The following is a 230,686-nucleotide window of genomic DNA, read 5'->3' on the forward strand; positions in this document are numbered from 1 at the left end:
ATGCCAAGCGTACCCTCTGATCCGACAAGTAAAGATGTCAGATCGTACCCTGCCACATCTTTGGCCAGCTTGCCTCCTGTTTTCAGGATTGAACCATCAGCCAGGACCACGGTCAATGCTTTCACATAATCCTTCGTCACCCCGTATTTTAAACCGCGAAGACCGCCGGAATTTTCACTGACATTCCCTCCAATCGTGGAGATTTTCATGGAGCTTGGGTCAGGAGGATAAAAAAGTCCATGCTGCTCTGCATGTACACTGATGTCCTGCGTTATCACTCCTGGCTGAACGGTCATCGTCAGGTTTTCCTGATCAAGCTCGAGGATTTCATTCATGCGATGAAACAAAATGACTACTCCGCCGTTTGTCGGCACCGTTCCAGCTGCTAAATTGGTTCCGGAACCGCGTGAGACGATTGGAATTTGTTTTTTTGCACAAAGTTTTACGATTTCCGCGATTTCCTCGGTGCTTGCCGGTGCGACGACCAGATCCGGCTTTGACTGAAAATTGGCTGTTGCATCATATGAATAAGCATGCAGCTGTGCTTGTGAATAACGGATATTTTCCTGTCCGACTATCGCTGCAAACGTGTTAATTATACGCTTCTTCATTCCCTCAATCCCCCTGTGCTAGGGCTTGACTACGGTCCCTATCTATCTGTTAAATTGCTCAAAATCTATCATCTCTTTTAATTTGTATACGCTTACATATATATTAATAGTTAAATAATCAGACTTCTATGGAATAAGTAACAGATTTACCCATCAATTTTTCTTCATTTTTGTTCCATCGAACAAAGAGACTGGAAGTAAAACTGCTTTAATAATAAGTTCTGTTAAACTCGCCTGTTGATATTTTGACTCAGTTGATTGGAGCTGAAGGTGTGAGACTCCTGCGGGGTGTAGCGGGAGAGGTGAGACCTCTTAAACGCAAAGCGTTGAAGAGAGCTCACCCCCGCCCCGCGGAAAGCGAACGCCTTCAGCGGAAATCAACGGCCTCGTTTAAAAAGACAATTTTAAAAAAATACCCCTCACGAACAAGTAGCTTATTCGTGAAGGATATTATTTGGGGTGCAGAGTCTTTTTCTTATTGCTTTGCCAGCCCTATCAATTGTTAGCCAGCATATGGACTGCTGTGCAGATCATCGTTACATCGTTTTTGTCTGCTAAATCAATATCAAGCATCGTTTCAATTTTATGCAGACGGTATTTCAACGTATTTTTATGTATATGCAGTGCATCGGCAATTTCCTGCAATGATCCCTGTGTTTGAAGCCAGACTTCCAGGTTATGCAGAAGTTCTTTCTCACATAAAAGCGGTGCAATGGTTCGATCTAAAAACTCCTTGCGAATATCTTTTGGGACAGAATGATAGAGCAGTTCAAGCTTTAAATCTTCTTCAAAAACAATTTTGCCTTTTCTCGCTGAAACCTCTACTGCCATTTCCGCCTGCTGAAAGGATTCCGGAAGAAGATAAAACACCCTTTCTTCCCCTATTCCAATATTCACCTGCTGCTTTGTAAGCTTTTGAACCTTACCTGCAAAACAGTCCAGCCCTATTTGCAACTGATATTTCGTTATATTGGGAATGAGCAGCACAAGCTTCTCAAGCCCCCAGCGGGCAATTTTCAGTTCAGGATGGATCGTTTGAAGATGGAGCAAATCTTCAATCTCAGAAAACTCCAGCTGTCGGCTGGTCTGTATGACAGCCACACGATTGTAGGCGGAAATATCAATATTTAATAGAGTCGCTCGTTTTTTCACTGACTCAATGGAGACTTCTGACATAAAAAGATCAAAAACGAAAAACTCGATTTCACGAAATACACGCTCTCTCTGCTGACGCATAATGAACTCTGTCACAAACAGCTCAGAAACTTTTCTCACAAGCTTTGCATACTTATCAATTTCTGAAGGGGTGCCCGTTATGCCAATCACACCAATCGGTATATCAGAAATAATAATCGGCAGAACAATTCCCGGCCTTACTCCCTGAAGCTTTTCACAGGATTCTTTTGTAATATGAAGCTCCTGGAGATTTTCCATGGAGACAACGGCGCCTTCATGATACGTATGGACCCGGTCTGGATCCTTGCTCGCAATAACATAACCGTTTTTATCCGTCACAATTACACTTTGGTCAATTAATGAAGAAATCTCCGTCACAATTTGATCGCCAAGCACCTGTAAATCAAACACAACCTCACTCCTTCCTCACTATCTGTGAAAAAACTGGTCATAGACAGGCTGTACCATTCGGCTGTGCTGATTTTGAACAGTATCCCCCCCGGCTTTTTTATCAGCGGATTTTAGCTCCCAGTTTTGCTTCTGCAAAGGTATTTTCAAGAGCCCCGATTTCCTTAATACTGCATTCAATTACATCTCCCGGTCCTACAAGCTCTGCTCCAACTGGGCTTCCTGTCAAAATGACATCACCCGGCTTTAATGTCATAACATTTGAAAGGTAGGAAATCATTCGGAGAATAGGAATGATCATTAAGTTCGTTGAACTGTTTTGTTTTTCTACATCATTTAATCTTGCTTCTACATTTACTTTAAACGGATTCAGCTCTGTTTCAATGACAGGACCAAGCGGTGTAAAGGTGTCAAATGACTTGCCAATTGTCCAATGCCCATCCTGATGGAAAAACTGAGGCGCTGTCACGTCGTTTCCGACTGTATAGCCAAATACATAATCTAAAATATCGGACTCAGCAATATTTTTGGCTTCCTTCCCAATAACAACGGCTAATTCAGATTCGAATTTCACTTGATTAATGCCTTCTGGAATCACTATTTCTTCATTTGGTCCGATAACAGACGAAGTTGGTTTAAAGAAAAATACAGGAATTTCAGGCAGTTCGCTTGGTAAGTCCTGTTCTTGCGCTACATAATTTGCTCCAATGCCAATAATCTGATTCGGCTCGAGTGGTGCAAGAAGACTGATGTCACGAGGGGCGAATGTAGTTCCCGTATAGTCCCACTCCCCATAAATATCCCCTTTTATTTCATCTATGCCCTCATCTGTGATAATGCCCTTATGAATACTGTCGTCCTGTGCTTTAAATCGAATGAATTTCATATTATTTCTCCTTTCAGATCGCATGTTTTGGTTGAATGAAATAACAGGGCATCCTGCAGTCGATGCCCTGTTTGTTATGCACCTGCTGTTTTATTGTTTAATTGCGTATTTAACCTTAGCTTCTAAACGGCGGCGATGCAAAATGGGCTCTGTATAGCCGCTTGGCTGGGCGTATCCTTCAAACACAAGCTCAGATGCAGCCTGGAATGCAACAGAATGATCATAATCAGCCGCCATCGGCATGTAATAAGGATCACCTGCATTTTGCTCATCGACCACTTTCGCCATGCGTCGCAGCGTTTCTTCTACCTGCTCTTTTGTACAAATACCCTGATGAAGCCAGTTTGCCATATGCTGGCTGGAAATGCGCAAGGTTGCACGATCCTCCATCAGCTCAACATTGCCGATATCCGGTACCTTCGAACAGCCAATTCCCTGTTCGACCCAGCGCACAACGTAACCCAGAATCCCCTGTGCGTTGTTATCAAGCTCCTGCTGAATTTCCTCCGCACTCCAGGCAGGATGTTGCTCTACTGGAATATGAAGAATGTCATCCCGGTAGTCAGCCGTTTCTTTTGCCAGTTCGTTTTGAACGGAAGTGACATCGAGCTGATGATAATGGAGGGCATGCAGGGTTGCAGCAGTTGGACTCGGCACCCAGGCTGTATTAGCTCCTGCAGATAAATGACCAATTTTTTGCTTGAGCATATCATTCATCAGATCAGGCATCGCCCACATCCCCTTGCCAATTTGGGCACGGCCCTGGAACCCGCTTGAGAGTCCGGCAATGACATTGGATTTTTCATAGCCCGCCAGCCATTTTGAGGCTTTCATTTCATTTTTACGAATCATCGGTCCGGCTTCCATTGACGTATGCATTTCATCGCCTGTACGGTCGAGGAATCCGGTATTAATGAAAACAATCCGATCCTTTACCTCGCGAATACAGTTTTTCAGATTTAATGACGTTCTTCTCTCTTCGTCCATTACCCCGATTTTAAGTGTATTGCGCTCCAGCCGGAGCAGATCCTCAACCCGGTCAAACAGCTGATTGGCAAAAGCCACTTCTTTTGAACCGTGCATTTTTGGCTTAACAATATAAACAGATCCTTTAGAAGAATTTTGATAAGGGCCGTTTCCAAGCAATGAATGCATCGCCAGCAGACTGGTTACAACCGTATCAATAATTCCTTCCTGAACCTCATCGCCGTTTTCATCCAATATTGCATTATTTGTCATTAAATGGCCGACATTTCTTGTAAACAGCAGCGAGCGTCCCGGCAGAGAAAATTCCTCTCCCTGTGGTGATTGATAACTGCGGTCGGCGTTCAGTGTCCGTTTGACTGTCTTATTATTTTTGGTAAACTCCGCGGTCAGGTCGCCTCTCATCAGCCCCAGCCAGTTTTTGTATACCAGCACTTTATCCTCTGCATCTACTGCCGTCACGGAGTCTTCGCAATCCATAATCGTTGTGAGGGCCGCTTCCATTAAGATATCCTTCACACCCGCGTCGTCGTTTTTGCCAATTGGATGGCTGCTGTCCACTTGAATTTCGAAATGGAGACCGTTGTTCTTTAGTAATATAGCTGAAGGTTTCTGTGGCTCTCCCTGATAACCGCAAAATTTTTCTTCGTCTTCAAGGCCTACTTCGTCACCATTATTCAATGTAACAGTCAGCTTTCCATTCTCAACGCGGTACTGCACGGCTTCTTTATGAGAAGAGGACAGTAATGGCGCTGCCTGGTCGAGAAAGTTTCTGGCAAACTGAATTACTTTTTCTCCCCGCACAGGGTTGTACTCTTTTCCTGCCTCCGCTCCCCCCTCACTGCTAATGGCATCTGTGCCGTAAAGGGCGTCATACAAGCTGCTCCATCTGGCATTTGCTGCATTAATGGCATATCGGTCGTTGTTTACAGGAACCACCAGCTGAGGACCGGCTTGTACTGCGATTTCATCATCTACTGCATCTGAAGTGATTTGAAAGTCTTCTGCAGCTTTCTCTAAATAACCAATTTCTTCTAAAAAAGCTTTATAATTATTGAAATCAAAGCTCTTATTCTCAAGATGCCAGTTATTGATTTTTGTTTGAATTTCTTCCCGTACAGCCAACAACTCTCTGTTTTTCGGTGTGAAGTCCGTAACAATTTGCGAAAAGCCTGACCAGAATTCTTCTTGCTCCAGTCCGCTCTCTGGCAATGCTTCTGAGTTAATAAATTCATAGAGTATATCCGCCACCTGAAGATTGTTCGTTTTAATATAATTTTCCACTTGTTTATTCCTCCTTATAATGGGGTTGATTAACTGATCAAGTATTTTATTGAGTCAAAAGCGCTTCTTTCATTTCTTTCTTAACCTCGCCGCAGCGCCCTGGCGTTGGAAACAGTTTTCCTGCATTTAAGAGATTATCCGGATTAAAGACTTGGCGTATATTGGTTTGTGCGGTTATTTCTTCTTCCTTAAAAACAAACCGCATCTCTTCTCTTTTTTCAATGCCGACACCATGCTCTCCGGTTATCGTACCTCCTGCATCTGCACATGCCTGAAGACAGGCACTTCCAGCGTCAATCGCTTTTTCTGTCTGTCCCGGTATTCGGGCATCAAACAGTACCAGCGGGTGAAGATTGCCATCCCCCGCGTGGAAAATATTGGCGATTCGCAGACCGGATTCTGCACTGATCTCTTCGATCCGATCGAGAACCTCCGGCAGCCGGCTTCTGGGAATTACCCCATCCTGAACTAAATAATCCGGAGAAATTGCACCCATGGCACCAAACCCGGTTTTCCGGTTTGCCCACCATCTTGCCCGCTCTTCTTCATTTGCAGCCTCTCTTACTTCCCGTACATGACGGTTTTTGCATACTTCAAGAATCTGGGCAATCTGCTCGTCAATTCCGGCAGCGATGCCATCCACTTCAATAAGGAGAACCGCAGCAATATCTTTGGGATGTCCTACAGGAAACGCGGCTGCTTCCACACCTTCAATTGCTGTTTTATCCATCATCTCCAGTGCTGCCGGTACAATGCCTGCTGAGATAATATCGGATACAGCCTGACTTCCATCTGCGACCCGGTCAAAATAAGCGAGCACTGTTTTCTTAGCTTCAGGATTTTTTAAAATACGGACGGTTATTTTTGTAACGATGCCAAGCGTTCCTTCTGAACCTGTCAATAAACCGAGCAGATCATACCCCGGTGCATCGGGGATGCCGTTATGCCCCAGTTCAATCACTTCCCCATCCGGCAGCACAACCTCCAATCCAAGAATATGGTTGGTTGTGACACCATACTTAAGGCAATGAGCGCCGCCTGCATTTTCTGCAACATTGCCGCCAATCGTACAGCAGTATTGGCTTGACGGGTCCGGTGCATAATAATAGCCTTTATCAGAAATCGAGTTGGTCAGCTTTAAATTTACAAAGCCCGGCTCCACTACAGCGCGCCTGTTTTCGAGATCGATCGAGATAAGATTTTTCATTCGCACTAAGCTGATGACCACTTCACTATTTAAAGGGACCGCCCCGCCGCTGAGTCCCGTTCCTGCTCCGCGAGCCAAAAAAGGAAGATGATGTTTGGCACAGTATTTCACAATCTCTGCTACTTCTTCTGTATTCTTCGGAAAAACGACTGCTTTTGGCAAATGCTTATGAATGGTAAAGCCGTCGCAGTCATAAGCAATAAGATCTTCTTTATGGTAGAGGATCGATCGTGAACCATCGACGATCCCGGCCAAATTTTGGATGTGCCGGTCTTTTGTTTTAATGCCTTTAAATGCCATTGTCCGCCACCTCGCCGTCCTCTTTTTGATAGGCCCAATCGAGCAGTTGAACCGTATGAACAATCTTTTGGTTCCTTCCATATTTCTGTACGCCGATCGCCATTTGAAGCATGCAGCCGGGATTGCCCATTGAAATCATATCAACGTCATCAGGCACATTTTTCATCTTGCTTTCCAGCACGTCACCAGCCATTTCCGGATTTGTTATATTGTAAATACCGGCGCTTCCACAGCAGCGGTCCGCATTTGGCATATGAACCATATCAACACCGGGAATATCAAGCAGTATATTGCGCGGCTCCCGACGAACTCCCTGACCATGCGCCAGATGACAGGCATCATGATAAGTGATGCGTTTATTCAGGGCTGCTTTAGGTTTTTTATATCCGGTATCATGCAGGTACTTTGAAACATCCTCCACCTTTTTGGAAAAAGCAACAGCACGGTCATGCCATTCCGGTTCCACTTCTCTGAATAGCTCACCATACTCCTGAAGCATGCATCCGCAACCTGCCGCGTTCACAATAACTTTTTCCGATGACTCAAACGCTTCAATGTTTTGCTTAGCGAGCTTGCGTCCGGTATCGCGATCACCCGCATGAACATGCAGTGCTCCGCAGCATGTCTGATTCTTTGGAATGCTTACATCGCTTCCGTTTCTTGTCAGTACATTAATCGTAGATTCATTGATATCGCTGAACATAACATCCATTACACAGCCGGTTAACAGGGCTACCTCATTTTTTGTTGGCTGCGTGGATTTGATAACGTTTTCATTTTTGTATTTTTTACGAACCGAAGTATCTACTTTCGGCATGATCGATTCCATTTCAACTAGATGATCCGGCATAATATTAATCAATTTTGATTTTCGAACCACTTTTTGCATACCGCTTTTTTGATAAAATTTCAGCACATTGCCAAGTGAATTCAAGCGATTAGGATGGGGAAATAATCCTTTTAAAAACAGTTTGCTGACGCTTCCCTTCCAACCTGTCAAAGGCATCGCCTGACGGATCTGTCCGCGGGCTTCCTCTATTAATCCGCCCACATCCACGTTGGCCGGACACGCCGTTGTGCAAGCACGGCAGTCAAGACAGGCATAAACCGGATCCATAAACTGAGTATTTACCTCAAGCTTTCCTTCGGCCACGGATTTTATTAAATGGACACGGCCGCGCGGTGAATGCTGCTCCTGTCCTGTCTGTTCATAGGTGGGACAGGATTCCAGACACATGCCGCAATGCGTGCAATCGGCCCATTTATTTTCGTCTGGATGATCACTCCACAGGTAATTGCTTAAGCTTTTGGCGGAGGTACATGCAGGACTTGGCTTTTCTTCCACTTGTCTCACGTTATAACCCTCCTATAAATCGTTTAGGATTGAGTGTTTTGTTTGGATCGATTTTGGATTTTATTCCTTCTAAAAGAAAGAAGTAAGAGGGCTTGTCCCCCCAGACATTCACTTTTTTGCGCAGAGCAAGCGGCAAGTGTTTTACAACCGCATATCCACCATCCTTTTGGACAAAATCCCTTATATGATAGATGGCACCTGTAAGGTCCTCACTTTTGCCTTTTAGAATTAATTGCCCCAGCCCATGTCCCACTCCCCCATGAGCATCAACTTCCAACTGAAAAGATTCCTGCAAATAATGACTTTCTTTAATAACATCCAAAATTGTGAGATTAATGACGCCGATTTTCAGTGCGGCAATTTTTTCTGTGTCCCCAATGGCTCCATTAGGGCTGATGGTATAAAAAAGCTGCCAAAATTTCTGCGCCTCTTTTTGCGCCGCCACCCTCATTTTTATGTCAGAAGGCAGCAGGGCTTTAACAGCCTCTTCCTGGTAATGCACTGCGTTTTCCACATCCTCAAATGCGATAACCAGCGTGTACGAAGATTCACCTATTAATTTTTTTGACAGGGAAGGATTTAAGAGTTCCAGCGCAACGGGTTCCAGTGAAGAATCCAAAAGCTCTTTTGAAAATTTTCTTAAACCATCTAAGTGCTTTTCCTCAAATGATAAGAGAATAAGACTTTCGTATTTTGGCAGCGGACGAAGCTTAACGGTTACTTCAGATATGATCCCGAGTGTTCCCATCGCTCCTACAAAAAGTTTGTTCATATCATATCCAGCTACATTTTTAACAACCTTGCCGCCTGAACGGATGATCGTACCATCGGGATACACATTTCGAAGTCCGATCACAACATCACGGGATGAACCATACCCGAGTCTTTTGGGACCGCTTTCATTTGCTGCCACAATACCTCCAATGGTTGCAAAATCAGACCAGGCCGGATCCAACGATACCTGCTGCTTATACTTGCTTAAAAACTCCTGTATTTCTTTAAATGTTGTACCCGCTTTAACACTAAGTGTCATATCACCGGCTTCATGCTCTGTCACACCTGTATATCGTTTCATCGAAAGAAGGATATCAGCCGATTCTGCAGTCCCTCCAAAGCCTCTTTTAGTTCCCCCGCCTTCGACCAGAACTTTTTTCCCCTGATCATCGGCGTATTTTAAAACAGCGGAAATTTCCTCTTCCGTGACTGGGTATATACAAATTTGACCAGTGTTGCCCAGTGGATGAAGCTCTTCTTTCCGCTCCTCCATCCGGTCCTCAGGAATTAGTGCCTTAAGCTCATTAACTACCTCTTTAACCAGCAACAAACCACACCTCCATCCATTTCACTTACGGACCTTTTCGCTCCTGCAGGACATGACTTTCCAACAGTTCCTCTTCCACAAAATTTAAATGTTCTTTCATTAAACGATGCGCATGAACTGACTCTTTATTTTTGATTGCTTCATAAATTTGCTGATGCTGCTGTTGAATTTTATCAACCGTTGATGAATTTTGCTGAATATAATGATGAAAATCCATCATCGATTTTTTAGTGGCATCAGAAATGAATTGCATAAATTGAATTAATATTTCATTCCCAGTTGATCGCGCCATCGCTAAATGGAAGTGCAAATCAGACTCCCAATTATTTACTGACTGCTTTAAAAGGCATTCCTCCATCTTTTGAAGATCTTCCATTGAACGATGGATAGCTGCTTTTTCAGCGATGCCGGTTTCTAAAATCTTACGAACCTGAAATAGCTCAATAATGTCCTTTGAGCTCGGCAGCATTAATCGCTGATTAAACAGCTTCGACGGGTCAAACTCAGAAATATAGGTTCCTTCTCCCTGTTTAACGTGGACAATTCCCCTTCCGCTTAACGTCGTGATCGCATCGCGGACTGCTGAACGGCCGACACCCAGACTCTCACAGAGCTCGCGAACAGACGGCAGCTTTTCACCAGGCTCAAACGCCCCCTTTTCAATTAATCTCTCAATTTCTTCTGCTACCATTTCAGAAACTTTCTTCGTTGAAATCTTTTCTATAATCACGTTGACCCCCACCTGCCCTTTTCAGACATCACATATCTGACAAGTTCTATCTTTCCCCTATTAAAACACCAATTTTTACTAATTTCAACCTGTTTTTTAAATTTAATGAATTATTAATTAATTTACTAACTCGTTAAAAAGGTCTGTCTATAATTGTACACCGTTGATTGGAGCTGAAGTGGGCTCACCCCCGCCCCGCGGAAAGCGAACGCCTTCAGCGGAAATCAACACCTATATTTAACAAAGCAAATTTTATAAAAAATAGCCGCACCCTAAATCGGATGCAGCTTGAGGGGCTACCGGGGAATAAACTGTATACTTAAATCATGGTTAATCTCGATTTCATCGCCCTTTTTTAATTGAATGTTTTTAAAGGTATCAATGTAATCGTCACTGTCTGTTCCAAACATTTCATTTACTTTTAGGGCATCAGGAGATTGTACAATAAAATTTCCATTTCCCTCAACAGCGATTGCATGGTATAAGCCTGGTTTTAAGTCGCGGCCCACTTGATAGTATCCTGCTGAATAGATTAATTTTTTCTGGTTATTCAGCTGTTCTTTTTTTTGGGCTGCTTTAGCCGCTTTTTGTTCTTTTTTCTGCTGTCTTTCTAGTTTCTCTGCTTTTAAAGCAGCCTCAGCCAGTTTGTTTTCCTGCTGCTTCTTTGTTAACTCAAACCACGGCTTAGCTCGTTGTAACTTTTGAGCCATTTTCCTTTTTCTGTCATGCAGAGCCGTATTCTCATTGGATATTCTATCAACCTTCCCTGTCAAAAACTCAATCTCAGACTGCAATTCCGCTTTCTCCGAATTTGCTTTATCCAGCTCCATTTGAAGCATAACGATAAAATATCCAGCTACAAACACAATAATAGCGGTAACCAGGAATGTACTAATGGATAACCAATGCCTTCTAACTAAATCTGACGCCCTTTTCATTCATCTCTTCCCTTCCATTTTTGCACGATCCCCCCTTTTTTCGGGGGGTAACCATAAAGTTTATGCGAAAAAAGAGGAAAGTGTGACTAACCTGATAGAGTCTTAAGCTTTTAGTTAAATAGACATTTCGAAGAATTTACCCTAAAATATGTGGTAGATTACGTGAGGAAGGTGCGATAAATGACTACCATTAATGATATTGCAAAAATGGCGAATGTTTCCCGCACAACCGTTTCCCGTGTTTTAAATAACGGGTATGCCAGTGAAGATGTTCGAAAAAGAATTATGAGAGTTGTAGAAGAAACCGGCTATATTCCTAGTCTTTCTGCTAAATCATTACGCACAAAGAAATCCGGGGTTATCGGGGTTATACTTCCGAAAATCAGCACGGAAACAGCCAGCCGGGTAGTGAGCGGCATCAATGAAGTTGTCGCGAAAAAAGATTTTCAGATTCTGCTGACGGATACTGAGTTGGATAAACAAAAGGAAATTGACTATATCAGGCTTTTGCAAAGCCGCCATGTAGATGGAATTATCCTGCTCGCCACCAATGTAAATAAGCAGCTGACCGATACGATCGAGGCTGCCGGACTTCCCTTTATTTCTCTGGGGCAGGATCTGCCAGGAGTCACATCCATTGTTTATGATGACTATCATGCTGCTTCAGATGTAATAAATATGCTGGTAAGTCATAACCATCAAAAAATAGCTTTTATTGGTGTTGGAGAAGAAGATCCATCTGTTGGAAAGCTTCGTCGGATGGGCTATTTAGATACATTGACTAAATACAACCTGTCGATAAAAGAAGAATGGATGGCAGAAGGGGATTTCAGCATCGAATCCGGATATGAATGCGCAAAAAAAATAATTAAAAATAGCGAAGGAGAACTGCCATCTGCTATTTTTGCAGTGACAGACCGCATGGCGATAGGTGCCATGGAGTACTTGCGGGAGCAGGGATTTAACATACCTGATGATATAGCTGTTGCCGGCATTGGGGCGTCTACCATGTCTAAACACATCAGCCCTTCTCTTACAACTGTAGATTATTTTAACAAGGAAGCCGGAGAAAAAGCAGCACAGCTCCTGCTTGCTCAAATGAAAAAGAAAAAGGAAAAAGAAAAATTCATACAAACATATAGACTGATTATAAGAGATAGTGTATAGTACTAATCAACAAAGGTTATGTAATCGATTCCACACATAATCTTTTCTTTTTTTAACAGTTGATAAGAGCGCTTTCATTTTTTATTTAATGATTGCGGAATCGATTACACAAAAAATGACTGCTTTAAGCAGTATTTATATTTTTATTATATATGGAATCGATTACACAACCATAGATTAAGAGGAGGGAATTGCGAATGGCTACTTATGAAGAAATAGCTAAGCAGATTGTACAGGCGATTGGAGGCGAAGAAAATATTCAGTCCATCGCCCATTGTGCCACCCGGCTGCGAGTGATGGTGCATGATCGTGAAAAGGTGGATACAGAAGCAATTGAAAACATAGAAAAAGTGAAAGGTGCTTTTTATAATTCCGGCCAGTATCAGATCATTTTTGGGACAGGCACTGTCAATCGGGTATTTGAAGCGGTTGAGGGACTGGGGATTCAAGGCAGTTCAAAATCAGATATTAAAAAAGAATCCGCTAAGCAGGGAACGGCCTTCCAGCGTGCAATTCGAGTATTTGGAGACGTGTTCGTGCCTATCATTCCTGTTCTGGTTGCTACAGGACTTTTCATGGGACTACGTGGGCTGTTATTACAAGAAGCCGTTTTGGGATGGTTCGGTTTAACACCTGACAGCGTCCCGGAGAATTTGGTTCTATTCACACAGGTACTGACTGACACGGCATTTGCCTTCCTCCCTGCGCTGGTTGCATGGTCAGCATTCAGGGTATTTGGAGGAACACCGATTATTGGTCTTGTTCTGGGACTTATGCTGGTATCCCCTTCTCTGCCAAATGCATGGGCAGTTGCTGAAGGGGCAGCTGATCCAATTTATTTCTTTGATTTCATTCCGATTGTCGGCTATCAGGGGTCGGTTCTGCCAGCGTTTTTTGCCGGACTAGTCGGAGCCAAGCTTGAGAAGCTTCTGCGCAGAAAAATTCCAGAGGCACTGGATTTAATCCTGACTCCATTCTTAGTATTACTCGTGATGATTACATTATCGCTGTTTGTTTTAGGCCCAATTCTACACACTGCTGAAAATGGCATTTTTACAGCAATGCTGTACTTGCTGGACCTGCCGTTTGGCTTAAGTGGATTGATTATCGGTTTTACCAACCAAATTATTGTTATCACAGGGATTCACCATATTTTTAACTTCTTAGAAATTCAACTTCTTGAGAACCTGGGATTCAACCCGTTTAACCCGATTATCACAGGAGCTATCGCAGCTCAAGGCGGTGCTGCACTGGCTGTGGCTGTAAAAACAAGCTCAAAGAAATTGAAAGCATTAGCTTATCCATCGGCATTATCTGCTTTTCTTGGCATTACAGAGCCGGCGATCTTCGGGGTTAACCTGCGCTATATGAAGCCATTCGTTATGGGATTGATCGGCGGAGGAGCTGCAGGCTTTCTTGCTTCAATTCTTAACCTTAAGGCTACCGGAATGGCAATCACCGTAATCCCGGGAACCTTGTTATACCTGAACGAACAAATCTTCAGCTATATCCTGGTAAATGTTGTTGCCGTCGGTGTTGCTTTTGCATTAACCTACCTGTTCGGCTTCAATGATAAAATGCTTGATCAGAATAAGTAAACTAAAAAGAGACCCGGAGTAATTGCTGGGTCTCCTTTTATTATAGGTTTTGTTAAATACAGCTGCTGAGTTCCGCAGAAGGGAACCGGTTTTCATTGAGTTTTATTATAAAGGAGATTGTGATATGAACCGTAACGAAGAATTAAAACAACAAGCCTATTCAGCTGTAAAAAAGCAATCCAGCACCGTCCGCTTGGATCCCTATTTTCCCGCCTACCATTTGGCTCCTCCTGCCGGATTGTTAAATGATCCAAATGGATGGATTCAATGGAAGGGCATCTATCACCTGTTTTTTCAGTGGATGCCCTTTGACACAGCTCATGGCGCTAAGTTCTGGGGCCATTTCAGCTCAGAAAATCTGACAGACTGGACCTTGGAGCCAATCGCTTTAACCCCAAGCGACTGGTTTGATAAAAACGGCTGTTACTCAGGAAGCGCAATCGGATCAGACGATAAATTAACACTGTTCTATACGGGAAATGTTAAAAATGAGCAAAACCAGCGAGAAAGCTATCAGTGTGTGGCCGAAAGTACTGATGGAAGAACATTTGAGAAAAAAGGAGTGAAAGTTGAACTCCCAGAAGGGTTTACGGCTCATTTTAGAGACCCAAAAGTATGGCAGCACAAGGATAACTGGTATATGGTCATCGGAGCCCAAACAAAAGAAGAGACGGGTTCTGTTGCATTTTTAGAATCAAATGATTTGGAAAAATGGACTTACAGGGGAATCTTAAGTCACGCAAATCAGGAGCCCTTCCATGATTTTGGCTACATGTGGGAATGTCCTGATTTATTTGAACTCGGCGGAAAAGACATTCTATTATTCTCACCTCAAGGGATTGCCTCTGATGGAATTCAGTATAACAACGAATATCAGTCCGGCTACGCAATCGGCAAATTAAACTACGATTCTGCTCAATTTACACATGAAGACTTTGTCGAACTGGACCGCGGGTTTGAGTTTTATGCGCCGCAGACAACGCTGGATGACAAAGGGCGCCGGATCTTAGTTGGATGGATGGGCGTCCCGGATCAGAATGAATTTAAGCAGCCAACCGTAAAGGAAGGCTGGCTGCACCAAATGACATTGCCCCGGGAGTTAAAATTGATCGATGGAACCATTTTTCAGATTCCTTTAGAGGAAATGAAAGAGCTTCGCACAACACAGACCATTAAAGAATCTGGCAAGCAACAGCATACAGCCTCCATTTCCCGGGCATCTGAGGTTCAAGTGGATGGGAAGATTCAAAAACTAACTCTCTTTGACAATATGACGCTGCAGTTTAACGAGCAAAGCAAACTGCTGACGCTAGAAAGACCAAGTTATGCTGACGGCCAGACCGAGCGCAGAAGCTGCCTCCTCCCAAACGGCCTTTACAGCCTCCAGCTGTTTATAGACCATTCATCGGTTGAGATTTTTGTTAATCAAGGAGAAGCAGTATTTACATCCAGAATGTTTGCAGATGAAGGAGTTTCTACTCTTTTTGCAGAAGGATACGAAGAACTTCAAATCACCGCATGGACACTGCGCAATGATGCCGTTAATATGAAAAATGAATATTCAGCAGAAGGGTAAGGAATAAGTATAAAGAGGTTGATATAAATGTGTTTCTGCCTCTTTTAACCGGTTCACTGCGCTTCAGGTGGACGCTTTCCGCAGGGACGGCGCTGAGCCCTCCTTAGGCTTCGCCTTGCGGGGTCTCAGCTTGCCGTCAAATCCTGCAGGAGTCGCCACCTTCCGCTCCGTTCACCTCATCGTGCGATTAGGACAGACACAATTTTAATGATTTATGAAATTAAGTCCCAACCTCTTTTTTGTAAAATATAAATGCTTATGAACATTTTTTAAAACTCCTCATTTAATGATTAAGCGATATGTAAAAGAGGCAGAAACATAACTCATAAATGACAAAAGGAATGTGTTCATGAAATTTATTCATGAACACATTTTTTATTTGCGCAGAATCATTTTCATTATTTTCACTACTCTATAACAGTTGAACGTCGGTTCATTGGAGCGGAAGGCGGCGACTCCTGCGTGATACAGCGGGAAGGGTGAGACTCAATGATGCGGCAGCATCAGGTAGGCTCACCTCCCGCCACGCGGAAAGCGTCCGTCTGCAGCGGAAATGAACCGGCCTTTTTTAGAAGAATAGCCCGTATCTCCATTTTAGTTCAGACACTTTTACCAACTCACCTCTTATTTCCTCCATCGCATAAGAGGAAATCGGGGAAATTCCCCATGGAGACGCTTCTCCACTTCAGCAAATAAATCTTCGATTGAACCTGAATCACCCGCAAGGGCCCTGACACAGAATCCGGAAACCGGGAGCTGTGAAACTCCAATTTTCACTTCATCTGATTCACCTAATTCCCTTTGCAAAACCTCGATGAAGTCAGCAGTAATCTGGGGTGAAACCAATAAAAGCGTACCCATATGTGTATGTTCCTCCATTAAAAGCGGAGCAGAAAGCGGTGAACTGCCGGGCTGAAACAGGAAGCGGTCTTTCACTGCAAGCCTGCCGTTAATAAAAACACTCACATCGCTTCTGATTTCTTCATACGGAAAAAGTCTCTCGTCCCCCGACCAGCCGGGCGTTACAATGTCGCTGTAAAGCAGATGCGCAGTTTCAGCCATATCGAACTGAATTTTTTGATGATAGCAGCCGTCTTCATATACAATCAACGGATCCTGCCGCAACAGCAGGCAGGAGTCTGGCCCCAGTTCGGCTTGAAAGGACTGAGAGGCTTTTCCGCCAGGCGTTTTATATACTTTGGTTGAAGCCTGGGTCGTCAGTGCTAGAGTCGATCCTTCATCCAGCCTGACAGCTGTTTCATAGCGGTCTCCTTTCACATAGCCCCCGCCCACATGAATCATATACATTAATGGGGTTGTCTTTTGATACACCGGACGGGTCGTTTTTAAAACGCCATTAAAAAACTGATCCCGGATCACCGTTTTCAAACCTGAGCGTTCTGCTTGAATTTTCAGTACCCCGTATTCTTCAGCCATTCAATCCAATCAAGAAAGCCTCAGACTTAATCCAGCTGACGACCTCATCGACCCCTTCTTCTGTTTTTAAATTTGTAAAGAAAAAGGGTTTTTGCCCCCGGGCAGCAAGCGTATCCCGCTCCATCACACTCAGGTCTGCCCCGACATGCGGAGCAAGATCCGTTTTGTTGATCACAAACAAATCAGATTTGATCATCCCTTGCCCCCCTTTACGGGGAATTTTCTCCCCTTGAGCAACATCAATAATGTAAATAGAAAAATCCACTAGCTCAGGACTGAACGTCGCGGCAAGATTATCACCGCCGCTTTCCACAAAAATCAAATCCAGGCCTTCGTGCTTTTCCATTAACTCGTCAATTGCAGCAAAATTCATGGAAGCATCTTCACGAATAGCCGTGTGAGGACACCCTCCGGTTTCCACACCGATGATACGGTCCTCAGGTAAGATGCCATTTTCGATTAAAAAACGGGCATCTTCTTTTGTATAAATATCGTTAGTTATAACCGCCATGGACAGCTCGTCCTGCAAAGCACGGGTCAGCCTGTCGACCAACAGCGTTTTACCAGCTCCAACCGGACCGCCCACACCAATTTTAATCGGATCTTTCATCTTGCAACTCCTCCTTCAACTCATAAACATGCGCACAGAAAGTGATTCATGCTGCATCTGCGCCAGCTCCAGCGCAGGTGATGCAGCGCCTAAATCCTCTTCCGTCAATTCTGAAATTTTCTGGATTGTATCCTGTAAAATAGGTTGTATCGATATAAGCAGTTTCTGTCCATCCGTCTGCCCGATCGGAATCCCCCGCACTCCGTTATGCACCATCGCTGTCACATTTGAAAACAGATAGCACTGAAGAGCCTCCTTCAGACCAGCTTCTAAATAATGACAAACAAGTGCAAAGGCGATGGCAGGATGCCCATTCGCTTCCTTATTGCGAATCAACTGCTGATACCAGTTCAGCCGCTCTGAAGAATACAGCGTCACCAGAAGTTTGGTCATTTGCTGCCCAATTCTTTTTACACCTTCTCTGCTTTCCTTTGATAAAGAGAGGGCATATAATTCCTGATCGAGCTTTAACAGCTTGTCTTCATCCTTTTGGTGGACGGCTTCATAAGCTATTCTGCAGGCCAGCCCTTCTGTATAGCACAACTGCGTTAATACGTATGCTTTTAATACTTCCTCAAAGCTTTCAGTGTCGTGAATCACTCCCTTTTGGATATACGTTTCTAATCCAAAAGAATGAGAAAAAGCACCAGAGGGAAATTGTGAGTCACACAGCTGCAAAAAATAAAATAACTTATTCATGTGAATGTCCAATATGACGGAATGCTTCTTTCATTTGCCGCTTTTCCCGCTTGAAAGAAACGCCAAGTTCTCCTAACAGATTTTCGAGCAAATAGTCATATTGAACAATCATCGAATTTTCTTCAAACTGGGCAGGTGTGTGCCGATTCCCTATTTGATGAGCAATTTCCCCCATTTGTTGAAGCGAATCTGGAGTTATTGTCAGCACGTCATCTTTTATCGTTGTAATAATAATCATATTTTTTTCGTCCTGATACAGGATATCGCCGTCTTTTAATTCTTTTTTCTTTTTTAAACGAATGCCCATCTCATTTCCATGATCTGTTTTAACCCGGAGTACCCGCTTTAACAGATCGTCACTTTTCATAAATACACGTTCAATATGCGGGGCTTTAAGATCGCTGGAATTGATATTGCCTTGAATTTCTTCAATTATCATTTTTATCACCTCAGCTCAGAATAGGAAATAACGTTGCGCCATAGGAACAATTTCATCAGGTTCACAGGTGATAAGCTCTCCATTCACCTTGACCTCATAGGTTTGTGGATCAACTTCCAAGTCAGGGGTTTCACCATTCCATTTCATGCTTTTCTTTGTCAATTGACGGATTCCTGATACCGGTCTGATCACTTTTTGCAGTCCAAGCTTTGAGTGAACCCCTTTGTCATATGCTGCCTTTGATAAAAACGTAATCGAGGTTTTGCCTGTCACTTTTCCAAAAGCCCCAAACATAGGACGATACAAAGCCGGCTGAGGAGTTGGAATGGAAGCATTCGGGTCTCCCATCACAGACCAGGAAATGAATCCTCCTTTAAGTATTAAATCGGGTTTCACTCCAAAAAATGCAGGATCCCAAATAACTAAATCAGCCCATTTCCCTTCTTCAATGGAGCCAACTTCTTCTGAAATGCCATGTGTGATCGCAGGGTTGATCGTGTATTTAGCAATGTAGCGTTTGGCTCTTGCATTGTCACTTGTTTCTCCTGGTGACAATGCCCCCCGCTGCCGCTTCATTTTATCCGCTGTCTGCCACGTGCGTGAAATCACTTCTCCAACTCTCCCCATTGCCTGGGAGTCGGAGCTGATCATGCTGAAAACCCCCAGGTCATGCAGGATATCCTCCGCTGCAATCGTTTCTTTTCGTATGCGGGAATCGGCAAAAGCAAGATCTTCAGGAACTGACGGATCAAGATGGTGGCAAACCATGAGCATGTCTAAATGTTCAGCTATTGTGTTTACTGTATAGGGTCTTGTTGGATTCGTTGAAGAAGGCAGGATATTGGGATAAGATGCAGCCTTGATAATATCCGGGGCATGGCCTCCTCCCGCTCCCTCTGTATGATAGGTATGAATAACCCGGTCCCCGATAGCGTTCAGTGTATCCTCTAAGAAACCGCCTTCGTTTAATGTGTCAGTATGAATGGCGATCTGAACATCCATCCGGTCTGCGACTGTAAGGGCACAATCAATTGAGGAGGAAGTTGTTCCCCAGTCTTCATGAAGCTTCAAGCCGATTGCCCCCGCTTCAATTTGTTCCTCGAGTGCCCGTTCACTTGAGGAATTCCCTTTTCCAAGAAAACCGATGTTGACCGGGAATTGGTCTGCAGCTTCCAGCATTCGGTGGATATGCCACTCACCAGGTGTGCAGGTAGTGGCGTTGGTGCCTGTTGCAGGTCCTGTTCCTCCGCCGATCATCGTCGTTACACCGGATTCGATTGCCGTCTGAATCAGCTGAGGGCAAATAAAATGAATATGGGCATCGATTCCGCCTGCGGTTACAATTTTTCCTTCAGCTGCGATGACTTCGGTTGATGCTCCGATGACAATATCGACCCCATCCATCAGCAGCGGATTCCCTGCTTTCCCTATTTTCATAATCCGTCCTGCAGATAGGCCGATATCCGCTTTGTAAATCCCTGTGTAGTCAACAATCAAGGCGTTTGTCAGTACGGTATCTGCCGATTCTTCGTCGAGCGCTTTCGGGTGTTGTCCCATCCCGTCTCTAATCACTTTGCCGCCGCCAAATTTTACCTCATCCCCATAGCGGGTTAGATCCTTTTCCACTTCAATAAAAAGTGTCGTATCAGCGAGTCGGATCTGATCACCTGTTGTCGGACCAAACATATCAGCATATTGATCACGGTTCATATGAAAACTCATGAGCTACTCTCCCCGTCTAAGCGGCCATTCACTTTATTGTTTAAGCCGTATACTTCTCTTTCTCCACGAAACGGCACCAGCTTAACTTTTTTTGCATCCCCTGGCTCAAAACGCACCGCCGTCCCTGAGGGAATATTTAAATGACGGCCATAAGATCGTTCCCTGTCAAAATGCAGTGACTCATTCACCTCCAAAAAATGAAAATGAGATCCAATTTGAATTGGGCGGTCCCCTTTATTTTTCACATCAATAACGATCTCATTTAAACCTTCATTGCAAACGACCGGTTCCTGCTTTAAGCGGTATTCTCCCGGTATCATCAAGCATCCCCCCTTTAGTTAGACAATCGGATCATGAACGGTCACAAGCTTTGTGCCATCCGGAAATGTTGCTTCAATTTGAATATCGGGTATCATTTCGGGAACCCCTTCCATTACATCCTCACGCCTTAAAATCTTCCGGCCTTCCTGCATAAGCTGGGATACTGATTTGCCATCTCTCGCCCCCTCCAGCACTTCATAAGTAATGATTGCTACTGCTTCTGGATAATTCAGCCTGAGGCCGCGCTGCTGCCTTCTTCTGGAAAGATCCGCGGCCACGACAATCATCAGTTTCTCCTGTTCTCTTGCAGTCAGTTTCATTTGGTTCACCCTTTGTCTGTCGAATACTGGTATTTAAATTTTTGAAGATGTCTTGCTTCCTGCTTTTACGACCAGCCGGTAAGCTGTGCAAACACGAGCAAGCCGATTGAAATTACTGTCCATATCCCAAATAACGGAAGATAAAATTTCACCCATTTCCCCCAAGAAACGCCCGCAAGTGCCAATGCTGCCATAAAGTAACCTGAAGTAGGAAATAAAATATTCCCCAGACCATCTCCCAGTTGAAATGCAAGAACCGCAGTTTGTCGCGTCATGTTGAGCAAATCAGCAAGCGGAGCCATGATCGGCATGGTGACAAGGGCCTGTCCGCTTCCTGATGGAACGACAAAATTAAATAGCAATTGGGTAAAAAACATACCCGCCGCACTGAATACAGGCGGGAAATTACCTACAAAAATACCGAGACCGTAGACAATCGTATCCATAATTTGACCATCTTCCATCACGACAGCAACCGCACGGGCTATACCGACAATAATTGCTCCTACCAGCACGTCGCGGAATCCCTGGTTAAAACCTTCACAGATTTGAGACGTATTCAAGCCTGCGATAAGACCTGCAGTGATCCCCATCAGAATGAACAGACCAGACATTTCAAGCATGAACCATCCCTCAAAAAGAACGCCATAGATTAGAACTCCAAAAAACAGACCGGTTACAGCTGCAGCTATTTTTTGGCGTTTTGTCACTTGAAAAGGCTTAGCATCATCCGTTTTACGATAAAGCTTTCTTTTTTCTGCATCTTCTTCATAAACCAGGCTCAATTTGGGATTTTGACGCACTTTGCGGGCATACCGAACGACATATAAAATTCCCGTTGTCATGATCAGAATAAGAGCCACTGCCCTTAACCCGATTCCGGAATAAACGGGAATTTCAGCTAACTGCTGGCCAAGCCCCGTATTAATCGGATTTAAAACTCCGGTTGTAAAACCTGCAGTTGTTGCGACCAATGCAACGCCCACTGCTGTTACAGAATCAAAACGCAGTGCGATCAGCAAAGGTAAAATAACAGGTATATACACCAGACTTAGCTCCTGCGTTCCGATTAAGCTGCACACAACAGAAAAAACAACCATCAATACCGGAATGACTGCCATACTTTTTGAAGAAAAACGTCTCGTCAAAGCACTTACTCCCCACTCAATCATGCCGGTCTTTCGCAGCACCATAAACATTCCGCCAATGATTAAGGTAAAAAACACAACCTCAGCAGCTCCTGCCAGTCCATTTGGAATTGCCACCATAAAGTCTGTAATACCTGCAGGATTTGATTCGACCGTCTGATAAGAAGCCGGATCAATGGTTGTTCGTCCTTCCGGGCCCGGAATCCGTTCGTATTCACCCGCAGGAACAATGTACGTTAATAGAGAAGCCAGTACGATAAAGATAAATAGAATGACATAAACATGAGGCATGAATTGTTTTGGCTCAGATGGCTTTAGCTGCGGGCTGCCCTTTTGATCTTTCGTTGCTAATTTAAATGATACCATATTTTTTCTCCTCATTTCTATTTTCATGTTATGTTTTCTATCATACAAGACAAATTTATCTTAATTCACTAGCATTATATACAAAAAATAATCATTTTTTCGTCATATAAGCTAAATCACGTTATATAACCTAACATATAAAAAGCCATCCCAATAAATTAGGATGGCTTTTGGGATTGTTCCATATGGATTAAAATGGAATATAAGTTAATTACTCAGTTTATTTTCGTTAGTATAGTAATCAAGAGCAGCTTGCAAGGCGGCTCCCTTTTCAACCAAAATGCCATGACGGATCAACACCGCTTCGAATGCCCCCAAAAAAGTTAAAATATTTTCCCTCCGGCAGCTGTACCCCATTGTGCCAACCCGCAAAATTTTCCCATGCAGCGGACCAAAAGAGGTGGCAATCTCAATGCCAAATTGATCAAGTAGCATCCGCCTGACAGAATCGCCATCTGCACCATCCGGAATTTTAATACAGGTTACAGTAGGAAGCTTGGCCGAAGTGTCCCCGAATAACTCCATACCCATCGCCTTCAGTCCGGACACTAATGCTCTTTCATGGTATTTATGGCGCTCAAATCGATTCTCCAGCCCCTCATTAAGAACAAGCCGAAGACCTTCCCTCAGCGCATAAAGCATAGATGTCGCTTCCGTATGGTGATTTAAACGGCGGGGTCCCCAGTAATCCTGCAGCATACTTAAGTCAAAGTAATTACTTTTAATAAACGTAGCTGCTTTTTGCTGTAATTCTTCCTCTGTTGCAATCCCGCGCTCTACCTTTTTCCTTCGCGCTATCCGCTTTTGTATTCTCTCGTTATATGTAAGAGGTGACATCCCGGCAGGAACAGACAAGCATTTTTGAGTTCCGGCAATTAACCCGTCAATGAACCACTCATCCACCCTGACATCTACTCCTCCCACCGATGCGACAGCATCCACAATAAAATAAAGATGGCGCTCGCGGCATGCCTGCCCAATTTCTTTTAGAGGCTGCATACAGCCGGTAGACGTTTCCGCGTGAACCATCGCGACAATATCCGGTTTCCAATCATCCATTTCCTGTATAACTGCCTTGGGATCGAAAACTGCCCCCCACTCCTGATGAATCGCTTTCACCTCTGCACCATAGCGCTCACAAATCTCCATCAGCAAATACCCAAAGCGCCCGAACACCGGAACAAGCACACGATCTCCCGGCTCAATCACACTGCATAACATTGCTTCAATGCCTGAACGGGAAGTGCCGTCCACAGGAAAAGCCCACTGATTGTCCGTTTTAAATAGTTTTCTGAGCATATCCATTACTTCATTCATAATATCCGTAAACGCCGGATCAAATTGCCCAAGAATTGGAGCGGACATCACACGAAGAACTCTGGGATCCACCTCTACAGGGCCAGGTGTTAAAATTGTTCTGATTGGCGTGTTTAAATCTTTATACATACTTAATTCCCCCTTATTCATAAGCGAGCTTATAAAGTTGGAGCATCATCATTTCAATGCCCTTCTCTAATTCGTCTTCTGCTGTCCATTCTTCAGGAGAATGACTAATTCCATTTTCACTGGGCACAAACATCAGCATGGCCGGGCAATAGGAAGCAAACACCTGCGCGTCATGACCCGCTCCGCTGATCATCTTTTCATAATGGATTGTTTCCCGGTCAGCCAGCCTGCATGCAATCTGCCCAAGCGCTTCATCCAGCTTCACAGGTTCCACCCTCATCCACTCTTCCACCTTCATTTCTACCCCGCATTGAAACTGCTTTTGCACAAACTCCCGTATGATCCATTCCATACAATCCAAAACTGCAGAATCAGGATGACGCACATCCAGCGTGCATTCCACTTCGCCCGCAATCACATTGGACATATTTGGTTTAGCGGAGATTTTCCCCACTGTCGCAACAAGATCACTATATTTCTCCGCCTGTCCAGTAACAAGCAGAATTAATTCTGCCATTATCTTTACGGCATCCTTCCTCATGCTCATAGGGGTTGTACCGGCATGATTGCTTTCACCTTTAATTCGTACAGCATATCTTCGCTGACCCACTATATCACTTACGATGCCAATGTCCTTTTTCTTTTTTTGCAGAACAATTCCCTGTTCCACATGAATTTCAACAAACGCCTCAGGTACACACCTTTTTTCACGCTGCAGCTCCTTGCCGAACCCTGCGGAAAGCATCGCATCATGCAGAGATACCCCTTCCCGATCGTATAGATCTTCAGCCATCTCCAGTGAATACCTTCCAGTAATCCAGCCAGATCCCCAAAACGCCAGTGGAAATCTGCTCCCTTCCTCTTCAGCTAGAGAAACAACCTCAATCGTTTTTAACGGCGGTCCATGCTTTTTAAAAAGCCGATCAATCGCCAATAAACTTGCAACAATGCCATACGCTCCGTCAAACTTACCTCCCTCAATCACTGTATCAATATGTGATCCTGTTAAAATAACTGAATCCGGCTGCACAGTGCCCATACGTCTTCCATACAGATTACCCACTTCGTCAAAACAAACAGATAAGCCCTTAGCCGCCATCAAATCTCTCAATGCTCTTTGCGCCTCAAGCCAGGGCGCTGTATAAAGAAGTCTCGTCACCCCTCCACTTGGAGTTGCACCAAATCCAGCCAGCCACTCAATCATTTCTCCCGGTTTTTCTATTGCCGCCGGGTTCTTATGAGCAGTTTGTGATTTAGCCATCTTTTCCCTCCTTCCTAAAAATAAAAGAATAGTAAATTAATTCTTTCTTTTTCATGTGATAAAATGTAACATATAACTCATTACTAGAATCTTACTGATTTTCAGGAGGATTATCATTGTCATATCTGCTAAACTTTCTATTTGTTTTTATACACTTTAACTAATCACCGGGAGGCATTTACATGCTTTTAAAAGAAGTATTAACCCATCCTCCATTTGACCGGCTGACGATTTTGGCAGGCAAAGAGGGTCTGAGAAATGAAGTGTCACATGCTACCACGATGGATGCGCCTGATATTCTTCCTTATTTAAAAACCAATGACATTCTCGTTACGACCGGTTATCATCTGAAAGACCAGCCGCATAAGCTGACTGAGCTCATTCGGCACATGGCGATGCAGGGGTGTTCCTCCCTTTGGATAAAAACCAAACGATTCCTGCACGAGCTCCCACCGGAAGCTCTTATTCTTGCAGATGAATTACATTTTCCGATTATAGAAATGTCCAATGAACAGTCGTTGGGCGACACGGTTAATCAGATTTTATCGATCATACTGGATAAAAAAACGAATGAACTGCGATATGCAATTGATATGCACAAGATTTTTTCAGCCCATATTTTAAGCGGAGAAGGACTGAATGCATGTGTTGAACATTTATCGGAATTAATTGGTCATACAACCTATTTAACCACACCCTATTTAACGCCTTTAAAAGGTCAAAAAAACTGCGGCGCTCTGCCTGCCCCGCTGTATGACTGGGAAACACAGGGCGGCCATCTTCTTTTGCCAAAAACTACTTCTACCTCTTTTAGCATTCTGGAAACAAAAAATGAAATTACCCTTTTTCCTGTTGTAAGCCACGACAAAAAAATGGCTCTTTTAGTTATTCTCGGACCAGTGCAATCTTCAGAAAGAGTTAAATTGCTGGCAATCGAACAAGCCCTGAATGTGATTTCGTTCGAACTTCTCAGAGAAGACGCCGTCAAACAATATACAAGAAGAATGCGGAATGAATTCTTCTTGCACTTTATTGACCGGGGGTTCTCAAATGATGAGGAAACGATTAGTCGCGCAAAAGAGTTTGACCTGCCCTTCAAGCAGAAATATATTTGTGCGGCAGGGTGGTTTGATTTTAGCGAAGAGGGATGGAAGCGGTCCGCAAGTCCAGATCAAATGGATACACTGCATGATTTTTTCGAGAAAAGTCTGTTACCCTTCGGTGCTCCGTGTCACCTGTTCACAAAAGGTGACTCGATCATTCTTTTAATCGAAATTGAAGAAGCCGTTAAAGATGTTCAGGCGTTTTCTTCTTCACTTTTAGAAAAACTTCAAATTGGGATAAAAAGAAAGTATGGCAGAACGATCTCCTTTGGTGTCAGCCACATATGTCATAATGTTTTGTTTGTGCCACAAGGCTTTAAAGAAGCTCGTGATTCTCTTGATACCAATAAACTAACAAGCGGGCCTTCCTCCATCAGTTTTTACAGATCCAAAGACGTAAATGAACTGTTGAGACTGCTGCCGGCAAAGGATTTAACCGATTTCTACCATAATACGATTCAGCAATTAAAGCTCGATAATCTAGATGAAGAACAAACACTGTTACAGACTTTATTTGTATATATGGAAACACACTGCCAGATTTCAGAAACAGCCAAACGATTATTCGTGCATCGTAATACGGTCGTGTATCGTCTGGAAAAATGCGAAGAATTACTGGGCATCCCAATAAAAGATCCGGATTTTACTCTACAAATCAGATTAGCACTTCGGATGAAAAACGTTTTGAAGCTTTAATCACATATAAACATTACTTGTTTCTTACATAAAATTGGAGGAATTAAAATGGAAGTCAGCTTACTCTCTGTTCTATTTTTTAGCCTGCTGCTTGGGGCAAAGCATGCAGTTGAACCAGACCACATTATCGCAGTATCCACCCTTGCAAGCCGAAGCAGCACAATGAAAACATCTTCTCTTGCAGGCATTTATTGGGGGATTGGTCACACGATCACACTTCTGATTTGCGGCATTATCGTTATTGGTTTTAAAGCTGCGATTTCAGAAACCACCGCTTTGACACTTGAATCACTTGTCGGCGTAATGCTCATTGTACTCGGAATTCGCGCAATCCGTTCAACAGAAAATCAAGTAACGTCATCCCGCAACGGCACCCACTACGCAAAAGCCATGGGAATTGGTTTTGTTCATGGACTTGCCGGAAGCGCAGCGATGGTGCTGCTTGTAATGAGTACCATCGATACGCTGTGGGAAGGAAGCCTATACATGATTGTTTTCGGCATCGGCACCTGCGCCGGGATGCTGGTGTTCACCAGTTTAATCGGAATTCCTTTTACCTTTAAGAAAAGCACGCTGCAGTGGCAGACAATGCTCAGTAAAGCCGCAGGGACAGTAAGCCTTTTATTCGGGATTTACTATCTGTATCAGCTGCTTGTGGTGGAGGGTCTGGGGAGACTGCTTTTTACACAATAAAAAATCACATCTGCATTTTTGCAGATGTGATTTTTTGAAATTATTTATTCTTCAGCACCTTGTCCAGTTCCTCTTTCACATCTTCTGATACAGCGCCCTGGCTGCCGAAGATCGTGAAAGCTGAGTAGCTTTTAAGAAGGTCTTTTGTTGGTGCCGGAATGGACTTTTCACGAACCAGCAGAATAGGCGCATTCCGATTCGCTGCAAGGACGGAACCTGCAAGGGCATCAGGAAAATTCGTTCCTGTTGCAGCGTATGCCTGTTCCTTCCCCATTAAAAGATTTGTTGTAATCGCTTTTGCCGTTTCATACCTCGTTGCCCCTCCATACCTTACAGGGGCAGGGAACTTCTTCATTACGGGGTCGCTTACAGCGCCGGTGCTGCCCACCACAATGGTTTTCTTTTTACCGGTTAAAGCTTCGAGCGTTTCAGCTGGCACCCGGTCAGCTCTGGTTAAAAGAATTGGCATGCCATTTTTCGCTGCGTAGGGAGAAACAGCGAGGGCATCAGGAAAGTTCAATCCCTGGGCCACTATTGCCTCTTCAGACGGCAGCCGTTCAGCGATTTGTGCTGCTGTTTCAAAACGATTCAGCCCCCCTATTCGCTCAACGGTCAGTCCTTTACTTTTCAGACGATTCTCCACTGCCTGTGACACGGCTCCCTTGCTGCCGAGAATAATCACTTTTTTTGCTTCTAATCTTTCAATCTCTTTTTCGGTCAGTGCATGAAGGCTGGATGCTCTGGTTAAAAGAATAGGTGCATTCTCTTTATAAGCGAGCGGACCTCCGGCTAAAGCGTCAGGGAAATCCGCACCAGTAGCCAAAACCACCGTTTCCGCCTTTTTCCATCCATTTTTGGAGATCGAAACGGCTGTTTCATAACGGTCCTTTCCGGCAATCCGTTTGGCTTCAGTATCTGCATTTGATACTGTAATTTTTTTTTCTTTGCTGCGATTTCCCGCATTATCGGCTGCAATCACAGATAAAACAGCACCTGGCGCCTGATTAACAATCGATACTGTAAATGCTCCATTGCTTGCAGCCTTGCCAGTGCCAAGCACTGTTTTACCAACCTTTACTGTAACGGTTGAAAGCGCCTCTGCGTATCCGGTGACAGCTTCCGCCTCGCTGTTTACAGCATGTACGACTGGCTGAGCGGGAGCTGTAGTATCCTGATCTGATTTGGAGGCTACCCGGTATGCAATTGAGGAACCTTTATCAGCCGGCTGTGTAAATGGATCAGTTACCGGAATCTGTATCGCTCCCCCGCCTCTGAGAGAATGAGGAGAAGAACCAGTATAGCTGCGGCTTTTAACAGCTGACAGTCCGTCTTCCCCCCGGAAGCCGTATAAGCCGCCCGATTCATTGAGATAAAGCGCCTGGCGAAAATCGGTTAAAAATTCTCCCAGTGACTTATTGGAAGAAATGTATTTTTGAATAATCTCCTCCAACGCTTTTGTCCCACTTTTTTTGTTTGCAATTAATTCCTTGTAAATGGAGTCGCCCTGCTGGGTTTGGATCCGAAAATACTGGCCAAATAAGTAAGAAAGCGAGTAGTTGGATAAAACGTCTCCTTCATAATCCCAGTTTAGAAGAGAATGGCCCCTTGGGATGGAAGCAGAACGTTCATAATAACTGACCCTGTCTGAAAGCGGCTCTTTTAAATACATATGCTCAGCAGCCATGGCTAACGCTTCATCCAGCCAGACCTCCATCTCCTCCCCTTTTTCCACCAGGACATTTTGATTAAAGTTCACCATATGCTGGAATTCATGCGCAATAGTTGAATAGGCATTGCTTACATCATAAGAGGATTTTGTAAAGCCCATGGACGGATAGGTATCGATGTAAAAAATTTCAGAACGGTTGGAATAAGGCATATTGTATAGATCCCTGGCATAAAAATACCCGCCTATATAGCCGCCGCTGCCATTGAATCCATCCTGAATATCAAACACCAGGATCGATACCCTGCTGTTTTGATCTACATCTGATTCCCTGGCAAAATTCTTCGTGATAAGAGGATAAATGTTCTGATCAAACTCTTTGCCCATTTCCTTGGCCTGTCCCGAAGTTATTTCATTGTTATGTACCCAGATTTCTCCGCGCTGACCGCTGTATTTCAAAACCGCCTCAATTTGATAATCTTCATTATTCGTATCATTTATTACCCAAAACTTCTTCTTATCACCAACTTTATAAGGTAAAATGTTTTGGTTTTTCTTGATGCCGGATAAAGGAGCATCTGCAGATTTAGGATCAAACATCAGCCGTTTATCGACTCTGTAGGCTTCCAAAGGGAGGGATTCATGTGTTGTCATTTTTTTGTTTAGTTCACTTATTGAAAAGGTCCCCGTTGACTGTGTTTTGGAAGAATTCAATGATTCGTTGCTTATAATAGCTGCCTTGCCGCTTTCGCTCGAGCTTCCCGCAGCACTTTGAACCTGTGAATCAGGTACTAAAACATACACGAAAAGCAAGGTGATAAGTATAGAAGTAAATTTCAACTGGGTACCCTTCCTTCTGACAAATTATTCTTATTTCTATAGTATACTATTGATCTGGTAATTTGTAGGTAAAAAGAAGTGTTTTATTGAAATTTAAAAATTTCACGTTCATTACCGACAGCTAACATTCAAAATTGAATAAAAAAAGAGATTGCAAGTAACCTGGCAATCTCACAATTCCTTCGTCATAAATACACTGTTTGGATCCTCATTGTAATCAGCAAATGGCTCACAATAATGAAAACCAAAACTTTCGTACAGTTTTCTGGCTGGTTCAAAAGCTTTCATAGACCCTGTCTCCAGGCTGATTTGCGTATACCCCCGGCGTTTTGCTTCTGCGAGAATATGCTGCAGAAGTTTTCTGGCTACCCCTTTTCTTAAATAAAGGGAAGAAGTCCGCATTGATTTTACTTCTCCATGCTTTTCATTCAGTTCCTTTAGCGCTCCACATCCGGCTAATTCTAATCCTTCCCATGCACTCCAAAATGTAATATCCGGTTTTTTCAGTGCCTCTGCATCCAGCGCATGAATGCTTCCGGGCGGAGAGTGCAGCGACATCTGATGAAGATGCTCCGTAAGCAGTCCCTCCACCTGTGATCCGCTTAAATCATCCAATCTAATATCCACGATCAACTCTCCCATATGTCAGATTAAAGCACACTCAAGAATTTCCTGATAGAGTTCATTCCAATCAGGCTTATATTTTTCACACTCATCTGGATTTATAAAAATCCTTTTTGATGATTCGTTCTCAGCTTTAAATTCAAAGACCCGCTCTATTTTCATTTTGCAGAATACCTGATACCCTATTCTCGGATAAGGACCGGTTTCTTCCCAGTGCGCATTTTCACTGTGGTCAACACAGATATAGCCAAGAATATCGCAGTCTCCAGCAACATACCCTTCCTCAAACGCTTCCCGCTTCAAGCATTCAATGGGCGTTTCACCTTCTTCAATATGACCTCCCGGCAAATCCCATCCTCTTTTATTTAAATGAACGAAAAGCAGTTTTTCTTCTTGAAAGCAACAGCCATGAACACTCGTGATCAATTCTCCCGGCGGAAGCTTCGCCGTTTGAATCCATGATAATTTCACGATAGCTCCATCCCAGTTGACGCTGATGGCAGACAAATTCAATTCACCTCCGTCTATAACGCAGCATTCTTTATACTATAAATATTTTCATGCTGTTATAAAAGAAGCTAACGGGAAATAATTAAAAATTTCATTATGTTTCTCATTAACAAGGCCTAAAAAAAGAACTTACTTTGAACAAAAACTGTTCAAAATAAGTTCTTACTTTTTACGTTGGTAAAACTTCTAAACGCACAACCAGTATCTGATGATTTTCCATTTCTTTTACTGTCCACTTATGCTTTTCATCACTCAGCACTTCATCGCCTTCAGTAATTTCTTCCATGTGATGCTGCAGCCAGCCGGCAATTGTATCAACTTCTTGTTTATTTTCAAATTCGATACCGAACCGATCCTCCAGGTCTTCCAACAGCAAACGTCCATTAATATTGTATTGAAGCTCCCCTGCTTCTTCAATATCAGGGCGTTCGTCTTCATCAAACTCATCCCTTATTTCACCGACGATTTCTTCAAGGATATCTTCAAGTGTTAATAAACCTGCAGTACCTCCATACTCATCAATCACTAAAGCCATATGAACGCGCTCATACTGCATTTTTAACATGGCATCCTGAAGACGTGTCTGCTCATTGATCAACACGATAAGATGCAGACCGTTTTCTAACTGATAAGAACGATTCTTCACCACACTGGTCAGCATTTCTTTAACATTAACAAAACCTACAATATGATCCTTATCATTATTCTCCGTAACAGGAAAACGAGTATATTGGTGCTCATCTACAATCGATAAAATCTGCTCCATATCCATAGAAAGGTCTAATGTTTCCATTTGAACACGAGGGACCATAATATCTTTCGCTACTCTTTCATCAAATGCAAAAATATTTTCCATGAAGGAAAGTTCTGTTTCATTAATTTCTCCGCTTTGATAACTTTGTGTCATAATAATTTTCAGCTCTTCTTCAGAGTGGGCCTGTTCGTGACCGGCAGGCTGTACCCCAAAGGCACGAAGCAGTAACCGGGCGGATCCATTTAATGTCCAGATGGCAGGAAACATAATTTTCCCGAACCAATACAATGGACGAGCCAGCAGAAGGGTCATTTTTTCAGCATATTGAATTGCCAGTGTTTTTGGCGCTAACTCACCAATTACAACATGTAAAAATGTTACTAAAGCAAAAGCGACAGCAAAGCTAATAATTGTGGAAAGAGACGCTGGGACGCCGATGTCATCAAACAAAGGATGCAGAATTTTTTCCACTGTCGGCTCCCCAAGCCACCCAAGTCCAAGAGCGGTAACCGTAATCCCCAACTGACATGCAGATAAATAGTAATCCAAATCCGTTACCAACTTTTTAACAACTGGTGCCGTTTTGTTTCCTTCTGCAATTAACTGATCAACCCGGGATATCCTGACTTTTACAACCGCAAACTCTGATCCAACAAAAAAAGCTGTTAAACCAATTAATACTGCCACCAAAACAAGATTTAAAATCAATATACTGTCCAATAAGTTCCCCTAAAAAAGGGGATTCACCTCCGAATTTATCTAACTTAATAATGTTGATATCATGTGCAGCACCGGAACCATTTTATACTGTAATTCCTTTGCTACATAGCACTTCTCCTCAGGAGATGCATGCTCAATCGCTGATTTCAGCGATTCTAATTTCTTTTCCAGATGCTCAAGCTCTTCATTCACATCATCCAGCTGGGATACTGAAAGGTCTTTATTTGACTCAGACAATATCTTCTTTATTTCAGGAAGCGTCATGCGGCTCTCTTTTAAGTATTGGATATGTTTGATTTTCTCAAACACCGATTCTGAATAAAGACGGTAATTCGCTTCTGAACGGGTATATGGCAAGAGCCCCATTTGTGTATAATAATCAATCGTACGGGTTGAAAGACCACTGACTTTTGCAACCTTTCCGATCCGTATTAACGCCTCCCCATTATTCTCACCGTCCTCTTATTTTCATATAAATAAACTATACAGCAGAACGTTATGGATTACAATTTTTGATCACTTTATTCCAAATAAAAATTGACTGGCATGAGCGCGGTTTAATACCGTCTGCACACCAGTCATTTGGTTTCTTGCGAAGATCATTTTATTCCGTTTTACCTAACTTTTTATCAAAATAAGCTTTATTGCTTAATATGCTTTTATCATTTGGACGATACTTTCTGGCCTCTTCATTATGGAAATATGCTTTCTCCGCCTCTCCAATCCGGTCATAGCAAACACACATCTGAAGATGCGGGTACCAGGTATGATAAGCAGGATAGCTGAAGCTCCAGCGGTTCTCATCCGGCACGATCTGTGTGGCAAGTGTGTACCAGTATATGGCGGATTGGAATTCTTTCTTTCTCTGAAAATTGTAGCCAATCCTGCTGCACGTTTCAGCCCTTGGTGTTTTGGAAAAGACAAAGGAATGGAAAAGAGATTTAAGTTCGTTATCTAAATCCCCGAGGAAACGGTAGCAGTCTCCCCTGTTGATACAGGCATATATTTTGTCTTCAACCCAGCCTTCTGTCATCTCAATATTTTTTGTATAGGATTCAATTGCTTCCTCGTAATGTCCATTTTCTCTAAGCTCATTGCCATAATAAAAATGATCACGTGCTCCAAAGACGTCCCCTCGTTCAAGTTTCATCTTGTAAATATTTAAATTTCGTCCAACAGAATGGCCTGTTTTTTTGTGAGTAATGGCGATATCTGAATTGATTATGTTCCCTGAAACATTGAGGTAATTGTGTACCTCCCCTTCCCACCTGAAATTTTTAGCTGTCTTTACAAGCCTGTTTCTTCTGTATTGGAGCGTAACATTGCCAAATTCGTCTGTACCTGCATTGTAAAACATTGAAACAGAATCCACTGCGGGATCCAGTGTTTCTTTTAACTTTTTAAGTTTTTTTTGATCCTCTTCAGTTAAAATATCGTCTGCGTCCAGGTAAAAAATATATTCCTTGGTCGCATGACTGAACGATTCATTCCTGGCTGGCGCAAAACCATTCCATTCAGCATGAAATATACGGTCAGTGTATTCTTTTGCAATTTCCACTGTCCTGTCAGTTGAACCTGTATCAACAATATTGATTTCATCAACAATGTCTTTCACACAATCCAGGCAGCGGGCAAGCACATCTTCTTCATTTTTTACGATCATACATAAACTGATTGATACCATTTTCATTCTCCTTTTTCGAGAAATTTTAAGATCTGATCAATTTTTCCTCATCGAATAGATTGTATGATTCGAGGGCTTGTACAGTTTCCCATTACTTAAAAGATTCATGAAAAACCATGAACCTTTGGGTGAAAATTATATTGGAAGCATGCTAAAAGTACAGCTTACATACCGATCCGCAATTTATCATTTTACATGCAAGTGACTATTCATAATCTCCATGCTAAATAATATGTTCAAATTAGAGCATCGAACAAAATATATGTATTAGTTGCTAGCTGGGGGTTAGGGAAAGCCGCTGCTGATCAGCAAGGTGAAAGAAATATTACTCCTTCAGTTCTTTATAGCCAGTTATTATTAGAAAAACTATAAACAAATTGGAGGCCCTCATGGAAAAATTGACTGCAAAATTATTAAGCCTGCTGAACATCGGGAATGTATCCGAAATAAACGAAAATATTATTGAAAAGGACCCAAATGGTAATGAAGTAACTGAAAAATATTTAGTTCAAGCACTTCTCTCTTCAATTAAAGGGAAAGCAGATCAATCATGGTTGTGGATTTGGAGAGGTGCCGCTGATTACCCCTCTAATCCAGTATACGAATCACTGTTAACCGAATTTTTCAAGGATCAAAAAAAAGATCCAAATAAATTAAATGTTCTGCATGGATCGATTGAGATCGCAAACCAAATGCATGCGATTTCGAAGGGGTTATCCACGCATAATGTGAATTCAAAATCCATCAATTATTATCCTTATTATCTGGACTACACCTCTGACTACACGTTAAATTTACTCAATCAGAGAAGCACGCCTGCCCTAAACTCAAAATTAAGAAAGTTAGCCGTAGAACTCATGAATCAATACGATGTATTTCATTTCCACTTTGGCACTACCCTTACGTTCAATTATTCAGATCTTCCTATTTTAAAGGCAGTAAAGAAACCAATGGTTATGCATCACTGGGGAAGTGATGTCAGAATGCATTCCTTAGCTCTTCGCACGAATCCATATGCGCTTGTGAAAGATCGGAATGAGGAAAGAATTATCGAAAAGCTTAAATCATTATCAAGCTCCATAAAACATTGCATTATTCCAGATTATGAATTATTTCCTTATGTAAAAGACTACTATGAACAGGTTCACGTCGTTCCTTCTATGATTGATTTAACTCAATACCCTTCTGACGCTAACCCATCTAAAAATAAACTGCCCTTACTTGTTCATGCTCCAACATCTCCCTCAATTAAGGGAACAAAATATATACTTGAAGCGGTAGAAAATCTAAAAGCAGACTACAAATTCGAATTCAAGCTTGTCCAGGGGTTATCTCATCAGGAGGCAAAGGAAATTTATAAAAAGGCCGATTTAATTATTGATCAGCTTCATATTGGAAGCTATGGCTTATTCAGTGTGGAGGCGATGGCTCTAGGAAAACCCGTTATATGCTGGATAACGGATGATATGAAAAGTCATTATCCAAAGGATCTGCCAATACTATCGGCAAATCCGGATACAATTAAAGCTACACTTGAAACCATTCTAAAAAACCTTGATATGCTGCCTGCAATCGGCAAAAACAGCCGGATTTATTCTGAAAAATACCATGATGCAGTTGTTAACAGTAAGATAATAAAGGATATTTACACTAACTGAAATTAAACATACTAAGATTAGTGGGCATCTTCATCCTTCGATGAGGGTGCCCACTAATTGTTCATCCGTGTTGACTAAAAATCTTTTTAACCTAATGATTTATAACCAACGCAATGATAATATTGCCTATTTCAGTCGTGTTCCATATAAGGTTTATATATTTACATTTCCTTCAGCCATTGTTTTGTTTTCTCAAGTCCTTCGGTCAAAGTATGCTTATTTATCCAGTTCAGTTCCTGTTTAATTTTAGCCGTTTTCATACTCCTTCTCTGGACGACATCGACATTACGTTCCGGATAAAAGTCATTTGTGAGTGCTTGAGTGCCTGTTACTTGCTTGATACTTGAGGCTAGTTGTAATATGTTAGTTTCTTTCCCGGTTCCAACATTGTATTTCTGTCCTAATGCAGCGTCTGATACAGCAGTAAGGATTGTAGCATCAATGGCATCCTCCACATAAGTAAAGTCCCTTGTTTGTTTTCCGTCCCCGAATATTTGATAAGGCAGGCCGTTTTTTGCTGAATCAAAAAACTTTGCGACAACTCCGCAATAAGGATTAGAAATGAGCTGGCCCGGACCATAGACGTTTGAGAATCTTAATGTAGTGACAGGCATTTGATACATATTAAAATAAACATCACAGTAATGCTCTGTTGTAAATTTGCTCGCTGAATACGGCAGTTTAATATTATAGTACGATTCAGGAGTAGGGAGTATTTCCGCATCTCCATAGACGGAAGCAGTTGAAGCATAGACAAATCGTTTAAGATGCGGGGACAGTTCTTTTGCTTTGCGCAGCAGCGTAAAGCCTCCAAAGACGTTCGTATGAAAATCAGCATAAATATTATGAACAGACAGGACAAGATTTTTGCACGCAAAATGGAAAATATAATCAACCTTTGGAAGAATTTTATTTAAAACCGCTTCGTCTGTTATGCAATTTTCATAAAATGTGATTTTATTTGTTGCAGGTACAGCTGCTTTCGTACCAGTGGATAAATTATCAAGGATATAAATATGGTCTGATTTGGGTATCAATGCTTTAACGAGCTGAGATCCCAGAAAACCAGCTCCGCCTGTGACCAACACGTTTCCAAACAATTTAATCCCTCCTCTTCCTATATATTATTTAATGTTAAATTGGCTTTCAGATATGAATTATCCTCTTCTCCTTTTCACACATAATAATTAATCTATTTAAACACACCACGATTAATGTATGTTCAAATTACTAATCATGAGACAGCAATTAACCTTTTTTCGTATTTGTATGCCAGTCTTATGGAATGCGCAGATTCCTCCTCGTTTTTCTTCAAAATTAAAAACCACTAAAGCGGAACAGCCGCTTTAGTGGTTTTTATGTTATTTTATGTTCCGCAAAAGGTGCGGTATGGGCCATGTGAGGGGTCAGATCCTGTGCAGTAGTCCTTCTGTTCAGGTGATTGTGTATAAGGATTGGCTAAAACCTGAATAAGCTGTTCCATTACACCGTAATCTTCCTTATCCACTGCCGCGGACAGCGCTTCCTCCACGCGGTGATTGCGGGGGATGACAGCAGGGTTATTATCCTGCATGAGCTGGCGGGATGAGGCGTTTGATTCAGACTGTCTGCCTGTTCTTTCCTGCCAGCGCTGATGCCATTCAGAAAATTCTTCAGTGTCAAAAAGTCCGCTTTTTTCATTTATTTCAGAGCTCAATGCCCGGAACGTATTGGTATAATCAGCCTCATGTTTTTTCATTAAATCAAGGAGGTCTTCTACAAGGGATTTATCTCCTGACTCTTCATTAAATAAACCAAGTTTTTTTCTCATTTCAATTAACCACTGACGCTCATAGATAGCTGGATATTCAGAAATGGCCTCCTGAGCGATTTTCACTGCCTGCTCCTGATCGTCATGAAGCAGCGGCAGCAGCGCTTCTGCAAAGCGCGCCAGATTCCACCCGCCAATCATCGGCTGATTGCCATACGCATAACGCCCCTGCACGTCTATGGAACTGAAGACAGTGGACGGATCATACTTATCCATAAAAGCACACGGCCCATAATCAATGGTTTCACCGCTGATCGTCATGTTATCCGTATTCATTACGCCGTGTATGAAACCGACCCGCTGCCATTTAGCAATCAAGTCCGACTGGCGTCTGATCACTTCCTGGAGCAGGGAAAGATATCTGTTTTCATTTTCTTCAATATCCGGATAATGGCGTTCCAGTGCATAATCGGCGAGTGCTTTAAGGTCATCAACACTGCCCCACCTCGCTGCATACTCAAATGTGCCAAAACGCAAATGACTGGAAGCTGTACGTGTTAACACAGCACCAGCCAGCGCAGTCTGACGAATGACGATATCGCCTGTCATGACAACTGCAAGACTCCGTGTAGTAGGAATTCCAAGTGCGTGCATCGCTTCGCTGATAATATATTCCCTTAACATAGGACCAAGCGCTGCCCGTCCATCTCCCCCTCTCGAATACGGTGTTTTGCCTGAACCCTTTAACTGGATATCATAGCGTTTATTCGAAGGGGTAAGTTGTTCGCCAATCAGCAGGGCCCTTCCATCTCCAAGCATGGTGAAGTTACCAAATTGGTGCCCTGCGTAGGCCTGTGCAATTGGCAGGCTCCCTTCAGGAACATTATTTCCTGCAAGAACCGAAACCCCTTCTTCACTTTCGAGTGCTTCGCTATTTAATCCCATGGAAGCGGCCAGCCGTTTATTAAAAATAACCAGCTTTGGCGAACTGACAGGGTTTGGTTTCAGTGTTGTAAAAAATGCCTGTGGCAAACGGGCGTAGCTGTTATCAAGCTTCCAACCTGTTTCTGTTCCAGTTTTTTTCTGTGTCATGATATCTCCTTTAGTGTTTTTTGACGTTTAGATATATGAAAGAATTGATTGTTCTGTTATCTGTTAACCGGCAACTTCTGCACTTGTATTATACCCGTTCTATACATAAATGACGCCTTTTTTTGGTATGAGTTTGAGGGCATTTCCATCACTCCATTGATAAGGGAGGAGAAATAGAACCACCAGAAAATTCACATATTTTACTCATTTGCTCACGGAATGTCAGGGCTTTTTTTCCATATAATGATAAAATATAAGTAGATAGAAGACAGTAAACCAGGAGGGATTTAGCATGTCATATTTGGGTGAAAATTTAAAAAGAGTGCGCGAGGAACGCAAGATGTCTCAGCATGAACTTGCCCTGCAGGCCAGACTCGGCATGAAAACGATTGAAAAATATGAATCCGGTGAACAAATTCCGAATACCCAAACGATTCTCAAGCTATCAAGTGTTCTTGACATCCCTGCATCTGAATTACTTGAAAAAGATGGGATGACGCGTCAATCTGCAGACATTGATGCTGAAATGGCAAAGCTGATCAAAGATCTGGGTCCAAAACGCGCCAAGCTAATCCTCCGTACCGCTATAGAATTTTCGGAAGAGGAATTTCTACGGGGCATGCAGTTGCTGCAGGAAATGAAAAGTGAAATATAAAATGGTATATACGTAAAAGGAGAAACACGCTGATATGCTGGGCGTGCTTCTCCTTTTGCGATTGAATGAAAGTTAAGACCCAAAGCTGCCGTTATCCTTCTTTGGAGTTTTGAAAATCGCTTTTCGAAAAACTGTAATACATGCTTTTCACTTCTCTTCCATCCAGCCGATCCAGTATGACTTTTTTATCAAACTGGTAAGTAAATCCGCATTTTTCATTTACTCTTTTAGAATTATGATTAAAGTCGTAATGGCCACACCAGATTACATCAAGATCCATTTCTGTAAAACCATGGCTCAGCACCCCTCTAACAGCCTCTGGAACATACCCTTTTCCCCAATAAGCAGGATTCAGAACGTATCCTATTTCTTTTTGTTTTAGATGGTTCTTGCTCTCATCCGGTTTCCTGCTATGGAGCCCGATGCCGCCAATCACCTTGTTTTCTGCAATGAGTTCGATCGCATAGGTATCTCTTCCATCTATAAACATTTGAATAATTTCTTTACTTTCATCTTGATTTTTATGCGGTTTCCATCCTGCATTGGGTCCTACCAGCTCACTTTTCGCATATTCGTAAAGATCGCTGCTGTCTGTGACCTTCCATTCTCTCAATAACAGCCGATCTGTCTTTATTTTATCCATGGCAAGTTCCCCTTACTTCATTTTTTCAATTATAAAATAATAGCCCCATATTTGGAATGCTTCTCTAAAAGTTAAAATTGACGGGTATACGACGGGACTAACAAATCGCTGAAAAGGGGACGAGTTGACTCCGCTTTTACGTTATAGAGAAAAGAATGATTCAGTTCAAAAAATACCCTTACGAACATGTTTTGTTCGTGAGGGCATTGCTTGGTTATTAAAATTCCTCATAATCTGCAGGGTCCTGATTATTAATCCTGCCATCCGGACGTGTCAGTTGACTCAAAATATTCATTTCCGTTTCATCTAAGTAAAAATCAAAAAGAGATATGTTTTCCAGCTGCCTTTTTGGCGAAGAGGACTTAGGAATCGAGATGGCTCCTAATTGATAGTGCCAGCGCAAAATGATTTGAGAGATCGATTTATTGTGATTATCCGCAATTTTTTGGATTGTGGCGTTTTGCAATACGTCGTTTGCTCTTGCCAATGGGCTCCAAGACTGTGTACGAATATCATTTTCTTTATGCCATAACCGCTGCTCTTCCTGGTTAAAAAACGGATGCAGTTCAATTTGATTTACGCTTGGCTTTGTACCAGTTTCCTTTTCCAGCCGTTCCAAGTGTTCAGGCAAAAAATTGCAAACTCCAATGGAACGAATCAGTCCCCATTTTTTTGCGTCGATCAAAGCCTGCCAGGCTTCAACATACGTATCCTGTTTTGGATTCGGCCAATGAATAAGAAATACATCATAATAATCAAGATTTGCCCGAAACAGAGATTCCTGAATAGCCGTAACTGCTTTATCATACTCCTGATAGCGGCCCGGTAATTTCGAAGTAATCTTTAGTTCCTGCCTTGCAATGGAACTGCGCCGTACAGCTTCACCAACGGTACCTTCATTTTCATAATTATAAGCCGTATCAATCAGCCGATAGCCTGCGTCGATTGCATGATTGATCGCATTAACCCCTTCATTTCCCTTAAGCTTATATGTACCAAGTCCTACCGCCGGCAAGCTCACACCATCATTCAGGGTAATCTCTGGAATTGACAAACTCATCTCACATCACTCCTCTCACTAATAGATTAAGAGTAGCATTTGCGAGAATAAAAAACCAAATATTTGAATTAATTGTTTTATTCGATGCTTTTCCTCTTTATAAATACAGATATCAAAAATGTGACGGCTGATACCCTGAGCATAAAAACAGCTCCGATATAAGCGGCAGCTCCTGCTGCTGAAACCGCCGCGATTTCAACCAGATTAGGCAAAGAAGCCGTTAAGGGACGAATACACCATAAAACTATTAGCATAAACAAGACTGAAAGCAATATTTTACTCAGGTCCATCATCAATTCTTTTTGATTGGATTTATCCATTAATTTTGTAAAAAGATAATAGCTTGCTATAAAGTAAATGAACGCCACAAAAGAAGAAGCCAATGGAATCCCCATATAACTGTCCATCATGTTCGTAAAGATATAATTACATATACCATTCAGCAGGATCGACAAAATGCCTATCCTGAAAATAACCTGCCCTTTGTTCATCGCATAAAAGCCCTTATTTAAAACGGTTTGCAGGCTAAAAAAGAGAACCGATCCTATGTAATAGTAAGCAACGGTTGTGGTCGCTTCTGTTGCCTCTTTTGTAAACGCTCCTCTTTGATAAATGGCTTCTATAATACCGGGCATTAGCCAGACCATGCCGGCCAACGCCGGAAATAATATCAGCGACATGGTTGATATTCCTCTTTGAAGGCCCATTTTAAATAATTTTTTATTGTTGGAAGTCTGCGCTTTGGACAGCATTGGGAAGATCATGGTGCCAATGGTAACGGCAATAATTGCTTGCGGAAAGTGAACCAGGTTCTTTGCAAAAGTTATATAATTCACTATCCCTTTGCCGTAGGGGCTTGCAAAGGCATGATCAACGGTTAAATTAATCTGTCCTATCATTGCAGTAACCGCTACAGGAATAAAAATAAGATAAAAAGAACGAATCTCTTTCCTGTCAAATTTCCATCTTAATGAGTAAGTTCCTTTTGGTACAAAAAAGAGCATTTTCAATAGTAAAGACAGAATCGTCCCTGCAAGATATCCGAAAGCCAAAGAGTAGACGCCAATCGTTGAAGCAAAGAAAACGGCTGCTGTAATGGAAGATGCCATCACCAGGATTTGTGACACAACAGAAATAGCAAACCGGTGATTCGCGTCAAAATAAGCCTCAAGTACAGCGTTCATGCCTACAGCAACGATAGAGGAAAAGAAAATGATCGTAACAAAAACAGCAATATCTGTTCCTTTTTCATCTAATCCATAATAAATAAACGGAATGTACAGAGGAGCAAATGCCGCTCCAAGCGCCGATATAACTAAGCTGACAATGGCCGTGCTTCTCATAACCTGTGATAAATGATAGGCGCCCCTTCTGTTTTCCAGGGCATTCATATAAGTTGGCACCAATGCATTTTTCATGCCGGTATTCAAAAATAGAATAACGATATTGGTAAATGTGAAAGCAATGGTATAAGCATCTGCTTCAATGCTGGTGCCAAAGTAAAAAGCGAATACCATATCTCTGATGAGTCCGGATATTTTTAAAAACAAAGTTGCAAGTATGAATAATAAACCTGCTAATCCCAAATTCTTCACATCAACGAACCTCAACTTTCTTGACTCCACTCATCCAGCGGTTTTAAACTCTCTCAATCCTCTGTTTCATTGACAATAAGTCGAATTATGGGATTATTTGAAAGAAAACAACGATATTTGTTAAACGATTTTTACAGGAAATTTATATGCGTTGTCGAAGTTATGTTATAAGGCACTATGAACCAAAAACTAGACAACATAGAAGGAAGGCGAATCGTATGTTCATGAATAGTCTATTTAAACGGATGCCTCATTCCGAGCAAAGTATGTGTGAAAAAAAGCTGACGATAGTGATGAAGCAGTTGAAAATTGACTATTTTAATTTTAATTGGGATCGCAACAGCTGTTATATTGAATTTAATTATCATGATAGCTCTTACAAACTGATGCATTCCATTGAAAAAGCAAGGAAACGGGGCGTTGTTTTACGGAACGGTTTGGAATGCTTAATTGAGCTGACCAGTTCACTTGAAGATCTTTGCGTCATCATTGATAGAGGAACGTATAATTTCGAGACCTGGATAGCCGGCATGAAACAATCGACTCCTCTTCAAGAATCAGCACCGTCTCAAGAGGCAACATTTCAGGAAGCAACTGCATTTCAAGAAGCCGCAGCGTCTCAGGAAGAAATTCAAATTGCCGAAAAACCTGTTGAGGAAAAAAACTCCACTGAATTTAACCGGCATGAGCAGCTCATCCCGTTTGCATCCAGTTCCACAATAAGAGAATTTGACCGAAAACAAATCACCCAACGCAAGGGACGTTAGTTAGCAGCCGAAAATGTGAGAAGCCATTGGATAATAAAGCTTATGCATTCAGACATTTTCTAGCCTCTTGTCTTCCAAGGGGTTGTTTTTTATTGTTCTGCGCAGCTACAAACATTATATTTTGCGAAAATATCTTAAGGAAATGTAGTTTTCCTCTTCTTCATTGGCATAACCATTCTGCTCATGTTTTAAATGAAAACCTCTTGCTTCATAAAATGGAATCCCTTTTGTATTTCCTTTTTGGACCGATACCCATTGCTCGTTTGCATTAAATTCCGCCTTTTGCCGATTGGTAATCGCATCTAACAGCTTAGTTCCTATCCCTTCATTGCGCCTTGAGGGGTCCATGTATAATACGTAAATTTCTGCTGTACTATCGCTAATCATTCCCCCGCCGCCAGCACCAACTACATGGCCATTATCCAACGCAACATAATAACCGCCCCAGTCCTTGCTTATGTTCGCTACTTCCACCGCTATTCTTACAGGATCGTAAAACTCTTTTATCACTCTTTCAATATATTCATTTGTGTGTGTGTCACTGTACGTTGCACGGTACCCTGCAGCGCACACAGCAGATATTCCTTGAACATGGGTTAAATTTGCTTTTTCAATTTGAATCATCACCAATTCCTCCCTGACTCGTTTTTTAGTCATGGCTGCAGTGCTGTTCTATTTCCAAATGTCGTTCAATTTATCCTTATAGAAATTAATAGCTTTTCGATAATTCAAGATCTCTTCATCCGATGTCGTTTCAGTCAGACAGGACAGCACAATTTCCATTGCTTTCTGGTGTTCATTTAAATTATGTAAAGTCATGGAATAAAACACCTGAATAGCTCGATTATCGGGGAACAGCTCCAGCCCTTTTACAAAAATGCCCTTCGATTTTTCATACTCGCCAAGAGCCCTGAATGTACTCCCCAGTCCCACTATTGCTCCCTCTAATTCTTTACCGGACAGCCCAAGATCAATTGCACGTTCATAATAGGGAACTGCTTTTGATTCCTCTCCCCGCGCATCAAAACTCCACGCATATTGATAGTTAAGAAATGCATCGTTTGGAGACGCACGCAGCAGCATTGAGAATAACTGATTTGATTCCTGAAGCTTGCCTTCTTTTCGCAAATTAATGCCATGCTGCCGTTCACTTTCCATCATCTATGTCACCGCCATACCTGTCCACCTAATCAAGCTGAACGATTCTTCTGCCGACCAATTTTAACATTTACCAATTACTAGTATAGTAAATTAGACCAACAAACAAAAAGAGGAAATTTTACTAATTATTTTACAAATCGCTATATAAAATTATTAAAAAAGATTGAGGAATAAAACATCATTAAAATGCCCTCATGAACAAGACATGTTCATAAGGGCTGCTTGCAAAACTCATATTCTGGAGCAGGAATTCAACGGTTGCTTTAAGAGAATTTCTTTTCCCCGCTTTGACCAGTCTCGATGACTTACACAAAACCGGGGGATAACAAATGCTTACGGCGATAAACGCTTAATACAATTCCGATCATGAACGCATTTAACATGGTGGGCATTAGTCCATAGCTGATAAAAGGCAGAGCAATAGAGGTGATCGGGAGAAAACCAAGGACCATTCCTATATTAAAGATTAGCTGCACAAGGTACAGCGTCATGGCCCCGATTACAAGCAACTTGCCAAAGCCGCTTAACTTATTCGCTATCCCAAGCATCCTCACAGCGAGAAGTGACAGAATCATTAAGAGAACTAAAGCAAATAAATAACCATGGTAGTAGGTTAAACTGACAAAAACAAAATCAGTATGAGCAGCCGGAATAAATTCAGCATTTCCCTCTGCTCCAAACCAGCCAGCAGCTGAAAACAGCTCGCTCAGCCTTATATAGATAAATCCAGCCCCTTCAGATTGAGCTTGCGGGTTCATAAATCCCATAATCCGGTTCAACTGATATTCTTCGGCCCTGTACCAAAAAAACAGACCTGCTATAAGCACGGCACTTAACGGTATAAAAGTGATCAGCAGCTTATTTTTTCTGACCATTCCGCTCCACCAGACCATGATGAATACCATCACGGAATACAAAAATGGTGCAGTGAGATTTGGCAGCAGAAAGAAAAGATAAAGAGGCAGTAAGTACAGCAGCCCAAGCTGCCAAAGCTTCAGCCTGCTGTCAGCAAAAAATGAAGCCCAGGCAAGATAAAAGAATGGAAGAGCCATCAACGCCTCAATGGTAATTGGACCAATTTGAATAAACGCTTGGCCATTGATGTAACTGTTAGAAAAAAAGTGAATCATTAATAGAATGGCTGCCCCGGTAAAATAAAATAAAAAGCCCAGTTTTTCAGCTCTTCTAAAGTCAATTACCATTACACCTAACGCTACTGCAGTGCCAAGAATGACAACCATGCCTTTATTCATAAGGAAATGGTTCACGTCCATCGTGCCTGCATTTCCCAGTGACAAAACAGGCACGAAGCTAAGTCCTAATACCGCTGCCAGCAAAATGAGAATGAACCAGTCTATTTTTGGGCGGTGAAGCTTATTTAATTCCTGTCCGAGCTTCGACGGGTTTCCCATTTGCTGAACCGCCCTGTCTTCAGCCTCATTCTCACTTAGCCCCTTATCCTTCCAGGTGTTCTTTGCTTTCGTCAAATGAAAACGCAGTTCATCCGAAACAAAGCGCTTTGCTTCCTTTGACTTAATATTATTTGTCACTTCTTTTAAGAAGAGGTCACTTTTTTTGTTCAACCGTGTTTCACCCCTGTAGTAATTTTTTTAAGGCAAATGCTTTTTTGTCCATGCTTTTATCTTCTTTTTGTAAAGCTTTTCTTCCCTTTTCAGTTACTTGATAATATTTATCTCCCGAACGATCGAAGCTGGATTGTACCATCTCTTTTTGTTCAAGACGATGAAGAAGCGTGTATAGAGAGCCTTCATTGTTTTCGAATCGCCGAATGCCCCTTGCCCGCAGCAGCTGCGTCAGTTCGTAACCCGTTTTTTCTGTAATAAGCAACTGAAGCACCGGCACAAAAGGATCATTTTGTATTTCATGTGTTTGATTAATTTTTTCATGGATCTTTTTACGATGCTCTGCTGAAAAATTCAGCTGCTCAAAGCTGCTGTCCATTGATTTTTTCAGCCTTTTTAAACGGTCTTCCATCTCTCATTCCTCCAATCTGTCTTTTAGGAGTTCCTTTGCTCGTCTAAGCCTTGTTTTTACTGTATTTTCTTTCACTTCAATGACAGAAGCAATCTCTTTAATAGACAATTCTTCATAATAAAACAGATAAATCACTTCCCGGTATTTCATCGGCAGTTCCATCACAGAAAGAACCAGCTGCTGATCCTCATCCTGCCGGATTACCAATTGTTCAACACTTTCTTTTTGTGAGTATGTGACAAAACACTCCTGGTCAGACGGTGTGACATTCCGGTTGTACCAGCTTTTTAAGTAGTCCTTGCAATGATTGATCGCAATTCGCCATAGCCAGGTCCGCAACGACGATTTTCCTTTATATGTATGAAGAGCACTAAAGCATTTAACGAATATATCCTGTGTCAAATCCTCAGCGAGCTCCCTATTGCGTACATAGGAATAGGCAAGCTGCAGAATTTCCTGTCCATGCCTATTCATTATTTCATCGATAAGCACTTCCTTATCCTCTGCTTCAATTACCGCAGCCGTTAATTCTTCCACATCCACCCCCCCTTTCAAATCATTAGACGACTCACTTACTGGAAAAGTTTTTAAAAACAAAAAAAGATCCAGCTCTATAACTGAACCCTTTTTATCCATTCATCGAAAAGAATAATTGAACGCCCATGAAACAGATCACATAAAAAATTAATCCTCCGGCAATCGAGAATAGCATTAGCCTCTTACACTTCAGGCGACTTATCTCCCCCTTACGATAAGCTATTCTCCCAAGCTTAATTAAATGGAAGACTGTTAACGAAACCAGTATAAACACAGCAAAATAAAATAGCAGGATTTCCAATCTTGCTCCTCCTCAAGCCTTGTACCAAGCAATTTATATAACTTATTGCCACACCTCAATATTAAATTTTGAGTTTTACATCGACCAGTGCGCCCTTTTTCACATAGTTGATAATTTTTACAGACTCTGTCTGAACCCGTTCTCTCCCGCTCTCACTGAGAAACCAATTATCTTTTCTTGTAATTCCATCGTTAGCAGGACACAGGGTAAACTTAATCCAATTTGGCATATAGGTTTTTAATGTCAAATGCAGCCTCCTCATATGATAGGAGGTGGTAACAACCAAAAGCCGGTCAATATTGTGCAGATGGAATGCGCGGTCCAGTACCAGAAGGGAAGCGAGTACGTTTTCTAATGTATGCAGTGATTGATCTTCAATTAAAATGTCTTCTTCTGGTACACCCAGTTTTATGGCTTCGTTTTTTAAGGTGATGGCTTCGGTAAAATGAGTTCCCTCCCACTTTACACCTCCGGAAAAAAGAATCTTGCTTCCTCTCCCCTTTTTGTAAAGCTCCACTGCCTTGGGTAAACGGTACTGAACAGCGGAAATGCTGCCTGCAACAAAAATACAATCTCCAGATTTCTTATTATCCCTTATTCCCGTAAATAGCAGGTTTGTCATTTGACTGTCTGTAAGATGCTCACCGTCCAATTTAGATATATACATTTGTCCCCCCTGGTATTAATAAACTAAACTGCACCTTCTGCCTGATACCTTATCATTGCTAATTTCCATAATTTACACAAGACCCTGTTCTGTTTCTCCCTTCAATAATAAACCTCTTTTTTTCACATATCCTATAAGAATAAATCCTTTGGGCAAAGGGTGATAAGTATGAGGAGAAAGCGGCAAAGACGTCTTATGCTTCTTATATTGGTCCCTGTTTTCGTCCTGCTTGGCTTTTTAACGAATATTTCTTTCAATTTTTTCTCCGCGGGCTATCAAACTGAAAAGCTGGTCAATACTTTCTATACACTTGAACAGGATGGCGATTTTTCCGATTCCTGGGAGCTCCTCCACCCCTATATGAAGGACAGATGGAAAAAGGGAGCATTTATCCAGGATCGGGCCCATGTTTTTATTAATCATTTTGGAGCGGAAACCTTTCAATTTACCGTAATAGAAGGCGATCGTATCGATGGATGGAGCATGTCACAGGACCTGCCGCCTGTTGACTCTGCGTATCAATTCACTGTTACTCAAACGTATCAGGGGAAGTATGGAAAGTTCAGCTTTATACAGGAAGTATATGTGGCAGAGGATAATGGAGAATGGAGAATTTTATGGGATTATAATTAATTGTTCTTTTCCCACCCGGACTTCGGTCCTTTTTATTTTGCGATGAATAAAAAAAATAGCACTGCTAAGAGTGCTACCTGCGATCTACCTCTATCGTCCCTGACCTATTTAAAAATAAACCTTTATCTTCACCAAGTCCCGGATGCTGTCATCCTCTGCACTGCGTGTATAAACCCAAAGCTCTCCCGTAGTTGCAGTAGGAGTCTTATCAAAAGGCACAGCGGCTGTAAAGTTACCGTACTTAGGCGCCCCTTCATCAGCTGTTGTAAAACGCTCATTCGAAACAATCACGCCATTTGCATCTCTCAGCTGATATAAAACACTGGCTTCAAAGGATCTTGCTTTTCCTTCCAGCTTTTGATTTGTTGCGACCTTGGTTCCCGGCAGCGGCGTCCAAACAACGATATTTAAAGAAGTGGGCAAAGGAATAATCAGATGATATTCCGGCCAGACAAGATCCGCCTGAAAACCTGGCCGTCCCTCATTGGCATTGGTGATAGCTGCCACAGAAATCCCGTACCTTCGGGAAATGGTGGAAAGTGTATCTCCCTGCTGCACTTGATAGACAAATGCAGGTACCAGCAATTCCTGATTAACGGTAATCTGATTGGGGTCGGCAAGATCGTTAATCCCGGCAATCAAATCACCGAATGCTGTAAATACCGCAGCAATTTTATTAACCGTATCGCCGCCTTCGACCACATAGGTCACTTTTGGGGTTGTGGCAAAACTCGGCACTACAAGTACATCTCCGGGGAAAATCAAGCCGGGATCCGTCACCGGTTCATATAAATGATTGGCCCGCTCAATCGCCTCCACCGTGCTTCCGAACTTTCGTGCGATCGAATAAATAGTATCCCCTGCACGTACCGTGTAAATATAGCTCTTCTTTAAAACGATTGCCAAATATCCTCACTCCATTTCATTTTAGAAACATTTATATCTATGCCTCGCATCTGAAATGATGTAAATTAAGCGAAAAATAATTTGAATGATTACGCTTTGTGGCCGCCAATCAATTTTGCCCGCTTTAAAGCTGTTCCTGCCGGTGTATAGGAGACCGCTCTCAATAGGGCTTTTGAGCCGTATTTATTGCGGATCGCATCCATCGTGTAGCCCAGCTCGATTTCCTTCGCCTTGCGTTCATTAAATAAATCAAGCTGCATATTGGTATCGTCTTCTATAGAAGAAAGGGTAATGCTTATCTTTCTGACTGTTTTATTAGTATAAAACTCACCAAACAGCCCCAAGCATACCTGATAGATTTCTCTTGTAATATTCGTCGGATTCTCTAAGCTTCTTTCCCGTGAAAACCCTCCGCCAAATTCATCCTTGCTGTATCCAATTCCCAGACTGATGGTTCTGCCGGCTTTGCGTGCATCACGCGCCCGCTTGGCGACATCCTCGCACATCTCCAATATGACATGCTTCACTTCCTCCGGATCCGTATAGTCACGCATCAGTATCTGGCTTTTCCCGTAGCTTACCTGGGGTTTTTTTTGAGTGGTCGACGCCCCGGAAAGATCACTTAAATCGATGCCCCATGCATGATAATAGAGCTGATTGCCAAGTACGCCAAATTCTTTTTCCAGCACTTCCACCTGATGATTCGCTAATTCACCGATTGAAAAAATCCCCATGCGGTTCAATCTTTTTTCCACACGGCGGCCTATGCCCCACATTTCAGATAAAGGCCGCACCGTCCATAATTTTTGCGGAACATCTTCGTATTCCCAGCGCGCAATTCCATTTGGCGCTTTTTTACTTTCCAAGTCCAGGGCAAGCTTGCTCATCAGCGGATTGGGGCCTATTCCAACGGTACAAAATAGCCCAAATTCCTTTAACATGGCTTCCTGAATCATGCGTGAAATTTTTTCGGGGCTGCCCCACAGACTCTCCACCTGATCGAGCCGCAGAAATGATTCATCCACTGAATAGGTATGAACGAATTCCGGGGGGACAAACCGCCAGTATAATTTCGTAATTTCAACGGACATTTCAAGAAATTCCCGCATTCTGGGATTCACAATATGAATCCCCAGACCAGTAGGGATTTCATACAATCTTGAACCGGTTTTAATATTAAAGTCCCTTTTTAATGCCGGTGACGCTGCAAGCACGACACTTCCGGGTGCATCGGTATTTCCGACAACTGCCAGGTAACAGGTTAAAGGATCAAGATTCATCATAACCGCTGCGCAGCTTGCGTAAAAAGACTTCATATCCACACATGCATACACTCTTTTGGGGTAAACTGAATAATCCATCGTCCTCACCTACTCTTCTTCTAACTGAATACAATCACTTAGTACGTTTACTGCGGTTAGGATATCAAAAGGAATCATGACCTTTTGCTGATTCAGATCATTAATCCGATAATGCCTTTCATTGTAATCAATGAAATACACAAAACCCTGTACGGAGTGGGTGGATCCATCTTGAAAATAATGATATTCAGTTAATAAATTGTATTCCATTGCTTCATGAATACTAATTTCAATGTCGTGCAGGGTCTGTTCATCAATGACAGGCTTCTCCGCTTTTTCATAATTTACTCGGGCTTCACTTAGCAATTTAGCGTATTCAGGCAACATCATGGCCGACTGCCATTTTATATTTCCTCTGTCTTTTAACATGTCAAAGACCTCCTCGTTAAATCACCATTTTTTCTTTTTGAATCACAGAAACAAAGGAAAGAATGTTGTTGTAGGAAAAGGTGCGCTGAGTTTTGCGTAAAAAGCAATAGGCGACCATGGAATGATCGTTTACTTTTAAGACGGTGATCCGCCTTTGGCTGATCTTTCCGCTGTTGGCGAGGTAGATCATTTCCACCACCTGTTTTTTCTCCATTGCACGCAACATATGATTTTTCACTTTGCTCCCTCCTTTCTTTATATTATAGAACAAATGTTCTGTTTGTATACATAAAAATAAATCCTCACCATCCAGTAAGATCCAATTCGTCTTTTTATTCCTCCCAAACAACGGAAGGAACGAATGAAAATAAGCTTACTATTGGTATCAGAATGCGTATGTACCCTATGATTCGCCTTATTTTTTCAAATTTTGCAAATAATCAATAAAAATTATATAATATACAGCATCTGTTTTTCACAATGGGAATTTTTATTAAGGCAGGTGAAACGAATCGTTCAGGAGTGATGGATGAAAACCGTAAAATGGAGGAATGAATTGGAGGAATGAATATGAGTTTACAGACGGAACAAACGCAGGAGGAAGAACCCTCCGGACAGACGGTTAAAAGAAAATGGGAGATGCCCGATACATATGTAATTTTATTTTTGGTTTTATTAATGGCCGTCATCGCCACCTATATTGTTCCGGCCGGTTCTTTTGATCGGGAGATGGTCGATGAGGTTGAGCGGGTCATCCCAGGGACATATAGTGAGGTCGGTGAAAATCCTACAGGATTCATGGACATTTTTCTGGCACTGCAGGCAGGAATGGTGGAGTCAGCAGGTTTGATTTTTTTAGTTTTATTTGCAGGCGGAGCATTTGAAGTAATTGAACGATCAGGGGCCATTAAGGGAGGAATTCTGCGGGCGGTACAAAAAACAAAAGGAAAGGAATTTTTTCTGATTGCCTTCGTTTCCTTGTTATTTGCCATCGGGGGAGCTGTAGGTGCTGTTGCAAACTCCGTCATTCCTTTTGTGGCAATCGGCGTCATCATTGCACGCGCCCTTAAACTTGATGCCATTGTGGCAGTGGCGATCACATTTGGCGCGACATTCGCAGGTTTTAATGTAGGTTTTCTCAATCCTTATACAGTAGGAATTGCACAATCGATCGCGGAAGTTCCGCTATTTTCAGGCATGCTGCTGCGCATTATTGCATTTGTCGCGATCGTTGGAGTTACCATTTGGTATACATGGGCATATGCAAAAAAAGTGTTAGAGGATCCTTCAAAAAGCCTGATTGGCGTTTTGGATTCGAGCTCTTCTGACGGGGAGGACTTAAAGGCTCCGTTTACCGTCCGCCATAAAATTATTCTTTCTTCTGTTGGCATTGCGCTCGTGTTTTTTATTTTCGCCACGATTCAATATGCATGGACGGTTGATCATATGGCGGCGTTCTTTATCATTATCGGTCTGGTAGCTGGGGCCGTTGCAGGGATGAACTATAACACGATTGCCATCACTTTTTTAGATGGCTGCCAAAAACTGGTGTATGGGGCGTTGATCATCGGCGTGGCAAGAGCGATTTTAATTGTCATGGAAAATGCGGCGATTCTTGATACTTTTGTGCACACCTTATCCGTACCGTTAACAGGGCTCTCCCCTGTATTTGCAGCTCTTGGCATGTTTGCAGCAAATGCAGGAATGAATTTCCTGATTCCATCCGGCAGCGGCCAGGCCATGATCGCCATGCCCATTTTGTCTCCGCTGGCAGATATGATCGGTGTTACAAGACAGGTTGCTGTGCAGGCATATCAATTTGGAGATGGATTTACGAACAGTATTTTCCCTACTTCAGGACCGCTGATGGCAAGTTTGGCCGTCGCAGGCGTTTCCTGGATCAAGTGGACAAAATGGATGCTTCCCCTTCTGCTAATATGGACCGTCATCGCTGTTATCATGCTGGTTTTTGCTGTGATGACCGGCTGGGGTCCGGTTTAATTGAGTTGTTGTAACTAAAAGAGGATAGGACAAACCCCCATAAGAAGGCTCTCACAACAAAAGTTTGTGAGAGCCTTCTTTTTATCTATGTTCAGAATCAATTGTCTTTTTCAGATCACCCAATAAGCTATTGAGCGAAGGTTCATTGCAGCGGAAGGTGGCGACTCCAGCGGGATGTAGCGGGAAAGGTGAGACACTGAAGATGCGCAGCATCAAAGTGGCTCACCCCCGCCCCGCGGAAAGCGCCGCCTGCAGCGGAAATGAACCGTCCCTTTTTCTGAGAAATAATCATTTTATCCATTATTGCCTGCCACCTTTTCAATACAACTTATTAATCGATCAGATCTTCAATCGACACCCATGCCTTTGTCTCAGATGACTCCGCCACCGCAGCAAGCACTGCCTGATTGCGAACCCCATCTTCAAAATTAGGCTCCATCTTATCCCTGTTATCGATTGCGTTCAGCATGTCAGCAATTAAATTAATAAAGGTATGCTCATAGCCGATGATATGACCGGGCGGCCAATAATTACCGGCATATGGGTGAACGTCTTCTGTACAGTGAATCGACCGGAAGCCTTGAAGACCAGGCTCATCCTCATGGAGATAAACCTCAAGCTCATTCATTTTTTCCATATTCCACCGTATGGACCCTTTTTCCCCGTTAAGTTCAATTCGATTTCCATTTCGGTTTCCTCCGGCAAAGCGTGTGGCTTCAAAAGTGCCTACTGCCCCGCTTTCGAATCGGGCAAGAAACAGACTTGCATCATCTACATCCACCTTGCCGGATGTTTCATCTGATGTGCATTCTTTTGTCATGGGACGTTCTTTTATAAACGTTTCCAAAATTCCGCACACTTCCTTGAATTCACCTGCCAAAAACCGGGCAAGATCGATGCTGTGTGCAGCCAGATCGCCATGGGCGCCGGATCCGCTTACTTCTTTGCTTAATCGCCACACCATTGGGGAGTCAGGATCCATCAGCCAGTCCTGCAGATACTTGGCTCTGACATGATAAATCTTTCCAAGCTTTCCTTCATCAATAATCTTTTTCGCCCATTGCATAGCAGGAGTAAAACGATAGTTGTGGTTAATGACATGAAGTACATTGTTTTCCTCAGCCGCTTTCAGCATTTCCTTCGATTCTTCAAGAGTGATGGCGAGAGGCTTTTCACAAAATACATGTTTTCCCGCTTTAGCAGCAGCAATGGCAATTTCTGAGTGGAGATTATTTGGCGTTACAATGTCGATCAAATCAATATCATCGCGGGCAATCAGCTTGCGCCAATCCGTTTCATAACTGTTCCAGCCCATTTTTTGCGCTGCATTTTTAACCGCTTCTTCATTTCGTCCACAAATGGCCTGCATAACGGGTTCCACATTCGTATCAAAGTAAAATGGCACATCACGATATGCATGGGAATGAGCCTTCCCCATGAACTTATAACCAATCATGCCGATGCGAACTTGCTTTTTTTCCTTTTGCATGCCTATTCCTCCATCCAACTGCGCGCATCAAGAACCATTTTCCAAATTAGTTGGCAGTTGGTAATCTATTCCCTTTACTGCCGACGCTCAAAACCCATAAAAAGCATTTATTGTAAACAGTATTCAGCTGGAAGAAACCCTGATAACCTGAGTTTTTGCCACTAAATCGTACAGGGATCTCTTTTTTTTCGTAAAAATGGCCGTCAAAATATAGGCAAACATGAGCGCATAAACGAGACCTCCGATAAGGTAATAATTTAGTGGGACTTCCCCGCCAGCCGTATAAATCAACCGGTATACAAGATAATGCGACAGCTCCCAGGGTAAAAATTTCAGGATGGTCCGGAACGCTCCATGCAGCACGGAAAGAGCTGCCCCCTTGTCATCAACCACACGGATTCCGGTTTTCTTTTTCCCAAAAGACTGTCCCCCAATTACCGAATCGCTAATAATAAAATATAGCGACACAGGCAGGGTTACCAGTAAGAAACCTGAAAATTGAGCTTTAATGAGGGAGCCGTTAAATAATTCTTTCAGGGATGGAAACAGCAGCAGGTTCACAAGAAAGAGTCCAATCAAATAAGCTAAAATGAATAAATAATCAATCATGAAAGCTTTGAAACGAAGCACAATTCCAGCATTCATTAACATGACCTCTTTCAATTGCGATTGTTAATTTTTTCGTTAAGCAATCATTCTGAAAAAGCGGATATAAATAGCTGGTTCTAACATATTGAGTTCATAGCTGACCGTGTGCTGGACAAAAGAGGCGGGCGATTTGCCGGCTTCCTTCAGCTTTCCTGTACTCTTTTTACATGTTTGCGAATCAGACGGATCTGTCCCCGATGATTGAGCTCATCTTCATATACATGAAACCAGCGAAAATAGTTATTGGCAAAGTGATTGGGACCAAACGGCGAGACCTCATCCAGCCAGGCATCCTCTTTATGCTTAAACCGCTCCAGCGTTCGCTCCCGAACCAGGCTTAATTGTTCCTTATAAAATTCGATCTCTTTTCCATATATTTTTTCGTGTGCCTTTTCCCCAAGACCCAGCCCAGATTCCAGCTTTTGCAGTTCTTCATCGGTTGGATGCCGGTTATCAAAAGTCATAATCTGATAGACTTCTTCCACACAGGCCATATGATAGAGCAGGCACCCGATTGAATTGCCACTTCCCTCTACGCGGTAATCAAGCTCAACAGCAGTTAAATCGGCCACCTCTTCAAGCGTCGTCAATCGGACGTAGTCCATCATGGAAAGGAGTCTGCCAATCTCCGGCGTATACCCTTCTTTTTGCTCGACAATAAATCGTTTATCCTTTGATTCCATTTATACACTCCTCTCATCATCTTTTCTATCCTGCTACATCCCTTCTAGCTGCTTTTAAAAAAATCCTTTTTTTGAATAATAATTCTTTAGATGATCTCTGTAATATCATTTATGTATATTTATATTCTTGTGAAAGATAGAATAGAAATTTTTATTTGTTCTTTAGTGATGTGAGTTAGAGTCATAGGATTTGAAAAAGAAACATTTTAACAGATTGAATTATCGGAGATTCTACCGCGCGGTGATGGTAAAATGAAAGCCGCTAAAAAGAAGATCAAAAATTAATCTTCTTTTTAGCGGCTTTCATTATGAAGAACTCAAATTGAAATTATCCTCTGATCGTAATGAATTGGCAGAAGCCCGTCTCAGCTGGTCTCCATTTCTTTATCATACAATCCTCTTCGAATAAGGTTTGCTGTGACCGGCTGTTTTTCCACTTCACGGGCCCACACGGATAATTGTCCGATATGGTGAATTTCATGAGCAATGACGTGGCGCATTACCTCTCCGTGCCTGAAGCTTTCCGTCTCCCCTTCTGAATTGGATTCTGAAAAAATCAGGGAGTCCATATCGCTGGTCCAGGCTTTCACAAAAGGTTCTATTTCATCGTGATAGCGTCTTGATAGGCTCTTAATTTTTTCTAAGCTGGCGAACGCTGTAAATGGCGGCTCTCCAAGGTCAGGCTTACCCTGCAGTCCCCGAAGCCAGCTGTATTCGACATCGATAATATGGAAGAGCGTATATAAAATGCTTCCCACACCGCCAACCCGGTCCTTTAACAATTCTTCTTCCGGTACTGCTTCACACCAGGCAAACCAATCCTCTCGAACCTGCCAGTTGTATTCAAATAACTTCAACATTGGAGACCCTCCATTACATAAAATTTTATTATCCTGTGCCACTTAGTGCACGGCGTCCTATTCATAATTCTATAATTCTCCATGAATCTGCAAAATCCTTTTTCTGTAGGGGTTAAATATGGGGCAGCACAGCTCCAGAAACATTCTTATAGCTTCATTTTTAATCCTTCATGCGATGCCACAAAACCTAAATGTTCATAAAAACGCAAAGCGTCTTCGCGTTTTTTATCGGTTGTGAGCTGAACCAAATGACACCCGCGTTCTTTTGCGCGCTGAATTGCAAAGCGTATAAGTTCCTTCCCTATCCCTTTTCCACGCTCAGAAGAAGATGTTCTAACGCCTTCAATCGTCGCTCTCCATGCCCCTTGATGAGTGATATAAGGTGTAAATGTAATCTGCTGAACGCCTATTACTTCATTTTCACGATAGGCGACGATTAACTCATTATTCGGATCAGATGAAATGGCATTAAATGCTTTTATGTAGCCATCCGGAAGCGGTTCCTCATAGAGCTCTCTCTTACTTCCTAAAGGATCATCAGCCAGCATTTTTACAATTCGATTCAAATCCTGCTCGGTCGCTATTCTAAATTTTATGTCTGTTTGCATTTGTAACCTCTCCCCCTTTAAAACCTTCTACTTGTATACTACGGCCTGACAAGCAATAAGTTAATTACATTAAAACGGTGCAGCAGCATAAGTAATTCTTATAGCATTACGCTCAGAATGGTCAGTATTTAAAAAAGCCAAGCTGACCTGGAAGGATCAGCTTGGCTTATACCAATTATCGTTTATTCCCTTTTCTTTTTTCCATTTCTTTTTTCACCATGGGAATTACTTTTTCTTTTACTGTTTTCTGTACTTTGGGATCACTCATTAATTTCTTAATTTTGTTTAACATGCCCCTGCCTCCAATCCATCGAATGAGGTACTACTTAGAAGATAAGGGATAACTCTTCTTTTGTACAGTTATAACTTTTTGTAAAGAGGCGCTTACTTTATTATCCTTTTCCGGCTTGGAAAGAGGGGTACAGCGTCATGCCCCCATCAACAAACAAGGTGGTTCCTGTTACGTAGCTTGCTTGATCAGAGGCCAGAAAAGCAGCGACGGAAGCCACTTGATCAGGTTCCCCAATTTCTTTCATTGGAATCATTGATAAAACTTCATTGCGATCCTGCTCATTAGCAAATTTTTCTTCATTGATCGGCGTATTAATCGCCCCGGGTCCGATGTTGTTTACACGGATTCCTTTCCCGGCATATTCAAGTGCCAACGTCTGGGAAAGCATTTTCATTCCGCCTTTGCTTGATGCATAATGAACAAAATGCGGCCATGGCACTACTTCGTGAACACTCGACATATTAATGACAGACCCTTTAATCTTATGCTCCAGCATATAGGCAATTGCTTTCGTTGAGCCAAGGAAGGTGCCCGTTAAGTTTACAGAGATTACTTTATTCCACTGTTCAAGCGTCATTTCGTGTGATGGAATTTCTTTTTGCATGCCGGCATTATTCATCATGACATGCAATGCTCCAAACTGCTCGTGCGCTGATTGGATGAGACGGTCAACATCTTCTTCGACAGATACGTCACCCTGAACAGCTACAGCATCACCGCCTGCACGCTTAACCAGATCTGCCACTTCTTTTGCTTCCTTTTCTTTATTCAAATAATTGACGACTACCTTCATTTTTTCTTCACCAAAACGTATAGCGATCGCTTTCCCTAATCCTGTTGAAGCTCCAGTGACGATTGCCACCCTTCCCTCTAACTCATTGTACATCCCATTTCCTCCTATTCTTTCGTAAATCCAAGCATGACACCGCCGACAATGATCAGTACGCATCCTATAATGACAAGCACCAGCTGTTTTTTCGTTTTCTTTTCTCCCAGTAAGAAAATGCCCCCGAGTGTGGAAATGATAATTCCCGTTTGAGATAAGGAGAAGCTGGTGGCCGTTCCTACTCTTGGTATGGAAAGGAGCAAAGCAAGATTACCTGCAGCCCACATTAATCCCGGTATCACATTACGAACTGTATATTTATTAAATGGTTTCCTTTTGATGCTTAAAAGTATGGCTCCAACTACCATCCCCACAGACTGCGGCAGGATCGCTGACCAGCCATCTATTGAAAACCAGCGAATGATAACGACATAGCCGACGTACCCGACAGTGGAAATCAGAAGCAATGGAATCCCTTTTTTAAGCGGACTTTTTCCATCATTTCCATTCTCCTCTTTTTCCTGATAGGAGGTAAAAACAACGCCCAGACAAATAAGCACAAGAGCTGAAATTCCAATAATCAGCTTCATCGTGGTTGACCATTCGCCAAAGACCAGCACCCCGAATAAAGAGGTTCCAACAAGCTGCAGTCCGGTGGAGATGGGCAATGTTTTCGAGACACCTAAATGAGTGACTGTTTTAAACTGGTTCATCTGACCCAAAGACCAGAGCAGACCGGAAATAAACCCGACAATGATAGCTGTCCAGGTAAATTCGGGAGAGATAAAAAAGAATACAACGATAGAAAATATTAATGCACCAAAGGTAGTCCCAACTACCTGATTATAAGGTTCCCCTCCGAGCTTTGTTGCAACGAGCAATATGCTTCCCCACATAACCGCAGGAATAAGCGCAATTAAGATATCCAAATAAACACCGCCTTAGTAACTATATATTTCCTATGTTTGCCCTGAAGCAGACTGCGTAAACCAGCAATCGAAGCTTTTCGACAAATTACTGCAGAAACTGAAAAAGAAGCTTCTTGCATAGCCGGTTTTTCACGTGAAAAAGACCGCTTCAAAAGGAAGCAGCCCCAGTCAATTAAACATTTTTAATTCAATTCAATTTATTCATCAAAGTAAACGGCTTTACCCGTCTTAGCTGATTCATAGAGTGCCTCTAAAATCTGTGTAACCACGTAAGCCTCCTGCGGTTTTACCAGCGGCGGTGTGTCATGAATAATGCTGTCAATCCAAAGCCTTGCTTCAAGATCAGCCTCTGTTTCCTGCTCCCCTTCAAAAAAGGCAATATTTCCATCATTTAAATCTACTTTAGTCGTGAAGAGCTGACCAAGATTTTCGCCATTAATGCGCAGCCCCTCTTTCATATCCGCTCCGCCTTCTGTTCCGCTCAGCGAACATTTAGCCTCATCGACATCAAGGGTATTCAGTGCCCAGCTTGATTCAAGCGAGATCGTGGCACCATTTTGCATCGTAATAAACCCAAATGCTGAATCCTCTACTGTGAATTTTTCAGGGTCCCACGAACCAAACAGGTTTGCTGCGTTTTTCTTCTGGCCCAGTTTAAAATATGTCGTGCCAAGCACCGCTTTTGGCTTGTAATTATTCATCATCCAAAGCGTTAAATCGAGCGCGTGGGTGCCAATGTCAATCAGCGGTCCGCCCCCCTGCTTCTCTTCATCTAAAAACACACCCCAGGTAGGAACGGCTCTTCGTCTGATTGCATGCGCTTTTGCAAAATAAATATCACCAAGATCACCCTGCTCACACACTGCCTTTAGATGCCGGCTGTCCTGTCTGAAACGGTTATTATAACCGATTGTAAGCTTTTTCCCTGTGCGTTTTGCCGCTTCCACCATCGCTTTGGCTTCCTCTGACGTTTTTGCCATTGGTTTTTCACACATGACATGCTTGCCCGCCTCTAAGGCAGCAATTGTAATTTCAGCATGGGAGCTATTGGGCGTACAAACATGAATGACGTCAATTTTTTGATCTTCTAATAATTCCCTGTAATCTTCATATACTCTTGAATCCTCTCCGCCATACTCAGCTTTTGCCTTCTCTGCTTTTTCTGCAATAATGTCACAGAACGCAGTAAGTTCAACTTGTTCCAGCTTCGACAGTGATGGAAGATGCTTACCTTCCGCAATTCCTCCACAACCGATAATACCAATCTTCAGTTTCCTAGCCATTTCAATCATCCTTTCACTTTAAAAAGTTATGTAATAATAAAAATGCAGCATATGAACTCATTATCTCATAATAAAAAGTAAGATCTGTAGAAAATTCATAATTTAAAATAATTTCAATAAATTTAATTTATCAAAAATTAAAAAAGAGGAGGTTGGAGGTTGGGACGAATGTGTTTCAGTCTCTTCAAACCGGTTCACTGCGCTTCAGGCGGACGCTTTCCGCAGGGACGGCGCTGAGCCCTCCTAAGGCTTCGCCTTGCGGGGTCTCAGCTTGCCGTCAAATCATGCAGGAGTCGCCGCCTTCCGCTCCGTTCACCTAGTCGTTACAATTAGATCAGACTAAATTTACATGATTTAAGGAGTTATGTCCTAACCTCACTCTTTTTCTTTTAAGTTATCATTCTAATTTGAATTTCACCGAAAAATAGGAATGCCCAGGTTACTAAAGGGTAAAGTATCTACCGATCCTTGCATGAGATGGCGGCAGAATGCATTCTAAAACGTGTGAAAAAAGTCCAAGAGGGTAATGTGCGTAAAGAGAGCATTTTTTACTATATTGCCGATAAAGAAAAAGCTAAAACGTATCAGAAGATAGTCTTGCATGAACTGATGCGTTCGAAAAACATGATGATTAAATCTATACGAGATCATGAAAGATAATTCCTTAAAACAAACACACATTCGATAAAATCGCACTACAGTTAACGATACATCTCCTCTTGGACTCTTTCTGAAATAGGGAGAGTCACTTTTTTATAATAAAAAACCTCATAACTTTGTGGAGTCATGAGGTTTTTTAAAAATTTATGGATAACTATTTTGTTTGATAATTTAAATTGACAATCGACCGACCTATCAGCAAGATCCCAATAAGGCCATTCTATTTCTAGTGCAATTGGATTCGTAAAGTAAATAAAGAAAGTGCCTAATTCCTAAGACCCTTTCCCTCCTATTCTATTTATCTTGATCATTCGTCTTCGCAAATTTTGTTTTAATGAAGTAAGGTATAGAAGCTATACAGATAAATCCAATAAAGCTATACCAAGTTCCACGCTCAACAAAAAGTACAAATGGAATTGCCAATATCATGACTATTGCCATAGACAGTATAAAAAGTTTTTGATTGCTCAATGGATCACCCTTTCAACTATTATTGGGTTTCTATTCGGTTCACAAAAGCTGGATAAATAACTTTAAGTTTTAAAGGCTCAGCAAGCCAGGGCACTACAACCTTTACTTCGAGAGCGCTTCCAAAGACCATGTTCGTGGTAATATTCCTTATTCCATATGTATAATCCAATGCTGACCGTGATTCCTATCTATATTGATGAAAAAAGGTGATTGTATACCAAGTAACTTCCAAGTTCAGTTAAACACAATTATGATTAGCAATAACAAAACGACACCCGATAGCTACATTGAGCAAACAATAAAGGATGTCTTCGATCAATATCTTATCAATTAGAATTAAATACGGCTGTAAATATAATTGAAAAGCAAATGGCAAAAAGCAATGTTATAATCCAATTTGTTTTACTGGCTGTCTTAAAGAGTATATTTAGAATAGATCCTATGATCAGCATAATAACAAAGACAACTACTATAGAAATAAAGTTGTAATCCATAATTATATCCATCCTTATTTAATCGTTAAGCCCCTTCGTTATGTGCCAGCTTTCTAAAATAATTTGCCTCATAAAGCAACATCCCGTGCATAAATCGCCGCACCCAAAACGCCAGCTTCTGTGCCATGATCTGCATAAGCAAAGTCAAAAGAGTTTTTCAGACTTTCGTAAACGCGTTCATTTGTTTTTGCCGCAAGAATCGGCAGTAAATAGGAATGGTGGGTCATAACGCCCCCGCCCATAACAAAAATCGCTGGGTTTACAGTATGTACAACGTTCGCTAAAGCAATGGCGATATAAGTAAGCGTCTGGTCAATCAGTTTGATTGCGTCCTGTTCGCCTGCAATGGCCCGTTCTATGGCTTCTCGGGCACCATTTTCCCAGCCGTATTGTTCTCTGCTCACCTTGGTTAAAGCGGTGCCGCTAGCATATGCTTCCAGGGCCCCTGGATTCATATTGGAATGAACTTTCCCATCAGGCACAATAATCATGTTGCCGATCTCACCGGCACAGCCTCTCGCCCCCTGGATAAGTTTTCCCTGATGCACGTAGCCGCTTCCTATCCCGGTGCTGACCGTAGTAAACCAAACACTTTCATACTCACGCCCTGATCCGCTTGAAGCTTCTGAAAGAGCTGCCGCATTGGCGTCATTTAATAACAGAACAGGAAGTCCGAAATGGGTATGGAGCATATCTGTAATCGGAATATAACCCCAGTTCAGAAGATTCGGCGGATCCAGCAGAACACCAAGCTTGTGGTCGAGCGGCCCCGGTGCACATATACCAATCCGCTGAAAAGGAAATTTGGCCTTTGCCCGTTCCAGCATGGAAATAATAATCGATAACGTATGATCAGACCCTGACGCCACCTCAGAATCTCTTTCCTCCCAATGCATAATTTTCATTTCTTCATTAATGACCCCTACTCGGACGCGTGTCCCCCCAAGATCTACACCGGCAGTATTCATTTAAATTGTTCCTTTCAAAGGAAGGTCAAATAGAACATGAGCAGGTACAGCCTTTTGCCAGACAGCCGCCAGCAGCTGATTTCCTTCATCTGTCATGTGGACGCCATCGGTGGTAAGCTTGCCGTGATCGCCTTTATCAATCGCATTCATAAATTCACTGAAGGCGGGAACAAGAATGGCATTGTACTGCTTAGCCAATTTACGGACAATGGCTGCATAATGTGTAAGCATCTGGTTTCCTTTGGAATTGTAGTTTTCCTGAATAATTGTCGGTTCCATCAGGATTAGCTTGGTTTTCGGATTTACCTGCTGCAAAAGCCGTTGATAGACCTCTTCAAACAAAGGCGGATCAACCTGTGACTGTTCCGGCCAGTCAAGCTGATGCCACACATCATTCACACCAATGGATATCGACAGGACATCCGGGTTAAATGAAAGGACATCGCGCTCCCATCGCTCCTCCAGATGAGTAATTCGGTCACCGCCCACACCACGGTTTAGGATTTCCCACGATGAATCGGTCGCCACTATTTTTTTGTAAAGTTCATTCACATAGCCTGTCCCAATTCCCCGTACATCCTCCTGCCTGCCGCACTCTGTAATACTATCGCCAATAAATAGTAGAGTCTTTGTCACACAAATTCCTCCTGTTCAACTAGAAAGCGTTTTCTATCTTATGATCGTAGCATATTCTTCAAGTACATGGTCTGATTTTTGCGTTTATTCTTTACTTTCTTCCCGCAGGCAATTCATTTGAGTAAACAATTTCACCGGCTGCCTTCTTCCATGCATCTGCAAGCAGTTTCTTTCCTTCATCTGTCAGATGGACCCCGTCAGTCGTCAAAGCAGCGTGATTGCCTTTTTGCAGTGTACGGATAAACACAGCATGAGCCGGCACTAGAATTGCACCATACTGCGCGGCAAGCCTGCGTACAATTTCAACATATTCCATGAGCAGCTGATTTCCTCTGGATCTCGGGTTTTCTTCAATGATGGTAGGCTCCATTAGAATCAGCGCAGTTTTAGGATGGAGCTGCTGCAGGATCCTGTGATAGATTTCCTCAAATTGATCAGGCTCCACCTGTGTCAGCTCAGGTTTGTCAAAGTGATGCCAGGCTTCGTTAACACCAATCGAAATGGACAGCACATCAGGATCAATTGCCAAAACATCCTTTTCCCATCTTTTTTCAAGATGATCAATCCGGTCGTCCCACACCCCGCGATTTAAAACGGTCCAGTCCGGATAACGAGAAAAGAGGTCCTTATAAATCTCATTGACATAGCCTGATCCAATCCCTCTGGCATCTTCGTGCCGCCCCCATTCGGTAATGCTGTCCCCGACAAATAAAAGTGTCTTTGGCATACTTTTTCCTCCTAATCTTGAATTCTATTCATCCTATCATACAAAATGACAAAACCCCGCTCTAAAAAAGAGCAGGGCTTAATTCGTTTATCCCTTCACAGAGCCCGCGGTAATACCTGCCACAAAATAGCGCTGCAGGAACAAGTAAGCAATGACCATTGGTGCCGAAGCGATGATGACGCCTGTAAACAGCATCGGATAATTTGTTGCAAACTCTCCCTGAAACTCCAGCAGTGCGAGCGGCAACGTTTTGTATTCATTCTTTGTGATAAATAACAACGGATAAAGCAAATCGTTCCAATGCATAACAAACAGGAAGATAGCAGTAGCCGCCAGGGACGGCATCGATAATGGGATCGCTATTTTTCTATACATCTGCCATTCGGAGCCGCCATCAATTCTTGCTGCTTCAAACAGAGATTTTGGAATGGATTTCATAAAACCGCTTAAAATAAAAATCGCAACCGGCATCGTAACCGAAATATTTACGAGAATTAACCCAAGTAAACTATTCGTCAGACCTAAATCAAATACCAATTGATAAAGAGGAATCATGTTTACCTGAGCAGGCACCATCATACCAAATGTAAATAATGAAAAGAACACAACGCCAATCCAGCCAAACATACGTGTAACCGCATAGGCAATCAAGCTGGCAAACAGCAGTGTAAAGACCACTGAAAACAGCGTCACAATTACGCTGTTCATAAAGTATCGGGCCATAGGCTGATCGACAAAGATCGAGATATAATTATCTACCCTGAACGATTCCGGCAATCCTAGGATACTTGAAAATACTTCAGCAGTTGACTTAAACGTTGTAAATATAACAGCAATCAATGGAATGATGACCATTAAGGCAAAAGCTATAACCAATATGTATTTTATCGTCTTCAAACCTGTACCCCTCCCTTCACTCTTGCACCCTGCTTGCGCGAAGCAGCCTGAATTGAATGACCGTAATAACGGCAATGACGATCATAAATAAGACGGATTGCGCTGACGCATAACCGAATTCAAAGCTTCTAAAAGCAGTCGAGTAAATGAGCGTGGCCAAAATTTCAGTGGAATAATTTGGACCTCCGCGTGTCATCGCAAAAATTAAGTCAAATGCTTTAAAGGACTGAATCGTGGTATAAGCCATAACAATCGTTGCCGAAGGAGCAATCATTGGCCATGTAACAAAGCGGAACCGACTCCACCTGCCTGCTCCTTCCATGTCCGCCACCTCATACAAATCCTTTGGAATTGCCTGCAAACCGGCAACAAAGATAATCAGCATCTGACCCGTATGGAACCACACCTGTGTAACCGCAATGGAGTAGATAGCTATATTTTCATTACCAAGCCAGTTTTGCTGTAAAAAATCCAGATTCAGCGTTGACAGTACGCTATTTAACATTCCCATATTCGGGTCGTAAATAAAAGTCCAGATAAAGGCCACCGACACTGAGCTCAGGATTGTCGGGAAAAAGTAGAGAGCCCGCAAAAATATATTCGTTTTGGTGTTTTTTATTAAAAACATGGCAAAGATCAGTGAAAATAATGTCTGAAAGATGAGCACAAACAACATGAATTTAATATTATTCACAAATGCTTTCAGGAAAATAGAATCATTGGTTACCAGCTGCACATAGTTTTCGATTCCCACAACATTAAATTCAGGGGAAATGCCATCCCAATCAGTAAAAGAATAAATGAGGGCATTGACTGTCGGCACGATAAAAAAGATCGTATATAAAATCAGGCCCGGTAAAAGGAATAGAAAAAGTGATTTGTTTTTACGAAAATTCATGGAGGTCCCCCTAACGAAATCAATCCTGCAAGCCTTTAAAGGCGTAAAAAGGGAATATGCCTGAAAAAGGCTCTATTCCCTGATTGCGGTCCATCAGAAAGCTTATAGGTTTTGTTCTACAATTTGCTGCGCTTCTTTGGCAGCTTCTTCAGGACTCTTTCCTCCTAGTACCGATTGAATGGAAGAGATCACTGCTTTTTCCACGTCTGCATTAGGAATTAAGAAACGCGGCTGAAACCTTGTATTGCGGTCAATCCATTCAGAGGTCGATGTAAGCTCTTCTGAGTCATACTCAACATCTTTGACCGTTACATGCTGGCTTGTTTCATTTGCGTATTGCTCTGCATTCTCTGTTTCCGATAAGAAAGCAACGAACTTTTTAGCAGCTTCCTTCTTCTCTGAATTAGCATTTACTGCAAGCATAAAGGTCGTAGTATGAATTCCTTCCCACTTCGCTTCTTCCTCCGTGGTCGTAATTGGAGCAAGCAATCCTAATTCAATTTCAGGATTCATTTCTTTAATGCTTGCCATTGCATGAGAACCAGTTGCAAGCATAGCCGCTTCCTCACTTGCTACTTGTGAAATAGCAGCAGAATGGTTCGTACCGAGAGCATCCTTGTTGAGGTACCCTTTATCATTCAGCTCTTTAAATTGAGCAAGTGTTTCTACCCACCAATCATCCGTTAAAGAAGCTTCGCCCGCCATTAGCTGATCAAAAACATCTTCATTTGGGGCATTATTCATCATCATCGGATTCATAAACTGACCCGGACCAATATCAGAGCCTGGAAATGCAATCGGTGTATAGCCCGCTTCCTTTAGCGTTTCACATAAAGCAAGGAAATCCTCCCAATTTGTGGCCGGCTCAAGTCCAAGTTCTTCAAAAATTCCTTTATTGTAAACCGGCTGGTTAAACACCAGCTGAAGCGGAACTGCCAATTGTTTGCCATCTGCCTGGCCGGATTCAATCAGCTGCGGCTCATATTGGTCGATGAAGGCCTCATCACTCAGATCTTCAAACAATCCCGCTTTATTAATAATTTCCAGCTGTGAACCAGGGAAACTAGTAAAAACATCTCCAGTCGACCCATCTCGCAGTGTAGTTTGAGCAGTAGATTGATATTGTTCAGAAGGATATATTGTCATATCTACATTAATTGAAGGATTTTCTTCTTCAAATTTGCTGATTAATTCATCAAAAACCGCCTTATCCTCCCCGCGCCAGTGAATAAAGCTGATCGTTCCTTCTTCTCCGTTTTCTGAAGAGGAATTTCCTCCTGTGCCGCCTACGCAGCCGGCTAACAACGCACCTAGAGCAAATGTACTAACGCATGCCAATTTTCTGATCAATGTCCATGTCCCCCTCCAAAAATATGAAACTGGTTCCTCTATATGTATAGAAAACGCCTAGTATATATTTTCACTATTCTTTTAATTTAAACATATTTCTACATATATTTTATAAAAAAAGTAAAAATAAGTGAATTTACCTAGCAATTTTCAGCCTAATTTATGATAAATACTGACAAATCAGTACTAAAGGCCTTAAACTTAAAAAAAGAGGCTGGGACAAAAAAGTGTCTCAACCTCTTTTAACCGGTTCACTGCGCTTCAGGCGGCGCTTTCCGCAGGGACGGCGCTGAGCCTCCCCAGGCTTCGCCATGCGGAGTCTCAGCTTGCCGTCATGTCCTGCAGGAGTCGCCACCTTCCGCTCCGCTCACCTCATTTTCTTATAGAAAATAGTCTCTTATATACTTTTTGCTGTTTTGTTCCACCCCCTTCCTTCAAAATTAAATCATATTACTTTTCGATAAGCTCTTCTCTCTGCATAGGGCTTGCATAGATCACAAACCTTAACAGACTTGCCTGCTTCGTTTTTATACAAAGTTAATGGCTTAATTTTTCGGCGGCACAGCGTGCATGATTTGGATAGGAAAAGAAGCATCCGGCATTCTCCTTTGCATTTACGGCTACTGACATTTTACAAACAGGCAGTGACAGGTAGAACCAAAAAGAGCAGGACGCACTCCTGTTTGCACAAGACACGTCCCGCTCTTTATAACCCATTATGCTTTACTTGTAATCCATTCCATATCACCATCAACAAACAGCTTGCCGCTCTTTCTCGGAATAAGAAAATGATCTCCTTTTGAAAGCGGAACTCTTTCTCCTGATTCACCAGATAAAATGCTGCCGCTTCCTTCGATCACACTCAGCAGACGAAAATGATCCGCATCCGCTACTTCAAAGCCTGATGCCACTTTATGATGCCAGACTTTAAATTCAGCCGTATCAATAAGCCGCTTATTAATGCCGGAAGGAACCTCCTCTTCAACAATTTCAATAAAAGGCTCCTCATGTGGAATCTTCGACACTTCAATAGCTTTATCAATATGAAGCTCGCGCTTATTTCCTTCTGCGTCTGTACGGTCAAAATCATATACTCTGTATGTCGTGTCGCTCGACTGTTGAATTTCCAGAATCATAATTCCTGCCCCGATCGCATGAATCGTACCGCTCTCCACAAAAACAAAATCCCCTTTTTGGACTGGTTTTTTCTGAAGCAGCGAATCCCAATTCCCATCTTCAATCTTTTGTATAAAGTCCTCTTTTGTTAAAGCAGTATGGCCGATGATCAACTCAGCGCCAGGCTCCGCATCAAGCACATACCAGCACTCTGTCTTGCCATAAGGCTCACCCTCAAGTTTCATTGCCTGCTCATCATTTGGATGAACCTGTACTGACAAATCAGCCGCTGCATCAAGAATTTTAATGAGCAGCGGAAAAGCATCTAATTCATAATGTCCAAATACTTCTTCACGGTGCTCTGACCACAGTTCAGAAATTTTTCTCCCTTTATAAGGACCGGTCTCAATTAAGCTTTCGCCATTAGCGTGAGCTGAAATTCCCCAGCATTCCCCAATCGGGCCCTCAGGAATGTCATACCCAAATTCTGACTCAAGCTTCCTCCCTCCCCAAATTCGCTGTTGAAAAAGCGGTGTTAATTTGTATAAACTCATTTTCTTGTGCACCTTTCTCATAAGAAGCAATCGCATAGCCTCTCGTTTATGTATTTATAGTATAGGTTTAGTTTATCACTTCATTCAGCATTGTGAAATCTTATGAAGCCCCGTCGAATCACTCTATCATGTACAACATGGAATGGAAACGGCATTTAGTACCTTTGGATGGGTAGGCAATCGGGTGGAAATGAGCGGACGGGCGCAGAATTGGGATGGATGGAGCGGGGAAACGAGGGGACGGGCCGCGTTTATCAATCATCTTTTTCATTTTATCGATCACTATTGGACTTTTATCGATCAACTTCAGAGAGATATCAATCACCTTCAGACTTTTATCGGTCACATGGCCTTTGCATCCTCTTTTATCTAACATTTTCATCGTTTTATCGATCACTTTTCAACAGATATCGATCACTTTTTGCATGATATCGGTCAAGGGGGCACGTCGACACACTTGGGATGATGGGAGCGAGGAAACGGTGGAACGGCCACGTTTATCGATCATCTTTACCACTTTATCGATCACTTCCAGACTTTTATCTACCACCTTTTGCGAGATATCAATCAACTTCAGACTTTTATCGGTCACATGCCCTCTGCATCCTCTTTTATCTAATATTTTCATCGTTTTATCGATCACTTTTCACCAGATATCGATCACTTTTTGCATCATATCGGTCAAGGGGGCACGTCCACACACTTGTGGTAAGGAAAGCACGGAAACGGCGGTCAGGCCGCGTTTATCGATCATCTGTTTCACTTTATCGATCACTTTTTGCATTATATCGGTCAGGGGGCCACAAGCACGGGCATGTCCACCGGCACAACCACACCCGCACAACACAATGAAAATTAGCACAAATTCCATTTAAACACTGGTTCATAGGCATAAAAACCTAATTTCTATACAAAAAGTTTCAGTTAAATGGTTTGAGGAAATACATGTATTAATACTACATCTATTTGGAGGTGGAGACAGTGGGATATGCTGTACATGAAATTCTTGAAGTACATGAGATGTTAACGATCCGATCAGCCAGCACGGCCAAGTCAACTCTTATGCGCGGGCTTGCTTCCGATAAAGGACTTAAAGATTTACTGCAGGAAGATGCTGCGTCATCTCAACAAGCAGTAAAGGAATTAAGTGAGATTATTGAAAAAGGAACCGCAACATAAAGGAGGGATAACCGATGGCTGGATTATTAGACAAAATCAGCAATAGAGACTTAATTAATGACGAGGTGATCGCTGCAGATTTATTAGTTTCTACTAAGGCGGCAGTAAGAAGCTATGCAGTTGCCATAACCGAGACAGCAACGCCCGAAATTCATGAAGTCTTGAAAAAACAATTGGATGAAGCCATTGCTCTTCATCATAAAGTTGCTACATACATGATCGAAAATGAAATGTACCATGCGTATGATGTAAAAGAGCAGCTTATGAATGATTTAAAGAAAGCGGAGCTTACCGAAAAAATGCCGAAAAACTAGGGATAGCGAAGCAATAGAAAAAGAGACGCCAATCGATGCGTCTCTTTTTTTGCGTATAATCCAATTAGTTAAAAACCAGGCTGTTTCGTTTTAAAAACCGTCCATCAAAAGTGATTGGTATCCCCTCTCCATCTCTTTCCGCATGAATATGGAGATGCGGCTCTGTCGTATTGCCGGTATTTCCTACTTCTCCAATGAGGTCGCCGCTTACTACCTCATCACCTTCTGCAACTGCAACTGTGTTTGGTTTTATATGAGCGATCAGCACCTCGGCATTTTTGCAGCTGATTATCACATGATTACCAGCAGGTTCCTCTACTTCAGATTCTGTTTTGATAGGCGGTATGTCTTCATATTGATCAACCGCCGCTGTGACTTTTCCTGTACATGGACTGTAGAGGGGCGACTCATAGATTGTATACTGTCCAAGCTCGGACGGGGTCAGACCGTTTGCCCGCAGTCCCAGCCAATTAATCTGAAGAATATCATTTGCATATTTTTGGCTTTCGTGTGAATGGTGATAGTTGATCGAAGTATGAGCTCCACCATGTCCGACAGAATAAACGCCATTTTTCAAAGGAAAATCAAGCTCGATTGCCTCAGCATGATCTTTATTTATATACCCCGATAACCCAAAAGACATTAGCAAGCCGAAATACAGAGCTAAAACTGCACTCAGTCCGATTGAGAATTTGTAGCTTCCATCCTTCTCCGGACCTTTCTTTGGTATGTCCCTGATGCGCTTGTAAGAAATGATTGAGACAATGACAAAGAGCAGCAGCCAAAGGTAGCGGAAATAATAGATAAACATATGCCATGGACTCAGCACAAATATGTATCCAATAAACATCGCAATTGATACCCATTCAACAATCCAGAGACGTTTGCTCACATAATCAGCTTTATACAGTCTCCATAAGAAAAAAATCGGCAGCCCAATATTAACAATCGCCTGAAACCAAATCATGAAGTTCATTTGATACTCCCCCTTTTGTGAGGTTTTTTACTCTTTTCAGAAATTAGGAAACATCTCCATTGCCTGCATTAGCTCACTAAACGCTGTATCCTACCCATGATCGTATCGACGATAAAATCGATACTCCTATCATCGGTGTCAATGTATTCACTAAAATCAAACTCATCATAGGCCTGCAGACATTTTGCTGTCTGCTGAAAACACCAGTCGCCTTCTTCCTCACCGCGCTTTTGCAGCCGTTGAAAAATCGTTTCCTGTTTGGCAGTTAAACAAAAGTGGAATGTCTGATCATCAATCTCCTTAAAACCATTAAATAAATAAGTATAGTATTCCTGCTTTCGCAACATCATCGGCACGATCAGGTTGATTTGATAGGTATCAATGATCGATTTCGCTGACTTGACTGTGAGTTCTTTCCATAGCTTGAAATCCTGAAAATCTCCAGTCGCTGCCTCCTGCTGTTTTATTTTCTCAGGCAGCATATGCCGAAGCGCCTGGCCAATGATTTCGGGATCAAAAATCATACTGTCTTTGATTTCATTTGCAAGCATATTTGAAACTGTCGTTTTCCCCACGCCAAATGCTCCGTTAATCATAATAATCATCTTCTATACGCTCCTGGATTACCGTCTTTTTACTGAAGATTATTTCAGCAATTTAACCATTATGCAACTCTAATTCCAATTTTAAACACCTAAATATCTGTCACTGCCCTTTCGTGAACCGCTCTGATTACCATAAAAAACCCCCGTCACCTTTATTGGTGAGGGGGTTATCGAAATTGAAGTGATTAACCTCTTCATAAAAAATTATTTATTTTCGCTGAATACTTTTTTTAATACGGAAATAATGAAGTCAACATCCTCATCCGTGCAGGAAAGAGGCGGGCTGAGTGTGATGATATTGTTAAACCCTGCAACCGTATCTCCATTTTTCCCTATAATCAGGCCATTTTTTTTGCAGTCGCCGATGATTTTCCCTACCCGCTCCGGTGTTGCCGGTTCTTTGGTTTGTTTATTTTCCACCATCTCAATCCCCATTAAGAAACCGAGTCCGCGGATGTCCCCGACAAATGGATGTTCCTTTAATTCTGCCAGTTCACCCTGGAGCCTGTTCCCCAGCTCTGCTGAACGGTCAAAGAGGTTTTCATTTTCCATGATCTCGATGTTCTTCAACGCCACTGCACAGGCAGCCGGATTTCCTCCAAAGGTGTTGATGTGGCGGAAATGACTGTTTTCTTCCCCCGTGTTAAATTTTTCATAAATGTCTTTGCGGACGGCGGTCACAGATAACGGAAGGTAGGCGCTCGTTAATCCTTTGGCCATTGTGATAATGTCAGGCTTAACCCCAAAATGCTGGTGGCCAAATGCTTTTCCTGTCCGTCCAAAACCACAGATGACCTCATCCACAATCAGCAGGACGCCATGGCGCGTGCAGATCTCCTGGACTTTCTCCATATAAAGAGGATGCGGGATCAGAATGCCGCCGCCTGTAATAAGCGGTTCCATAATAATTCCTGCGATGGTTTCTTTTTGCTCCCAGATAATTTTTTCTTCAAATTCTTTTGCGCGCTGTTCGTTGTATTCTTCAATTGACTGCCCAGATGGTCTGCGGTACGTATCCGGCGGAGCTACGTGTAAAAAGCCTGGAGCCAGGGGCTCATATTTATATTTGCGCAATGCCTGGCCTGTTGCTGCCAGCGCACCCATGGAGCTTCCGTGATAGGCCCGATAACGGGAAATAAATTTATACCGTGAAGGCTCTCCATTTTGCTGATGATACTGTCTGGCCATCTTAAAAGCAGCTTCATTGGCATCCGATCCGCTGTTGGAATAAAAAATCTGATACTCGCCGCCAAGCATTTCATTTAATTTCTCCGCCAGCTCAATAGCAGGACGGTGGCTTTGCGTCATCGGCGTGTACGCAAGCTTAAGCATCTGATCATAAGCTGCTTTTGCAAGTTCCTCCCGGCCGTAACCGACGTTCACGCACCAAAGGCCTGACATGGCGTCAAGAAACTTATTTCCCAAATGGTCCGTGATCCAGGCGCCTTTGGCATTTTCAATCACCATCGGCAGATTATTATCTCTATATGCAGAAATATGGTGCCATACATTTTTTTTATCCTTCTCAATTAATGACAATGATTCTTCTTTCAGGCTCGTCATAACGCTTCACCTCTGCTTTTTATTATCGGATTCCTCACGCTGTCCCGCTGTTTGCCTGCTGAAATTTAATGTCTTTGTGTTAACATTTTTTTACGTGTGTAGAATTCAATTCCGTCACGGCCGTTAGCATGAAGATCCCCATAAAAGGATTTTTTGTATCCTGAGAATGGGAAGAACGCCATTGGGGCTGGCACTCCAAGGTTAACGCCCAGCATTCCCGCATCGATCTCTTCTCTGAACTGGCGGATTGCTTTGGCACTGTCTGTGAAAAGACATGCACCGTTGGCAAACTCCGATTTATTGGCAAAGGCAATCGCTTCTTCCAGGCTATTCACCCTTACTACGGAGAGTACAGGGGCAAAGATTTCTTCTTTCCAGATCTTCATTTCCTGCGTTACGTTATCGAAAATCGTCGGGCCGACGAAATAGCCGTTTTCAGATGAGACATCATCACTCCGGCCATCGCGGACAAGGGTTGCTCCGTCTTCAACACCTGATTCGATATATCCGAGAGTCTTATCTTTATGGGTTCCTCTGATCACAGGTCCAAGAAAAACCCCTTCTTTCGATCCATCACCAATCGTAATGCTATCTGCTTCTTTTTTCAGGCGGGTCAAAAGTTCGTCTGCAATGTCTCCAACTGCCACAACCACCGAACAGGCCATACATCTTTCTCCTGCCGAACCAAAGGCCGCATTAAAGACGTTTGTTACAGTCGCATCCATATCGGCATCAGGCATCACAATCGTATGATTTTTAGCACCTGCCAGCGCCTGCACTCTTTTGCCATTAGATGTGCCCGTCTTATAAACGTATTCTGCTACCGGCTGTGAGCCTACAAAAGAAACCGCAGGAATATCCGGGTGATTTAAAATGCCATTTACGATGTCATGAGCCCCATGCACAATATTAAAGACACCATCCGGCAGACCTGCCTCCTGCAGAAGTTCGCCAAGACGGTTTGCCAGCAGTGGCGTTCTTTCAGAAGGCTTTAAAATGAAAGTATTTCCGCTTGCAATCGCAAGAGGGAACATCCAGCAGGGCACCATCATTGGAAAGTTAAATGGCGTAATTCCTCCGACTACTCCCACCGGATAGCGATACATGCCCGATTCAATATTCGTTGCGATATCAGGCAGCTGATGTCCCATCATTAAGCTTGGCGTCCCCGCAGCAAACTCAACACATTCAATTCCGCGCAGGACTTCTCCATAGGCTTCATTGTAGTTTTTACCATTTTCTGCTGTGATGAGCTTCGCAAGCTCCTCCCAGTTTTCAGTCAGCAGCTGATGGTACTTAAACAGGATTCTTGACCGCTGGGGAACCGGGGTCTTCTTCCATGAAAGGAATGCTTTCTTCGCAGCTTCCACCGCTTTCTCCAGATCCTCCGCTGTGGAAAAAGGCACCTCTGCAAGCTTCTCTCCTGTTGCAGGATTTGGCACCACTTCGTATTTTTCCGTATTTGATTTTACCCATTGTCCATTAATAAAATTTGAAAGCGTTCTCTTTTTCGTTTGGACTGTATCCATAAAGATCCCCCTCTAATTAAATAGTTGACTCGATTCTTTTAACACTTCATACTTATTTTACTAACTATTTTGACTATTTTCACTTAACATATTGTCAATTATTTACGTTAAACTTTTTACATAACGAAAAGGAGAATAATTGAATGACCAGTTATCTTACCGTAAGGGACGTACTGCTTCGAGATACATTCAATTCTGCCAGAGTAGTTGCCGGGGCCGGCGGACTCCATAAACAGGTCAAATGGTCGCATATATTGGAGGTAGACGAGGTAGAATCGCTAATAAATGGCGGTGAACTCATTTTGTCCACAGGTGTGGGGCTTCGACTGGATCTTGATACACAGCTTGCTTACGTTAAGAGGCTGATTGAAAAAAATACGGCCTGCATATGCTTTGAACTGGGGGCCTATATTCAACAAGTACCGGAAGAAATCATTGAGCTGGCAAACAAAAAAGACTTTCCTATTGTTGTTTTTGACGAGATTGTCAAATTTGTTGATATTACACAGGATCTTCATGCGCTGATTACGAATAAACACTATGAAATTCTGTCTCAGCTGGACAAGCTGTCCAATAAGTTTATCGAGCTGTCCATGGCTCCAAATGGCATTTTAAAAATCCTGCAGGAGCTTCATCAGCATTTTAAAGAAAGCGCTCTGTTCATCACTAATGAATCAAAGCCATTCTATTACCCTGTCAGCGCCAAAGAGAAGGACAGTCTCATCCGTTTATATTTGCAAAATACCAACTCCAATCTGTCAGCACAGCAAATGTTTACAGTTGATCAGCATTCCTTCGCCATGATGCCTGTAAGGGGACTTGGACAGGTGTGGGGGCACTTATGCCTGCAGACTAAGGGTGAAATGGCGGATGAATTCTTATTCCTGATATTGGACCGTGCAGCTCTTGCCATCACACAGATATTATTGAGGAACCGGACAATCGAAGAACGGAAACAAAATCTGGAGGACCAGTTTGTCCAAAAAGTGTTGAATGGACGCTCCTATAATTCTGAGAATCTCCAATTATATATACCTGTGCATCGTCACAAATTAGCCTATCGAGTTGTCATTATTAAAACAGACGATATGGAAAATACGGGCACAGATTGGGAAGAAACCAGATTAAGAAGATCCATGATGATCAGGCTGCTCTTTAAAAACCACGGACTGTTTCCCGCCGTTTCCATAACAGAAAGTGAGATCGCAGTCATTGCAGCATTCCCTTCCGAAGTGATGCGGGAAAAAGATTTATTTAAAAAGATCATACATACTCTTATTGATATGAAAGAAGTTCATTTTCCAGCTTTTTCTCAACGCACCTGCGGAATAAGCATGAGTTACCACGATATAAAGTATGCCAGCCGGGCGTATGAGGAAGCACAGGAAACATTTGAGCTCCAGAGTGCCTCTGTAACAGATGCTTGTTTTTATGATGATTTGGGCATTTACAGGCTCCTTATCCAGCTGAAAAAAAGCGGGCAGCTGGAACGCTATATTCAGGATTATTTAACGCCAATAATGGATTACGACAAGCAAATGGAAAATAAGCTTTTTGAAACACTGACGGTCTTTCTGGAGTGCGGCGGCGTAGTTAAAAATTCAGCTGATCGGCTATTTATCGTCCGTCAGACATTATACAACCGGCTGGAACTATTAAAAACCATTCTTGGAGAAGATTTTATGGAGCCGCAAAACAGGCTGGCGCTGGAAGTTGCCATTAAGGCATATAAACTCGATCAGTGGACCGGTACCCGGGAAAAGACAGCCGAATAACGGCTGGAGCGCCAATTGGTGCTCTTTTTTGATCTAATTTGAATCTGGTTTCCATGCTTCAAATTTACTGACCTATCAACGGATACGTATTGCTCTCTTTCAATGTATCATTCATTATTTCAACTTCCCACGCATGAAAGTCGAGTGCCGTCAATTGGATGGCATTTTCAAATACAGTCCGATCCGCATCAGTTACTATCTCTTCGTCCATTGTGTATTGTACCGTAGCAACACCATTTGTAATGGATGAGTCGACAATTTGTATCCCTTCAACAATTGCTGACGAGTAGAACGCATCAGGACGATCTACTGAGCTCATCGCTTCAATTGTCTCCGGGAAAGAGAGCGGTTCATCGTTTCCGTTTACTACATGCTCCTCTAACTCACCACCGGGCAAAAATAGCGTTTCTTCTAATCCTTCGTCATAAATCGTATAGTAGCCACGCGTTAAACCTCTTTCATCTTTAACTGTGATAGATTCGTAGACTGTTCTTTCAGCTACTGTCATATCCTTTTCACCTTCAGGATTTAAGAATGTAATTTCTTCAATTCCATAGAGATCACTGATCCCAAATAAAGCATCAAAGAATAGACTGCTTTGTGCAGTAGTTGCAGCTAATTCATTTCCTTCTTCATTAAAATGGATGGATAGGTTAGGCCATTCAGATGATAGTTCAGCATATGAACTTAGAATATCCTGCTCAGACGGATCATTATTTAAAAGTGATGTTTCTAGGCGTTCTTCAGGTGAAAGTGCTTGCTCTTCATTCTCATCGCGGTGTATAGCATATGCGGTATATAACCCGCTTTCATGATTAAATACGTGAGTATCAATAAAATAATCAGGAGTTTTCTGAGATCCACCATAAACGTCTGTGTCGCTCTCCTCATCATTAGAAACTTCATCTGAAGTATCCATACCATCACCATCAGATGTTCCATCTTCAGTGTCCGAGTTGTTCCCGCTTTCATTATCAGCTTCTGTATGATCGTCAGTTTCTACAACTTCCACACTCCCATTTTCACTAGACTCTGAAGACTTTGAATTACCCTCACTCTCTGAGTCCTGGCATCCCGTAATCAAAAAAGCAACCGTAATCAGTCCCGCAATTTTAGTCTTTTTTTCCATTTTATCGCCTCCTTAGTCAGGCTATACCCTCTAAGTAATTTTTTAACATTTATTTTTGAATATTTATATTTTTTCTAAGATAAAACATTTAATTATTATTGGTAAAAAACATAAAAAAGACAGCCAAATAACGGCTGTCTGAATGAAAAAACTCTAATCCATCCTAATAAAGGATGATGACAAAGATGTATAAAATGCAGTAATAATAAGCATAAAGGGAAAAATGAACGTCTTTACATCTTTACTATTGGCTGTTATTTTTTCCCACACAACCAGCAAGAGACCTGCACAAAAAATTACCACCAATAGAAGAATTGAGCCTTTTTGAATACTATACCCTCCTAAAAGCGCAATATGATAGGTGAGAATTCCTGTAAGAAGCGTTAATACCATTATTAAAATACCAAGCAACCGTTCTTTTGACATCATCCTGCCCCTTTTCCTACTACCTTTTTCCAAACGAACAAATTTCCTTATAAATACAAATATATCTTATATTAACATATAACAAACGATTTTTTAGATAGATTCATAACCTTCTGTTTCTGCGCTGCATCTCTATACAAAAACCCCTCCTGACGGGCAGAAGGGGTTTTCTTGCATCATTTACAATGAATGAGCAAAAAGATTTTCGTACAGAACTTCTCCATTAATCATTGTCATATCAACCTGAATATCCTTTATTTTTTCTTTATCAGCAGACAGGATGCTTTCATTTAACACAACCAGATCCGCAAATTTTCCAGCTTCCAGACTCCCTTTTACCTTTTCATCGAAGCTGGCATAGGCACCATAATATGTATAGGCCCTGATAGCTTCTAAGATTTCCACCTGCTGAGCTGTGCCGACTGCCTGTCCACTTCTGCTTTTTCGGTTGACTGCAGCATGGATGCCCAGCAGCGGATCACATGAGACTACGGGTGAATCTGAAGCAAAGGCAGATGGAATACCAGCATCAATGTAATCCCGGGCAGGATACATCACTTCCACTCTTTTCCCGTAATGCTTAAGATAAGCATCGCCATTCACATACATGAAAGCGGGATTTGGTACAATGACCACGTCCAGCTCATTCATGCGTTTTTGCAGATCACGTGAAGCGATCCCCGCATGTTCAATGCGGTGACGATGATTAGCCCGGGGGTTTTTGGCTAAAGCATGTTCAATGCAATCGAGCACCATTTCAATTGCACGGTCCCCCTGAGCATGGGCGGTTAACTGGTATCCTTTGTCATGGGCTTCACCCAGGATGGTATTCAGTTCGGGCTGGCTGAAATATTGGATGCCATAATCTTCGGGATCACTTGTATACGGCTCTCTCGTCGCGATTGTCGGTCCAGTGCTGCTTCCATCTGTAAACAGCTTGGCCGGACCAATTTTAAAGCGTTCATCACCTGTTCCTGTCACAATTCCTGCATCGACCATTGTTCGGATAAAGGATGTTGAATCGGTCAAGGATCCGATCATGGCATACACGCGGACCTTTATCTCCCCAGCGTTTATTCCCTCTTCCATTACCGATAAAATTTCCGGACCCGATCCATAGCCTCCAGCATCGTGTATGCTTGTAATTCCAGCTTTGACAAATTCATCAGATGCAAGTTTCATCGCCTCTTTAAGCTCCGTTTTATTAAAAGCAGCTACTTTAAACAGGTTCATATGTGCAGTTTCTATCAATTTTCCTGTTAAACGGCCGAAACCATCTTTTTCGATTAGACCGCCAGGGGGATCATCTGATTGATTGTGAATGCCTGCAAGCTCAAGTGCTTTACTGTTGGCGATAGAAGTATGATTGCACCCTCTTATAATGACGATCGGATGATCGGTTGAGACTAAATCAAGTTCTTCTCTTGTAGGAAAACGATCTTCTTCGATTTCATGCTCATTGAACCCCCATGCCCGCACCCATTCTCCCTTTTTGGTTGCAGCGGCCTTCTCTTTTAAATCCGCAAAAATATCCTGGAGTGAATGGATATGCGGTGCAATACAGCTGACGCCCAACAGGTTTGTGCCATAGATGGTAAGATGCAGATGAGCATCAACAAAGCCCGGCAGACATGATCTCCCCTTCAAATCAATAACCTGGGTTTTATCATCAGACAAATCATCAATTTCCCCGTTTGTACCTGTTGCCAGTATTTTATTGTCTTTTACTGCCACTGCCTCATGGATTTGATTAGCAGGATCGACCGTGATCACTTCGCCATTTCGCAGAATAATGTCTGCTTTCATGGAATCACTCCTTCCAATTTGCTGCTTGAGTGCTTGCCTTAAGAAGCACGGATATAATCTTCCACTTCAGCGTTTACCTGTTTTTTAGTGAGCAGGCTGACAACAATGGTGATGACAATGTTTGCAGCCAGGCCCAGAATTCCCGCATGAATTTCAAACGGAGTCGTAACCACCACAAGCTGAAAATAGAAATTAAGCGCGGTTCCAACAACAAGCCCTGCGACAACACCCGTAGCTGTCGCTCTTCTCCAGAAGAGGGCGCTGTACACACCGGGAGCAAACTGCACGATGGCTCCATAAGCGCCAAGCAGCAGCGCAACCAATCCCTGGCCGCCAAAAATCGTGATAAAATAAGCTAGTCCCCCTATAATAAATACGCCAACACGCATAATAAGAAGTACTGTTTTATCCGATAAATCACCCCATATATTCCGCACAATGCCGTCTGTTGTCTCTAAAGATGCACTATGGGTGATGGCATCGGCTGATGACATGGCAGCTGCCAAAGCCCCCGCTCCAACAAGCCCGTAGACCCACCCAGGCAAATTCATGACCGTGGTGATCAGAAAAGGCAATACGGTATCAGGGCTGTCCAGCATCCCTGGATCGACTACTCCTTTTGCGGCAAAACCAACAAGAAGCAGAGGAATCAGGAAAAGTGCAAATACCGGATAAACCAGAACCGTTTTCTTAATCGTTTTCGCATCTGACGCATAGGACTTGGAAAACAGATGCGGCCACATGAGAAATCCGATGACAGAAACCAGGATCGTGGTGGTAAATGAAACCTTCCCCATATTCGATCCTTCAGCGCCAACCTGCAGAAATTCTGGTGTTTCCGTAACAATATTGGTAAACATACCTCCCACTGAGTCATGCAGTTGGTTTACAATGGCCAGGCCGACTACCCATGAGATTACAATCATCAGCAGCCCCTGAAATACATCCGACCAGGCAGCTGCTCTCAAGCCGCCAGTGGCTACATAAATTACGACGATGCCATAAGCTAATAACCCGCCCAGCCAAAAAGGAATTCTGCCCTCTGTCATGATATTAAAAATATGGGCCATTCCGGTTAATTGAGTCGCCAAATACTGGATGGAAGCAAGCAGTGCAATGAGTCCGACAATCATAGCGAGCACTTTACTCTGATAACGCTGCTTCAAAAAAGCTGATACGGTATATAACTTATGCTTTTGACCGATTTTCCCGATTTTCGGACCGATAATATACCACGGAAGAATGGCAAAAGCAGTATAAATGATGATATAGAATGCCGGGGCACCCTTTTCATACGCCCAGCCTGGGGCTCCCAAAAAGGAAAACGCACTGAATACTGCGCCGCCCATTAAGAACCACATGACCACAAGCCCCAGCTTTCCTCCTGCTACTGCAAATTCATCCAATGAGCTTGAATCTTTTCCTCTTCCTGCTAAAACACCAATAAGAAGAGCAATAACCAAATAACCGATCATAATAACTAATGCGATTTGCCAATGGGGCATTACTGATCACCTTCCTCTCTGTTAGCCGGGTCTATCTGGTAAATAAATAACAGCGCTGTAAACGTGATTAAAATCCAAAGAATCGCCCAAAAAAATGAAAAAGGCAAACCAAATACGAGAGGTGTAGCCCGGTTCCCAATTTCTGATAACGGAAAGATCAGCATAAGAAAAGGAATTGTTACTGTAATACAATAGATGGCCGTAAATTTCCGTTTACTCATGGGACACACGTCCATCTGCCCGGCTGTTTTCATTCGTACTTTCAGCAGCCATTTTAACGATGGTTCTATACAGAAGATCCGTTCCCAACGCGATATCTTCAGGGGAGGAATATTCTTTTGGATTATGGCTGATCCCGGCCTTCGAACGGACAAAAATCATTCCATAATCACAGACATACGACATGGCCAGAGAGTCATGGAACGGTCCGCTCATTAATTCAGGGGGCTGCAGATTCATTTCTTTGCTTTCTGCACGCATGATATCCATGATTTTTTCACTGCAGAACCGCGGCTCATTTCTGGTATCTTCCCTTATGTTATACGTTAAGCCATTTTCATTTGAAACTTCGTCAAGCTCTCTATGTAAGGCATTTTCAATTTCGTCCCTGCGTTTTTCATCTATGTCTCTCAAATCAACAGTAAATGTTACTTTTTCCGGTATAATATTTCTGGAATCCGGAAAAACTTCCAGGTTTCCGACTGTTCCAACTGTTGGAGCCCCGGGGATTTCCTTAACCAGTTCGTTCAGCTTGATAATTACTTTGGCTGCACCAACAAGGGCATCCTGGCGCATGGGCATTGGCACAGACCCTGCATGACCGGCAAGACCCGTTAATTCAACTGTCAGCCATAACGGTCCTGAGATGCCTGTCACAATCCCAACGGCTTCACCTTTATCCTCGAGAACCGGTCCCTGTTCAATATGAAGCTCCAAAAAAGATGAAATACGTGACGTGTCATATTCGGATTCCTTGAACTTATCAGGATTGCAGCCAAATTCCAGTAAAGCCTCTTTTCTGCTTACACCATTTTTATCCTTGCGCTCGAGCTCCCCGTCCTCAAGCCTGCCAAGTATTCCTCTTACGCCAAACAGCCCCTTATTAAATCTGCTGCCCTCCTCGTCCGCGAAGGCTGCAAGCTCGATGGCAAGCGACGGTGTCAGGTTGTTTTCTTTCATGGTCTGAAGCGCCTCCAAACCCCCGAGCACGCCAATCGCCCCGTCAAATCTTCCACCGTAAGGCTGAGAGTCGATATGGGAGCCCACCATGAGAATTTTCTGGTCAGCTGTTTCCGCTGCATCCCATCTGCCAATCAAATTTCCAAAATCATCTATTCTCGCAGTTAATCCTATTTCTTCCATCCATCCTTTTACCTTCAAAACCGCTTCCTTATCTTCTTTTGAATGAGCCAGCCGTGAAACACCGGTCTCACCTATTTTTCCAATCTTGGCTAATTCACTGATTCTGCCATTTAAACGTTCTGCATTTATTTTCAGCATCTTCTTGTTGCCTCCCTTAAAATAAACTTATTTAACGAGGTCCAATACGCTTTTATAGCCTGAATCTCTGCCCCCCTTTCGTCGATATGAGCCAGATAATCCATTCACTAGTACTCTCTTACTTAAGCTGATAGATTCAAAAAAAGCAGACTTTCAAAAACAATGAATAGAAAAATTATACTAAATATTCTGATTTTAATATAAGTAACAGGTTGTATAAAAATTAGGGCTAACGGTTAACACTGTGTCCAATAGAAGAGCAGCTCTTTCCCGAGTAAAAATAATGCAAGATTCATAGTTTCAATTATCGATCTGTTTTTCTATTTATATTTCACCCTCCTTCCCTCACTGAGTGGAAATATTTTCATCTACTTCAGGTAATAGTAGCACACTGGCTGATTGGCGTGAATCTTCGACAAAAAAAGAGATTGCGACAAATGTGTCTCAACTCTTCTAACCGGTTCACTGCGCTTCAGGTGGACGCTTTCCGCAGGGACTTCGCTTGAGCCTCCTCAGATCCTGCAGGAGTCGCCACCTTCCGCTCCGTTCACCTCATCTTTACAATTAAAATAGGCTCAATTCACATAACTTTTGGAGTTATGTGAATTGAGCCTCTGTTCTTAATGAATAGCTTAATTTACTTTCTTTTTGACAGGTATCCAAATTTCACTTCGAAAAGCCTCAGATGTTGTATCTTTGTCTGCATTCCATAATATTTCCGGCCCCTCCACCTGTTCGAAGCCTGAGGAAGGGAACCATTCAGAATAAATACGTCCCCACACATCCTGCAGGGCTCCCGGAAATTTCCCAACCGCTTCAAATACAGCCCAGGTGCACGCGGAAACGTCCAGGGAGGAGTAGCGGGCCGGACACTCTTTATTCGTGGCCACACCTATATAATGATCAAGCTCGCCTCTTCCCTCCATCCTTCCCTCGGAAAAATTCGTTGAGGCACTTATAAATCCGGCAGGGACTACATTAGAAAGCATCTTCAACTCCTCAATCATTGTATGATCCAAACGATTCCACATAGCAGCAATCTCGTGATTTACTCCGTGAAAAATGAGCGTAACTCTTTTTTTCAACCCTATTATTCGAAACGCCTCTTTTTCTTCAATTCGGTAATTCATTTCTTCTCCCCCTTTAATTGTCAGCTGGAAAGTCATTTTTGGATATGCTTTTAACGATTGCCCTTTTTTCCTGGCTTCTGATGGAGTCACGCCATGCAGAATTTGAAAGGCTCTTGTAAATGAATCGGGCGAACTATATCCGTATTTAAGTGCGATATCGATCACTCTCATATTGCCTGAGTTTAAGTCAATCGCAGCAAGCGTCAGGCGTCTGCGGCGAATATACTCTGTCAGCGTAACGCCGGCCAGAAAAGAAAACATTCTTTTAAAATGATATTCTGAGCAATAAGCAAGCCTTGCAGCCTTTTTGATATCAATTTCTTCCTTCAGATTATCTTCTATATAACTTAATGCTTCATTCATGTTTCCAAGTGTCTCCATTGATCGACCTCCTGTTCATCAATAGAATATCAGTTGAGGAAAGGCAATACCCGACTTTTCCTGTACAATTATGCAGGTGTGGTTTTGCTTGGCAGGCAAATAAATATATACTTATTATCTAAAATGATATTTTAATTTAAAAGGATACTTTAACGAGGATAATCTTATAAATAATGATTATTCACAAAGAATGAGGTGATACAGGTGGCATATATTCAACTTACACAGCATTGGATGGGGAGGTTTTTAGCTTCTGACCCCGGCCGTATCAGGCTGGACAAAGCGGCCAGAGCGACCGTCAGTTTAATGGTTTCATTATTTACCACACTGCTGATCATGCGCGCAACAGGCCACACCCTGATCACACCCGCCATTGTATCCGGCATGATCGGAATGCTGGGAATTATGATTGTGATGGATAATACGAAGAAAAAGATGAAACGGACGACGCTTCTTCTTGGTGTCGCTGCCATGATTGGCATCACCATTGGTTCGTCCCTGGCAGGCAATGCCTATTATATAGACATTTTAATGGTTCTTAGTATTTTTAGCAGTTTTTATTTTACCCGTTACGGATCCCGGTATTTTTCTATTTTTATGATTACTTTTATGATGGTTTACCTGTCCTCCGTATTGACCCTGTCAAGCAGCCAGCTGCCCTGGTTTTTTATGGGCATATGGATTGGAGTTGGCTATACCTACGTGCTGAATTTCATTTTATTTCAACGGACCTCGAAAAACTTGAAGCAAAGCATTCGCTCCTTTCATTACCAGAGCAATCTGACATTTAATCTCCTGCTGCAGGGCATGCAGCGTAGGGATATGACAAAAAAGCAGAGAAAATCTCTTCAAAAAAATGTACTGAGGCTCCGTGAATATGCAATTATTGTCTCCGGTTATATCAGAGATGAAGACGTGCAGGAGATGTGGCCGGGACTAAAACCAGCTCAGCTGAGATTATACGTATTTGATACCGGCATGCTCATTGAAACGCTGACCGACTCCATGAGAAGTCTAAAAAAAGCAGAGGCACTCGAAATTGATGAAATCAGGCGTCTGTTGATATGGGTAACGAAATCTCTTCGTGATGCAAAGGTACTGGCTCCGCAATACGAGGAGCAAAATTTAGAAGAGGCGGAACAAGCAGTACAAATGCTTCGGATGCTCATTCTTGAATTGTTGGACAAGGAAGAACAGCCTAAAGGATGGGTCTTTTTAATACGGCGGATCGAATCGATTGCCAACCACGTGATTGAAGGAGCGATTACGATTCAGCAGTCTCTTCATTCGCCAAATAGACCGGATGACGAACCTGAAGAAGAAAAGGAAGAAATAGAGCAGAGTCCTCCCGCAGAAAAGGAGAAAAAGCTTAAGCCGTCTACAAAAAAAGCCTACCAGGCATTAATTGCCGGAATCCTTGCTATTATCATCGGTCAAATCATTTCCCCCGCCCAGCCATATTGGGTTCTTTTAACGGCATTTCTTGTTTTGCTCGGAACAGAATCCATCGGCCGAATTTACACAAAAGGATTTCAGCGTTCGCTCGGAACAATTATTGGAGCGGTAATTGGCTTTGCGCTGGCAAAACTATTTTCCGGTCAATCTTTTATTGAAGTAATTCTTATCTTTTTAGTGGTATTTCTTGCGTTCTACCTTTTTACCGTTTCCTATACCTTAATGAGCATGTTTATTACGATGATGCTTGCCTTTATGTACGATATCTTACTTGGCGGGATCACCTTGTCCCTTATCACTGCACGCGTCACCGATACCATCGCTGGAGCTGCGATCGCCCTCGGCGTATCTACGTTTGTATTTCCGAAGAAAACAAAAGCAAAAGTGGCTGAAAGCATTAATGAGTTTTTAACTGAACTTAAACCATATGTAACCGAGTATGTAAGAAGCTTCAGGGAAGAGGTGAATGTGAAGGAGCTGTCCGAAAGTGCGTTTGCATTGTCTCAAAAGCTCCAGGTAATAAGGGAAGAAGCTCAATCCCTTTATCAGCGGCCGGGATCGCCGACTCACAAAGAAATGACCCGGTGGTATACCGTTTTAACCGCCATTAATTACAATGCCAGACATTTGATTGCTTCTGCTTATCGCAAGAAATTTGAGTATCCGGAGGAATTGGTAGACGTATTTAAGAATATGGAAGAAAAGCTCGACCATAATATTGAAACCTTAATTCGAATGCTGAAAACGGCCGAACACGATGGACTGATGCACAGCCTTGACCATGAACGCGAACAAATTGAACGGCTTGCTCCCATTAGATCCGAGTCTCAGCGCGATCTGATTCACCACCTTTATTATGTATGGCGGATTAATCAATCGATCGAAGAATTAGGAAGGGAATTAGGTGCAGAAACCAAATAGCACATTCTATTATTAAATCATGGAGGAGTTCATATGAAGCCTGCTGCGATGGAGTTTTTTACAAATAACATCAAAAGAAATTTTCCTGATTTCACCATAAACAAGGTAGAAATACTTGGAGAAGGCCAGATGAGTGTCGCACTCAAAGTCAATGACAGCTGGGTTTTTCGTTTTCCTAAAAACGCAGCAGGTTCCGTGGACCTGGAAAAAGAAATAACTATGCTGCCGCTTTTAAGCCCTCATATTACAGCAGCTATACCTCAATTTACCTACATTGGAAAGCAGCAAAACGGTTTTTATTTTACCGGCTATCCCCTGCTGCCCGGCGTTATATTAGAAGAAGAGGGGTTTGAAGCACTGCCGGCTGATAAAAAGAACCATCTCATTGATCAGCTGGCAGGCTGTATAAGAGAAGTCCGTTCGTTCCCTGTGGATGTGGCAAAACAGGCTGGTGTCCCCCAATTTGATCCTGCTGCCGTTTTCACGGAATTGCACAAAGTGGTCCTGGAGCAGATCTTTCCTCTACTTGATAAACGCACCCAAAACTATGTTTCCTCGAGATTCAAAGCTTATTTCACAAATCCTCATTACAAAGAATACATTCCTGCGCTCATCCATGCTGATTTATCACCGGATCATTACCTTGTTGATCCTAAAAGCAGCAGCCTTACGGGAATTATAGATTTTGGAGATCTCAGAATCAGCGATCCAGACTACGAATATCTCTATATTCTGGAGGACTGCGGAATGGATTTCACCTCCAAGCTGCTGGCCCATAGCGGGGAAATCCATATAAAAGAACGATTGATGAAAATTTCCCTGTTCGTTACATTTGATCATTTACAGTATGTACTCCAGGGAATCAATCAGGGAAACAAGGCGTGGATCCAGGAAGGGCTGGATGAAATTAAGCGGGAGATGGAGTTCTGATAGAAATGTGGGTTGTTTGAAGCAGTATGACTGAGTAGAACGATAAAAGAGAAATCATGTGCGATAAAATCGAACCTCGGAACGACACCTCAATGTCCCTCCCCTGAACGATATATTTCGAAAATTGATCGATATAGTCCGAAACATGTGCGATAAATGTTAAAACATGTTTGATAAAAAGCAAATTGTCGCACTCAGAATGATATATGTCCTATTATGACCGATATAACCCGAAATTTGTGCGATAAATACAAAATCATATGCGATAAAACCGAATCACCGAATCACGCCCCTGCTAAAGTTTTCATAAAGCCCGTAATTTAAGCACGCCGCCCACCAAAACAAGGTACTTTTAATTCAAGACATTCATAAGATATTTAATAGGAAGGTAGAAAAAGTAGAATTCAAGATGAAGATTACTAGCAGCCATTTATCTTCCATACAATAAAAAAGGAGAAAAAAATGTCTAATTATGTAGTAGAGCTGGAACGATGGGGTATTCAACAGGGGTCATTTGGAAAGCCGCCTTACTCATTAGCCACGTGGACAATTGCCTATAACAATGTTGTCGGGTTTAACCAGGCACTTGCTTATGCTAATAGTCAAGGTTTTTTTAATGTGATAGTTCCAAGAGGCACCTATAGTTTTTGCTACTCAAACTCGTCGCCAACTGGAAATGAGCCATACCAGCAAGTAGGACTTTCAATCAATCTATTCAGCAACCAAACGCTCGATATGAATGGATCGACTTTTGAAGTATTATATGATTCGATTAACAGAAATCCTTTCGACAAAGCCACAACCAACCCGGTATGGAAGCTGTCTGGAAGCCTTATCCAGCTCAATGAGTGTACAAATGCTCATGTGAAAAATGGCACAATCATCGGCGACATCCCAAATAGAAGTTTCACAGATACCGGCTCAGGATTTAATTCCGAGAAAGGAATGGAGCAGACGTATGGGATTAATATTAACAGGGGCAATCGTTTCTGCTCGGTAGAAAGCGTCAATGTGTCAATGTTCATGGGAGATGGGATTATCATTGGAGCCTACCCCACTGACATCGGGACGTGGATATTAAACCCGACCGCTGCCAGCAGAATTGCCTATCCCGGTCTGGCGGATGCCAACGGCACAATTGTTCAGACCGTGCCAGGGGCTTATATTTCAAATAAGTTCCCCATCATCCAAGGCGAGCATAAACAGCTGCAAATGAGAACAGCAGGCGGCTACACGCGCATTCCCCTTATTTCCAACAAAACGTTTGAGTATCTGTTTTACAATGCAGCCGATGTTTTACTTGTAAGAAAGACGGCTGTTTACCTTCAGACAGTGACGGTCCCTTTGGATGCCGCCTACGTCAGAATACAGTTTAGAAATGAGGCACCTGACCAGACTTCCATTAGCATTGAATATGCCATCACCAAGCCTCAGTCCCACAATATTAAAATAAGCCATTGCGAAATTCATAATAATCATAGAGGCGGCATTAGCGGCGGAGCAGATTTTACGTATATCCAAAACAATAAGATCTATCATAACGGGATGGATTCAGGTTTAAATGTACCGCTGTTCCCAGACTCCACAAGATATGCCATAAACTTTGAAGACAGCTTCTGTAATTTTGTAGCAGTGGAGAACAACCATATCTTTTCCGGTTTTAATGGAGTCTTGCTTGGTGCATACCATATTAAAGTTACCGGTAATATCTTCAGTGAAATTAACGGAATCAGAATCTACAATAATGCAAGTTCTGTTATTGACAGCAATGTTCTGTACCAGGGAACTTTTTCACTAGCCCCTAGTGTCGCAACGCAGGAAAGACATATTATCTTCAGCAGCAACGTCGTTTACGCCCAATCTTTGTCCCTCCAGCCTGTTAATAAAACGATGATTGTTATAAAAGATAACAAATTCTATCTGGAAAGCATGAATTTAACCGGAAACATTGAATTTTACGGAAACTATACAAAAAGCCTGGTTGGGGCTTTGAGCACAACGTATACCACCCTGCTTTTAAATATCAAAAAATGTACAGACAATACCTTTGAGGATTTTAACTTTGGCTCTCATTATCGTTTTGCTTTAACAAAGCCTATTGGTTCCACCAACTATATTGACAATAATATATTCAGATCTGTTTCTTTTAACAGCGTAAATCTGTATAACGATTTGGAGTTTGAAAACTGTAAATTTTTCAGCTGTAATATAACATTCCAGGTGGCCGATCTGACAAAATCAAGCAGTCTGACGTTTCACAATTGCACCCTGCAGGACACGAATCTGGAAGCTGGCGGCCGATACGTTAATAACGTAACAATCGGCGGTGTGACCAGTAAAGCCTCCCTGTATGATTGCAGAATCATTCTGACCCCCCTATTTTCCAAGCCGGCATTTTTTATCTCCGCTGATAACAGAGCCCAGGACTCCCTGAATGCAGGAGTTCTGCCGAGAAATTATGAATTGTATATGCGCGACTGTCTGCTTGACATTTCAGTAGCAAACAACGTTGTTCTATTAAAATACGGTTCAGGGGGCGATATTAAACAGCCCAGAAAGGTTGTCATCGAAAACTCCGTACTGAATTTATCAGACAGTACAAAATTCAAGGTGCTGGAAGGCAGCAGTGCAAACAATGCCGGCTACTCTGCTGTGTTAATTGACACTTCCTTTGTCGGATTTACGTCACTGCCTGCACCGGCCTTTGGCAGTTTAGAAATTTATAAAAAAGTGCTCACCCTGAGTTCGGCGGCTGAGCCTTCAACAGGGACCTATTCTCTTGGTCAAATCGTTTACAATACTAATGTCACAGCTGGCGGATATATCGGATGGGTTAACGTCAGAGCTGGCATAAGCACGAACAACGCATGGCAGGCATCAAGGAGTTACACGATAACATCAAAAATTTTTAATGGCATATACGTGTATGAGGCACAAAATACCGGAACGTCAGGCGCAACTCCTCCTGCCTTTCCAACAACTGCGGGCTCTACTGTAACAGACGGAACCGTAACATGGAGAAACATTGGTACAAGGGCTTTATTTAAACCGTTTGGCTTAATTGCCCAGTAATATCGCACCTATAGAATTGTTCAATATTCCTTTAACACAACAAAAGTGACCAAAAGTTTTTAACTTGAGGTCACCTTTTTGTTGAAGCAGAACGATAAAATATGGACATTAGTGATAAATATGGACTTTTGTTCCACATAGCAGGAAACTTAATCGATAAAAAGCGAATGATTGCACGGAGAATGAAAAATGTCTAAGACTGACCGATATATTGTGGAACATGATTGAAATATCCCAAACACTGTACGACCAATGTGAAAACATGATCGATAAAAACCCGAACACTTAAATATCCTCTATCTATTTAATTTCACTTAAATACTTTGCGTAATGGATAAAGTTTCTTACTAAGTCTAATTCAAAATTATAAATGATCGGAGCCCCTGGCCGCCAATTCACTTCAAACAACCATATTTTGTGGTTTTTATCGATTCCAACGTCAATACCCAGTTCATCAAACAAAACATCATGGTAAAGCGATTCAAAGTGCTTAGAAAAGTTAATTGAAAAATATTCAAGTGTTTTCTTAATATTAAACCACTCATCCTCAAATTCTTTTTGTAAAAAATCCTCTAAATAAGCAGTTGAACCGCCACTTCCTAAATTGGAAGTTATACATTCTAAAGGACCAATACGCGGGAAAATGGCTGTGACGACCCACTCTCCTTTTCCATCTTTTTGCACATGCAGTCTGAAATCAAATACATTCCCTGCTTTGGTTAAACAGGTAATAAACTTTTGAACCAGGTAGATATTTTCGTTCATTCTGCTTTCCACCAAATACCTAAGCTGCTCACGGGAATAAGTTTGAAGATTTCCTCCCTCATTCACCAGAAAGGTTTCTTGATCTTTCTTTTCTATTAGAAAAATCCCCTTACCTTGATGCCCGGCAATCGGTTTTACGACAACATTATGATATAAATCTAGCATATCAAATAATGTATCCTCATTATCCAAGTCTCTCGTAGGGATAAGATGGTGGCTAAATTTTCCCCCTTGTTCAATGCGCTTTTGAACACTGAACTTATCACCCACAGAATGACTTGTAAAAGGAATTCGATCATACAAATAATCAATAATGGCTTCTGCCTTTTCAGAAAAAGGCGGGCTCGCATTGTAGATTACATCTGGAAATGGGTAGAGTTTTTCATGCCACTCCCCATTATCATAATATTTTCCCTTTATCGTATTTTCTTCAACATCTACATTACCTGGTGTGAAATAGAAGAAATCCACACCTTCAGCTTTTGCCACCACTGAAAAAGTATAAGCGCGATTTACTTTTCGAGGGTCAGCACGATGATGCAGCATCCCAATCAGGGTCATTTGTGTTCAGCCTCCAGCTAAAATAATTGATTTTTTTCTTAAATTTTTAAAGTGGCTGTATATATGGTTCTATATAAAACCTGATGACTTTTGCAGCTTCGTTCGCAAGACGAATGGCTTCACTTTTGGAATCAGCGGCTGAAATAATATAGCCGCATCGGTCCCCCATGGACAAAGGAGGATGCAGAAAACTACCTTTTTTCGGCTTAATGAAGACCTCTTCTATTCCAGGCATCATAGCGCAGCGGTTCTTGCCGGTTACTTTTATTAATGTCCCTGTTTCATAGCTTGTCAAATAGTGGGCATAAACAAACTTACGATGCTTCTTTTCTAGATTTGGTTTTTGTCCCAGCGCAATTTTAATTGTTTCTTCTACTAAATTTATGCCATATGCTACTTCTATTATTCTATTCATTGCTCCACCCGAAATACGAGGATTGATTTCAATGAGTTTCCAGTTTCCATTTACTAATCTCATTTCAAGGTGACAGGAGCCATTTTTCAATTGAAATGCATTAATGATAGAATTTACCGTTTGATAGATACCATTTGAAAATTCAACATCCAGATTTTCAAGTACACAATAACCTGTAACAATAAAACGTTGAGCAAATGTTATTTCCTGCTGAATGACCGCTACAACATGAACCTCCCCATTAAACACACAAGCTTCAATTAAATATTGCGGACCTTTTAGGTATTCTTCTATTAAAACTTCCTCGTATCCTTTCGAAAACAATGCATCTAGTGATTTCTCCAACTGAGCTTTATTTTCAACAAACAGCACATCCTTCGAGCCGGTTGAGACAGCTGATTTGACAATGAGTGGGAATCGTTCTTTATTATCCACTAGAAACGCATTTAAAGAGTCATCCTTGGAAAATATGGTGAATTTTGGGGACACAGATAGCCCCTGTAAATGTTCTCGTGTTAAACGTTTATTTTCCATGATCTCGTAAGGTTTTGACGAAAAAGAAGTAATACCCAGCTCATTGCTCAACTTGGCTGCGACATGAACGAAGGGATCGATAAAACTCAATATCGCTGCTATTTTTTTCCCTTGTTGAGTCAGAATTGTAATCTTATTTTTGATTGCTTGAAAATCAGTTATGTCAGTAAGAATCATATGATGTACATCAGGGAAATCCGTTCTGTTTTTAATGAAGCGCTCTCTGGGGGTTAATAAAACGGTAAAAAAACCGAGGTTGTAAGCGGCTCTTATTGCCTCTCTGCTGGAACCAGATTTATTGCTATCAATAAATATAATTGTTTCCATAAACTATTTTCATCGTCCTTCCATGCGTCTTATAACTTTGCAGTCTTTTTAAAATATTCCAAATCGTTGAAGATTGTGCACACAGTTTATTCCATGGTAGTTTGGGTTTCAGCGTTATTCTCTGGAAACTAATTTATTTACTAGTACAATAATAGTTATTAATTATTAAAAATTATAGTTTCACTCATATATATTGGAAAATAAACCCTATTTACTTAAGATAAATGTGAAAAAGTATAAATTTAACTATTTTTTCAGGGAAATCTATTTTCAAAATCAGCCACCTAAAAATCACTGGACATCTCCATTGATAAAAAACACAACAAAAAGTGACCAAAGGATCTTATCTTTTGGTCACTTTTTATCTATATTCAATTTTTTCATCCGGCTAACAAAGGGCTTTATCCAACAAAAATCTTGCGCCGGTCATAGGCAAAGAAGAACATCATCACACCCAAAACAGCGCAAATCATATACATAACGGAATAGGAGAAAAGATCAGCCAGCGGCCCCATCATCACACCGCCCAGCGAGACGCCTAAATCAGCCATTGCTATAAACAAACCAAGCAGCACATTTCGATTCATCTGAGGCAAAACAAAACTTAAGTACGTGGTTAAAGTCGGGTAGAGAATTGCCTGAGCGATCCCCATTAAAACGGCACCTAGATAAAAAACAAGAACGCCGCCACTTAGTGCAAAACTTACACATTGCGCCCCTGCCGCTAAAAGGATCATTGTCCCCATCATAAATGAAGAATGCCACTTTCCATCTGAAGGGATTTTTTTTCGTAAAGTAAAACGTGAAAGAACAACAGTCACAGCCAATAACATGAGAAAGATCCCAGCATTTCCACCTTTCACCTGTTCAGCATACAGCGGGATAAAGATCGTAATTGCGCCAAATACAACCGAACCAACCAGCATCAGTACACTGCATTTAAATAAATGAGGATTTATTACTAATTGACTAAATGAGTTAAACATATTTCCACTGGACTCAGCACTTTTTGCAGAATCTTTCGTTTCTGATCTATCCATTTTGGCACTGTAACCAAAAACCCCGGTTAAAATGGCAATTGCTATCATAACGACCGCAAAATACCCCATTCCTTCTTGCCAAATACCCAAAGCCAATAAAGGACCAATAATTCCGGGGATATATGAAAATAACGAATAAAGTGATATTCCCTGAGATCGATCTTTCTCTGGCAATGCATCAATAATTCCAATTTGAAGTGCCATTGAAAAAAAAGCTGTTGATACTCCTTGCAACATGCGGGCAGCAAGAAAGCCGCCAAGTCCGGTTACCGTGTATAAGATTAAAGCAAATCCATTGATAATAAGGATGATGCGCAGTATTTTTACCGGTCCGTACTTTTGAATAATTTGACCTGCCCACGGTCTGAAAAACATCGTTGTAAACAAATAGGCTCCCATAATTAGCCCGATTGTTGTATTCGATGCTCCCAACGCTTCCCCTTGTAATGGGATAATCACATTCAGAATCGAATTGGCGCTAAAATAAAGAAGCACCAGCAAATACAACCGCAGAAAATGCCAAGACATAGCTCCAGTCACAATCTTTTTTCCTCCAAACCTGTACAGTTTCGTTAGATTAAGCAGTCCGTCAAAACGTGATCAACGATTGCAATAATTTCTTTGCATAATCGGATTGAACATCCTTTAACTGTTCAATACTGACTGTTTCTTCAATTTGACCCTCTTTAAAAATAATGACTCTGTCGCATAGATAGGCTGCCGCCTGCAGATCATGCGTGATAAAAATGTAGCTCATATTGTAGATTCCTTTCAGCTTTTTTAATAAGGTCAAGATTTGCATCTGAACAGATACATCCAATGAGCTGATCGCTTCATCCAGCACGATGCAGCTGGGTTCAATTGAGATGGCTCTTGCAATACACACCCTCTGCACCTCTCCTCCTGATAACTCATGAGGATACTTGTTTTTAAAGGCAGGTGTTAAGCCAACTTGATTTAGCAGTGTATCAACCCTGAATTGGTTTTCTTTATCATCTTTAAAACTATTCGTTAAGGGTTCCATAATGGCGTCTTCAACAGTAAAAAATGGATTTATAGAAGATTTATAGTCCTGGAAAACAGCACTAATACTACCAGCTCTAATATTCCTGTCCTCAACACTTTTTCCATCAAACAATACTTTTCCTTGATCAGGCTTTTCAATCCCCAGTATCAAACGTCCCAGGGTGGATTTTCCGCTGCCGCTTTCCCCGATAATACCGAGGCACTCCCCATCCTTACATTCAAAGCTAATACTCTTTAAAACGAGCTGGCTTTTGGTTGAAAACATTCCGCCTTTTTTGTAGGATTTTTCCACACCATCAACTGTTAACAACAACCGCCTCACCCTCCATTATTCTGTTAAAATGATTGCTGAGAACCTGTCTGGTAGAGACTAAATACTTGGTGTAGTCATGCTGTGGTTCTGAGAAAACTTCTGCCGTCTTGCCTCTCTCAACTATTTCTCCATCTTTCATCACCAGAACTTCATCAGCAATGTTCTTTACAACCGCTAAATCATGAGAAATAAAAATCATTGAACAGCCTAATCTTTCCCGCAATTTCTTAAATTGTTCAATGACCTCATACTGTGAGATGGCATCCAAGGCTGTGGTTGGTTCATCTGCAATGATAATATCAGGCTCTAAGACAATCGCTAAAGCAATCATAATTCGCTGCAGCATTCCCCCTGATAACTGGTGAGGATATTTATTCATTATTTCTAAAGGGTTTTTTAACATGACACTTTCCATCGCGCTTTTCATTCGCCCTGACATTTCTTTTTTACTCCAATTAAAATGCTCAGCCAGGGTTTCTCTCAAATGAATGCCAATTACACACGAAGGATCAAATGCACTCATGCCGTTCTGAAGGATCATACATAAGTTTTTTCCCCTTTTCTTTCTCATTTCTTTTTCAGAAAGATCGTGTATGTTTTTTCCTTTAAACAGAATTTCTCCAGATTGACGGAGGTAAGACTTATTTAATTTCATAATCGCCCTGCACGTAACTGATTTTCCGCTGCCGCTTTCCCCGACTATAGCCAGACAGCTATTTTGCTTTAAATGAAAGGAGCTATTAACAATAATTTCCTTTCCGGTGTTAACATCCCATACCTTTAAGTTGTTAACTTCTAATAGATTCATTGTCAGCCGGCCACCTCTTTTTCCTGATTCTTGATTTTTGAAAACGGGGAATTTTTCTTTGGTTTTATTGTGCGCGATAATTTAGGATTTAAAATGATTTGGAGTGAATCAGCTAAAAAATTGAAAGCTGACACAACAAGAATAATAGCTAAACCCGGTGCTAACATTAGCTCAGGACTGGTGAACATTACGCCCCTTGCCTCATTTAACATCATTCCCCATTCAGCATTCGGTGCCTGTATCCCTAAACCAAGAAATGAAAACCCTGAAATTTGTAAAATCATTGACCCGATTGAGCTGCTTGAAATGACTGCAATATCGGCAAAGGTAACCGGAATTAGATGTTTACGAATGATTGTTAGATTGCTAATTCCAACCGACTTTGCAAATTTTACATACTCCAATTCGGAATATTGCATGACCGAAGTTCTGATAACCCGGGCAAACCACGCCCATTTCACTATAATAAAGGCAATTAATATATTTCCTAGACCAATTCCCAAAATTCCAATAATCGCTAAGGTCATCACGTATCCTGGAAATGACAGCATAATGTCACAAATTCTCATAATGATAGCATCAACTTTTCCTCTAAAATACCCCGCCAAAAACCCTAAAACAGCTCCAATTAAAACTGAAATGACTAATGCACCTAAAACCCAAAGGATACTGGGACGAATGCCAAAAATAATTCTGGACAAAATACATCTTCCCAAATGATCATTTCCCAGCAGAAACTCTAAGGAGGGTGGCGCGTATCGAAGACCCATATTCACGCCATTTGGATCATGAGGAGAAAACAAAGGAGCAAAAGTTCCAATGATCATCGTTAGGACAATCACAATGAAGGAGATGGCAGCTATTTTATCCTGGCTTATACTCTTCAAGAATTTCATTTAAAGATTGCTCCTCAATTTAGGATTCATCACAGCATTTACAATGTCAGAAAGCGTATTAAAAATGACAAACGCTGTCGCTAGTACAAGTACATAGGCTTGAATGATGGGGAAATCTCTGCTCAAAATGGCTTGAATACTCAAACTTCCTAACCCGGGCCACGCAAAAACATTTTCTATTACAACGGTACTTCCTAAAATGATGGGAACAGCCATGCCAAAGATTGAAATAGCCACCTGCAGAGAATTTCTTAAAATATGAATCGTAATTTTCTTTTCCGACAGCCCGCAAGCCCTCCCATAGAGAACATAATCTTCATTTAAGTTGTTGATCATGGAAGTTCTTACATTTCGAAAGTAGATTCCTGCATAACTGATGGTGATAATCGCCACCGGTAAAATATAACTCTTAAACGAATTCATGCCGCTTGTAGGCAATAGGTTTAATTTGACTGAGATGTACAAGATCATTAAGGATGCAAGCCAATAGGAGGGCATCGCTGTTAAAAAAAATGAAACCCCTCTGATTGATTTGTCTATCATTTTTCCTTCTCTCACCGCACAAATAACCCCCAGCAATATGGACAAGGCAATAATAGCCACTGATGACACGACTGTTAGCTTTAATGTATTTAGAAAAGCCGGACCAATTAATGACCATACCGGTTTCCCCGTAACATACGAATGACCAAAATCTAATTGTAAGCAGCTTATAAACCAGTGAAAGTACTGAACGAGAAAAGGTTTGTCCATCCCAAACTCTTCTTTCGTTTCAGCAATTAATTGATCAGTGATTTGGGGGACACCCTGCGATTGCAGTACCACTTCAGCGGGATCTAAGGGAGAAAGATTAATCAAAACAAACGTTACAAATGAAATGATGATAAGCAAAGGAATCATTATAAGGATCCTTCTCAGGATATAGCTTGCCATAGAAAATCTCCTTTCTGCAGAAATACACTCAATCACCTGTTAAAAAGAGGGCTGGATAAAATCGCGACAAACTTTCATGAGAGCATTCTAATTATCCATACAGGACCATTGACTTTTTTTGATTACCCAAAAAGCAGCAAAAACGCAGGTTCATTGCAGTGGAAGGTGGCGACTCCGGCGGGATGTAGCGGGAGAGGTGAGACGCTGAAGATGCGCAGCATCAAAATGGCTCACCCCCGCCCCGCGGAAAGCGCCGCCTGCAGCGGAAATGAACCGGTCTCCTTTAGAAACTTCTACAATTTCTTCGTTTTATCCTATCCTTTTTACATCTTATTCAAAGCTCATTTGCTCAAACGGCAGTTCAAATTGTGTCTGCTTAAATGAAATTCCTGTTAGGTTATCTGGAGCTACGACTGTAACACTGCCATTAGAAATTGGAATAAAGACTGCTTCTTCATGAACCGTCGTTAAAATATCTGCATATAAAGATTTTCTCGTTTTTTCATCTGTAGATACCATAACCTCTTCAACTTTCCTGTAGAGTTCGTCGGAATTCGAGATCCCGCTTGTCGTATGGTAATACGAAGAATCCGACGTGAAAGCAGAAATTGTACTCTGCGGGTCATAAGCTAATCCCCATGTTTGATTAAACAGCAGATCATATTCACCAGTCGCTCTTCTGTTAGCAATTGAAGTAGATTCTTCACCGATAATCTCCAGTTGGAGCCCTATCTCTTTTACAGAAGCCTGGATAAATTCAGCTTGTATTTTCTGGAAGGGTGAATTGCTGTCATAATAAAGATTCATCGTTAATTCCTGACCATCTTTGGTTCTATTCCCCGTTCCATTCCCTGATTTCCATCCCGCTTCTTCTAAAATCTCCTTCGCTTTTTCTAAATCATAGCCGCGTTTTTCCAACTCGACATCAGCATACTCAACATTAGGTGAAAATAATGTATGAGCTTCTGATTCTGCTCCGCTTAAAAGCTCTTCAGTAATCGTTTTCCGGTCAATTGCATGCCAAATGGCTTCACGAATTGCCGTGTCACTTACCGGACTATCAGTCTTACTGCTATTGGCTACAATCATTTTTGTGTTCACTGGGTCGCTTCGAACAAGCTGATAATCACCAGAATCCACTAACTGAGTCATAGCTTCCACATCAAGACTGTCTGCCCCGCGATCATCTGTGAAAACAAAATCCACCTCGCCTTTTTGTAAAGCCAGAAAAGTTGTTTCACCAGCCGGGAGCACTTTAGATGTTATTTTTTTAATTTCAGGAGTGCCCTCCCGGTAGTTTTCATTGGCTTCAAAAACGGCATATTCATCTGTTTTATGTTCCGTAAGAACATATGGTCCTGTACCGTTATAGCCGGTTACCCCATCTTTCGTTTCTCCATCTTTAAAATCTTTTGGAGATAAAAATACAAAAGGTCTGGTCATTGACAATTCAATTAAGGTCGGATAATACGCTTCTGACAGTACTAACTCCACAGTATGTTCATCAACTGCATTTACCTTCTCTATTTTGGTAGATAACTTAATCCAGGAATGCTTTTCTGCATTGTTTTGAACTGCTTCAATATTTTGTTTCACAGCTTCAGCGTTAAATGGTTCTCCATCATGAAACTTTACATCCCTTTTTAAATGGAACGTATAGACTTTGCCATCATCAGAGACTTCCCATGATTCAGCAAGCAAAGGCTTGATCCCATCTTTTGTATTTTCAACCAATGATTCATATATCTTTCCCTGTGCCGGCATGGACCCTGTATATAAATGCGGGTTCATGTCATTGATATCTTTGGATGTTGCATAAACCAATTCTTCTGGATTATCGGATGAATCAGTATCAGAATTCTCTTCAGAGCAGGCTAACAGGACAGACAGAGCCAAAAGCAGCTGAGCGGCTAATTTAAGTTTTTTTGTTGACAACAGATTTCTCTCCCTTAGCTATCTCGTAACTTGAAATAGCTTAAATTTCACTTGATAAATCAGAACAGAGTTTGGCTTTACCAAAAAAATCATAATGATTACGATTTAAGCATTCTAATAATCCTTGCCCGCTTCGTCTTCGTTTACACGTTAATTCGTCCTAATTCGCTGCAAATCATGTTCAAATCTTCCTCAAAGCTTTGTACAGCAAATGCATTAGACAATTTCTCATTTTTATGAGACTTAGCAGCTTCATTGATTTTACTTTCGTATGCCCTGATCAATTTATCTATTGTTGGACAATCTGATTTTAAATGCTTAGCAATTCCTTGTATGATTTTCAAGCGATAGTAATCTTCTTTAGGCATTCTCGGAATATCTAATTCGCCTTCTCGATTAACAAAGATTTTTCGAATTGGAACAGCAGAAAAATCAAAGTATCGCCCGTTCGGATCAGGTTCTGAAAATGGATCAATTAACAATGAGGTATAGCGTATATACAATAAATACTCCTGATGGATCTTATCGAATTGTTCGAAGTTTTCGATATCATGTCTTGATAAACTTTCCTTCCTTATCGGATAATTATCATCGACCATAAATTGAAGTAAATTGATGCTTTTAATATCTAATTTCTTCAAAACATTCATCAATTCTTTCCATTGGGCCAGCATATCGCGCATCAAATATTGCGTAATTGGCCCTTCCGGATAAAGCTTGTACACATATTTTTTGGCTTCTGCACCGTCAAAGATTGCATTTAATGAAAAATCATTCATAAATAAGGCTGGATGGACATATAAAGAACTATTTCTTGTTTCTGCCTCGATTGGAGAGTTCATCACTTCTAAACTAAGACCAAACTGCTCATATCGTTCACGCAGGAAGTCTACACTCTTTGATGGAAAGTGCGTCGTACCTATTGAAACCTTCTTTTTAACTGCTGTTGTTAAAACATGATGAGCAGGACTTCCATGCATCCACCGAGTATCACCTAAATAGGTTGAAAAACTAATTATTTCAGTATTTGAATTAATGGGTTTCATATAATTCCTTATTAAGCTATTTGATCCGAATGTCGGGGAAATTAACACGATGCAACTGACTTGCTGTAAAACCTTATTAGCTATTTTTTTCATTACTTCAACATAAGCATCTGTTGTGACAGCCAGAATAATGGTATCCCATTTACCCTGTATGGTTTCGTACCCATAAAACACCTGGTCAACAGAGGTTTCCCCCTCCATAGAACGGTGCTTTTCATTTTGAACACTTACCCGGATCAGATGGTCATTTTCTATAAGAGAGGAAAAAAAATCTTCTGAGCGGACAGATCTTCTTCCGGCCATTCCGATATAGCAATTCCGGTTTTTTTTCATATTTAGGGCCAGCTGGACTGATGCCGGACCGGTTCCTACCAGCAGGATTCGTTTGAAATCACTCATATGCTCCTCCTTTTCTCTACTAAACAAGTGAAGCTTTTTTGTATAACGCAATATCAAAAATGTGCTGCGGACGCAAAATTTGTTCCACCAGCTCCCATTTTCGATCATCCACTTCCCTGAGAGGGAAATTGAATAAGGATTTCAGCTGATTGCCATATCTCATTGCTACCACGACCTGATCATTTGTGAGCGCAAACAATTGATCTAAAATATCATACTTGCTTTCAACCGTTGAACTGAAAATGATGTGGGTGACATCCCTGATTGAGTCGAGATTCTCTGCTGATGTTTCTTCCAATCTGATATTCAGTCCTTCTCCAAGCTTCCCTGTCACGTGCCGTCCGAGCTCAACAGCTTCTTCATCAATATCAATCCCGACAACCTCTGCACCGGTTCTCCTCGCAATAAGCAATGCTGTCATCGGAAATGAACCGGAACCTACCAACAGTACTTTAGAGTTCGCATTAAGTTGAAAACTGCCAAATTCTCTTTCAATACAAGATTCTATATTTCTGAAATAATCAACCGTTTCCTCATTTCCCTCCAAGAGTTTACGGGCACGATATTTCTCCATTATTCCAACACATATGGCGGATTTTCTTCTTAAATCTCCTGCCAGCTGATTCACTTCGCTGAATTCCTGCTGGTCTAACTGTTCCCATTTACGGCTGTTATCCTTATTGGTTATAAACATTGAATAGTCATCAATTACTGTTTCTAAGTCTGAACTATTGTCTTCACGCTGATCATATTGTTCGGTTAATTCACTAAATTTTTCTGAGAAAGGATGTAAGGAACCCTTAAAATTTTCTGTCGCATTCATCTAAAGTCACCTCAACTTAGTCGTTAAATAGTAATAAACGCTTTACCTTTGGCTACCATACCTACGGAACCTTCAATCGTTAGAGAGGTTACCTTCTCTTTAAAATAATCAGCAGCTACTTTCATAGTCCCGCCAGGCTGCTTAATAGCAGCAGTAATCATTCCTTTCTTTTTCCAGGCAAGAACGGCTCCAATGGAGGCTGTGCCTGAGCCGCATCCCCTCTCCCATATCAAACTATCCAGACCCGGAACATACATGAGCGGAGCCATCTCATTGGTCGTTGACTTGTATAATAATATTCCTATTAAACTGGCACCCGGAGTTAATCCTAGTAATCTTGCTAATGCCTCCATTTTATTCCTCAACCGTTCGTTAAATTGATCCACTTCTATTACAATATGTAAAAATTCACGATACCTGACGACGGTCATTTCCATTTCTTCCCCTTCGTACTCAATCGTTCTTGGTTCTATCGTTTCAGGCAAAGGCATATTGAGCAGACAGTCAAAGTTATCTTCATTCCTTTCCACATGGCACGAGATGATTGAAGAAGTACCTGAAGCCTCCAACAGTATTTCATTTTTTTCCTTTACTCCTTTTTCATTTGCAATAAATGCAGCCAATGACATGCAGGCATTGCCGCAAAACTCACCTCCTGCCATTTTTAAACGGGCTTCAGCCTCCGTGCCGTTGGGTTTTTTTATGAAGCCCACTTGTTCCGCATTGACGTTATCATAGGACATGATTTTTGAAGCGATTTCCTGATCGCTTTCGGATGGATGGTTAGTAGTAATAAGAATTGTCATATTTTGTGTTGGGTTAAATTTTATAAAATCAACTTCATGCTTGATTACAACCACCCTCATTCAACATAAATAGTAATGATTACGATTTACATACTAAATGAAACCATACCTCCTTACTTTTGTAAAGTCAATAGTTGGTTCAGGCTTCGAAATACTGGAAATGCTTGCGGGCGGGAAATGTAGAAAATAAAGCTCGTAGTGTAGAAGTGATGGTTTAAGGTGCAGAAGGTCGAGATCAGGATGCAGAATGTACAAATTTAAATGTAGAATCTTTACCATAGTCGCAGGTCCCCATAATGCAAACTAATTTATATACCATTTAATTGATATTTATAGATTACTCGCATTTATCTTGCAGAACCTATTTAATGGTAAAAACAACCTAACTTACCTCTTAATTTAAGTTAGCAGAAAATGAAAACGCATCAATTAACTAAATTATAGATTTTTTCAGAAAAATCTATTTTCATCTGATAGATTAAGTGTTAAGATTCCCTATAATCCAATAAACATATACCCAGACAGCAGGAGGAAATGAGATGTTAACATTTTTTGCAGCAATTGTATTATTAATTGGCGGATACGCTATTTATTCAAAATTCGTTGAGCGAGTATTTGTCATTAACGATGAAACATCTACCCCTGCTTATACCAAAAGAGACAATCTTGATTATGTTCCGATGAGCTGGTGGAAGGGGAACCTGATTCAGTTGCTTAATATTGCAGGATTAGGGCCAATATACGGAGCAGTAGCAGGTGCATTATATGGACCCGCCGCTTTTATCTGGATCGTCATTGGATGTATTTTCGCAGGTGGTGTGCATGACTATTTTTCCGGCATGATGTCAATGAGACATGGCGGAGCTCAATATCCATCACTGGTCGGACGCTATTTAGGAAATATAATGAAAGCATTTATAAACCTTTTATCACTTGTACTGATGATGCTTGTGGCGGCTGCCTTTACGGCAGGGCCGGCACAATTAATTGCCCAGCTGACACCATTAAGCTTCACGGTCTCATTAATCATTATTTTCAGCTACTTTTTACTGGCTACGATTCTGCCGATTAACCGTGTGATCGGCAAGATTTATCCGATCCTTGGCGGTATATTGCTGTTCATGGCAATATCCATTGGAATCGCACTTTTGTTTATAGACAAACCGATCCCAAATCTTACATTCGAAAATCTTCATCCGGGCGGATTGCCGATTTGGCCGCTTTTAATGGTGACAATTTCATGCGGAGCCATCTCAGGGTTTCATAGTACGCAGAGCCCAATCATCGCCCGCACCATGAAAAAAGAATCGGATGGAAGAAAAATTTTCTACGGCGCAATGGTTATTGAAGGCATTATTGCGCTAATCTGGGCAGCTGCCGGGATGACATTCTTTAATGGTACAGGCGGTTTGCAGGAAGCGCTGGCAGCAGGCGGACCATCTGGAGTGGTAAATGAAATTTCCATTTCACTTCTTGGAACACTTGGCGGCATCCTGGCGATATTAGGAGTTATTATCCTGCCAATCACAACCGGCGATACGGCATTACGTTCATCAAGAATGATCTTTACAGAGCTTGTATCGAAGTTTTTCAAGCTTGATAATAAATTGATCATTCTTCTTCTTACGATCCCTGTAGCCATCCCTACCTTCTATATGGCTACCATTGATTATACGTTTTTATGGAGATACGTTGGCTGGACCAACCAGGTCGCAGCTTCCGTAATGCTTTGGACAGGAACGGTTTACTTATTAAAAAATAACCGGTTCCACTGGATTTGCGGAATTCCGGCCATGTTTATGACTGGCGTGGTTTGCACCTATATCTTCTATGCACCTGAAGGATTGAGTTTAGACTGGGGTCTTTCAATGGCCATTGGATTTTCATTAACCTTCATTGTATTGGTGTGGTACGTTGCTCAAATCAGCAAATACCGCAAGCTGCACCAAAACAGCAAAGAAATAAAAGCGGCTTAAAGTAAAAAAAGAGTGATTCCATAATGGAACACTCTTTTTTTATAGGCACCAGAAATAATACATTTGATAACCACGCCTATTTATATCTAAAAGATAAATTCTTATTAACGAACAATCCACCTAAAATAAATAAGCTACGCGGAATGAGACTTTGCTTTTTTTTGGGTGTGATCCTGCTTCTTTTTATTGCAGACAATACATCGGCCTGTGTAGATACTGTATCGATGTTTCTTTTTGATTCTGCAATCGAACTTGTATTTAAGTTTCATAGATAAGCCCCCGCTTGTTTGATTTCATCTTTTCAAACTCTCCCTGAACACCTTTTAAAACAACCTAAACATTTATTTTTACGACCCCGGCGAAGCCATTTACTTCAGGTGATTGTTCTTTATAAAGAATACTAGGTTCACAGGATAATAGCAATGGAGTTGAGCCAAATTTAGAAATTTTTCACAGTCTGTAAAAAATAACCCTTGCGAATAATCTCTTGTCCGCAAGGGCTACTTATATGCAATTACTTCGTTTCTATTAAACATATTATTTTAAAAGGCCAGATTCATTACAGCAAAAATATTTAACAATTCCTGATTCATCCCTGCCACATTTCCATCCCGACATTTAAGCAGTTTTCGTATCTTCCTCTTCCTGCCTCAGCTGGACCAATTCAGCTTCTGTTAGTTTCGTAATGGTAAAACCGGTCATGGCATAAATAATAGAAAGAATTGGAACGACTAAATTTAAAATCGCATAAGGTGCATAAGCGAAGGCATGAATGCCAAGCGTGCTAAGGATAAATACCCCGCATGTATTCCATGGAATGAATACGGAGGTTAATGTTCCTCCATCTTCAATGGCCCTGGACAGGTTTTTTGAATGAAGCTTGTGATCCCGATAGGCCTGTGCGTACATTCTTGCTGGAATAACGATCGATATGTATTGTTCCGAACAGGTGGCATTCGTCGCAAAACAGGAAACAACGGTTGACGCAACTAAGCCTCTGGCTGATCTGGCAAGCTTTAAAATCTGATCCACGATCGACTTCAGCATGCCGGTATTTTCTAAAATCCCGCCAAACGTCATTGCCACAATGGTCATGGAAACGGTGTACATCATTGAGTCCAAGCCGCCCCGGTTAAACAAATTATCAACCATATCATTTCCCGTATTAATCACAAAGCCGCTTTGAAGAGCTCCTACAGCGTCAGTAACAGAACCGCCCTGAATGAAGACCTGAGCCATGAAGCCAAGCAAAATACCCACAATCAGGGCAGGAATAGCCGGAACTTTCTTTGCAACCAATACAATAACGGTGAGCGGGATAAGCAGTAAAAGTGGTGAGATGACAAAGCTTTCACCAAGAACCCTCACTGTCTGCGCAATATCTGCTGTATCGACACCGGACTGACCAAACCTTCTTCCCAAAAATCCGTAAACGATGAGTGCAATTACAAGACCTGGTACAGTGGTGTACAGCATATGGCGAATATGGACAAAAAGGTTTGTATTTGTCAGGCCCGATGCCAGATTCGTTGTGTCTGAAAGCGGTGACAATTTATCACCAAAATAAGCGCCTGATATGATTGCTCCCGCAACCATTGGCGCAGGAATCCCCATACTGAGCCCAATTCCCATCCCGGCAACACCAATCGTGCCCATCGTCGACCATGAACTGCCGATAGCCAGTGAGACAACAGCACAAATTAAGGTTATGGATACGAGAAAAAATGATGGCGTAATCATATTTAACCCATAATAAATCATGGTTGCCACAATGCCTCCGCCTATCCACGAGCCAATAATTAATCCGACAAGAATGATGATAATGACAGCTGGCAATGCCAGGCGGATTCCCTTATACATCGATTCTTCAATTTCCTTCCAGTTAAATCCGCAGCGCCATGCAACCAGCGCAGCGGTGCACGTTCCAACAATTAGCGGAATATGCGGACCCTGTTCAAGCTTCACAATCGTAAAAGCCATTACCGCAATCATGACAATCAACGGAATAATGGCCACTTTAAATGAAATCTCTTTTTTCATCCTCATTTCCCCCCAGGCAAAACAAACAATCCTCTCTTTAAAGTGGATAGAAAGTTTTAAATTATCAAAACTATATGATAACTGAATGATAGAAGAAGGGAATCATTACGTCAACTTCAATTTTATGGATCGGTATAAAATTAGAAAAAGAATGTCTTCATGAATGAGGACATCCTTTCGTTTGTAGAATGATATTTTTTAGTTGCCTTGAAAATTTTTTACGTCTAGGTTCATTGGAGCGGAAGGCGGCGACTCCTGCGTGATACAGCGGGAAGGGTGAGACTCAATGATGCGGCAGCATCAGGGAGGCTCACCTCCCGCCACGCGGAAAGCGTCCGTCTGCAGCGGAAATGAACCGGTCTTTTTTTAAAGAAATAGACAGCTTATCCATTTTTACTGCGGTACTTTCACTTAAGTAAAATACTCCAGCTTCGCTTCAGGAAACAAACCTCTGATGTAGCCGGTCAGGGTATCTTTTATTTGCTCTTGTTCATCGTCCTGATAGACATACTTGCCAATGCCATAGCGTCCCCATTTCCACTTTCTTGCGGATTCATCCAGCTCAAGTTTCGTCATGGGATAATTTTTTTCAATGACGCGCTTGGCAGGTTTGGTAAAGCGATGCTGAATCATTTCAAAGGTTAAATCTTTTTTTGCAAATGCCGGAAGCTTTGAGGCGAGCTTTTCCATCATTTCCCCATAGCCTTCTTTCCAGCCTTCGTGCAAATAGATCGGCGCAATGATAAAGCCCAGCGGGTAACCCGCTTCAGCTACTTTCACGGCAGCTTCAATCCGTTCATCCAGGCGGGATGTTCCAGGTTCAAAGTTTTTGATAATATAGTGGTCATTAATGCTGAAGCGAAAACGGGTGCGTCCGTTATGCTCTGCATCCAGTAAATGATCGACGTGAGCAAATTTCGTAACAAAACGGAGACGTCCATGTTCTGTTTTACCAAAAAATTCGATCGCCCGCTTCAAAGTGTGCGTCAAATGGTCGACTCCGACAATGTCGGATGTACACGATGCCTCAAAGCGGGTTTCCTCCGGCATGCGTTCTTTCATATATTCAGAAGCAATATCAAAAATTTCTTCTGTATTCACGTAGGTGCGGATATACGGCTTGTCTCCCATCGTCGTTTGCAGATAGCAGTAATGACAATGACCCATGCACCCCGTTACAAATGGAATGGCATATTCTGCGGACGGCTTTGATGTATCAAACTTCAGCGTTTTACGGACACCAATAACCAGCGTGGATTTCGCTACACGATATTTTTGAAAATGATTGTCTCCTGGCAAATTTCGAATTTGATTATGGGATGTCGTATCTTTAATTTCAATTCCCATTTTTTTAAACTTCTCATACAGTTCTTTTCCAAGAGGATATTCCAATGCACGCGGCTCAACATATACCAGTTGGGGAACAAATGGCTTAACCATAAAAATTCTCCGTTTCCGGGAAGTCTGACTGAATTAATCCAAATGCTTCCCGAAATGCGTTGTCCGCATCATAAGCTGAGTGGTAGACCGCGACATCTTCTGTAAGAGGATAATAAGTATCGTACATAAATAAGGATTTCTCCCCCGGCTTCTCGGGGTTCTGAACAACCGTTGCTTCTTGTACATTGGCTACGCCTTGTGCGTGCGGATTGCGAATGATAACGTAAACGACTTCGTCTTCAGGATGTGATTCATTCGTAAACATGGTTCCACCTAACCTTCTTAGATTTGCGACATACGTTATTGTTACCGTAAAGCAGGAAAGTTATTTGTCAAAAACCACAGTTAAATTGTTCCCTTTTATCTGAGAGCATTTCAAAAATAAAAAAAGACCTCATCTAGTTTGAGGTCTGTTGCTTATTCCATCTTCTCTTTTAATTCTCTCAAGTATTCAGCAAATTGTTTAAAGGCAATTTCAGGCTCTGCCAGTTCAGGGTACGTCATTTTATCCCATTCAATCGCAAAATATCCCTTGTACTCATTTTCCAATAACAGCTGATAAAAGCGGGTAAACGGCATATCGCCCTCGCCCATCAGGCAAAACTGACTTGCCTGCTCTGTGTTCTCAAAAGAGTCCTTCCAGCGGGTATACTTAATCCGTTTCCCAAGCTTCTCCCAGAAAGCTTCCGGTGTTTCGGCTGCTTTGCGGTAAGGTTCATGAATGTTCCAGATAACATGAAGGTAATTGGATTCAGTGAGATTTAATACGTCTTCTATAAACTCGCTATCAGTCCAATCGTCATGGGTTTCGAGCAGCAGAAAAACCTGATACTGCTCTGCTATTTTAAGCATTTCGCTTAGATTCTCCGAAACAACAGCCAACGCCTCCCGACGGTCTGTATCACCGATCGCGCCTCCAAATATACGGATATAGGGCGTATGAAATTCATGGCATAAACGGCCATATTGGCTCAGTTCATCAAGATGAGCAGCCAGTTCTTCTTTTGAGTTGGTAAATAATTGGGCTGAGCTGGAAAAACACGAAACGGCTATTGAAGCTTCCTGGAACTTTTTCTTTGTTGCCGCAAGATCCGTTGTGAAGATCGGCAATTGAAAAATATCCTTTTCTCCCATGTAGCCGCAAAAATCAATTCCATCATATCCGTATTCGATTGCTTTTGATAATAGTGTATCCAGATTCCAGTTCGGACAGCCCGATGTTGTGAATGCAAGTTTCATCTTCCATTTTCCTCTCTGAAAATAGGCTAAACTAAGAGCAGCTTTGTGTGAGCACTCAAATCATTTTGCATCAGAAGCGTCATCCAGATAAGTGGCAACAGCAACAGCAAATGCATCGTATCTTTTTGCATTATCTTTTGGTAAATTTTTTCTATTACCTATCCATATTACTATAATCAGCGATCAGACCGTTAGTCTGAATAGGTGAAGACGTAAATAAATTGGACATCACAGTAAAGTCCAGAAGAAATGAACTCTTCCGGACTGGCTGTATTCTTCAGCTATTTAGAACTGTTTGGCCGCTTTCAGACGACCGGTAAGCAGACAGCGCGACTTCCAATGCCTTCAGTCCGTCATCCCCCGTTACAAATGGCTGCCTGCCCTTCTTAATGGCATCCACAAAATCCAGGATCATCTTTTCATTCATATCATCACCCCAGTATTTCCAGCTGGCACCCTCGGTATCGGAATATACATCAATTTTCTGGTCAAAGGCATTTACACCAAGTGTTCCTTCCGTGCCCACCACTTCAAGTGTTACGTCCCCCCAAGTTGGGTAATGATTATTTCTTGACCAGCTGCAATCAAGCGTGGCAAAAACACCATTATCTAAATCCATGGTAACAATTCCGCAGTCATCAATTTTTTCGTCTGCAATTAAGTGATCTATCTCCGCATACACTTTTTTTACTTCAGCATCCATAAACCATCTGAGCAGGTCCACAACATGAACCGTATGATCCATTACCGCACCGCCCCCAGATAGGGCTTTATTGAGAAACCATCCCCCTGGATTGGTTCCCCGATTGGTGCCCTTTACTGCCAAAATTTTCCCCAGTCCTCCTTTTTGAACAATCTCTCTTGCGCGCTTAATCGGCGTGCTGTATCGAACTGGAAAAGCAACCTGCAAAAGAACGCCGTTTGCTTCACAGCAGGCAATCATGTTTTTGGCATCTTCAGCGGTGGTCGCAATTGGTTTCTCACAAAGGATGTTTTTCTTTGCTTTAGCTGCAGCCATGACATGCTGTGCATGCTTTGAATTTTCAGAGGTCACAATTACCGTATCCACATCAGCAGCCAGCAGATGATGAAGCTTGGTATAAAATGCAGTGTGATAATGGGCGGCTACCGCTCGTCCCCTTGATTCATCTTCATCAAACACGCCTGCAAGTTCCAGTCCTTTATACTTTCGGATGATGTTGGCGTAGCTGTAAGCATGACCATGGGCAAAGCTGATAATGCCAATCTTCATATTTCATTCCCCCTGGTTAATTCGCCAGTGCTCAGGGTGACTGGCTGCCCTGTTTCACATGAAGTAAGAGCAGCCATGGCAATTTCAATCGCGTGCAAGGCGTCATAAGCCGTAACGACTGGATCTTTCCCGTTCACTATGCAATCAATGAAATGCTTCAGCTCATCGCGGTAAGGACTTGATGCCAAAGGACTTTCAGGCACCTCAACGGCTGCTCCATCCATCTTTTTCCCCTTTGAACGATGCTTTAAAGGTGCATTCTTCGCACTGTTGTAGTCAATAATGCCCTTTGTGCCTGCTATTTCAATGCCATAACTAAATCCCTGATGAGCCCATGTCCCCTCAGCATGCGCGATCACACCGCTATGAAAACGGATCGTCACCAGCGCATAATCAATGTTTTCTCCAACAGCATCCTCGCGATTTAGTTTTTTGGCATATACTCTTTCAACGTTCCCAAAGCAGGCCCGGAGGAAATCAAAATCATGAATGAGCAAATCCAAAATTAAGCCTCCGCTTTTTTCAAAATCCCCATACCAATTTTTCCATGCCCTTGGAAAGGCACCGCCTCTCGTTGTGCGGACAACGGCTGGCGTACCGATGCTCCCCTTTTTTAGAAGCGATTGAATTCGTTTGTATTCGGGAAAGAACCGGACTACATGTCCAACAAAAAGCCGTACATTGTTTTTTTCACAGGCAGCTATCATGTCACCGGCTTCTGTTACATTCAATCCCAAGGGCTTTTCACATATGATATTGCGGGCGATTCCAATCGATTTCATCACGTATTCCTTATGTAAATGAGTAGGCAGACAAATATCAATCACATCGATCGCATTGAGCTTTGCTACCGCTTCTTCATAGGAAGTAAATACTTTGGCGCTGGTGTTCGCCGATAATTTTCCGGCCTTCGCTTCCTGCCGATCCACAATTCCAATCAGTTCAACATTGCCCAAACTTTTATATGCTCTCGCATGAACCGAGCCCATTGTCCCTGCACCCAGCAATAATACCTTCAGCATCCGGCACCTCTCCTTTCTTTATTAATATTTCAAATCCTGTGCATCATGCCAATAAAAAAAGCCCTTCAATAGAGGACTTTTACTCCATGATATTTACTTACCCTTGCCCTCTGCTTTTCCTGATTTTTTTAATGAACCAATAAACAAAAGGAGCAATCATTAAAAAAAAGAAGATTATTAATTCAGGCACTTCCATAACCAGAAAAGGATTAAATACATGAATCACAGACGTTCTGAAATGGAGTCCCACCATGAGATCCAATACTAAAGATAAGCCAATTAACAGCAGCAAAATCAGGACAGAAATTCCGAGTACATCCATTCTTCACACTCCGCTCTAAGATTTGTCACTTTTCATCCGCAGTCTTACTTTTCTTCTTGTATTTGAATGAAGCAATCACCAGAAGGAAAAGCGGCATGATGACTTGGAAGGGGAGATGGATGTAAAGCGGCACAATGTTTACCCCTTCTGATATATGCTCTGAATAATTGCTCGCAATAACGATGGATAACAGTAAAATAACCATTCCAATCGGATAGGCAAGTCGCGAAGGCTTTTTTATTGAAAACACACTTGCTGCCCCAGTCACAGCTGCATAAGCGAACACGCTGATCTTAAAGAACATGCCAATCACCAATAAAACCAAAAAATAAATGTCAAGCCGTTCCAAGAACCCCGTTAATTCAATGGATTGTATGACAGTAAGAAGAGGATAGTGTGATCGTGCAGTTAAATTAATGCCAATAACACTAATGTTGATCGCCATAAATAAGCTTAAAAATATCCCGCTTAACGCGATGGATCCTATACCGACTTTTTTGATTTTTTCAGGCTGCTTTAGATAAGGAAAGATCATTAAAAATACAATTACTTCTCCAAATGGAAAGTATACCGTTTCTTTTAAAGCCACTTTGATCACTGGCAAGACGCCTTCTTCCAGAACAGGCTTTAGATTGGAGACTTGAATCAAGCCGGATACAACAATTAGAATAATGAAGGTTACAGCAAGCAGAAACTCTAACACAACCAGCAGCTCGCCTGTTCTTGCTATAACCTCAACTCCTTTATAAACCGTGTAAATGACCACAAGAATGAATATGCCGTTCACTACGAATAAGGGGGTAAAGGGATACGCAAACGTCAGCAGAGCTACGCCCAGATCCCGCAGCACCCTTGCGGCGAGATAAACAAAATAAAGCACATACAAAAAAGCTACGAACCTGCCTAAAAAATTACCAAGGATATCCTTCAAAAATTCCGTCAGCGGCTTGCCTTCATTGTATCGATATAGTCCATCATAGATGTACATCAAGATAAAAGCAGCTGTCATCCCCATGAGAATGGCCAACCAGGCATCCTGCTTTGCCTCCATGCCGATCGGTACCAGCAAAGCGCTGCCCAGCTGAAACAAGACCATAAGGACAAAAAGCTGATAGCTGCTGATCTTTGCCTTTTCCATGGAGATTCACACCCTTTTCGATAACAATTTTATTCGAAGTCAGAAAAATACGGTTTATTTCGCAAACCAGTTTGTCGGACAAAAATATCTGTCTTTACATCTACTTTAAGTTCAGGAAAGTGAACATCCTGCCAATCAGCTTTGATTTTTTTCCATTCCTCCGGATAGTCCTGATAAACCATTTCCCCAAAACCGAAGATATCACTTTTATTTTCCTGGGCACGAAGGATTGCATCCTCAATCTCTGTTTTTAATTTTTTTCCTAATTTCTTTTCAATGTTCATCAATATATTTGGATGGCTAAGGTCCAATTGATTCTTAACCTCACGAATATCGCCTTCAGCACGGATTTCAATCGAAATTTTCGGTTTTCCTGATATCATTTCAATAGTTACACCGGTATTTTGACGGATGACCTCTAAAGCAACCGCATCTATTTCATTTTCCCAATCAAGCGTCATCACCGTTCTCTGGATTTTATTTAACGCCCATACCGTCCCACTCGCTGCATCATCCTCCAGCCAGTCAATGAGCTTTCCTTCTTTAAAAACACCAATACCCTTCGCCTGCAGGTTTGCATCCAGTGTCGTGCTTTGAATACTTTGTATTCTTTCTCCACTTTTTTCGTCCCCTTTTAATGTAAAGGCGCTAATTACCGGTTCTTTTCCTGGGGATCTGAGGGCATTCATTATGGCATGAATATCAACCGTAACAGTTTCCCCCTGCATGGTTTCAGCAGATTTTAACGTTTTAATAATCCCTTCTGATGGCAGTTTTTCAATCGCTGTCAACACTTTAACAACATTGGCTGCTTCCGTATCACGAGCAAGCACAACCCTTGTGGTAATTCGAAAATTTGGAGAACGATCAAGGGAATCAAAAATTGTATTAATGCCTTCATTTTTTGCTAATTCTTCACTGATGACCAAAAGCTTTACATGCTCATAAAAAAGCTGTCTTGGCATTTTTGCAGCTGCATTCCTGGACATTTGAATTAGGCTTTCACCTGTAGCAGAAAAGACCCTGATTGGCGCATTTTCTCCACCGCCTCCCTGCTCTCCGGAAGCAATATTACCTGCATTAATTACTTGAAATGTGCCTACATATTTTCCTTCTTCGTTTTTATCAATCGCCAGCGCTGAAACCACCGCAATATCCGTTAGTTCTCTTTTATTCCAACAGCCAGACAACAGGATTGTTCCAATTACAATTAAGAAAAAAATGGTACGATTCATTTTGATCCCCTTTTTCCCCTTTTTTGATAAAAAGCATTCACCATTCCAGTGTCTTTGGCCGCTTGTGGTTTTTGATGTTCTCCTTCGCGTATTTTGTTATCAGCTGTTGTTAATTTTGGTCTTGCTTTACGTCCCGATAAAGGTCTTCGAACAACGGTATCCCCCACTTCTGAAGGAATAAGCGGAGCAAGAGGAGACATATAAGGCACCCCAAATGAACGCAAACTGCATAGGTGAACAAGCACCAGTATAAAAACCATGATAATGCCATATGTGCCGAATGTTGCGGCGCTGATCATGAACACAAAGCGGAGGAGTCTGGCTGATATGGCCATAGAATAGGAAGGAGTTGCAAAACTGGCAATAGCGGTAATAGATACAATAATGACCATAGCTGGTGACACGATACCGGCCTGTACAGCCGCCTGACCGATTACGAGGGCACCAACAATTGAGATCGTTGAACCAATGGCTTTAGGCATTCGGAGCCCTGCTTCCCGCAATATTTCAAACATTACTTCCATAATGAGCGCTTCGACAATAGCCGGAAAAGGAACAGACTCCCGCTGTGCTGCGATCATAATGAGCAGCTGCGTCGGGATCATAGATTGATCAAATGTTGTGACAGCAACGTAGAGTGCAGGTCCAATTAAAGAAATAATAAAAACAAAAATACGCAAAAAACGCGTGGCACTCGCAATAAAAAAACGATTATAGTAATCTTCAGGTGATTGAAAAAATTGGATAAATAACGCTGGGCCAAGCAGAACAAATGGCGTTCCGTCCACAAAAATGGCTATACTTCCTTCAAGCAGGGTCCCTGCCACCACATCTGGCCTTTCTGTATTATGAAGTGTCGGGAAAGGGGTCATCGTTCCATCTTCAATCAATTGCTCAATATAGCCCGACTCCAGTACACTGTCGATATTGATTTTTTTTAAACGGCTGCGTATCTCCCCTACGATCTTTTTTTCGGCAATGCCGTTTATGTACATAATTGACACGTCTGTGTTCGTTACAGAACCAATTTTCATCGATTCTACCCAAAGGTCCGGGTTGTTAATAATGCGGCGTACCATCGCAATATTAGTTGTAATCGATTCGGTAAATCCCTCTTTTGGTCCACGTACAACAGTATTAGTTGTGGACTCCTGAATGGATCTTGTTTCTCCCCCTTGTGTGCTGGCAATTAAGGCCACATTTGAACCTTCCACAAAAATGACTGTATCGCCTGACAGTAAGGATAAATATAAAGAATCCCATTTTTCCTCCGTCGTTATGCCGCCCATGGATACCACTTCTTCTGAAATAATTCCGATTGCCTCCTGCGGCATAATCTCGCTGCTAAATCTGGGACTATTCATTATGGACTCAATAATAAAATCGGTAACAGTTATCTCATCAACTAACCCTTGTACATACACAATTACTGATTTCATACCTGAATTTTTGCCAATATCCACTTTTCTAAATTTAATATCCGGGCTATGGCCGGTTCTTTTCTTAATGCTTTCAATATTCATTGATAAAGATGAACTGATGCATTCTACTGATTCATGATTTGATTGATCTACAGAAGAGATCCCTGAATTCACATCATTTTTTGTTCTCCTTTTTTTTATCGATGGTCTTTTTTTCATGTCTCATTAATCTCCAGCATCCTATTTCTTATTACTACTTCATTAGTTTCGAGTGAATTTAAATAAATGAGCAAATGAACAGAGGTTAACATTTGCTGGAATCCGAACCTCTCATTCCTCATTACCCTTCACACCCTTCCGCTATCTTTTTATCTAGTTAGGGTTCTCCATACAGATTTGAATTATGTATTTAAATGAAAACCGTTATTATGACCAAAATATGAAAGAATTATTTTCTGCGAATGTAAGCCAACAAAAAAAGACCTGCAGAGAACGATCTCTCCACAGGACTTATCAATTGCCATTCTTTTATGCGTTCAATTCCACTTCCACCCCAAAATGGTCTGAAACCACGGGTCTGTTCTCTCCATTAAAAATCACGCGGGAAGAAGAAGCCTCAACAGGCTGGTTCGTTAAAATAAAATCAATGCGAAGCTGGCTGTCGTTTTCTTCCCAGCCCGCAATTTTGCCTGGAACCGTTTTGCCGCTGTCTTTTTCTTCAGCAAGTGTGTACGTATCGTGCAATCCCTGCTGCAGCAGGTAGTCGTAGCCTTCATCACGAATGCCGGCATCATTATTAAAATCACCCATATAAATGGACAGGCGGCTTGGATCCATTTTTTCAATCAGACGGTCCACCTGGTCTTTATAAGGCTCATCCATATCGCTCCACCATCCAAGATGGCAGGAATACAAATCGATTTCTCTTCCATCCAGCTCCACTGTCGCCCGGACAATTGATCTGGTTTTCCATTGATCCGGATCATGGGAAGCTGTAATAAAAAAGCGGTCTGTTTTCACAATCGGCATCCTGGATAGGATCGCCAGTCCCTCTTCATTGCTGCCATAGCTATAGTGGCTGAATGTCCAAGCCATATCGTACTCACTGCATCCCTGCGCCTTCAGCTTCTTCATTAATACCTTGCCAAAGTGATCGTCTGGTGCCGAGTCGTCATGTTTGGACGTTTTTTTAATGCTCACTTCCTGGAGTGCAATGACGTCATACTCTTTTTCTACAATTGTTTTAGCCAGAAGATCAAGCTTCTCCAACTGGTTTTCCTCGTGCCATGAGTGACAGTTAAGTGTTAGTAATCGCATATGATCAAGCTCCTAATCGATCTTGAATATCGGATTTTAATACGTCAGCCTTTGGTCCATAAATTGCCTGAACCCCTTTGCCCCGCATAATTAATCCGAGTGCTCCTTTTTCCTTCCACTGTTTTTCTGTTCCGACAGCTTCCGGGTCTTTTACTGTAACGCGAAGACGTGTCATGCAGGCATCCACCTCTTCTATATTCTCTTCCCCGCCAAGCAGCCCGATAATCGAAACGGCAAGAGATCCGTCATCTGCAATACCGGCTTTTGACTTTGAGGGTGCAGATGATACGTCTGTCGTTTCTTCAATATAGTTCCCTGCGCGTCCTGGTGTCGGGAAATTAAAGCGTTTAATCAAGAAATAAGCAGCGCCGAAGTTGACCGCAAACATCAGCACGCAAACAAGCAACAGATTAACTAAATCGCCAACAAGACCCGCGTTTACAATGAGCGGCGTTCTTGTTAAAAACTCGATAAAACCAAACGCATGAATACGAAGGTCAATCAGATCAACCAAAGCAAATGAAACCCCTGTCAGAACTGCATAGACAATATAAAGAAGCGGTGCAGCAAACATAAACATAAATTCGATCGGCTCTGTTACACCGGTTAAAAATACCGCAAGACCAGCGGATAAAAACATTGATTTGTATTTCGTGCGTTTTTCTTTATCAACATTTAAATACATCGCAAGTGCCAGACCAATTAAGGCAGCGGAAGAAGCAATAAATTGACCTACTTTAAAACGTGCAGGCACAACATCTTCAGACAGCTGCTGATAACCGGCTGTATTTCCCTGCTGAAGCATATTGTACAGATCAGTTACCCATGCCAGCCATAAAGGATCCTGGCCTGAAACGGTGCTCCCTGCATTCGACCCTGTCAAAATCGTGTAGGTTCCGCCAAGCTCTGTATAGTTGATTGGAACCGTCAGCATATGATGAAGACCAAATGGCAAAAGCAAACGCTCCAATGTACCGAAAATGAACGGTGCTGCAATCGGCGCTGTGTTGCGCGAGCTTGCAATCCACTGTCCAAAGTCATTTAACAGCCCTTGAATAAACGGCCAGATAACAGACAATAAAATACCAACCACAACAGAACCGGCAATGACAACAAACGGAACGAACCGCTTTCCATTAAAAAATTCAAGTGCCTGAGGCAGTTTATTAAAGTTATAAAAACGATTATAAAGATTAGCTCCAAGAAAACCTGAGATGATTCCGACGAAAACACCCATGTTGAGCGCTGGTGCGCCTAATACAGAAATAAAATAATCTCCTACTGCCAATTGAGAACCAAATAAAGGTGTAAACATAGAGGCAGGATCCAGAAGCATGTCACTGTTAACCCCAAAGATCGAACCTGTAATCCGGTTAATCAGTACAAAGGCGATTAATGCAGCGAACGCACCGCCAGCACGATCCTTTGCCCACGATCCCCCGATGGCTACCGCGAAAAGTACATGCAAATTGGTGATAATCCCCCATCCGATGTCCTCCATTACCCGCGCAACCGTTTGCATTAATACGATGTCTCCAGTCATCATCGCAAGCAGCTTGCCTAAAGATATCATTATACCTGCAGCCGGCATAACCGCTACGACTACAAGCAGCGCCTTGCCGAATTTTTGCCAAAAATCAAACGACCCAAAAAGTTTCATGTCCATCCTCCATTAAATATGTAATATTGATATGTTAAATACTCATTGTATGTGCAACCGCTTGCATTTAATTATTGTATAGACAAGTTTAAAAGATTGCAAGCGTTTTTATAAAAAATATTTTTTAAGCATACTGGAAGATGTAGAAATGATTTTCATCCATCCTGCTATTTGGATTAGAAGTATTTCACAGCAGCTTTGTTTTAATTTAACAACCACCTTCAGCTGTTAAAAAACCGTTTGATAGTTCCGTCAACAAGCATAAAAACACAGTGAAAAACCGCTCTTTAAATGAAATCGAGCGGTTCTTACGGTGAATAAAAGCAAAAGGCTAGTAAAACAATTTCGGCTTGGATGGGCCGGATTTTGTAAAATCAGGAGCAATACGTCTTTGTGAAAATTCTTTTCCTGATCTCACATTGGAGGTACAATCGGCTGAAAAATCATACGGGATAAATTGATTAAATTCAGCGGAAAAAAAGTCGGCATTTCTAAACGTTTCCTGCGGTTGATCGATTGCCCCATCCATGACACGCTGGTCTTGCAAATGCTGGACAATGCTGTTCCCGATAGATCTTCCAAGCTTAAGTCCTTCATCGTTGTCGACCGGAAAGTGAACCCCTGTATAAAGACGACTGATGGCATCTTCTTCTGCGAATCTCTTTAATTTCGATGCTTCTTTAGGGAAGAAATAGCTTAACACCACCTCTGCACAGCCTGACATACTGGCATGGCCGGACGGATAAGATGGGAACCTTGGAGTGCACAGCAACGGTTCAAGTGAATGGTCATATTGAATCGGTCTTGCTGTATCCCATTTATATTTTAGATCCCACACTACAATCATCGTATCATTGATCGCCATTTGAACAGCGGCAAGGATTCTTGCAGCGTAGACCGGAGATATCCCGTAGGAATCAATTAAACGGTCAATAACCGGAGTCCACTGCTTCGTTGGAACACCTGTACCGTAAAAAATACCGATATTTTCTTGTTCAGGTGTTAAATTATTTAAAGTGTGCTGAACGGCCTTGAGCTCTTTGCCAAAATCAATACGATCAGGGTGAAGAATGGGCAAGCTCAGCCTTCTTCCTTCCGGATCTAAGAATTCTCCCCGTTTATTCCGTTTTAAAAACGCCAGCGGCCAATCACCTGCAAGGGGAGTTACCGGATCTTTTGGCGGATTTTTTTCACCGCCATAGGGTTCCTTAGACCATTTCAGGTATTTTTCCATTTCTTTCATCTCCATTCCATGTATTAGTTTATGAAGAGGAAGGAGGATAGGATTGTGTAATTACGTATCAATGAAGAGATAAGTTAATACGCAGTTATTCAGAGCCGGTGCTTTTTCAATGAAATACACGTTCTTTTTCTAGCAATTTACTAGGTATTCTATTTATTTAACTAGAATTCCCATTCTCTGTTTTATAAGCTGCATAGAATAATGAGAGTGATCTTGTTTCAGGCACTCAATGAAAAAATGGGGGGTGAAAAAATGTTTAAATTTTTTACAAAGCCTTCTGCTTTTCGGGCTGTTTCAAATGAAGACCAGCAGGTGGAAGCAAATGAGGAAACAAAGGTTTTCTTCTACGATAAAGAGTATGACTTGAATCATGAATATCGGCCGGTTCGTTCTGTTTATAGTCCCAAAAAGGATGGAATCTATCTGATTACCGGAACGATCTCATTTGAACCGGAAAGCTTTGATCAGAATTACAGGGCACGGGTTGGCATTAATATTAATGAAACTCCGTATGAAGCTGGAGATAATGATTTTTGGGGAACTGGAGTTGAAATTGCCAACGCTGTACAAGTAGCGGCCATATTAAAGCTGGCAGCTGGGGACGAGGTGGAAATTTTAATGCAAAGCTCTGTACCAGGCACGATTAAAGCGAATTTGCCAAGCAACAATACAACAAATTTCTCTGCAGCAAGACTGATAGAATTATAGTTAAAAACTGATAGCGACAGTAAAAGAAAAAGGTTGTAAATGACCCTTTTTCTTTTTTTATGCAGTTTTGAGTTAGTAGAATTACTACTCTATCCCCTTGTATAAATCACTTCATAAAGCGGGTCCAAATAGTTTCTCATAACCATTTGCGGTAATGATATAGATAAGTGTTTATACGCTTTAATCTTGAAGCTAAAAAGTTTAAAACTGCATTAAAAAAGCTGATGATCAGTTAGGGCATAACCGATCATCAGCTTCATTCTATTTATCTTTTATTTCTTTTTAATCCAAACAAATTGGTAAGCCTGCAGCTGAACCATCGCTCCGGCCGTTCCATTGCTCCAAAGATCCCGCCCGCCGTATGGAACGGAAACATCAACCTCTTCGTTGGATGTGTTAACCAAACATACAAGCTCTTCGCCTGTCTCTTCATTATGACGTTGCACGGCAAAGACACGCTTATCGAGGTCAAGAATTTCCTGCTTGGCAAACGGAGAAAGTGCTGACTCATTTTGTCTCGTACGAATTAGTTTCTTCATCCCGCTGAATACCTTTTGTCTTCTCGAGGAGGTTGTCAATTGTTCAACAAGCTCTTCATAGTCAAATTTCTCACGGTTGATGCGGCGATTAATGCCTGATGCATCAAGCCCTTCGTAGTCATTCCCGGAACCCAGAAGAGAATGATAATAAACTGCCGGGGCACCCATGACAGAAAAGAGAATCGAATGGGCAGCGAGCATTTTTTGCACCTGGATGTCTTCCTCCTGATCTTCCCCCTGGTTGATCAGGGCATCCATGTAATTAATGTTTAATTCATAGGGCGATTCCGTGCCATCCGGATTGCTCTTATAATTTACGCGGCCGCCATTTTGAAGCACCTTGTCTGCAAGAACCGTTCGTTCTTCGTTACTTAAAATACCTTCTGTCGGTCTCATTCCAATTCCATCATGACTGGCCAGGAAATTAAAATACGTTGCTTTATCAGACACTTTATCAATCGTTTTAGCCCAATGACTCATGGTTTCTGCGTTATGTGTCGTGAAAGAATGCAACACAAGCGGCGGAAGTGAAAACTGATAAACCATATGCGCTTCATTTTCACCGTTTCCAAAATAGCTGATGTTTTCTTTATGCGGCACATTGGTTTCCGTGATGAGCAGCGTTTTTAACTGCAGTTCATCAAGAATCTCCCGCCATAACTGAATAATTGCATGGGTTTGCGGAAGGTGAATACAGCTCGTCCCTGATTCCTTCCACATGAAGCCAATGGCATCCAGACGAATGCTCGTTCCACCCCGCTGTGCATATTCCAGCAGGATTGTCGTCATTTCCAGCAGGACCGGGAAATGGGCAAAATTCACATCCACCTGATCTTCACTGAAGGTTGTCCAGGCTGTTTTTCCGCCTTCATACTCATGAATTAGGGGACTGGTACGCGGCCGGACGACTTTTGAAGCATCAAATTCTTCATCATGTGAAACAAAATAATGCTGATATTTCGGGTCGTTCTTTAAATAACCCTGAAACCACTCGCTTGATTTGGACATATGATTCGCTACAAAATCAAACATTAACCGGTAGCTGTCAGACAGACGTTCAATATCCTTCCAGTCCCCAAGCTTTGGATCAATCGTACGATAATCCAGCACTGAAAAGCCATCATCGGACGTGTAAGGAAACATTGGCAGTAGATGAACATCGGTTATTTCTTCTTTTGCGTGTTCAGTAAGAAAAGTATTTAACGTTTTTAACGCAGGTTCGTCCTTTTGCTGCACAATGTCACCGTACGTAATCAGATAGACATTCCGCTCCGTTACCGACGATACTTCTTTCCAGTTTTCTTTCTTCCACTTTTCTACTAAGGACTCGATTTGTTTTTTATAGCCATCCTTGTACTCATCACCGTATATGGTTTTTAACAGACTTTCCGCCTGGAATGAAAAACTCATACTATCTGCTCCTTCGTGCGAAGTTTAAGGGTTACGTACCCTTTTGGCTGAATGATTACATCACTTTCTACCTGCTGCTCATTTTTCTCATTTAAATTCGCCACAGCCATTGATTGCATATGCTCACTTGTTAAATGAATGGTTTGTGCTTCACTCGTCGGATTATATAAACGAACAATCAGATCATGATCGTCATAAGCTTTTTTCATTGAGCTGAAGATTACCTGGTCATTTGTTGTTTCGAATAAGCTGAACACAGGCGGTAATTCCTTGATTGGATAAGGAATTTCAAAGCGGTCAAGACGCTCTTCAAATGAGTTCAGGCTCTGCTTCTGGTAGCTTGCCTGATGATCATTATATAGACTTGCAATCGAGAACAATTCTTCTTCATTGCCGCCTTCTGAAAAGTGCAGCGCATAGTCAAAGATCATTTCACCCTGCATTTGGGCATCTGGGGTGGTCACAACTTTATTGTTGATCCCCGACGCCCTTCCCGGTCTCCATGCAAGATTATCTTTTCCAAGCAGTCCGACGCTTCTAAACAGTGTCAGCGCGATTTCACCAGTGCGTTTAACAACCTGGTACTCCTTGATGCCTTTTGTGATGACGGCAGCCTTGCCATTTGGGCTGCTTACTCCTGCAAAGGTTTCAAGTGGATAGATCGGTACCGGCGCTTCTGCAAACTTTTGTTCCTTCCAATTTTCCATATACGGATTTTCAGTTGGACGCTGTATTAAGCTGAACCCCTGATCGCCAAATGAATGACCTGCCCCTTCAACAGATGTTTGCAGCAGCACTCTTACACGGTGATCCTTCACTTCATTATTGATCACATGCGATACACGCATGAACGGCTCGCCCTTCCGCAGTTCAAGGTGAGATACAATCGTCAGTTCCTTCGTCTCTTCACCGTTTAAGCGGCTATCCAAATCAGCCGGAACAGTAAGTGTATGCTTGACCTCCATCCACTCGACTCCCGCTCTTGATTCTACGCGAACGGAATGAGCTTCTGTTGAAAGGATCGGCTCATCGTTTTCAAGTGGAGAGAAATCGTATGAATCCCCTGCGTCTGCAACATTTTCAAAGTGAACGAAGTCTGAAATGGTCTGATCAGTCGATTTTACGAACAAATGAAGCTTTCCTTCTTCGTTTGATACACGTAAAAAATCATTTTCAATGGAATCCGCAGCCTCACGTTCAATAAGGGCTTCATCTGCCGCTTCACCATCAATAACTTCAAGAGCTTCATACCCCATCGACGGAAGTGAAAGATTTTGAAGCAAAATTTCATTCCGGTAATACCCCGGTGCATCCACTTCTTTTTCTCCGTCAGCTGTTACTACAATGAGTTTTCCGCCGCTCATATATTCCTGGTTCAGCAAGTCCATTTCGATCAAATTACCGCTCAGATTCTTAACAGTAAACGCTTTTTCTTTGGTGAAAATGACTGCTTTTTGAGACCCCTCAAAACGCTTTGGAAGCAGATGAAACAGCATGAGGATGGAATCCTTTCCAGTCTGATTGCTAACCGCCTGCGTCATTTGCTTTTTAATTAAATTCAGGCAGCCATCAGCCAAACGGATTACTTTCGTCAGGCGGTTCACAATTTCCCGGTTCGTATCATCGGAATTACAGCCGCCAATGCTGTCATGGGCATGAACATCAAAGAGCATCTTCCACATTTCATCAAGCCATTTGCCAGGATAGCGAATGCCAAGAGAACTTGCGATGCTGGCAAGCGGCTCAAGCTGATAGATCATTTTCTCTTCAGCCATGGCATTTAACTTTTTAATATCGTATCGCTGAGACCGAATCGTATTGTGAATGCGTGATTTCTGGGTAGCAATCAGCTCACCTTCGATCACGTTAGTAAATCGATCTTCATAATCAAACGTTTCTTCCATAAAGGTTTCAAAGTCTGATAAAACGTACTCATACCGGTCATCTTTTTCATTTAGCGCTTCAACAGTCGATGGGAAATGCTCGCGTACGAGCACCTGATCTCCTCCTGCAGGCAGCAGCAGATGGTCCGTGTTTTGGTTTAGATCTTCCAGCTTCTCTAAAATAGGCAGAAGACGTTCATTCATGTACGTGTCGTCATCCGATAAAAATTTGCCCGGTCCGTAGCCATAAAAGATATTATTGGCTTTAACGCGTTTTCCATCAGGAGATTGCCAGATGAAATTCAGATCCCCGTTTAGTTGATCGGTGTAAATTCCGCGTTGTAACACGCTGTAGTCGATATTAAACTCACTAAAAATAGAAGGCAAATACGTATTTTGACCAAAGATATCAGGGAGGTAGCCAATGTTCATGCTGTGTCCCATCTTCTCTGCAATTCTTGTGCCATAGAGAAGGTTCCGTATAAGCGATTCTTTATTCACAAGCAGGGAATCAGCCTGTGTATACCACGGTCCCACAAAAATGCGTTTTTCTGAAATCAGCCTGCTCAATCTTTCTTTTTCTTCAGGGCGAATCTTTAGATATTCATCTAATATAGACGACTGGGCATCAAATACATATCCCGTATAAGCAGGATCGTTTTCCATTACGTCCAGCAGTCGATCCATATTTTCAACCAGTAATAGGTTTGAGTCCTCTATTGTAAAGTACCATTCACGATCCCAGTGGGAATGCGGTACGACGTATACTTTTTTTTGTTTCATCTTTAAGTTCCTCCCAAATCGTGATTGCAGTAAAAGAAACGGGGAGCATCTTTTTTCAAGATGCACCCCTTATTATGTTATGCGTTCCGTTCTTTTCGTTTTTCAAGGGAAAAGCGGACGAAGATATTGGCAAATGCGATAAATCCTGCACCAACAACCAATCCAAGTAAATAAGCCCATAGGTTTTCAACCAGCGGCCAGCCCCAGATTGCCGGAAGTGGCAGCCATTGCACAGCTCCCAGTAATACAGCTGTTGAAGCACCTAAAATCGCACCAATGATATTGATTGGAATCGTAATAAGCGGGTTGCGCAGCATGAACGGAATCGCTCCTTCACTGATCGCGATAAACCCAAGCAGCAGTGATGTATTTCCTGCTACACGAAGATCTGCCGGGAATACACGGCGGCCGACAACAAATTTATCAATAACCGTCGCCAGACCAAGTCCGATCGGCGGAATAACAATCGCAAGCACGCGGGCAGTTAAAGGATACACTTCATCTGCTGCAAGTCCAATTGCAATGGCGCCGGCAGCTTTGTTGATTGGTCCCCCTAAATCAAATGCGGTAGCGGATGCTATGATTGACGCAAGGACAACATCCCCTGTCCCTTGAGCTGATTCAATCCAATTTCGCAGCAATACATTTAAGCCGCCAAACATCGGATCGACGAGATAAAAGTTTAAGAAGAAAATTGAAAGTACACTGATGGCCGGGATAAGAAACATTGGTTTCATCGCCTGGAAATTTTTGTTCAGCTGGATTTTTTGATTTAGGAAGCGGGCAATGTAGCCGGCTGCCAAACCAAGAAATAAAGCGCCAAGGAAACCTGAAGGAATGCCTTCTTCAATTCCCCAGAATGTATGGTGAAGTCCCCCTGCAAAGGCGCCTCCAATGAAACCTGCGACCAATCCTACGCGGTCAGCCAGTGAATAAGCAACAAATGCGGCAAAAATCGGATACATAAACTTAAAGATTAATGCACCAAACTTATCTAAATGATGCAAGATAACAAATAGCTCATTTGAATGAGTCGCGTACTGCGGGTCTCCAAGCTCGTTTACAAGACCAAATGGCATCGCGCCAAGCTTGGCAATTCCCATCATTAATCCTGCTGCAACGATAACGGGAATCATATAGGAAATTCCTGTCATAACCGCTTGGACAGCATCCTTGAAAAATCCTCCGCCAGATGATGCCGGTGAAGACATGTCGTCTGCTTCCCCTTTTTCCACCACGCCATCAGGATTATTCAGCGCATTCTGCACCATGTCTTTTCCTTTTCTTAACGGCTCAGCCACTCTTGTCTGCACATATGGCTTGCCTGCAAAACGCTCTTTATTTTTAGGAGAGATGTCAGTCGCAAAAATGACCGCATCTGCTTCTTTGATCAAATCAGCACTCAGTTCATCCTCGATGCCGCTTGCTCCCTGCTTTTCAACCACCACACGGACGCCAAGCTCTCTTCCTGCTTTTTCAAGCGCTTCTGCTGCCATATACGTATGGGCAATTCCAGTTGCACAGGCCGTAACCGCGACAACCGTTTTGGTAAACGTTTGATCGGCTGCAGGCTCGTTTACTTTTTCCTCATCCAGACGATTCATAAAAGCTTCTGGCGTTTCGGCTGCCATTAACCCTTCTAAATAACCATCCTTCATAAGGTTTGTACTTAATGTCGATAATACTTTTAAATGGGTCGAATCTGCTTCGCTTTCCGGAATGGCAATTAAAAACACCAGCTGAACCTGATTGGTTGGATCAATGCTTTCCCAGCCTGCTAACGGTGTATTTAAGCGTGCAACAGCAAATGCCGCTTTTTTTACAGAAGTCGATTTTCCGTGAGGGATCGCAAGCCCTCTTTCAAGACCAGTGGGAGAAATTTCTTCCCGCTCTAAAACCGCTTTCAAAAATTCCTGTTCAGATTCCAGGTATCCTTCTTTATTCAACTCTGAAATAAGCTGTTTAATGACTTGTTCTTTTGTATGAGCTTCAACATCAAACAATACTAAGTTTGGATGTGTCATATTTCTAAGCTGCATGAATCTCACTCCTGTCTTTTTTTCATGGTTTGTTAAGCTGGGATGTTGATTTCCGCTCTAATAAAATTTGTGCATTTAGTTATCATGAGCTTTTAACTCAATCTTTATGAAAGCACTTTCAACCTGCTATCTATAGTTTTATCACATAAAAGGCCAGGTCAATTGTACAGTCTCTGTATATTTGTACAGAATGAAAATGGGAATGCTATACTTGAGGAAAGAATGGCATCGAAAAGAGGAACACAGATGGGGAAAATACTTGATCAGTTTGGCAATCATTTAGCAAAATTAACATCAACTGAAAAACAGGTGCTTTATTATATTGATCAGCATTTGCAGGACGCCATGCATCTGTCGCTCACTGAAATCGCAAAGGTTAATGCCGTCAGCACCACGACCATTATACGAATGGCCCACAAGCTTGAACTCGAGGGGTTTTCTGAGTTAAAGTACATGCTGAAAAAAAGTTCCCAGCAACAGGAGCGATCCAGCGACAGTCCGATCGAGCTGTATAAGCGGGAGTTTATCAGCGCATTTGATACTATCCAGCCGGACGAGCTGGAAAATTTAAGTGATCGGATCAAAAGAGCAGAACAAGTGATCATTGTCGGAGTCGGCTTGTCAAAAATGATGGCGGAGTACTTCAGCAAACTTCTGATGCAGACCGGCAAACAAACCTACTATACGTATGAATCGCATATGATCGATCTCCTTCCGAATATGGTTAAACCGAATGACCTGGTGTTTTTCATCTCAACAAGCGGTGAAACCAAAACGCTTATTCAGGCTGCAGAAAAGCTGTCCTATCAAGTCGTCGATACTGCCGCCATTACCAACTCATCTGATTCCACTTTGGGAAAAATCGTTAAAACGAATTTGAGTATGACCGTTGAAAAGGTGAACTTTGCAGGGTACGACATTACAGCAAGATCCACTTTAATGCTCCTTATAGACTTATTATTTGCAAGTTACCTGAAAAAATAGCAAGTGAGCTGAGCTCTTGTTTTTTCAGTGCAGGCGTTCAAGCTGGCTCAAGGACGGTTTGGTGGCTGTAGTTTTTGCTACAAAGCTCTGTTCAGTTCGACTATTCTTAGTTGTACACCGTTGATTGGAGCTGAAGGTGCGAGACTCCTGCGGGATGTAGCGGGAGAGGTGAGACCTTTGAAGCGCGAAGCGTTGAAAAGGGCTCACCCCCGCCCCGCGGAAAGCGAGCGCCTTCAGCGGAAATCAACAGCCTCGTTTAAAAGACAAAAAAACCATTTCACCGGCCTTTTACACGGTGGAATGGTTTTTTTTTATATCAAACTCCTCTATCAGCTTCCTACACCTGTCTGCTCGGTTCCTCCACATAAACGAGGGAAGAAAGAATTTCCTTAAGGCTTAGTTCTGCACAAGCCATCGATGTATCGGCGACGCCATAATACATTTTCACAACATCACCCTCCACGACTGCTCCGCATGAAAACACAACGTTGCCGAAAAACCCTTCCACTTCATAGGAGGCTTCCGGCTTAAGAATCGGTGTTTCAGAGCGGGCAATTACTTGTGATGGATCCTTTAAATCGAGCAGCACAGCGCCCATGCAGTAGCGGTTATCCTTCGATGCACCGTGATACAGTTCAAGCCATCCCTGATCGGTTTTGATGGGAACAGCTCCCCCGCCGATCCGGCCATTATCCCACATTCCGTCGCGCAGCCCGATCAAATGCTTATGGTTGCCCCAGTAAAGCAGATTATCAGATTCTGCAATCCAGATTTCCGGATCACCCTTGCTTTTTGGAACGGGGCGGTGAAGGGCATAATATTTTCCGTTTATTTTCTCAGGAAAAATCAGCACATCCTTATTTTCAGGACAGAAAATCATGCCATGATGGTCATACGATTCAAAATCAGTGGTCGACACCAGCACCTCGCCAACTCCTGACTTTGAGATAGCGCTGAAGTATATATAATACGTATCTCCCATTTGAGTAATGCGGGGATCTTCAATGCCGTATGTTTCAAGAGCAGTAGAAGGATAGATAAACGGAGCATCGTCAATCGTAAAGTGACGGCCGTCTTTGCTTCTTGCAATGCGCAAGTAAGAGAGCGATGTTAGATAACGAAACTGATCCTCCCCCTGCTCCACAATGATGCGCGGATCGGAAAAATCATAGGCTGGATCATTTAATTCAAACTCAAGAATCTCCAGCTGATTCGTTTCAACATTAAAAACCGGTGACTTTACACGATCAGCATGGGTTGAAATGGGGCGTTCCGCTACTCTTAAGAGCATGATCACTTCCCCCTTATAAGTTGCAATGCCCGCATTAAAGGCACCGATTACTTCAAAATCCTCCCGGTGAGGCTTTACATCAGCAGGTGTGACAAGCGGGTTTTCTTCATAGCGATAGACGTTCATACAATCCTGTCCTTTCTCTCATAAGGTAAAAACGGGTCACTCATTGAAATCCGCTGCGCTTCCGCATCACTCGTTCCAACGAAGAGCTTAGCAGTGCCGTCCTCCAAGCGAACGAGCCCTCCGCTAAATACCACGTCCACTAAATCAGGACGTTTGGCAGCTCCTTCTAAAAAGTTGCTTCTGGCAGCGATCAGTTCAATTACTGTTGCTTGGTTCGTTCGTGGATCCAGGCAGAAAACCATCGGATAATAATGCCTGTTCCCCTCTTCATCAAAGCATGCAATATGGCCGAGGACACCTAATAACCCATTTGACAGCACATGAACCTCGTTACCTCCGCCCCATTCACCTTCAGCAAACTGCCCTTCTAAAAGAGGTGCATCGCTGATCACGTCATGCGTTAATTCCCCAACAGAAGCAATCACAGTAAAACCGATTTTGCCTCTTCCCCCTTTGACGCCCTGGGGTCTTGTGAGTACGCCAATCGTGCCGTCCTTAAGCTCAATCAGCCTCAGGTCTTTCATCCCGTCCGGTCCGCTGGCAAATGCCTTCAACTCATTAACCGAACTTCCTTTATAAAAAACAGTCCGCCAGCCAAGAGCATTCTCAAGCGTTGGATGCGGAAAGGTCTCAACCCCTCCTAGCACAAGCTCTCCCGCTATTTTTGTCCAAAAAGGATCCTGCAATTTCAATACCGGTGCGTTCTTTCTTGGCACCCACTGACCCTCGCGCTCCACAAAGAAAACTACCTCTGATTCTTCACTGTCACGCGCTTCCACTCTGCCGGCAATAACGGATTCGCCAGCATCCTCAAACGGTGCAGCAATATTATAAACATCTCTAGTTCCCACTCCGCTAAACAGGAGCTTTTTGGGTTGTATAGGCTGCTCCTTTTTCTTGAATTCCTCTAACAGGACAGCGCATGTTTTAACGGTCATATTCATTAACTTTTCCTCCAAACCATTCATCATTTTAATGTGAACTGCATGCCTTCTTTAAACTGCTTCGCAAAGCATAAGAACAGGATAATGATCGGCACTGTTAAAATTACGGATGCCGCATATAAAGGACCCGGATAACCGCCGTAAGGGCCAAACATTTGAGACAGTAACACATTAAGCGTCAGCATATGATCACTTCTCACAACGATCATGTCCCACAATAATTCAGTCCAGCGTTCCATAAACAGAAACAGGAAGATGACGGTAGTAATGGACTTGGACATCGGCAGTACGATTTTAAGCAAAATTTGAAAATTGTTGGCACCATCCAGGCGTGCAGATTCAATAAATGTATCGGGAATCGCCCGGAAAAAGTTCGTGTACATAAACACAGCCCATAAGCTCAATGCTTTCGGTAAAATCATCGCAAGATACGAATCATACATTCCCACATTTTGAACGATCAAAAAGGTGGGAATCAGCAAAATAATTGCCGGGAAAAACATTTGAAATAACACAGCGTTATTAATGAACGCACGGCCTTTAAACTTCATTTTGGCGAGCGCAAAGGCCACCATGGCACCGGACACCATCATTAATGCCGTGGAAGCACTCGACACGATGACACTATTAAAGAAGGACCGGATCCAGGGTCTTGATGTACCCCCTTCTCCTCCTGTAAACAGCCATTCATAGGATCTGAATGAAAAACTGCTCGGGATGATGCTTTTATCCACCTGATCCCAGGCAGCAAACGAATTTAACACCATATATAAATACGGAAACACCATGACACTGAGCAAGGCGAATGCAATGATGTAGCGGAATAACAGCCCTTTACTAGACCCAACCATTACGTTTCCCCCAAACCTCAAGAATTTTTCGGATCATTAAGATCGCAACAAAGGTGACAACGGATGCAATGATCGCAACAGCTGAAGCATAGCCGGCATTCAGGTTCGTAAATGCCTGATTAAAAATCTCCATCTGCCAGGTATTCGTTGCATAATTCGGCCCGCCGCCCGTTAATTGATACACCTCGGTAAAGATTCCAAATGATACCCCTATGGAAAGAATCAAGGTCGTAAATAAAGCAGGATATAAAAGAGGCAGCGTAATTTTAAAGAAACGCTGTGATGCAGTCACTCCATCAATGGCAGCTGCCTCGTAAATTTCTTTGTTAATGCCTTCAAATCCAGCGGTCAAAATTAATGCATAGTAGCCGGTGAATTTCCAGGCGATAATTGCTGCGACCACCAGTAAGGCAGACAGCGGTGAGTTTAACCAGTCAATGTCAAGCCCGAAACTGTCACGCAAAACCACGTTGATCGAGCTGTTATAAGAAAGCAGTCCTTTTACAATAAGAGACGATACAACCCCTGATGCCAAATATGGCAGGAAAAATCCGATTAAAAACAACCCTTTAAATCTTGGCAGTCCATGAACGACAAGCGCAACAACCAATGAAGAAACAATAACCATAGGAACAAAGGCAGCCATAAATTTAAAGGTGACAAAGAAAGCAGCCTGAACACCCGGGTTTTGTACCGCTTCAATAAAATTATCAAAAGCTATAAATTCATAAACAGGTGCGATCAGGTTCCAGTCCGTTAACGCTAAATAAAAGGACCATATGAGCGGGATGATGAAAAAAATGATCCCGTAAAAAAGGTAGGGACTGGCAAATAGCCAGCCCGTCCCATTAAACCTTTTTTTCATCATTTTTTCAGCTCCCCTTCTATGGCGCGTTTCATTTCTTCCCAGCCATCTTCCGGAGAAATGGTCCCTTCCACAACTGGATTTACAGCCATGCTGCCAATATGCGTTTGAAGCTCATTGTATTTCGCATTATCAATAGAAGGAATGGCATTTGGAATGGCATCTGCATATGGTTTTAATTCCGGGTTTTCCTCAAAGAACGAAGCAAAGGCTTCATTGCTTGATAAATCATCACGGGCAGGCGGCAGCTTAGTTGTTTCAAGCCACGTCAAATCATTTTCAGGATCCGAATAAACAAAGTTCATAAATTCCATCGCTGCTGCACGCTCTTCCTCTGTTGCCGAAGCATAGACGACGATCCCTTTTGTATCCGCAAAGGTATTCACATTTTCAGTGCTCACATCATCCGGAACTGGAGGCAGTGCAAGATCAAAGGTTTCCCCGTAAACCATCTCAGGGAATTTTTCTTCCCAGTAGCTGAACGTCCAAGGACCGATATCAGTGAAAACGCCAAGCCCGCTTTCAAACGGATCCGTTGCCTGCTTCGTTAGAAGGGCATCCTTCTCACGAAGATCATCCATTAATTGAAGCACTTCAATTCCTGCCGCATCATCGGCTACAAATTGATCTCCTTCAATAAAGTTGTTGCCTCCAGAAGCTGCATCATACAGCATGAAGAAATCAAACCATCTCTTCCAGGCTGTTGGATCAGCAAGATCAGCTTTTGCCCAAATGTATTTATCGGGGAATTTTTCTTTTAATTTATCCGCTGCCTCAAGCATCTCACTGTACGTTTTCGGCACTTCTTCTACACCGGCTTCCTTCAGTACATCAATTCTCCAGCCAAACAGCATAGGGTTTGAATAGATCGGCATCACATATTGATTATCATCAGCGAACTTCCAGGTTTTAATGGTCTCTTCCATGCTTCGATTTTGCAGAAGCTCATCGAACCCTTCGATTTCATTTAACGGAACCAATGCTTTACTTTCAGCCAGCTGGGCTGCAAAACCGCGGTTGATATTTTCAGACATGGTTGGAGCACTTTTTCCGGCAATGGCTGTCTGGATGCCGGCTTCAGAGGTCGGGCTTTCTTTCATGGGACTCACTTCCACCTTGATGTCCTCATTTTCTTTTTCAAACGCTTCAGCCATTTCCTCCCAGTAAACCTGCTGAGTAGGATTGGGAGCTGCCCAGAATTCAATCGTTGTGACGCCATCTTCAGAACCGGAACCTTGTCCGGTCGAACATCCTGCTAACGCAGCAGCAAGTATAGACGTGGATAGAAACAGAGATGTTTTTTTCATTTTCAATGTAATAGCCCCCTAATTTTTTATCCGAATCCATTTGACAGCGCTATCATTTTCGCTCTCAAAAGAATTCAGGTATCATTCTTTATTGACCCCGATTGAACAACTGCACGAGCGTTGACATTACAAACATTATTTTTATATTCTGTAACGTTATTATTTAGATTACAAATGAATTATCACATTACTTTTAGATAAAGTCAATTAAATTTTCAGAAATTTTAGGTGGATTTAATTTACTATTTTACATTTATCGTTTATATTTAATTTGTAACGTTACAAACATACTTGTCCTTATAATTTATCATGTAAGCACATAGACATTCTGAACCCCACGTGGAAAGGTTGATCAATCAATAATGCCTAAAAAAATTACGATGCAGGATATAGCCGATCATCTAAAAATATCGAAGAACTCTGTTTCACAGGCACTCTCCGGCAAGCCGGGCGTGAGTGAGTCCACCCGCCAGCTGATTCAAAAAGCCGCTGAAGAGCTTGGCTACCAATACAAAACAGCCAAAAATGGGGCAAGCCCGCTGAAAAACATCGGTCTTATCGCCTCTGATTTCGCTTTTTCTCAAAAACGATTTTTTGGAGAAATTTATTTAAGCACAGAAAAAGAAGCGATTAACCGCGGGATGAATCTATTTATTCATTCCATCAGCGCTCACGCAAAAGAACACCTGATCCTGCCTCCCTTTATTCAAAACAACTCGGTAGATGGGGTGTTAATTCTTTCTCATATCAGCAACGAGTATATAAATAAAATCATTGCAACAGGAATTCCAACCGTCATGATTGACCATCACCACCCCCTCATTCAGGCGGATGCGATCCTGACCAACAACCGATTTGGCGCCTACAAGGCGGTGAAGCATTTGCTTGAGCTCGGACATCAGTCCATTGCCTTTGTTGGAAATGTTGAGATCTCTCCAAGTTATCAGGAACGGTGGGAAGGGTATCAGCTAGCATTAAGGGAAAACGGCATTGAGCCGGATCCTGAGGTGATGTTTCTTCATGCGAATGAGGAAGAGGAAGACATTAATCAGCTTGTCAGCCAAGCCAAAAAACAGCCCACGGCCTGGTTCTGCGTGAATGACGGCTTAGGCTTCTTAGTTCTTTCCAAGCTGCAAAAAGACGGTATAAAAATACCACAGCAAGCCTCCGTCTGCAGTTTTGACAACGGCCAGCTGTCCCAAATCTCAACCCCAAAAATCACCACAATGGGCATCGATCTCGGACTCTACGGAAAAAAAGCCGTCGAACAGCTTTCCTGGCGGATCGATCATCCAGACGAGCCCTTGTTTGAGCTTTTGCTGCCGACGGTTTTAATTGAGCGTGAGTCGACAGCCGGACGATAAAAAGAGGCAGTTCCTCAATGTTTGAGGAACTGCCTTTTTTGTATTTGAACCTTCTGCAGAAGCGAGGATCATGCGCGGTCCGTGGATCTCGCTCGGAGCAGAGAGAAGCCTAGCTGCGGGCGGCGGTCCTGGTCATATATCGAACGTCTTTTTCCGTTTATCGATCATCTCAGGCAGTTTATCGATCATCTTTCATAGCTTATCGTACTTCTTCCTCCTTATATCGGTCACGGGACTCTTTTATGACGGTTTATCTAACATCTTTCCACTTTTATCGATCATGTTTCTCACTATATCGATCAACATTTCACTTTTATCGGTCAGCCTGGTTCGGGGCCCATAGCAGCGTGCCAGTAGCAGCCGATGCCGAGCCGCGGTCCACTCGCCTATTCATATATCGAACATCTTTTTCCGTTTATCAATCATCGCAGGCAGTTTATCGATCATCTTTCATAGCTTATCGTACTTCTTGCTCCGTATATCGTTCACGGAACTCTTTTATGACGGTTTATCTAACATCTTTCCACTTTTATCGATCATGCTTCTCACTATATCGATCAACATTTCACTTTTATCGGTCAGCCTGGCGCGCACCCATAACCCATTATTTCTCTTCCTCATGCAGACCCAAAAAAACGATACCAGGAATAAAACACGAGCCAGATAACAACATAATAGATAGCCATGGAAAATCCAACATCCAAAAAAAGATGATAGATAAAGTACCAACGATAAAATAAACCGGGATGAACTTCTTTGATGATAATATTTCAGGCATATTCCTTCACTCCATATAGCTAAAATTGACTATTTCTAATTACTCTGCAATTTCCCCACACTCATCCTCTTCATATTAACCGTATGCAAAATAATCCCGCCCACAATAAAGAAAATTCCGATTGAAGCCACTCCAGTTGGTAAAGGAGCGGTCATAAGCAGTGCTTCTCCCGCGATGACAAATAGCACCTGGGTTGATTGGGTTGCTTCGACTGTGGCAAGCTTTCCCTGATGGTGGCGTACCCGGTTGGTTGCAATAAAGAATAAGGTTGTGGCGATCACGCCTGAACACAGCGCAACGATAAAGGATTGAATCACTTGGCCTGAACTGGGGGCTCCAGCGTCAGCGAGCGCAATAATGCTTAAGAGAATCCAAAAGGGGAGGCTCGCAATGGTCATGCCCAGTACCCGCTGAAAGGTATCAAGCCTGCCATCGCAAAGCTCCATCATTTTCCGGTTTCCCAATGGATACGCAAAGGCAGCAACAATGACCGGAAGAATGCCGATGACCATTTGAGATGGCAGCAGCTCATTTGATTTTTGCATCTGAATGAGGATGACGCCGATCAGGATCATACAGGAAATAAAGAGTGCTTTTTTTGGGATCGTCTGTCTCACAGTCCCTTTAGCAAAAAACAGCGGCGCCACCAAGATCCCACCAACAATTGTAAACTGCCATGTGCCCGCTACCAGCCACCCCGGTCCATACGATGCAGCATAGGTGAGCGGTGCGTAAAAAAGAACAAAACCAACAAAGCTCCAGAGCACCCATTGCTTCGGATTTTTGGTTAGCTCTTTTAACACCTGCTTGCCATTTTTTCTCGCCAGTACAATCACCAGTAAAAAAGGCAGCATAAAAAGAAATCGCAGGGATGCGCTCCACATCCAGCTTCCTCCGGATAACTCCATTGAGCGATTTGAGATAAACGTAACAGCAAAAAACATGGAGGATAATATGCCAAGCCCTACCTCTCTCATAACAAAGGACTCCCTTTCAATATGTATATTATAATTATTTTATGGTATAGTATAATATACTATTTCACTTTTTATGGAATTGCAATAGCGAATTGATTGAGAGGTTTTTATATGAATGATCCGGAGAAGCTGGCAAAACAAGTAGGGCTCACGCTTAGAGGAATCCGAAAAATTAGGGGAATCAGTTTACAGGAGCTTGCAGAGATAACCGATGTGAGCAAGCTGACACTCGGTAAAATTGAAAGAGGCGAGGCAAACCCTTCTTTAACAGTGATTTGGAAAATTGCGAATGGCCTTGCTATCCCTATTTCTTCCTTGCTAACTGAAAAAAAAGATGTAGTGATTTCAAAAAAAAATGAAGGAAACAAAGTGTTAAGCGCAAACGAAGCCCTCACACTTGAACCGATGTTCAACACCTCAGGCTACGGCTCAATTGAAACCCACAGGGCCTTTCTGAAGCCACAAAGTGAATACCTGGCAGATGCCCACCAGCCCGGCGTTATTGAATATGTCACGGTGATGGAAGGGAACGTACAGGTGAAGGTTCAGGATGACTTATATGAGCTGGAGCAGTATGACTCCATTCAATTTCATGCAGACCAGCCACATGGCTACATCAATACACACTCCCAGCCCGCGGTCTTGCATTTTGTGATGATTTATACAGATCATTCGTAATGAAAAAAAGCTGCAGATGGTCACCAAAATTTGGTCGCCTTCTGTAGCTTTTTCTTGCAGCTATGCTTTACTGCTTCTGCTTTTAGAAGCCCGGTATTCTATTCCAAAATAGAAAATAGAAAGGGAAAATAAGATCGTTGAAAGAAGCAGGACAATCCCGTTCCACTCCCCGTTAAATAGCGTTACATTTACCAGCGTAATAGTATGCATTAACGCAACAACAATAAATAAAACAATATACGTTTTCAAAATATACACCCTCAAACTTTTATGTATTGTCCAATATTGGGAAACATTCCTCACAAATAAATTTCCCTTCGTTTCTTAAAAATGCTTTTATCTCAGTAAATCCTTTTTTCTTTGGATAACGCATTTTTATAAAAACGACGTCATCTCCCTGAATCTCCTTGCCACAACGGGTGCATTTCGGTTTATCCCACAACACGTCTGCTTCACCTCAAAATAATGAAAGTTTCTCTTAGTATTCTTACGATTAATTTTTATAAAAGTTTCATTTACTGGAAGGAAAAAGAGGCTTGCATACACGGAGTAAGGTCATTAAATCAAGGTCTATATCCATACGAAAATGAAAAAAAGAAGCTAAATAAAATAAAAATAATAACGGTGGGAATTATAGTAAGCAAGATAAGTATTTTAGCTTTCCTGGTGCGGGCGTTGGCGACCCATTTGTAATAGATAAAGAGGAGGATTCCAATTAAGGGCAAAAACAGATAATTGGATATTGTGCCCACATAATTTGTGTTCTCCTCCCAATACGCCTCAGGAACAGGAAGAATACCTTCATATTCTTGATCGATACGGTTTTTAACGGTAATAAAAAAATAGGCAACCACCCCATAATAAGCAATAATAATGCTTTTAACCCACCAAAATATGTATTTATTGAAGACCACGATGATAAAAATGACCGCCAGGGTAAAGAAAAATCCTGTGTACTGTTCCATCAAGAATCTCCTTTCTTAATTTTCGTCACACAATTAAACGTCGTCTAAATCATAAAACCTTTAAAGAAAAAACACAGAGTAAATGATAAATGCAAAAATGATAACAAGAATGAGTATTCCAGTACCCTTCCATCCCAGACTTCCAACAAGATCAGTCAACCCGCTGCCCTGAAAACTGCCGCCAGGATTTCTTTTTAATTCTTCCTGCCGCATTTTCTCTCTTCTTCGTTCAGGGCTTTCTCGTTCTTGACTCATGTAATCATCTCCTTGGTTGTTATTACGTTAATCATAAGAAAATGTTTCATTCTAACAACCTGCGTTCATAACCTTCTAAGGCTACATAAAGCTCACAACAATTCCAATGAATGAAACAGCAAAAACGAGTAAAATAACCAAAACGATGATAGGAGCAATTTTCTTTAAAACCCCCTCCTCATTTGCTTTAAAAGCCAGATAACTGGTGATAAGACTGAGTATCCCCGTGATAATCGAAGTGAAAAATAAGATTTGTAAGAATACAACCATCCCGCCACGGGGTTCGTCTGGAGCAAGGGCGTAGGAAGAAAAAATAGTTACTGCACAAACGATACTTAATATAGCTGACCATTTGCCATAATTTCCGCTCATTATCGCACCCCCCTTCTTCATCAAAAACCAAATTATACTTTTATTGATATAATTATACAATCTTACTACAGTTTAATAGATTTAGTCAGATTAAAAAAGGGTGTTGATTTCTTGAAAAAAATACTAGTTTTAATGGGGATCCTCATTTGCTTGTTTGGGTGCTCGAATGGCATGGAAATGGGGGAAGAGAAAAATAACTTCACAGTAGAGCCGGGATTCTCTATCCTTACTAAAGCGTCCCCTAATCAGGTTCATATAATTGAACTGAAGGAAATGATGGAAAAACGTGCTGCCCCTCAAGACTTAAAAGACAATGAGATCATGTATACGTATAGCTATCATTCATTTAGAATTTACTACGGGGAATATGGAAACCTTTTAGAGAAATATAAAGAATTCGATTCATTTGATTTAACAACGGTTGATTATTTCGATATTCAATGGACAAATGATAATCTGGTGACAGTGAAGGTTTTTAGAAAGAAGGATGATGGCAGTTCATATGAAGCGGAGTCCATAAAATTGGATGCATCTGACTAGAAATGGTAAACAGAAAGGCTGTGAATTAATTGAGAAATAGTAATTGGAAATCCGAACCTCCTATTGATGACAGGAAAGGAAAAAAGGCTGCCTCTACCGCTCTGCTTGTCATCATAATTGGCGGTTCGCTGTTTTATTTGGCGGGCAATGATGGGCCAGATTATCTTATTATGGGTGTGTATAATGCTCTGGTGATTAGTTTGGCTTTCTTTTTTGGCCGTACGAGATATGGGACCGTGTATACGTTTTTTTATCGTTTGTTCTTGTATTTCACCTCTCCCTTCTTTTTAATCCTCCTGTGGTCTTATCTATTAAGTTATCTTTCACTAACTGGAACTGGAGCTGTCCAGCGACTGATTATTCAATCACTTGCCTTTATGGCTTTTGCTATTATTCCCTTCCTTGGGACCTTCCTAATGTCTATCCTGCTTAAGAAATCCCGCCGGAACTATATTCGAAAATAGCTGCTTTTTAAAATTTCATTCTGATTTATCCTGTTCGTTTATATGATAAGAAGTAAAACGAACATAAAGCGAGGGAATCAGATGAAGAGAATAAGCTTTGACATCAGGAGCAGCTGGGTGAAATGGGGCTTGGTGAGTTTAGTTTTTTTGCTTGTAACCGGAACAGGCTGTTTCTTTGTGGTGTATCATTCCCTCCATTCAGCTTCCAAGGACATGCATTCTCCTATAGACCGCGATGTGTCAGCTAAGCGCGACGACCAGGTGAGCTTTGATGAAAAAGATCCATTTTCTGTTTTATTGCTTGGTATTGACGAACGGGAGGGGGATGCCGGCAGATCCGACACCATGATTGTCCTGACGGTGAATCCAGACAAGAAAAAAACAACCCTGCTCAGCATCCCAAGAGACACCTATGCCGAGATTTCGGGGCGGGGCGACAAAAATAAAATCAACCATGCTTATGCATATGGCGGCGTCAAAATGGCGATGGAGACCGTTGAGCACATGCTCGATATTCCACTTGATTATTATATAAAGGTAAACATGGAAGGCTTTGAAGATATGATCGATGTCTTAGGCGGGGTAAAAGTAACGAATTCCCTGGCTTTTGAGTCAGGCGGCTACCGTTTTCCAGTGGGCGACCTTGTTCTTAACGGCAAGCAGGCATTGTCCTACACTCGCATGCGGCAGGACGATCCTGACGGTGATTTTGGCAGGCAGGAGCGCCAGCGTGAAATTATCCAATCTGTCCTTCGTCAGGGAAGCAGCCTGTCAACGATCCTTAACACAGGCGACATCCTGCAATCACTCGGAGAAAACGTCAAAACCAACCTGACCTTCAACCAGCTGATCGACATCCAAAACGACTACCGCCAGGCAGCAGACCACATCGAACAAATAAGCCTCGATGCCGGCACAAACAAATACATAAACGGCATTTACTTTTATGTGATCCCGGAAGAAACGATTGCGGCTGTTCAGAAGGTGCTGCGGGGTGAGTTGGAGTTGTATTGAGGGGGTGGGATAGCAATTCTAAAGATAAAACAGCTCTGCAGAAATGATTAATTTTGCAGAGCTTTTGGATATTAAAATTTAATGTCGACTTTCAAAAATTCATCAAAGCCTATTAGTTGCCTTACTTTTTTCAGTCGTAATATTCTTGAATTTTTGTACTTGCTCAGAGATTGCGATTTCTGTGGGAAGTCGTTCAATGCTGGAAGCGCCAAAGAATCCTGAGACGCCGTTTGTACGACTTAAAATATATTCTGCATCTTCAGGTTCAGAAATCGGTCCTCCGTGGCAAAGGACAATAATATTTTCATTAACTGATTTTCCTGCATCGTGAATTTCCTGCACTCGTTTTACAGACTCATCTAAGCTCATAGCAGTATGGGCTCCAATGGCTCCTTTTGTTGTCAGCCCCATATGTGCAACCAGAATATCTGCTCCAGCTTGTGCCATTTTAATTGCGTTTTCCTTAGAGAATACATATGGTGAGGTTACTAATCCTAAGTTATGAGCTTTTTGGATCATATCAACTTCTAAATCGTAGCCCATTCCGGTTTCTTCAAGATTTTGACGGAATTGACCATCGCATAACCCGACGGTTGGGAAATTTTGAACACCTGAAAAGCCCATGTTTTTAAGGTCTTTCAGAAAATAATCCATGTCGCGAAATGGATCAGTCCCACATACCCCAGCTAAAACCGGTGTATCTTTTACAATAGTTAGTACTTCATTGCCCATTTCAACAACAATTTGATTAGCATCTCCGTATGGCATTAACCCTGCCAGTGATCCGCGGCCTGCCATCCGATAGCGACCTGAATTATAGATAATTATTAAATCAATCCCGCCCATCTCCGCACTCTTTGCTGATAATCCTGTTCCAGCCCCGCCACCGATTGTGACACGTCCACTGGAAATATTGTCGTTAAGACGTTTTAACACGTCTTCTCTGGAAACTGTCATTTTCTATTCCCCCTTGTTCATTAATAATAGTAATTTTTCTGCGATCAAAGTAGAGACTGTTGGATCATTGATGTCTTGCTCCACTTCCACAAATAAGATATCTTCTCTCAGGTTTTTCTTAATTCCATTATATAGGGCATTTCGCTGCTCGATCCCATCAAAAGCTTGTCCATCACGGTCGAGCAATGACACCCCGCCTTTCGGAAAAACAACGATTGAAGGGCCTGTGGATTTGTTGACTTTTTCAGCAAGGATGACTCCTAACTTTTCATTTTCTTCTACTGTAGTTCTCATCAATGTTGTAGTTGGATTATGCTGATAGAATGTACGACCAGTAAATTTTTCAGGTACAGTTTCCGGAGCACCAAAGTTCACCATGTCCAAGGCACCTACCGAAACGACCTGAGGTACACCTTTGTTACCCGCTGTTTCAACCCGATGTGCCCCTGCACTGAAAATGCCCCCCACTAATTGATCGGCTAGTTCCGTCGTGGTAATATCCACTACGCCTTCAATAAATCCATCATTAATTAAAGATTCCATCGCGTCTCCACCTGTACCAGTCGCATGAAATACTAATACATCGTATCCTTTTTGTTCTAGGATTTTTCTGGTGTTCGTGACACAAGGGGTCGTCACACCGAACATGGTAGCCCCGATCATTGGCTTTTTCTTTTGCATTTTATTTTTAGAATTTACTCCTTTGACCATTCCCACTAGCGCATTAGCCGCATTTTGTAGAATTAAAGCTGATAAGCTGTTAAGGCCAGCGATATCCACCACAGAGTACATCATGGTAACATCTTTTTCTCCTACGTATGGTCTAGTATTTCCCGAAGCAACCGTGGACACAATCATCTTTGGCATGCCTACTGGTGCAGCTTTCATTGCTTCTGCAGCGATTGTCGTACCTGCTGTACCACCCATTCCAAATATCCCTGCAAGCTTTTCTTCATTTAAAAAGCGCTGTACAACTTTCCCGGCACCTGTGGCCATTGCCGTGACTGCTTCGCCTCTATCATTCTTTTCCTGAAGAGCTTGTAATGAAAAGCCGCCTTCTGCAGCTACCTCCTGATTAGTAACATCGCCCGGCACCGAGGACTCATATATCCCTGTATCCACTAAAATAGTCTCAATAGAAGCGGATTCGATTACTTTTTTTACATATAAAAATTCTTCTTCTTTTGTATCCAAAGATCCGATAATCATTATTTTTTTCATAGGAATCCTCCTCGTTACTCAGGCTAACGTTTTTTCAAAGAACTCTTTCGTCCGCTCAATGACTTCAACTTCTCCAATTTTATCCTGCTGATAAAAAGAAGGATAATGAGTATCAATGGTAAGAATAACGTGTGGATCCCCAGCTAACAGGGCCTTCATAATTTCTTCATGATCAAAATCATCTTGACCCGCAATCGTAAAGTTATTAAATAGGCCATGAGGGTTGTCATTAGTGGAAGAATTAATGACTCTTGAAGCCCCTTTAATATGGACTTGATGTACATTCCCTTTTATTTTTTCATATTGTTGTAGAGTCGGATATTCTCCTGCACGCCAGCCGTTTACAATATCCCAGTTTACTTTTAAGTTTGGATGATCAGCATACTCCATGATCTTCGCAAGTTCGCCAACTGTATTTGCCAATGTTGGCGGTTCATTTTCAACCAGCAGCACTTTTCCTCTTTTTTGAGCATGTTCAGCGTGTCCTTTTAAGATTTGAGCATTATATTTATACTCTAGTTCCTTTTCATTTTCCGACAACTGATCAAACCCTTCATTCCGGTGTAGAGGGTAAATGCGAATGTATGTAGCATCAAATGCATCAGCCAAATCTAAAAGACGATCAAGAACTTGCCTCATTTTCTGATGATGATTTTCATCTTTGTTGTTGTACTTTGGTTCACCAGAAAATGTACAAGGATTAACTGCCCAAGAACTTAAGGTGGATACCTTTAAGTCGTATTTTCGAATTAATTGATGCAGTTTCTTGGCTTTGTCAATGGAAATAGTGTCAATTGTATCTCCATCCAGCATTGCACGAAGATCCACATAATCAAAATTTAATTGTTTCGCATGTTGCACGGCTTCTTCAAAAGATTCTTTTCCCAACATATCCGTAACCACGCTAAATTTCATAGTCACCCTCCTTTTATAATTGAATCCATTTTCCAGCTTTATTGTTTTTATACGCATCGAATATTTTCGTTAAATGCCAAGAGTCTCTTAGAGTGGCTTTTTCTACTGCTTTGTCATTCAATACTGCACTAGCAAAATGGTTTACACTTTGCACCATCCCCTGCAGGAAGAGATTTTTGTTGTACAGTTGACCTAAAGAAAATTCCGGCTCCCAAATGACTGGACCATCTTCCGGGTTGTCACCAATATATGAAGGAGCTTTTCCATATTCCCCGCTGCCCTTCTTCCCTTTGTAATAAGCAAGACGAATCGCATTTTCAATTACTACATTTTCCTTGTTTCCAATCACTTCATACGTCTCAAATGGACTAGTCTCAGCTTGAGTAGACGGCAAGTGGAGACTGCCGATGGCTCCTGATTCAAATTGAAGCAGCGTCTGGACATTTCCACTTGGCTGATTTTCAATAAAACACATCTCTTTTACATCTCCCATTAAATAATGAAGACCGGACATTGGATGACAGATATCCAGAAACCAGTGCAGTCCAGTTCGTTCACCAATTTCTTCATTAAAAGGTGATAATGTTAATGGATAGCGTCCTGTAACGGAAACAGCTTCACCGAACTCTTTTTTCTCTATGATTTTTTTTGCACCTGCAAATGATGGGTAGAAGTACCGTTTATTCGAGACCAAGACCTGTACGCCCGTTTTTGATTGTAATTCAAGCAGTGTTTCAGCTTCTTTTGCTGTATAGGCAATTGGCTTTTCCACCCATACCGGGATACCTGTTTCCATAATATCCGGCAGGATTTTTGGATATAGCGGATGTCCATTTTTATCAAAGTTTAAAACGACAAAGACAGCGTCCAAATTTTCTTTTATCAACATCTCTTTATAGTCCGTGTATGTGTGGTTTGCACCAAAGCGTTTTCGATAGATTTCAGCACGCTCTTCACTTAAATCACATACGGCAACCAACTCAATCGGAGCATAATCAAAGGTAGGGTACACATTTCTAAATGAATGAGCTCCACAACCAATAAAGCCGACCTTAAGTTTGTTCGTATATTCATAATTAAATTGGATCGATTCCATATTAATTCCCCCACTACATGTTTTTGTTATTCTTTACACGTATTATTCGCCAATCGTTTTTCTATCTGGTGCAGAATACGCAATAATCATTCGACAAGGCTCCCAACTGGTAACAGTTGCGTTGTGCGGAATATTTCTAGGAATACGCAGCATCATTCCAGGTTTCAAATGGTAACTTTCATCTCCAAGTGTGTGATCGCACTCCCCTGATAAGACGAAAATGATTTCTTCACAGTTTGGATGTATGTGACGTGGATTAGAATCTCCTGCGTTAATAAAGACCATTCCAAATGTCATCTCACAATCAGGATCAATTTCTTCGCCACAAAGCCATTGAATTCCCCCCCACTCCATCGGAAGCAAGTGTTTCTCTTCATTTAAATCCGTAATAGTTGCAGTCGCTAGTTTTTTCATATTTGAACACTCCATTTCTAATAAGTTTAATTACACGAAATATTTCGATCGCACGAGCAAGCCATTGTAAAGACAGCTACACTGGTCTTGCCCCATTTCTTTCTAAAGATCTTAGAGGAAAACATAATGACTCTATTTATTCGCGCCACTTGACATTCCTTCCACAAAAGATCGTTGAAAAATTAAATACACAATAATACTTGGGATCATACTGATGACCGTTCCCCCAAAAATTAAGGCATAGTTTGTAGCCATCTCTCCTTGAAATGAATACAGCCCCAATGAAATGGTAAACTTATCCTTAGACATCAACAGAACTAAAGGAAGCAGGAAATCATTCCAAATGTTCATAAATGTAAAGATCAGTAATGCAACTAATCCAGGCTTTGCCAATGGGAGCATGACACTCCAAAAAGTTCTCCATTCCCCTGCTCCGTCAACAGTTGCAGATTCTCGTAATTCCTTTGGAACATCCCGGAATGTATTACGCATCAAAAAGATAGAGAAAGGAAGTGCTAATCCCGCAGAAACCAGAATTACACCAGTTAATGTATCCACCAGCCCCATTGAGCGAAGTTGATAAAAGATTGGTATGATAATCGCTTGAGCCGGTAATGCCATTCCAAGCAGAATTAAGTAGAATAGTAGATTGTTTCCCTTAAACGTTAATTGCGCAAAAGCGTATCCGGCAGGACATGCGACAAGTGCAACAATCACCATTCCGCCAACTGTTATAACGGCGCTATTTAAAAAGTATTTTTGAAAATTCCCTATTTGCCAGGCATTGATTAAATTATCAAAGCTCCAGTTTTTAGGAAGTGAAAAAGGCGAAGTGAAGATCTCTATATTCGTTTTAAAGCTGGCAAGGACCGCGTAAAAAATAGGCGAAATGATAATGATCAATAGGAGAGAAAGTGCGATCCAAATACTTATTTGAGCAATGCCTTTCTTCTTTGTAAGGGTCGTCACTATGCCTCACTCCTTTCCCTGTAATAGTTAAAGGCGATTGTAAAGGTAATAACAATGATGCCGAGCACAACGCTTCCAGCTGAAGCATAACTTACCTGATTCATACTGAAAGCTGCTTTATAGACATAGGTAGAAACGACCTCACTCATATAAAATGGTCCACCTTGAGTCATTAACCAGATTAGAGCAAACCCCTTTAATGCATGAATAATGACCATACTGATAACGAGGTTCATCGTGTTTCTTAGGCTAGGGACCGTAATGTGCCAAAACTTTCTTATCGGTCCAGCCCCATCAAGATCGGCAGCTTCATACACTTGATAGTCAATGTTCTGTAAGCCTGCTAAAAATAGGATCATATACAGACCGTAGAAAGCCCACGTACTCGCAATAACAAGTGCCGGGATTACAAAAGCCGGCTCACCAAGCCAATTTTTTGCTAAAAAGCCTAAGCCTATCGAGCTTAATAGTTTATTAATCGGCCCCATAGCAGGATCATAGATTTTAGACCAAAGAACGCCTACAACAGCTAACGAAAGAACACTTGGGAGATAGAATCCAGCTCTGAAAAATGTTTTTCCATACTTTACTTTACTAATCAAAACAGCAAGAATTAATGTTGGGAGAACCATTAAAACCAAACTAAGTACGACCCACAATAAGTTATGTCCCAGCGCTTTGTGGAAGATGTCATCTTTTGCTAGCTGTAAATAATTTTCAAGTCCAACAAAATTCATTGTAGTGGAAGATCCATTCCAATCGAACAAGCTGTAGCGGACTGCATCAAGCATAGGATAGAGCATAAAAATAATGTATAGCAGCAATGCTGGTGCCAGGAAAGATAGTGCGGTAAGTGTTTTCTTTACCTTACTTCTTCTTTTTGTTTTTATCCTTTCTTTGTCCAGTACAGGATTTCCAATAATTGTTGAAGATTCATTGGTATACATATCTATTCTTCCTTCCTGATGGAATAGGGCCATCGTTGCTCCTTTCTACTCCAGACCCTATTACTATTTCATTTTGGTTCCTATTAATTGCCCTCACTACGTTCTTTTTCAGCCTCTGCTTCAATGTTGTTCATCGCTTCTCCAGGAGTGACCAGACCACCAACTAACCCCTGCAGGTTTTGGAAATATGCCTCTTTAGTTTCTACACCAATGAAAACACTGGGGTTATAACTGGATCCTTGTTCTAATTCTTGTGAGGCATCGTTTAATACATCGCCAGCTGGCTCAACCTCTGTTGAAATGCTTGAGGCAAGAATAAAGTTATAATCAGGAGAACTATATGCCGTCTCTACGTAATCTTGTGAAAGGATAAAGTTGAGCCAAACAGTTGCCGTATCCCGATTGTCTGCCTTTGTAGGGATCACCCATGATTGCCCAATCCCGCCAGTAGGTTCTGCTGTTTGATTATCTATAAATGATGGCATCATGAAGAATCCAACACTATCCTGCAAGTCTTGTTCAGCAAGCTCTGTAATTAGATAGGTCCCGCCTGGATACATCGCTGACTGCTTATTTAGAAAATCAAACTTGGAATCAGCTTCTGTTAACGTGACAGCATTTTTTGAAATATAACCGCTGTCCACCCATTCTTTGAGCATCTCTGCAGTTTTCAAGACTTCCGGATCGTTCCATTTTCCATCTCCATATAATACCTCTTCCATTTTTTCCGTCCCAGCTACTGACTCAAGCATGATGCCAAATAGCCAGCCAATGGCATAACCATTACGGGCACCAATAGTAATGGGAGCAACATCATTCTCCTTTAACTTTTGAAGCGCTTTCATAAATTCCTTTTCTGAAGCAGGGACGTTTACTCCGTTCTCTTCAAAAACATCTTTGTTATAAAAATAAGCAATTGCATCCATCATATGAGGCACTTCATACATATTTTCTTCACCTGCAATCAGTTGATAAGCAGATTCACGCAAAGCCTCTTTCCAGCTATTTTCTTCATATAGATCATTTAGCGGCTGAATCAGCTCTGCCTCTGATAATACGGAGATACGACTTGGACCTGAATTCATTAAGATAACATCAGGTGTGTTAACGCCTGATTGAAGCAAAGATGTTAAACTTCCCGACTCTACACGGACATCTCCCGTTTCTAATTGCACTTCAATATCAGGATGAAGCTCTTTAAACTTTTCAATTACCAATGACCACTGCTCTTCTTCAACGCTGTTATAATAATTGGGGATTAATAGACTTAATGTATTGCTGCTGTCTCCATCTTCTGCCTTTGCCTCCTCTTCCCCGTTTCCCGCTCCAGGACTTGCTGATGGCGACTGACAGCCTGCCATAAAAATGGATAAAAGTAACACCAACGAAATAAAAGATAACAATTGTTTGTTCCCTGACATTCTCAAACCCTCCTCTTTCTATTTGTTCATCACATGTGACTTGCTTACTAATAATTCTAAATCTTTTGAATCTCTTTACAAGATGGTCAATCTAGTAGAAAGGTGGGCAAAAAGTGGATAGTGTGCTATAGTAATCGAAAAAATATTGGAAGCGCTTACGAGGTGGGTTTTAATGGGGTTTTTCCATTCATTATTTTTCAAATTATTACTTTGTTTGTTATTAATTTCTGTCATTCCTCTAAGTATAGTGGGTTGGATAACTTACCAAAAAGCTTCATCCAGCATGACAGATAATTTGAACACTCACGCTGATTATATAATCAGCCATAAGTTAACAGCATTAGAAAATATGTACGATGATTTGAATCGAATGAGTGATGGAATTACTTCTAATAACCTGTTTTCCAGGTTTAGTGAAAACTCAAATCCTGATGTACACCAGCAGTTGTATTTAGAACTTGATCGCCTGTTGATCAGTATAGAGAAGATTTTTCCTGATTTTGAAGGAATCACAATGATTAATGAGAAAGGGTATCTCTATTACTACGATTATTCTTTTGACAGCAATAAAAGTGCATTTGACATTATTCAATCGGATTGGTTTCAAGCATTGGAAAACACTCATACACCTCAAATATCCATGTCACATACAAGGGATTACAGTCGAAATGATAAGGATGAAGCAGTTTATTCGTTTGTGTTGAGTGCGTGGGATAATAAACTCAGGACATCAAGCTATATCATTATCGATTTTAAAAGTGATCTTATCTCTGAAATTCTTAACCAAAACACTGATGACGCTTATATCGCAGGCAGTTTAATTTATGGAAGAGAAGGATATGTGGTTCCTCATGCAGACTCTTCCATACTCCCATTTGACCTCGTAGAAAAAGAAAAATCAGGATCAACGATTGCAGCAAAGGATGAAGAACAATATCTAATTTTCAAAAAATCTATCCCTCACATGAATTGGTGGATAGTAGAATATTTTTCTATTAATAATTTATACAAACCCGTTTTTGATATGAAATTAATTACCTACTCGACTATTATTATTAGTGTCTTTGTATGTATTTTTGCCTCATTATTTGTGTCCCACCGAATCTCTAGTCCAATTCACCGAATGCGAAGGAAAATGTATGAGATAGAAAAAGGAAACTTCGAAGAAGAATTCATTACAAATTCTAAAGATGAAATTGGAGAACTGGCCAATGGATTTAATCACATGCTCACCCAAATTAAACAGTTAATTCATTCTGTCACTCTTCAAGAAAAATTAAAAAAGCAAGCTGAAATTACTGCGCTGCAATTACAGATCAATCCCCACTTTATTTATAATACATTAGAATCGATTAATTCTTTAGCTAGGAAAAACAAGGAAATAGAGATCAGCCGTCTAATCGTTCTATTAGGCCGTTTATTACGATTAAGTATTAGTTCCTTTGAAGAAGAAGTTCAAATAAAGCAAGAAATGACCTACACAAAATACTATTTAGAAATCCAAAGATTCAGGATGAGGAACCAGCTTGATTATGAACTAAACATAGATCCAGAGATTGAAAATCATATGACTGTAAAGTGGATTCTGCAACCAATTGTCGAAAATGCTGTTGTGCACGGACTTGATCCACTAGGTTATGGAAAAATTACCATTACAGGATACCAAGAAGAAGAGACCATCATCTTCTCCGTCACTGATAATGGCATAGGAATAGATCCACTCTCTCTAGAAAAAATTCAGCAACAACTACAATATAAATCCGAGGAGCTTACTAAATACAAAAGAAAAGTTGGGATCTTTAATGTTCAGACAAGACTCAAACTCCATTACGGTCCATCATATGGGGTGAGTATAGACAGCGATCTCGGAAAAGGGTCCTACATAAAAATAATAATTCCGAAAGTGGCAGGGGGAAAAAATGCATAAACTGCTTATTGTAGATGATGATTGGTTCATATCGGATAGCTTACGATCAATGGATGAATGGCTGGAAATGAACGTAGATGTAGTAAGCACAGCAGAAAACGGTCAAGAAGCAATCTATTGGCTTGAGAATGAAGGCATTGACATTGTATTAACAGATATTCGAATGCCACATATGGACGGACTTACTTTAACAAAATACATTTATGAAAACCATCCAAATACAAAGGTTATTATTATGAGTGGTTATGAGGATTTTTCGTATGCTCAAAAGGCATTACGCTATAACGCGAAAGAATACATTCTCAAGCCAATTGACACAGATGAACTATTCAATGCAATAAAGAAAATCCAGCAGGAAAATTCCAAAAAATCCGGTACTGAAATCGTTGAGAAGAATGATTCGTATAATACTCACCAAGAACGTCTGATCATTAGCAGCAAATCCTATATTAACCAAAATTACATGAAACCATTATCCTTAAAAGATCTAGCTGAACGTGTGCATTTAAGTGAGCATTACTTTGGTCAATTATTTAAAACAATTAATGGTGAATCATTCTCAGCCTATATCACGAAAGTCAGAATGGAAAAATCATGTGAACTATTAAAGAACCCTATTCTTAAAAATTACGAGGTTAGTGAGATGGTTGGTTATATTGACTCTAAGCACTTTACTAAAATCTTCAAAAAAACATTCGGTTGTACCCCAAAAGAGTATCGCAATAAATTAATGTGAATTTGAAACGAGGATACCTTAGAGGTCAAGACCGTTATTCCAATTTTATTTTCCCTAGCAAACACCTCGAATACAATACAAAGCCACAAGGATCAGAATTTCCAGATCCTTGTGGCTTTTATTTTTACTCGATTGAAACCATAAATTCTATAATTTTATCTGAAGTAATAACCTTTCCTTTATTTCATAAGTGATTTTATAAATCGACTCTTATATTTCATCTTCTTTGATAGCATAGCAATTTATCACCAGTCAATCAATTTCATTTAATTTCACCCATAAAAAAAACTCTACAGATTATTTTTAACCTTTAGAGCACTATAGTAATTTTTAATTTTTACCACTAACTTTATTAAAATCCTTTTCATATATAAAGATTAATCCGAAATCATGTCATCATAGTCTTGAAGTTCTTCTCTAATTTCTTTTATCCGAATGATATTATTTGTAAATGTTTCATAAGTAATTTCTCTGTAGTTAAAATCTCCTTCACCGAATTTATCGCTGTCTAAAATTTTTACATCCAATCCCAATTTATTAACATTATCAATATATAATTTTAGTTGTTCCATTTCTTCTATATCATTTGCATCTATTTCTACAATTAAGTCATTATGATCAATTCTATTTTTTATTTCTGATAGACCTAACCCTGTGTATTTTTTTGTAAGAATAAGATAATCATTAGATTTTATTGCGCTTAATATTTTTATAGCAATTTTACTCATTTGTATTCTCCTCTCAATTAGAACTCTTCTGGATATTCTGGATTAACTGGTTTTCCTTTTCTGCGTCTTTTCCTTTGTATTGAGTAAATTTTCGCGTGCTTCACGGGAACTTGAAAGCAACAGAGTTAATCTGTTTGCGTCAACGTACCTTGATAATTATAGAGCGTAATTGCTTTAATGAGTAAAGGTTGACTTTCAAAAAAATAAAAGCACTGCAGAAATAATTAAACTCAGCAGTGCTTTTATTTTTTTATAAAATATTATTCTTTTAACATTTCTAAAAACTCGTTAAATCCTTCTGCTACTTTACTAGTTACTGGATCAAATTCTTCTGATTCCTCATGAAACCAAACCACAATAGAAGGATCTTTTTTTTTCTCTAAAATCTAAACAAACATAGTCCCCAACAAATAACTCCGCATAGGGAATTAGCTCTGCTCCAATTAAATCCTCATTATCTGTCAAGCGTGTATCTATTTGTGAAAGAACAACTTCTATATCATACCAACCATTTTCATCATCATCTTGGGGGTTGTTTAATAAACATAAGAAACGCTCGATTAATATTTCATAATCTTCATGTGGAAAATTGTTAGTAATAGGTATTGAGCCATTGTAACTTTCAATAAAATCGACAAAAGTAGTTGGTAGTGTTACTCTGCAATAATTTTCAAATGCACTTATTCTCTTATCAGTCGGGTTTTGAAGAATGCTATTTCTCTTAATTTTCATTAAATACATCCCAAACATTTATTTTTTGAAAACGGAGGGTTTATGAACATTAACTTATCGGCAATTTATTGATTAATCAAATTGTTTCTTCTGTTCATCTAAATCACTTAAAAAATCTTGTACAAACTGTATATTCTTCTCACTTTGAGGTAATAAACCTAAATGTTTATATTCAAAAATCATTTGACGTTGAGTTGAAGATAGTTTGGAGTTTATTACATCTTCATAACTATAATTTATATTTATCTTTCCAGGGTACGGTAAAGTTAGTGTTAAATTTGTCCAAGCCTCTTGATCATGTTCTATGAATACTTGTCTTAATTTAAAAAACATTGTTTGCAATTCTAATAACAAGTCATCATATATCTTTTCATCAACACTATATCTTTCCGGAATATCATGAGAATAGATAAAATCCCCATCTTCACAGTTATTGAAATAAAAATATATCTCTCTAGAACTATCCAATATTTCGGCATACAAGTATATTTGATACCATTCACCATCAGGTATCATACCTATAAGATGCTCTGCTATTATAGGGCACATTTGATCTAATTGTTGCTCCATTCTCCTCTAACCTCCAATTTGAGAAACCCAGCGTCGTATCCACCGCGTTCATTCCTTTATTCAATGAGTTTTACCTTCCCTGCTTTTTCCCCTCGGCAAAACCATCCCGCTATGGTTTTGGTGCCAACTTTGCCCGAACAATCAGAATTACCTCAAAACGAAAAGCTCTGCAGAAATAATATTTCAGCGGAGCTTTTTTAGATAAATTTATTCAAGATTTTTTCCAGAATATTAATTTATAATCAGTGTTCACAGCATTACCTAAAACGGAGAACCTAAATTTCCTCTTGAACTTTTTCAAACCATTCATAGGAAATGTCATCTGCTGTTTTAATAGGATCATCTGAATATACCAAATCATATTTATAATTTGCTTTTAGCTTATTAGTGTCAACATTATAAATGAGCTTCATTTCTGACGGCATTTCACGATTATATTTTTTACATAAATGTATAATCTCCTCAATATTTTTATTTATAATTTTAATAACACCGCGTTGTCTTTCAATAGATACATTATAGGAAATTTCCCTCTCATTATCTTCCTCATCAATAGCGTCATTTAATTTGTGTCTTTCAAGAACTTTTCCATTTATTTTATAAAAAAAATCACTTGAAATTAATCCTTCTTCATACGAACAATAAATGTAAACCATATTTGCTTTGTCATCTAAATATTCTAAACAAATAGAAACCATGTCAGCCTGTAATTCAGTGAAATAATCTTCGAATTCTTTTACCATAATTTCACTCCAAACGATGAGAATTGCGACAAATTTCCGGTTAATTACAGACACTTTCCATCCATTTATCCAAAATCAAAAGCACTACAGTAATCATTTCTGCAGTGCTTTGAGACAATCTATAAACCTATTTATAACTCTGAATTTAAAACTTTTTGAGACTATAATCTTTCAAGGTTTTCCATAGGGAATGGGAACGCTATATATTCCAATCTTCATTTAGAATAATTAATATTGAACTATTATTTTCATAGCAAAAAACTAATTTATTTTTTTAATAAATGACTTAAAATCGTCTGCTATCCAGTAAGTATTTTCATTATCATCGGATTCTTCAAAGTTGTATGCATCGTCCCAATAATAGATACCTGAAAATTCCCCCTCACAAATCATAACAATAAGACCTTGCATAATGTCATCTCCGATTATTACTGCACCATCTAGTAAATCATCTTTTAATTTATCCATCCAAGTATCTACATTAGAAGCAGCACTCCCAGTGTTTAATCCAAATAAAACATCAATAGTTATTTCTTCAGAAATATCTTCAACAGGGATAACGTTTTGATCGTTTTTTTCTACAATCCCACCATTCTGTTTCTCTAAAAATTCACGATAATCTTCAGGAATATTCACAGAATATTTTTTTTCAAAGTCTTTTATGTTAGTTATATTTCCATTTCTAAAATATCTAATTGTCACTTGATTTCTCCTCTCTATTGCTTCTTTTCCTTAATGCCATTCCGCCTCTATGAGTAAAGTCTTTATGAATTTCCTTATTAACTTCTTGCATAGTTTTTTTATCTTGATGATGATGCCACGTGTTGCTTTGAGCATCTCGAGGTCCCAAAGGCGCAAGGTCGTCTGCCTTCTTAAAATCATGTTTATAATTCTTAAATTCTCCAATATCTACTTCTTGTTTTACCAATCCTGCTTCTTTGAAATCTGGAAAACCATCATTATATCTTACCGAATGTCCATTAGAATGGTGGTATATCCAAGTTCCATTTTCTTCAACTGTAATTTTACCACCATTTTTAATCCATTTATCTGGATTAGGTGAATTTTTAGGTTTTGTATCTAATACTTCTTTGGCTATTTTACTATTTCCTTCATAATGATTTTTAAACCCGGAAGTTACGGCACCAGGACTGTTATTTTTTTGAACTATACCAGAGACATCAGACATCTTCCCACTAACAGCCCTAGCAGCACCAAGCGGCAAGAACCCAGCCATCATCAGACTCGCTTGCTGTTCCTCAGGCGTTAATTTATGCCCAAGCAAATCCTGCCCCAAAAAGTAACCAGACATCCCATTCGCCGCAACTATCCCATAAATCCCTTTTTCCGCCTGCGACACATACGTCATCGACTTAGTCGATTTGTAAACGCCCAGCGTCGTATCAACGGCATCCATTCCTTTATTCAAGGAATAAATCGCCTTTCCGGCTTTCGCTCCTCGGCCTAGCCAGCCGACAATCGGAATGTAGCCGGCTGCTGCCATGCCGCCGGCGGCGATGCGTTCGGCGGTTGAGAGTTCTTTGCCGGTAACGGGATCGATCCCTGTTGAGGCTCTCTGACTATCATAATACCCTGAAAACTCGCCGACAAAGGTTTTGGTGCCATCCCAGAATTTTTCCAGACCGGACCGGGCATCGAGTTCTGCCTGTTTGGCCTGCGCTTCACGGACATCCTGCTGCTCCTGCTTATATTTTATGTAATCCATGCTGCGTTCCTGAACCTCATCCTTCACCTGATAGGGCATACTCGCTTCAAACGCCTGCGAGTTAAAGGACATGGGCATAATTTCACCGTTTTGACTCGTCGCATTCATCATGGCATCGAACAATCCTGCAATCAGCATCTGTGATTCCTCTGACTGTGAATACTCACTCACCAGCGCGTGATCGTATTCCTCGACGGCTTCCACCGTATCCCAGCGCTTTTGTTTTGCTTCCTCAAGCGACTGTTCCACTTCCTCAGATGAATAAGCCTGAAGCGAAATCAAATCATTCACGCTCGTTAATACATTTGCCAAATCCTTCTGCTGCCGTCTCACCAGCTCTGTCAACCTCACGTGAGCCGTCTGCAGCTCGTTATCTAAAAACGGCACATCGATCGCCGTTTTGCCCCCGAGCTCCCGGTCATCCGCCATGGCACTCACATCTCGCATAAATGCAATCTGCTGCTCAACAAACTGAATCCATGACTCCACGACCACACTCTGCGCATTGAAAAAATCCTTGATGCGCTCGGCCGCCTTTCCTTCAAACGCTTCACCCAAATCCGTTACTGCCACCATCTTTTCCTTCAGCACCGCCAGCTGCTCCTTGAAGGTTTCATACTGACCAACCCGCTCCTCCATCGCATCCTGCAGCGCCGAAGCATCATACCGAACCGCTTGAGACATCGCTTCACTTCCTTATTCACTTCTACTATTTTCCTATAGTCTAAAGTTGGAAGGTTTAGACAGGCAACCTTCTAAATGAAAAATATTTAAAATAAGGAAATATACCTACTTCGCTAAATCATACAGCATGAAAGTTTTTTAATCTAAATGAAGCTGTTTGCAAACAAGAAACGTATCTTATTTACCAGCTTCTTACACCAGCCTGCTTAACATTAAGATAAAAGGAGATACCTCTATGAATAAAACCATGTTTTTCATTTGGATAATCGGAATTGCAATTATCGCTTTTTTCACAGGAGAAATTGCTACTGTGATGATGCTTTACTTAATTCTGCTTGCGCTCCAGGGCATACATCTCACGATTAAAGAGTTTTATGCGGATTGGAGAAACCGACATTTAGGCTGACCTGTGACCCTGCAAACATTGGAATGCTTAGGTTCTTTTGGGAGTAGACTTCGACTCCTGGAATATGCATTGGGAAGAGTGAGACGCTGTAACTAAGAACACATCAAGGCGGCTCACTTTCTTGATACTAAAAAGCGATCACTGATTATTTATTATGGAAGAAAGAAAGCATTTGCAGTGTCAAATGCTGAGGTCATTTCGTTTTAAACACTTCATCCATCTTTACAAATTAATTCATTATGTAAACAATGCTCAATGAGTCGCTTAAGCACCATTTATTAAATACCCTCATTCACTCTTCCCGTACACCCGTTTTCTCCGGGCAGCTGCTGATTCACACAAAATGCTTCCATTATCACGTTCATTTAGCCTAAACCCTCATTCGATCCCCTCACCCGTTGCAGATACACTGAACTCACTCGAGAAAACCTTGGCAGGCGCGTCTCCTTCATGGGAGAAAACAATGAACACATTTGAAGAGGTATTTGTACAGTTTGAACCGATGATTTTTCATATGCTGAAAAAGCTGAATATCCGCCAGGACCACGATGTGTATATCCAGGAAGGAATGCTTTCATTATGGAAGGCGTGGGAACGGTTTGATGCCGCGCAGGGCGATTTTGCCCCATATGCTTATCAATGCATACGGGGCGGCATGCTTACCTATATGCGGAGAGATAACAAGCGAAAAGAAAGAGAAACGGTGCGTTCAGAGGAGTTTTGGCAAATGCGTGATGATGGGGAGTCTGACCAGCCGTTCGAACACGAAACACTCCTTGAATTCGCCAACTTGCTGACACCCACCCAGCAAAAATGGTTCTGGCTCACCTTTAAGCAGCAGCTCACCGTTGCTGAAATTGCCCAGCAGGAAGGTGTAAGTCTGTCTGCGGTGAAAAAGTGGAAAAAAGGAGCCCTGACAAAGCTCCGCTCCTCCTGTTCTCTCTAACGTAAAAAATTCCATGGAATCGATGACACATTTTGAGCAGTAGCATCTTTTCAATGGAATTTTGTTATTTTGCCATAATGAATTAAATCCTAAAAAAACTACATTACATCGTGTAGCTCAACCATTCTTGTGGTAATAGTACAAGAGGGTTCATGCCAATCTGACTGAAAAATCTCTAATACTCCTAAAATCGATGCAATTTTTATGATTCGATTTCAATCTGATTACAACAGCCTAAACGATTAAAAATTATGTTAGGATTACTGCTAGATTGTTCCTAGTAACCCAATATTTTGATTGAAAAGGAAGTGGAAAGCATTATGAAAAAAACCATATGGCTGCTGTCAGCGGCCTTAATTATTTTGCTTCTCGGAGCCTGTTCCCAGCAGACTTCTAAAGAGGCGGAAGATGCTCCGAAAAAAGAAAATGAAGAAACCCAGCCCAAGGAGAAGGAACCGGAGCCGCCTTACCAGGCCTTGACCCCCTCTGAAGATGCTGTTCCGTTAAAGGAAAGTTTATCTGAGGAGGAGCTGAAAAGCATGCCGGAACAGCAGATGGCGTTAGGCGGAGACCCGGCACGTGAAGTTCCTCCAGGTGAAACACTGTCGAAGGATATGGAGGATCAGACAGACGGCCCGCTGAAGGATCACCGGCTCGTTGCTTATTACGGCACCCCTCTATCTGAAAACATGGGGATTCTCGGGACTCTTGAGCCAGAGGAATTTATGAAACAGCTGAAAAAACAGGCACAGGAATACTCGGATGCTGATCCGGAACGGCCGGCCATTCCAACAATTGAACTGATCACAACGATGGCCCACCGCGACCCCGGTCCCGATGGAACGTACGTCAGCCAGCTTCCCGATGAAAAAATTGAGGAGTATGTAAACCTGGCAGAGAAGCACGATGCGATTGTTCTTCTTGATATCCAGCTTGGGACCGATACCGTAATGAACCAGGTGCAAAGCATTGAGAAATGGCTCAAGCACCCGAACGTCCACCTGGCAATCGATACCGAATTCCAGGTGGATGAAGGAGAAGTGCCGGGTGAAGACCTCGGCCAGGTCAATGGCCAGGAAGTTCAGGAAGCCGTTGAATACATTTCCCAGTTGACCGAGGAAAACAATCTGCCTGATAAGTTCCTACTCGTTCATCAGTTTACAGAGGATGTGCTGACGAATAAAGATGCCATCCAGCCGACCGAAAACGTTCAGGTTGCGCTTAACTTTGACGGCTGGGGAAATTCCACCGACAAAATGTCACTGTATAAAAAGTATGTACGCGACAAACCTTCCCAATATGGCGGCTTTAAAGTTTTCTATGATAAAGACGAGCCCGTCATGACGCCGGAAGAAGTTGTAAAACTCGACCCAAGCCCGGCAGTTGTAAACTATCAATAATAAAAAGCCTGTTCCTTTGCGAGGAACAGGCTTTTTTGACGTCTTTTATTGCGTGCGCCTGGCTTATGTTTATGAGGAGACCTGCCAGATTGGCGGGGCGGGTTTAGTGGGAAATGTAGAACTGTGGACGGGAAATGTAGAAGGTGGCTTGCGTAGTGTAGAAGAGATGGTTTGTGGTGTAGAAGTTCGGGTTCGGGCTGTAGAAGTTCTGATTTTAAGTGTAGAAGGTGTGCGGAGGGGTTTAAAACAAACCAGCAGTAAATAAGTTTATGGGGAAACCTCCTAGATTGGCGGGGTTGGTTTGGCGGGAAATGTAGAAGGTGGCTTGCGGAGTGTAGAAGGTGGCTTGCGTAGTGTAGAAAGGATGGTTAGAGTTTTAGAAGTTCATGCCCCTACTGTAGAAATTCTGATTTAAAGTGTAGAACCCGCCTAAAGGAATCCCAAGGTGCACAATTTCCAAAAATGCGATTATCTCCAAAGAAAAAGCGAAAAATTAATTCTAAATGTTCAAAAAAGTGTTTTTTCTTTAAACAGATTATCGTATAATAGGTACAAAGAAGGAGGAGGATGAATGACTTATTTACCAAATAACGATTATCGGATCAATTCCACCACACTTGCTATGCAGCAGGCGTTTCACCTTACTTATCAAACTGTGATTTACGATGTTAAAGGTACATATTATTCACAGAAAACAATGACGGAACTACTAGAAGAAGCCTGCCTGCGCGGAGGCAGCAAGATGAGTGGACGACTGGAAGCAGCGAAACATACCCTGGCCATCCGCAACAAAATCCCTCTCATTATTGATCCGTTTACCTACCTGTATGCCTTTCCTACCCATTCACCCAAGCATGATCTAAACAGTTGGATCTTCCTGGACCACATCTCAGAAATCAAACCTCACCCAGACCACTCTAAAAAATCAATTATCACCTTTCGCAACGAGCAATATATCACGGCTTCCTGCTCCTTCAGCACAGCCACGACCCAAAAAGCGAGAACGACTCAATTATGTTATGAATATACCGTTTCACCTATACGGTATCTCGACAGACCGCTGGATCCGTTTCCAATATGAAAAAAGAGAGTACACGATGGTTTCGTGTGCTCTTTCTCGTTTAGAGAAACATAGAAGGACAATGATTCCGTTTGATTAAAGGAGGATAATCGCCCGGATCTGAAAACTGATGATTACCATCAACTTCCATCCCCTCCGTTAAAACCCCTAAATCCTGGCTATACTAATCTTACTCACTATTTACCACTTTGGAGGAGTTAAGATGAAAACAGCTGGAGTCCTATTAACCATTATTCTAGTTTCATTGTTTGGAGGAATCGCGTCTGAAGCAGAAGTAAGCCAAAATGCTGGTGCTGCTGCCTCTTCTAATCACCTAATCCACACGGTGCAGGCTGGAGACACATTATTTTCAATTGCAAATAAAAATGATATGACAGTAGAAAGCCTTATGGAAATTAATCAGCTTACAAGCACGCTCATTTTACCAGGTCAGGAATTAAAGGTTAATGAAAACGTTGCTGGCCCTGACTCTGCAGATGCATCTTCTGCCGGCAGCCAGCCCGGCTCAAACAACGTCATTTCGATTGCAATGCAGCAACTCGACATCCCTTACGTATGGGGCGGTTCCACACCGGATGGGTTTGATTGCAGCGGGTTTATCTATTATGTATTTAAGGAAGCAGGCTATAGCCTCTCCCGTACCAATGCAGAAGACCAGCATGCACGTGCCCATATTGTCGATGCAGCACAGCCTGGAGACTTAGTTTTCTTTGAAAACACGTATAAAGTCGGCATCTCACATGTAGGCATCTATCTCGGCAACAATCAGTTTATTCACGCGAATGATGGACGCGGTGTGCAGATCTCAAGTCTGGATGGTGCGTATTGGCAGGAGAAGCTTGAGGGGTTTAGGCGTTTCACGGTTGAGTGATCAAAAATATTTATTGAACATAACTTTTGCAACCTGCGTAATCGTATGTTAGTTTTAGAGTGATCATTCTATCTAAGGCGGTTGTGTAATGAGCAAAAAGAGACAGGATTTAGTCGAGCATGCCGAAAAGTTATTTTATGAAAATGGATTTCATGCCATTGGCCTTAAGCGTATTGTAAATGAAGCAGGCGTTGCTTTAATGACGCTGTATAATCATTTTGATTCTAAAGAAGCACTGATTTTGGAAGTGCTGAATAATCGCGAGAAAAGATATTTTTCATTTCTGGATGCGGCAGTTGCGGGGAAAAGCACTAGAGATATAGCGCAAAATGCCCAGTTATTAGCCCAATCACATATTCAATGGCTGCGCTCTGACGGAACGAATGGCTGTATGTTTTTAAGAGCAAAGGAAGAGTATTCGTTTGAAAATGAACAAATTGTTAATCAGGCAGTTGCTCACAAACATTCATTACGTTCGTATTTCCTTGAATTAGGCTTTTCTCAAAAGCATGCAATTCAATTAGCCATGCTGTTTGAGGGTGCTACTGCATTAGCTGAAGTTCTTGATGTAGATGATGTAGCCAATGAACTAAACAACATGACCGAAACGCTGTTTAAAGAGTAAGCAGGGAGAATCCTTCGCTTACTTCTTTTTAACCCCTAAGATAGAATGATCGTTCTATCTATTGAAGGAGGTTTAGCGATGTGGAAATATGTACTGCCTGGGATTGCGATGATCGGTGTCACGTTCGCATTTGCCCGTTTCAGCTTTGGATTGTTTTTGCCGCCAATATCCCAATCATTAAACCTAACAGAAAGCAACGCGGGGTTTGTAGGATCGACTGCTTATGCAGCCTACTGTTTAGCCCTGTTGAGTTCTTCTTACTTAATCCAGAAATGCGGTCAATTTCGAGTCATTCAATTCGCTGGATTGAGCGCAATTATAGGCTTACTAGGGATTGCTTTTTCGCCTGGTTTTTATATTTTAGCATGCAGCACCTTTATTGCCGGGCTTGGCAGCGGTTGGGCCTCGCCTGCCTATGCTCAGGTAGCAGCAGCCTCTTTGAAAGAGAAGGATAAAGACAGAGGGAACACCTGGATGAACAGCGGAACGAGTTTTGGACTTGTCGTTTCTTGTCCTATTGCACTCTTTTTCACCGAACACTGGAGACTCTCCTTTATTCTTTTTGCCGTCATTGCTTTGGTTGTTACTGTTTGGAATACCAAGAGCATCCCTTCCAGGATTTCTGCTGCTGACAGAACAGATAAGCCAAAGTGGTTTCATTTCATAAAACAGGCTAAGTTTTTATTGGCAGCTTCTTTCATTGCAGGAGTGAGTTCTTCTATTTTCTGGACATTTTCGAGAAGCTACTTAACTGCAGTTCACTCGATGAGTAATGGTGAAAGTGTGTTGTTTTGGGTCTTAATGGGCGTTGCGGGGATTATTGGCGGAGCAGCAGGAGGGTTTATAAACAAATTTGGCCTTAGCGTGTCTTATCGTCTTACACTCTTGTTCATGATGGTCGCTGTCGGCATTATTACGATACCTGCTGCTTTGCCCATCTACTCTTCAGCCATTTTATTTGGCATAACGTATATCTTTATGACTGGGATTTTCATTGTTTGGTCAACGCGTATTTTTACAAATCTGCCATCATTAGGCGTCAGTCTGTCGTTTTTATTCTTAGGACTGGGCCAATCCATTGGTTCTTTTATTGCCGGCGGTACCATACAGGCTGTTTCTTATCCTTTTAGCTTTGTTCTGTTTGCTGTGATTGGACTAGTTGGGTTGATTGTTCCTGTTAAGAGTCCATCTAAAGTTTAATAAAACGTTTAGCATATTATTATGACCAATGAATGAAAAACGCTGTGCCAGAAGTTATTCTGACACAGCGTACAGTTAATGATGATCCCCATGTTCAACAGCAGGTGCCTCTTCTCCCGCATCTAAAAACGCACGGTCCTCCTCGGTCAATTCACCAACGATCATCTGTTTTTTTGGAATAATGACCTGACCACCATGTCCCGCATGAAGCTGGACGTAGTATAACCCCTCATCTGAAAATGATTGAGTATACGTATACACGCCATCGCCAGCCGGTTGCATTTCATCCATTCTAAACGAGGCGGTTCCATCCTGTTTCCAAATCTCAATGTGGACAAAATCCGCCCCCTCAACAGGCTTTTCTTCCCGTGTTAAGACCACTTCGATGGTTTCCTCTCCAATCGTTGAAGCTTCAGGCAGCACAATATCTGCTTCAAGCGGTTTTTCCTGTTTATACAGCTCAGCTACGTCTTCACGCACGGCACACCCGCTTACTGCAAGCAATGCCAGAGCCGTCATTCCCCCCAGTACGATTCGTTTCATCGCTTTTCCTCCTTTTCCTTATGCATTCAGGAATTTCTTCAATGGTGGAATTCGCTGAATCAAGAAGCGATCGATGACCCAAACGACTAGCAGCGATACACCGACCAGCGGAAAAATGAGCCCTAAAATAATGAGAGCAATGAAAAACCATCGTACTTTTCGGGCACTCAGTCCTTTTGGAGCCCCCATTCCGCGATTCGGCTTTCGCTTGTACCAGAGATAGAAACCACTTAACGCTACAAAGACGATCCCCATACAAATGAGCAGACTGAACAACTGATTCGGCAGCCCAAACTGAGATCCTTTATGTAGCGTGATGCCCATCGCAACCGCTTGAGCCACGGTACCGTAATTGTCAAAACGATAGTCTGCCAGCACGGCACCGGAATATTGATCCAGATGAATCGTAAACTCATCCTGAGCACGCGGTGGATATGCGGACAATGTGACCACCCCTGTTTTTTCGGCAGGAAGGCTGATGGTATACGTTGGATGAATGTTTTGCTGCTCTGCGATCTCCACCATTTCATCAACATTTAAGGGCACAAACCCCTGTACCACTTCCGATTCCGGCACCTCCATCTTTTCAGCAGCCCATGGAACATCAGCGATATCTTCTGTTTTTGTAATTGACTCCGGTGCACTTCCAAGCCACGTGGATGGCGGATAGCCCACTCCTGTGTTCGTTGCCAGAAGCTGAAAATTATTGCCCCAGAATCCTGACCATGGCAGGCCTGTAATAATCAAAAAGAACATGCCACCGGCAATCCAAAAAGCTGGGATGGCATGCAGATCCCGTCTTCGAACCGATTTATTTGCTTTTCTCTTAGGTAAAAATGAACCGTACGGCCTTTTCTTTCTCGGAAACCATAAAAATAGCCCCGTCACTACGAGAACGATCGTCCAGGAGGCAGCCAGTTCCACGATCCTGTCTCCAACTGTTCCTGCCATCAATTCCCCATGAATTTCCTCAAGCTTATTCATAATGCGGTCATCCGCATTCAAATCTCCTATAATCTCATTTTTGTAAGGATCAACAAATACCGTCGCAGATCCTTCTTCAGTCGCAATTCCTACCTCGCTGGACCTCGCCTCATCTTCTCCCGGACGATACGTCGTAATGGCCGCTTCTGGATATTCAGCGCGGACAAGAGCCAGCTGCTCAGATGCCGCCTGCCGTTCCCAGGATGCTTCCACCTCATAATAATCCTTATATAATGAAGCCTCGATTTGCGGCTTAAATAAATAAATCCCGCCAGTCACCGCCAAAATCACCAAAAATGGCGTCACAAAAAGCCCTGCATAAAAATGCCAGCGCCATACACTGCGGTAACGTGCATGGTCATCGTTATGATTACTTTCTCTCTTATCTTCCATAACCCCAATTCCCTTCCACACAATCTCTTTAATCGACTCTACTAATCATTTCAACTAAACCATTTTACCAATGAATTGTGAAGAAAGTTTGTGGATATGAAAAATAGATTACCAGATTTATCAGTCGCTCTGCTTTTGACCTGTCTTCAGCATCTCTCCTTTGCAAGAAAGAAACTGCTTCTTCAAATAAAAATTGACACTAACGATCATTCATCTTATTATTATCATTATTGATAATAATAAAGTTAGGACTGAAACCATGACGAATGAAAAAATAGATTTGATTTTACACCCGATCCGTTTACGAATCATTCAGCAGCTTTCAAAGGGACCTGCAACGGTAAATCAATTGAAGGAATGGATAGCAGATATCCCCCAGGCAACTCTTTATCGGCATTTAAATATCCTTAAAAAAGATCAGCTGATTTATGTAGTGGAGGAAAAGAAAATACGCGGGGCAATGGAACGAACTTTTGCTCTTGAAAAAGAAAAGCCAATTTTATCGCCTCAGGAATTGACCCAGATGTCCGGAGAAGAGCATTTAAAAATTCTTATGACGTTCTTGTCCAATGTTACAGGACAAGCCAAAAGCTATCTTCTTAGCAACCCTGACCTGTCCAAGGACCCATTCGGTTACAGCCAGCTGGATCTGCACCTGACACATACAGAGCTTGAAGAAATAAATAAAGGAATGAATGAACTTCTCAGCAAATTCATTTCCAACAAACCTTCAGATCAGAACCAGAAAGTGACACTGATACAAATGCTATTACCGGAGCCTAAAGATCATAAAGGAAGTGACAGAGATTGAATTTGACCCGTTTTTACAGAAAAGTTTTTGAATTAAATGGACATCCCATTATGGCAAAGCTATTAAGAAAGTTTGCACAGTCAAAAGCCAGCAAACCTTTTATTCGTTCATTTGCAAAACTATATAAGCTGAACTTACAGGAAGCGAAAAAAGAAATCCATGAGTTTAGATCACTTCACGATATCTTTACACGGGAACTGAATTCTGATGTGCGTCCAATTGCAGAATCTGCAGATGCCTTCATCAGCCCTTGTGATGGTGTTTTATCTGTAGTCGATCATTTGACTGAAGACAGCACGTTTATCGTAAAAGAACAGGAATACACTGTTGCGGAACTGTTGGGCAGCCAAAAAGAAGCGGAAAAATATGCAGGAGGTCAGGTTTTAATCTTTTATTTAAGCCCAGTGGACTATCATCGAGTTCACGTTCCATTAGATGCGGAGGTTGAGAATGTATACACCTTGGGAAAAGAAGCAGCGCCGGTCAACAAACTTGGCCTGCGATATGGACTTCGCCCATTAACCCGAAATTTTCGTATGGTGACAAACTTTAAAGCGTCAGGGTATTCATTTGCCCACGTCATGGTCGGGGCTCTAAATGTAAATTCAATTGAAAGAACCAATACCAACCGTATCGTTCACAGGGGAGATCCATATGGATATTTCTCATTCGGATCAACAGTCGTCATCTGTCTTCCAAAAGATGTCTTAGCCTTTACGGGGAAAACAGGACCGGTGAAAATGGGAGAAGAAATAGGCAAATGGCTGGCATGATTCGCTTAACCCTCTCCCCTCCTTATAAAAACAAGCCTATATTAGAAAAGAGCTGTTCTAAACCGGAATAGCTCTTTTTTCTTTGATTGAACTTCTTAAAATTAACTTCCAGCAATATTGAAGTTAGCTTTGAGACCCAGCTAGTAAACATTAACTTCATCCTTCTCTCAGCAGTGGTCGTCCTTCTGGTTAAGCGGCATTAAACCTACCAGATGGCAGGACCAGCAAAATGCCAATATCTCACGCAATCTTCTGTTTGTATCGAACATTAGTATTGTACTGATATCGGCTATTATTTTATTAACTTTGTTTGAGAGCACGACAAAAAGTCCTGTAGAGCTATTTCCTCTACAGAACTTTTTGATTCAGGTAACAAGTCCTTATCTGACTACATTTACTTCATACTCTCCAGATTGATAGATCCATTCTGTTAGTCTTACTACTTCCTTTGCGAACTCTCCTGGGACGAGAACATCATGATGTCCTTGGATCGAATTGATAAAGCTCTTATCTGAATTTGTTGTTTGGTGAGAAAGTACTGGTTTGATTGGAGGTTGTCCGAGCTTACGAATAGTTATATCTCCATTGTCGTAAAAGATTGCACCATCATCCCCACAAAATACATAGGTTTCATGCCAGCACGGTGCATTTCCAATGATCGTAAGACCTGCAATCACATCGTTCTCAAATCGAATGGTGGTAACTGAATCAATTTCTACTTTGGAACCACGCTGCTCCAACTTTGATTCTACTTCAATTGGTTTTAATCCGGTTGTCCATAAAAGCACATCAATGATATGGCTTCCCGAATCCATGAGCATTCCTCCTCCTGATAAATTTGGATTTTGACGCCATGTATCAGCTGATAACTGGATCCATTCCTGGTAAACAGATGCTGTAACAGACGTCAGTTTGCCAATTGCCCCATTCGAAATAGCATCCCGAATAGCAAGAAAAGCAGGTTCAAAATGTCTTTGGTACGATACTTGTAAGACTATTTCCGCTTTTTCTGCAGCCTCAATGAGCTGCTCTGCCTCTGCCAGCGAACAAGCCATTGGTTTTTCAATCAGTACATGACAGTTATGACTGATAGCATCCATTACTTGATCAAAGTGGAGAGTATGAGGAGAACAAATGATCACTGCATCCAAAGAAACTTGCGCTAGCATCTCTTTATGATCACTGAACTGTGCTACTCCTCTCAAGTTGAAACGATTGATCAATGTATCTCGATTGTCAGGGTTAGGGTCTGTAACCGCTATAAGCGTAGCAGCGTTTGTATCCAGTAGCTGCTTCACGTGTAAATTAGAAATACTCCCAGTTCCTATCAGTCCTATGTTAATCATATTTATTTGCTCCTTCCTTATAACAGATTAAAACAACTGGTTATGAAGGCTCCCTTCTATTAATTACATCTATAATTCAGGTGCGCTGAACACAGGTTGTTCTTCAAAATGAACAGCTTGACCCGTTTTTGCTGATTCATAAATCGCTTCTATGATTTGGGTTACAACATATGCTTGTTCCGGCTTGACGATTGGTTCAGTATCATTAAGAATCGTATCAATCCACAATCGGGCCTCCAGATCTGCATCTGATTCGGTTTTGCCATCGTAGAATGCTACGCCGTCTCCTCCAAGGTCCACATTTGTTGTGTAGAGCTTCCCAAAATTTTCACCGTTTATTCGCAGACCGTCTTTCATATCCGCTCCACCTTCTGTTCCGCTTAAAGAACACTTGGCTTCGTCAACTTCCAAAGAATTAAGGGCCCAACTCGCCTCCAACACAATCGTTGCGCCATTTTCCATTTTGATAAACCCAAATGCAGAATCTTCAACAGTAAATTTCTCTGTATCCCAAGGTCCCCATGCATTTGCTGCATCTTTCTTCTGACTTAATTTATGATAAGATGACCCTATTACTGTTTTTGGTTTGTAGTTATTCATGGTCCATAACGTTAAATCAAGGGCATGCGTACCAATATCGATTAGCGGGCCACCCCCTTGTTTTTCCTCATCAAGAAATACTCCCCAAGTGGGAACTGCACGACGACGAATGGCATGAGCTTTGGCAAAATAAACCTCGCCGAGATCACCATGTTCACATATTTTTTTTAAGTGCTGACTGTCAGGTCGAAATCGATTATTATATCCAATGGTCAGTTTCTTACCAGATTGGTTGGCAGCTTCGACCATTAGACGAGCTTCTTTTGATGATTTCGCCATCGGTTTTTCACACATGACATGCTTGCCAGAATGAAGTGCTGCAATAGAAATCTCAGCGTGCGTGTCATTAGGAGTTAAAACGTGCACAACTTCAATTGTTTTGTCCTCAAGCAGTTCGTTATAACGTTCGTAAACTTTCGCACTTTCAATCCCATATTCAGTGGCTGCTTTTTTAGCTCTTTCGAGGAGTACATCACAAAATGCGACGAGCTCGACATTTTTGAGTTTAGATAAACTTGGCATATGTTTTCCATTAGCAATACCACCACAACCGATAATAGCGATCTTAACTTTTCTAGACATATGTTTTATTCCCCCACTATTGCTTTATTTTTAAAATGAATTTCAAGATGTTCTTTTGCTTCAACGATCCCCTCACGCTCTGCCTCTATGGAACCCCAATAGTAATGGTCTTCCAACTCAATACTGACAGGACCTTTATATCCTATATTGTTTAATTGCACTGCAATCTCTGCCCAGTCCACATCTCCTTGCCCTGGGATTGTGTACCGCCAGGACCCTTCAGAAAAATCGTAATGTGAACCAAAGGTAGATGGAATGACCCCACTCTCATATAATTCTTCCTGTAGTATTTTCGTATCTTTTCCATGACAGTAATTGATTTTTTCTGCAAATTCATTTAAGAACCGTTTATAATCGATTCCAAGTCTAACTAAATGGGACGGGTCATAATTAATCCCAAAATGATTTGAAGGAACGACTTTAAACATTTCTCTTAGCATTTCAGGTGTACAGCCTAATGTTGGGTTTTGAGGAGATGGTCCAGGCCACCCTTCCAGCGCGATGTAAATGTTATGCTTCTCAGCATGTTGGACAATGCTAGGAAATGACTTTTTCCAAATCTCAAAAGCTTCCTTGCGAGACATGTTAAGATCGTCAGGAACCAAGCACATAAAGATGACTCTTGCACCAAGTTCAGCCACCTCTGTTATTTGATTTAATAAAGCATCAACTGCCTCAGAGCGGCTTTTATCATCCAGACTTAATAGCTTGGTTTGCCCCACAGCACCTATCCCGTCTATGGATCCAACTTCAAGCCCGGCTTTCTCTAAAACAGCTTTAACCTCTTCGTTGTAATATGGAACGTCTATTACATCGATCCCAATGCCAGAAGCCCAGGCAGTTGCAGCCTCTATTCCCTCAGCACCTATATTTGGAGATAATCTCATTCCTATTTTTCTGTTCATACCAAAACCTCCTACAAATTAGTTTAGTGTTATTTAATTCCACTGAAGGTAATACCTCGAATAAATGTTTTTTGTAAAAAGAAGAATAGGACGATAATAGGCAGGGTCATCATGGTTGAAACGGCCATCATCAGACCCCACTCTGAGCCTCGCTGACTTTGAAATTGCTGCAGCCCAAGTGATAGTGTGTACTGAAGAGAATCGGTTAAGTAAAGCAATGGGCCAATAAAATCGGTCCAGCTTGCCATAAATTGAAACAACCCTACAGCCAGTACAGCAGGCTTAGCTAAAGGAAGCATAATCTGCCAATAAATCCTAAACTCTCCTGCTCCATCCATTCTTGCTGCTTCTCTTAAACTATCAGGCAAACCCATAAAAAATTGCCTTAGTAAGAAGATGTAGAAAGGTACACCGAAAAAGGCGGGTATGATCAAGGGATAATGTGTTCCAACCATTCCTAATTTTTCAAACAATAGAAACAGCGGGATCATCGTTACTTGACCAGGAATCATCATCACTCCAATAGTAATGATAAATAGTATATTTCTCCCTGGCCATCTCAGCTTGGCGAAGCTATAAGCAACAAGGGGGCATGAAATAACCGCACCGAGTGTGCTTAAAACAGTAATAATTATGGTATTTTTCAAATAAGTGAAGAAGGGTATGTAGGTCATAGAATCAATGTAATTGCTCCACATAACTGGTTCGGGAATCCATTCAGGCGGGAATGTAAATATTTGTGTTAAAGGCTTTAATGATGTCGATACCATCCAAAGAAATGGAATCAAAAAGAAAAATGATGCAACAATTAAAACAATATGTGCTGAATATTGACCAAGCTTCTTTTTCTTCGTGCTATCCATCGTTTTCCCTCCTTATTTCCCTTGATAATGAACCCATCGTTTAGATGTAATAAACACCAAAGCAGTTAATGCCATAATGATGACAAATAAAATCCAAGCCATTGCAGATGCGTAGCCCATTTTAAAGAATTTAAATCCATTGTCGTACAAATACATTACATAAAAGGTTAAAGAATTCGCTGGTGTTCCTTGTCCTTGAGTTAAGGTATAAGGCAAAGTGAACTGCTGAAATGCTGCGATAATTCCCATAACGAGATTAAAAAAAATGACAGGCGTTAAAAGAGGCAGCGTGATATGGCGCATCTTCTGATACCAATTCGCTCCATCTACCTTCGCAGCATCATAATAGTCTTCTGGTATGTCACCTAAGCCAGCGAGATAAATAATCACGGCTTGTCCAATGCCCCATAGTGACATGATAATAAGGGAAGGCTTTGACCAAGTTACACTTCCAAGCCAGGCTGGACCCTCAATGCCAAACGTATTCAGAACACCATTTACAAGACCAAACCCCGGATTCAATAGCCACATCCATAAAACGGCAAGGGCTACATGGGGAACGAGGGTAGGCAAGAAAAAAATGGTCCGGTAAATAGCCATCCCTTTTACTTTCATGTTCAACATCATGGCAAGCGCCACTCCAAAAATAATACTTAAAGGGACAAAGAATACGGCAAAGTACACTGTGTTATACACAGATTTCCAAAATAAAGAATCGGATAATAGATCCTTATAATTTTGCAAACCAACAAATTCACCCGGCTGAAGGATACTGTAAGTTGTAAAACTGAAATAAATGGATGAAAATAATGGAATCGCGTAAAAAATCAGTAAACCTAAAATCCAAGGTGAAGCAAATAATATCCCATATTTATAGTTGCTCCATTTAGATTTCTTCTTTTTCGGAACTAATTTTAACTGCTTTTCATACGGTGTTTCAGAAGATTTAATCGGGTCTAACTTTTGTGCATTTCCATTCACGATAATCTCCCCTTTCTCTAAAAAAGGGAGAGGATGAACCCCTCCCACAAACCTATTTATTAAGCTCTTTATTTACTTTTTCTGTGACATTTTCTAATAGCTCTTCCGGTGTTCCATTCCCTCGTGTGGCATTTTCTACTGCACTAGCTAGTTCATTCCAATAAAGCGAACCTTGCGTCATAACAGGTCTATTATTAGAAACAGGCAATATTTTAACAAATTCCCCTAAAATCGGGTCTTCTGTATAACCAAGCTCTTCATTCACAGAATCGATAACAGAGAAATCTCTAGCAATTTCACTAAATATTTTTTGTCCTTCCTCCCCGCTAAAGAATTTCATAAATTCCCATGCAGCTTCTTTATTTTCCGCACCTTTTGGTATGACTACAGACCACCCCCCTGACCAGGTAGTATGATTTTCACCATTTGGCGTTGGCATTGGGAAAACTCCATAGTTTAAATCAGGATTGAACTTTTCTATTGCCGAAACTTCCCACGGTCCACTTACCTTCATACTTAATTGGTTCGTTAAGAAAGGATCCATTGCTCCATCTCCTTGTGAATCAGTAAAACCAGCAATGTCCTCGACATCATACTTTTGGGCAAAATCCGTCATCCATTGCAATGCTTCTACAATTTTCGGATCATTTGCAGTAACAGTCTTTGTTTCCGGGTCATAAAATTCTCCTCCAAAAGCCCAGCCCCAACCGTATAACCAGCCTTGTCCAAACCAAGGAATAAAACCAATTCTTTCGAATCGCTTGCCATCCTTGATCGTTAATTTTTCCGCGGCATCTTCTAATTCCGCAATTGTTTCTGGAGGATTGTTAGGATCTAATCCTACTTCTTTGAAATGGTCTATATTAAAATAAACGAGTCGGGAATCAGTGGAAATTGGCATTCCATACAATTTCCCATCATAACTGGCTTCCTCCCAAGCAAAAGGATAATATGTATCCTTGGTAATTCCACTTTCCTCAGCGAGTTCTGTTAAATCTTCTAACGAACCTTGATCTGCCCATGAGCCAATTTCAAATCTGTCAAAATAAGCAACATCAGGCGGGTTTCCTCCTGAGACAGCTGTAAGCAGTTTTTCATTTTGTCCTTCCCCTTGATTAGCAGTATAAACAGCCTTTATCTTGATATCAGGATTTTGTTCTTCAAAAGCTTTAATAACGGCTTCGGCAGCATCACCAGTAGTATCAGTTAATGAATGCCAAAAGGTTACAGTCGTTTGACCGTCTCCTGATCCACTTGAACCAGAACCCGACGAACAGCCTGCGAGTAGCATTGATAATATGAACACAAAAATAAATAACTCAAATTTCATCTTCTTTTTCCCTTTACTCATTTTAATCCCCCTTTTAATAATAATGGTCTAACTCCCCTTTGAAATGATGTGCAATCAATGATGCTTAGAATAATTAAAGCGCTTACATTTCTTATTAAAAAATATAAAAGACAAATAACTCAAATGGTATAACAAGTATTACTTGATATACTAAATGGTATATTAGTAGATTAACGTCATATATAGTATATGTCAACATAATTTATTATAATATCCTGAATATTTAAAATTATTATTAATTCCTGATTGTCTTTCAGGTGATGCTTTTTAACGATGACTAAATCAACTCAGTGTAAATAAAAAAAACAATCCCTATTTTTAAAAGGATTGTTTACTTTTTATTATTTTTTGAATGCCCTAAATTCCGCCTGCTCATTGTGGACTTACCTTCTACTAAAGCGAACTCAATAGCGGTGTGTTTTGGTATTTTTTCACCTTGTATTAGCTTCAATAAAAACTCCACTGCCTTCCTTCCCATTTCTTGCTCATTTTGATGTATATGTGTAAATTCCGCTTGATTAAAAATGTCTTCTGGAGAATCAAAACAAACAATTGAATAATCTTCAGGGATTTTTTTTCCTAAATCTTTAATAACCCTTAAAAGTATAAGCGCTAAGTCATATTCACAAACATTAAAACCAGTTACAGTAGGATTTTCTATGATAAACTGTTTAACAGCTTCATAATCCTTTTTCTTCCCATCTATGCAATGATTTTGAGGTAAATTTGAAATAAGATTATTAAGGTGAAAGTTCGGGTTTAAGATTAAGCCTTTTTTAGAGTAGGCAAGATTAAAACCTTTTAATCTTTCTTCAATTGCAGATGTGCCATCAGGCGAAGACGACAAAAATCCAACATCTGCATGTCCTAAAGAAAATAGATAGTTGGTTAACACTTCACTTGCCTTCTGATTATCGGTGCATACTGAACTTGCCGGTATCCCCTTTAAGTAACGATCAATTAGAATTAACGGAAAATCCGCTAAAACCAGCTTCAACAACTCTACGTTATAGTTTTCACCATGAACTGGATGTATAATGAGTCCATCCACTCCGTAATCCACAAGACTTTTTATTGCATTCTCTTCTTCTTTAACGTCTCCTCCTGTCAATCGAATAATCAAGTTGCAATTATTTCGCATACACATATCCTCGATTGCTTTAATGAGGTTTGATCCGAAGGAATCTGAAAATCCAGAAATGATTAGCGCGACCAATTTAATATTCGAGGAATTATTCGGTTTGGAAAGATCAGTTTGATTTACGGTTGGATGATCTTGTGCAATGAAAGACCCTTTTCCCCTTATCCTTTCTATAATATTATTTTGGGCAAGTTTATCCAACGCCTTTTTGGAAGTAATTCTGCTTACATTAAATTTTTCGGCTAATTCCATTTCAGATAAAACTCTGTCACCCTTTTTTAACACTCCTTCTTTAATTTGCTCAATTATAGAGTTATAAATTTTTTCATATAGCGGAATATTCATAGTGGCATATCACCTTTATTTGTAGTTGTTATATTTGATATATAAAGCATACCATTTTCATTTTTTATGTCAATCCTTTATGCTTTAGACCAATGCTGTTGTCATCATTTCCCGCTACTATTATGACCTAACTGTATCCCAACAGCTGTAAAAAAATGTTCATTTGTATCCCTCCTACATTAATAATATGAGGAATTAGATTATAATTCTTGATATTTCTTGTGCTATTTGCTTAAAAGCAATTGTTTCATACTTTTAATTATCCCCATATGTAGATTTTCATGATTCATATGAAAAATAACCATATCACCTACTGTTCTTAAACCTAAGAAAGACGCTGGAAGTGGTGAATTGACGTATTTTTTACACGCCTTTTCTATATAAACGGGTTGTTGTTCCAGGTGCTTTATTATTTCATCCAGTGATGGAGGTTGCTCTGACCAACTTCCTGGATTACTGCCACTCGGAAATAGCAAATGATAAGACAGAGGCATTTGTCTCTTCTCATTAACAGCTGGAAACATTGTATTATCCCATCCTACTAAGATATGCCCGGCATTCCAGCGAATACTGTTATTATGACCCGGTGGAATTCGGTCTGCTATTTCTTCAGGAATTGTGCGTAGAAACTCTACAGTCCACTTACGCCACAATTTCATTTGTTCAAAAATTTGTTCATCAGTCATAACCCATCCACTCCTTTAACTTCAATAAATTAATCTACATCCCAATCAATTTCTTCATAATTCCCTCATCTGAAAGCTCCGTTAACAGCTCCACTAATTTTTCAATGGATGGTGGCTCTTCTTGACTAAACCAATAACGCAGCACACCGATCATGGCTGACAGGGCATATTCCAATGTGTATTCCAGTTCAAAGTCGTCTCTCGCTCCCTGGGCAATGAGGATTTCTTTGATCATGGGCTTCATGCTGGCTTTGATTTTGCCCTGAAAGGCTGGATCTCCCTGATCTCCCAGCAGGACCACCAGATATTTACTGTGGTGTGAAAACATGCTGACCAGTGCTTCAAGCGGAAATGGATCCTTTTGAGAGGACAGCTGCTGGACGGGCAGCTCTTGAAGATTGGCAATCAAACGCTCCTCTAATTGCTCCAGCACATCATACACATCTGAAAAGTACTCATAAAATGTAGAACGGTTATATCCCGCTCTCATCGTAATTTCCTTAATCGTTATCTTATCAATTCGCTTCATACAGTAAAGCTCCCAGAAGGCCTGGTTTAAATTTTGTTTTGTTTGCGCCGTAATTGCTGGGTTCTTTTTCATGCTTACTTCCCCCTTTGAATCTCCATTATCCGACATTAGAGGCAACAATGTCGGTTGATCCCACCTTTGATGCATCATACACTTATATCATACGACACGTTGTCGGATATTAAAAGGGAGGATGATTGAAAGTGCCAGCTATAGAAATTCAACAGCTTACAAAGAATTACGGAAACAATAAGGGAATTTTTGATGTTTCTTTTCAAATAGAAGAAGGTGAGGTATTTGGCTTTCTGGGTCCTAACGGTGCGGGCAAAACAACGACCATCCGTCATCTATTGGGATTCACTAAACCACAAAGCGGAAAGGCTGCGATTTTAGGCTTAGATACCTGGAAGCAAGCAAAAGAGATTCAGCAGCATCTCGGTTATTTACCTGCAGAAATTGCTTTTCCTGCAAACATGACGGGTACACAGATCATTCAGCATACTGCGAATATGCGCGGTCTACAGGATATGACGAAGGCTCATCAATTAATCGAGATGTTTGACTTGGATCCAACAGCACTCATTAAGCGAATGTCCAAAGGGATGAAGCAAAAGGTTGGGATTGTATGTGCTTTTATGCACGATCCGAAGATCCTGATTCTTGACGAACCGACGACAGGCTTAGATCCACTTATGCAATCAGTATTTGTAAAATTAATTCATCAGGAAAAACAAAAGGGGAAAAGCATTCTGATGTCGTCTCATCTATTTGAGGAAATTGAAGGGACATGCGATCGTATTGCGATGATAAAACACGGAAAATTAATTTCGACTATGAATTCTCAGGATTTTAAGAATTTTGATAGAACCACATATAAAATAACCTTTCGGGACCTTCAAAACCTTCAGGATTTCCAGAAAGAAGGGTTTATTCTTAGTGAAATACAAGAAGAAGCTTTGCATCTCACGTTAGAAATAGAGGACCTTCAGATCAATGAGCTGCTGAGGGCGTTATCGAAAAGAGATGTGATTTCTATACGGGAGATGGAGTATTCACTCGAAGATTATTTTATGAATTATTATAAAGAAGGAGACTACAGCCATGTTTAGTAAGCCCTTATTTATCCATTTAATAAAAACGAATGGGAAACTATTTTCCATCATCACAGGAGCCCTCATTTTATTAATTGGGGTTGTTATGAGTATTTTCACTCCGGAAACGATGCAGGAAATTGCCGAGGCAAGCATGGATGCTCCTGTAAATCCGTTAGGTGATATCACCACCCTCATTGCCTTTGTCGCCAATCAATATTTCGGGAATTTTGCCCTCATCTTTGGCATCATCTATTCGATTATTATGGGGAATAAGCTGATAGCCGACCAGGTGGATAAAGGAAGCATGGCTTATCATTTGTCAACGCCTATCACAAGAAGCCAGTATACGTTTACAAGCGCCGTTTATTTTGTGTCCTCCCTGGTGGTCATGTTCGGGCTGGTATTTGCTGCAGGGTATGGTGTAGCCGAGATCGTTCAACCCGGAGAACTGCCAGTCGCCAAATTCTTTGCGCTCACAGCAGGTTCTTTATTATTGCATCTGGCAATCAGCGGAATCACCTTTTTCGCATCCTGCTTATTCAACCGTTCAAGTCAATCTCTCGCCCTGGGTGCAGGTCTGGCCGTGTTTTTCTATGCAGCCAATATTCTATCTGGCATGAGTGACAGCTTGGAGTTCCTCAAAAACGTCACGATCATCACTCTCTACGACACAAATGCCATCGTTCAAAATGAAAGCTATGGGGGCCAATTAGTTCTTCTGGCGGTGCTAACCTTTGTCCTCTATTTCATTGGAATGCTTGTCTTTAAGCGGAAGGACTTACCGCTGTAATAGGGGTTAAGCACGGTGAAATGGCTTCTAACCCGGGATAAAAAAGTTAGTACACAGTAAGGTAGAGGAGCAGCGTCTTACATAGGCGTTGCTCTAACTAGGTTGGAGACCGAACGAGAGTAAGGTACCTCGGCTCCTATCAACTGACCAATTAATTAATGCTTAACTAACCGGAACCTTCCCTTTCAAATTACTAATTCTAAAAATTTCCACTGCATTAATTCCTATCCAACTCCCGACTAATGAGGAAAAAGGACTGAAAGAGTCCAATCTTGCAGAGTTAAAATCTATCACAAACAAAAACGCTGTAAAAATAATAGATAGAATACTGAGGGAGACAGCCCCTGTCATTCTTTTTCGCTTCCAGCGCTTCTCTCCCCAATGGTCTTTGTAAAATTCCTCCACACGCCTGATCGCCTTTGTACCAATTGTTTTTCCAGTTTTTAGCGTGTAGAACATCATAGCTGCAGTGAGCCAGAGTAATGCGCAACATAAGCCCCATAAGACGGAAAACGAAACACCGCTCTTCGCTAAATAAGCAAATAGAACTAAAAACACCAGCATGATAAGATTGAGTTGGACCAATTGAATCTTGTTCAGACGCATAACCTTATGTATAGTCCATTCTGTCTCAGCCATTTTATACTCCCTTTCACTTCTCTATGTTTTCCCCACATCTCAGTCGCTGAAGGCGGCGTTCATATTCCATGGGGAGAGGGTGAGCCTCTCCAAAGATCTGCGTTCTAAGTAATCAACTGGGACTTTCCTTCTTAAGTGTTTCATGCTGCTAATTTATACTATATTATGTACTACCCAACATCCGATAAATGGGAAACCTCTAGTATAGTATTCATACCCCAAATTAGTCTTCAATAACTCATATAAAATAGTAAACTCAATTGTATAGGAGAACTTTTCTCTGACTCAATTTTAACCACATGAAATCGTTCATAATGCTTAGAAGCAGTTTAATTCGATAACAAAGAAAATTGTTATTAGAAGGAATTTAAGAGTAAACATAGAATAATTAATTAGTCTAAAGTTCATTGATATAGACAATAGTTGTTAGAGGAGGCGTTCATTATGACAAATATAAAAAATTATATTATTAATGACTACATGGGGATAACGACTAATTAACAAAGTTTTTTAGCGTTTCCCCGAATTTGGAAGGGGAAATTTATGAGTACGGAAAACGTGAAAATTATAGAGCTAAATGCAGAAAACTGGTACGACTGTTGTGAACTAATGGTATCAGCTGAACAAGAAAAATATATGGAGCCCAATGCTATATCAATAGCTCAGTCTAAATTTGAACCTACATTAAAGCTTTATGCTATTTATGCAGAAGATAAGATAGTTGGATTTTTGATGTATAATTCTGTGCAAGAAGAACTTGATGGTTATTGGGTTTATAGAATAATGGTGGATAAGCAATTCCAAGGCAAAGGGATAGGTAAAGCGGCGACTAAATTAATGATTTCAGAAATGGCTAAATTACCTAATGTAAAAAGAATTGTCGTAGGTTATCATCCTGAAAACTTTGGAGCACATAATTTATACTCCAGCTTGGGATTTGTTGATAATGGGGATAGGTTCGGCAAGGAAATGGCAGTTATCAAAAATGTAACCGAGTGTTAGGTTAGAATCTTTCATTATGAAAGGGCCATTTTTTGGTCCTTTCTTATTGTAATTTGACAGGTGCTAGAGGTGAAGTGAAGATGAAGTTCATTGAGGTTGGGATAGGAAACTCATGGTTAATTAGGACTAAAACAGAGTTACAAGACGGGACGGAATATGAAGAAAAAGGGACAAAGGGGCCAATAAATTTTCATTCTTGGTATTTGAGAATATAGATTGGTAAAACAGTTCTAATAGCAGATTATAAAGAAGGTTTTAAACGACAAAAGAAAAAGCGTTCCGAATTCAAACTGATTATAGGCATAGTTAATAGTTAAATCTTGTTTTACTAATCAGTGCTTATGTACGTCTATACCCTAACTTTGAAAAGCCCAGGGCTATTTTTGGCTCTGAGCTTTTTGGGGTGCTAATTGTCTTACGAAAAGCAATGTTAAATTGAATTTGCTTCAAACAGAACATGTTATTAAACTATTATGTGGTTTTTTAAAATATGGTGAACGATAAACCTGACATCATTTGTGGAAGCTTATAGGTAGTAAATGTTAAAATTAGCCTTCAAAAATCTTAGAAGTAAGACAAATTCATTATAATTATATTTTTTTTACTAACTGTTCTGTTTTGTGCATTTCTTCAAGTACAGGATTATCATAATTACTACTGCTATCAATGTATGCCCTAGTGCCACCAATAATATGAAAGTCTGATGGGCTAAGCTCTGATAAATCCTTACTTTTTTCTACTATATCAAAAGCATTTCTATACCTTTTTATCAACAACTCTACCATTGAGTTAGGATTATGATGATTCTCTTCCTCTAACATAACAATAACCTTTTGAATTTGATCCTCTAATTCTGTAATTTTATTACCACTTTTATTTTCCATTAATTAACAACCTCTCGTTTTTTATTATCTACTACGTACACTACGCGTTTCTATTATCCATTCAGAAGGCCAGTTAAGAGGCATTAAAATTTGATCAGCCCCTCCTTGTAATATAGTACCAGATTCTGTGAATTGCTGTTCTACTTTCCCTATGTTTAGTATTTGTCCTTTCGGTACTCTAATAACTGCTTCAGAAGCTTTACTGTTACCCCAAGAAGGAACGAGCGCAGCGTCAATTTTTGCTTGAATCCTATTTTGAGCTGGCAATGTGCTAACAAAACCTCCTTCAGCTCTCGCTTTTCCACCAAATGTTCTATAGAAGATGAGCTCTTCATTTGTTCTAACCGTCCGATAAACGCCGTCTGTAAATGATTCTGCAATCCAACTTTGAAGTTCAGCCTTCTCTATAATAGTTACCTTATCATCTATCTTAGTAGAATATTTACTTGGAATAATAGCCTTATTTACTGTACTTAACTCTGATCTTTTTAATCCTTCTGTAAGAGAAGACTTCTCCACATCCATAACATTATATCTCTGCCCATTCGACATGACCACTTGTTCAGGTCTTACACTTTTATGAATATTGAGTGCAGCCATACGTTCACTAAGGGCTTTTAAACTCCCGCTCGTATTTCTCAACTGAGTTCTTACAAGTTGCGGACTAGCAGGAATTTTCTTTAAGACTGTTTTCATATCTTGGCCCACATAAGTTTTCCCTCGTAAAGCAAATGCACTGCCACCCAGCAACAGTCCACTTTGAAGCAAACTCGCATTCCGTTGCTGATCAGTAAGCTCATTACCCATAAGGTCACGCCCAATGATGTATTCACTCATCCCATTGGCACTGACAAGACCATATAATCCAAACTCGGACTTTTCAAGTGTAGTTAATGTTTTAGTAGATTTATAGGCATCTAAAGAATGAGTAGCTGCATTAACTCCTTTAGTCGTATTGTATACAGCTTTACCTCCTTTAAGGATCCTGCCTCCCCATCCAACGATTGGAATAAATCCGGCCGCTGCCAATGCTCCGGCAGTCGCACGCTGAGTAGCTGTAAGTTCTTCACCTGTAACAGGATCAATGCCTGTGGTTGCACGTTTGCTGTCGTAATACCCACTGATCTCTCCAACAAAAACAGTAGTCGTATCCCAAGCTTTTTCATACCATGGTCGGGCGTCAAGCTCTGCCTGTTTGGCCTGCGCTTCACGGACATCCTGCTGCTCCTGCTTATAGGTTATGTAATCCATGCTGCGTTCCTGAACCTCGTCCTTCACCTGATAGGGCATACTCGCTTCAAAAGCCTGCGAGTTAAAGGACATGGGCGTAATTTCACCGTTTTGACTCGTGGCATTCATCATCGCATCGACCAACCCTGCGATCAACATCTGCGATTCCTCTGACTGTGCATACTCACTTACCAGCGCGTGATCGTATTCTTCGACGGCTTCTACCGTATCCCAGCGCTTTTGTTTTGCTTCCTCGAGCGACTGCTCCACTTCCTCAGATGAATAAGCCTGAAGCGAAATCAAATCATTCACGCTCGTTAAAACATTCGCCAGATCCTTTTGCTGCCGTCTGACCAGCTCCGTCAACCGCACATGAGCCGTCTGCAGCTCGTTATCTAAAAACGGCACATCGATCGCCGTTTTGCCCCCGAGCTCCCGGTCATCCGCCATGGCACTCACATCTCTCATAAAAGCGATCTGCTGCTCAACAAACTGAATCCATGATTCCACGACCACACTCTGCGCCTTAAAAAATCCCTTAATGCGCTCGGCCGCTTTTCCTTCGAACGCTTCACCCAAAGCCGTTACTGCCACCATCTTTTCCTTCAACACCGCCAGCTGCTCCTTGAAGGTTTCATACTGACCAACCCTTTCCTCCATCGCATCCTGCAGCGCCGAAGCATCATATCGAATCGCTTGAGACATCGCTTCACTTCCTTATTCACTTCTACTATTTTCCTATAGTTTAAATTTAGGGTCTTCAGACAGGCAACCTTCTACTTTACAAAAAAGAAAAATAAGTAATTATACCTATTAACAAAAGAAAGCAGTTTGTTAAATCGCCCAAGATGTCTCACTTTTAAGCCAACCCAATTGCGCATCTTCATGCCCGTTCCATTAGCTATCTCATCGTATTACATAAAGTAGTATAAAACCTTTCGATTGGGGCACAATGGATAAAAAAAGTGCTAGGAGGAAGTCTATTGAGAAGGAACAGCTCCAACAACAACACCTCCCCTCCTAATCAAACAGACCAGAGTTTGGTCATCTCTAAAGATTTGGAACAAAATATCAATCAAATTAAACAATCTCTTGGAGAGCCTTTTGACTTCACAAGTAAAATATATTCATTTAAAAATACAGCTTTCGCTTTATGTTACATTGAGGGAATGATCAGTACGGAAGACATTGAGCGGAACGTGATTCCTCCACTTATGGACTGGTTCAAAGAGAATGGTTCTGCTAGAGACTGCGTAATTAAAGATTTCAAACAACATATCCAAACCCCCAAAAAATTAAAAATTACGACTGAATTTTCAGAAATGATTCAATTTCTTCTGAGAGGTCATGTCATTTTATTTGTACACAATGGAAGAGAAGCATATTTGATTTCGGATCAGCACTGGGAAACGAGGAGCATTGAAGAACCAAGTTCTCAAACGATGGTAAGAGGACCCAGGGAAGGATTTGTTGAGACTCTTTCGATCAATTCAACGTTGATACGAAGAAGGATTACCAACCCTAAATTAAGATTTAAAACGTTCATAGTAGGTGAAGTCACCCAAACGACTGTCATCGTGACTTATATTGAAGGATTGGTAAACGAAGAAGCGTTGAATATCGCCTGTCAGAGGATCACTGACTGTAAAACGCAAGAGGTATTCGAAACCGGAATGCTGGAGGAATTGATTGAAGATAAAGGATATTCGCCTTTTCCTACCCTGATTGATACGGAAAGGCCGGATGTTGTCTGTGCTGCACTTACTGAAGGTAAGTTAGCTATTATGATGGAAGGCACTCCTTTTGCTTTAATCGGACCCGCCACACTAATTTCGTATTTCCAGACTGCAGAGGATTATTACAATCGCTTTGATTTATCGACTTTCTTACGTCTCATTCGTTTCATAGCTTTTTGGATCGCCTTTGCGTTACCGGCGACTTTTGTTGCACTTACGACTTACCATCAGGAATTAATTCCAACAGATCTGTTAATCAGTTTAGCTGCACAGAGAGAGGGACTGCCATTTCCGGCACTCATGGAAGCCCTTGTGATGGAGGGTGTTTTTGAAATTCTTCGAGAAGCCGGGATACGTATGCCGAGGCCAATCGGACCTGCTGTATCGATTGTTGGCGCCATTGTAATCGGAGAAGCCGCTGTTTCAGCGGGCCTTGTATCTCCAGCTATCGTAATTGTCGTATCTCTTACGGCAATATCAAGCTTCGCCAACCCTTATTATTCCATTGCGGGCTCCAATCGTATGCTGCGTTTTATATTGATGCTGTTCGCAGCTTTTGCAGGTATTTTCGGGATGTTCATATTCACGATGGTAATCTGCATACATCTTGTTTCATTAAAATCACTGGGACAGCCTTACATGGCCCCATTCGCTCCTTTTTCTTTGAAAAAGCAGAAGGATACCATTTTACGGTTTCCATTATGGTGGAGCAAACGTAAAGAGAGAAGAAACGGGGAGGTTTTAAAATGAAATTATACTCCATTATCTTCTTAACAATTCTTATGCTCTTAGGGGGATGCAGCGGACAGAAAGAGCTGGACGAACTGCTGATCCTAACAGGGATGGGGGTAGATCTGGGAGAAAACGATACGGTCATTGTCACATTTCAAGCAGTAAACCCTAAAGCTCAAGCCGGCGGGGAAGCCGGGGGAGGCGGGGCCAGTCAAGCACAAAGCTATACCTTTGAAAGTGAAGGTGAAGATATAATTGAAGCCGTATTTAACGGCAGGGACTTATTGTCAAGAAAGCTGTTTTTTTCTCATATATCCTCACTCCTCATTAGTGAAGATTTTGCCAGAAAACGTGGAATTCATGAAGTTTCCGATTTTCTTGAGCGGCATTATGAAATCAGAGATAGTTACTTACTCTTCATTATTAAAGAGACGACTGCTGCTGCAGTATTGAATACATTTACACCTCTTGATCCCTCCTCCACTAAAAATATAGAGAATCTTACAAGAATAACTGGAGGAAACTTAAGCCTGAAAAATGGCACTACACTGGAAAATTTCATTAGATGGCGGTACGGCGATGACAGGGATCCGGTGGTAATGGGTGTCGAAAAAGTAAATAAACAGGAAAGCTCGACTAATACAGAAGCCTTAAATGAAATCGAAGGGAACAAAAATGCAATACAATTAACGGGATTAGCCTTATTTGATAGAGATTACTTAGTGAACTGGCTCTCCTTTAAAGATTCGGTTGCCTGGTCGATTATTAACAAGGAAACAAAAAATGTAAAATCCTATACGGTGAAATGCCCTGAAGATCAAGGAACTATTGGTTTCTTACTCAAAGAAATTGAGGTCAAAGCAGAACCAAAGATCGTTAATAATCATCTGAATTATTCCGTTCAGTTAGAGGGACACATTAATTTACAAGGACTCTCGTGCAAAATTAAATTGTCCACCGAGCAAGGAGTCAATGAATTGCAAACAATAATAAACGAGGATATCAAAAATTCCTTACAAACAGCCCTCACAAATGCCAAGGAATCCCAGCTGGATTACTATGGGATTAAGAACCAATTAGCCCGGAAGCAGCCCGATGAGTGGAAAAAAATGAAGGGCGACTGGAGCAGTTTATATGAAAACATGTCGATCGAAACCGACGTGAACATTTATCTGGAGTCTCCAGGTTCGAGGGTGGATAACAATGAAGGGCAATAAACGAAAGCCAAAAGAAAAGTTTATCATTACTGGTGTGTGGCTGTTTTCCCTCGTCTATATGTTCGGTTACCTTTATGATCAGCCGGTCTTCCCTGTAACTGAAGGACTAAAGGCTGTCTTTGAACCGATTTACTACGGCATATTTGGAGGTCCATGATGAATACTCAAATCACAAAACGTCAATTTTTTATGGTCGTTGTTAACTTCGTCATATTCAGCTCTATTCTCATGGCTCCTGCCCTGACCGTAGTTTCAGCCAAACAAGATGGATGGATATCGATTCTGCTTGCTTTAATCATAGGACTAATGTTGAACTTGCTCTACATTTTCCTTTTCAAAAAGTATAATTATCCTTCATTATTCGAATTAATGAACCGGGCAGCCGGAAAATGGATCGGTACTTTGATGAATTTATTGATTATCTTTTACGCTCTTCATCTTGCCGCCATGGTCCTAAGAAATTTAAGTAACTTTATGGTAGCTAGCGTCATTCCCTACTCACACCCCTGGACGTTTCAGATTCTAATAATTGGCATCATCATGTATTCAGCAGTTTTAGGCGTAAGAAATTTGTTTCTACTGAATGATTTACTCTTCCCAATCGTCATTTTTCTCACGCTTTTTTCCCTTATTTTGATGACCAAGGATTTCACCTTATTTGAACTGAAGCCTATCTTTCATTCAGAACCTTCAGCTATTTTTCAAGGTGCCTATGCCACACTCGGCTTTCCTTTTATTGAAGTATTACTGACAGGTTCATTTTTCCATTACGTGAAGAAAAAAGAAAAGCTCATCCATGTCTACTTATCTGGCATTGCTGCAGGAGGTCTTGTATTAGTCATCACGGTACTAATTATCATTGGAAATGAGGGGACCTATCTAGTGGCTAGAGAAACGTACCCAACGTATTCCGTCCTACGGGATATTGATTTCCTTATAGTTTTCGAAAGAGTTGAAATCCTGCTTGCCATCGCGTGGATGATAGGATTATTCTTTAAAATTTGTGCATGCTTCCTCGTAGTCATGATGGGGCTAAAGCATGTATCAGGATCAAAAACATACCGTCCCTATCTTATCCCTATTGGTGTTCTGATTTGGGCAATGAGCAACCATCTGCATAAGACGGTTATGGACTTCGGTAACTTCGTAACGACAAGCTGGACAATGTACTGGTTTACTCTTTACTGTTTAATTATCCTTGTTTTTCTAATCGGTTTAATGAGAAACAAGCAGAAGAGCTTTAAATTATAGTGCCTGCAGAACCTGCATAGATCTTCCTGCAGGCATTATGGAATATTAAGATAAGGACAAAAGCAAATCAAACTCCAGGACGATAACTAAGACAATGATAAATAGACTCCCTTCGCTAATCGTTAAAATAGATTGTTTGGGGTTCTGAGAATAGTTCCATTCAAAAAAGACGCTTACTGTGTAATCCAATACTATTAAGAAAATCCATGTAATAAGCATCAGGTTTACCGAATGATCTTCGATTATGACCAGGGTCATGATAACGATCGATACAATCATAGAAGTAAGCCTGACAGCCCAATCGATTTTTCTATGCAATTCGTTTATGTGGTTGTAAGAAAAAAAGAATTTCCTTTCTTTCTCTATTTTGAATAACTTCCTCAAAATGACCTTAATAATTGTATTTAAAACCAACACAATTAGGGAAAATAATGCTGCTTTTATCCATACCATACAGTACCTCCTATCTTCAATGCTGCTAGTTTTAAACTACCAGCTTGTTTCATCTCTATCACTCAACTTGAAGAAGAATGGAAAAAGAATGACAAGAAGTATAGCAATCGTTCCACTTAAATATCCTAAACCTATTAGCGGACCTTTATCTTTAAATGAAATATATTGTTTGGTTTTACAGCTTGGGCAGTTTTTACCCCTTCTAGAAAATCCGAGCAGCCAAACATCTTTTGTTTTCCATTTATAATTACAATTAGTGCAATGCGCCACAAAGATCCTCCTCTTAATTTGTTTTAAAAACCATTATTTGACCTGCCATTTTAGTCTAACATTAATTTCCTTTTCATTGACAAAGAAAAAAGCATCCCTCTTAAAGGAATGCGCCCTCCCTATACCCATAAAACTCAGTATCGAGATACATCTATTCATTAATATTTTTTTGACTTTTAAACCTTGGCTTACTAAAATATGCACCTAAAAGCATAAATAGCAAAGCTGTTAGTATTCCAGCTGCTTCTTGATTGAACAAAATAGAAACTGGAATAGATAAAGCTGCTAAAATAAAAAATAGTCTTAATAACATATGCATACCACTGCTTTCGCCCCCGTTAGATTAAATATAGGTAACCATAAATAACGATTCCTGAAATGCCCAACAAAATGAGTACAGTACTCTTAATAAAACCTGTCTTTCCATTTTTACAGCTTACGATACTTGTGGTAAACCAGCTAACAAACACCATAATCGCACACAATTCAAGAAAGTTATAGAACCGCTACATTCAAAATCCAAAACGTTTCGGAAAATTGCCATAAAAAATCAGCTTGTTGCAGCGCCCGTTAACAAATTTTTAGAAAGGCATTGAAGCATTGTCTTTAAACGTTCTCTTGTGATATAGGCTGTCTGCTTTTTTGCGTTAAATTTGACGATGTAAGTGGAGTTTGAATAATGCTCAATTTCTTTTATTTTGTGAAGATTGACGATGCAGGACTTGTGAGTACGGAAAAATATCTCTTTTGGCAATAAAGATTCGATTTGTTTTAAGGATTGATAGGTTCGGTAGGATTGGCCGTCTTCAGTCAGGATATAGCTTTGTCTTAGCTCCCTTTCAATGTAAGTTATGGTATTCAACTTGATAAAATAGACTTTTTTCTTTTGTTCAATGATTAATTTGTCCATTTCGATTGAAAGACCTTCATGCTTTTCACTTACCATCTGCTTCACTCCTTTTCAAAATATGGAAACTAGTCTATTCAATTAAAGAGTAGACTAGTTTTAATTTATTTGAAATAGGATTTTATACCTATTATGAATAGGTATATCATAAATTCGAATAATTAATCTTTTGTTTCTTTATTTTAAGAGATTTCGTTTACGTTTTATGAATAAAAATAAAGAAAATCTATTGTAAAAATTGTTTCATTATTCAATAAACAGAAGAAATAATTAGGCTTAACCCTATTACTGACTCTATTATTTTATTGTACGCGGCTTTATTTTAGGAGCCCCAGGCCGATTGAACAAATAATACAATCCGGCATTTACAGTACCGGCGAGCACGCTAATGATAAGTAAACCATAACCAAAATTCAGCATGTGTCCCTTTGGCTCAAGAAGATTGTATTGAAGAATTGTTTTGCCAAAGAAATGAAAATGCTGGGATGGTAAACGATTAGCATCACCGTAGACACCGTATCCTAACGATAGAATGACAGTAATCACCAATGTTAAAATCATCCCGGTTATAAAAGCGAAGATAAGCTTTTTCATGACTTAACCTCCTGACTTTGAGTTAATTTGTTCATCTGTACCGCTTCCTTCATTCGTTTCCCATCTTCCGCAAAAGGAAGGTAAGAGATAAGGTGCACCAATCCATTAGCAGCTATGAAAACAAGGATCAGGAACAGCCAAATCGGCATCGATGTGAAATATAAGACAATGGAAAGAGCAACACCACTGACAGAGGGAATAAGCGGACCGGCAAAGGACACGAGCAGTTCCCCCTTCATGTCAATTCTTGGCCGGACAAATTGAAAGGCTCCCCTTCGCGTTGCTAAAAAATATGGAAGTTTGTGCTTTGTTAGCTTTTCAAAAACGATGATATGAGCCCATTCATGGACAGTAAAAAACAGTAGGAAAAACAACGGCAGCGTCAAGCCCGCCAGAAAAGATGTGTAAGGAAGGATCAGTGCAATCAGCATGCCCGCCAGGCCTAATGACGCGATCATCGGACTGTACGTCTGAGCCATCACCTTTAAAAGGAAAATTAATAAAGAAACCGAATTCTTTTTATGCGGGGTAAATCGTTTCTTCACTTCCCACCTCACACCTTGGAGCGTTCTTGTAAAATAGAGAAAGGATACCATCCCTTGTTTAACGGCTTCACCAATTTGAAAAGGGGTTCTGATGTTTACCAGATAAAAGCCATTTAACTGTGCAATGAGCTGAAGAAAGTCTCCTTCTACCTCCTCCTCATCCCATCCATATTGAAAAGAAAGCTGTTGAGTGATCTGCCTGATCGTCCTCTCACCATTTACCTGTTCCAATAGGGCACAGCTCACTTGATTCAAAGGATGAGCTGCCCCAAGCTGCGTATCTACCAGAGCGAGAGACTGATTGTTCAACTCTACCCCTTCAGGAAAAAAAGGAATCGATTGAGGTGAGATCATACTAACACCTCCCTTTTTTGTCTGCTGATAAGGATCTTACTGCTAACGATAAGAAACAACACCAGTCCGATTACGTAATAAATCATGGAAAGCGAAAATGAATGATAAACGAATAATACAGTACCAGCTGCTATGTACAATAAAATCAATTGCTGAAGATTCGACCCTGCCTTCTCCAATTTCGCTGGAAATATGGAACCAATTAAATAGGCACATATATAAAGAGTGGCGCTGTAGATGCCAGTCAAACCAAATTGGCCATCACGTACCAGCAGAAGAGAAAATCCTGCATGAAGAAGCAAGGTGATGACTGTAAGCACCCCAACATAAAAAAGCAGATGCCCCCTGATTAAGACGCTCGCTTGAAACGGCAGAGACAGGCGGTATTCCGTCCAGCCTCGTTCCTTTGAAAAAGCCTGGTTTGGATAAATAGCCAGTAAAATCGGAACCATGTAAATGAATAGCTCATGCACCAATCCGTTGTACATCTCCCAGCCGCTGATTCGAATAGAGAGAGCCAGTAAAAAAAACAAGCTGATGGACAGCAGCGTATAAAAAGCAGTGTGCACATCTCTCCCGGACCGTTTCAGCGTGACCAGGAAAAGAGAAAAGGTCGGCTTTGCCAACACGCCAAGCGATGACCAGAAAGACCGATTTGGCAAACTGCTATCGTGAGGGGTCTTTATTCGATACAATACAAGCAAGCCACCTGTAAGTAAGAAGCCATATCCCAAGAAGCCGCTGAGTCCAAGAAAAAGGGAATAAGCCGCCCGCTCAGAACCTGCTAAAAGAAACTGATAAAGGCCCCCGGGTAAGTACTGATTAACACCAAGATTAAACTCGAAGGATACAAAACCAATTAATCCCCCCACAAGAACCAGGGTCAAAAAGGAGAGCATTTGAATGGTTTTCTTTGTAAAGGATGTCGCAGACGGTTCACTGATCCAATGACTGATGGCTACCGTCAGCTGTTGAATACAGAGTCCAAGCAGCACCGCTTGAGCAAGCAAAAATGTAAAAAATATAATTAGTAATGCCATCCAGCCTAAAGGAATTTCGACATGAGAAAAAAACAAATACACAATCGGTCCAATCAGAAAACTAATAAACAAAGTAAATAAAGAAAGAAGCGGTACAAGCAATCCAAGCCTCCAGCTGGAAGAATCGACAGGCAAATAGATGAGAACCCTGTCATACAGCTCATCCACCATCAGCCACTGCCAGAGAAGCACCACACTAACTGCAATCACAAAAAATGCAAACGTCGATACATTGCCAAAAAACTGGGCAAATAATTCAATGGAAAGCATCTGGTTGTCCAAACCAAGCTGCTGCTTGAAACTGGTATAGGTATGAAACGAACCAAAACTCATCAGCGCAAGCAGCAACAGCGGCAAAACAATCATTAGCGGCTGCTTTTTAACTGCGCTCCAATAGCGATTCTTCCACGTCCTCATTATCATTTTTCCAATCAGCCATGAGTTCATGTAAACGGGTCCTCTCCTTTCCAAGATCCGTCAGCTTCAAATACACCTCTTCAAGCGAGTCAGCACCAAACTCCTTTTTCAACAATTCAGGGGAATGGGAAGCATTCAGAAGCTGTCCATTTTTGATAAACAACACTCGATTACAAAGAGAATCGGCAAAATGAAGATGATGGGTAGTCAACAAAATACTGACACCCTTCTTGCTCAACTGCCTGAGTATTTCCTTCATTAATAGGATCATGTCCGGATCCAATCCATTGGTTGGTTCATCAAAAATAATCAGCTTCGGTTCATGAAGAAGCACCGAAATAAATTGCAGTTTCTTTTTCATTCCATGGGAATACGATTCAATTAGCTGATGCTGTGCAAACTCCAGGCCGAATAACTCAAGCCATCCCTTAATTCCCTCATTGGCTTTTTTCTTTGGAATTCTGCGAATGGATGCCACAAAATGCAAAAACTCAAGCCCCGTTAAATCCCCTACCAATTCATCTGTATCTGGTACAACGCCCATCTGCTCTTTTATCTGGAGTGCATGCTCTTCTATCGATTTGCCAAAAATGTGAACCTGCCCTTCCTCAAGAGCCATCATCGACAGCAGCAATCGAACGAGCGTCGTTTTTCCTGAACCATTGGGCCCTAAAAGTCCCACCACTTCTCCTTTTTCAACAGAGAAAGAAAGATTATTCAGGATGCACTGTCCATTTAAATGCTTGCTAACCTGCTGAACGTTGATTATCTTCATTTGACGTTTCCTCCTATTTAACTGAATAAAAAAGAAGAGTCCCGGTCTACGTGTCCTCTTCAATAAGAAAGAATGATCTTAACAGGCAATGCGAACTTACGGATAGACACAGCCAATTGAAACCTGGCCATTTCCTTGATCATATGAACCTGCAAAATTTGCTCCATTTGCAGTACACCAAGCAGCATATCCTCCAGCAGCAACAATGGCTGCTAACGCTACAATCGTCCAGGTAATCGCTTCATTTACAGTAGTCATTTCCTCTACATTCACAACAGGTTTCACATATTCCATCTCAACACTTCCTTCTGGGTTATTTGACCGGGCAACTAAATATTACAATATTCTGAAATATTTAGAAGAGGAATTGTCTTAATGGTAAGGCTGGTTGCTCTTTTGGTCGGTTTAGTGGGGTGAATGACAGGAAGATGTTACAGGCTGGTGTAATACGGATGTAATTTTCGTATATCACAAAAGGATTTGTTGTGTTGTGAAGTTGGAAGCTTTAGGCAGACATGCTATACCAATAAAATTCTTATTAATTAATCAGACAAAAAACGCTAATAAAAAGCCACCAATCATCATTCAAATATGGTGATTGGCGGCTAAATAGTAAAACATCAATAGCTGACTTATGCGGTTGAATTTCAATAGGCGTCTGATACTGGAAATTTCAGCTTTCAACGAGAATATCCTGTTTTGAACCATTACTAAAAAACGTCCGGTTGTTGAACGACTGAACATAACAGGTATATCTTCTTATTGAGTTTTTCAATTTATAAAATCTTTTTTATATCGAACAGCCAGATAGATGCCTGAAGCGAGGAATGCAATGGAATATTTAAATAGGAAGAAAATTTGCCACATATATTCTTTAGGGAAAATCATGTCGCACAAAATCACTGCACATAACATAATGAGCGTACTTTTTAACGATATTTGCAATGTCCTTTCGTCAGCCTTACCCAATTTTTTTTGAAATACATAGGTTAGAATCCCACCGATTAAAAGCAATACCAAACCACTGCCAAGTAGAACATTCCAATTTCCGGGAGATTGTTCTGCCCAGGACTTTAAGGGGCTAAAAAATGCAATAGAAACTTCTGAGCTGGAGTTAATTTTCATTTTGATCCCTTCCTCTCATATAAGTAAAAATATCGTTTACATCAGCATTAAAAAAATCGGCAATTCGAAAAGCTAACAACAGAGTCGGAACATAATTTCCTTTTTCCATTACAAAGATGGTCTGTTTGGAAACCCCGACTTGCTCTGCTAATTCCTGCTGAGACATTCTGGCAAGTACACGATATTCATAAACCTTATTTGATATTGAATCACCAAAATCTTTCTTCATGGCCATCACCTCTTACATTATATTATATGTATAATTTTATAAAAGTAAAGTAAACTTATACAAAAATATATAATAATTTTATTTATTATTGGTTTTCTTTTATTCAATAAGAACCAGAATACAAAAAAAGAACCTGACGAAATTTACGTCAGGTTCAGATATATTCATTCCAACTCTTCTTCAATCAGTTCGTTCAGCATCGACACATAATCTCCACCGTATCTGCCTCCACCGCCGTATTGCCGGGTTTTTTCAAGTATCACTGCTTCCCCTTCGCTGTTGTGAGCCTGCCAGCTGAGTGGATATTTCATTGAAAATGATAATGTCTCAGGTGGTGATTTCGGGTTGGTTGTGACAGCTTCTACAGTGTTTTTTAATTCCACTGGAAGCGGAGCGTAGCCATAACTCTCCTCTCCTTTACTAATCGTTTCACTTACCTGAATGTGTGGCATGTAAAATGTTTTTTCGTCCTCGGATCCCGGATAGGAAAGAGAATAGTCACGGCTGTATAGAAAATAAAGCTCCCAATTTTCTACATTGTCACCAGGATGAATGTTCCAAAAAACATAAGGTTCAGAATCTGCCTGTAATAAAAGCGGTCCTGCCCAGGTACTTTCACTGACATTCGTCCATTTTCCATCAAGCCACTTAAAAATGCTGGTGCTATATACGTTTTCATCTGCTATGTAAGGGACAAAATATGTTTTCTCATCGATTTGAATGATGTCCTGAATTTCTTTATCCAGGTTCTCCAAGGGTAAGCCCGCCAAAATCTCTTGCTCGGAAAGAAAATCATCCGGCACCACCATTCTTTGGCTAAAATACACGGAGATCCCAATGATACATGCGAGAATTAATACAAGAATTCCTTTTTGCTTCCGGCTCATTCCTCACTCACTCCTTCCTTCAGAAAAGAAGCTGATTCAGAACGATAATAATATTGATTTTCCTTCGTGTTCAGGAGCATCCCTTTTCCGTCAGCTTCTAAGTATACCGGAACACTGTCTCCTTCTTTCGATTCAATGCCAGTAATCAGATAAGGAAATTTTTCTTTAATCTGATTTCTTTCATTCGTCTCTAAATCCTGTTCCTGTTCCATCACTTCTTCATACCAGCCAATGACATCAGCATCTTCAAGTTCAAAACCTGATACATCCTCCTCGAACTGTTCCGCGTTAAATTCACTTTCTTTTGCAGAGGGATGAATAGTGATTAATTCTGCCCCCGATACATCATCCAGATAGGTTTCAATTTCCCCTTCAGGATAAAGTTGTGACGAAAGAAAAGCGGCAACAAGTGTGGTGACCATGAATAAATAATTGGCTGCAAATCCGCTCCAGGCATACCTGCTATAGACCTCCCATCGTCTGCTCCTATTAAGAACAGTATAAGCAACCGCTAAACCAATCGGTAAAATTGCAATTGAAATCATTTCACCAAATACAGGTAAATCTATTGACACGGAAAACAGCCCAACCAGGAAAATGACAACTATTTTTCTTTTTTTTGGCCGCTTCTCCGGATCATGCTTTTTGTACATATGGATGATCCAAAAACAAAGGATAGCCCATGCTGTCGCCGTGCAGACCATTTCAATTGTGTTCCACTCGAATTCAAACATAAAATTCAATTCTCACACTCCAATTTATGTATTAAAATACTGTAAAATATATGTTAATTACACAGTATAAAGAAACTCTCTTTTTTTATCAAACTAGTCTATATGAAATTCTTATTTTTTCCAAACAAAAAACTGACACCACAGCGATTGTAGTCTCAGCTTATTTACCTCATTAATCTGGCTCTTCCCAAAATAATTCATCCAGTGTTATAAACAGACAGTTGTTTTTTGCAAAGTTAAAACCCGCAGTTTGGTCAGGAAATTGCGGGTTTCTTACCTTTTCGTTCTAAAAGTATAGGTGCTATATTTAATAAAATAGAAACAATTGTCAAAAACCATAATGCATTTTCCATAGTGGGTACTACATCCAATAAAGCTGCCCAATCTTCAGCTTTTACCCACCCAGATACTAAACTGTATTCTGAACAAAGTGTTAATGCTGTAAATGATAATCCTAACGCCATAGCAAGTTTATAATCCTTTCCAGCCTTATACATATAAAGATTTATAAAAGTTGCTACAATTGCAATTACTCCAAATATTATCCACATAACGATACCTCCATATATTTTTAATTATGTTGTGTAATAATACTAATGTGCATCTCCCTTTTGTGATTTCTTAATGAACAAACTTGCCTCTTTAATTTAACATTAATTTCCTTTTTTTAAATAGGAAAAAGCACCCCTTATTGATGGAATGCTCATCGTTAGTTGTATAATCTTTAAAGAGGGACATTTTCAAAATGTTCAACTGTTGGGAATGGGTCATAGAAATGATGTAGTTGTTTTTTCCATTCTTGATACTCTTTGGATTGTCTAAATCCCACTGTATGGTCTTCTAATGTTTCCCACTTCACCAACAATAAATATTTTCCCTTAGCTTCCATACATCGTTGTAATTCGTGAGTTATGTAGCCTCTCATTGATGATATAATTTTTGAAGCCTCTCGAAATGCTTCCTCATATTCCTCTTCCATTCCTTGTCTAACTTGTAGCATAACAGCTTCTAAAATCATTTTTTCTCCTCCTGGTTAACCCTCATTTGCCTGAATATTTGTTTTTAGCGAAAGTTTTTGATCTAATTCATTCTTCTGACGGAGATGATGACGAAAATGCATTCCAACAAGAGCAAACCACTCCTGTGCATTTAGCCAGCCAAAACCCCCATGTTCAACTTTGAAGTTTGGGTTTGTACCTTCTGCTTTCACCTCTAATTCGCTCATTCTTTTCATCAGATGATCGAGCTCAAGCAAAAGGTTCTCTTTACTTTTTGTATTGTCCGGCGGGGTATTAAGTTCGTCCGGTAATGTGATTTTAATAGGCGGGAATCCACCAATGTTAAATAAATAATCTCCAAACTCCGTCTTTCCCTGCTTGTTATCTCCAACAGCTGACGCACAAGCTTCAACACTGTCCAGATACTCATGAGCGACAACAATTAAGTGGTCATACATTTGACCGATAGACCAGACCCCCTGCTCAGGTATATGGCTTAGCTGCTCAGGAGAATATTTTTGTAAAAAGCTTTTGTATGTTTCAATCAATTTAAGATCATTCATGTTCATTTCCCCCTTTCCTTTTTTCACGTTATCCTAAAAACCTGCACATTCAACTATTCAATAAAAAAAGCACTTCTCCTTCTTGAAGAAATGCTCCAGACTTTGACATAAAATAGACTCTATTATTTTAGGTTAAACAAACCCTTTCCAGTTTGCATATCTACTGGCAATGATGAATGCTCGTGTACTATTAGCCAGGATTCATTTGTATTTTTTAAGCCAAATGTAAAACGGTTTGTCATTTGACGATGTTTCTCTTCATGTTCGCCTTTGTAAGCAGCAAACGTAACAGCACAATGTACGAATGCAAGATTATTATTCTCCTCAATCGTTACATCATTAAACGCTACTTTTAATACATATCCGTCCTCACTCAAACCATCAAACCACTCAATTACATTGTCTCTCCATGAAGAAATACCCTTACACTCCCAGTTCCCCCAGCAGTCATAAATATGTACATCAGCAGCATAGGCAGAAAGGAATTTTTCAACATCTTTTTCATAAACGGCAGATTTGTAATTTTCAAGAACGTCCTGAACCATCCGAATACTACTCGCCATAAAGTCATCTCCTTGATGAAAAGTTAAGTTCGATTTTATGGTACCTTATTAGTCATTCTTAAAGGTATGGACAGGGCGAATCTCGATGCGCCACCCAAATTCTTCGCCTTTATTTACTTGTGTTGTCGGATGAATAGAGGCGAGCTTAATCGCTTCATCCATGTTCTCTGCTTCAAAAATGAATATGCTGCCAATCAACTCTTTCGTTTCTGTGAACGGACCATCTGTGACGATTACCTTACCGTCCACACGACGCAAGTTTTTGGTCTCTGACTCCAGACCTGCATCAAGCAGCACCTTACCGCTTTGATATAATTTCTCAGTGTGCGGCTGGCATTCATCCATCAAAGCCTCAATCTCTGCTGCTGGTCGTGCATGCATTTTTTCAGCGTTAAAATAGCCCATACATAGAAATATCATGATCATCTCTCCTAAATCATTTTTTTTCTATTCATACATCGATCACCAAACCAAAAAATCGAAAACTAAATTGAAATCCTTCACATGTTCAATTTATTTTAACATAAATATCCAAACATTCTGATAATAATCATATAAATGAACATGTAACAAAACGATTGATAAAAGAAGCCGCGAAAACCGTCCCAACGCTTCCCCATTGCAACCCAACATTATATACAATACAATTCATTATATATAACCTTATAAAATCTAATCGTCATAAAGGACTGTATGAGATGTCGAAAACCAAAAAAGTGAATACGCTTATTTCCCTCAAAGATGAAGTGAAAGAGAAACTGAGAGAGGATATTATTATGTCTAAGCTCAAGCCCGGCGACCGGATTGTGGAAACAGAAGTGGCCAAAAGGCTGGGGATCAGTCAGGTGCCAGTAAGAGAGGCACTTAGGGGCTTAGAGGAAGAAGGGCTCATTAAAACGATTAAGTACAGGGGTGCCTTTGTATCTGAAATTGATCCCGTTGAAATCTATCATATGTTTTCATTAAGAGCGAAGATTGAAACAGATGCCATTGAATTGATTCTCCCCCAGCTGACCAGAAGACATTTTGGTGAGTTATACGATATCGTGGACAAAATGAAATACGCGGAGAAGGATTATGCAGTCCAGTCGCAGCTGGATATGGAGTTTCATCGAACGATCATTGAGTGGTCCAATGTAGAAGTGTATTTACGAATTTGGGGAATGTTAACGAATCATATCCGCAGATACATCACGTTATTGAATCCCAAGGTTCAGATCCTTCCAGAGGAAGTCCACCAATACCATCAAGCCCTTGTGGAAACGCTGGAAGAAAAAGATGTAGAGAAAGCGAAAGTCGTTTTCAAGGAACATATTATGAAAATGGTTGAAAAATAGACGCAAAACAAAGACCTCTATCTAATTATAGGTAGGGGTCTTGTCGTGACTCATATTATTATATATAATAATTAACATTATATATAAAATAAAGGCTGAGTTTTCATTTAATGGAATGATAGACTAACAAAAAAATTCAATAAGGAGAGATACATATGGCTAAGAATTTATTTGATTTAACTGGAAAGGTAGCTGCTATTACGGGGGCTACCCGTGGGATTGGACGGTCAATGGCAATCGCTCTTGCAGAGGCCGGAGCAGATATTGCGATCCTTCAGCGGAATCCTGAGCAGACGGATGTGAAGGAACAAATTGAACAGCTCGGCAGAAAGTGCTCCATTATTCCATGCGATCTTGAAAAGGTAGAAGAAGTGAAATCGGCTATTCCCAATGTCATTTCGACATTCGGAACAATTGATATATTAGTAAATAATGCAGGGATTCAGCGCAGGTCGCCTTCCGTTGATTTCGCTGAATCCGATTGGGACGATGTTCTATCGATTAATCTAAAAGTGGTCTGGCTATTATGCCAGGAGGCAGGACGTCATATGGTTGCAAAAGGCGAAGGCAAAATCATAAACACCGCTTCCCTCCTTTCTTACCAGGGAGGATTGACCGTGCCGGCGTATGCAGCAGCAAAAGGCGGTGTGGCACAACTCACAAAAGCCCTCTCCAATGAATGGGCAAAAGAGGGTGTCAATGTAAACGCGATCGTCCCGGGCTATATTGCTACAGACATGAACACCGCCTTAATTGGCGACCCAATCAGAAGCAAGCAGATTCTTGACCGAATTCCAGCAGACAGATGGGGAGAACCCGATGATTTTAAAGGAACTGTCGTCTATTTAGCTTCGGAAGCTTCCAATTATGTACATGGTCATTTAGCAGCTGTGGATGGAGGATGGCTTGGGAGGTAGTTAAATTACTGAACCTATTAAGAAATCGCGGATTCCATTTTACTTATTATTTCTTATAATTTTTAACTCAAAAAATCCCGCTAGCAGTCAATTTACTGTTAGCGGGTTTATTAATTTCTATTGAGTGGATGGTTTCCTTCTACACCACAACCCCATCCCGCATCTCAACCACCCTATCCGCATACTGAAGCATTTCCTCATCATGCGTCACGAGTAAAACAGCAATGCCCATTTGTTTGGTGAGCGTCTGGATCTGTTTCATGATGTCATGTGATCGTTTTGAATCAAGGGCGGCGGTTGGTTCATCGGCAAATAAGATCTTTGGCTGATGAACCAGTGCGCGTGCAATCGCTACCCGCTGTTTTTCGCCTCCTGAAAGAGAGGCAGGATAGGCGTTTTTCCGATGGGTTAACCCAACCTGTTCAATCATTTGCGCAGTCGCCGCTTTTCTCTCTTTTTTTGAAAGCGCAGAGTGCGCCACATCAAGCATAAGGGAAAGCTGCTCTTCGACGGTTAAGAAAGGAACAAGATGCGCAGATTGAAACACAAAACCAAACGCCGAAGCGCGAATCTGCCGGATCTCTTCCTGGTTCATCAATGTCAGATCCTTCCCTTCAAAGAGCACGCTGCCGTCCGAAGAAGACTGCAGACCTGCTGCGATCGTCAGCAGCGTGCTTTTTCCCGAGCCCGATGTTCCAACGAGTGCTGTCACTTCACCCTCGTGAAGCGTGATATCGACTCCCTTTAACACCTCTTCCACCGTTTCCCCGCTGCGAAATGATTTTCTGATGTCCTTGATCTGCATACTTACACCTCTCCCTGCTGAATCGCCTGCAACGGCTCAACTTTTTTGATCTGGATGCCGGACAGCGTCGCCCCGACAAATCCAACCGCTAAAAAGACCACTGAAAGCAGAAGTGTCGTTTCCACCGGTAGACTAAATGGCAGATTGGCTGGTGCAATCATGGTAAATCCTTGGCTTAACAGAGCTGAAAGTGCCAATGAAACAAGTGCAATCGCCATCATCTGCATCCACATCATCCTAAACAGTGTGCTGGTTTTCACACCAATTCCTTTTAATATGCCGTACAGCTTTATCTTCTGCACATTCATCATATAAAAGAAAATCGCAAAGAGCAGACCGCTGATCACCACAAGAAACCATACAATCATATTCAATGACAGCTGCTCGGCGCTGTAGCTTGGAATTAAATCCAGAAAATTCGCTTTCGAAAATGACTGCAGTCCTGCTGCCTGAACGGTTTCCTCACCTGGAACAAACAATAGCTGCATCTCCTCAGCCCGGAACATTTTCTCGTAATCTTCAAGCGAGATAAACGCAACAGGTGAATGGCTATACGTGGTTTGTTTAACAAAACCGGCTGCAGTAAAATTCATATCCGACTGCTCATGAAGCAGCTCTTCACCCACTGATTGATCTTCAGCAAGTGATTCATCTAAAAAGACTTCTCCCTGCGCCGGTTCTTCAAAATAAGAAGCACCGGTTGATGCAACAAAGGCAACACTCTGCTGCTTCTCTTCATTATCTTTCAGAAAGCCCATTTGAATGGAGAGGCCTACCGCCTCTGGATAATCACTCAAAACCTTCTCCTGGATTTGGGGATCAATTCTTGAATAAGTAACGGTTTCTTCTGCATCCTCACTCATTAAAAACGTTCCGTCCGGCAGATCCTTTATAAGCGATGCATTATCCTGTGATAATCCATTTGCCAGTCCTGAGATCATAAATGTAAGAAAGCTTACAAGAAAAATAATTGATCCTAAAATCACAAACTTTGTTTTGTTTCTCGTCATTTCTTTCCATGCCAGCTTCATCTTAATTCCTCCGTCCTGCTTGATACTTACAGCATAAGCACCCTACATGAACGGAAGATGAACGGCAGGTAACAATTTAATCGATGGACTGAAGCCTCACTTCTACAAGTGTTCCTTCATTAGGTGTACTCTCGATTCTAATTTCTCCCTGATGAAGATCAATAATTTCTTTTACGATCGAAAGACCAAGCCCCGACCCTTTTTGAGCGCGCGCTTCATCTGCCCGGTAAAAACGGTCAAACGCCCGCTCAATTTCCGTTTCAGACATCCCGACTCCATTATCTTTAACGCGTACCGCCACATCAGCACCCTCAACCCAGACCTTTACCGAAATCATGCCGCCTGGGTCACTGTATTTCGCCGCATTGGTTAAAAGGTTTTCCCAAACCGTCTGCAATAAAATCGCGTTTCCTTTAACGACTGCGTCCTCTGCTTTTATCGTGACCGCGTGCTCCTTTTCCTCAAAAACATAACGGAGACGTTCGACCGATTCCTGCACTTGTTTGCCCACTGTCACCCTTTCAAAGGTCTCCAGCTCTTCCTGGTCAAACGATGCCAGCGTCAGAAGCTGGTTGGTTAAAAGAGAGATCCGGTTGACCTCCTCCCCAATGACCTCCTGAATCTCCTTTTGTTTATGTATCGGAGATTTTTCAAGCAGGGCAAGGCTGCTCTGAATGGTATGAAGCGGAGACTGAATATCATGCGATACATGATGCACAAACTCTTTTCGCTTACTGATGGACCGCTCCATTTGAGCGCGCATGGCAACAAAACGGTCTGCAAGTCTTCCGATCTCATCCTTCCGTCTGATCAGAACCGGCCGGTCAAACGACTCCCCTGTCATTTCCTCAGCCGCGACTGTCAGCGTGGAAATAGGTGTAATTAAAAAGCGCGCAACGATCGTCATCCCGATAAAACTCAGGATCACAATTCCTGCAGCTAATCCGCCAAACAACCAGTGCAGCTCCTGAAACAGCAGCCCAATATTCGGCCGCAGGAATAAGGCGTACGTTTCCCCGTCAATCTCAACCGGAACGCCAACCGTATTGCGAAGCTCATTGGCGAAAAAGCCTGTGACAAACGCTTCTCTTGGAAAATCACGTATTCCGTTATATTCCTCACCACTTAACACCTGTGAAATGACCTCTTCATCCAGTGACTCATTCCGGTAGCTCCCCCCATAACGCAGCACCTCGGTTCCGCTGGTTACATATAGCTGATAGCCTGATTCACCCAATAGTTCAAGTGAAGCATCCGCCCGCTCGGCAGGTCCCTCTTCTACAAAGGACGCAAATGACTGGGCAATCGCTAAATTTTTGTCGTTATTGTCCTGTTTCAAATTCAAATCATAATAAATATTCATGGCAAAAAAGCCAATCAGACTGCTGACAAGCATCGTCATAAACGTGAACCAGATAAACTTCACATATAAACTCATCGTGCCACCTCAATCTTGTATCCGACACCCCGCACCGTCACAATCTTCACATCAGGCGCAAACTCCATCAGCCGACCCCGGAGCCTCTTAATATGTACATTCACGGTCTGTTCATCTCCAGTAAAATCAAGTCCCCAGATCCGCTCGATGATCTGATCCCGCGACAATACCTGTTGTGGATTGGCAGCAAACAGCGACAGCAGTTCAAACTCTTTTAACGGAATGAGCATCGTCCCGTTTTCAGATCGAATCTCATAACTCCTGCGATCAATGTGAAGCGTCCCAAGTGACAGCGGCTCCTCCATCGACCGGTCATACCGCCTCAGCACCGCCTTCACCCGAAAAAGCAATTCCTTTGCTTCAAACGGCTTCACCAGATAATCATCGGACCCGGCAGAAAACCCGCGTTCCTTATCTTCAATATGATGACGGGCGGTCAGCAAAATTACAGACACCCCATGCTCCTCACGCAGGATGCGGGTAAGCGAAAAACCGTCCATCCCCGGCATCATCACATCCACTACCGCAAGATCAACCGTTTCAGTCGCCAAAAGCGCAAGCGCCTCATCCCCATTATGCGCCTTCACCACTTCATACCCCGCCTGCCGCAGCTCCCCCGCCACAAAATCCACCATCCGCCTATCATCATCCACTGCCAAAATCCGAATCATGTTGTTCACCTCTTTAATATCAGTATAGGCAATTTGAGGAGTGGAAGTCCAAGTTTGAAGGTAGTAAAAAGCATGACATCTTTGGAGTGAGATGTCGTGTATCGCGTAATACATCTCCTCCCGAATTTATCACACCCCCTTTATTCTAATTTGATATGATAAAACAAAAAAACACAGAGGTGCGTATGGAGGCTTTACATTGGTTGATCAAAAGAGCACGGCAGAAAATTCTGGACCATCAATATTCGATCAATGAAATATTGGGGGAACGATATAAAATTGAAAAAGTGCTGCAGAATGGGAGCTATGGGATTATTTATTTATGCCGGGATCTGAAAACAGGTGAGAGATGCGTTGTGAAACAAATGCGCAAAAGTAAGAGGAAAGAAAACATTGAAAATTATGCTCAGGAGACTGCGATTCTTCGGCTGCTTAACCATAAAGGGATTCCCGCATTAATAGACACTTTCTCATACAGGGATGAAAGATTCTTTTCGATGGAATTTGTTGAAGGGAAGAACGTAGAAGATACATTATTTGCATCAAAGCAGAAGTACACCGAGAAGGAATGTGTCCAAATTGCTAAAAAACTGACCGCGATCGTCTGCTACATCCATCATAAAGGTGTCTTTCATAGCGATATCAGAATTCCCAATGTGCTCTTACACAATGGCGATGTCTACCTGATAGACTTTGGCCTGGCCAGCAACCTGCACACAGACAGCAAGAATCAAAAGCAGCGCGAACAGCTCGCACAAGATGATTTTTTCGACCTGGGAGATTTCCTGCTGTTTCTTCTTTACTCGTCTTATGAAGGCGAAATAAAAAAGGGGATCCCGTGGACTGAGGAGCTCTGCCTTCATCCCCACACAACACTGCTGCTCAAAAGGCTGCTGCAAATTACACATCCCTATAAACAGTGTGAAGAGATCCTGGCAGATATGGAGAAATCAATCAACGTGCTTTCTTTACAAAACTAAAAAAAAACTCCGCTGATCCTCATATCCGTTCAGCGGAGTCTTTCGCACATTATTTACATTACAATTAGCTGCTTCTGGAATAGTGTCTTTTCTTTTTATAGTGGTGTGAGCCAGAGTATGGGGCACGCCCACGTCGGCTGCTGCTACTGCTCCCGCTATACCTGCGCCTCTTCCCACTGCTTGATCCGTGACGATAATCCCTTCTTCGCCCGCTGCTGCCGTGGTCCTTGAGTTTTTTCGAAATGCTTTTTATAAACTTCTTAAACATAAGCATCCTCCTCTCGCCTAAAGATGTGCCAGCTTCACAATCAAACACACCTTCTGTAACGATCATAATGCTGCTGATGATTTTGTACAACTAAAATCCTTTAAAACAAGTGGATGTACAACGCTGCAAAGAGGAGGTATATTCAGTCCAATTCAAACATAACACCAAAACTAACATGTTCGAAATTCAAATAAGCATTGCAAATAGTAGAAGTGTAATAGGGTTTAATTTCAGGGATTTTTCTTTTAGTAATAAACAATCCAAATCCAGAAACATCATTATTATTATTTTCAAATACCTGAATTTCAGCATCTGTATCGTCGTTAGCAATAATGATCTCTACATCTTGACTAATTAACTGAATGGCTTTTTCATGAAGTTCAATCAATTTATTAATTTCTTTATAAATAGTCTTCTGTTCAAATTCTATCTCCATTAAATCAAAATCAGTTTCATAATACGTTCGATCATCATATTTATAGTTACTTATTTCAATTTCTTCAGAATAGTGCTTATTAAATAATTTTGATATCAGATCAATTTCTTGTTTTTTCATTTCTTCTTTAGAAAGATAAGTATTTACTAGTCTCACTATTTAACCACTCCTGTCTCAATTAGATAGGCCACCTGTTTATCACTTAACTTAAAAGCTGTATTTAATGTTCCGTCTGAGTTAATAAAAGTCCACTGTTTAGTAGTTTCATTATAAATATGTGTTCCTTCTATATTTCTATATTTCCCTTGCTTTTGAACTCCAGTATTTATAAGTTCTGAAACATCATTTTTGAATAGATCTACACTAGATTTACTTCCATCAGGGTAACTCCCAAAATCATTTTTGTGTTTGCTGAATGCCTTATCTAAAGAACTTTGTTTAAACACAACATCCTCAGCATTTTTGACAATTTTCTCAGGAGCACTAGCCCCTTCAACCTCCGACCCCTTCCGCACATCCCCAGCATGCTCAACCTTCTTCCCCGCACCAGCCAAATCGTAGCCTTTATCTGCGGCTTTCAAAGGTTTGAAAAAGGTGAACATGGCGGCCATGGTTACTTCAGATGGGGTGGAGTTTGGGTTTAGCAGGGTGGCGATGTCTTCGAATAGAAACTTTATGCCACCAACAACATAATGGCCTCCTGCTTCCATCCCTACATCAGAATTGGGATTGCCGAGTACTTTTCTCATATCGGCATAAGTCGGATCCGGGTAATCTCCTTCAACTGCGTCACCAGGGTTGGAGGATGCAAAGTTCTCAACCTTTACTGAAGTTCGTTAATCACAATACTCTTTGAAAAAGCCAGCTTGCTCTGGTTTGAAATAACCCCCAAAGGATAGACACATTAAGAAGTGCTCCAATTGGGGGTTTATCTATTTTAGACACTCTTATTAAAGAAGTTCTACTCCAACTTGATTTAAAAATTTCACTTTCAATTTAGGGTCTTTATCCAGATAAATGAACAATTCAGTCTCTTTCTTTATGATACTTGTAACATTTTTTAAATCTTCAGTAAATATGGTTGCATCTTTATAAGTAATGCTTAAACTACATTCTTGTCTGTAAACATCCATAGTTAATACTATTTCAAAACTATCAACGTTTCTATAAGAATAAATTAGCTCTCCGGAGTTAATATCTCCCGAGATACTAATCGGTTCTTTTAAAAAAAGTTCTAATAGGTCAAATTCATCATACTGAATATACATTTCAAAGCTCCCTAATAGATCCAATATCATTTCATAAATCATACAAAAGCGAGTCATAATAGATCGCTGCCATTCGCTTCTTTTTATTCTCTATACCTTAATTAGTCATATTCCTTCAATCTCTTGCTCAACTAAATCTAATAAAAAGTCTCCGAAGTCCTCAGCAATTAATTCGTATTTTTGCTGAGCTAAATCTATGCCAGGTAAATAAGAAACCACTTTAGGCTCACCTCGCTCATTAACATCACGGTAATTCAAGCAAAACAACTCATCACTACCAGTATCATATATAACAAGAAGATGGTTAGGTAAATTTATTTCTCTTCTTTCAGATAATGTAAACCAAATAGCATCTGGAACTGAAGAATTTTCAAAGTCATCGTGAATGATCCCATAAACCTCTTGAGATCCAAAATTACCAGCTCCTAATGATTTCAAATAATCTCTATACATTCCCGAAAAGATTATATCAATTTTATCTTGTGCTTTCTCAATTAGGTCAATAGAACAACCTCCCACAAAGTCTGCTAACTCATTATTCCTCTTAATTAATTCCTTAGCTTGATGGTATGACTCTATACTCATTGCTTTTCCTCCTTCGTTAAAAATCTAAATCTCTTTCCTTCCAGTAATCAGATCGCCATTTGTTAAATTCTTTTCTATTAATTCCAGAGGGAATTGTATTAGGGTTAATATGTATGATATTACTATTCTCTTTATGGAATGTACTAGTCACTTCTGCAATTGAACTTTCATTTCTTTGTGTGGTATGGTGCAAATTAATTGATTTGCCATCCGGCCCTAAAGGTGCTAAACCCTTCTTCATTCTATCTGCATTAGTTCTCCCACGCGCATCTTTTAAATTTGGATCTATAATATCATTTCTTTGATATACTTTTACATTTTTAAATTCTATTGTTCGATCCCAATATTTATAACTATTGAATACAGTATCAGTTCCGGTATTGACAACTTTATCCGTTCTATTAGTCGAGTCAACCTCCGACCCCTTCCTCACATCCCCAGCATCCTCAACCTTCTTCCCCGCACCAGCCAAATCATACCCTTTATCCGCGGCTTTCAAAGGTTTGAAAAAGGTGAACATGGCGGCCATGGTTACTTCAGATGGGGTGGAGTCTGGGTTTAGCAGGGTGGCGATGTCTTCGAATAGAAACTTTATGCCACCAACAACATAATGGCCTCCTGCTTCCATCCCTACATCAGAATTCGGGTTTCCGAGTACTTTTCTCATATCGGCATAAGTCGGATCCGGGTAATCTCTTTCAACTGCGTCACCAGGGTTCGATGAGCTAAAGGACTCGATCGTTGCCGGGTCACTTAGATATGCTCTAAGTCCCGCGAGCTCTTCTTCTGTTATTGGTTCATTTTGAATCCCTTTTTGTGCCAGCAGGTCTTCCAGCTGTTTTTCTGCATGGGTTTTTGGTGTGCTGGATGTGACAGGGAGATAGGCAGCGCTGATCATTTGATCGAGACGATTCGGGTTCATCATGTTGAAAAGTGGACCATGATTCGAAGCCATGAATTCCGGTGTCATGATTCCACTATTCGCTCCGGAATAAGCAGTTTGCATGCCATTCACTTCGGAGAAATTAAGCGCAGCAGCTGATGCGTTGGCTTCCCGTAACTTCTGCTGTTCTTGTTTTTGATTTATGTATGCCAGGCTTCTTCCCCGGGCTCCTTCAATACTTTTAAATGCCTCACTGTTTTCAAAAGCATGAGCATTAAAAGAAACAGTAGTTATAACGCCATTTTGACTTGTGGATTGAATCAAGGAATCCAGTAAACTGTCTACCAGTTCCTGTGATTCCATTGACTGATTATACTCAGAAACTAACGCATGATCATATTCCTCTAGCGTCTCTATTGTATCATTACGTTTATTTTTCGCGTCTTCTAACGACGCTTCCATTTCAGCTGTGGAATATGCCTCAATCGCAACCAAATCATTGACCTCAGCCAATACCCCAGCTAGGTCCTTATGCTGCTTCTGGATCATCTCCATTGTTCTTACATGCGCCGTCTCGAGCTCTTCTTCTAAAAAAGGCACATCCACATAGGTCGAACCGCCAAGCTTTCGATCCTCTGCCATCGCTCCTACATCATTCATAAATAGGATCTGCTGATCGACCAACTGAATCCACATGTCAACAATGGTACTTTGCGCTTTGAAAAAGGATTTGATCGAGTTAGCTGCCTTCCCTTCGAAGGCCTCACCCAGATTTGTAACAGCCGTCATCTTGTCCTTTAACACCATTAATTGTCCTCTAAACGTCTCGTACTGGCCCGCCCGCTCCTCCATCGCACCCTGAAGCGCAGCAGCATCATACCTGACCGTTTGCGACATTGCACCACACCCTTGTTTTCTACTATTTTCCTATATTGTAAAGTTATAAGATGGGAAGTTCAATTGCGAACGCAAAAAAACGCGACACCTCTACTAACGAGATATCGCGTCATGCTAAATAATTCAAATCTACTTCTGAAGAGTTTTTGATAGAGTTCTATTTTAACAAACCTAAACCCTAGGCATTCCAGTCTGCGCCCCATGCTTTGTGACAGATATTCCTGCAGCAGTAATCGCATGCTGGATAGCCTGTTCGAGTGTATCACCCTGGGCGAGCTTGGCTGCAAGAACTCCATTGAAACAATCTCCTGCACCCGTTGTGTCAACGACTTCTACAGAACTGGCGGGGAGACTTGTCTGGGAGTTGCTCGCTTTCTCCTTATAAATTACGCCTTTTTCACCCTGCGTAATGATGACCGCTCTCTGCAACCGAGTCAGAAGGGAATCAATCGCAAGACCAGTTTCAGCAGATCTCCCGCTTAAAAAAGAGAATTCCGTTTCATTCGGTGTGAGATAAGTCACAAGAGAAAGTAATTCAGACGGCAGCTTTTGTACGGGGGCCGGGTTCAAGATAACAGGCACATGATAGCGATTGGCACAAGAAGCGGCATACGTAACAATCTCAAGCCGCTTGAATTAAGTGGATATGCTGATTAATCCATTCTTTGGTGATAGAATGATTTGCTCCCGGAACGACAATGATTGAATTATCCTGATCTGCTACAGTAACCTGAGCAATGCCCGTACTGACCTCATCTGATTTCATCACAGCATCTACATTTATATTTTCAGCTTGCAGAAGACTAATCAACTCTTCACCATATGAATCCTGACCGACACAGCCAATCATGGCTACATCCGCTCCCATACGTGCAGTGGCGACTGGACGTGTCTCCCAATCAGTCCCATTCATTCTAGGACTAGAGCTTTATTTCATTTGAATATTCTGTTTGTTTATCCTTCAATTAACATTTGTTTGAAACCATGAAAAGCTAGTGGAGAGATTTTTCAATGCAGCCAAAGAAAGCTAAATTATAAGACATCAAAAGCCTTTCTAAAAGAGCAGTTGATGTCTATAAACTAACAATTTTACTCTGTTCAAAGAAATGCACACAAACTATAGTAGAAACTCTTTATTTTTTCTTATATAGTAATGTTCTATAATGATAATATATTTTTTCAATCCATATACGATAAGATTTAAAATAATTATTAGGTATATATATATTCATATTAGCTATCTTTTTATTAGCAGTTTCTATTAGAGTATTATGAACTTTGTCAGATTTCCTATCTTGATGTGAAAAACTTAAAAACATCTCAAGTAATCTTCTGTTATTCATCGGTATAGTTACCTCATGACATAAATCAAAAGAAGAAACGACTGAAGTTCCCCAAGCCCCCATCCTTACTTCCCAATAAAACAGATCAGAATGTTCAAAATTAAAAAGAGGTTTTTCAAGGTCTACCTCTTTCAAAAAGCCTTTATAAATATTATCCGATTTCTTTAATAACCCTGGAACTAAAAAGTATCTAGTTTGAAAAATACTCATGTGTCTTTCACTAAGTACTTCTGGCATTTTTAGTCCATATTTTCTTTCAAGAAATACTCTAGCTGTCTCGGAAGCCCAAGATTTTACCTCGACATCAAATTTGTCTAAATTATATAAGTAAATCATTTTTCTAATTTCATGATCTGCCGTGTTCTTAAAATATGAAGTATTATGGTCAATTATTTTTTTAAATATATCAAAATCCTTAATTTCCTCATTATTATCAGGTATTGAATATATATCATGTGTAACATTAATTTCATTGCATATTTCATGTGCTGCATTTGCATCAATAATTTCTGAAGGTTTACAGTGATAACTAAAATAAGAAAACTTATCATATAAGCCATTAGTACATGCAAGTGTTGTTTTACTATCAGTACCTCCGGTTAACGAAATTGCAGGCTTATTCCACTTTATTGAGGTTATTTCCATGCTTTGATGCATAATTTGATAAATATTCTTTATCCCTTCTTCATACTCTTCATTTGTATTTATTTCTTTATGTGGTTTAAGAGGATAGAATCTTTTAATTTTAAAACTATAATTATATTCTAGAAATGTATTACCACCTAGTCTTTTTAATTCTTTATAAGGAGTAATATTACCTGGTAAATGTCTGTTACCTATATTATAACTGCGAGAGCTAGTCAATTCTTCTACAAAAGAATCTACACTTAAATTACATATATCACCAACTAGTTGCGGATGAGATGTGATATAAAGTTCATCATCTACTTTTCCAAAATAACAAGATTTCATTCCTGAACAGTCTTGAACTGCAATTAATTTATCACCATCTATAACAACTATTAAGTGTATGCCTGTGAATTCACTAATCTTGTTTAAAAAATTTTCTTCGCTTTGTAAATAACATTCAATTGAATCTTTAAGTAAGTCGCTCTCATTACTTTGCATAGTAAATGGATTATATGCATTTCCAATAAGTAAAGAATAAACCCCATTAACTTCATAACTATAATATTGTTGTTTGTTATGAACATACATGTTTAGCTTCGGCATTTCATTAAATACTTTCCAATTATTATAGAAAGGATAAAGGTCTAGTTGTTTAATATTTTTAGATGTAATTAGATACCCTCTACTAAATAATGCATCTTGATATTGAGGGTTGTCATCTAACAAACTCTTAATTTTATTAACTTTGCTCATTTAATTATTCCTTTCTTTATATATTATACAAAAGTATAAAATGTTTAAATCAACTATTAACAAATTTATAAATGTATGTAGTTTTAAAATAAATTATAGACTGTAATTTTTTCGGTTAATAATTGAATTGGTGAAATAACGAAAAATAGTTAACCTATTTTACATTTCACCGACTCTTAGTGAATTTATATTATTAGACTAAGTCCCCATCAGTAAAAGTATGTTTTTTTAACTCAGTATTAATAAAACTTTTCCAAAATTCGTCTCTACGAGTATTTAAAACTTCTGATGTATACTGTTTAGCATTATTATAATTGTTTATAGATTGTTCTTCCAAAGATTGATTATTTCTTAACAAATTTCTTATTTTATCACTTAATTGTTTTGATGATTTTGGTTCATGAATAAACCTTTTATCAATTAGTTCAGGAATACCTCCTACTGATGACCCAACGCAGGGAAGTCCGCGACTCATAGCCTCGATTAATGCTCTAGGTAACCCTTCTGTTAAGCTAGGCTGTATATATATATCCATAGAATCTAACCAATTAAATACTTTTTCACCGCCTGGCAAGCTACCTGAAAAATGTATTTTATCTTCAATATTCAGTTCTTTTACTAATTCAATTAACCATGATTTATCCCCATCACCTAATATATGCAAATTGCAATCAATACCTTGTTTACTTAAATTTTTAATGGCTTTAATAGCAGTATCAATACCTTTTTGTTTTGAAGAGTATGATCCAATTAAACCAATATTGTACTCTTGATTTATATGCATCAATTTTATTTTTCTTAATTTTTCTTCTAGTATTTCTTTAGGTACTAATGAGATTTCAACATTAGAAGCATTTATTATCTTTGCAGAATGATTATAAGGATACTTTTTTTGAAGATACTCTTCTGTTACATATATATTGTAAGAAGAATGTTTAATAATATTTCTATATTTATAATAATATATAGGGGCAATAATTTTACCTAAAATTTTACCGTGATTCCACAAAGCAGGAAAAACATCTCCTACAACTTCAATAACATAAGGCTTTTTAAGTTTTTTTGCAATTTTTATTGCATGATAAGCGTGGCCACTTGGTACTCTAGCTACAACTGCATCAGCATTTTCTATTATCTTTTCTAAATCTTCTTTTAATATCCTTAGATTTTTATTTCGGCGTGCAACATTCGATAAAGTTGGAAGTATATAGTGTTTTACTCTTGACCCACTCGATATGTTTAAATTATCTCCTTCGTATTCGACACCTCTTGCTGCAACTTTTAATTTATCAAAATGTTTTAAATACCTGTTCTCCCACATTTGATATGTTAGTTTACCATCAGTATACACTCGTTTATTTTTGTCATATTTAAAAATGTGACTGTGTACAAATACCAGTTCCATCTACTTCACCCTTCATTATATTTTTTTTATTTCTTTAGCAGGAACACCCCCTACTAATGTTTTAGAAACTACATCATTCTTTACAACTGCACCAGCAGCTATAACACTTCTGCTGCCTATAGTAACATTTGATAAGATCCTACACCCACAACCTATCCAAACATCCTCATTAATTAAAATCTTGCCTTTTACAACTTTATTGTATTTTATAGGTATCTCTGAATTTTCCCAAGTGTGATCGAAAGAAATTAGGGAAGAGTGATGCGCGATAGAAACATTGTTATATATATTAATTCGGCCTGCTGCATCTAAATATGAATAAGCATGAATACTAATGTTAGATCCTAACTCCAAGTATTGAATATTTTTTATAATAACTCCCTGCCCAATATAGATATTATCTCCACAACTTGCACTATATTTTCTCACATATAAATATCTTACAAATAATGATAATTTCGATTCAGAATTAATTACTGAAACCCATAATAGATTCCACATAAAAGTTGGTAATAATCTACCTAAAGTCTCAAAAATATTAATTATTATCTTATATTTCTTGAAAATTTGTCTGCCTTTCATACACAACCCACCTTTAATATTACAAAATATGTTATTGGTTTTTAAATTCACCTATCATAAAGAGTTATTTTCTTTGAAGATATATCTTTTTTAAGCAACTGAGTCAATATCCAATAGAAAACATAAAATAATATTAAAGGTACTAACGCTTGCTTTATGGTTCCAGATAGCATGTTAGAAAAATCGGCACGTAACGCATATATAAATGCGGGCATTGAGAGAATATACAATAGAAGTGTTATGAAATTTTTATTACTATACACATATAAAAACTTGATAAAAAGTGCTAGAATTACCATCCAAATAGCCATGCCAGCAATTCCGAAGTTTAAGTAACCTTCTCCTAAAAGAGAAAAACCTTTTCCCCCTCCTGTAGCAACAGTGTTTGGAAAAAACATTCGATTAAACCATTCCGTAGTAGAATAGTGGTTCTTACTAAAAAATCTTAATATATCCCAAATTAAAGTTTCACCATTTTTATATGGGAGATTAGATTCAATTACTATTAAAAGGTTTTCGGAAGCAGACTTAAAACCAGATAAAATATCCACAATTATATTACCGGACAAAGTTTCATTTGTTGTTTTAGTCAACCAAAAGTTTTTTAAATTATGCATTAAGGGAATCATAACCATCATTATGGTTCCAAAAAATATTATGTATACAGGTTTTATCCTTATATACAGAATAGTAAATAGCATCATAGTAATTAAGATTATTCTCATAAACAAATCTCTTTCTCCGTTTACTAAAAAAGCGAAAAATATAAATACAATGTTAAAAATAACAAATTTGTATGGAAAATCTTTTTTATTTAACAAATTCATAGCAACAATAACTGCAAAACTTAACAACAATAAACTAAAACTTAAAGATGAATTTAAAATTTGTTCAGATTGCATGTTAATCTCTCTTTTATTTGATACCCCAGAAGAAGTTATGGAAATTAAAGATACAAAACTTAATATCAGGGAGATATACCATATCACTTTAAAGATAAAATTATTATTTTGTCTGTTGCTTATATTTGTATAATTTTCTATTTTTGGATTGATAATTATCAAAAATACAAACATACCAATCCATCCGCCTTTAAGAGCTAATGTAATGTTTATATTATAAGGCACTACTTCTAACCACATTAAAAAAGCTTCTGAACATGTAAAAAGGAAATAGAATGGCAAAAACCAAACAAATGGATGATGCAAAATACATCTCACTAGAAAAAGACAAAATATTAACACAATAATATAAAGCACAAGTATTAATCTGAAATCATTGGTTAGTAATACAATAAAGGACATAATTGATAATATAGTATAAAATAATCCTTTACGTAGTAAAATATGTTCCATAGTATACCTCGCTTAACAGTCTAAATATCATATCTTCTTATCCTTAAATAAACAAAACATCCTCTTAATAAAAGTTGTATGCTATTTATAATAATTATTGTATAACTTGCACCATGTATACCAAAGCTTTTAATTAAAAAATATCCGATAAATACATTAGCAATCAGAGCTATAATTGAAATCTTGAGTTGAACACTTATATATCTCATTGCTAGTAAGGCAGTATCGAAGTTCCAGCTGATAAAATTAATCGATAGGGCAAAACTCATTAAAATTAATATATCCGTGTATTTAGCATATTCGATTCCATAAACTATAGTAAGAAAAGTTTCACCTATAAAGTATGAAAAAAGTATCGTAAAAACACCTATGAGAGTTGAAAAAATAGATAATTTAAAGAAAACATATTTTTTGAAGGCAGCGATTTTCTTTTCTTTAATTAATTTCGATAAAATTGGTAAGAAATTTTGTGAAACTGCATTCACTAACATGTTTCCAACTGTTAATATATATGCCATTGCAGAAAAATAGCCTAGTATTTCTGCAGACTCAAAGAACTCGAGAAGATATCGAGAATAAGAGGTGTTTAAAGAGAATAACATTTGTACAAGACCTAAAGGAATTCCTAATAGTATTACTCTCTTAACATCCTCTAATTTCGAATTTCCTATTATTGGTTTGTAAATTTTCGTAATTTTTCTTTTCTCGATTAAAAATAAAAATAGTATTTGAAAAATTAATTGTACTAATAAAGATATTGCAAGGTCTCTAGTAAATAAGATAGTTATAAGAAAAGCTAACAAAGAGTTCAAATGTTTTGTAATCAACAATTTACCAATATAATTCATATCTTGCTTTTTATGTGGAAGTGCGTAATACAAATCAGATTGCAAATCAAATATCTTAATTAATCCAACTAACATAATTATCAAAAAGTATTTTGGATATATTAGTGTTCCTATGACGAATAAAATAATAAAAGCTATTAGGCTAAATATGTACCGGGTATACATATAATCACTAAAATTAATTTTTTCTTCTGTAATATATAATGAACGTAATTTCATATTAGCTAATAAAGTAATTGGAGCACCTAAGGCAAATGCTAAAGAATATGCACCAACTGCTTCTGGAGTTAATGTCCTAGCAATAATGACTAACATCAGCCATTTAGTTAATGAAACTATTAAGTTGGCAGTAAAAAGCCAAGTTATATTTTTTAAAGTTCTCATGTTAAATATAACTCGCTGTATTAAATCCCCAAAAAACCAAAAATATAATCATTTTCAATTTCCTTTCTATTACACAATCTTTAAACCGTGCTTTATAACAATAAATTAAAATGTAATAAACATTGGTATACTATATATTAAAGAAATGAAAATTATTTATTATAGTAAAAGCAGAGATGCCTATATATCTAATAACTTAAAACTTAATGAAGTATATTAAATTAGTTTATAACAATTTAAGCACTTATAACTATATTGAATAAATCTTCTTTTAATAAACTTAACTATACTTCTTGCCTTTAGAATTACACATAGAGCTATTTTAACTTTAAGTAAGAAACCGAATTCTTTACTAAATTGAAACAAAATTCAATTATTATATCCTATTAACAATCAAATTATATATTCTTTTTGTACCACTCAAGTGCTTCCTCAATTCCTTTTTCAAAACTCCAATCTGGACTATAACCTAATGATTTCTTTGCATTAGCAATTGAAGCATTACTATGTTTAATATCTCCTACTCGATCGGGTCCAAAATTCGGGTCTATCTTTTTACACAATGATTTTTTCAAATAATTGTAGATATCTATTAAAAATTCTTGACCACCAAAAGCAATGTTATAAGATTTTCCAGCTTCCTCACTCGGAGCAACTAATGCCTTAAGATTTGCTTCAATTACATTTTCAATGTACGTAAAATCTCTACTTTGTTTACCATCGCCATTAATCGTTGGTTGTTCATTATTCATTAATTGTTTAATGAATTTTGGGATAACAGCCGCATATGCACCTTCAGGATTTTGTCTTCTCCCAAACACATTGAAATATCTCATACCGTAAGTGTCTAAGTTATACAACTCTTTATAAAGGCGTCCATATTCTTCGTTAACTTTTTTAGTTAACGAATATGGAGATAATACATTTCCCTCTCTACCTTCAATTTTAGGAAGATTTGGCTCGTCTCCATATACTGAAGAACTAGAAGCATATACAAACTTCTTAACGCCATTAATTTTAGAAGCCTCCATCATATTCAATGTGCCCCTAATATTAACTTCTTCGTAATATAATGGCATTTCAATACTTCTCGGCACACTTCCCCACGCTGCCTGGTGAGAAACGAAATCTACATCCTTAGTAACTTGTTTACATGTTTCTAGATCTCTAATATCCCCTTTATTAAACTCAAAATTTGGATGTGCTATAAATTCTTCAATATTTTTATAAAATCCTGTAGAAAGATTGTCTAAACCACGTACTTTATATCCCATATTTAAAATGGCTTCAACCAAGTTTGAACCGATAAATCCTGCACAGCCTGTTACTAGGAATACAGACTGCTCAGGGAACTTTAATTCTTTATAACCCACTATCATAGCCCCCAATAAATAAATCCATTTTGTTCTAAATCTACTTTATTAAATAATCCTTTAATATCTACTAAAACTTTACCTCTTTGGTATTCACTATTATACATACTACCATTATAAGTTTCTAAACTGGCAGCAACCTCCGTATAGGGCTTATCAATTACTTTATATAAATCCGCAAGTTGATTTACTGAAATATTCTTAAATTCTTTATGTGGAACTGCAACAATTACAGCGTCCACATCATTAATTTCATTCAATTCAACTGTTTTTAATCCATATTCATTATAAAGATCTATTTTATCAGCTGACGGGTCGTTAACTACAACCTCTATACCATAATCTTTTAATTCATTTATTACATCTATCACTTTTGTATTCCTAACATCAGGGCAATTTTCTTTAAAGGTTACTCCCAGAATTGCAACTTTTGCGCCATTAATAGGGATGTTAGCTTTAATCATTTTTTTAATTGTACTTTCAGCAACGTATTTCCCCATGTCGTCATTGATCTTACGTCCTGATAGAATAATTTGTGAATAATAGCCCATTTGTTCAGCTTTATACGTAAGGTAATATGGATCAACACCGATACAGTGTCCTCCTACTAAGCCAGGAGAAAACTTAAGAAAGTTCCACTTAGTTCCTGCTGCGCGAAGTACTGCGTTGGTATCGATATTCATTTTATCAAAAATAATTGATAATTCGTTCATAAATGCAATATTGATGTCACGCTGAGCATTTTCTATCACTTTAGCCGCTTCAGCAACTTTTATTGACTCTGCTCTATGTACTCCAGCATCAACAACAAGCTCATAAACTTTTGCAATTGTATCAAGTGTCTCTTCATTCATTCCTGCAACAACTTTAACTATCGTCTCAAGTCTATGTTCCTGATCTCCTGGGTTTATTCTTTCTGGGGAGTATCCAATAAAGAAGTCTTCTCCACATTTTAATCCAGATTCCTGTTCAAGAATTGGAAGACAAACATCTTCAGTTACTCCAGGATAGACAGTGGATTCAAACACAACAATTGCTCCTTTAGTTAGGTTTCTTCCCAAAGTTTTGCTAGCAGCTTTTACAGGTGTTAAATCAGGTGTGCGATCATCTCTTACCGGAGTCGGCACTGCAACAATATGAAACTTTGATTCTTTTAACCGTGATTCATTAGCAGTAAATTCTACCGTGGACTGGCTAATGACTTCATTTCCTACTTCTTTAGTGGGATCGATTCCATTTTTATACATCGATATTTTATCTTCGTTTACATCAAACCCAATTACATTCACTTTTTTTGCAAATGCTACGGCAATTGGCATCCCAACATAGCCAAGTCCGATTATTGAAAGTTTTTCACTTTTGTCTTTTAAAGCTGTATATAAATTCATTTAATTAACTCCTTCATTACTAATTTTTAAAAAAGAAAGCATTTTTTTATTAACCTTTTTTACATCATATTTTTTTTTACAGAGTTCATAACTAGAGTCACCCATTTGTTTTATCAAATTAGGATTTTTAATAAAAAGCTGCATCTTTTCGACTAGTTGATCTGTGCTTTTAGGAGCAATTAAAAATCCATTTTTTCCATCAATTACAGTCTCTCTGCATCCTGGGGCATCTGTTGTGATAATAGGTCTCCCTACTGCCATTGCTTCTAAGACCGTTCTAGGAGTTCCTTCTCTATAAGAAGGAAGCACATAGACAGAACTCATCTTATAGTAACTTAAAACATCATTTGTCTCCCCATAATGTTCAATGGTCCCATCATCAATGTATGTTTCTAAATCTTCCTTCGACATAGAATCTTGCATATTTTCGATAGCACCAAGTAACATAAACCTCACATTTTTATTGTTTGATTTAATTTCTCTTGCAGCCTCTAGGTATTCTCGAATTCCTTTACTATACATCACTCTTGAGAGCATAAAAAAAGTAAGCTGTTTTGGAAATTCAGCAGCCAAGAATTTTTCCATATTAACGCCAGACCCATCAATCAACTGGCATTTCCCTTTGTTTAACAATCCAAGTTCTGTGAATTCATGCAGGTCATCTTTATTTTGAAAGATGACTGTGTCAGCACAACTAAAACCTAATCTATAAAGTATACTTGCAAAAAACTTAATAATTCTTGCTTTTCTTGTAGTTGCTGTAAATACATAACCAACTCCAGTTACCATAGAATTAATATTGTTTACACCCGCCAATTTAGCAGCGATACTACCATAGATTACAGGTTTTATAGTGTATCCAAATGTCACATCTGGTTTTTCTCTCTTAAAAAGCTTGATCAAATTAAATAAGTATTTAATGTCAGCAACAACATTAAGTCCTGTTTTATCTAATGGAATTTGTTCAAAGCGTGCACCTAATTCAGTAATTTTATCTATATTATCTAAATTAGGCCCTGTAACTATAACCTCATAACCATTAGAGATTATGTCTTTTATAAGATCCCCTCTAAAATTATAAACTGTCCTATTTTTTGGTGAAATTAATATAAACTTCAAGAACTTGCACCCTCTTATATGGATTAAGTACCAAAATTTCCTTGATAATCACCCAAATTTTTAATAATTTTCTCAAATAATTTTTTATTTGTCTTATCAGATATAAAAGAATTATGAGGCGTAATTATCACATTCTCAAAATTCCATAACTGACTTTCTTTAAAAAGTGGCTCTTGCTCAAATACATCAAGGGCAACTCCAAGAAATTTCTTCTCTTTAAGAGATTCAATTATAGCTTCTTCGTCTATAACCCCTCCCCTTGAAACATTAATAAGAACACTATTATCTTTCATTTTTTTTATTTTTTGCTCATTTATTAAATATTTTGTTTCCTCAGTCAGAGGTATTGTTAAAATAACAATATCACTTTTTCGTAAAACCTGATCAATGTCTTCGATAAGATAGTAAGCATCAATATATTGAGATTCTACCTTACGTCTTCCCACACCAAAAATATTTACATCAAATGCTTTAAGCCTTTTAGCAACCTCTATCCCTACATCACCAAAGCCAATAATAGCAGCATTCTTATTAGTTAACTCTAATAAGTTCCGCTGTTTTTCCCACTTATGATCACGCTGCGCCTCATAAAATTGTTTGCTTTTTTTATATATCTCTAATAACTTAAGTACGACCCATTCAGCCATGGGAATGTTATAAACTCCTTTAGCGCTAAAAAGACTTATACCTTTCTCCTTTATATAATTTATTGGTACTCTGTCTAATCCAGCGCTAGTAAGCTGTATAAATTTTAAGTTCTTAAATTTCTTGATGTCATTATAGAGAAACAGACCATTACACACCACAGCAAAAACATCAGAAACATCTATTTGTAAGGGGGCTCTTTCATCTTGAATGTATATAATTTCATATCCTAATGAATTTAAGATATTTAGTTGATCTTGACTATAATTAAATGCCCCGGTTAGTAAAAGTTTCATATTTTATACATCTCTCTTCTAAGGACCTACCTCGTAATGGTGTACACAATATCCATTACTTTATCCTTAACAAATTTTTGATTGTTTATAAAGAAACTTTCATTCTTCATCATCAGATGACTTTCAAACTCTCTTATTTCATTAACTCCGAATTTAAATATATCTTCGACCAACTCAATCTCAGTACTTTTTTTAATATTACAGAAACTTCTAGATAATATTGCCATGCTAGAGCCCAAACGAAAATGCTCAGCCATAATGTTCTCTGCCTGAAGAATCCCTTGTCCGAGTTGCGCTATACCGCCAAAACCATAAAGAATCCCTGCAGCATCAAACTTTCTACAGAGCTTTTCGACTGTTCCGTTTGCTAACAGTTCAAACATAAAATGCATATTATAACTAAGATGTAAATCGTTTAATCCAATATGAATGTAGTCTATACCTTCTACATTTAAAATCGAATCTATATTTTCTACTGCCTCTGATGTTTCGCACAAAAGACAAACCTTGGACCTGCCGTCTACATAACTAACAAAGAGCTCGACTTCATTTTTTGTCTTGAAGAAGGGAAGCATTACAATATCTGCCCCATCATTAATTACTTGGTCTATTTCATCTTTTGAACCTTCAAATATAGGATTAACTCTAACAAGTAATTCAGAGTTGGTTAATACTCTTTTAATTTTTTTAACATCTTCTATTCTGTGCCTTGATATAACTGTATTCAAATGGCCTTGCCGTAGATCTTTTCCGTTAATCTCAAGATCAATGAAAATCCAATCTACCCCACTTTTTTCTGCTATTTTTGCAACATTTTCTTGATTTGTAATGTACATCAATTTTAAAGCCATTTGGAATTCCTTCTTTCTTTTATGGTAACTATATTAAACTCCTTCACCTTTTTATTTTTTTGCAGTTTCACCTACGTTTACATTATCTTTCATTGCTAGTACTTTTAAGACTGTTTTAAAGAATATCTTTATATCATACTGAAAGGAAAGATTTTTCACATACTCAACATCATACTCAATCCTTTTATCCCAATGTACTTCCTTACGTCCATTTACCTGAGCCCATCCTGTTACACCGGGTTTAACTTTAAATCTTATTTTTTGTAATTCAGTGTATTCTTTAAGTGGCCAAGGATGATAAGTTAGAGTAGGTCTAGGTCCAATTATTGACATATCCCCTTTTATTATATTTACAAATTGGGGAAATTCATCGATACTGGTTTTCCTAATAAATTTCCCAACCTTAGTAACCCTAGCATCTCCTTTTGTTTCATATACTCCACTCTTTTCAGCGCCTACACACATCGAACGGAACTTAAATATTTTAAATACTTCTCCATTTAGACCAAGTCGTTCTTGCTGAAAAATTACTGGTCCTTTTGATTCCACTTTAATAGCAATAGCTACTATTAACAAAACTGGAAAAAGGATTATCAAACCGATCAAAGATAAAACAACATCCAATAACCTCTTAACTTTTCTATAGCTCATAATAAGTTTAAAACTCCTTTACTCTAATTTAGTTCCACTCGCTAGCACTATTAATTGTACTTTAGTAAGGTTAGGACTTAATTAGACTTCCTTTATTTTTGTTTAATCAACTACTAACCTACTAAAATTGTATTATTTAATTAATAGCTACTTCGAATCATGCTTTTAAATAGCTTTAAGCATGATTCGAAGAAAATGTACCAACCTTAAATATAACCCTGTCAGGTAGGTACACACTAAACTTTTTTATAAAAAATTTTTAAAGCAATCAAGAGCTTCTTTGACCAATTAGTAATTCTCCAACAACTTTCCGGTTTGCTACGTTTAACAATGTATCCACCATTTCTTTTCGTTTCATTTCTAAAAGCTCTTGGATAACATAATCAAGTTCATATTTACTAAGTGGCATAGCTTTTCCAACGTAGATTTTCGGAAAAACTTTTTCGCTCTGTATTTCATCCTCGTTTAAGAGTTCTTCAAACAGTTTCTCTCCTGGACGAATTCCACTAAATTTAATTTCTATCTCATTCTCCGTATAACCAGAAAGACGAATTAAGTTTTTTGCTAAATCAACAATTTTAACTGGTTCTCCCATATCTAAAACAAAGACTTCTCCCCCAGAGGCAAGTGTTCCGGCTTGGATAACAAGTCTGGATGCTTCAGGAATCGTCATGAAGTAACGCGTCATTTCAGGATCTGTTATTGTTACTGGTCCTCCAGCTTCAATTTGCTTCTTAAATAAAGGAATTACGCTACCACGAGAGCCCAATACATTTCCAAAACGAACAGCAGCAAACTTAGTCTTACTTTCTTTTGCAAGATTTTGTACAATCATTTCTGCAAATCGTTTTGTAGCTCCCATTACATTCGGAGGATTAACTGCTTTATCAGTTGATACCATGACAAAACTCTCTACTCCATATTCATGGGCAGCCTCTGCTATATTTTTTGTTCCGAAAATATTGTTTTTAACTGCTTCAATTGGGTTAAACTCCATTAATGGAACATGTTTATGTGCTGCAGCGTGATAAATTACACTAGGACAGTATTCCTTTACTATAGAAAAGATACGGTCACGATCCTGCACGTCTGCAATAATAGGCAATATTTTAATTTTACTGCCATATATATTTTTTAGTTCCATGTCTATTGTATAAACGGAATTTTCACCATGTCCTAACAGAATCAGCTTGTCTGGATTAAACTTGCTTACTTGACGGCAAATTTCTGAACCAATTGAACCCCCAGCTCCAGTAACAAGAATTGTTTTGCTTTCTAGAGATTTAGAGATAGTTTCTAAGTCTAATTCAACTGGATCTCTTCCAAGTAAGTCTTCCACTTGAACTTCGCGAATTTGGCTCACTTCAAGTTTCCCAGTCATAATATCTTCTAAAAATGGAAGTATTTTAGTCTCTGCTGACGTTTTAGCACACTCCGCATATATACGTTGTATCTCACTTCTACTTAAAGAAGGAATAGCGATAACTATATGTTCTACTTTATATTCTTTTGCAATAGATTCTATCTGTTTTACGCCGCCCAAAACCGGTATATTCATAATTTCTAAATTATGCTTTGTAAAATTATCGTCTATAAACCCTACTGGTTGAAGTTCAGAATGCTGTTTTTGTTTTAATTCTCTTGCCACTGTAGTGCCTGCTGCACCTGCTCCTATAATTAGCGCACGCTTGCGATTAGGATCTGGTTTAATGTATGTATCTCGATACATTCTCCAAGCAAATCTGGAACCTCCAATTAAAAGAATATGCATCATCCAAGTAATAGATAATGTTCTGGTATATAAGGAGCTAGCCAAAACTAGCTGTAATACGGCAACAATTAAAATCGAAAAAGATACTGCCTTCATAATGGCTACTAGCTCACTCATACTGGAGTATTGCCAGACTTTCTTATAGAGACCGTAACGATATGCAAAAAAGTGATGACTTAAAAGAAGACCGATGGCACTTGGCAATAAAATAGAAGAATAATTATTGCCAAAAGGAAGTAATAAATAATAGCTAATAAAAATGGACAGAATCACAATCAAGGAATCAATCATCATTAATCCAGCTACTCGTTTTTTATAAGACATAGGTTTGCCCCTTTCAAATTAGGTAGTTTTATTTGCACATAAAATAAATATCTAACGAAAATACACACTATGTATGCCCTTTCATTAGATATTTATCATCTATTATTCTATTTAAAATATAATGGGCATTGAACCCACCCTCACAACACACCATTGACATTGAGTCTAAGGCAAACGTTTTCGTTTATACCCACAGTGTGACCGAGTGCCTCCTTTGATAGTGGAATTGGAGACATTACCATTAAAACGCAAAATCATCAGTAGAATGGAGCCGACTTAATACCACATAACTATACATGTTTTACCTACAAAGGAATAATAGCACAGAATTCTATGAATGAATAGATAGTTTGAATAAAAGATTTGTAAAATTAGGATAAAATAATATATAAATATGTACTTATTTGTGAATAATTTAAGTCTAACATAATAACCTAGGGCAAAGTTCTTAAATTAGATATTTTTCGATAAAATTAGACAATTTCTGCTGAATAGATACGCATATAAAAAACCCGCCCTTTCAGCGAGTTTCTATGCTAGCGCTCTGTAATTGCAGGGTAATCCATTCCACCATTTCTCCAAGTGTAATGGAGTCTTCGCTGCCTTTTTGGTGGGCGTCAGTGAGCAATTGGATTAGTGCATCCTTGTTTAAGGATACATGTTGAAGTTCCATCACATACATCTCCAGTTTTTAAGATTACTAGCATTATATAACAGATCATAGTAAATTTGAAAGGGTTTTTTGTCTATTTTTTGTTAATTGTCTGTAAATAATTCTTTACACTGGGGATTTCGACAACAAAAAACGACCAATCAGAAACCCACACTGATTTCTAATTGATCGTTAATTATACTCATTAATTCATCCGACGCTCAAATCCAATCTCCCTTAAAGCCGATTTCAACGTGGCATACGACGGCACTTCCTTAAAGTCCAGTCCAAGTTGCACGATCGTTTGAGCCATTTCAGGTGAGATGCCGCTGATCTTTGGTTTTACGCCGATTAGTTTTAAAGAGTCCATGACCTGGAAAAGCTTTTGGGCAACGAAGGTGTCGACCATGGCTACGCCTGATAGGTCGATGACGAATTCTTCTATATTAAGAGCCAGGCATTGAGTGAGTGATTCTTCAATGACGAGCTTGGCCCGGTGGGTGTCGATGGTGCCGACTAATGGCAGCACAGCAATGCCGTTGTCTACAGGTACGACAGGTACAGACATTTCAAGCATCTGCTCCTGTGAGGCTTTTAAGTTATTGGTCTGCACTTCAACAAATGGCAGACAGAAAAAATAGACCACGTCATTGACGGCCTGGTCAAGCACAGATAGAATCTCATAAAACTTTTCAAGTGAGTATTGTTTTTTCAGGGCTTCTTCTTTAATAAGTTCTCCGATGGCATTGCGGTAGTGAGGGACCTCTTTTAGCATGGCATCTAAGGAAATGCCGAGCTCCGCGCATTTTCTTCCTGTTTCAAGGCCCCATTTTTGGATCTTTTCTTCACGCTGAACAGGCTCAAGTGATAGTGCTTCAGCGTATAGTGTCACTAATTCAACTCTTAGGGGGATAAGGGTATTGGTAAGGTTTTTTAGATTTGAGTACGTATTATTTTGTTGTTCTGTAATTGTCATAGCGAGGTCTTCTTTGTGAGCCAGAATGGTATCGGTTAGATATTCAAGTGTTTCTTCAATTTGTATGGCCATGCTGTACATCCTTTCATTGGACAATCGGAGTCTCTAAGTCTAGTAAACTAATACATTGTACCCCTTACTTTATCACCGTAAACATAAAATATAAATTATTTGTCGAATTTTTAGGAATGTAAAATTATCCAGTCCACATTACACGTTGCCCTTTTACCTTTGAGACATGAATGAGGCAGGCGTCAGGACTTCGCTTTCAATAACAATCGCCGTTAGTCCTGCAGTTGATTTCGTCTCGTGCCATTCACCCTTCTCCCAAAATACCGCATCGCCGCTTTGTACACTTTCGACCTTATCATTCGCGCCACGAACAACTCCTTCACCGTTTATAATTAACAACAGCTGCGGCACCACGGCTTGATGATAGCCAATTACGCCGTTTTCTTCTAAATGCATACATCCTATTCGCGCTGCCTGATCCGTTTGAATGATACGCGACATCACAAAATCAGATTGATACTTTGTTATCCTCTTACCTGCTTATTTGTGAAATCGATAGATCTTCATTTTGCTCCTCCTTTTACAATTTCCTTTTCCTATTTGTCCATATTATGTAAGCACTTATACAAGTGTATATCACAATATTTTATTTAAATGACAAAACCATTAAATTCTGTCGATTTCGTTGAATTGGGGTTTTTAGATAGTAAGATTTAGACATAAGGAGGCGTGGCGTGTGCAAAGAGAATTACGTTTTGGATTTGCAGTTCATGAACGAAGCTTTTATGTATCTGTCCAGCTCAAACCCTCTGTTCACTCGTGTACATCCTCTATTCCGGCGATTGAGCCGCTCATTTCCAGACCAAGCCAATGGCAGACAAAATTTCTTAGCAGTCACTGAACCGTTTTAGGTACCAACATATAGATTTTCACTATTCTACAAAGGAGGTATCACAGCTGTGAAATTCCTTAACGTACTAAGTCTCGCTTCGACAGGGGTTTTAGCCGTTTATATTTCGTTAAAATTATTTACCGGACTATTTTCTCCTTCTCTTAATGAAAGCTTTATAATCGAATTTTTCCTGGTTTTTCTTATCGTCGGCCTGCTTACCTTCCGCAATTGGAAAGTTGAAGTAAAAGCAGATGAACGGTACCGATAAATAACACCTCTCGATTATCCGAATTTACGGAAGGTCGAGAGGTGTTTTTATGGCTTAGTTATCTGCAGTTGTAGGAAGCTCCTGCAGCTTCGTTGGAAGAAGAACGATTGGAATGTCTTTGATTTCATCACCATAGATCTCTTCCATCCTGGCTGACAGTTTCCCAAACAGCTCCTCCAGCCATTGCTGGACTTCATCATCAGCAAATGGTTTATCAACAAAAAACTGAATCTTTTCGCTGTCACTTTTCGTTTGAAAGCCTTTGATGCTGCTGATCGATTTCTGTAAGCCCAGCGCTTCTAACATTTTTTTATTGAAGGCAAGCGTGATTCCGTCCAGTTCGTTTTGCAGGAACTGCTCCCGTGAACCTTCATAGGTTAGTACGGCTATCTCATTTTCGAGCTCGGCATCGCCTTCACGCTCAACCAGCATCTTTGGCAAATGATACGCCGCTTCACTAATAGGTCCTTCTTTATGAAAGTCACGGTCATTAACCGTCCATTTTAAATCACGCAGTCGTTTACTTATATCCATAAATAACATTTGTCCTAATGGATTCAACATCATGTTGTATTCCTCCCAGCAACCATTTCTTTAATATGTATATGTCCTTTTCACACAGCGCTCAAACAATTTTGCGCCTTTAATCACTGCTATGCGTATAAAAGTTCTTTATTTGTTCAAACTACTAAAGAAGAAATTGGAAACAAAATAGTTCTTTATTGAGAACAAAAATGGTTGTGTCCTTGTTGCAAAAGGGCTATACTATTTCTATACATACTATATCTTATATGAGTTTACTAATTAAGGAGTGTTTTCCATGACTCAAAATGATTTTCACTTTAGTGTTCGTTATAAAGACTTTGAATACTCTGTTTCCGGAAATGAATCGTTCATTTCCCATCATGAAGCCGTCGCTTCCACTTACCTGACCAAGCTGATGGATGAAGATAAAAAAAAAGCCGCACCCTTTAAGATCACACGCGAGCCTTCCATGAAGCCAGCTGTACAGGAGAATAAAGAGGAAAAAACTGCTGCTCCCTCACAGCCCCCTGCCGCTGCACCAGAGCC

At 40.7% G+C, this 230,686-nt stretch carries 229 protein-coding genes and 1 pseudogene (2 of these 230 running past the window's edge); 50 read left to right on the forward strand and 180 right to left on the reverse strand.

Features of this window, described 5'->3' with window-relative positions; all coding sequences use genetic code 11:
* The 9 genes from E2R51_RS08150 to E2R51_RS08190 all read right to left on the reverse strand — a co-directional run.
* A protein-coding gene (locus E2R51_RS08150; protein ID WP_133376566.1) for an FAD-binding oxidoreductase crosses the window boundary here: on the reverse strand, positions 1-611 show its beginning. Its footprint begins 802 nt before the window's first position; the window shows 611 of its 1,413 coding nt (coding positions 1-611); it begins with the start codon at positions 609-611; its stop codon lies beyond the left edge, outside the window.
* Positions 612-1,106: 495 nt separating this feature from the next.
* Positions 1,107-2,198 (reverse strand): CdaR family transcriptional regulator, encoded by a 1,092-nt coding sequence (locus E2R51_RS08155; protein ID WP_133376567.1) that lies wholly within the window; start codon positions 2,196-2,198, stop codon positions 1,107-1,109.
* Between the two features lie 100 nt (positions 2,199-2,298).
* Entirely contained in the window at positions 2,299-3,081 is a 783-nt protein-coding gene (locus E2R51_RS08160; protein WP_133376568.1) for a fumarylacetoacetate hydrolase family protein, read from the reverse strand.
* 90 nt (positions 3,082-3,171) lie between these two features.
* Positions 3,172-5,349 carry a malate synthase G gene (locus tag E2R51_RS08165; RefSeq protein ID WP_133376569.1) on the reverse strand — a complete coding sequence of 726 codons (2,178 nt, stop codon included), beginning with the start codon at positions 5,347-5,349 and terminating at the stop codon, positions 3,172-3,174.
* Between the two features lie 46 nt (positions 5,350-5,395).
* A complete protein-coding gene (locus E2R51_RS08170) occupies positions 5,396-6,856 on the reverse strand; it encodes an FAD-binding oxidoreductase (protein WP_133376570.1) in 1,461 nt (486 codons plus the stop codon).
* Positions 6,846-8,210: a (Fe-S)-binding protein gene (locus E2R51_RS08175; RefSeq protein WP_240733009.1), complete on the reverse strand. Its 1,365-nt coding sequence runs from the start codon at positions 8,208-8,210 to the stop codon at positions 6,846-6,848. Before E2R51_RS08175 ends, E2R51_RS08170 begins: the two co-directional genes overlap by 11 nt.
* A 1-nt stretch (position 8,211) precedes the next feature.
* On the reverse strand, positions 8,212-9,531 hold the full coding sequence (locus tag E2R51_RS08180) for an FAD-binding oxidoreductase (RefSeq protein WP_483299924.1): 1,320 nt from the start codon (positions 9,529-9,531) through the stop codon (positions 8,212-8,214).
* A gap of 25 nt (positions 9,532-9,556) precedes the next feature.
* Positions 9,557-10,261: a FadR/GntR family transcriptional regulator gene (locus E2R51_RS08185; RefSeq protein ID WP_133376571.1), complete on the reverse strand. Its 705-nt coding sequence runs from the start codon at positions 10,259-10,261 to the stop codon at positions 9,557-9,559.
* A gap of 296 nt (positions 10,262-10,557) precedes the next feature.
* Positions 10,558-11,199 carry a hypothetical protein gene (locus E2R51_RS08190; RefSeq protein WP_133376572.1) on the reverse strand — a complete coding sequence of 214 codons (642 nt, stop codon included), beginning with the start codon at positions 11,197-11,199 and terminating at the stop codon, positions 10,558-10,560.
* Between the two features lie 180 nt (positions 11,200-11,379).
* On the opposite strand from E2R51_RS08190, the gene E2R51_RS08195 reads away from it, so the two are divergent.
* The 3 genes from E2R51_RS08195 to E2R51_RS08205 all read left to right on the forward strand — a co-directional run bounded on the left by E2R51_RS08195 (position 11,380) and on the right by E2R51_RS08205 (position 15,540).
* Positions 11,380-12,366, forward strand: a complete 987-nt coding sequence (locus E2R51_RS08195; protein ID WP_133376573.1) for a LacI family DNA-binding transcriptional regulator — start codon at positions 11,380-11,382, stop codon at positions 12,364-12,366.
* Between the two features lie 197 nt (positions 12,367-12,563).
* Positions 12,564-13,964, forward strand: coding sequence for a sucrose-specific PTS transporter subunit IIBC (locus tag E2R51_RS08200; RefSeq protein WP_133376574.1), 1,401 nt, complete (start codon positions 12,564-12,566; stop codon positions 13,962-13,964).
* Positions 13,965-14,088: 124 nt separating this feature from the next.
* Positions 14,089-15,540 (forward strand): sucrose-6-phosphate hydrolase, encoded by a 1,452-nt coding sequence (locus E2R51_RS08205; protein ID WP_133376575.1) that lies wholly within the window; start codon positions 14,089-14,091, stop codon positions 15,538-15,540.
* A gap of 624 nt (positions 15,541-16,164) precedes the next feature.
* Here the strand turns inward: E2R51_RS08205 and E2R51_RS08210 are convergent.
* The 10 genes from E2R51_RS08210 to E2R51_RS08255 form a co-directional block, all read right to left on the reverse strand.
* The gene (locus E2R51_RS08210) at positions 16,165-16,977 is read right to left on the reverse strand and encodes an urease accessory protein UreD (RefSeq protein WP_133376576.1); all 813 of its coding nucleotides are present in this window, start codon (positions 16,975-16,977) and stop codon (positions 16,165-16,167) included.
* Entirely contained in the window at positions 16,970-17,587 is a 618-nt protein-coding gene (gene ureG / locus E2R51_RS08215; RefSeq protein ID WP_133376577.1) for an urease accessory protein UreG, read from the reverse strand. The genes E2R51_RS08210 and ureG overlap by 8 nt, the downstream gene beginning before the upstream one ends.
* Positions 17,588-17,602: 15 nt before the next feature.
* Positions 17,603-18,286, reverse strand: a complete 684-nt coding sequence (locus tag E2R51_RS08220; RefSeq protein WP_133376578.1) for an urease accessory protein UreF — start codon at positions 18,284-18,286, stop codon at positions 17,603-17,605.
* Entirely contained in the window at positions 18,279-18,725 is a 447-nt protein-coding gene (gene ureE, locus E2R51_RS08225; protein ID WP_133376579.1) for an urease accessory protein UreE, read from the reverse strand. Before ureE ends, E2R51_RS08220 begins: the two co-directional genes overlap by 8 nt.
* Positions 18,726-18,740: 15 nt before the next feature.
* Positions 18,741-20,447: an urease subunit alpha gene (ureC, locus tag E2R51_RS08230; protein ID WP_133376580.1), complete on the reverse strand. Its 1,707-nt coding sequence runs from the start codon at positions 20,445-20,447 to the stop codon at positions 18,741-18,743.
* Positions 20,444-20,767: an urease subunit beta gene (locus tag E2R51_RS08235; protein ID WP_133376581.1), complete on the reverse strand. Its 324-nt coding sequence runs from the start codon at positions 20,765-20,767 to the stop codon at positions 20,444-20,446. Before E2R51_RS08235 ends, ureC begins: the two co-directional genes overlap by 4 nt.
* Before the next feature lie 18 nt (positions 20,768-20,785).
* Positions 20,786-21,088 carry an urease subunit gamma gene (locus E2R51_RS08240; RefSeq protein ID WP_133376582.1) on the reverse strand — a complete coding sequence of 101 codons (303 nt, stop codon included), beginning with the start codon at positions 21,086-21,088 and terminating at the stop codon, positions 20,786-20,788.
* Between the two features lie 65 nt (positions 21,089-21,153).
* Positions 21,154-22,602, reverse strand: coding sequence for a YfcC family protein (locus tag E2R51_RS08245; protein WP_240733010.1), 1,449 nt, complete (start codon positions 22,600-22,602; stop codon positions 21,154-21,156).
* A gap of 207 nt (positions 22,603-22,809) precedes the next feature.
* Positions 22,810-24,048 (reverse strand): pyridoxal-phosphate-dependent aminotransferase family protein, encoded by a 1,239-nt coding sequence (locus E2R51_RS08250; RefSeq protein ID WP_304999970.1) that lies wholly within the window; start codon positions 24,046-24,048, stop codon positions 22,810-22,812.
* Between the two features lie 13 nt (positions 24,049-24,061).
* Positions 24,062-25,309 carry a Zn-dependent hydrolase gene (locus tag E2R51_RS08255; protein WP_133376584.1) on the reverse strand — a complete coding sequence of 416 codons (1,248 nt, stop codon included), beginning with the start codon at positions 25,307-25,309 and terminating at the stop codon, positions 24,062-24,064.
* A 182-nt stretch (positions 25,310-25,491) separates the two neighbouring features.
* Between E2R51_RS08255 and E2R51_RS08260 the strand changes: the two genes are divergently transcribed.
* The gene (locus tag E2R51_RS08260; protein ID WP_133376585.1) at positions 25,492-27,108 is read left to right on the forward strand and encodes a PucR family transcriptional regulator; all 1,617 of its coding nucleotides are present in this window, start codon (positions 25,492-25,494) and stop codon (positions 27,106-27,108) included.
* Between the two features lie 48 nt (positions 27,109-27,156).
* The gene (locus tag E2R51_RS08265) at positions 27,157-27,801 is read left to right on the forward strand and encodes a HoxN/HupN/NixA family nickel/cobalt transporter (protein ID WP_133376586.1); all 645 of its coding nucleotides are present in this window, start codon (positions 27,157-27,159) and stop codon (positions 27,799-27,801) included.
* A 40-nt stretch (positions 27,802-27,841) separates the two neighbouring features.
* On the opposite strand, the gene E2R51_RS08270 is transcribed toward E2R51_RS08265, so the two are convergent.
* From E2R51_RS08270 to E2R51_RS08295, 6 genes are all read right to left on the reverse strand, one after another.
* Positions 27,842-30,307, reverse strand: coding sequence for a cell wall-binding repeat-containing protein (locus E2R51_RS08270; protein WP_133376587.1), 2,466 nt, complete (start codon positions 30,305-30,307; stop codon positions 27,842-27,844).
* A 171-nt stretch (positions 30,308-30,478) separates the two neighbouring features.
* The gene (locus E2R51_RS08275) at positions 30,479-30,934 is read right to left on the reverse strand and encodes a GNAT family N-acetyltransferase (protein WP_133376588.1); all 456 of its coding nucleotides are present in this window, start codon (positions 30,932-30,934) and stop codon (positions 30,479-30,481) included.
* Positions 30,935-30,952: 18 nt separating this feature from the next.
* The gene (locus tag E2R51_RS08280; RefSeq protein WP_240733011.1) at positions 30,953-31,402 is read right to left on the reverse strand and encodes an NUDIX hydrolase; all 450 of its coding nucleotides are present in this window, start codon (positions 31,400-31,402) and stop codon (positions 30,953-30,955) included.
* Between the two features lie 208 nt (positions 31,403-31,610).
* A complete protein-coding gene (locus tag E2R51_RS08285) occupies positions 31,611-32,915 on the reverse strand; it encodes a hemolysin family protein (RefSeq protein ID WP_133376590.1) in 1,305 nt (434 codons plus the stop codon).
* A gap of 39 nt (positions 32,916-32,954) precedes the next feature.
* On the reverse strand, positions 32,955-33,347 hold the full coding sequence (locus E2R51_RS08290; protein ID WP_133376591.1) for a helix-turn-helix domain-containing protein: 393 nt from the start codon (positions 33,345-33,347) through the stop codon (positions 32,955-32,957).
* Between the two features lie 172 nt (positions 33,348-33,519).
* On the reverse strand, positions 33,520-34,599 hold the full coding sequence (locus E2R51_RS08295) for a glycosyltransferase (RefSeq protein ID WP_133376592.1): 1,080 nt from the start codon (positions 34,597-34,599) through the stop codon (positions 33,520-33,522).
* Between the two features lie 389 nt (positions 34,600-34,988).
* On the opposite strand from E2R51_RS08295, the gene E2R51_RS08300 reads away from it, so the two are divergent.
* The gene (locus tag E2R51_RS08300; RefSeq protein ID WP_240733012.1) at positions 34,989-36,257 is read left to right on the forward strand and encodes a glycosyltransferase; all 1,269 of its coding nucleotides are present in this window, start codon (positions 34,989-34,991) and stop codon (positions 36,255-36,257) included.
* A 161-nt stretch (positions 36,258-36,418) separates the two neighbouring features.
* Here E2R51_RS08300 and E2R51_RS08305 read toward each other — a convergent pair whose 3' ends face one another.
* Together E2R51_RS08305 and E2R51_RS08310 are read right to left on the reverse strand one after the other, a co-directional pair.
* On the reverse strand, positions 36,419-37,357 hold the full coding sequence (locus tag E2R51_RS08305; protein ID WP_133376593.1) for an NAD-dependent epimerase/dehydratase family protein: 939 nt from the start codon (positions 37,355-37,357) through the stop codon (positions 36,419-36,421).
* A 266-nt stretch (positions 37,358-37,623) separates the two neighbouring features.
* Positions 37,624-39,099: a protein adenylyltransferase SelO gene (locus E2R51_RS08310; RefSeq protein ID WP_133376594.1), complete on the reverse strand. Its 1,476-nt coding sequence runs from the start codon at positions 39,097-39,099 to the stop codon at positions 37,624-37,626.
* Positions 39,100-39,391: 292 nt separating this feature from the next.
* Here E2R51_RS08310 and E2R51_RS08315 point away from each other — a divergent pair, with 292 nt between their 5' ends.
* Positions 39,392-39,754: a helix-turn-helix domain-containing protein gene (locus E2R51_RS08315; RefSeq protein ID WP_133376595.1), complete on the forward strand. Its 363-nt coding sequence runs from the start codon at positions 39,392-39,394 to the stop codon at positions 39,752-39,754.
* Between the two features lie 91 nt (positions 39,755-39,845).
* On the opposite strand, the gene E2R51_RS08320 is transcribed toward E2R51_RS08315, so the two are convergent.
* The 3 genes from E2R51_RS08320 to murJ form a co-directional block, all read right to left on the reverse strand.
* Positions 39,846-40,397 (reverse strand): GNAT family N-acetyltransferase, encoded by a 552-nt coding sequence (locus E2R51_RS08320; protein ID WP_133376596.1) that lies wholly within the window; start codon positions 40,395-40,397, stop codon positions 39,846-39,848.
* A 217-nt stretch (positions 40,398-40,614) separates the two neighbouring features.
* Positions 40,615-41,457: an aldo/keto reductase gene (locus tag E2R51_RS08325; RefSeq protein ID WP_133376597.1), complete on the reverse strand. Its 843-nt coding sequence runs from the start codon at positions 41,455-41,457 to the stop codon at positions 40,615-40,617.
* Between the two features lie 77 nt (positions 41,458-41,534).
* Positions 41,535-43,067 (reverse strand): murein biosynthesis integral membrane protein MurJ, encoded by a 1,533-nt coding sequence (gene murJ, locus E2R51_RS08330; RefSeq protein ID WP_240733013.1) that lies wholly within the window; start codon positions 43,065-43,067, stop codon positions 41,535-41,537.
* 203 nt (positions 43,068-43,270) lie between these two features.
* Between murJ and E2R51_RS08335 the strand changes: the two genes are divergently transcribed.
* Complete coding sequence (locus E2R51_RS08335; RefSeq protein ID WP_133376598.1) at positions 43,271-43,819, forward strand: hypothetical protein; 549 nt, start codon at positions 43,271-43,273, stop codon at positions 43,817-43,819.
* Between the two features lie 114 nt (positions 43,820-43,933).
* Here E2R51_RS08335 and E2R51_RS08340 read toward each other — a convergent pair whose 3' ends face one another.
* From E2R51_RS08340 to E2R51_RS08365, 6 genes are all read right to left on the reverse strand, one after another.
* Entirely contained in the window at positions 43,934-44,443 is a 510-nt protein-coding gene (locus tag E2R51_RS08340) for a GNAT family N-acetyltransferase (protein WP_133376599.1), read from the reverse strand.
* Between the two features lie 48 nt (positions 44,444-44,491).
* The gene (locus E2R51_RS08345) at positions 44,492-44,977 is read right to left on the reverse strand and encodes a tetratricopeptide repeat protein (RefSeq protein ID WP_133377062.1); all 486 of its coding nucleotides are present in this window, start codon (positions 44,975-44,977) and stop codon (positions 44,492-44,494) included.
* Positions 44,978-45,285: 308 nt separating this feature from the next.
* Complete coding sequence (locus E2R51_RS08350; protein ID WP_133376600.1) at positions 45,286-46,563, reverse strand: FtsW/RodA/SpoVE family cell cycle protein; 1,278 nt, start codon at positions 46,561-46,563, stop codon at positions 45,286-45,288.
* 7 nt (positions 46,564-46,570) lie between these two features.
* Positions 46,571-46,975, reverse strand: a complete 405-nt coding sequence (locus E2R51_RS08355) for a PadR family transcriptional regulator (RefSeq protein WP_133376601.1) — start codon at positions 46,973-46,975, stop codon at positions 46,571-46,573.
* A gap of 3 nt (positions 46,976-46,978) precedes the next feature.
* Positions 46,979-47,512 carry a sigma-70 family RNA polymerase sigma factor gene (locus E2R51_RS08360; RefSeq protein WP_133376602.1) on the reverse strand — a complete coding sequence of 178 codons (534 nt, stop codon included), beginning with the start codon at positions 47,510-47,512 and terminating at the stop codon, positions 46,979-46,981.
* Positions 47,513-47,874: 362 nt separating this feature from the next.
* A complete protein-coding gene (locus E2R51_RS08365; RefSeq protein WP_133376603.1) occupies positions 47,875-48,480 on the reverse strand; it encodes a YdcF family protein in 606 nt (201 codons plus the stop codon).
* Positions 48,481-48,648: 168 nt separating this feature from the next.
* Between E2R51_RS08365 and E2R51_RS08370 the strand changes: the two genes are divergently transcribed.
* Complete coding sequence (locus E2R51_RS08370) at positions 48,649-49,113, forward strand: hypothetical protein (protein ID WP_133376604.1); 465 nt, start codon at positions 48,649-48,651, stop codon at positions 49,111-49,113.
* Between the two features lie 108 nt (positions 49,114-49,221).
* On the opposite strand, the gene E2R51_RS08375 is transcribed toward E2R51_RS08370, so the two are convergent.
* From E2R51_RS08375 to E2R51_RS08390, 4 genes are all read right to left on the reverse strand, one after another.
* Positions 49,222-50,019, reverse strand: a complete 798-nt coding sequence (locus tag E2R51_RS08375) for a LysM peptidoglycan-binding domain-containing protein (RefSeq protein WP_133376605.1) — start codon at positions 50,017-50,019, stop codon at positions 49,222-49,224.
* Between the two features lie 89 nt (positions 50,020-50,108).
* Positions 50,109-51,380, reverse strand: coding sequence for a Y-family DNA polymerase (locus E2R51_RS08380; protein WP_133376606.1), 1,272 nt, complete (start codon positions 51,378-51,380; stop codon positions 50,109-50,111).
* 9 nt (positions 51,381-51,389) lie between these two features.
* Complete coding sequence (locus E2R51_RS08385; protein WP_133376607.1) at positions 51,390-51,749, reverse strand: YolD-like family protein; 360 nt, start codon at positions 51,747-51,749, stop codon at positions 51,390-51,392.
* A 16-nt stretch (positions 51,750-51,765) separates the two neighbouring features.
* Positions 51,766-51,987 (reverse strand): transcriptional regulator, encoded by a 222-nt coding sequence (locus tag E2R51_RS08390; RefSeq protein ID WP_133376608.1) that lies wholly within the window; start codon positions 51,985-51,987, stop codon positions 51,766-51,768.
* A 332-nt stretch (positions 51,988-52,319) separates the two neighbouring features.
* Here E2R51_RS08390 and E2R51_RS08395 point away from each other — a divergent pair, with 332 nt between their 5' ends.
* Positions 52,320-53,750, forward strand: coding sequence for a YfcC family protein (locus tag E2R51_RS08395; RefSeq protein ID WP_240733014.1), 1,431 nt, complete (start codon positions 52,320-52,322; stop codon positions 53,748-53,750).
* Positions 53,751-54,081: 331 nt separating this feature from the next.
* Here the strand turns inward: E2R51_RS08395 and E2R51_RS08400 are convergent, their stop codons facing one another.
* The 8 genes from E2R51_RS08400 to E2R51_RS08435 all read right to left on the reverse strand — a co-directional run bounded on the left by E2R51_RS08400 (position 54,082) and on the right by E2R51_RS08435 (position 61,368).
* Entirely contained in the window at positions 54,082-55,239 is a 1,158-nt protein-coding gene (locus E2R51_RS08400; RefSeq protein ID WP_205703316.1) for a Gfo/Idh/MocA family protein, read from the reverse strand.
* Positions 55,240-55,362: 123 nt separating this feature from the next.
* Positions 55,363-55,884, reverse strand: coding sequence for an RDD family protein (locus E2R51_RS08405; RefSeq protein ID WP_133376609.1), 522 nt, complete (start codon positions 55,882-55,884; stop codon positions 55,363-55,365).
* A 146-nt stretch (positions 55,885-56,030) separates the two neighbouring features.
* A complete protein-coding gene (locus E2R51_RS08410; protein WP_133376610.1) occupies positions 56,031-56,570 on the reverse strand; it encodes a mycothiol transferase in 540 nt (179 codons plus the stop codon).
* Positions 56,571-56,935: 365 nt separating this feature from the next.
* Positions 56,936-57,430, reverse strand: a complete 495-nt coding sequence (locus tag E2R51_RS08415) for a DinB family protein (RefSeq protein ID WP_133376611.1) — start codon at positions 57,428-57,430, stop codon at positions 56,936-56,938.
* 146 nt (positions 57,431-57,576) lie between these two features.
* Complete coding sequence (locus E2R51_RS08420) at positions 57,577-58,038, reverse strand: GNAT family N-acetyltransferase (RefSeq protein ID WP_133376612.1); 462 nt, start codon at positions 58,036-58,038, stop codon at positions 57,577-57,579.
* Between the two features lie 392 nt (positions 58,039-58,430).
* Positions 58,431-59,216, reverse strand: coding sequence for a glucose-1-dehydrogenase (locus E2R51_RS08425; protein WP_133376613.1), 786 nt, complete (start codon positions 59,214-59,216; stop codon positions 58,431-58,433).
* Between the two features lie 11 nt (positions 59,217-59,227).
* The gene (locus tag E2R51_RS08430) at positions 59,228-60,085 is read right to left on the reverse strand and encodes a GRP family sugar transporter (protein WP_133376614.1); all 858 of its coding nucleotides are present in this window, start codon (positions 60,083-60,085) and stop codon (positions 59,228-59,230) included.
* Between the two features lie 197 nt (positions 60,086-60,282).
* Entirely contained in the window at positions 60,283-61,368 is a 1,086-nt protein-coding gene (locus tag E2R51_RS08435; protein ID WP_133376615.1) for a Gfo/Idh/MocA family protein, read from the reverse strand.
* Positions 61,369-61,836: 468 nt separating this feature from the next.
* Between E2R51_RS08435 and E2R51_RS20125 the strand changes: the two genes are divergently transcribed.
* Positions 61,837-62,028 (forward strand): helix-turn-helix domain-containing protein, encoded by a 192-nt coding sequence (locus tag E2R51_RS20125; protein ID WP_133376616.1) that lies wholly within the window; start codon positions 61,837-61,839, stop codon positions 62,026-62,028.
* A 1,033-nt stretch (positions 62,029-63,061) separates the two neighbouring features.
* On the opposite strand, the gene E2R51_RS08445 is transcribed toward E2R51_RS20125, so the two are convergent.
* The 9 genes from E2R51_RS08445 to E2R51_RS08480 all read right to left on the reverse strand — a co-directional run bounded on the left by E2R51_RS08445 (position 63,062) and on the right by E2R51_RS08480 (position 70,485).
* A complete protein-coding gene (locus E2R51_RS08445) occupies positions 63,062-63,961 on the reverse strand; it encodes an ROK family protein (protein WP_133376617.1) in 900 nt (299 codons plus the stop codon).
* Positions 63,962-64,597 (reverse strand): SGNH/GDSL hydrolase family protein, encoded by a 636-nt coding sequence (locus tag E2R51_RS08450; protein ID WP_240733015.1) that lies wholly within the window; start codon positions 64,595-64,597, stop codon positions 63,962-63,964.
* A 91-nt stretch (positions 64,598-64,688) separates the two neighbouring features.
* Complete coding sequence (locus E2R51_RS08455; RefSeq protein ID WP_133376619.1) at positions 64,689-65,324, reverse strand: SGNH/GDSL hydrolase family protein; 636 nt, start codon at positions 65,322-65,324, stop codon at positions 64,689-64,691.
* An 87-nt stretch (positions 65,325-65,411) separates the two neighbouring features.
* On the reverse strand, positions 65,412-66,179 hold the full coding sequence (locus E2R51_RS08460) for a carbohydrate ABC transporter permease (protein WP_133377065.1): 768 nt from the start codon (positions 66,177-66,179) through the stop codon (positions 65,412-65,414).
* Between the two features lie 58 nt (positions 66,180-66,237).
* Positions 66,238-67,119, reverse strand: coding sequence for a carbohydrate ABC transporter permease (locus tag E2R51_RS08465; protein ID WP_133376620.1), 882 nt, complete (start codon positions 67,117-67,119; stop codon positions 66,238-66,240).
* A 102-nt stretch (positions 67,120-67,221) separates the two neighbouring features.
* The gene (locus E2R51_RS08470; RefSeq protein ID WP_133376621.1) at positions 67,222-68,469 is read right to left on the reverse strand and encodes an ABC transporter substrate-binding protein; all 1,248 of its coding nucleotides are present in this window, start codon (positions 68,467-68,469) and stop codon (positions 67,222-67,224) included.
* Positions 68,470-68,701: 232 nt separating this feature from the next.
* Positions 68,702-68,824, reverse strand: coding sequence for a hypothetical protein (locus tag E2R51_RS20060; protein WP_255509743.1), 123 nt, complete (start codon positions 68,822-68,824; stop codon positions 68,702-68,704).
* A 361-nt stretch (positions 68,825-69,185) separates the two neighbouring features.
* The gene (gene manA, locus E2R51_RS08475; protein WP_133376622.1) at positions 69,186-70,139 is read right to left on the reverse strand and encodes a mannose-6-phosphate isomerase, class I; all 954 of its coding nucleotides are present in this window, start codon (positions 70,137-70,139) and stop codon (positions 69,186-69,188) included.
* Between the two features lie 118 nt (positions 70,140-70,257).
* Entirely contained in the window at positions 70,258-70,485 is a 228-nt protein-coding gene (locus tag E2R51_RS08480) for a hypothetical protein (RefSeq protein WP_133376623.1), read from the reverse strand.
* Positions 70,486-71,120: 635 nt separating this feature from the next.
* On the opposite strand from E2R51_RS08480, the gene E2R51_RS08485 reads away from it, so the two are divergent.
* Together E2R51_RS08485 and E2R51_RS08490 are read left to right on the forward strand one after the other, a co-directional pair.
* Entirely contained in the window at positions 71,121-71,318 is a 198-nt protein-coding gene (locus E2R51_RS08485; protein ID WP_133376624.1) for a hypothetical protein, read from the forward strand.
* A gap of 14 nt (positions 71,319-71,332) precedes the next feature.
* On the forward strand, positions 71,333-71,632 hold the full coding sequence (locus E2R51_RS08490) for a spore coat protein (RefSeq protein ID WP_133376625.1): 300 nt from the start codon (positions 71,333-71,335) through the stop codon (positions 71,630-71,632).
* A 64-nt stretch (positions 71,633-71,696) separates the two neighbouring features.
* On the opposite strand, the gene E2R51_RS08495 is transcribed toward E2R51_RS08490, so the two are convergent.
* From E2R51_RS08495 to E2R51_RS08510, 4 genes are all read right to left on the reverse strand, one after another.
* Positions 71,697-72,608: a M23 family metallopeptidase gene (locus E2R51_RS08495; RefSeq protein WP_240733017.1), complete on the reverse strand. Its 912-nt coding sequence runs from the start codon at positions 72,606-72,608 to the stop codon at positions 71,697-71,699.
* A 68-nt stretch (positions 72,609-72,676) separates the two neighbouring features.
* Positions 72,677-73,213 (reverse strand): ATP-binding protein, encoded by a 537-nt coding sequence (locus E2R51_RS08500; protein ID WP_133376626.1) that lies wholly within the window; start codon positions 73,211-73,213, stop codon positions 72,677-72,679.
* Between the two features lie 204 nt (positions 73,214-73,417).
* On the reverse strand, positions 73,418-74,776 hold the full coding sequence (locus E2R51_RS08505) for an aspartate aminotransferase family protein (RefSeq protein ID WP_133376627.1): 1,359 nt from the start codon (positions 74,774-74,776) through the stop codon (positions 73,418-73,420).
* Positions 74,777-74,841: 65 nt separating this feature from the next.
* Positions 74,842-76,305, reverse strand: a complete 1,464-nt coding sequence (locus E2R51_RS08510; RefSeq protein WP_133376628.1) for a CoA-acylating methylmalonate-semialdehyde dehydrogenase — start codon at positions 76,303-76,305, stop codon at positions 74,842-74,844.
* A gap of 143 nt (positions 76,306-76,448) precedes the next feature.
* Here E2R51_RS08510 and E2R51_RS08515 point away from each other — a divergent pair, with 143 nt between their 5' ends.
* Positions 76,449-78,080 (forward strand): PucR family transcriptional regulator, encoded by a 1,632-nt coding sequence (locus E2R51_RS08515; protein WP_133376629.1) that lies wholly within the window; start codon positions 76,449-76,451, stop codon positions 78,078-78,080.
* A gap of 64 nt (positions 78,081-78,144) precedes the next feature.
* On the opposite strand, the gene E2R51_RS08520 is transcribed toward E2R51_RS08515, so the two are convergent.
* The 7 genes from E2R51_RS08520 to E2R51_RS08550 all read right to left on the reverse strand — a co-directional run bounded on the left by E2R51_RS08520 (position 78,145) and on the right by E2R51_RS08550 (position 85,957).
* A complete protein-coding gene (locus E2R51_RS08520; RefSeq protein WP_133376630.1) occupies positions 78,145-79,209 on the reverse strand; it encodes a hypothetical protein in 1,065 nt (354 codons plus the stop codon).
* A gap of 153 nt (positions 79,210-79,362) precedes the next feature.
* Complete coding sequence (locus tag E2R51_RS08525; RefSeq protein ID WP_133376631.1) at positions 79,363-79,635, reverse strand: hypothetical protein; 273 nt, start codon at positions 79,633-79,635, stop codon at positions 79,363-79,365.
* A gap of 180 nt (positions 79,636-79,815) precedes the next feature.
* Positions 79,816-81,441, reverse strand: coding sequence for an amidohydrolase (locus E2R51_RS08530; RefSeq protein WP_133376632.1), 1,626 nt, complete (start codon positions 81,439-81,441; stop codon positions 79,816-79,818).
* A gap of 38 nt (positions 81,442-81,479) precedes the next feature.
* Entirely contained in the window at positions 81,480-82,946 is a 1,467-nt protein-coding gene (locus tag E2R51_RS08535) for a sodium:solute symporter family protein (protein WP_133376633.1), read from the reverse strand.
* Positions 82,946-83,167, reverse strand: a complete 222-nt coding sequence (locus E2R51_RS08540; protein ID WP_133376634.1) for a DUF3311 domain-containing protein — start codon at positions 83,165-83,167, stop codon at positions 82,946-82,948. The genes E2R51_RS08535 and E2R51_RS08540 overlap by 1 nt, the downstream gene beginning before the upstream one ends.
* Positions 83,160-84,446 (reverse strand): M20 family metallo-hydrolase, encoded by a 1,287-nt coding sequence (locus E2R51_RS08545; protein ID WP_133376635.1) that lies wholly within the window; start codon positions 84,444-84,446, stop codon positions 83,160-83,162. Before E2R51_RS08545 ends, E2R51_RS08540 begins: the two co-directional genes overlap by 8 nt.
* 632 nt (positions 84,447-85,078) lie before the next feature.
* Positions 85,079-85,957, reverse strand: coding sequence for an AraC family transcriptional regulator (locus tag E2R51_RS08550; RefSeq protein ID WP_133376636.1), 879 nt, complete (start codon positions 85,955-85,957; stop codon positions 85,079-85,081).
* Between the two features lie 204 nt (positions 85,958-86,161).
* On the opposite strand from E2R51_RS08550, the gene E2R51_RS08555 reads away from it, so the two are divergent.
* The 3 genes from E2R51_RS08555 (at position 86,162) to E2R51_RS08565 (ending at position 92,335) form a co-directional block, all read left to right on the forward strand.
* Complete coding sequence (locus tag E2R51_RS08555) at positions 86,162-88,333, forward strand: FUSC family protein (protein ID WP_240733018.1); 2,172 nt, start codon at positions 86,162-86,164, stop codon at positions 88,331-88,333.
* A 33-nt stretch (positions 88,334-88,366) separates the two neighbouring features.
* Complete coding sequence (locus E2R51_RS08560) at positions 88,367-89,263, forward strand: phosphotransferase family protein (protein ID WP_133376637.1); 897 nt, start codon at positions 88,367-88,369, stop codon at positions 89,261-89,263.
* Positions 89,264-89,725: 462 nt separating this feature from the next.
* A complete protein-coding gene (locus E2R51_RS08565) occupies positions 89,726-92,335 on the forward strand; it encodes a right-handed parallel beta-helix repeat-containing protein (protein WP_133376638.1) in 2,610 nt (869 codons plus the stop codon).
* 300 nt (positions 92,336-92,635) lie between these two features.
* Here E2R51_RS08565 and E2R51_RS08570 read toward each other — a convergent pair whose 3' ends face one another.
* The 11 genes from E2R51_RS08570 to E2R51_RS08620 all read right to left on the reverse strand — a co-directional run bounded on the left by E2R51_RS08570 (position 92,636) and on the right by E2R51_RS08620 (position 105,007).
* The gene (locus E2R51_RS08570) at positions 92,636-93,661 is read right to left on the reverse strand and encodes a YheC/YheD family endospore coat-associated protein (RefSeq protein ID WP_133376639.1); all 1,026 of its coding nucleotides are present in this window, start codon (positions 93,659-93,661) and stop codon (positions 92,636-92,638) included.
* Positions 93,662-93,707: 46 nt separating this feature from the next.
* Positions 93,708-94,937: an ATP-grasp domain-containing protein gene (locus E2R51_RS08575; protein ID WP_133376640.1), complete on the reverse strand. Its 1,230-nt coding sequence runs from the start codon at positions 94,935-94,937 to the stop codon at positions 93,708-93,710.
* Positions 94,938-95,338: 401 nt separating this feature from the next.
* Positions 95,339-96,517: a staphylopine family metallophore export MFS transporter CntE gene (gene cntE, locus E2R51_RS08580; RefSeq protein ID WP_133376641.1), complete on the reverse strand. Its 1,179-nt coding sequence runs from the start codon at positions 96,515-96,517 to the stop codon at positions 95,339-95,341.
* A 49-nt stretch (positions 96,518-96,566) separates the two neighbouring features.
* Positions 96,567-97,313 carry an ABC transporter ATP-binding protein gene (locus E2R51_RS08585; protein ID WP_133377068.1) on the reverse strand — a complete coding sequence of 249 codons (747 nt, stop codon included), beginning with the start codon at positions 97,311-97,313 and terminating at the stop codon, positions 96,567-96,569.
* Positions 97,300-98,124 (reverse strand): staphylopine uptake ABC transporter ATP-binding protein CntD, encoded by an 825-nt coding sequence (gene cntD / locus E2R51_RS08590; RefSeq protein WP_133376642.1) that lies wholly within the window; start codon positions 98,122-98,124, stop codon positions 97,300-97,302. The genes E2R51_RS08585 and cntD overlap by 14 nt, the downstream gene beginning before the upstream one ends.
* A 2-nt stretch (positions 98,125-98,126) precedes the next feature.
* Positions 98,127-99,020, reverse strand: a complete 894-nt coding sequence (cntC, locus tag E2R51_RS08595) for a staphylopine uptake ABC transporter permease subunit CntC (RefSeq protein ID WP_133376643.1) — start codon at positions 99,018-99,020, stop codon at positions 98,127-98,129.
* Positions 99,021-99,953, reverse strand: a complete 933-nt coding sequence (gene opp1B, locus E2R51_RS08600; RefSeq protein ID WP_133376644.1) for a nickel/cobalt ABC transporter permease — start codon at positions 99,951-99,953, stop codon at positions 99,021-99,023.
* A 330-nt stretch (positions 99,954-100,283) separates the two neighbouring features.
* Positions 100,284-101,888, reverse strand: coding sequence for a staphylopine-dependent metal ABC transporter substrate-binding lipoprotein (cntA, locus tag E2R51_RS08605; protein WP_133376645.1), 1,605 nt, complete (start codon positions 101,886-101,888; stop codon positions 100,284-100,286).
* A 143-nt stretch (positions 101,889-102,031) separates the two neighbouring features.
* The gene (locus tag E2R51_RS08610) at positions 102,032-103,333 is read right to left on the reverse strand and encodes an opine metallophore biosynthesis dehydrogenase (protein WP_133376646.1); all 1,302 of its coding nucleotides are present in this window, start codon (positions 103,331-103,333) and stop codon (positions 102,032-102,034) included.
* A 19-nt stretch (positions 103,334-103,352) separates the two neighbouring features.
* Positions 103,353-104,156, reverse strand: a complete 804-nt coding sequence (locus tag E2R51_RS08615; protein ID WP_133376647.1) for a class I SAM-dependent methyltransferase — start codon at positions 104,154-104,156, stop codon at positions 103,353-103,355.
* 23 nt (positions 104,157-104,179) lie between these two features.
* On the reverse strand, positions 104,180-105,007 hold the full coding sequence (locus E2R51_RS08620; protein WP_133377069.1) for a histidine racemase CntK family protein: 828 nt from the start codon (positions 105,005-105,007) through the stop codon (positions 104,180-104,182).
* A 494-nt stretch (positions 105,008-105,501) separates the two neighbouring features.
* On the opposite strand from E2R51_RS08620, the gene E2R51_RS08625 reads away from it, so the two are divergent.
* Positions 105,502-106,938 (forward strand): carbon starvation CstA family protein, encoded by a 1,437-nt coding sequence (locus tag E2R51_RS08625; RefSeq protein ID WP_133376648.1) that lies wholly within the window; start codon positions 105,502-105,504, stop codon positions 106,936-106,938.
* Positions 106,939-107,556: 618 nt separating this feature from the next.
* On the opposite strand, the gene nhaC is transcribed toward E2R51_RS08625, so the two are convergent.
* From nhaC to E2R51_RS08690, 13 genes are all read right to left on the reverse strand, one after another.
* Positions 107,557-108,978 (reverse strand): Na+/H+ antiporter NhaC, encoded by a 1,422-nt coding sequence (nhaC, locus tag E2R51_RS08630; RefSeq protein WP_133376649.1) that lies wholly within the window; start codon positions 108,976-108,978, stop codon positions 107,557-107,559.
* Between the two features lie 411 nt (positions 108,979-109,389).
* Complete coding sequence (splB, locus tag E2R51_RS08635) at positions 109,390-110,418, reverse strand: spore photoproduct lyase (RefSeq protein WP_133376650.1); 1,029 nt, start codon at positions 110,416-110,418, stop codon at positions 109,390-109,392.
* Positions 110,411-110,683: a transcriptional regulator SplA domain-containing protein gene (locus tag E2R51_RS08640; RefSeq protein ID WP_133376651.1), complete on the reverse strand. Its 273-nt coding sequence runs from the start codon at positions 110,681-110,683 to the stop codon at positions 110,411-110,413. Before E2R51_RS08640 ends, splB begins: the two co-directional genes overlap by 8 nt.
* Positions 110,684-110,835: 152 nt before the next feature.
* Positions 110,836-111,657: a sugar phosphate isomerase/epimerase family protein gene (locus E2R51_RS08645; protein ID WP_133376652.1), complete on the reverse strand. Its 822-nt coding sequence runs from the start codon at positions 111,655-111,657 to the stop codon at positions 110,836-110,838.
* A gap of 277 nt (positions 111,658-111,934) precedes the next feature.
* Complete coding sequence (locus E2R51_RS08650) at positions 111,935-112,909, reverse strand: Gfo/Idh/MocA family protein (protein WP_133376653.1); 975 nt, start codon at positions 112,907-112,909, stop codon at positions 111,935-111,937.
* A complete protein-coding gene (locus tag E2R51_RS08655) occupies positions 112,906-113,931 on the reverse strand; it encodes a Gfo/Idh/MocA family protein (protein ID WP_133376654.1) in 1,026 nt (341 codons plus the stop codon). Before E2R51_RS08655 ends, E2R51_RS08650 begins: the two co-directional genes overlap by 4 nt.
* A 97-nt stretch (positions 113,932-114,028) precedes the next feature.
* The gene (locus E2R51_RS08660; protein ID WP_133376655.1) at positions 114,029-114,253 is read right to left on the reverse strand and encodes a YczF family membrane protein; all 225 of its coding nucleotides are present in this window, start codon (positions 114,251-114,253) and stop codon (positions 114,029-114,031) included.
* Positions 114,254-114,278: 25 nt separating this feature from the next.
* Complete coding sequence (locus E2R51_RS08665; protein ID WP_133376656.1) at positions 114,279-115,391, reverse strand: GerAB/ArcD/ProY family transporter; 1,113 nt, start codon at positions 115,389-115,391, stop codon at positions 114,279-114,281.
* Between the two features lie 29 nt (positions 115,392-115,420).
* On the reverse strand, positions 115,421-116,626 hold the full coding sequence (locus E2R51_RS08670; RefSeq protein WP_133376657.1) for a Ger(x)C family spore germination protein: 1,206 nt from the start codon (positions 116,624-116,626) through the stop codon (positions 115,421-115,423).
* Entirely contained in the window at positions 116,623-118,266 is a 1,644-nt protein-coding gene (locus E2R51_RS08675; protein WP_133376658.1) for a spore germination protein, read from the reverse strand. The genes E2R51_RS08670 and E2R51_RS08675 overlap by 4 nt, the downstream gene beginning before the upstream one ends.
* A gap of 309 nt (positions 118,267-118,575) precedes the next feature.
* The gene (locus E2R51_RS08680) at positions 118,576-119,364 is read right to left on the reverse strand and encodes an endonuclease/exonuclease/phosphatase family protein (protein WP_133376659.1); all 789 of its coding nucleotides are present in this window, start codon (positions 119,362-119,364) and stop codon (positions 118,576-118,578) included.
* Between the two features lie 4 nt (positions 119,365-119,368).
* Positions 119,369-121,024, reverse strand: a complete 1,656-nt coding sequence (locus E2R51_RS08685; protein WP_133376660.1) for a PTS transporter subunit IIBC — start codon at positions 121,022-121,024, stop codon at positions 119,369-119,371.
* 331 nt (positions 121,025-121,355) lie between these two features.
* The gene (locus E2R51_RS08690; RefSeq protein WP_240733019.1) at positions 121,356-122,258 is read right to left on the reverse strand and encodes a vanadium-dependent haloperoxidase; all 903 of its coding nucleotides are present in this window, start codon (positions 122,256-122,258) and stop codon (positions 121,356-121,358) included.
* A gap of 261 nt (positions 122,259-122,519) precedes the next feature.
* Between E2R51_RS08690 and E2R51_RS08695 the strand changes: the two genes are divergently transcribed.
* A complete protein-coding gene (locus E2R51_RS08695; protein WP_133376662.1) occupies positions 122,520-122,975 on the forward strand; it encodes an ABC transporter permease in 456 nt (151 codons plus the stop codon).
* Positions 122,976-123,247: 272 nt separating this feature from the next.
* Here the strand turns inward: E2R51_RS08695 and E2R51_RS08700 are convergent, their stop codons facing one another.
* From E2R51_RS08700 to E2R51_RS08710, 3 genes are all read right to left on the reverse strand, one after another.
* On the reverse strand, positions 123,248-124,924 hold the full coding sequence (locus E2R51_RS08700) for a sugar phosphorylase (protein WP_133376663.1): 1,677 nt from the start codon (positions 124,922-124,924) through the stop codon (positions 123,248-123,250).
* A complete protein-coding gene (locus E2R51_RS08705; RefSeq protein WP_133376664.1) occupies positions 124,921-127,590 on the reverse strand; it encodes a glycoside hydrolase family 38 N-terminal domain-containing protein in 2,670 nt (889 codons plus the stop codon). Before E2R51_RS08705 ends, E2R51_RS08700 begins: the two co-directional genes overlap by 4 nt.
* Positions 127,591-127,667: 77 nt before the next feature.
* Positions 127,668-129,629 carry a fructose-specific PTS transporter subunit EIIC gene (locus E2R51_RS08710; protein ID WP_133376665.1) on the reverse strand — a complete coding sequence of 654 codons (1,962 nt, stop codon included), beginning with the start codon at positions 129,627-129,629 and terminating at the stop codon, positions 127,668-127,670.
* A 246-nt stretch (positions 129,630-129,875) separates the two neighbouring features.
* Here E2R51_RS08710 and E2R51_RS08715 point away from each other — a divergent pair, with 246 nt between their 5' ends.
* Positions 129,876-130,613, forward strand: a complete 738-nt coding sequence (locus E2R51_RS08715) for a MurR/RpiR family transcriptional regulator (protein ID WP_133376666.1) — start codon at positions 129,876-129,878, stop codon at positions 130,611-130,613.
* A gap of 337 nt (positions 130,614-130,950) precedes the next feature.
* On the opposite strand, the gene E2R51_RS08725 is transcribed toward E2R51_RS08715, so the two are convergent.
* The 5 genes from E2R51_RS08725 to E2R51_RS08745 are packed head-to-tail and all read right to left on the reverse strand — an operon-like array spanning position 130,951 to position 135,997.
* A complete protein-coding gene (locus tag E2R51_RS08725; RefSeq protein ID WP_133376668.1) occupies positions 130,951-132,030 on the reverse strand; it encodes a BtaManbiosPhlase in 1,080 nt (359 codons plus the stop codon).
* Positions 132,027-132,974, reverse strand: coding sequence for an MTP-1 family protein (locus E2R51_RS08730; RefSeq protein ID WP_240733020.1), 948 nt, complete (start codon positions 132,972-132,974; stop codon positions 132,027-132,029). The genes E2R51_RS08725 and E2R51_RS08730 overlap by 4 nt, the downstream gene beginning before the upstream one ends.
* A 23-nt stretch (positions 132,975-132,997) precedes the next feature.
* Positions 132,998-133,825 (reverse strand): carbohydrate ABC transporter permease, encoded by an 828-nt coding sequence (locus E2R51_RS08735; RefSeq protein WP_133376669.1) that lies wholly within the window; start codon positions 133,823-133,825, stop codon positions 132,998-133,000.
* Positions 133,812-134,690 carry a carbohydrate ABC transporter permease gene (locus E2R51_RS08740; RefSeq protein WP_165967202.1) on the reverse strand — a complete coding sequence of 293 codons (879 nt, stop codon included), beginning with the start codon at positions 134,688-134,690 and terminating at the stop codon, positions 133,812-133,814. The genes E2R51_RS08735 and E2R51_RS08740 overlap by 14 nt, the downstream gene beginning before the upstream one ends.
* Entirely contained in the window at positions 134,690-135,997 is a 1,308-nt protein-coding gene (locus E2R51_RS08745) for an ABC transporter substrate-binding protein (RefSeq protein WP_133377071.1), read from the reverse strand. The genes E2R51_RS08740 and E2R51_RS08745 overlap by 1 nt, the downstream gene beginning before the upstream one ends.
* A gap of 362 nt (positions 135,998-136,359) precedes the next feature.
* Between E2R51_RS08745 and E2R51_RS08750 the strand changes: the two genes are divergently transcribed.
* The gene (locus E2R51_RS08750) at positions 136,360-137,361 is read left to right on the forward strand and encodes a LacI family DNA-binding transcriptional regulator (protein ID WP_133376671.1); all 1,002 of its coding nucleotides are present in this window, start codon (positions 136,360-136,362) and stop codon (positions 137,359-137,361) included.
* Positions 137,362-137,965: 604 nt separating this feature from the next.
* Here E2R51_RS08750 and E2R51_RS19775 read toward each other — a convergent pair.
* Entirely contained in the window at positions 137,966-138,139 is a 174-nt protein-coding gene (locus tag E2R51_RS19775) for a hypothetical protein (RefSeq protein WP_165967176.1), read from the reverse strand.
* A gap of 35 nt (positions 138,140-138,174) precedes the next feature.
* A complete protein-coding gene (locus E2R51_RS08755) occupies positions 138,175-139,116 on the reverse strand; it encodes a DMT family transporter (protein ID WP_133376672.1) in 942 nt (313 codons plus the stop codon).
* Positions 139,117-139,227: 111 nt separating this feature from the next.
* Between E2R51_RS08755 and E2R51_RS08760 the strand changes: the two genes are divergently transcribed.
* Positions 139,228-139,794, forward strand: coding sequence for an XRE family transcriptional regulator (locus E2R51_RS08760; RefSeq protein WP_133376673.1), 567 nt, complete (start codon positions 139,228-139,230; stop codon positions 139,792-139,794).
* A gap of 60 nt (positions 139,795-139,854) precedes the next feature.
* Here E2R51_RS08760 and E2R51_RS08765 read toward each other — a convergent pair whose 3' ends face one another.
* From E2R51_RS08765 to E2R51_RS08785, 5 genes are all read right to left on the reverse strand, one after another.
* Positions 139,855-140,043, reverse strand: coding sequence for a hypothetical protein (locus E2R51_RS08765; RefSeq protein WP_133376674.1), 189 nt, complete (start codon positions 140,041-140,043; stop codon positions 139,855-139,857).
* A gap of 19 nt (positions 140,044-140,062) precedes the next feature.
* Positions 140,063-140,239, reverse strand: a complete 177-nt coding sequence (locus E2R51_RS19970; RefSeq protein ID WP_133376675.1) for a Fe3+ hydroxamate ABC transporter substrate-binding protein — start codon at positions 140,237-140,239, stop codon at positions 140,063-140,065.
* A 118-nt stretch (positions 140,240-140,357) separates the two neighbouring features.
* On the reverse strand, positions 140,358-140,759 hold the full coding sequence (locus tag E2R51_RS08775; protein ID WP_133376676.1) for a hypothetical protein: 402 nt from the start codon (positions 140,757-140,759) through the stop codon (positions 140,358-140,360).
* Between the two features lie 60 nt (positions 140,760-140,819).
* Positions 140,820-141,014, reverse strand: coding sequence for a DUF6366 family protein (locus E2R51_RS08780; protein WP_133376677.1), 195 nt, complete (start codon positions 141,012-141,014; stop codon positions 140,820-140,822).
* Between the two features lie 81 nt (positions 141,015-141,095).
* Positions 141,096-141,386, reverse strand: a complete 291-nt coding sequence (locus tag E2R51_RS08785; RefSeq protein ID WP_133376678.1) for a hypothetical protein — start codon at positions 141,384-141,386, stop codon at positions 141,096-141,098.
* A gap of 111 nt (positions 141,387-141,497) precedes the next feature.
* Here E2R51_RS08785 and E2R51_RS08790 point away from each other — a divergent pair, with 111 nt between their 5' ends.
* From E2R51_RS08790 to E2R51_RS08800, 3 genes are all read left to right on the forward strand, one after another.
* Positions 141,498-141,926, forward strand: coding sequence for a hypothetical protein (locus tag E2R51_RS08790; RefSeq protein WP_133376679.1), 429 nt, complete (start codon positions 141,498-141,500; stop codon positions 141,924-141,926).
* Positions 141,927-141,955: 29 nt separating this feature from the next.
* Complete coding sequence (locus E2R51_RS08795; RefSeq protein WP_133376680.1) at positions 141,956-142,390, forward strand: hypothetical protein; 435 nt, start codon at positions 141,956-141,958, stop codon at positions 142,388-142,390.
* Positions 142,391-142,507: 117 nt separating this feature from the next.
* A complete protein-coding gene (locus E2R51_RS08800; RefSeq protein ID WP_240733021.1) occupies positions 142,508-143,404 on the forward strand; it encodes an LCP family glycopolymer transferase in 897 nt (298 codons plus the stop codon).
* 102 nt (positions 143,405-143,506) lie between these two features.
* Here the strand turns inward: E2R51_RS08800 and E2R51_RS08805 are convergent, their stop codons facing one another.
* The 8 genes from E2R51_RS08805 to E2R51_RS08840 all read right to left on the reverse strand — a co-directional run bounded on the left by E2R51_RS08805 (position 143,507) and on the right by E2R51_RS08840 (position 151,344).
* Positions 143,507-144,361, reverse strand: a complete 855-nt coding sequence (locus tag E2R51_RS08805) for a phosphoenolpyruvate hydrolase family protein (RefSeq protein WP_133376682.1) — start codon at positions 144,359-144,361, stop codon at positions 143,507-143,509.
* A gap of 3 nt (positions 144,362-144,364) precedes the next feature.
* Positions 144,365-145,582, reverse strand: a complete 1,218-nt coding sequence (locus E2R51_RS08810; protein WP_133376683.1) for a Tm-1-like ATP-binding domain-containing protein — start codon at positions 145,580-145,582, stop codon at positions 144,365-144,367.
* An 18-nt stretch (positions 145,583-145,600) separates the two neighbouring features.
* Positions 145,601-146,497, reverse strand: coding sequence for a sugar phosphate isomerase/epimerase family protein (locus E2R51_RS08815; RefSeq protein WP_165967177.1), 897 nt, complete (start codon positions 146,495-146,497; stop codon positions 145,601-145,603).
* Positions 146,498-146,510: 13 nt separating this feature from the next.
* Positions 146,511-147,593, reverse strand: a complete 1,083-nt coding sequence (locus E2R51_RS08820) for a Gfo/Idh/MocA family protein (protein WP_133376685.1) — start codon at positions 147,591-147,593, stop codon at positions 146,511-146,513.
* 42 nt (positions 147,594-147,635) lie between these two features.
* The gene (locus tag E2R51_RS08825) at positions 147,636-148,007 is read right to left on the reverse strand and encodes a cupin domain-containing protein (RefSeq protein WP_133376686.1); all 372 of its coding nucleotides are present in this window, start codon (positions 148,005-148,007) and stop codon (positions 147,636-147,638) included.
* A 132-nt stretch (positions 148,008-148,139) separates the two neighbouring features.
* On the reverse strand, positions 148,140-148,976 hold the full coding sequence (locus E2R51_RS08830) for a carbohydrate ABC transporter permease (protein WP_133376687.1): 837 nt from the start codon (positions 148,974-148,976) through the stop codon (positions 148,140-148,142).
* Complete coding sequence (locus tag E2R51_RS08835; RefSeq protein WP_165967178.1) at positions 148,976-149,923, reverse strand: carbohydrate ABC transporter permease; 948 nt, start codon at positions 149,921-149,923, stop codon at positions 148,976-148,978. The genes E2R51_RS08830 and E2R51_RS08835 overlap by 1 nt, the downstream gene beginning before the upstream one ends.
* Before the next feature lie 83 nt (positions 149,924-150,006).
* Positions 150,007-151,344, reverse strand: a complete 1,338-nt coding sequence (locus tag E2R51_RS08840) for an ABC transporter substrate-binding protein (RefSeq protein ID WP_133376689.1) — start codon at positions 151,342-151,344, stop codon at positions 150,007-150,009.
* A gap of 172 nt (positions 151,345-151,516) precedes the next feature.
* Here E2R51_RS08840 and E2R51_RS08845 point away from each other — a divergent pair, with 172 nt between their 5' ends.
* Entirely contained in the window at positions 151,517-153,271 is a 1,755-nt protein-coding gene (locus E2R51_RS08845; protein WP_133376690.1) for a cache domain-containing sensor histidine kinase, read from the forward strand.
* Positions 153,264-154,007: a response regulator transcription factor gene (locus tag E2R51_RS08850; protein ID WP_133376691.1), complete on the forward strand. Its 744-nt coding sequence runs from the start codon at positions 153,264-153,266 to the stop codon at positions 154,005-154,007. The genes E2R51_RS08845 and E2R51_RS08850 overlap by 8 nt, the downstream gene beginning before the upstream one ends.
* Before the next feature lie 377 nt (positions 154,008-154,384).
* On the opposite strand, the gene E2R51_RS08855 is transcribed toward E2R51_RS08850, so the two are convergent.
* From E2R51_RS08855 to E2R51_RS08880, 6 genes are all read right to left on the reverse strand, one after another.
* The gene (locus E2R51_RS08855) at positions 154,385-154,735 is read right to left on the reverse strand and encodes a hypothetical protein (protein WP_133376692.1); all 351 of its coding nucleotides are present in this window, start codon (positions 154,733-154,735) and stop codon (positions 154,385-154,387) included.
* Between the two features lie 339 nt (positions 154,736-155,074).
* Positions 155,075-155,467 carry an SMI1/KNR4 family protein gene (locus tag E2R51_RS08860; RefSeq protein WP_240733022.1) on the reverse strand — a complete coding sequence of 131 codons (393 nt, stop codon included), beginning with the start codon at positions 155,465-155,467 and terminating at the stop codon, positions 155,075-155,077.
* Between the two features lie 72 nt (positions 155,468-155,539).
* A complete protein-coding gene (locus E2R51_RS08865) occupies positions 155,540-156,037 on the reverse strand; it encodes an antitoxin YezG family protein (protein ID WP_133376693.1) in 498 nt (165 codons plus the stop codon).
* 275 nt (positions 156,038-156,312) lie between these two features.
* A complete protein-coding gene (locus E2R51_RS08870) occupies positions 156,313-156,780 on the reverse strand; it encodes a DUF600 domain-containing protein (protein WP_133376694.1) in 468 nt (155 codons plus the stop codon).
* A 261-nt stretch (positions 156,781-157,041) separates the two neighbouring features.
* Positions 157,042-157,482 (reverse strand): SMI1/KNR4 family protein, encoded by a 441-nt coding sequence (locus E2R51_RS08875; RefSeq protein ID WP_133376695.1) that lies wholly within the window; start codon positions 157,480-157,482, stop codon positions 157,042-157,044.
* Complete coding sequence (locus tag E2R51_RS08880) at positions 157,472-159,190, reverse strand: T7SS effector LXG polymorphic toxin (protein WP_133376696.1); 1,719 nt, start codon at positions 159,188-159,190, stop codon at positions 157,472-157,474. Before E2R51_RS08880 ends, E2R51_RS08875 begins: the two co-directional genes overlap by 11 nt.
* A gap of 235 nt (positions 159,191-159,425) precedes the next feature.
* Between E2R51_RS08880 and E2R51_RS19780 the strand changes: the two genes are divergently transcribed.
* The 7 genes from E2R51_RS19780 (at position 159,426) to E2R51_RS08910 (ending at position 165,719) form a co-directional block, all read left to right on the forward strand.
* Entirely contained in the window at positions 159,426-159,596 is a 171-nt protein-coding gene (locus tag E2R51_RS19780) for a hypothetical protein (RefSeq protein WP_165967179.1), read from the forward strand.
* A 463-nt stretch (positions 159,597-160,059) separates the two neighbouring features.
* The gene (locus E2R51_RS08885) at positions 160,060-160,542 is read left to right on the forward strand and encodes a sigma-70 family RNA polymerase sigma factor (RefSeq protein ID WP_165967180.1); all 483 of its coding nucleotides are present in this window, start codon (positions 160,060-160,062) and stop codon (positions 160,540-160,542) included.
* Positions 160,543-160,862: 320 nt separating this feature from the next.
* Positions 160,863-161,942, forward strand: coding sequence for a hypothetical protein (locus tag E2R51_RS08890; protein ID WP_133376698.1), 1,080 nt, complete (start codon positions 160,863-160,865; stop codon positions 161,940-161,942).
* A gap of 571 nt (positions 161,943-162,513) precedes the next feature.
* Positions 162,514-163,023: a competence protein ComK gene (locus E2R51_RS08895; protein WP_133376699.1), complete on the forward strand. Its 510-nt coding sequence runs from the start codon at positions 162,514-162,516 to the stop codon at positions 163,021-163,023.
* Between the two features lie 202 nt (positions 163,024-163,225).
* Positions 163,226-163,894 carry a C40 family peptidase gene (locus E2R51_RS08900; protein ID WP_133376700.1) on the forward strand — a complete coding sequence of 223 codons (669 nt, stop codon included), beginning with the start codon at positions 163,226-163,228 and terminating at the stop codon, positions 163,892-163,894.
* A gap of 88 nt (positions 163,895-163,982) precedes the next feature.
* Positions 163,983-164,519: a TetR/AcrR family transcriptional regulator gene (locus E2R51_RS08905; RefSeq protein WP_133376701.1), complete on the forward strand. Its 537-nt coding sequence runs from the start codon at positions 163,983-163,985 to the stop codon at positions 164,517-164,519.
* Between the two features lie 78 nt (positions 164,520-164,597).
* Positions 164,598-165,719 carry an MFS transporter gene (locus tag E2R51_RS08910; RefSeq protein WP_133376702.1) on the forward strand — a complete coding sequence of 374 codons (1,122 nt, stop codon included), beginning with the start codon at positions 164,598-164,600 and terminating at the stop codon, positions 165,717-165,719.
* Positions 165,720-165,794: 75 nt separating this feature from the next.
* On the opposite strand, the gene E2R51_RS08915 is transcribed toward E2R51_RS08910, so the two are convergent.
* Together E2R51_RS08915 and E2R51_RS08920 are read right to left on the reverse strand one after the other, a co-directional pair.
* Positions 165,795-166,262 (reverse strand): FixH family protein, encoded by a 468-nt coding sequence (locus tag E2R51_RS08915; protein ID WP_133376703.1) that lies wholly within the window; start codon positions 166,260-166,262, stop codon positions 165,795-165,797.
* A gap of 18 nt (positions 166,263-166,280) precedes the next feature.
* A complete protein-coding gene (locus tag E2R51_RS08920) occupies positions 166,281-167,639 on the reverse strand; it encodes a PepSY-associated TM helix domain-containing protein (RefSeq protein WP_133376704.1) in 1,359 nt (452 codons plus the stop codon).
* Between the two features lie 259 nt (positions 167,640-167,898).
* Here E2R51_RS08920 and E2R51_RS08925 point away from each other — a divergent pair, with 259 nt between their 5' ends.
* Together E2R51_RS08925 and E2R51_RS08930 are read left to right on the forward strand one after the other, a co-directional pair.
* Entirely contained in the window at positions 167,899-168,450 is a 552-nt protein-coding gene (locus tag E2R51_RS08925; RefSeq protein ID WP_133376705.1) for a helix-turn-helix domain-containing protein, read from the forward strand.
* A gap of 2 nt (positions 168,451-168,452) precedes the next feature.
* The gene (locus E2R51_RS08930; protein ID WP_255509746.1) at positions 168,453-169,223 is read left to right on the forward strand and encodes a phosphatidylserine decarboxylase; all 771 of its coding nucleotides are present in this window, start codon (positions 168,453-168,455) and stop codon (positions 169,221-169,223) included.
* A gap of 380 nt (positions 169,224-169,603) precedes the next feature.
* Here the strand turns inward: E2R51_RS08930 and E2R51_RS08940 are convergent, their stop codons facing one another.
* The 9 genes from E2R51_RS08940 to E2R51_RS08980 all read right to left on the reverse strand — a co-directional run bounded on the left by E2R51_RS08940 (position 169,604) and on the right by E2R51_RS08980 (position 178,624).
* Complete coding sequence (locus E2R51_RS08940) at positions 169,604-170,569, reverse strand: Gfo/Idh/MocA family protein (RefSeq protein ID WP_240733024.1); 966 nt, start codon at positions 170,567-170,569, stop codon at positions 169,604-169,606.
* Positions 170,570-170,638: 69 nt separating this feature from the next.
* Positions 170,639-171,751 (reverse strand): Gfo/Idh/MocA family protein, encoded by a 1,113-nt coding sequence (locus E2R51_RS08945; protein WP_133376708.1) that lies wholly within the window; start codon positions 171,749-171,751, stop codon positions 170,639-170,641.
* A gap of 5 nt (positions 171,752-171,756) precedes the next feature.
* The gene (locus E2R51_RS08950) at positions 171,757-172,656 is read right to left on the reverse strand and encodes a sugar phosphate isomerase/epimerase family protein (protein WP_133376709.1); all 900 of its coding nucleotides are present in this window, start codon (positions 172,654-172,656) and stop codon (positions 171,757-171,759) included.
* Positions 172,657-172,685: 29 nt separating this feature from the next.
* On the reverse strand, positions 172,686-173,519 hold the full coding sequence (locus E2R51_RS08955) for a carbohydrate ABC transporter permease (RefSeq protein WP_133376710.1): 834 nt from the start codon (positions 173,517-173,519) through the stop codon (positions 172,686-172,688).
* A gap of 12 nt (positions 173,520-173,531) precedes the next feature.
* On the reverse strand, positions 173,532-174,383 hold the full coding sequence (locus E2R51_RS08960) for a carbohydrate ABC transporter permease (RefSeq protein WP_240733045.1): 852 nt from the start codon (positions 174,381-174,383) through the stop codon (positions 173,532-173,534).
* Between the two features lie 169 nt (positions 174,384-174,552).
* Complete coding sequence (locus E2R51_RS08965; RefSeq protein ID WP_240733025.1) at positions 174,553-175,851, reverse strand: ABC transporter substrate-binding protein; 1,299 nt, start codon at positions 175,849-175,851, stop codon at positions 174,553-174,555.
* A gap of 331 nt (positions 175,852-176,182) precedes the next feature.
* The gene (locus tag E2R51_RS08970; RefSeq protein WP_133376711.1) at positions 176,183-177,337 is read right to left on the reverse strand and encodes a GntR family transcriptional regulator; all 1,155 of its coding nucleotides are present in this window, start codon (positions 177,335-177,337) and stop codon (positions 176,183-176,185) included.
* 224 nt (positions 177,338-177,561) lie between these two features.
* Positions 177,562-178,023 carry a DinB family protein gene (locus tag E2R51_RS08975; RefSeq protein WP_133376712.1) on the reverse strand — a complete coding sequence of 154 codons (462 nt, stop codon included), beginning with the start codon at positions 178,021-178,023 and terminating at the stop codon, positions 177,562-177,564.
* 34 nt (positions 178,024-178,057) lie between these two features.
* Positions 178,058-178,624: a TetR/AcrR family transcriptional regulator gene (locus E2R51_RS08980; protein WP_133376713.1), complete on the reverse strand. Its 567-nt coding sequence runs from the start codon at positions 178,622-178,624 to the stop codon at positions 178,058-178,060.
* A gap of 131 nt (positions 178,625-178,755) precedes the next feature.
* Here E2R51_RS08980 and E2R51_RS08985 point away from each other — a divergent pair, with 131 nt between their 5' ends.
* Positions 178,756-179,661, forward strand: a complete 906-nt coding sequence (locus tag E2R51_RS08985; protein WP_133376714.1) for an ABC transporter ATP-binding protein — start codon at positions 178,756-178,758, stop codon at positions 179,659-179,661.
* A complete protein-coding gene (locus E2R51_RS08990; RefSeq protein ID WP_133376715.1) occupies positions 179,654-180,436 on the forward strand; it encodes an ABC transporter permease in 783 nt (260 codons plus the stop codon). Before E2R51_RS08985 ends, E2R51_RS08990 begins: the two co-directional genes overlap by 8 nt.
* Positions 180,437-180,598: 162 nt before the next feature.
* Here the strand turns inward: E2R51_RS08990 and E2R51_RS08995 are convergent, their stop codons facing one another.
* A complete protein-coding gene (locus tag E2R51_RS08995; protein WP_133376716.1) occupies positions 180,599-181,075 on the reverse strand; it encodes a hypothetical protein in 477 nt (158 codons plus the stop codon).
* 543 nt (positions 181,076-181,618) lie between these two features.
* Here E2R51_RS08995 and E2R51_RS09000 point away from each other — a divergent pair.
* Together E2R51_RS09000 and E2R51_RS09005 are read left to right on the forward strand one after the other, a co-directional pair.
* Positions 181,619-182,077 (forward strand): GNAT family N-acetyltransferase, encoded by a 459-nt coding sequence (locus E2R51_RS09000; RefSeq protein ID WP_133376717.1) that lies wholly within the window; start codon positions 181,619-181,621, stop codon positions 182,075-182,077.
* A gap of 80 nt (positions 182,078-182,157) precedes the next feature.
* Positions 182,158-182,394 (forward strand): annotated as a pseudogene (locus E2R51_RS09005) (DUF3977 family protein).
* A gap of 273 nt (positions 182,395-182,667) precedes the next feature.
* Here the strand turns inward: E2R51_RS09005 and E2R51_RS09010 are convergent.
* Positions 182,668-182,961 carry a hypothetical protein gene (locus E2R51_RS09010; protein ID WP_133376718.1) on the reverse strand — a complete coding sequence of 98 codons (294 nt, stop codon included), beginning with the start codon at positions 182,959-182,961 and terminating at the stop codon, positions 182,668-182,670.
* 24 nt (positions 182,962-182,985) lie between these two features.
* Positions 182,986-184,896 carry a ribonuclease YeeF family protein gene (locus E2R51_RS09015; RefSeq protein ID WP_133376719.1) on the reverse strand — a complete coding sequence of 637 codons (1,911 nt, stop codon included), beginning with the start codon at positions 184,894-184,896 and terminating at the stop codon, positions 182,986-182,988.
* Between the two features lie 278 nt (positions 184,897-185,174).
* Between E2R51_RS09015 and E2R51_RS09020 the strand changes: the two genes are divergently transcribed.
* The 4 genes from E2R51_RS09020 to E2R51_RS09030 are packed head-to-tail and all read left to right on the forward strand — an operon-like array spanning position 185,175 to position 189,127.
* Positions 185,175-186,677, forward strand: a complete 1,503-nt coding sequence (locus E2R51_RS09020; protein WP_165967181.1) for a spore germination protein — start codon at positions 185,175-185,177, stop codon at positions 186,675-186,677.
* Positions 186,674-187,876, forward strand: coding sequence for a Ger(x)C family spore germination protein (locus tag E2R51_RS09025; RefSeq protein ID WP_133376721.1), 1,203 nt, complete (start codon positions 186,674-186,676; stop codon positions 187,874-187,876). Before E2R51_RS09020 ends, E2R51_RS09025 begins: the two co-directional genes overlap by 4 nt.
* Positions 187,863-188,033: a hypothetical protein gene (locus E2R51_RS19785; protein WP_165967182.1), complete on the forward strand. Its 171-nt coding sequence runs from the start codon at positions 187,863-187,865 to the stop codon at positions 188,031-188,033. The genes E2R51_RS09025 and E2R51_RS19785 overlap by 14 nt, the downstream gene beginning before the upstream one ends.
* Complete coding sequence (locus E2R51_RS09030) at positions 188,033-189,127, forward strand: GerAB/ArcD/ProY family transporter (RefSeq protein ID WP_165967183.1); 1,095 nt, start codon at positions 188,033-188,035, stop codon at positions 189,125-189,127. Before E2R51_RS19785 ends, E2R51_RS09030 begins: the two co-directional genes overlap by 1 nt.
* A gap of 45 nt (positions 189,128-189,172) precedes the next feature.
* On the opposite strand, the gene E2R51_RS09035 is transcribed toward E2R51_RS09030, so the two are convergent.
* From E2R51_RS09035 to E2R51_RS09115, 18 genes are all read right to left on the reverse strand, one after another.
* Positions 189,173-189,580 carry a DUF4181 domain-containing protein gene (locus E2R51_RS09035; protein ID WP_133376723.1) on the reverse strand — a complete coding sequence of 136 codons (408 nt, stop codon included), beginning with the start codon at positions 189,578-189,580 and terminating at the stop codon, positions 189,173-189,175.
* 36 nt (positions 189,581-189,616) lie between these two features.
* Entirely contained in the window at positions 189,617-189,850 is a 234-nt protein-coding gene (locus tag E2R51_RS09040; RefSeq protein ID WP_133376724.1) for a hypothetical protein, read from the reverse strand.
* 151 nt (positions 189,851-190,001) lie between these two features.
* Positions 190,002-190,163 (reverse strand): hypothetical protein, encoded by a 162-nt coding sequence (locus E2R51_RS19790; protein ID WP_165967184.1) that lies wholly within the window; start codon positions 190,161-190,163, stop codon positions 190,002-190,004.
* Between the two features lie 237 nt (positions 190,164-190,400).
* Complete coding sequence (locus E2R51_RS09045) at positions 190,401-190,796, reverse strand: LytR/AlgR family response regulator transcription factor (protein ID WP_133376725.1); 396 nt, start codon at positions 190,794-190,796, stop codon at positions 190,401-190,403.
* A gap of 258 nt (positions 190,797-191,054) precedes the next feature.
* The gene (locus E2R51_RS09050; protein ID WP_133376726.1) at positions 191,055-191,351 is read right to left on the reverse strand and encodes a hypothetical protein; all 297 of its coding nucleotides are present in this window, start codon (positions 191,349-191,351) and stop codon (positions 191,055-191,057) included.
* Positions 191,348-192,250 (reverse strand): PqqD family protein, encoded by a 903-nt coding sequence (locus tag E2R51_RS09055; RefSeq protein ID WP_133376727.1) that lies wholly within the window; start codon positions 192,248-192,250, stop codon positions 191,348-191,350. Before E2R51_RS09055 ends, E2R51_RS09050 begins: the two co-directional genes overlap by 4 nt.
* Entirely contained in the window at positions 192,247-193,707 is a 1,461-nt protein-coding gene (locus E2R51_RS09060) for a hypothetical protein (RefSeq protein ID WP_133376728.1), read from the reverse strand. Before E2R51_RS09060 ends, E2R51_RS09055 begins: the two co-directional genes overlap by 4 nt.
* Positions 193,670-194,482, reverse strand: a complete 813-nt coding sequence (locus tag E2R51_RS09065) for an ABC transporter ATP-binding protein (protein ID WP_133376729.1) — start codon at positions 194,480-194,482, stop codon at positions 193,670-193,672. Before E2R51_RS09065 ends, E2R51_RS09060 begins: the two co-directional genes overlap by 38 nt.
* A gap of 96 nt (positions 194,483-194,578) precedes the next feature.
* Positions 194,579-194,776, reverse strand: coding sequence for a hypothetical protein (locus tag E2R51_RS09070; RefSeq protein WP_133376730.1), 198 nt, complete (start codon positions 194,774-194,776; stop codon positions 194,579-194,581).
* Between the two features lie 477 nt (positions 194,777-195,253).
* Positions 195,254-195,607 carry a DUF2178 domain-containing protein gene (locus E2R51_RS09075; RefSeq protein ID WP_133376731.1) on the reverse strand — a complete coding sequence of 118 codons (354 nt, stop codon included), beginning with the start codon at positions 195,605-195,607 and terminating at the stop codon, positions 195,254-195,256.
* On the reverse strand, positions 195,597-195,836 hold the full coding sequence (locus E2R51_RS09080) for a helix-turn-helix transcriptional regulator (RefSeq protein WP_133376732.1): 240 nt from the start codon (positions 195,834-195,836) through the stop codon (positions 195,597-195,599). The genes E2R51_RS09075 and E2R51_RS09080 overlap by 11 nt, the downstream gene beginning before the upstream one ends.
* A gap of 164 nt (positions 195,837-196,000) precedes the next feature.
* Positions 196,001-196,723, reverse strand: a complete 723-nt coding sequence (locus E2R51_RS09085) for a hypothetical protein (protein ID WP_133376733.1) — start codon at positions 196,721-196,723, stop codon at positions 196,001-196,003.
* Complete coding sequence (locus E2R51_RS09090) at positions 196,720-197,466, reverse strand: hypothetical protein (RefSeq protein WP_133376734.1); 747 nt, start codon at positions 197,464-197,466, stop codon at positions 196,720-196,722. Before E2R51_RS09090 ends, E2R51_RS09085 begins: the two co-directional genes overlap by 4 nt.
* Before the next feature lie 245 nt (positions 197,467-197,711).
* Positions 197,712-198,008 carry a hypothetical protein gene (locus E2R51_RS09095; RefSeq protein ID WP_133376735.1) on the reverse strand — a complete coding sequence of 99 codons (297 nt, stop codon included), beginning with the start codon at positions 198,006-198,008 and terminating at the stop codon, positions 197,712-197,714.
* A gap of 173 nt (positions 198,009-198,181) precedes the next feature.
* Positions 198,182-198,475, reverse strand: coding sequence for an antibiotic biosynthesis monooxygenase family protein (locus E2R51_RS09100; RefSeq protein WP_133376736.1), 294 nt, complete (start codon positions 198,473-198,475; stop codon positions 198,182-198,184).
* Positions 198,476-198,490: 15 nt separating this feature from the next.
* On the reverse strand, positions 198,491-199,018 hold the full coding sequence (locus tag E2R51_RS09105) for a DinB family protein (protein ID WP_133376737.1): 528 nt from the start codon (positions 199,016-199,018) through the stop codon (positions 198,491-198,493).
* 122 nt (positions 199,019-199,140) lie between these two features.
* Entirely contained in the window at positions 199,141-199,581 is a 441-nt protein-coding gene (locus E2R51_RS09110; protein ID WP_133376738.1) for a YybH family protein, read from the reverse strand.
* Positions 199,582-199,629: 48 nt separating this feature from the next.
* Entirely contained in the window at positions 199,630-200,001 is a 372-nt protein-coding gene (locus E2R51_RS09115) for a YciI family protein (RefSeq protein WP_133376739.1), read from the reverse strand.
* A gap of 278 nt (positions 200,002-200,279) precedes the next feature.
* On the opposite strand from E2R51_RS09115, the gene E2R51_RS09120 reads away from it, so the two are divergent.
* Positions 200,280-200,918, forward strand: coding sequence for a GntR family transcriptional regulator (locus tag E2R51_RS09120; protein WP_133376740.1), 639 nt, complete (start codon positions 200,280-200,282; stop codon positions 200,916-200,918).
* A 155-nt stretch (positions 200,919-201,073) separates the two neighbouring features.
* On the forward strand, positions 201,074-201,835 hold the full coding sequence (locus E2R51_RS09125) for an SDR family oxidoreductase (protein WP_133376741.1): 762 nt from the start codon (positions 201,074-201,076) through the stop codon (positions 201,833-201,835).
* A gap of 139 nt (positions 201,836-201,974) precedes the next feature.
* On the opposite strand, the gene E2R51_RS09130 is transcribed toward E2R51_RS09125, so the two are convergent.
* The 4 genes from E2R51_RS09130 to E2R51_RS09145 form a co-directional block, all read right to left on the reverse strand.
* Complete coding sequence (locus E2R51_RS09130) at positions 201,975-202,640, reverse strand: ABC transporter ATP-binding protein (RefSeq protein WP_133376742.1); 666 nt, start codon at positions 202,638-202,640, stop codon at positions 201,975-201,977.
* A 2-nt stretch (positions 202,641-202,642) separates the two neighbouring features.
* Entirely contained in the window at positions 202,643-203,671 is a 1,029-nt protein-coding gene (locus E2R51_RS09135; protein WP_133376743.1) for an FtsX-like permease family protein, read from the reverse strand.
* A gap of 76 nt (positions 203,672-203,747) precedes the next feature.
* On the reverse strand, positions 203,748-205,109 hold the full coding sequence (locus E2R51_RS09140; RefSeq protein WP_133376744.1) for a sensor histidine kinase: 1,362 nt from the start codon (positions 205,107-205,109) through the stop codon (positions 203,748-203,750).
* The gene (locus tag E2R51_RS09145; protein ID WP_133376745.1) at positions 205,106-205,780 is read right to left on the reverse strand and encodes a response regulator transcription factor; all 675 of its coding nucleotides are present in this window, start codon (positions 205,778-205,780) and stop codon (positions 205,106-205,108) included. The genes E2R51_RS09140 and E2R51_RS09145 overlap by 4 nt, the downstream gene beginning before the upstream one ends.
* 203 nt (positions 205,781-205,983) lie before the next feature.
* Here E2R51_RS09145 and E2R51_RS09150 point away from each other — a divergent pair, with 203 nt between their 5' ends.
* The gene (locus E2R51_RS09150) at positions 205,984-206,760 is read left to right on the forward strand and encodes a serine/threonine protein kinase (protein WP_165967185.1); all 777 of its coding nucleotides are present in this window, start codon (positions 205,984-205,986) and stop codon (positions 206,758-206,760) included.
* A 410-nt stretch (positions 206,761-207,170) separates the two neighbouring features.
* On the opposite strand, the gene E2R51_RS09155 is transcribed toward E2R51_RS09150, so the two are convergent.
* The 22 genes from E2R51_RS09155 to E2R51_RS09255 form a co-directional block, all read right to left on the reverse strand.
* Complete coding sequence (locus E2R51_RS09155; RefSeq protein WP_133376747.1) at positions 207,171-207,620, reverse strand: hypothetical protein; 450 nt, start codon at positions 207,618-207,620, stop codon at positions 207,171-207,173.
* Positions 207,620-208,213 carry a colicin D domain-containing protein gene (locus E2R51_RS09160; protein WP_133376748.1) on the reverse strand — a complete coding sequence of 198 codons (594 nt, stop codon included), beginning with the start codon at positions 208,211-208,213 and terminating at the stop codon, positions 207,620-207,622. Before E2R51_RS09160 ends, E2R51_RS09155 begins: the two co-directional genes overlap by 1 nt.
* 201 nt (positions 208,214-208,414) lie before the next feature.
* A complete protein-coding gene (locus E2R51_RS09165) occupies positions 208,415-208,732 on the reverse strand; it encodes a hypothetical protein (RefSeq protein WP_133376749.1) in 318 nt (105 codons plus the stop codon).
* 105 nt (positions 208,733-208,837) lie between these two features.
* Positions 208,838-209,317, reverse strand: a complete 480-nt coding sequence (locus E2R51_RS09170) for an SMI1/KNR4 family protein (RefSeq protein ID WP_133376750.1) — start codon at positions 209,315-209,317, stop codon at positions 208,838-208,840.
* 16 nt (positions 209,318-209,333) lie between these two features.
* A complete protein-coding gene (locus E2R51_RS09175; protein WP_133376751.1) occupies positions 209,334-211,097 on the reverse strand; it encodes a T7SS effector LXG polymorphic toxin in 1,764 nt (587 codons plus the stop codon).
* A 171-nt stretch (positions 211,098-211,268) separates the two neighbouring features.
* On the reverse strand, positions 211,269-211,718 hold the full coding sequence (locus tag E2R51_RS19975) for a PfkB family carbohydrate kinase (protein ID WP_133376752.1): 450 nt from the start codon (positions 211,716-211,718) through the stop codon (positions 211,269-211,271).
* Position 211,719: 1 nt separating this feature from the next.
* Positions 211,720-212,010, reverse strand: a complete 291-nt coding sequence (locus tag E2R51_RS20065) for a PfkB family carbohydrate kinase (protein ID WP_133376753.1) — start codon at positions 212,008-212,010, stop codon at positions 211,720-211,722.
* Positions 212,011-212,230: 220 nt separating this feature from the next.
* On the reverse strand, positions 212,231-213,823 hold the full coding sequence (locus E2R51_RS09190; protein WP_133376754.1) for a hypothetical protein: 1,593 nt from the start codon (positions 213,821-213,823) through the stop codon (positions 212,231-212,233).
* A 193-nt stretch (positions 213,824-214,016) separates the two neighbouring features.
* Positions 214,017-215,228, reverse strand: a complete 1,212-nt coding sequence (locus E2R51_RS09195) for a glycosyltransferase (protein ID WP_133376755.1) — start codon at positions 215,226-215,228, stop codon at positions 214,017-214,019.
* A 15-nt stretch (positions 215,229-215,243) separates the two neighbouring features.
* Positions 215,244-215,810 (reverse strand): acyltransferase, encoded by a 567-nt coding sequence (locus E2R51_RS09200; RefSeq protein WP_240733026.1) that lies wholly within the window; start codon positions 215,808-215,810, stop codon positions 215,244-215,246.
* A gap of 47 nt (positions 215,811-215,857) precedes the next feature.
* Positions 215,858-217,165 (reverse strand): O-antigen polymerase, encoded by a 1,308-nt coding sequence (locus E2R51_RS09205; protein ID WP_133376756.1) that lies wholly within the window; start codon positions 217,163-217,165, stop codon positions 215,858-215,860.
* Between the two features lie 20 nt (positions 217,166-217,185).
* On the reverse strand, positions 217,186-218,397 hold the full coding sequence (locus E2R51_RS09210) for an oligosaccharide flippase family protein (protein WP_133376757.1): 1,212 nt from the start codon (positions 218,395-218,397) through the stop codon (positions 217,186-217,188).
* Between the two features lie 398 nt (positions 218,398-218,795).
* A complete protein-coding gene (locus E2R51_RS09215) occupies positions 218,796-219,770 on the reverse strand; it encodes an SDR family oxidoreductase (RefSeq protein WP_133376758.1) in 975 nt (324 codons plus the stop codon).
* A gap of 2 nt (positions 219,771-219,772) precedes the next feature.
* Positions 219,773-221,158, reverse strand: a complete 1,386-nt coding sequence (locus tag E2R51_RS09220; RefSeq protein WP_133376759.1) for a nucleotide sugar dehydrogenase — start codon at positions 221,156-221,158, stop codon at positions 219,773-219,775.
* Positions 221,159-222,277, reverse strand: coding sequence for a glycosyltransferase family 4 protein (locus E2R51_RS09225; RefSeq protein ID WP_133376760.1), 1,119 nt, complete (start codon positions 222,275-222,277; stop codon positions 221,159-221,161).
* A gap of 23 nt (positions 222,278-222,300) precedes the next feature.
* Entirely contained in the window at positions 222,301-223,218 is a 918-nt protein-coding gene (locus tag E2R51_RS09230; RefSeq protein WP_133376761.1) for an NAD(P)-dependent oxidoreductase, read from the reverse strand.
* A 26-nt stretch (positions 223,219-223,244) separates the two neighbouring features.
* Complete coding sequence (locus tag E2R51_RS09235) at positions 223,245-224,069, reverse strand: aldolase/citrate lyase family protein (protein ID WP_133376762.1); 825 nt, start codon at positions 224,067-224,069, stop codon at positions 223,245-223,247.
* A gap of 51 nt (positions 224,070-224,120) precedes the next feature.
* Complete coding sequence (locus E2R51_RS09240) at positions 224,121-224,720, reverse strand: sugar transferase (protein WP_133376763.1); 600 nt, start codon at positions 224,718-224,720, stop codon at positions 224,121-224,123.
* A 268-nt stretch (positions 224,721-224,988) separates the two neighbouring features.
* Positions 224,989-226,815 (reverse strand): nucleoside-diphosphate sugar epimerase/dehydratase, encoded by a 1,827-nt coding sequence (locus tag E2R51_RS09245; RefSeq protein ID WP_133376764.1) that lies wholly within the window; start codon positions 226,813-226,815, stop codon positions 224,989-224,991.
* 520 nt (positions 226,816-227,335) lie between these two features.
* Positions 227,336-227,497 (reverse strand): YwzD family small protein, encoded by a 162-nt coding sequence (locus tag E2R51_RS20630; RefSeq protein ID WP_483299926.1) that lies wholly within the window; start codon positions 227,495-227,497, stop codon positions 227,336-227,338.
* Positions 227,498-227,672: 175 nt separating this feature from the next.
* The gene (locus E2R51_RS09250) at positions 227,673-228,515 is read right to left on the reverse strand and encodes an STAS domain-containing protein (RefSeq protein WP_165967187.1); all 843 of its coding nucleotides are present in this window, start codon (positions 228,513-228,515) and stop codon (positions 227,673-227,675) included.
* Between the two features lie 153 nt (positions 228,516-228,668).
* Positions 228,669-228,983 (reverse strand): cupin domain-containing protein, encoded by a 315-nt coding sequence (locus tag E2R51_RS09255; protein WP_240733047.1) that lies wholly within the window; start codon positions 228,981-228,983, stop codon positions 228,669-228,671.
* A 208-nt stretch (positions 228,984-229,191) separates the two neighbouring features.
* Here E2R51_RS09255 and E2R51_RS19795 point away from each other — a divergent pair, with 208 nt between their 5' ends.
* Both E2R51_RS19795 and E2R51_RS09260 read left to right on the forward strand, forming a co-directional pair.
* The gene (locus tag E2R51_RS19795; RefSeq protein WP_165967188.1) at positions 229,192-229,356 is read left to right on the forward strand and encodes a hypothetical protein; all 165 of its coding nucleotides are present in this window, start codon (positions 229,192-229,194) and stop codon (positions 229,354-229,356) included.
* 58 nt (positions 229,357-229,414) lie between these two features.
* Positions 229,415-229,615 carry a hypothetical protein gene (locus E2R51_RS09260; protein WP_133376766.1) on the forward strand — a complete coding sequence of 67 codons (201 nt, stop codon included), beginning with the start codon at positions 229,415-229,417 and terminating at the stop codon, positions 229,613-229,615.
* 54 nt (positions 229,616-229,669) lie between these two features.
* Here the strand turns inward: E2R51_RS09260 and E2R51_RS09265 are convergent, their stop codons facing one another.
* Positions 229,670-230,182, reverse strand: a complete 513-nt coding sequence (locus E2R51_RS09265) for a hypothetical protein (RefSeq protein ID WP_133376767.1) — start codon at positions 230,180-230,182, stop codon at positions 229,670-229,672.
* 253 nt (positions 230,183-230,435) lie between these two features.
* On the opposite strand from E2R51_RS09265, the gene E2R51_RS09270 reads away from it, so the two are divergent.
* Positions 230,436-230,686 carry the 5' end (the start) of a hypothetical protein gene (locus E2R51_RS09270; RefSeq protein ID WP_133376768.1) on the forward strand. 703 nt of this gene lie beyond the right edge of the window, so only the first 251 of its 954 coding nucleotides appear in the window; its start codon is at positions 230,436-230,438; the stop codon falls past the right edge of the window.

Origin of the sequence: Jeotgalibacillus sp. S-D1 (assembly GCF_004358665.1) — a bacterium.
Classification (GTDB): domain Bacteria; phylum Bacillota; class Bacilli; order Bacillales; family Jeotgalibacillaceae; genus Jeotgalibacillus.

Coding starts and splice junctions, on each gene's coding strand:
- E2R51_RS08160 (WP_133376568.1), bottom strand. CDS start 3,081: ATGAAATTCATTCGATTTAAAGCACAGGACGACAGTATTCATAAGGGC.
- E2R51_RS08170 (WP_133376570.1), bottom strand. CDS start 6,856: ATGGCATTTAAAGGCATTAAAACAAAAGACCGGCACATCCAAAATTTG.
- E2R51_RS08190 (WP_133376572.1), bottom strand. CDS start 11,199: ATGAAAAGGGCGTCAGATTTAGTTAGAAGGCATTGGTTATCCATTAGT.
- E2R51_RS08195 (WP_133376573.1), top strand. CDS start 11,380: ATGACTACCATTAATGATATTGCAAAAATGGCGAATGTTTCCCGCACA.
- E2R51_RS08200 (WP_133376574.1), top strand. CDS start 12,564: ATGGCTACTTATGAAGAAATAGCTAAGCAGATTGTACAGGCGATTGGA.
- E2R51_RS08205 (WP_133376575.1), top strand. CDS start 14,089: ATGAACCGTAACGAAGAATTAAAACAACAAGCCTATTCAGCTGTAAAA.
- E2R51_RS08210 (WP_133376576.1), bottom strand. CDS start 16,977: ATGGCTGAAGAATACGGGGTACTGAAAATTCAAGCAGAACGCTCAGGT.
- ureG (WP_133376577.1), bottom strand. CDS start 17,587: ATGAAAGATCCGATTAAAATTGGTGTGGGCGGTCCGGTTGGAGCTGGT.
- E2R51_RS08220 (WP_133376578.1), bottom strand. CDS start 18,286: ATGAATAAGTTATTTTATTTTTTGCAGCTGTGTGACTCACAATTTCCC.
- ureE (WP_133376579.1), bottom strand. CDS start 18,725: ATGATAATTGAAGAAATTCAAGGCAATATCAATTCCAGCGATCTTAAA.
- ureC (WP_133376580.1), bottom strand. CDS start 20,447: ATGAGTTTTCATATGAACCGTGATCAATATGCTGATATGTTTGGTCCG.
- E2R51_RS08235 (WP_133376581.1), bottom strand. CDS start 20,767: ATGATACCGGGAGAATACCGCTTAAAGCAGGAACCGGTCGTTTGCAAT.
- E2R51_RS08240 (WP_133376582.1), bottom strand. CDS start 21,088: ATGAAACTGACTGCAAGAGAACAGGAGAAACTGATGATTGTCGTGGCC.
- E2R51_RS08245 (WP_240733010.1), bottom strand. CDS start 22,602: ATGGTATCATTTAAATTAGCAACGAAAGATCAAAAGGGCAGCCCGCAG.
- E2R51_RS08250 (WP_304999970.1), bottom strand. CDS start 24,048: ATGTATAAAGATTTAAACACGCCAATCAGAACAATTTTAACACCTGGC.
- E2R51_RS08255 (WP_133376584.1), bottom strand. CDS start 25,309: ATGGCTAAATCACAAACTGCTCATAAGAACCCGGCGGCAATAGAAAAA.
- E2R51_RS08260 (WP_133376585.1), top strand. CDS start 25,492: ATGCTTTTAAAAGAAGTATTAACCCATCCTCCATTTGACCGGCTGACG.
- E2R51_RS08265 (WP_133376586.1), top strand. CDS start 27,157: ATGGAAGTCAGCTTACTCTCTGTTCTATTTTTTAGCCTGCTGCTTGGG.
- E2R51_RS08295 (WP_133376592.1), bottom strand. CDS start 34,599: ATGGTATCAATCAGTTTATGTATGATCGTAAAAAATGAAGAAGATGTG.
- E2R51_RS08300 (WP_240733012.1), top strand. CDS start 34,989: ATGGAAAAATTGACTGCAAAATTATTAAGCCTGCTGAACATCGGGAAT.
- E2R51_RS08310 (WP_133376594.1), bottom strand. CDS start 39,099: ATGACACAGAAAAAAACTGGAACAGAAACAGGTTGGAAGCTTGATAAC.
- E2R51_RS08315 (WP_133376595.1), top strand. CDS start 39,392: ATGTCATATTTGGGTGAAAATTTAAAAAGAGTGCGCGAGGAACGCAAG.
- E2R51_RS08320 (WP_133376596.1), bottom strand. CDS start 40,397: ATGGATAAAATAAAGACAGATCGGCTGTTATTGAGAGAATGGAAGGTC.
- E2R51_RS08325 (WP_133376597.1), bottom strand. CDS start 41,457: ATGAGTTTGTCAATTCCAGAGATTACCCTGAATGATGGTGTGAGCTTG.
- E2R51_RS08335 (WP_133376598.1), top strand. CDS start 43,271: ATGTTCATGAATAGTCTATTTAAACGGATGCCTCATTCCGAGCAAAGT.
- E2R51_RS08340 (WP_133376599.1), bottom strand. CDS start 44,443: ATGATTCAAATTGAAAAAGCAAATTTAACCCATGTTCAAGGAATATCT.
- E2R51_RS08345 (WP_133377062.1), bottom strand. CDS start 44,977: ATGGAAAGTGAACGGCAGCATGGCATTAATTTGCGAAAAGAAGGCAAG.
- E2R51_RS08355 (WP_133376601.1), bottom strand. CDS start 46,975: ATGGAAGACCGTTTAAAAAGGCTGAAAAAATCAATGGACAGCAGCTTT.
- E2R51_RS08365 (WP_133376603.1), bottom strand. CDS start 48,480: ATGTATATATCTAAATTGGACGGTGAGCATCTTACAGACAGTCAAATG.
- E2R51_RS08370 (WP_133376604.1), top strand. CDS start 48,649: ATGAGGAGAAAGCGGCAAAGACGTCTTATGCTTCTTATATTGGTCCCT.
- E2R51_RS08380 (WP_133376606.1), bottom strand. CDS start 51,380: ATGGATTATTCAGTTTACCCCAAAAGAGTGTATGCATGTGTGGATATG.
- E2R51_RS08385 (WP_133376607.1), bottom strand. CDS start 51,749: ATGTTAAAAGACAGAGGAAATATAAAATGGCAGTCGGCCATGATGTTG.
- E2R51_RS08395 (WP_240733014.1), top strand. CDS start 52,320: ATGAGTTTACAGACGGAACAAACGCAGGAGGAAGAACCCTCCGGACAG.
- E2R51_RS08400 (WP_205703316.1), bottom strand. CDS start 55,239: ATGCAAAAGGAAAAAAAGCAAGTTCGCATCGGCATGATTGGTTATAAG.
- E2R51_RS08405 (WP_133376609.1), bottom strand. CDS start 55,884: ATGAATGCTGGAATTGTGCTTCGTTTCAAAGCTTTCATGATTGATTAT.
- E2R51_RS08410 (WP_133376610.1), bottom strand. CDS start 56,570: ATGGAATCAAAGGATAAACGATTTATTGTCGAGCAAAAAGAAGGGTAT.
- E2R51_RS08415 (WP_133376611.1), bottom strand. CDS start 57,430: ATGTTGAAGTTATTTGAATACAACTGGCAGGTTCGAGAGGATTGGTTT.
- E2R51_RS08420 (WP_133376612.1), bottom strand. CDS start 58,038: ATGCAAACAGACATAAAATTTAGAATAGCGACCGAGCAGGATTTGAAT.
- E2R51_RS08425 (WP_133376613.1), bottom strand. CDS start 59,216: ATGTACAATGAGTTAGAGGGAAGGGTGGCAATCGTCACTGGAGCTTCA.
- E2R51_RS08435 (WP_133376615.1), bottom strand. CDS start 61,368: ATGGCTAGGAAACTGAAGATTGGTATTATCGGTTGTGGAGGAATTGCG.
- E2R51_RS08445 (WP_133376617.1), bottom strand. CDS start 63,961: ATGAATACTGCCGGTGTAGATCTTGGGGGGACACGCGTCCGAGTAGGG.
- E2R51_RS08455 (WP_133376619.1), bottom strand. CDS start 65,324: ATGCCAAAGACACTTTTATTTGTCGGGGACAGCATTACCGAATGGGGG.
- E2R51_RS08460 (WP_133377065.1), bottom strand. CDS start 66,179: ATGGTCATCATTCCATTGATTGCTGTTATATTTACAACGTTTAAGTCA.
- E2R51_RS08465 (WP_133376620.1), bottom strand. CDS start 67,119: ATGAATTTTCGTAAAAACAAATCACTTTTTCTATTCCTTTTACCGGGC.
- manA (WP_133376622.1), bottom strand. CDS start 70,139: ATGAGTTTATACAAATTAACACCGCTTTTTCAACAGCGAATTTGGGGA.
- E2R51_RS08490 (WP_133376625.1), top strand. CDS start 71,333: ATGGCTGGATTATTAGACAAAATCAGCAATAGAGACTTAATTAATGAC.
- E2R51_RS08495 (WP_240733017.1), bottom strand. CDS start 72,608: ATGAACTTCATGATTTGGTTTCAGGCGATTGTTAATATTGGGCTGCCG.
- E2R51_RS08500 (WP_133376626.1), bottom strand. CDS start 73,213: ATGATTATTATGATTAACGGAGCATTTGGCGTGGGGAAAACGACAGTT.
- E2R51_RS08505 (WP_133376627.1), bottom strand. CDS start 74,776: ATGACGAGCCTGAAAGAAGAATCATTGTCATTAATTGAGAAGGATAAA.
- E2R51_RS08510 (WP_133376628.1), bottom strand. CDS start 76,305: ATGGATACAGTCCAAACGAAAAAGAGAACGCTTTCAAATTTTATTAAT.
- E2R51_RS08515 (WP_133376629.1), top strand. CDS start 76,449: ATGACCAGTTATCTTACCGTAAGGGACGTACTGCTTCGAGATACATTC.
- E2R51_RS08520 (WP_133376630.1), bottom strand. CDS start 79,209: ATGGAAAAAAAGACTAAAATTGCGGGACTGATTACGGTTGCTTTTTTG.
- E2R51_RS08525 (WP_133376631.1), bottom strand. CDS start 79,635: ATGTCAAAAGAACGGTTGCTTGGTATTTTAATAATGGTATTAACGCTT.
- E2R51_RS08530 (WP_133376632.1), bottom strand. CDS start 81,441: ATGAAAGCAGACATTATTCTGCGAAATGGCGAAGTGATCACGGTCGAT.
- E2R51_RS08535 (WP_133376633.1), bottom strand. CDS start 82,946: ATGCCCCATTGGCAAATCGCATTAGTTATTATGATCGGTTATTTGGTT.
- E2R51_RS08540 (WP_133376634.1), bottom strand. CDS start 83,167: ATGAGTAAACGGAAATTTACGGCCATCTATTGTATTACAGTAACAATT.
- E2R51_RS08545 (WP_133376635.1), bottom strand. CDS start 84,446: ATGCTGAAAATAAATGCAGAACGTTTAAATGGCAGAATCAGTGAATTA.
- E2R51_RS08550 (WP_133376636.1), bottom strand. CDS start 85,957: ATGGAGACACTTGGAAACATGAATGAAGCATTAAGTTATATAGAAGAT.
- E2R51_RS08560 (WP_133376637.1), top strand. CDS start 88,367: ATGAAGCCTGCTGCGATGGAGTTTTTTACAAATAACATCAAAAGAAAT.
- E2R51_RS08565 (WP_133376638.1), top strand. CDS start 89,726: ATGTCTAATTATGTAGTAGAGCTGGAACGATGGGGTATTCAACAGGGG.
- E2R51_RS08570 (WP_133376639.1), bottom strand. CDS start 93,661: ATGACCCTGATTGGGATGCTGCATCATCGTGCTGACCCTCGAAAAGTA.
- E2R51_RS08575 (WP_133376640.1), bottom strand. CDS start 94,937: ATGGAAACAATTATATTTATTGATAGCAATAAATCTGGTTCCAGCAGA.
- cntD (WP_133376642.1), bottom strand. CDS start 98,124: ATGAATCTATTAGAAGTTAACAACTTAAAGGTATGGGATGTTAACACC.
- cntC (WP_133376643.1), bottom strand. CDS start 99,020: ATGAAATTCTTGAAGAGTATAAGCCAGGATAAAATAGCTGCCATCTCC.
- opp1B (WP_133376644.1), bottom strand. CDS start 99,953: ATGGCAAGCTATATCCTGAGAAGGATCCTTATAATGATTCCTTTGCTT.
- E2R51_RS08610 (WP_133376646.1), bottom strand. CDS start 103,333: ATGAGTGATTTCAAACGAATCCTGCTGGTAGGAACCGGTCCGGCATCA.
- E2R51_RS08615 (WP_133376647.1), bottom strand. CDS start 104,156: ATGAATGCGACAGAAAATTTTAAGGGTTCCTTACATCCTTTCTCAGAA.
- E2R51_RS08625 (WP_133376648.1), top strand. CDS start 105,502: ATGTTAACATTTTTTGCAGCAATTGTATTATTAATTGGCGGATACGCT.
- nhaC (WP_133376649.1), bottom strand. CDS start 108,978: ATGAAAAAAGAGATTTCATTTAAAGTGGCCATTATTCCGTTGATTGTC.
- splB (WP_133376650.1), bottom strand. CDS start 110,418: ATGGTTAAGCCATTTGTTCCCCAACTGGTATATGTTGAGCCGCGTGCA.
- E2R51_RS08640 (WP_133376651.1), bottom strand. CDS start 110,683: ATGTTTACGAATGAATCACATCCTGAAGACGAAGTCGTTTACGTTATC.
- E2R51_RS08645 (WP_133376652.1), bottom strand. CDS start 111,657: ATGAAACTTGCATTCACAACATCGGGCTGTCCGAACTGGAATCTGGAT.
- E2R51_RS08650 (WP_133376653.1), bottom strand. CDS start 112,909: ATGAAGATTGGCATTATCAGCTTTGCCCATGGTCATGCTTACAGCTAC.
- E2R51_RS08655 (WP_133376654.1), bottom strand. CDS start 113,931: ATGCTGAAGGTATTATTGCTGGGTGCAGGGACAATGGGCTCGGTTCAT.
- E2R51_RS08660 (WP_133376655.1), bottom strand. CDS start 114,253: ATGGATGTACTCGGAATTTCTGTCCTGATTTTGCTGCTGTTAATTGGC.
- E2R51_RS08665 (WP_133376656.1), bottom strand. CDS start 115,391: ATGGAAAAGGCAAAGATCAGCAGCTATCAGCTTTTTGTCCTTATGGTC.
- E2R51_RS08670 (WP_133376657.1), bottom strand. CDS start 116,626: ATGAATCGTACCATTTTTTTCTTAATTGTAATTGGAACAATCCTGTTG.
- E2R51_RS08675 (WP_133376658.1), bottom strand. CDS start 118,266: ATGAAAAAAAGACCATCGATAAAAAAAAGGAGAACAAAAAATGATGTG.
- E2R51_RS08680 (WP_133376659.1), bottom strand. CDS start 119,364: ATGCGATTACTAACACTTAACTGTCACTCATGGCACGAGGAAAACCAG.
- E2R51_RS08685 (WP_133376660.1), bottom strand. CDS start 121,024: ATGAAACTTTTTGGGTCGTTTGATTTTTGGCAAAAATTCGGCAAGGCG.
- E2R51_RS08690 (WP_240733019.1), bottom strand. CDS start 122,258: ATGGAAAAATACCTGAAATGGTCTAAGGAACCCTATGGCGGTGAAAAA.
- E2R51_RS08695 (WP_133376662.1), top strand. CDS start 122,520: ATGTTTAAATTTTTTACAAAGCCTTCTGCTTTTCGGGCTGTTTCAAAT.
- E2R51_RS08700 (WP_133376663.1), bottom strand. CDS start 124,924: ATGAGTTTTTCATTCCAGGCGGAAAGTCTGTTAAAAACCATATACGGT.
- E2R51_RS08705 (WP_133376664.1), bottom strand. CDS start 127,590: ATGAAACAAAAAAAAGTATACGTCGTACCGCATTCCCACTGGGATCGT.
- E2R51_RS08710 (WP_133376665.1), bottom strand. CDS start 129,629: ATGCAGCTTAGAAATATGACACATCCAAACTTAGTATTGTTTGATGTT.
- E2R51_RS08715 (WP_133376666.1), top strand. CDS start 129,876: ATGGGGAAAATACTTGATCAGTTTGGCAATCATTTAGCAAAATTAACA.
- E2R51_RS08725 (WP_133376668.1), bottom strand. CDS start 132,030: ATGAACGTCTATCGCTATGAAGAAAACCCGCTTGTCACACCTGCTGAT.
- E2R51_RS08730 (WP_240733020.1), bottom strand. CDS start 132,974: ATGAATATGACCGTTAAAACATGCGCTGTCCTGTTAGAGGAATTCAAG.
- E2R51_RS08735 (WP_133376669.1), bottom strand. CDS start 133,825: ATGGTTGGGTCTAGTAAAGGGCTGTTATTCCGCTACATCATTGCATTC.
- E2R51_RS08740 (WP_165967202.1), bottom strand. CDS start 134,690: ATGAAAAAAAGGTTTAATGGGACGGGCTGGCTATTTGCCAGTCCCTAC.
- E2R51_RS08745 (WP_133377071.1), bottom strand. CDS start 135,997: ATGAAAAAAACATCTCTGTTTCTATCCACGTCTATACTTGCTGCTGCG.
- E2R51_RS08750 (WP_133376671.1), top strand. CDS start 136,360: ATGCCTAAAAAAATTACGATGCAGGATATAGCCGATCATCTAAAAATA.
- E2R51_RS19775 (WP_165967176.1), bottom strand. CDS start 138,139: ATGCCTGAAATATTATCATCAAAGAAGTTCATCCCGGTTTATTTTATC.
- E2R51_RS08755 (WP_133376672.1), bottom strand. CDS start 139,116: ATGAGAGAGGTAGGGCTTGGCATATTATCCTCCATGTTTTTTGCTGTT.
- E2R51_RS08760 (WP_133376673.1), top strand. CDS start 139,228: ATGAATGATCCGGAGAAGCTGGCAAAACAAGTAGGGCTCACGCTTAGA.
- E2R51_RS08775 (WP_133376676.1), bottom strand. CDS start 140,759: ATGGAACAGTACACAGGATTTTTCTTTACCCTGGCGGTCATTTTTATC.
- E2R51_RS08780 (WP_133376677.1), bottom strand. CDS start 141,014: ATGAGTCAAGAACGAGAAAGCCCTGAACGAAGAAGAGAGAAAATGCGG.
- E2R51_RS08785 (WP_133376678.1), bottom strand. CDS start 141,386: ATGAGCGGAAATTATGGCAAATGGTCAGCTATATTAAGTATCGTTTGT.
- E2R51_RS08805 (WP_133376682.1), bottom strand. CDS start 144,361: ATGACAGTTTCCAGAGAAGACGTGTTAAAACGTCTTAACGACAATATT.
- E2R51_RS08810 (WP_133376683.1), bottom strand. CDS start 145,582: ATGAAAAAAATAATGATTATCGGATCTTTGGATACAAAAGAAGAAGAA.
- E2R51_RS08815 (WP_165967177.1), bottom strand. CDS start 146,497: ATGAAATTTAGCGTGGTTACGGATATGTTGGGAAAAGAATCTTTTGAA.
- E2R51_RS08820 (WP_133376685.1), bottom strand. CDS start 147,593: ATGGAATCGATCCAATTTAATTATGAATATACGAACAAACTTAAGGTC.
- E2R51_RS08825 (WP_133376686.1), bottom strand. CDS start 148,007: ATGAAAAAACTAGCGACTGCAACTATTACGGATTTAAATGAAGAGAAA.
- E2R51_RS08835 (WP_165967178.1), bottom strand. CDS start 149,923: ATGTATACCAATGAATCTTCAACAATTATTGGAAATCCTGTACTGGAC.
- E2R51_RS08840 (WP_133376689.1), bottom strand. CDS start 151,344: ATGTCAGGGAACAAACAATTGTTATCTTTTATTTCGTTGGTGTTACTT.
- E2R51_RS08845 (WP_133376690.1), top strand. CDS start 151,517: ATGGGGTTTTTCCATTCATTATTTTTCAAATTATTACTTTGTTTGTTA.
- E2R51_RS08850 (WP_133376691.1), top strand. CDS start 153,264: ATGCATAAACTGCTTATTGTAGATGATGATTGGTTCATATCGGATAGC.
- E2R51_RS08855 (WP_133376692.1), bottom strand. CDS start 154,735: ATGAGTAAAATTGCTATAAAAATATTAAGCGCAATAAAATCTAATGAT.
- E2R51_RS08860 (WP_240733022.1), bottom strand. CDS start 155,467: ATGAAAATTAAGAGAAATAGCATTCTTCAAAACCCGACTGATAAGAGA.
- E2R51_RS08865 (WP_133376693.1), bottom strand. CDS start 156,037: ATGGAGCAACAATTAGATCAAATGTGCCCTATAATAGCAGAGCATCTT.
- E2R51_RS08870 (WP_133376694.1), bottom strand. CDS start 156,780: ATGGTAAAAGAATTCGAAGATTATTTCACTGAATTACAGGCTGACATG.
- E2R51_RS08880 (WP_133376696.1), bottom strand. CDS start 159,190: ATGTCTCAAGCGGTTCGGTATGATGCTTCGGCGCTGCAGGATGCGATG.
- E2R51_RS19780 (WP_165967179.1), top strand. CDS start 159,426: ATGAATAAAACCATGTTTTTCATTTGGATAATCGGAATTGCAATTATC.
- E2R51_RS08885 (WP_165967180.1), top strand. CDS start 160,060: ATGAACACATTTGAAGAGGTATTTGTACAGTTTGAACCGATGATTTTT.
- E2R51_RS08890 (WP_133376698.1), top strand. CDS start 160,863: ATGAAAAAAACCATATGGCTGCTGTCAGCGGCCTTAATTATTTTGCTT.
- E2R51_RS08895 (WP_133376699.1), top strand. CDS start 162,514: ATGACTTATTTACCAAATAACGATTATCGGATCAATTCCACCACACTT.
- E2R51_RS08900 (WP_133376700.1), top strand. CDS start 163,226: ATGAAAACAGCTGGAGTCCTATTAACCATTATTCTAGTTTCATTGTTT.
- E2R51_RS08905 (WP_133376701.1), top strand. CDS start 163,983: ATGAGCAAAAAGAGACAGGATTTAGTCGAGCATGCCGAAAAGTTATTT.
- E2R51_RS08910 (WP_133376702.1), top strand. CDS start 164,598: ATGTGGAAATATGTACTGCCTGGGATTGCGATGATCGGTGTCACGTTC.
- E2R51_RS08915 (WP_133376703.1), bottom strand. CDS start 166,262: ATGAAACGAATCGTACTGGGGGGAATGACGGCTCTGGCATTGCTTGCA.
- E2R51_RS08920 (WP_133376704.1), bottom strand. CDS start 167,639: ATGGAAGATAAGAGAGAAAGTAATCATAACGATGACCATGCACGTTAC.
- E2R51_RS08925 (WP_133376705.1), top strand. CDS start 167,899: ATGACGAATGAAAAAATAGATTTGATTTTACACCCGATCCGTTTACGA.
- E2R51_RS08940 (WP_240733024.1), bottom strand. CDS start 170,569: ATGATTAACATAGGACTGATAGGAACTGGGAGTATTTCTAATTTACAC.
- E2R51_RS08945 (WP_133376708.1), bottom strand. CDS start 171,751: ATGTCTAGAAAAGTTAAGATCGCTATTATCGGTTGTGGTGGTATTGCT.
- E2R51_RS08950 (WP_133376709.1), bottom strand. CDS start 172,656: ATGAACAGAAAAATAGGAATGAGATTATCTCCAAATATAGGTGCTGAG.
- E2R51_RS08955 (WP_133376710.1), bottom strand. CDS start 173,519: ATGGATAGCACGAAGAAAAAGAAGCTTGGTCAATATTCAGCACATATT.
- E2R51_RS08965 (WP_240733025.1), bottom strand. CDS start 175,851: ATGAGTAAAGGGAAAAAGAAGATGAAATTTGAGTTATTTATTTTTGTG.
- E2R51_RS08970 (WP_133376711.1), bottom strand. CDS start 177,337: ATGAATATTCCGCTATATGAAAAAATTTATAACTCTATAATTGAGCAA.
- E2R51_RS08975 (WP_133376712.1), bottom strand. CDS start 178,023: ATGACTGATGAACAAATTTTTGAACAAATGAAATTGTGGCGTAAGTGG.
- E2R51_RS08980 (WP_133376713.1), bottom strand. CDS start 178,624: ATGAAAAAGAACCCAGCAATTACGGCGCAAACAAAACAAAATTTAAAC.
- E2R51_RS08990 (WP_133376715.1), top strand. CDS start 179,654: ATGTTTAGTAAGCCCTTATTTATCCATTTAATAAAAACGAATGGGAAA.
- E2R51_RS08995 (WP_133376716.1), bottom strand. CDS start 181,075: ATGGCTGAGACAGAATGGACTATACATAAGGTTATGCGTCTGAACAAG.
- E2R51_RS09000 (WP_133376717.1), top strand. CDS start 181,619: ATGAGTACGGAAAACGTGAAAATTATAGAGCTAAATGCAGAAAACTGG.
- E2R51_RS09010 (WP_133376718.1), bottom strand. CDS start 182,961: ATGGAAAATAAAAGTGGTAATAAAATTACAGAATTAGAGGATCAAATT.
- E2R51_RS09015 (WP_133376719.1), bottom strand. CDS start 184,896: ATGTCTCAAGCGATTCGATATGATGCTTCGGCGCTGCAGGATGCGATG.
- E2R51_RS09025 (WP_133376721.1), top strand. CDS start 186,674: ATGAAATTATACTCCATTATCTTCTTAACAATTCTTATGCTCTTAGGG.
- E2R51_RS19785 (WP_165967182.1), top strand. CDS start 187,863: ATGAAGGGCAATAAACGAAAGCCAAAAGAAAAGTTTATCATTACTGGT.
- E2R51_RS09030 (WP_165967183.1), top strand. CDS start 188,033: ATGAATACTCAAATCACAAAACGTCAATTTTTTATGGTCGTTGTTAAC.
- E2R51_RS09035 (WP_133376723.1), bottom strand. CDS start 189,580: ATGGTATGGATAAAAGCAGCATTATTTTCCCTAATTGTGTTGGTTTTA.
- E2R51_RS19790 (WP_165967184.1), bottom strand. CDS start 190,163: ATGTTATTAAGACTATTTTTTATTTTAGCAGCTTTATCTATTCCAGTT.
- E2R51_RS09045 (WP_133376725.1), bottom strand. CDS start 190,796: ATGGTAAGTGAAAAGCATGAAGGTCTTTCAATCGAAATGGACAAATTA.
- E2R51_RS09050 (WP_133376726.1), bottom strand. CDS start 191,351: ATGAAAAAGCTTATCTTCGCTTTTATAACCGGGATGATTTTAACATTG.
- E2R51_RS09055 (WP_133376727.1), bottom strand. CDS start 192,250: ATGATCTCACCTCAATCGATTCCTTTTTTTCCTGAAGGGGTAGAGTTG.
- E2R51_RS09060 (WP_133376728.1), bottom strand. CDS start 193,707: ATGAGGACGTGGAAGAATCGCTATTGGAGCGCAGTTAAAAAGCAGCCG.
- E2R51_RS09065 (WP_133376729.1), bottom strand. CDS start 194,482: ATGAAGATAATCAACGTTCAGCAGGTTAGCAAGCATTTAAATGGACAG.
- E2R51_RS09070 (WP_133376730.1), bottom strand. CDS start 194,776: ATGGAATATGTGAAACCTGTTGTGAATGTAGAGGAAATGACTACTGTA.
- E2R51_RS09075 (WP_133376731.1), bottom strand. CDS start 195,607: ATGAAAATTAACTCCAGCTCAGAAGTTTCTATTGCATTTTTTAGCCCC.
- E2R51_RS09080 (WP_133376732.1), bottom strand. CDS start 195,836: ATGAAGAAAGATTTTGGTGATTCAATATCAAATAAGGTTTATGAATAT.
- E2R51_RS09085 (WP_133376733.1), bottom strand. CDS start 196,723: ATGAGCCGGAAGCAAAAAGGAATTCTTGTATTAATTCTCGCATGTATC.
- E2R51_RS09095 (WP_133376735.1), bottom strand. CDS start 198,008: ATGTGGATAATATTTGGAGTAATTGCAATTGTAGCAACTTTTATAAAT.
- E2R51_RS09100 (WP_133376736.1), bottom strand. CDS start 198,475: ATGATTTTAGAAGCTGTTATGCTACAAGTTAGACAAGGAATGGAAGAG.
- E2R51_RS09105 (WP_133376737.1), bottom strand. CDS start 199,018: ATGAATGATCTTAAATTGATTGAAACATACAAAAGCTTTTTACAAAAA.
- E2R51_RS09110 (WP_133376738.1), bottom strand. CDS start 199,581: ATGGCGAGTAGTATTCGGATGGTTCAGGACGTTCTTGAAAATTACAAA.
- E2R51_RS09115 (WP_133376739.1), bottom strand. CDS start 200,001: ATGATATTTCTATGTATGGGCTATTTTAACGCTGAAAAAATGCATGCA.
- E2R51_RS09120 (WP_133376740.1), top strand. CDS start 200,280: ATGTCGAAAACCAAAAAAGTGAATACGCTTATTTCCCTCAAAGATGAA.
- E2R51_RS09125 (WP_133376741.1), top strand. CDS start 201,074: ATGGCTAAGAATTTATTTGATTTAACTGGAAAGGTAGCTGCTATTACG.
- E2R51_RS09130 (WP_133376742.1), bottom strand. CDS start 202,640: ATGCAGATCAAGGACATCAGAAAATCATTTCGCAGCGGGGAAACGGTG.
- E2R51_RS09135 (WP_133376743.1), bottom strand. CDS start 203,671: ATGAAGCTGGCATGGAAAGAAATGACGAGAAACAAAACAAAGTTTGTG.
- E2R51_RS09140 (WP_133376744.1), bottom strand. CDS start 205,109: ATGAGTTTATATGTGAAGTTTATCTGGTTCACGTTTATGACGATGCTT.
- E2R51_RS09145 (WP_133376745.1), bottom strand. CDS start 205,780: ATGATTCGGATTTTGGCAGTGGATGATGATAGGCGGATGGTGGATTTT.
- E2R51_RS09160 (WP_133376748.1), bottom strand. CDS start 208,213: ATGAGAAAAGTACTCGGCAATCCCAATTCTGATGTAGGGATGGAAGCA.
- E2R51_RS09165 (WP_133376749.1), bottom strand. CDS start 208,732: ATGTATATTCAGTATGATGAATTTGACCTATTAGAACTTTTTTTAAAA.
- E2R51_RS09170 (WP_133376750.1), bottom strand. CDS start 209,317: ATGAGTATAGAGTCATACCATCAAGCTAAGGAATTAATTAAGAGGAAT.
- E2R51_RS09175 (WP_133376751.1), bottom strand. CDS start 211,097: ATGTCGCAAACGGTCAGGTATGATGCTGCTGCGCTTCAGGGTGCGATG.
- E2R51_RS20065 (WP_133376753.1), bottom strand. CDS start 212,010: ATGAATGGGACTGATTGGGAGACACGTCCAGTCGCCACTGCACGTATG.
- E2R51_RS09190 (WP_133376754.1), bottom strand. CDS start 213,823: ATGAGCAAAGTTAATAAAATTAAGAGTTTGTTAGATGACAACCCTCAA.
- E2R51_RS09195 (WP_133376755.1), bottom strand. CDS start 215,228: ATGGAACTGGTATTTGTACACAGTCACATTTTTAAATATGACAAAAAT.
- E2R51_RS09200 (WP_240733026.1), bottom strand. CDS start 215,810: ATGAAAGGCAGACAAATTTTCAAGAAATATAAGATAATAATTAATATT.
- E2R51_RS09205 (WP_133376756.1), bottom strand. CDS start 217,165: ATGGAACATATTTTACTACGTAAAGGATTATTTTATACTATATTATCA.
- E2R51_RS09210 (WP_133376757.1), bottom strand. CDS start 218,397: ATGAGAACTTTAAAAAATATAACTTGGCTTTTTACTGCCAACTTAATA.
- E2R51_RS09220 (WP_133376759.1), bottom strand. CDS start 221,158: ATGAATTTATATACAGCTTTAAAAGACAAAAGTGAAAAACTTTCAATA.
- E2R51_RS09230 (WP_133376761.1), bottom strand. CDS start 223,218: ATGAAACTTTTACTAACCGGGGCATTTAATTATAGTCAAGATCAACTA.
- E2R51_RS09235 (WP_133376762.1), bottom strand. CDS start 224,069: ATGGCTTTAAAATTGATGTACATTACAAATCAAGAAAATGTTGCAAAA.
- E2R51_RS09240 (WP_133376763.1), bottom strand. CDS start 224,720: ATGAGCTATAGAAAAGTTAAGAGGTTATTGGATGTTGTTTTATCTTTG.
- E2R51_RS09245 (WP_133376764.1), bottom strand. CDS start 226,815: ATGTCTTATAAAAAACGAGTAGCTGGATTAATGATGATTGATTCCTTG.
- E2R51_RS20630 (WP_483299926.1), bottom strand. CDS start 227,497: ATGTATGTGATGGAACTTCAACATGTATCCTTAAACAAGGATGCACTA.
- E2R51_RS09250 (WP_165967187.1), bottom strand. CDS start 228,515: ATGGCCATACAAATTGAAGAAACACTTGAATATCTAACCGATACCATT.
- E2R51_RS09265 (WP_133376767.1), bottom strand. CDS start 230,182: ATGATGTTGAATCCATTAGGACAAATGTTATTTATGGATATAAGTAAA.